222 protein-coding genes, 3 tRNA genes, 2 pseudogenes and 1 riboswitch (2 of these 228 cut by a window edge) are annotated in these 224197 nt (G+C 65.3%); of the genes and pseudogenes, 100 read left to right on the top strand and 127 right to left on the bottom strand.

Annotated elements, in window-relative coordinates; translation table 11 throughout:
* Positions 1-92 carry the end of a DUF1499 domain-containing protein gene (locus OZN62_RS13065; RefSeq protein ID WP_269100311.1) on the top strand. Its footprint begins 679 nt before the window's first position, so 92 of the gene's 771 nt are visible here — the last part of the coding sequence; the start codon falls outside the window, past its left edge; its stop codon occupies positions 90-92.
* On the opposite strand, the gene OZN62_RS13060 is transcribed toward OZN62_RS13065, so the two are convergent.
* The 10 genes from OZN62_RS13060 to coxB all read right to left on the bottom strand — a co-directional run bounded on the left by OZN62_RS13060 (position 89) and on the right by coxB (position 8883).
* Complete coding sequence (locus OZN62_RS13060; RefSeq protein ID WP_269100310.1) at positions 89-979, bottom strand: class I SAM-dependent methyltransferase; 891 nt, start codon at positions 977-979, stop codon at positions 89-91. The genes OZN62_RS13065 and OZN62_RS13060 overlap by 4 nt on opposite strands.
* The gene (thrC, locus tag OZN62_RS13055; RefSeq protein WP_269100309.1) at positions 979-2379 is read right to left on the bottom strand and encodes a threonine synthase; all 1401 of its coding nucleotides are present in this window, start codon (positions 2377-2379) and stop codon (positions 979-981) included. Before thrC ends, OZN62_RS13060 begins: the two co-directional genes overlap by 1 nt.
* Before the next feature lie 65 nt (positions 2380-2444).
* A complete protein-coding gene (locus OZN62_RS13050) occupies positions 2445-3035 on the bottom strand; it encodes an SURF1 family cytochrome oxidase biogenesis protein (protein WP_269100307.1) in 591 nt (196 codons plus the stop codon).
* A complete protein-coding gene (locus tag OZN62_RS13045; RefSeq protein WP_269100306.1) occupies positions 3032-3388 on the bottom strand; it encodes a DUF983 domain-containing protein in 357 nt (118 codons plus the stop codon). Before OZN62_RS13045 ends, OZN62_RS13050 begins: the two co-directional genes overlap by 4 nt.
* A gap of 47 nt (positions 3389-3435) precedes the next feature.
* Positions 3436-4320, bottom strand: coding sequence for a cytochrome c oxidase subunit 3 (locus OZN62_RS13040; protein WP_269100305.1), 885 nt, complete (start codon positions 4318-4320; stop codon positions 3436-3438).
* Positions 4321-4396: 76 nt separating this feature from the next.
* Positions 4397-4993: a cytochrome c oxidase assembly protein gene (locus tag OZN62_RS13035; protein WP_269100304.1), complete on the bottom strand. Its 597-nt coding sequence runs from the start codon at positions 4991-4993 to the stop codon at positions 4397-4399.
* Positions 4993-5118 carry a hypothetical protein gene (locus OZN62_RS13030; protein ID WP_269100303.1) on the bottom strand — a complete coding sequence of 42 codons (126 nt, stop codon included), beginning with the start codon at positions 5116-5118 and terminating at the stop codon, positions 4993-4995. Before OZN62_RS13030 ends, OZN62_RS13035 begins: the two co-directional genes overlap by 1 nt.
* Positions 5115-6026: a heme o synthase gene (locus OZN62_RS13025; RefSeq protein ID WP_269100302.1), complete on the bottom strand. Its 912-nt coding sequence runs from the start codon at positions 6024-6026 to the stop codon at positions 5115-5117. Before OZN62_RS13025 ends, OZN62_RS13030 begins: the two co-directional genes overlap by 4 nt.
* An 85-nt stretch (positions 6027-6111) precedes the next feature.
* Positions 6112-7827, bottom strand: a complete 1716-nt coding sequence (ctaD, locus tag OZN62_RS13020) for a cytochrome c oxidase subunit I (protein ID WP_269100301.1) — start codon at positions 7825-7827, stop codon at positions 6112-6114.
* A 36-nt stretch (positions 7828-7863) separates the two neighbouring features.
* The gene (gene coxB, locus OZN62_RS13015; RefSeq protein WP_269100300.1) at positions 7864-8883 is read right to left on the bottom strand and encodes a cytochrome c oxidase subunit II; all 1020 of its coding nucleotides are present in this window, start codon (positions 8881-8883) and stop codon (positions 7864-7866) included.
* Between the two features lie 192 nt (positions 8884-9075).
* On the opposite strand from coxB, the gene pyrE reads away from it, so the two are divergent.
* Genes pyrE through ruvX form a run of 7 tightly spaced genes read left to right on the top strand, consistent with a single transcriptional unit; the run spans position 9076 to position 14424 of the window.
* Complete coding sequence (gene pyrE / locus OZN62_RS13010; RefSeq protein ID WP_269100299.1) at positions 9076-9654, top strand: orotate phosphoribosyltransferase; 579 nt, start codon at positions 9076-9078, stop codon at positions 9652-9654.
* 4 nt (positions 9655-9658) lie between these two features.
* Positions 9659-10414, top strand: a complete 756-nt coding sequence (locus tag OZN62_RS13005) for a pyridoxine 5'-phosphate synthase (RefSeq protein WP_269100298.1) — start codon at positions 9659-9661, stop codon at positions 10412-10414.
* Positions 10411-10815, top strand: coding sequence for a holo-ACP synthase (gene acpS, locus OZN62_RS13000; RefSeq protein WP_269100297.1), 405 nt, complete (start codon positions 10411-10413; stop codon positions 10813-10815). The genes OZN62_RS13005 and acpS overlap by 4 nt, the downstream gene beginning before the upstream one ends.
* 10 nt (positions 10816-10825) lie before the next feature.
* Positions 10826-11686 (top strand): signal peptidase I, encoded by an 861-nt coding sequence (lepB, locus tag OZN62_RS12995; RefSeq protein ID WP_269100296.1) that lies wholly within the window; start codon positions 10826-10828, stop codon positions 11684-11686.
* On the top strand, positions 11683-12798 hold the full coding sequence (locus tag OZN62_RS12990; protein ID WP_269100295.1) for an AI-2E family transporter: 1116 nt from the start codon (positions 11683-11685) through the stop codon (positions 12796-12798). Before lepB ends, OZN62_RS12990 begins: the two co-directional genes overlap by 4 nt.
* A 19-nt stretch (positions 12799-12817) precedes the next feature.
* Positions 12818-13951 carry a DUF3089 domain-containing protein gene (locus OZN62_RS12985; protein ID WP_269100294.1) on the top strand — a complete coding sequence of 378 codons (1134 nt, stop codon included), beginning with the start codon at positions 12818-12820 and terminating at the stop codon, positions 13949-13951.
* A complete protein-coding gene (gene ruvX, locus OZN62_RS12980) occupies positions 13927-14424 on the top strand; it encodes a Holliday junction resolvase RuvX (RefSeq protein WP_269100293.1) in 498 nt (165 codons plus the stop codon). Before OZN62_RS12985 ends, ruvX begins: the two co-directional genes overlap by 25 nt.
* Before the next feature lie 10 nt (positions 14425-14434).
* Here the strand turns inward: ruvX and OZN62_RS12975 are convergent, their stop codons facing one another.
* The 7 genes from OZN62_RS12975 to argH all read right to left on the bottom strand — a co-directional run bounded on the left by OZN62_RS12975 (position 14435) and on the right by argH (position 20222).
* Positions 14435-15334: a transposase gene (locus OZN62_RS12975; protein WP_269100292.1), complete on the bottom strand. Its 900-nt coding sequence runs from the start codon at positions 15332-15334 to the stop codon at positions 14435-14437.
* A complete protein-coding gene (locus tag OZN62_RS12970) occupies positions 15334-16290 on the bottom strand; it encodes a hypothetical protein (protein ID WP_269100291.1) in 957 nt (318 codons plus the stop codon). The genes OZN62_RS12975 and OZN62_RS12970 overlap by 1 nt, the downstream gene beginning before the upstream one ends.
* Before the next feature lie 15 nt (positions 16291-16305).
* A complete protein-coding gene (locus tag OZN62_RS12965; RefSeq protein WP_269100290.1) occupies positions 16306-16461 on the bottom strand; it encodes a hypothetical protein in 156 nt (51 codons plus the stop codon).
* A gap of 100 nt (positions 16462-16561) precedes the next feature.
* On the bottom strand, positions 16562-17341 hold the full coding sequence (locus OZN62_RS12960) for a precorrin-2 dehydrogenase/sirohydrochlorin ferrochelatase family protein (RefSeq protein WP_269100289.1): 780 nt from the start codon (positions 17339-17341) through the stop codon (positions 16562-16564).
* Positions 17341-18606, bottom strand: a complete 1266-nt coding sequence (gene lysA, locus OZN62_RS12955; RefSeq protein ID WP_269100288.1) for a diaminopimelate decarboxylase — start codon at positions 18604-18606, stop codon at positions 17341-17343. Before lysA ends, OZN62_RS12960 begins: the two co-directional genes overlap by 1 nt.
* Entirely contained in the window at positions 18607-18849 is a 243-nt protein-coding gene (lptM, locus tag OZN62_RS12950; protein WP_269100287.1) for an LPS translocon maturation chaperone LptM, read from the bottom strand.
* Positions 18846-20222: an argininosuccinate lyase gene (gene argH, locus OZN62_RS12945; RefSeq protein WP_269102186.1), complete on the bottom strand. Its 1377-nt coding sequence runs from the start codon at positions 20220-20222 to the stop codon at positions 18846-18848. Before argH ends, lptM begins: the two co-directional genes overlap by 4 nt.
* Positions 20223-20256: 34 nt before the next feature.
* Here argH and OZN62_RS12940 point away from each other — a divergent pair, with 34 nt between their 5' ends.
* The gene (locus tag OZN62_RS12940; RefSeq protein WP_269100286.1) at positions 20257-20844 is read left to right on the top strand and encodes a TlpA family protein disulfide reductase; all 588 of its coding nucleotides are present in this window, start codon (positions 20257-20259) and stop codon (positions 20842-20844) included.
* A 36-nt stretch (positions 20845-20880) separates the two neighbouring features.
* Here the strand turns inward: OZN62_RS12940 and OZN62_RS12935 are convergent.
* Positions 20881-20956 (bottom strand) — tRNA-Val (locus OZN62_RS12935).
* Between the two features lie 99 nt (positions 20957-21055).
* Between OZN62_RS12935 and OZN62_RS12930 the strand changes: the two genes are divergently transcribed.
* Positions 21056-22036 carry an asparaginase gene (locus tag OZN62_RS12930; RefSeq protein WP_269100284.1) on the top strand — a complete coding sequence of 327 codons (981 nt, stop codon included), beginning with the start codon at positions 21056-21058 and terminating at the stop codon, positions 22034-22036.
* Here OZN62_RS12930 and OZN62_RS12925 read toward each other — a convergent pair.
* The 5 genes from OZN62_RS12925 to OZN62_RS12905 all read right to left on the bottom strand — a co-directional run bounded on the left by OZN62_RS12925 (position 22033) and on the right by OZN62_RS12905 (position 28541).
* Positions 22033-23019 carry a winged helix DNA-binding protein gene (locus OZN62_RS12925; protein WP_269100282.1) on the bottom strand — a complete coding sequence of 329 codons (987 nt, stop codon included), beginning with the start codon at positions 23017-23019 and terminating at the stop codon, positions 22033-22035. The two genes, OZN62_RS12930 and OZN62_RS12925, sit on opposite strands and share 4 nt — an antisense overlap.
* 72 nt (positions 23020-23091) lie before the next feature.
* On the bottom strand, positions 23092-24384 hold the full coding sequence (locus OZN62_RS12920; RefSeq protein WP_269100281.1) for an adenylosuccinate synthase: 1293 nt from the start codon (positions 24382-24384) through the stop codon (positions 23092-23094).
* A gap of 155 nt (positions 24385-24539) precedes the next feature.
* Positions 24540-25652: an ATP phosphoribosyltransferase regulatory subunit gene (locus OZN62_RS12915; protein WP_269100280.1), complete on the bottom strand. Its 1113-nt coding sequence runs from the start codon at positions 25650-25652 to the stop codon at positions 24540-24542.
* Between the two features lie 25 nt (positions 25653-25677).
* Positions 25678-27261 carry a phosphoglycerate dehydrogenase gene (gene serA, locus OZN62_RS12910; RefSeq protein ID WP_269100279.1) on the bottom strand — a complete coding sequence of 528 codons (1584 nt, stop codon included), beginning with the start codon at positions 27259-27261 and terminating at the stop codon, positions 25678-25680.
* A gap of 119 nt (positions 27262-27380) precedes the next feature.
* Positions 27381-28541, bottom strand: a complete 1161-nt coding sequence (locus tag OZN62_RS12905; RefSeq protein ID WP_269100278.1) for a phosphoserine transaminase — start codon at positions 28539-28541, stop codon at positions 27381-27383.
* Positions 28542-28767: 226 nt separating this feature from the next.
* Here OZN62_RS12905 and OZN62_RS12900 point away from each other — a divergent pair, with 226 nt between their 5' ends.
* A complete protein-coding gene (locus tag OZN62_RS12900; RefSeq protein ID WP_269100277.1) occupies positions 28768-29469 on the top strand; it encodes an extensin family protein in 702 nt (233 codons plus the stop codon).
* A gap of 69 nt (positions 29470-29538) precedes the next feature.
* On the opposite strand, the gene OZN62_RS12895 is transcribed toward OZN62_RS12900, so the two are convergent.
* From OZN62_RS12895 to OZN62_RS12850, 10 genes are all read right to left on the bottom strand, one after another.
* Positions 29539-30186 carry a response regulator transcription factor gene (locus OZN62_RS12895; protein ID WP_269100276.1) on the bottom strand — a complete coding sequence of 216 codons (648 nt, stop codon included), beginning with the start codon at positions 30184-30186 and terminating at the stop codon, positions 29539-29541.
* A gap of 194 nt (positions 30187-30380) precedes the next feature.
* A complete protein-coding gene (locus tag OZN62_RS12890) occupies positions 30381-31136 on the bottom strand; it encodes a proteasome-type protease (RefSeq protein WP_269100275.1) in 756 nt (251 codons plus the stop codon).
* A complete protein-coding gene (locus OZN62_RS12885; protein ID WP_269100274.1) occupies positions 31133-31957 on the bottom strand; it encodes a transglutaminase family protein in 825 nt (274 codons plus the stop codon). Before OZN62_RS12885 ends, OZN62_RS12890 begins: the two co-directional genes overlap by 4 nt.
* Positions 31958-31976: 19 nt before the next feature.
* On the bottom strand, positions 31977-32921 hold the full coding sequence (locus tag OZN62_RS12880; protein ID WP_269100273.1) for an alpha-E domain-containing protein: 945 nt from the start codon (positions 32919-32921) through the stop codon (positions 31977-31979).
* Positions 32921-34318, bottom strand: coding sequence for a circularly permuted type 2 ATP-grasp protein (locus tag OZN62_RS12875; protein WP_442864402.1), 1398 nt, complete (start codon positions 34316-34318; stop codon positions 32921-32923). Before OZN62_RS12875 ends, OZN62_RS12880 begins: the two co-directional genes overlap by 1 nt.
* 115 nt (positions 34319-34433) lie before the next feature.
* Complete coding sequence (locus tag OZN62_RS12870; RefSeq protein WP_269100271.1) at positions 34434-35225, bottom strand: esterase/lipase family protein; 792 nt, start codon at positions 35223-35225, stop codon at positions 34434-34436.
* Positions 35226-35270: 45 nt separating this feature from the next.
* Complete coding sequence (locus OZN62_RS12865; protein WP_269100270.1) at positions 35271-35834, bottom strand: DUF3617 domain-containing protein; 564 nt, start codon at positions 35832-35834, stop codon at positions 35271-35273.
* An 18-nt stretch (positions 35835-35852) separates the two neighbouring features.
* Entirely contained in the window at positions 35853-36386 is a 534-nt protein-coding gene (locus tag OZN62_RS12860) for a DUF3617 domain-containing protein (RefSeq protein ID WP_269100268.1), read from the bottom strand.
* Between the two features lie 156 nt (positions 36387-36542).
* Positions 36543-37088: a DUF3617 domain-containing protein gene (locus OZN62_RS12855; protein WP_269100267.1), complete on the bottom strand. Its 546-nt coding sequence runs from the start codon at positions 37086-37088 to the stop codon at positions 36543-36545.
* Between the two features lie 116 nt (positions 37089-37204).
* Positions 37205-37705, bottom strand: a complete 501-nt coding sequence (locus OZN62_RS12850; protein WP_269100266.1) for a DUF3617 family protein — start codon at positions 37703-37705, stop codon at positions 37205-37207.
* 101 nt (positions 37706-37806) lie between these two features.
* On the opposite strand from OZN62_RS12850, the gene uvrB reads away from it, so the two are divergent.
* From uvrB to OZN62_RS12835, 3 genes are all read left to right on the top strand, one after another.
* The gene (uvrB, locus tag OZN62_RS12845; protein WP_269100265.1) at positions 37807-39993 is read left to right on the top strand and encodes an excinuclease ABC subunit UvrB; all 2187 of its coding nucleotides are present in this window, start codon (positions 37807-37809) and stop codon (positions 39991-39993) included.
* Positions 39994-40066: 73 nt separating this feature from the next.
* Positions 40067-41578, top strand: a complete 1512-nt coding sequence (locus OZN62_RS12840; protein WP_269100263.1) for a S10 family peptidase — start codon at positions 40067-40069, stop codon at positions 41576-41578.
* Between the two features lie 105 nt (positions 41579-41683).
* Positions 41684-42259, top strand: a complete 576-nt coding sequence (locus tag OZN62_RS12835) for a hypothetical protein (protein WP_269100262.1) — start codon at positions 41684-41686, stop codon at positions 42257-42259.
* Here OZN62_RS12835 and OZN62_RS12830 read toward each other — a convergent pair.
* Positions 42256-44274, bottom strand: a complete 2019-nt coding sequence (locus tag OZN62_RS12830; protein WP_269100261.1) for a protein-disulfide reductase DsbD family protein — start codon at positions 44272-44274, stop codon at positions 42256-42258. The genes OZN62_RS12835 and OZN62_RS12830 overlap by 4 nt on opposite strands.
* Positions 44275-44301: 27 nt before the next feature.
* Between OZN62_RS12830 and OZN62_RS12825 the strand changes: the two genes are divergently transcribed.
* Entirely contained in the window at positions 44302-45516 is a 1215-nt protein-coding gene (locus OZN62_RS12825) for an FAD-dependent monooxygenase (protein ID WP_269100260.1), read from the top strand.
* Positions 45517-45524: 8 nt separating this feature from the next.
* Here OZN62_RS12825 and OZN62_RS12820 read toward each other — a convergent pair whose 3' ends face one another.
* From OZN62_RS12820 to hemC, 3 genes are read right to left on the bottom strand one after another with little or no spacing between them, the layout of a single operon-like run.
* A complete protein-coding gene (locus OZN62_RS12820) occupies positions 45525-46487 on the bottom strand; it encodes a hypothetical protein (protein ID WP_269100259.1) in 963 nt (320 codons plus the stop codon).
* A gap of 60 nt (positions 46488-46547) precedes the next feature.
* Complete coding sequence (locus OZN62_RS12815; protein WP_269100258.1) at positions 46548-47219, bottom strand: uroporphyrinogen-III synthase; 672 nt, start codon at positions 47217-47219, stop codon at positions 46548-46550.
* Positions 47216-48145, bottom strand: a complete 930-nt coding sequence (gene hemC, locus OZN62_RS12810) for a hydroxymethylbilane synthase (protein WP_269100257.1) — start codon at positions 48143-48145, stop codon at positions 47216-47218. Before hemC ends, OZN62_RS12815 begins: the two co-directional genes overlap by 4 nt.
* Positions 48146-48189: 44 nt before the next feature.
* Between hemC and tsaD the strand changes: the two genes are divergently transcribed.
* The 10 genes from tsaD to OZN62_RS12760 all read left to right on the top strand — a co-directional run bounded on the left by tsaD (position 48190) and on the right by OZN62_RS12760 (position 59075).
* Positions 48190-49227, top strand: a complete 1038-nt coding sequence (tsaD, locus tag OZN62_RS12805) for a tRNA (adenosine(37)-N6)-threonylcarbamoyltransferase complex transferase subunit TsaD (RefSeq protein WP_269100256.1) — start codon at positions 48190-48192, stop codon at positions 49225-49227.
* The gene (locus OZN62_RS12800) at positions 49224-50219 is read left to right on the top strand and encodes an NAD(P)H-dependent glycerol-3-phosphate dehydrogenase (protein ID WP_269100255.1); all 996 of its coding nucleotides are present in this window, start codon (positions 49224-49226) and stop codon (positions 50217-50219) included. Before tsaD ends, OZN62_RS12800 begins: the two co-directional genes overlap by 4 nt.
* A gap of 47 nt (positions 50220-50266) precedes the next feature.
* Positions 50267-51736 (top strand): lipopolysaccharide biosynthesis protein, encoded by a 1470-nt coding sequence (locus OZN62_RS12795; protein WP_269102185.1) that lies wholly within the window; start codon positions 50267-50269, stop codon positions 51734-51736.
* A 164-nt stretch (positions 51737-51900) separates the two neighbouring features.
* The gene (locus tag OZN62_RS12790; RefSeq protein ID WP_330848748.1) at positions 51901-53547 is read left to right on the top strand and encodes a vWA domain-containing protein; all 1647 of its coding nucleotides are present in this window, start codon (positions 51901-51903) and stop codon (positions 53545-53547) included.
* Positions 53548-53570: 23 nt separating this feature from the next.
* Positions 53571-54311, top strand: a complete 741-nt coding sequence (locus tag OZN62_RS12785; protein WP_269100254.1) for an OmpA family protein — start codon at positions 53571-53573, stop codon at positions 54309-54311.
* Positions 54312-54469: 158 nt separating this feature from the next.
* On the top strand, positions 54470-55009 hold the full coding sequence (locus OZN62_RS12780) for a helix-hairpin-helix domain-containing protein (RefSeq protein ID WP_269100253.1): 540 nt from the start codon (positions 54470-54472) through the stop codon (positions 55007-55009).
* 95 nt (positions 55010-55104) lie between these two features.
* Entirely contained in the window at positions 55105-55488 is a 384-nt protein-coding gene (locus OZN62_RS12775; RefSeq protein WP_269100252.1) for a response regulator, read from the top strand.
* A gap of 91 nt (positions 55489-55579) precedes the next feature.
* Entirely contained in the window at positions 55580-56764 is a 1185-nt protein-coding gene (locus OZN62_RS12770; RefSeq protein WP_269100251.1) for an acyl-CoA dehydrogenase, read from the top strand.
* A 167-nt stretch (positions 56765-56931) separates the two neighbouring features.
* Positions 56932-58152 carry an OmpA family protein gene (locus OZN62_RS12765; RefSeq protein ID WP_269100250.1) on the top strand — a complete coding sequence of 407 codons (1221 nt, stop codon included), beginning with the start codon at positions 56932-56934 and terminating at the stop codon, positions 58150-58152.
* A gap of 266 nt (positions 58153-58418) precedes the next feature.
* On the top strand, positions 58419-59075 hold the full coding sequence (locus OZN62_RS12760; protein WP_269100249.1) for a hypothetical protein: 657 nt from the start codon (positions 58419-58421) through the stop codon (positions 59073-59075).
* Between the two features lie 9 nt (positions 59076-59084).
* Here the strand turns inward: OZN62_RS12760 and OZN62_RS12755 are convergent, their stop codons facing one another.
* Together OZN62_RS12755 and OZN62_RS12750 are read right to left on the bottom strand one after the other, a co-directional pair.
* Positions 59085-61208, bottom strand: coding sequence for an acetate--CoA ligase family protein (locus tag OZN62_RS12755; protein ID WP_269100248.1), 2124 nt, complete (start codon positions 61206-61208; stop codon positions 59085-59087).
* Between the two features lie 101 nt (positions 61209-61309).
* A complete protein-coding gene (locus OZN62_RS12750) occupies positions 61310-62170 on the bottom strand; it encodes a p-hydroxycinnamoyl CoA hydratase/lyase (protein ID WP_269100247.1) in 861 nt (286 codons plus the stop codon).
* A 91-nt stretch (positions 62171-62261) separates the two neighbouring features.
* On the opposite strand from OZN62_RS12750, the gene OZN62_RS12745 reads away from it, so the two are divergent.
* Genes OZN62_RS12745 through OZN62_RS12720 form a run of 6 tightly spaced genes read left to right on the top strand, consistent with a single transcriptional unit; the run spans position 62262 to position 67255 of the window.
* Positions 62262-62693 (top strand): MarR family winged helix-turn-helix transcriptional regulator, encoded by a 432-nt coding sequence (locus OZN62_RS12745; protein ID WP_269100246.1) that lies wholly within the window; start codon positions 62262-62264, stop codon positions 62691-62693.
* Between the two features lie 34 nt (positions 62694-62727).
* Entirely contained in the window at positions 62728-63747 is a 1020-nt protein-coding gene (locus tag OZN62_RS12740; protein ID WP_269100245.1) for a hypothetical protein, read from the top strand.
* Positions 63737-64630, top strand: a complete 894-nt coding sequence (locus OZN62_RS12735) for a hypothetical protein (protein WP_269100244.1) — start codon at positions 63737-63739, stop codon at positions 64628-64630. Before OZN62_RS12740 ends, OZN62_RS12735 begins: the two co-directional genes overlap by 11 nt.
* Before the next feature lie 3 nt (positions 64631-64633).
* On the top strand, positions 64634-65038 hold the full coding sequence (gene ligA, locus OZN62_RS12730; RefSeq protein ID WP_269100243.1) for a protocatechuate 4,5-dioxygenase subunit alpha: 405 nt from the start codon (positions 64634-64636) through the stop codon (positions 65036-65038).
* On the top strand, positions 65038-65880 hold the full coding sequence (locus OZN62_RS12725) for a class III extradiol dioxygenase subunit beta (protein WP_269100242.1): 843 nt from the start codon (positions 65038-65040) through the stop codon (positions 65878-65880). The genes ligA and OZN62_RS12725 overlap by 1 nt, the downstream gene beginning before the upstream one ends.
* A gap of 25 nt (positions 65881-65905) precedes the next feature.
* Positions 65906-67255 (top strand): aldehyde dehydrogenase family protein, encoded by a 1350-nt coding sequence (locus OZN62_RS12720; RefSeq protein ID WP_269100241.1) that lies wholly within the window; start codon positions 65906-65908, stop codon positions 67253-67255.
* 39 nt (positions 67256-67294) lie between these two features.
* Here the strand turns inward: OZN62_RS12720 and OZN62_RS12715 are convergent, their stop codons facing one another.
* The 5 genes from OZN62_RS12715 to OZN62_RS12695 all read right to left on the bottom strand — a co-directional run bounded on the left by OZN62_RS12715 (position 67295) and on the right by OZN62_RS12695 (position 72194).
* Positions 67295-68059 (bottom strand): helix-turn-helix domain-containing protein, encoded by a 765-nt coding sequence (locus OZN62_RS12715; RefSeq protein ID WP_269102182.1) that lies wholly within the window; start codon positions 68057-68059, stop codon positions 67295-67297.
* Between the two features lie 2 nt (positions 68060-68061).
* Entirely contained in the window at positions 68062-69228 is a 1167-nt protein-coding gene (locus tag OZN62_RS12710; protein ID WP_269100240.1) for an OsmC family protein, read from the bottom strand.
* Positions 69228-70346: a CaiB/BaiF CoA transferase family protein gene (locus OZN62_RS12705; protein ID WP_269100239.1), complete on the bottom strand. Its 1119-nt coding sequence runs from the start codon at positions 70344-70346 to the stop codon at positions 69228-69230. The genes OZN62_RS12710 and OZN62_RS12705 overlap by 1 nt, the downstream gene beginning before the upstream one ends.
* Before the next feature lie 14 nt (positions 70347-70360).
* Positions 70361-71398 (bottom strand): amidohydrolase family protein, encoded by a 1038-nt coding sequence (locus OZN62_RS12700; RefSeq protein WP_269100238.1) that lies wholly within the window; start codon positions 71396-71398, stop codon positions 70361-70363.
* Positions 71399-71465: 67 nt separating this feature from the next.
* Complete coding sequence (locus OZN62_RS12695; protein WP_269100237.1) at positions 71466-72194, bottom strand: hypothetical protein; 729 nt, start codon at positions 72192-72194, stop codon at positions 71466-71468.
* 93 nt (positions 72195-72287) lie between these two features.
* Here OZN62_RS12695 and OZN62_RS12690 point away from each other — a divergent pair, with 93 nt between their 5' ends.
* The 9 genes from OZN62_RS12690 to OZN62_RS12650 all read left to right on the top strand — a co-directional run bounded on the left by OZN62_RS12690 (position 72288) and on the right by OZN62_RS12650 (position 81378).
* On the top strand, positions 72288-73262 hold the full coding sequence (locus OZN62_RS12690; protein WP_269100236.1) for a helix-turn-helix domain-containing protein: 975 nt from the start codon (positions 72288-72290) through the stop codon (positions 73260-73262).
* A gap of 16 nt (positions 73263-73278) precedes the next feature.
* Positions 73279-74148, top strand: coding sequence for an alpha/beta hydrolase (locus OZN62_RS12685; protein WP_269100235.1), 870 nt, complete (start codon positions 73279-73281; stop codon positions 74146-74148).
* 163 nt (positions 74149-74311) lie between these two features.
* Positions 74312-76159 carry a PEP-utilizing enzyme gene (locus tag OZN62_RS12680; RefSeq protein WP_269100234.1) on the top strand — a complete coding sequence of 616 codons (1848 nt, stop codon included), beginning with the start codon at positions 74312-74314 and terminating at the stop codon, positions 76157-76159.
* A 3-nt stretch (positions 76160-76162) separates the two neighbouring features.
* Positions 76163-77209 carry a PEP/pyruvate-binding domain-containing protein gene (locus OZN62_RS12675; protein ID WP_269100233.1) on the top strand — a complete coding sequence of 349 codons (1047 nt, stop codon included), beginning with the start codon at positions 76163-76165 and terminating at the stop codon, positions 77207-77209.
* Positions 77206-77670 (top strand): acetyl-CoA carboxylase biotin carboxyl carrier protein, encoded by a 465-nt coding sequence (locus OZN62_RS12670; protein ID WP_269100232.1) that lies wholly within the window; start codon positions 77206-77208, stop codon positions 77668-77670. The genes OZN62_RS12675 and OZN62_RS12670 overlap by 4 nt, the downstream gene beginning before the upstream one ends.
* Entirely contained in the window at positions 77670-79130 is a 1461-nt protein-coding gene (locus OZN62_RS12665) for a biotin carboxyl carrier protein (RefSeq protein ID WP_269100231.1), read from the top strand. The genes OZN62_RS12670 and OZN62_RS12665 overlap by 1 nt, the downstream gene beginning before the upstream one ends.
* A 153-nt stretch (positions 79131-79283) precedes the next feature.
* On the top strand, positions 79284-80108 hold the full coding sequence (locus tag OZN62_RS12660) for an HAD-IIA family hydrolase (protein ID WP_269100230.1): 825 nt from the start codon (positions 79284-79286) through the stop codon (positions 80106-80108).
* A gap of 23 nt (positions 80109-80131) precedes the next feature.
* Positions 80132-80569, top strand: coding sequence for a methylmalonyl-CoA epimerase (gene mce / locus OZN62_RS12655; RefSeq protein WP_269100229.1), 438 nt, complete (start codon positions 80132-80134; stop codon positions 80567-80569).
* Entirely contained in the window at positions 80566-81378 is an 813-nt protein-coding gene (locus OZN62_RS12650) for a nuclear transport factor 2 family protein (protein WP_269100227.1), read from the top strand. The genes mce and OZN62_RS12650 overlap by 4 nt, the downstream gene beginning before the upstream one ends.
* Here OZN62_RS12650 and OZN62_RS12645 read toward each other — a convergent pair.
* Genes OZN62_RS12645 through OZN62_RS12630 form a run of 4 tightly spaced genes read right to left on the bottom strand, consistent with a single transcriptional unit; the run spans position 81375 to position 84867 of the window.
* On the bottom strand, positions 81375-81965 hold the full coding sequence (locus OZN62_RS12645) for a nucleotidyltransferase family protein (protein WP_269100225.1): 591 nt from the start codon (positions 81963-81965) through the stop codon (positions 81375-81377). The two genes, OZN62_RS12650 and OZN62_RS12645, sit on opposite strands and share 4 nt — an antisense overlap.
* Positions 81949-82806: an XdhC family protein gene (locus tag OZN62_RS12640; RefSeq protein WP_269100224.1), complete on the bottom strand. Its 858-nt coding sequence runs from the start codon at positions 82804-82806 to the stop codon at positions 81949-81951. Before OZN62_RS12640 ends, OZN62_RS12645 begins: the two co-directional genes overlap by 17 nt.
* A gap of 4 nt (positions 82807-82810) precedes the next feature.
* Complete coding sequence (locus OZN62_RS12635) at positions 82811-83767, bottom strand: MBL fold metallo-hydrolase (RefSeq protein WP_269100223.1); 957 nt, start codon at positions 83765-83767, stop codon at positions 82811-82813.
* A gap of 2 nt (positions 83768-83769) precedes the next feature.
* Positions 83770-84867 carry a HupE/UreJ family protein gene (locus OZN62_RS12630; protein WP_269100222.1) on the bottom strand — a complete coding sequence of 366 codons (1098 nt, stop codon included), beginning with the start codon at positions 84865-84867 and terminating at the stop codon, positions 83770-83772.
* Between the two features lie 108 nt (positions 84868-84975).
* Between OZN62_RS12630 and OZN62_RS12625 the strand changes: the two genes are divergently transcribed.
* From OZN62_RS12625 to OZN62_RS12605, 5 genes are read left to right on the top strand one after another with little or no spacing between them, the layout of a single operon-like run.
* Positions 84976-86454, top strand: a complete 1479-nt coding sequence (locus tag OZN62_RS12625; RefSeq protein WP_269100221.1) for an efflux transporter outer membrane subunit — start codon at positions 84976-84978, stop codon at positions 86452-86454.
* A complete protein-coding gene (locus OZN62_RS12620; protein WP_269100219.1) occupies positions 86451-87746 on the top strand; it encodes an efflux RND transporter periplasmic adaptor subunit in 1296 nt (431 codons plus the stop codon). Before OZN62_RS12625 ends, OZN62_RS12620 begins: the two co-directional genes overlap by 4 nt.
* Positions 87743-88465 (top strand): ABC transporter ATP-binding protein, encoded by a 723-nt coding sequence (locus OZN62_RS12615; RefSeq protein WP_269100217.1) that lies wholly within the window; start codon positions 87743-87745, stop codon positions 88463-88465. Before OZN62_RS12620 ends, OZN62_RS12615 begins: the two co-directional genes overlap by 4 nt.
* An 8-nt stretch (positions 88466-88473) precedes the next feature.
* A complete protein-coding gene (locus tag OZN62_RS12610; RefSeq protein WP_269102181.1) occupies positions 88474-89673 on the top strand; it encodes an ABC transporter permease in 1200 nt (399 codons plus the stop codon).
* Positions 89674-89723: 50 nt separating this feature from the next.
* Positions 89724-90437, top strand: a complete 714-nt coding sequence (locus OZN62_RS12605) for a hypothetical protein (protein ID WP_269100216.1) — start codon at positions 89724-89726, stop codon at positions 90435-90437.
* Here the strand turns inward: OZN62_RS12605 and OZN62_RS12600 are convergent.
* The 4 genes from OZN62_RS12600 to hmgA all read right to left on the bottom strand — a co-directional run bounded on the left by OZN62_RS12600 (position 90434) and on the right by hmgA (position 95771).
* Entirely contained in the window at positions 90434-91129 is a 696-nt protein-coding gene (locus tag OZN62_RS12600; RefSeq protein WP_269100214.1) for a pirin family protein, read from the bottom strand. The two genes, OZN62_RS12605 and OZN62_RS12600, sit on opposite strands and share 4 nt — an antisense overlap.
* Positions 91130-91211: 82 nt before the next feature.
* The gene (locus OZN62_RS12595) at positions 91212-93170 is read right to left on the bottom strand and encodes a glycoside hydrolase family 3 protein (RefSeq protein WP_269100213.1); all 1959 of its coding nucleotides are present in this window, start codon (positions 93168-93170) and stop codon (positions 91212-91214) included.
* A gap of 19 nt (positions 93171-93189) precedes the next feature.
* Positions 93190-94488, bottom strand: a complete 1299-nt coding sequence (gene fahA / locus OZN62_RS12590; protein ID WP_269100212.1) for a fumarylacetoacetase — start codon at positions 94486-94488, stop codon at positions 93190-93192.
* Positions 94485-95771: a homogentisate 1,2-dioxygenase gene (gene hmgA / locus OZN62_RS12585; protein WP_442864377.1), complete on the bottom strand. Its 1287-nt coding sequence runs from the start codon at positions 95769-95771 to the stop codon at positions 94485-94487. The genes fahA and hmgA overlap by 4 nt, the downstream gene beginning before the upstream one ends.
* 86 nt (positions 95772-95857) lie before the next feature.
* Between hmgA and maiA the strand changes: the two genes are divergently transcribed.
* Together maiA and acs are read left to right on the top strand one after the other, a co-directional pair.
* Entirely contained in the window at positions 95858-96490 is a 633-nt protein-coding gene (gene maiA, locus OZN62_RS12580; RefSeq protein ID WP_269100210.1) for a maleylacetoacetate isomerase, read from the top strand.
* 58 nt (positions 96491-96548) lie between these two features.
* A complete protein-coding gene (gene acs, locus OZN62_RS12575) occupies positions 96549-98480 on the top strand; it encodes an acetate--CoA ligase (protein WP_269100209.1) in 1932 nt (643 codons plus the stop codon).
* 4 nt (positions 98481-98484) lie between these two features.
* Here acs and OZN62_RS12570 read toward each other — a convergent pair whose 3' ends face one another.
* From OZN62_RS12570 to OZN62_RS12545, 6 genes are read right to left on the bottom strand one after another with little or no spacing between them, the layout of a single operon-like run.
* A complete protein-coding gene (locus OZN62_RS12570; protein WP_269100208.1) occupies positions 98485-100263 on the bottom strand; it encodes a sodium:solute symporter family protein in 1779 nt (592 codons plus the stop codon).
* Positions 100264-100271: 8 nt separating this feature from the next.
* A complete protein-coding gene (locus tag OZN62_RS12565) occupies positions 100272-100553 on the bottom strand; it encodes a DUF4212 domain-containing protein (RefSeq protein ID WP_269100207.1) in 282 nt (93 codons plus the stop codon).
* 32 nt (positions 100554-100585) lie between these two features.
* Positions 100586-101563 (bottom strand): HupE/UreJ family protein, encoded by a 978-nt coding sequence (locus tag OZN62_RS12560; protein ID WP_269102180.1) that lies wholly within the window; start codon positions 101561-101563, stop codon positions 100586-100588.
* Between the two features lie 2 nt (positions 101564-101565).
* Positions 101566-102414 carry a peptidyl-prolyl cis-trans isomerase gene (locus OZN62_RS12555; protein WP_269100206.1) on the bottom strand — a complete coding sequence of 283 codons (849 nt, stop codon included), beginning with the start codon at positions 102412-102414 and terminating at the stop codon, positions 101566-101568.
* Position 102415: 1 nt separating this feature from the next.
* A complete protein-coding gene (gene cdd / locus OZN62_RS12550; protein ID WP_269100205.1) occupies positions 102416-102847 on the bottom strand; it encodes a cytidine deaminase in 432 nt (143 codons plus the stop codon).
* The gene (locus tag OZN62_RS12545) at positions 102844-103515 is read right to left on the bottom strand and encodes a queuosine precursor transporter (protein ID WP_269100204.1); all 672 of its coding nucleotides are present in this window, start codon (positions 103513-103515) and stop codon (positions 102844-102846) included. Before OZN62_RS12545 ends, cdd begins: the two co-directional genes overlap by 4 nt.
* A gap of 111 nt (positions 103516-103626) precedes the next feature.
* Here OZN62_RS12545 and OZN62_RS12540 point away from each other — a divergent pair, with 111 nt between their 5' ends.
* From OZN62_RS12540 to OZN62_RS12525, 4 genes are all read left to right on the top strand, one after another.
* Positions 103627-104946: a NupC/NupG family nucleoside CNT transporter gene (locus tag OZN62_RS12540; protein WP_269100202.1), complete on the top strand. Its 1320-nt coding sequence runs from the start codon at positions 103627-103629 to the stop codon at positions 104944-104946.
* An 11-nt stretch (positions 104947-104957) separates the two neighbouring features.
* A complete protein-coding gene (locus OZN62_RS12535) occupies positions 104958-105881 on the top strand; it encodes an isopenicillin N synthase family dioxygenase (RefSeq protein WP_269100200.1) in 924 nt (307 codons plus the stop codon).
* 242 nt (positions 105882-106123) lie between these two features.
* Positions 106124-109546, top strand: coding sequence for a TonB-dependent receptor (locus OZN62_RS12530; RefSeq protein WP_269100199.1), 3423 nt, complete (start codon positions 106124-106126; stop codon positions 109544-109546).
* 86 nt (positions 109547-109632) lie between these two features.
* Positions 109633-111315 carry a bifunctional metallophosphatase/5'-nucleotidase gene (locus OZN62_RS12525; RefSeq protein WP_269100197.1) on the top strand — a complete coding sequence of 561 codons (1683 nt, stop codon included), beginning with the start codon at positions 109633-109635 and terminating at the stop codon, positions 111313-111315.
* A gap of 3 nt (positions 111316-111318) precedes the next feature.
* Here the strand turns inward: OZN62_RS12525 and OZN62_RS12520 are convergent, their stop codons facing one another.
* Together OZN62_RS12520 and OZN62_RS12515 are read right to left on the bottom strand one after the other, a co-directional pair.
* Entirely contained in the window at positions 111319-112773 is a 1455-nt protein-coding gene (locus OZN62_RS12520; protein ID WP_269100194.1) for an AMP nucleosidase, read from the bottom strand.
* A 109-nt stretch (positions 112774-112882) separates the two neighbouring features.
* Positions 112883-113713, bottom strand: coding sequence for a S1/P1 nuclease (locus tag OZN62_RS12515; protein WP_269100193.1), 831 nt, complete (start codon positions 113711-113713; stop codon positions 112883-112885).
* A gap of 143 nt (positions 113714-113856) precedes the next feature.
* On the opposite strand from OZN62_RS12515, the gene OZN62_RS12510 reads away from it, so the two are divergent.
* Genes OZN62_RS12510 through OZN62_RS12500 form a run of 3 tightly spaced genes read left to right on the top strand, consistent with a single transcriptional unit; the run spans position 113857 to position 118105 of the window.
* Positions 113857-115437 (top strand): carotenoid oxygenase family protein, encoded by a 1581-nt coding sequence (locus tag OZN62_RS12510; protein WP_269100192.1) that lies wholly within the window; start codon positions 113857-113859, stop codon positions 115435-115437.
* Positions 115434-117509, top strand: coding sequence for a PQQ-dependent dehydrogenase, methanol/ethanol family (locus tag OZN62_RS12505; RefSeq protein ID WP_269100190.1), 2076 nt, complete (start codon positions 115434-115436; stop codon positions 117507-117509). The genes OZN62_RS12510 and OZN62_RS12505 overlap by 4 nt, the downstream gene beginning before the upstream one ends.
* Entirely contained in the window at positions 117506-118105 is a 600-nt protein-coding gene (locus OZN62_RS12500) for a nuclear transport factor 2 family protein (RefSeq protein ID WP_269100189.1), read from the top strand. The genes OZN62_RS12505 and OZN62_RS12500 overlap by 4 nt, the downstream gene beginning before the upstream one ends.
* Here the strand turns inward: OZN62_RS12500 and OZN62_RS12495 are convergent, their stop codons facing one another.
* The 10 genes and pseudogenes from OZN62_RS12495 to OZN62_RS12455 form a co-directional block, all read right to left on the bottom strand.
* Entirely contained in the window at positions 118106-119158 is a 1053-nt protein-coding gene (locus tag OZN62_RS12495; RefSeq protein WP_269100188.1) for a formylglycine-generating enzyme family protein, read from the bottom strand.
* Positions 119159-119339: 181 nt separating this feature from the next.
* Positions 119340-122621, bottom strand: a complete 3282-nt coding sequence (locus OZN62_RS12490) for an efflux RND transporter permease subunit (RefSeq protein ID WP_269100185.1) — start codon at positions 122619-122621, stop codon at positions 119340-119342.
* A complete protein-coding gene (locus tag OZN62_RS12485) occupies positions 122618-123916 on the bottom strand; it encodes an efflux RND transporter periplasmic adaptor subunit (protein ID WP_269100183.1) in 1299 nt (432 codons plus the stop codon). Before OZN62_RS12485 ends, OZN62_RS12490 begins: the two co-directional genes overlap by 4 nt.
* Positions 123913-125379 carry an efflux transporter outer membrane subunit gene (locus tag OZN62_RS12480; RefSeq protein WP_269100181.1) on the bottom strand — a complete coding sequence of 489 codons (1467 nt, stop codon included), beginning with the start codon at positions 125377-125379 and terminating at the stop codon, positions 123913-123915. The genes OZN62_RS12485 and OZN62_RS12480 overlap by 4 nt, the downstream gene beginning before the upstream one ends.
* Positions 125376-125990 carry a CerR family C-terminal domain-containing protein gene (locus OZN62_RS12475; RefSeq protein ID WP_269100179.1) on the bottom strand — a complete coding sequence of 205 codons (615 nt, stop codon included), beginning with the start codon at positions 125988-125990 and terminating at the stop codon, positions 125376-125378. The genes OZN62_RS12480 and OZN62_RS12475 overlap by 4 nt, the downstream gene beginning before the upstream one ends.
* Before the next feature lie 129 nt (positions 125991-126119).
* Complete coding sequence (locus OZN62_RS12470; RefSeq protein ID WP_269100176.1) at positions 126120-127268, bottom strand: HlyD family efflux transporter periplasmic adaptor subunit; 1149 nt, start codon at positions 127266-127268, stop codon at positions 126120-126122.
* Positions 127268-127954 (bottom strand): annotated as a pseudogene (locus tag OZN62_RS13985) (ATP-binding cassette domain-containing protein); the annotation flags it as partial. The gene OZN62_RS12470 and the pseudogene OZN62_RS13985, both read right to left, overlap by 1 nt.
* A 237-nt stretch (positions 127955-128191) precedes the next feature.
* Positions 128192-128968, bottom strand: a pseudogene (locus OZN62_RS13980) (ABC transporter transmembrane domain-containing protein); the annotation flags it as partial.
* Positions 128969-129378: 410 nt separating this feature from the next.
* Positions 129379-130683 carry a TolC family protein gene (locus tag OZN62_RS12460; RefSeq protein ID WP_269100173.1) on the bottom strand — a complete coding sequence of 435 codons (1305 nt, stop codon included), beginning with the start codon at positions 130681-130683 and terminating at the stop codon, positions 129379-129381.
* A 307-nt stretch (positions 130684-130990) separates the two neighbouring features.
* On the bottom strand, positions 130991-136573 hold the full coding sequence (locus OZN62_RS12455) for a cadherin-like domain-containing protein (protein ID WP_269100172.1): 5583 nt from the start codon (positions 136571-136573) through the stop codon (positions 130991-130993).
* A gap of 258 nt (positions 136574-136831) precedes the next feature.
* Between OZN62_RS12455 and grrM the strand changes: the two genes are divergently transcribed.
* Complete coding sequence (gene grrM / locus OZN62_RS12450; protein ID WP_269100171.1) at positions 136832-138958, top strand: cyclophane-forming radical SAM/SPASM peptide maturase GrrM/OscB; 2127 nt, start codon at positions 136832-136834, stop codon at positions 138956-138958.
* On the opposite strand, the gene OZN62_RS12445 is transcribed toward grrM, so the two are convergent.
* The 4 genes from OZN62_RS12445 to OZN62_RS12430 form a co-directional block, all read right to left on the bottom strand.
* Positions 138955-140457: a tryptophan halogenase family protein gene (locus OZN62_RS12445; RefSeq protein WP_269100170.1), complete on the bottom strand. Its 1503-nt coding sequence runs from the start codon at positions 140455-140457 to the stop codon at positions 138955-138957. The genes grrM and OZN62_RS12445 overlap by 4 nt on opposite strands.
* Before the next feature lies 1 nt (position 140458).
* Positions 140459-141130: a DUF6445 family protein gene (locus OZN62_RS12440; protein ID WP_330848772.1), complete on the bottom strand. Its 672-nt coding sequence runs from the start codon at positions 141128-141130 to the stop codon at positions 140459-140461.
* 382 nt (positions 141131-141512) lie between these two features.
* Entirely contained in the window at positions 141513-142739 is a 1227-nt protein-coding gene (locus OZN62_RS12435) for a saccharopine dehydrogenase family protein (RefSeq protein ID WP_269100166.1), read from the bottom strand.
* A 97-nt stretch (positions 142740-142836) separates the two neighbouring features.
* Positions 142837-142927 (bottom strand) — tRNA-Ser (locus OZN62_RS12430).
* 83 nt (positions 142928-143010) lie between these two features.
* Here OZN62_RS12430 and OZN62_RS12425 point away from each other — a divergent pair.
* From OZN62_RS12425 to OZN62_RS12415, 3 genes are read left to right on the top strand one after another with little or no spacing between them, the layout of a single operon-like run.
* Positions 143011-143415, top strand: a complete 405-nt coding sequence (locus tag OZN62_RS12425) for a metallopeptidase family protein (RefSeq protein ID WP_269100164.1) — start codon at positions 143011-143013, stop codon at positions 143413-143415.
* 37 nt (positions 143416-143452) lie between these two features.
* On the top strand, positions 143453-144457 hold the full coding sequence (locus tag OZN62_RS12420) for a peptidylprolyl isomerase (RefSeq protein ID WP_269100161.1): 1005 nt from the start codon (positions 143453-143455) through the stop codon (positions 144455-144457).
* A complete protein-coding gene (locus tag OZN62_RS12415; protein ID WP_269100160.1) occupies positions 144454-144777 on the top strand; it encodes a DUF1905 domain-containing protein in 324 nt (107 codons plus the stop codon). Before OZN62_RS12420 ends, OZN62_RS12415 begins: the two co-directional genes overlap by 4 nt.
* On the opposite strand, the gene OZN62_RS12410 is transcribed toward OZN62_RS12415, so the two are convergent.
* Together OZN62_RS12410 and OZN62_RS12405 are read right to left on the bottom strand one after the other, a co-directional pair.
* Positions 144774-146855, bottom strand: coding sequence for a RelA/SpoT family protein (locus OZN62_RS12410; protein ID WP_269100159.1), 2082 nt, complete (start codon positions 146853-146855; stop codon positions 144774-144776). The two genes, OZN62_RS12415 and OZN62_RS12410, sit on opposite strands and share 4 nt — an antisense overlap.
* Before the next feature lie 61 nt (positions 146856-146916).
* Complete coding sequence (locus tag OZN62_RS12405) at positions 146917-148836, bottom strand: M1 family metallopeptidase (protein WP_269100158.1); 1920 nt, start codon at positions 148834-148836, stop codon at positions 146917-146919.
* Between the two features lie 181 nt (positions 148837-149017).
* On the opposite strand from OZN62_RS12405, the gene OZN62_RS12400 reads away from it, so the two are divergent.
* Both OZN62_RS12400 and OZN62_RS12395 read left to right on the top strand, forming a co-directional pair.
* Positions 149018-149929, top strand: coding sequence for a hypothetical protein (locus tag OZN62_RS12400; protein ID WP_269100156.1), 912 nt, complete (start codon positions 149018-149020; stop codon positions 149927-149929).
* Between the two features lie 31 nt (positions 149930-149960).
* Positions 149961-150875, top strand: coding sequence for a glycoside hydrolase family 16 protein (locus tag OZN62_RS12395; RefSeq protein ID WP_269100154.1), 915 nt, complete (start codon positions 149961-149963; stop codon positions 150873-150875).
* On the opposite strand, the gene hemF is transcribed toward OZN62_RS12395, so the two are convergent.
* On the bottom strand, positions 150872-151729 hold the full coding sequence (gene hemF / locus OZN62_RS12390; RefSeq protein WP_442864401.1) for an oxygen-dependent coproporphyrinogen oxidase: 858 nt from the start codon (positions 151727-151729) through the stop codon (positions 150872-150874). The genes OZN62_RS12395 and hemF overlap by 4 nt on opposite strands.
* A gap of 43 nt (positions 151730-151772) precedes the next feature.
* On the opposite strand from hemF, the gene pdeM reads away from it, so the two are divergent.
* Together pdeM and infC are read left to right on the top strand one after the other, a co-directional pair.
* Positions 151773-152495, top strand: coding sequence for a ligase-associated DNA damage response endonuclease PdeM (gene pdeM, locus OZN62_RS12385; RefSeq protein WP_269100150.1), 723 nt, complete (start codon positions 151773-151775; stop codon positions 152493-152495).
* A 91-nt stretch (positions 152496-152586) separates the two neighbouring features.
* Positions 152587-153108: a translation initiation factor IF-3 gene (gene infC / locus OZN62_RS12380; protein WP_269100149.1), complete on the top strand. Its 522-nt coding sequence runs from the start codon at positions 152587-152589 to the stop codon at positions 153106-153108.
* 49 nt (positions 153109-153157) lie between these two features.
* Here infC and OZN62_RS12375 read toward each other — a convergent pair whose 3' ends face one another.
* Together OZN62_RS12375 and OZN62_RS12370 are read right to left on the bottom strand one after the other, a co-directional pair.
* Positions 153158-154450 carry an OmpP1/FadL family transporter gene (locus OZN62_RS12375; RefSeq protein ID WP_269100148.1) on the bottom strand — a complete coding sequence of 431 codons (1293 nt, stop codon included), beginning with the start codon at positions 154448-154450 and terminating at the stop codon, positions 153158-153160.
* 116 nt (positions 154451-154566) lie between these two features.
* Positions 154567-154950, bottom strand: a complete 384-nt coding sequence (locus OZN62_RS12370) for a VOC family protein (RefSeq protein WP_269100146.1) — start codon at positions 154948-154950, stop codon at positions 154567-154569.
* A 75-nt stretch (positions 154951-155025) separates the two neighbouring features.
* Here OZN62_RS12370 and OZN62_RS12365 point away from each other — a divergent pair, with 75 nt between their 5' ends.
* The 5 genes from OZN62_RS12365 to OZN62_RS12345 all read left to right on the top strand — a co-directional run bounded on the left by OZN62_RS12365 (position 155026) and on the right by OZN62_RS12345 (position 161087).
* Positions 155026-156471 (top strand): SLC13 family permease, encoded by a 1446-nt coding sequence (locus OZN62_RS12365; protein ID WP_269100144.1) that lies wholly within the window; start codon positions 155026-155028, stop codon positions 156469-156471.
* A gap of 163 nt (positions 156472-156634) precedes the next feature.
* Positions 156635-157975 carry a cystathionine gamma-synthase family protein gene (locus tag OZN62_RS12360; RefSeq protein WP_269100142.1) on the top strand — a complete coding sequence of 447 codons (1341 nt, stop codon included), beginning with the start codon at positions 156635-156637 and terminating at the stop codon, positions 157973-157975.
* A gap of 62 nt (positions 157976-158037) precedes the next feature.
* Positions 158038-159006, top strand: a complete 969-nt coding sequence (locus OZN62_RS12355; protein WP_269100141.1) for a hypothetical protein — start codon at positions 158038-158040, stop codon at positions 159004-159006.
* Positions 159007-159073: 67 nt separating this feature from the next.
* A complete protein-coding gene (locus tag OZN62_RS12350; protein ID WP_269100140.1) occupies positions 159074-160147 on the top strand; it encodes a hypothetical protein in 1074 nt (357 codons plus the stop codon).
* Position 160148: 1 nt separating this feature from the next.
* Entirely contained in the window at positions 160149-161087 is a 939-nt protein-coding gene (locus OZN62_RS12345; RefSeq protein WP_269100139.1) for a hypothetical protein, read from the top strand.
* Between the two features lie 21 nt (positions 161088-161108).
* Here OZN62_RS12345 and OZN62_RS12340 read toward each other — a convergent pair whose 3' ends face one another.
* Together OZN62_RS12340 and OZN62_RS12335 are read right to left on the bottom strand one after the other, a co-directional pair.
* On the bottom strand, positions 161109-161636 hold the full coding sequence (locus tag OZN62_RS12340) for an NADPH-dependent FMN reductase (protein ID WP_269100137.1): 528 nt from the start codon (positions 161634-161636) through the stop codon (positions 161109-161111).
* A 2-nt stretch (positions 161637-161638) separates the two neighbouring features.
* Positions 161639-162172, bottom strand: a complete 534-nt coding sequence (locus OZN62_RS12335) for a J domain-containing protein (RefSeq protein WP_269100136.1) — start codon at positions 162170-162172, stop codon at positions 161639-161641.
* 191 nt (positions 162173-162363) lie between these two features.
* Here OZN62_RS12335 and OZN62_RS12330 point away from each other — a divergent pair, with 191 nt between their 5' ends.
* A complete protein-coding gene (locus tag OZN62_RS12330) occupies positions 162364-162543 on the top strand; it encodes a hypothetical protein (protein ID WP_269100134.1) in 180 nt (59 codons plus the stop codon).
* A gap of 3 nt (positions 162544-162546) precedes the next feature.
* Here OZN62_RS12330 and pal read toward each other — a convergent pair whose 3' ends face one another.
* The 13 genes from pal to hisB form a co-directional block, all read right to left on the bottom strand.
* Positions 162547-163068 carry a peptidoglycan-associated lipoprotein Pal gene (pal, locus tag OZN62_RS12325; RefSeq protein ID WP_269100132.1) on the bottom strand — a complete coding sequence of 174 codons (522 nt, stop codon included), beginning with the start codon at positions 163066-163068 and terminating at the stop codon, positions 162547-162549.
* A gap of 86 nt (positions 163069-163154) precedes the next feature.
* Positions 163155-164573: a Tol-Pal system beta propeller repeat protein TolB gene (gene tolB / locus OZN62_RS12320; RefSeq protein WP_269100130.1), complete on the bottom strand. Its 1419-nt coding sequence runs from the start codon at positions 164571-164573 to the stop codon at positions 163155-163157.
* On the bottom strand, positions 164570-165379 hold the full coding sequence (locus OZN62_RS12315; protein ID WP_269100128.1) for a TonB C-terminal domain-containing protein: 810 nt from the start codon (positions 165377-165379) through the stop codon (positions 164570-164572). The genes tolB and OZN62_RS12315 overlap by 4 nt, the downstream gene beginning before the upstream one ends.
* A gap of 13 nt (positions 165380-165392) precedes the next feature.
* On the bottom strand, positions 165393-165878 hold the full coding sequence (locus tag OZN62_RS12310) for an ExbD/TolR family protein (RefSeq protein WP_269100127.1): 486 nt from the start codon (positions 165876-165878) through the stop codon (positions 165393-165395).
* Complete coding sequence (gene tolQ, locus OZN62_RS12305; RefSeq protein WP_269100125.1) at positions 165878-166579, bottom strand: protein TolQ; 702 nt, start codon at positions 166577-166579, stop codon at positions 165878-165880. Before tolQ ends, OZN62_RS12310 begins: the two co-directional genes overlap by 1 nt.
* A gap of 2 nt (positions 166580-166581) precedes the next feature.
* Complete coding sequence (locus OZN62_RS12300; RefSeq protein WP_269100122.1) at positions 166582-167046, bottom strand: YbgC/FadM family acyl-CoA thioesterase; 465 nt, start codon at positions 167044-167046, stop codon at positions 166582-166584.
* Positions 167047-167121: 75 nt separating this feature from the next.
* Positions 167122-167499 (bottom strand): histidine triad nucleotide-binding protein, encoded by a 378-nt coding sequence (locus OZN62_RS12295; protein ID WP_269100121.1) that lies wholly within the window; start codon positions 167497-167499, stop codon positions 167122-167124.
* Complete coding sequence (locus OZN62_RS12290; protein ID WP_269100118.1) at positions 167499-167816, bottom strand: phosphoribosyl-ATP diphosphatase; 318 nt, start codon at positions 167814-167816, stop codon at positions 167499-167501. The genes OZN62_RS12295 and OZN62_RS12290 overlap by 1 nt, the downstream gene beginning before the upstream one ends.
* A gap of 48 nt (positions 167817-167864) precedes the next feature.
* Positions 167865-168047 (bottom strand): hypothetical protein, encoded by a 183-nt coding sequence (locus OZN62_RS12285; protein WP_269100116.1) that lies wholly within the window; start codon positions 168045-168047, stop codon positions 167865-167867.
* Between the two features lie 70 nt (positions 168048-168117).
* The gene (gene hisF, locus OZN62_RS12280; protein WP_269100115.1) at positions 168118-168891 is read right to left on the bottom strand and encodes an imidazole glycerol phosphate synthase subunit HisF; all 774 of its coding nucleotides are present in this window, start codon (positions 168889-168891) and stop codon (positions 168118-168120) included.
* A gap of 7 nt (positions 168892-168898) precedes the next feature.
* Positions 168899-169627 (bottom strand): 1-(5-phosphoribosyl)-5-[(5-phosphoribosylamino)methylideneamino]imidazole-4-carboxamide isomerase, encoded by a 729-nt coding sequence (gene hisA / locus OZN62_RS12275; protein ID WP_269100113.1) that lies wholly within the window; start codon positions 169625-169627, stop codon positions 168899-168901.
* Entirely contained in the window at positions 169624-170253 is a 630-nt protein-coding gene (gene hisH / locus OZN62_RS12270; protein ID WP_269100112.1) for an imidazole glycerol phosphate synthase subunit HisH, read from the bottom strand. Before hisH ends, hisA begins: the two co-directional genes overlap by 4 nt.
* Complete coding sequence (hisB, locus tag OZN62_RS12265; protein WP_269100111.1) at positions 170246-170839, bottom strand: imidazoleglycerol-phosphate dehydratase HisB; 594 nt, start codon at positions 170837-170839, stop codon at positions 170246-170248. Before hisB ends, hisH begins: the two co-directional genes overlap by 8 nt.
* 117 nt (positions 170840-170956) lie before the next feature.
* On the opposite strand from hisB, the gene OZN62_RS12260 reads away from it, so the two are divergent.
* The 3 genes from OZN62_RS12260 to gmk are packed head-to-tail and all read left to right on the top strand — an operon-like array spanning position 170957 to position 172590.
* Positions 170957-171469, top strand: coding sequence for an SspB family protein (locus OZN62_RS12260; protein WP_269100108.1), 513 nt, complete (start codon positions 170957-170959; stop codon positions 171467-171469).
* A 28-nt stretch (positions 171470-171497) separates the two neighbouring features.
* Positions 171498-171914, top strand: a complete 417-nt coding sequence (locus OZN62_RS12255) for a hypothetical protein (protein ID WP_269100104.1) — start codon at positions 171498-171500, stop codon at positions 171912-171914.
* Between the two features lie 31 nt (positions 171915-171945).
* Positions 171946-172590, top strand: coding sequence for a guanylate kinase (gmk, locus tag OZN62_RS12250; protein ID WP_269100101.1), 645 nt, complete (start codon positions 171946-171948; stop codon positions 172588-172590).
* Here gmk and OZN62_RS12245 read toward each other — a convergent pair.
* Complete coding sequence (locus OZN62_RS12245) at positions 172587-174761, bottom strand: S8 family peptidase (protein ID WP_269100099.1); 2175 nt, start codon at positions 174759-174761, stop codon at positions 172587-172589. The two genes, gmk and OZN62_RS12245, sit on opposite strands and share 4 nt — an antisense overlap.
* Positions 174762-175128: 367 nt before the next feature.
* Here OZN62_RS12245 and dapD point away from each other — a divergent pair, with 367 nt between their 5' ends.
* From dapD to OZN62_RS12230, 3 genes are all read left to right on the top strand, one after another.
* On the top strand, positions 175129-175968 hold the full coding sequence (dapD, locus tag OZN62_RS12240) for a 2,3,4,5-tetrahydropyridine-2,6-dicarboxylate N-succinyltransferase (RefSeq protein ID WP_269100098.1): 840 nt from the start codon (positions 175129-175131) through the stop codon (positions 175966-175968).
* A gap of 116 nt (positions 175969-176084) precedes the next feature.
* On the top strand, positions 176085-176309 hold the full coding sequence (locus OZN62_RS12235) for a hypothetical protein (RefSeq protein WP_269100096.1): 225 nt from the start codon (positions 176085-176087) through the stop codon (positions 176307-176309).
* 24 nt (positions 176310-176333) lie between these two features.
* Positions 176334-176765, top strand: coding sequence for a DUF1810 domain-containing protein (locus OZN62_RS12230; RefSeq protein ID WP_269100095.1), 432 nt, complete (start codon positions 176334-176336; stop codon positions 176763-176765).
* Here OZN62_RS12230 and OZN62_RS12225 read toward each other — a convergent pair.
* Complete coding sequence (locus OZN62_RS12225; RefSeq protein ID WP_269100094.1) at positions 176762-178015, bottom strand: dipeptidase; 1254 nt, start codon at positions 178013-178015, stop codon at positions 176762-176764. The genes OZN62_RS12230 and OZN62_RS12225 overlap by 4 nt on opposite strands.
* Before the next feature lie 72 nt (positions 178016-178087).
* Between OZN62_RS12225 and OZN62_RS12220 the strand changes: the two genes are divergently transcribed.
* Both OZN62_RS12220 and OZN62_RS12215 read left to right on the top strand, forming a co-directional pair.
* Positions 178088-178525 (top strand): cupin domain-containing protein, encoded by a 438-nt coding sequence (locus OZN62_RS12220; protein ID WP_269102179.1) that lies wholly within the window; start codon positions 178088-178090, stop codon positions 178523-178525.
* Entirely contained in the window at positions 178522-178935 is a 414-nt protein-coding gene (locus OZN62_RS12215; RefSeq protein WP_269100093.1) for a DoxX family protein, read from the top strand. Before OZN62_RS12220 ends, OZN62_RS12215 begins: the two co-directional genes overlap by 4 nt.
* On the opposite strand, the gene OZN62_RS12210 is transcribed toward OZN62_RS12215, so the two are convergent.
* Positions 178923-180368 carry a tetratricopeptide repeat-containing sulfotransferase family protein gene (locus OZN62_RS12210; protein WP_269100092.1) on the bottom strand — a complete coding sequence of 482 codons (1446 nt, stop codon included), beginning with the start codon at positions 180366-180368 and terminating at the stop codon, positions 178923-178925. The genes OZN62_RS12215 and OZN62_RS12210 overlap by 13 nt on opposite strands.
* 276 nt (positions 180369-180644) lie before the next feature.
* Between OZN62_RS12210 and OZN62_RS12205 the strand changes: the two genes are divergently transcribed.
* Positions 180645-180893: a hypothetical protein gene (locus OZN62_RS12205; RefSeq protein ID WP_269100091.1), complete on the top strand. Its 249-nt coding sequence runs from the start codon at positions 180645-180647 to the stop codon at positions 180891-180893.
* Between the two features lie 31 nt (positions 180894-180924).
* On the opposite strand, the gene OZN62_RS12200 is transcribed toward OZN62_RS12205, so the two are convergent.
* The 3 genes from OZN62_RS12200 to OZN62_RS12190 all read right to left on the bottom strand — a co-directional run bounded on the left by OZN62_RS12200 (position 180925) and on the right by OZN62_RS12190 (position 183317).
* Positions 180925-182187 (bottom strand): gallate dioxygenase, encoded by a 1263-nt coding sequence (locus OZN62_RS12200; RefSeq protein ID WP_269100090.1) that lies wholly within the window; start codon positions 182185-182187, stop codon positions 180925-180927.
* A 226-nt stretch (positions 182188-182413) separates the two neighbouring features.
* Positions 182414-182665 carry an SWIB/MDM2 domain-containing protein gene (locus OZN62_RS12195; protein ID WP_269100089.1) on the bottom strand — a complete coding sequence of 84 codons (252 nt, stop codon included), beginning with the start codon at positions 182663-182665 and terminating at the stop codon, positions 182414-182416.
* A 49-nt stretch (positions 182666-182714) separates the two neighbouring features.
* Positions 182715-183317 carry a YbhB/YbcL family Raf kinase inhibitor-like protein gene (locus OZN62_RS12190; RefSeq protein WP_269100088.1) on the bottom strand — a complete coding sequence of 201 codons (603 nt, stop codon included), beginning with the start codon at positions 183315-183317 and terminating at the stop codon, positions 182715-182717.
* 228 nt (positions 183318-183545) lie between these two features.
* Between OZN62_RS12190 and OZN62_RS12185 the strand changes: the two genes are divergently transcribed.
* A complete protein-coding gene (locus tag OZN62_RS12185) occupies positions 183546-184970 on the top strand; it encodes a S41 family peptidase (protein ID WP_269100085.1) in 1425 nt (474 codons plus the stop codon).
* Here OZN62_RS12185 and OZN62_RS12180 read toward each other — a convergent pair.
* On the bottom strand, positions 184964-185371 hold the full coding sequence (locus OZN62_RS12180) for a COG3650 family protein (protein WP_269102178.1): 408 nt from the start codon (positions 185369-185371) through the stop codon (positions 184964-184966). The genes OZN62_RS12185 and OZN62_RS12180 overlap by 7 nt on opposite strands.
* Before the next feature lie 88 nt (positions 185372-185459).
* On the opposite strand from OZN62_RS12180, the gene OZN62_RS12175 reads away from it, so the two are divergent.
* Complete coding sequence (locus OZN62_RS12175) at positions 185460-185924, top strand: BLUF domain-containing protein (RefSeq protein ID WP_269100084.1); 465 nt, start codon at positions 185460-185462, stop codon at positions 185922-185924.
* 16 nt (positions 185925-185940) lie between these two features.
* Here the strand turns inward: OZN62_RS12175 and OZN62_RS12170 are convergent, their stop codons facing one another.
* The 3 genes from OZN62_RS12170 to OZN62_RS12160 form a co-directional block, all read right to left on the bottom strand.
* Entirely contained in the window at positions 185941-186357 is a 417-nt protein-coding gene (locus OZN62_RS12170) for a DUF6491 family protein (protein WP_269100081.1), read from the bottom strand.
* Between the two features lie 80 nt (positions 186358-186437).
* Positions 186438-186896 carry a DUF3429 domain-containing protein gene (locus OZN62_RS12165; RefSeq protein WP_269100080.1) on the bottom strand — a complete coding sequence of 153 codons (459 nt, stop codon included), beginning with the start codon at positions 186894-186896 and terminating at the stop codon, positions 186438-186440.
* 99 nt (positions 186897-186995) lie between these two features.
* Positions 186996-187568 (bottom strand): fasciclin domain-containing protein, encoded by a 573-nt coding sequence (locus OZN62_RS12160; RefSeq protein WP_269100079.1) that lies wholly within the window; start codon positions 187566-187568, stop codon positions 186996-186998.
* Between the two features lie 369 nt (positions 187569-187937).
* Between OZN62_RS12160 and OZN62_RS12155 the strand changes: the two genes are divergently transcribed.
* Positions 187938-188276 carry a DUF962 domain-containing protein gene (locus OZN62_RS12155; RefSeq protein ID WP_269100078.1) on the top strand — a complete coding sequence of 113 codons (339 nt, stop codon included), beginning with the start codon at positions 187938-187940 and terminating at the stop codon, positions 188274-188276.
* Between the two features lie 6 nt (positions 188277-188282).
* On the opposite strand, the gene OZN62_RS12150 is transcribed toward OZN62_RS12155, so the two are convergent.
* Complete coding sequence (locus OZN62_RS12150) at positions 188283-188510, bottom strand: hypothetical protein (protein ID WP_269100077.1); 228 nt, start codon at positions 188508-188510, stop codon at positions 188283-188285.
* 18 nt (positions 188511-188528) lie between these two features.
* Positions 188529-189749, bottom strand: a complete 1221-nt coding sequence (locus tag OZN62_RS12145; RefSeq protein WP_269100075.1) for a S8 family serine peptidase — start codon at positions 189747-189749, stop codon at positions 188529-188531.
* Positions 189750-189975: 226 nt separating this feature from the next.
* Here OZN62_RS12145 and OZN62_RS12140 point away from each other — a divergent pair, with 226 nt between their 5' ends.
* Complete coding sequence (locus tag OZN62_RS12140) at positions 189976-190500, top strand: hypothetical protein (protein WP_269100073.1); 525 nt, start codon at positions 189976-189978, stop codon at positions 190498-190500.
* Here the strand turns inward: OZN62_RS12140 and OZN62_RS12135 are convergent.
* The 8 genes from OZN62_RS12135 to OZN62_RS12100 form a co-directional block, all read right to left on the bottom strand.
* The gene (locus tag OZN62_RS12135) at positions 190497-190895 is read right to left on the bottom strand and encodes a DUF6491 family protein (RefSeq protein ID WP_269100072.1); all 399 of its coding nucleotides are present in this window, start codon (positions 190893-190895) and stop codon (positions 190497-190499) included. The genes OZN62_RS12140 and OZN62_RS12135 overlap by 4 nt on opposite strands.
* Positions 190896-190993: 98 nt before the next feature.
* Entirely contained in the window at positions 190994-191332 is a 339-nt protein-coding gene (locus OZN62_RS12130) for an HPF/RaiA family ribosome-associated protein (RefSeq protein ID WP_269100070.1), read from the bottom strand.
* Between the two features lie 124 nt (positions 191333-191456).
* Complete coding sequence (locus OZN62_RS12125; RefSeq protein ID WP_269100069.1) at positions 191457-191696, bottom strand: hypothetical protein; 240 nt, start codon at positions 191694-191696, stop codon at positions 191457-191459.
* 101 nt (positions 191697-191797) lie between these two features.
* The gene (locus OZN62_RS12120; protein ID WP_269100068.1) at positions 191798-192010 is read right to left on the bottom strand and encodes a cold-shock protein; all 213 of its coding nucleotides are present in this window, start codon (positions 192008-192010) and stop codon (positions 191798-191800) included.
* A gap of 204 nt (positions 192011-192214) precedes the next feature.
* Positions 192215-192406: a hypothetical protein gene (locus OZN62_RS12115; protein WP_269100067.1), complete on the bottom strand. Its 192-nt coding sequence runs from the start codon at positions 192404-192406 to the stop codon at positions 192215-192217.
* Between the two features lie 159 nt (positions 192407-192565).
* Positions 192566-193042, bottom strand: coding sequence for an anthrone oxygenase family protein (locus OZN62_RS12110; RefSeq protein ID WP_269100066.1), 477 nt, complete (start codon positions 193040-193042; stop codon positions 192566-192568).
* Positions 193043-193120: 78 nt separating this feature from the next.
* On the bottom strand, positions 193121-194983 hold the full coding sequence (thiC, locus tag OZN62_RS12105; RefSeq protein ID WP_269100065.1) for a phosphomethylpyrimidine synthase ThiC: 1863 nt from the start codon (positions 194981-194983) through the stop codon (positions 193121-193123).
* Positions 194984-195015: 32 nt separating this feature from the next.
* Positions 195016-195122: riboswitch (TPP riboswitch) on the bottom strand.
* A gap of 38 nt (positions 195123-195160) precedes the next feature.
* A complete protein-coding gene (locus OZN62_RS12100; protein WP_269100064.1) occupies positions 195161-196114 on the bottom strand; it encodes an MBL fold metallo-hydrolase in 954 nt (317 codons plus the stop codon).
* A 112-nt stretch (positions 196115-196226) separates the two neighbouring features.
* On the opposite strand from OZN62_RS12100, the gene OZN62_RS12095 reads away from it, so the two are divergent.
* Both OZN62_RS12095 and OZN62_RS12090 read left to right on the top strand, forming a co-directional pair.
* The gene (locus OZN62_RS12095) at positions 196227-197837 is read left to right on the top strand and encodes an AbgT family transporter (RefSeq protein WP_330848747.1); all 1611 of its coding nucleotides are present in this window, start codon (positions 196227-196229) and stop codon (positions 197835-197837) included.
* 17 nt (positions 197838-197854) lie between these two features.
* Positions 197855-198493 (top strand): SOS response-associated peptidase family protein, encoded by a 639-nt coding sequence (locus OZN62_RS12090; protein WP_269102175.1) that lies wholly within the window; start codon positions 197855-197857, stop codon positions 198491-198493.
* A 37-nt stretch (positions 198494-198530) separates the two neighbouring features.
* Here the strand turns inward: OZN62_RS12090 and OZN62_RS12085 are convergent, their stop codons facing one another.
* Positions 198531-198929 carry a hypothetical protein gene (locus OZN62_RS12085; protein ID WP_269100063.1) on the bottom strand — a complete coding sequence of 133 codons (399 nt, stop codon included), beginning with the start codon at positions 198927-198929 and terminating at the stop codon, positions 198531-198533.
* Between the two features lie 178 nt (positions 198930-199107).
* Here OZN62_RS12085 and OZN62_RS12080 point away from each other — a divergent pair, with 178 nt between their 5' ends.
* On the top strand, positions 199108-201135 hold the full coding sequence (locus OZN62_RS12080; protein WP_269100060.1) for an alpha/beta hydrolase family protein: 2028 nt from the start codon (positions 199108-199110) through the stop codon (positions 201133-201135).
* A gap of 74 nt (positions 201136-201209) precedes the next feature.
* Here the strand turns inward: OZN62_RS12080 and OZN62_RS12075 are convergent, their stop codons facing one another.
* Positions 201210-202076, bottom strand: a complete 867-nt coding sequence (locus tag OZN62_RS12075) for a MipA/OmpV family protein (protein WP_269100058.1) — start codon at positions 202074-202076, stop codon at positions 201210-201212.
* Positions 202077-202213: 137 nt separating this feature from the next.
* On the opposite strand from OZN62_RS12075, the gene crtY reads away from it, so the two are divergent.
* The 6 genes from crtY to OZN62_RS12045 all read left to right on the top strand — a co-directional run bounded on the left by crtY (position 202214) and on the right by OZN62_RS12045 (position 209027).
* On the top strand, positions 202214-203410 hold the full coding sequence (crtY, locus tag OZN62_RS12070; RefSeq protein ID WP_269100057.1) for a lycopene beta-cyclase CrtY: 1197 nt from the start codon (positions 202214-202216) through the stop codon (positions 203408-203410).
* Entirely contained in the window at positions 203407-204903 is a 1497-nt protein-coding gene (locus OZN62_RS12065) for a phytoene desaturase (protein WP_269100056.1), read from the top strand. The genes crtY and OZN62_RS12065 overlap by 4 nt, the downstream gene beginning before the upstream one ends.
* 24 nt (positions 204904-204927) lie before the next feature.
* Positions 204928-205521, top strand: coding sequence for a TIGR00730 family Rossman fold protein (locus OZN62_RS12060; protein WP_269100055.1), 594 nt, complete (start codon positions 204928-204930; stop codon positions 205519-205521).
* A 41-nt stretch (positions 205522-205562) separates the two neighbouring features.
* A complete protein-coding gene (locus OZN62_RS12055) occupies positions 205563-206609 on the top strand; it encodes a phytoene/squalene synthase family protein (RefSeq protein WP_269102174.1) in 1047 nt (348 codons plus the stop codon).
* 67 nt (positions 206610-206676) lie between these two features.
* Positions 206677-207156, top strand: a complete 480-nt coding sequence (locus tag OZN62_RS12050) for a nuclear transport factor 2 family protein (RefSeq protein WP_269100054.1) — start codon at positions 206677-206679, stop codon at positions 207154-207156.
* Positions 207153-209027 carry an acetyl/propionyl/methylcrotonyl-CoA carboxylase subunit alpha gene (locus OZN62_RS12045; protein ID WP_269100051.1) on the top strand — a complete coding sequence of 625 codons (1875 nt, stop codon included), beginning with the start codon at positions 207153-207155 and terminating at the stop codon, positions 209025-209027. The genes OZN62_RS12050 and OZN62_RS12045 overlap by 4 nt, the downstream gene beginning before the upstream one ends.
* Here OZN62_RS12045 and OZN62_RS12040 read toward each other — a convergent pair.
* Both OZN62_RS12040 and OZN62_RS12035 read right to left on the bottom strand, forming a co-directional pair.
* Positions 209024-210496 (bottom strand): glycerol-3-phosphate dehydrogenase, encoded by a 1473-nt coding sequence (locus OZN62_RS12040; RefSeq protein WP_269100050.1) that lies wholly within the window; start codon positions 210494-210496, stop codon positions 209024-209026. The two genes, OZN62_RS12045 and OZN62_RS12040, sit on opposite strands and share 4 nt — an antisense overlap.
* Positions 210493-211749: a multidrug effflux MFS transporter gene (locus tag OZN62_RS12035; protein WP_269100047.1), complete on the bottom strand. Its 1257-nt coding sequence runs from the start codon at positions 211747-211749 to the stop codon at positions 210493-210495. Before OZN62_RS12035 ends, OZN62_RS12040 begins: the two co-directional genes overlap by 4 nt.
* A gap of 76 nt (positions 211750-211825) precedes the next feature.
* Between OZN62_RS12035 and dinB the strand changes: the two genes are divergently transcribed.
* Positions 211826-212956 (top strand): DNA polymerase IV, encoded by a 1131-nt coding sequence (dinB, locus tag OZN62_RS12030; RefSeq protein ID WP_269100045.1) that lies wholly within the window; start codon positions 211826-211828, stop codon positions 212954-212956.
* Here dinB and OZN62_RS12025 read toward each other — a convergent pair.
* The 5 genes from OZN62_RS12025 to OZN62_RS12005 all read right to left on the bottom strand — a co-directional run bounded on the left by OZN62_RS12025 (position 212942) and on the right by OZN62_RS12005 (position 215300).
* On the bottom strand, positions 212942-213406 hold the full coding sequence (locus OZN62_RS12025; protein ID WP_269100043.1) for an NUDIX hydrolase: 465 nt from the start codon (positions 213404-213406) through the stop codon (positions 212942-212944). The genes dinB and OZN62_RS12025 overlap by 15 nt on opposite strands.
* On the bottom strand, positions 213394-214014 hold the full coding sequence (locus tag OZN62_RS12020) for a 6-phosphogluconolactonase (protein ID WP_269100042.1): 621 nt from the start codon (positions 214012-214014) through the stop codon (positions 213394-213396). The genes OZN62_RS12025 and OZN62_RS12020 overlap by 13 nt, the downstream gene beginning before the upstream one ends.
* 72 nt (positions 214015-214086) lie before the next feature.
* Positions 214087-214548, bottom strand: coding sequence for a Dps family protein (locus OZN62_RS12015; protein WP_269100041.1), 462 nt, complete (start codon positions 214546-214548; stop codon positions 214087-214089).
* A 114-nt stretch (positions 214549-214662) separates the two neighbouring features.
* On the bottom strand, positions 214663-215208 hold the full coding sequence (locus OZN62_RS12010) for a hypothetical protein (protein ID WP_269100039.1): 546 nt from the start codon (positions 215206-215208) through the stop codon (positions 214663-214665).
* 18 nt (positions 215209-215226) lie between these two features.
* Positions 215227-215300, bottom strand: a tRNA-Gly gene (locus tag OZN62_RS12005).
* 245 nt (positions 215301-215545) lie between these two features.
* Between OZN62_RS12005 and OZN62_RS12000 the strand changes: the two genes are divergently transcribed.
* The 4 genes from OZN62_RS12000 to dhaK are packed head-to-tail and all read left to right on the top strand — an operon-like array spanning position 215546 to position 218851.
* Entirely contained in the window at positions 215546-216433 is an 888-nt protein-coding gene (locus tag OZN62_RS12000) for a class II fructose-bisphosphate aldolase (RefSeq protein WP_269100036.1), read from the top strand.
* Entirely contained in the window at positions 216433-217149 is a 717-nt protein-coding gene (locus OZN62_RS11995; protein WP_269100035.1) for an HAD-IA family hydrolase, read from the top strand. Before OZN62_RS12000 ends, OZN62_RS11995 begins: the two co-directional genes overlap by 1 nt.
* 23 nt (positions 217150-217172) lie before the next feature.
* On the top strand, positions 217173-217835 hold the full coding sequence (dhaL, locus tag OZN62_RS11990; RefSeq protein ID WP_269100034.1) for a dihydroxyacetone kinase subunit DhaL: 663 nt from the start codon (positions 217173-217175) through the stop codon (positions 217833-217835).
* Positions 217836-217858: 23 nt separating this feature from the next.
* The gene (gene dhaK / locus OZN62_RS11985; RefSeq protein WP_269100033.1) at positions 217859-218851 is read left to right on the top strand and encodes a dihydroxyacetone kinase subunit DhaK; all 993 of its coding nucleotides are present in this window, start codon (positions 217859-217861) and stop codon (positions 218849-218851) included.
* Positions 218852-218938: 87 nt separating this feature from the next.
* Here dhaK and OZN62_RS11980 read toward each other — a convergent pair whose 3' ends face one another.
* From OZN62_RS11980 to OZN62_RS11970, 3 genes are read right to left on the bottom strand one after another with little or no spacing between them, the layout of a single operon-like run.
* Positions 218939-219325, bottom strand: coding sequence for a DUF302 domain-containing protein (locus OZN62_RS11980; protein WP_269100032.1), 387 nt, complete (start codon positions 219323-219325; stop codon positions 218939-218941).
* A 7-nt stretch (positions 219326-219332) separates the two neighbouring features.
* The gene (locus tag OZN62_RS11975) at positions 219333-220292 is read right to left on the bottom strand and encodes a TauD/TfdA dioxygenase family protein (RefSeq protein WP_269100031.1); all 960 of its coding nucleotides are present in this window, start codon (positions 220290-220292) and stop codon (positions 219333-219335) included.
* Positions 220293-220305: 13 nt separating this feature from the next.
* On the bottom strand, positions 220306-220758 hold the full coding sequence (locus tag OZN62_RS11970) for a MaoC family dehydratase (protein WP_269100029.1): 453 nt from the start codon (positions 220756-220758) through the stop codon (positions 220306-220308).
* Between the two features lie 62 nt (positions 220759-220820).
* Here OZN62_RS11970 and OZN62_RS11965 point away from each other — a divergent pair, with 62 nt between their 5' ends.
* From OZN62_RS11965 to OZN62_RS11945, 5 genes are all read left to right on the top strand, one after another.
* Positions 220821-221129 carry an I78 family peptidase inhibitor gene (locus tag OZN62_RS11965; RefSeq protein WP_269100028.1) on the top strand — a complete coding sequence of 103 codons (309 nt, stop codon included), beginning with the start codon at positions 220821-220823 and terminating at the stop codon, positions 221127-221129.
* Positions 221122-221526, top strand: a complete 405-nt coding sequence (locus tag OZN62_RS11960) for a Rid family hydrolase (RefSeq protein WP_269100026.1) — start codon at positions 221122-221124, stop codon at positions 221524-221526. The genes OZN62_RS11965 and OZN62_RS11960 overlap by 8 nt, the downstream gene beginning before the upstream one ends.
* A complete protein-coding gene (locus OZN62_RS11955) occupies positions 221523-221882 on the top strand; it encodes a hypothetical protein (RefSeq protein ID WP_269100024.1) in 360 nt (119 codons plus the stop codon). The genes OZN62_RS11960 and OZN62_RS11955 overlap by 4 nt, the downstream gene beginning before the upstream one ends.
* 85 nt (positions 221883-221967) lie before the next feature.
* The gene (locus OZN62_RS11950; protein WP_269100022.1) at positions 221968-223116 is read left to right on the top strand and encodes an acyl-CoA dehydrogenase family protein; all 1149 of its coding nucleotides are present in this window, start codon (positions 221968-221970) and stop codon (positions 223114-223116) included.
* Between the two features lie 4 nt (positions 223117-223120).
* Positions 223121-224176 (top strand): enoyl-CoA hydratase/isomerase family protein, encoded by a 1056-nt coding sequence (locus tag OZN62_RS11945; protein ID WP_269100019.1) that lies wholly within the window; start codon positions 223121-223123, stop codon positions 224174-224176.
* On the opposite strand, the gene OZN62_RS11940 is transcribed toward OZN62_RS11945, so the two are convergent.
* Positions 224173-224197: the end of a fructosamine kinase family protein gene (locus OZN62_RS11940; RefSeq protein WP_269100017.1), read on the bottom strand. It continues 770 nt past the right edge of the window; 25 of the gene's 795 nt are visible here — the last part of the coding sequence; the start codon falls outside the window, past its right edge; its stop codon occupies positions 224173-224175. The two genes, OZN62_RS11945 and OZN62_RS11940, sit on opposite strands and share 4 nt — an antisense overlap.

The following is a 224197-nucleotide window of genomic DNA, read 5'->3' as shown; positions in this document are numbered from 1 at the left end:
ACATGCGCAGCGTCAGCCGCGTGGGCGTGAGTGACGTGGGTTACAACGCCGCACGCATCCGCGATTTCCTGGCGGACATGCCGCGCGGCTAGGCTGGATTGCTCCACCGCGCGAAGATCGCGGTGGGTAGCAGGCGGCCGTTCTCGCCATCCTCGCGCACGGCCAGGTCGCCGTGCTCGACCTCGCCCGGCAGCCCGTCAAGGGCCTCTGCCAGCAGGCCGCCGATGGCGAGCGAGCTCATCCGCACGGCATAGACCGTCAGGAACAGGAACCGGCTGTCAGCATCGAGCAGCTGGCGGCAATCGGCGATCAGGCCGGGCAGCCCTTCCTCGATGCGCCAGGTCTCATTCTTCGGCCCGCGTCCGAACTTGGGCGGATCGAGGATGATCCCGTCATAGCGCCGCTCGCGCCGCACTTCACGCGCGGTGAACTTGGCGGCATCGTCGACCAGCCAGCGGATCGGGCGATCTTCCATCCCGGAAAGCGCGGCGTTCTCGCGCGCCTGCGCCACCGATTTCTTGCTGGCATCGACATGGGTGACGGGGCCGCACTTGCTCAGCGCCAGCGAACCGACGCCGGTATAGCCGAACAGGTTCAGCGTCTGCGCATCCTCGCGGCCATCAAGCTGACCGCGCATCCAGTGCCAGACGGGTGCCATGTCGGGGAAGAAACCGAGGTGGCGGAAAGGTGTGCATTGGGCGGTAAACTTCACCTCTTCCCAGGCCAGCGGCCAGCCATCGCTCGGCACGTCGCCGGTGAACTGCCAGCGGCCGCCGCCGTCCTCGTCGCTGCCGGGCACGAATTCTCCGTCGGCTTGCCAGTTGGCTTCCCGCGGAGACCACATGGCCTGCGGTTCGGGGCGGATGAAGCGGCGGCTGCCATAGCGTTCCAGCTTGCGGCCATGTCCGCTATCGACCAGGCCGTAGTCGGCCCAGCCCTCGCCGATCATGACTACCGGATCGCGGACCAGCTCTGCCATCAGGCGCTGGGCGTGCCGTGCTGCGAGACGTAGGCCGCCACGGCGTCGTATTCGCCGGGCAGTTCGGCGAAGCTCTCGCTGCGTTCGAACAGGTCGCCGATGCGCGAAGGCAGCGCCGGACGCACGCCGGTGGCGCGCTCCACCGCGTCGCTGAACTTGGCCGGATGAGCGGTAGCCAGCGTCACCACGGGGATGGCCGCATCGACGCCTGCCTCGCGCGCAGCGTGCAAGCCGATGGCGGTGTGCGGGTCGAGCACCTCGCCGCAGTTCTCGTAGGTCCAGCTCATGGCGCGTGCCATGGCCTCGGCATCGACGCGCGCGCTGGAGAACAGCGCTGCCGCGCCTTCGCGCTGGGCATTGGTCAGCTGCATGGCCTTGGTCGCCTCGAAACCGCGCATCTGCTCGGCCATGGCGGCACCGTCGCGGCCGCCAAGGTCGAACAGCAGGCGTTCGAAGTTGGAGGAAACCTGGATATCCATGCTCGGCGCAGCCGTGGGCGTGACCGTGCCCGCCGAATAGTCGCCGGTGGACAGCGCACGGTGGAGGATGTCGTTGACGTTGGTTGCCACGATCAGCCGCTCGACCGGCAGGCCCATCTGCGCCGCGACATAGCCGGCGAAGACATCGCCGAAATTGCCCGTCGGCACGCTGAAGGCGACCTTGCGGTGCGGCGCGCCCAGCTGCAGCGCGCTGGCGAAGTAGTAGACCACCTGCGCCATCAGCCGCGCCCAGTTGATCGAGTTGACTGCGGTGATGCGATACTTGCCCGTCATCGCCTGGTCCACGAACATGCGCTTCACCATGGCCTGCGCGTCGTCGAAGCTGCCTTCGATCGCGAGATTGTGGACGTTGGGCGCACGCACCGTGGTCATCTGGCGACGCTGCACGTCGCTGACCCGGCCCCTGGGGTGCAGCATGAAGATATCGACCCGCTCACGCCCCGCCACGGCATCGATGGCCGCGCTGCCGGTATCGCCGCTGGTTGCGCCGACAATGGTCAGGTGATCGTCGCGCTTCTGCAGGAAGTGTTCGAACAGGCGGCCGAGCAGTTGCAGCGCCACGTCCTTGAAGGCCAGCGTGGGGCCGTGGAACAGCTCGAGCAGCTGGTGCTGCTGGTCCAGCTGCACCAGCGGGGTCACGGCGACGTGGCTGAAACGGCCGTAGGCGCGCGTGCACAGGTCGCGCAGCTCGTCTTCGGTCAGCGACCCAGCGACGAAGGGCGACATCACCCGCACGGCCAGCTCGACATAGGAGAGACCCGCCATGTCGGCGATCTCCGCCTCGGTGAAGCGGGGCCAGCTTTCGGGCACGTAGAGGCCGCCGTCGGACGCGAGGCCGGCCAGAGTAACGCCTTCGAAATCGAGCGCCTGCGCGCTGCCACGGGTGGAAATGTACTTCATGTCGGCGCGCGGCGTAGCGCCAGCATGCGCGGGCCGCAAGAAAGCTGTTGTTTGCGGGAGGCGTTTCAGCCTTCCGCGTCACCATCGCGCCAGCGCCGCCGCAGGGCCAGCCAGTAGATCACCAGCGCGGTCAGCGCGAAGAAGAACCACTGCCCGGCATAGGCGAGGTGATTGTTGGGCAGGTCGCTGGGGTCGGGCCTGGCGAGCGGTTCGAGGCCGGCGACCGGCGGCTCGGCAATGATGCGCGCGCCGGCAGGAGACGGCGCCAGGACGCCTTCAACCACTCCTCCGTCCCAGGAAACCAGGTCCGGTCGGGAGGACCAGCCAAGGGCAACCTCGCCTTCGCCACCGCCGGAAATGGCGCATGTGGCAAGCTGCATCCAGCCTTGCTGGCCTGAAGCGGAACGACCCGCGATGCCATTGATGGCAACGACCCGGTCGCAGCGCAGGTTGCTCCGCTGGAACAGGCGTTCTTCGACCTGGGCCTCGTTCTGCGGCCAGGCGACCGTTTGCGGATCGTTCGCTGCCGCCGCGTAGCGGTCCAGCAGCCCTGCCTTCCAATCCGCCCTGCCCAGCTGCCACACGCCCAGCGCCACCATGGTGGCGGCGGCGGCCATGACGAAGATCGTTGGGATGATCGGAATGCGGCGGGTCATGTCAGGTCGCTCCCTTCATGGCGGTGTTCCTCGGCGCGGCGCTGGTACTCCGCGACGAGCAGCCAAGCCTTGGCGGCCCGCAGTCCGGCAAGCACGCCGACAATGGTCAACGGCACCCACAGGATGACGTGCACCCACCATGCCGGCTCGACCGCCAATTGCAGCCACAGTGCCAGTGCGACGATTATCGTGCCGATGCCCAGCGTCAGGAAGGCAGCCGGGCCGTCGCCAACATTGAACTTGGCGTACTCCAGCCCGCAGGCGCGGCACCTGTCGGCAAAGGCGATCCAGCCGTCGAACAGCGTGCGCGCACCGCAGCGTGGGCAAGAACCGAAAAGGGCGGCCTCGCGCATGGCGGGCCGCCCCTTCGTGGTGTCCGGTAATTCGGTCACGGACTGGCTTAGTGGCCGATTTCGGCGCCCCAGCCGCCCCAGACGTAGACGGTCACGAACAGGAACAGCCAGACGACGTCGACGAAGTGCCAGTACCAGGCAGCGGCCTCGAAGCCGAAGTGCTGCTTGGGCGTAAAGTGGCCGAGGTAGGCGCGACGCAGGCAGACGATCAGGAAGATCGTGCCGACCAGCACGTGGAAGCCGTGGAAGCCGGTCGCCATGTAGAAGGCCGAGGAGTAGTTGTTGCCGCCGAAGCCGAAGCTGGCGTGGCTGTACTCGTAGGCCTGAATGGCGGTGAACAGCACGCCCAGCGCGACGGTGAGCCACAGGCCCTTCTTCAGGCCGTCACGGTCGCCGTTGATCAGGCTGTGGTGCGCCCAGGTCACGGTGGTGCCCGAGCACAGCAGGATCAGGGTGTTGAGCAGCGGCAAGTCGAAAGCGTCGAGCACTCGCACGCCGTCGGGCGGGAAGTTCGCCAGGGCAGCGGCGCCTTCCTGACCGATCAGGTTCTGCCACACGCCGTCGCCCATTGCCTGGATCGGGGCGGGGAACAGCGCGAAATCGAACCAGGACCAGAACCAGCCGACGAAGAACATCACTTCCGAAGCGATGAACAGGATCATGCCGTAACGCATGTGCAGCTGCACGACCGGGGTGTGGTCGCCACTCTGCGCTTCGTTCACGACCTTCGAGAACCAGCCGAAGAAGGTGGCAATCAGGCCGGCGATGCCGAGGCCGAGCACGACGCGCCACAGGCCTTCACCGAAAACGCCTTCGTCCGCGTGCATGAACATCACCATGCCGGTGGTGAAGGTCAGTGCCGAAAAGGCACCCACCAGCGGCCAGATGTCGGGAGCGAGAATGTGAAAATCGTGGTTCTTGGAACCGGCCATGATGATATCCTGATTCTGGGGCCTGATATTCGGGTTCGAAGGGCCTGTAATGCGTGGGCGCGTCCGGGTCCAGAGCCTAGCTGCCGCTTTCCTGCGGCAATTCCGGCTGCTCGGGCGCACGATGGAAGGTATAGGACAGGGTGATCTGCTCGACCCCCTCCATGTTCGGATCGTCCAGCGCCGCCGGGTCGACGAAATAGAGCACCGGCATGCGGATCTCTTCGCCGGGCTGCAGCGTCTGCTCGGTGAAGCAGAAGCACTGGATCTTGTTGAAGTAGCGACCCGCCTGTTCCGGCTCCACGTTGAAGGTGGCCGTGCCGGTTACGGGAATGCTGGAATTGTTGCGCGCGGTGTAGAAGGCCATGTCGCGCTGGCCGATGGCGACCCGGTCGGTCACCTGCACCGGCTTGAACTCCCACGGCATGTCGCGCGAGGTGTTGGCGTCGAAGCGGATCGAATAGGTCACCCCGCCGGCACTCGCCGCCATGCGTTCTGCCAGACTGGCCTCCGCCTCGGTGGCGACCTGGGTGGTGCCGCCGAAGCCGGTGACGCGGCAGAACAGGTCGTAGAGCGGGACGGCCGCATAGCCGAGCCCCAGCATGCCCAGGGCGATGCCGAAAGCGACCAGCATGGTGCGACGGTTGCGGTGTTCGAGAGTTGCTGCGCTTGCCATCAGTCGCCCATCCTCACGATGGTGATGGCATAGAACAGCGCGACGAAGCCGAACAGGATCAGCCCGATCACGACATTGCGCACCTTGCGGCGGCGGATGAACTCTTTCTCTTCTTCAGGCGTCATGACAGCACCATGCGATCTGCGACAAGCGCGGTAAACAGGGCGAACAGGTAGAGCACCGAATAGGCGAACAGGCGCTTCTCCGGCTTCATCGAATCGTCCGCTACCGTGCTGCGCAAGCCTACCGGAACAGACAGCGCCACAAACACGGCAGAAAGGACCAGGGCCGACACGCCGTAGATGGCGCCGGTGCCGCCGATGGCCCAGGGCAGCAGCGCCGTAACCAGCAGTGCGACCGAGTAGTAGAGCACTTGGCGGCGGGTGGACTTCTCGCCCTTCACCACCGGCATCATCGGGATGCCGGCCTCGGCGTAGTCGGTCTTCACGAACAGGGCGAGCGCCCAGAAGTGCGGCGGCGTCCAGATGAAGATGATCGCGAACAGCAGCAACGGCATCGCGGTGATTTCGTTGGTGACCGCGATCCAGCCGATCAGCGGGGGAAAGGCCCCGGCCCCGCCGCCGATGACGATGTTCTGTGGCGTGCGCGGTTTCAGCCACATGGTATAGATCACCGCGTAGTAGGCAATCGACAGCGCCAGCACGAGCGCGGGCAGCCAGTGGATGGCCAGCCCCATGATCATCACCGATGCGCCCGACAGCAGCATGCCGAAGTCGCGCGCATCCTCGCGGCGCATCCGGCCCGCAGGCAGCGGACGCTTGGAGGTGCGCTTCATTTTGGCGTCGATGTCACTTTCCCACCACTGGTTGAGCGCCGCAGCGCCACCGGCGCCCATGGCGATGCACAGGATGGTGGTGAAGCCAAGGACCGGGTGAATCGCACCGGGCGCCGCCAACAGGCCGCAGAGGCCGGTGAAGACCACCAGGCTCATCACCCGCGGCTTGGTCAGCGCGAAGAAATCGCGCCACTCGGCGGGCAATTGGGTTGCAGCAGGGGCGGCGGTTGCGGTCACTTGGTGTCAGTCTCGATATGAGAAGGGGCGCCCCGTCTCCGGCGCGCCCCCTCCCCGTTTTCCGTTTGAGCGAGGGCCCGCGCGGTTACGCGGTAGCGGGCTTCTCGCTGATGTGGTCGTCAGCGCTGTGGTGGTCTTCGATCACCGGCAGCGTTTCGAACTGGTGGAACGGCGGCGGGCTGGACAGGCTCCACTCGAGCGTGGTCGCACCCTCGCCCCAGTAGTTGCCCGCGGCCTTCTTGCCGGCGATGAAGGCGTAGGCGATGTTCACGAAGAAGATCACCATCGAGCCGGCCATGATCATGTAGCCGATCGTCGCGATTTCGTTCCAGTAGGCGTAGGCAGCCGTGAAGTCCGGATAGCGGCGCGGCATGCCCTGCAGGCCAAGGAAGTGCATCGGGAAGAAGATCACGTTCACGCCGACGAAGAACGTCCAGAAGTGCAGGTGGCTCAGGAATTCCGAGTGCCAGCGGCCGGACATCTTCGGGAACCAGTAGTACCAGCCGGCGAACATCGAGAACACCGCACCCATCGACAGCACGTAGTGGAAGTGCGCCACCACGTAGTAGGTGTCGTGCAGGTTGTCGTCGACGCCGCCATTGGCGAGCACGACGCCGGTCACGCCGCCCACGGTGAACAGGAAGATGAAGCCCATGGCCCAGACCATCGGCGACTTGAACTCGATGGAGCCGCCCCACATGGTGGCGATCCAGCTGAAGATCTTGATGCCGGTGGGCACCGCGATGACCATGGTGGCCGCGGTGAAGTACATCTTCGTGTTCACGTCGAGGCCGACGGTATACATGTGGTGCGCCCAAACGATGAAGCCGACGACGCCGATGGCGACCATGGCGTAGGCCATGCCGAGGTAGCCGAACACCGGCTTGCGGCTGAAGGTCGCCACGATCTGCGAGATCATGCCGAAGCCCGGCAGGATCATGATGTATACTTCGGGGTGGCCGAAGAACCAGAACAGGTGCTGGTACAGGACCGGGTCACCGCCACCGGCGGCATCGAAGAAGGTCGTGCCGAAGTTGCGGTCGGTCAGCAGCATGGTGATGGCGGCAGCCAGCACCGGCAGCGCCAGCAGCAGCAGGAAGGCGGTAACCAGCACCGACCACACGAACAGCGGCATCTTGTGCAGGGTCATGCCCGGCGCACGCATGTTGAAGATGGTGGTGATGAAGTTGGTCGCGCCCAGGATCGAGCCGGCACCGGCAAGGTGCAGCGAGAAGATCGCGAAGTCGACGGCCGGGCCGACGGCGCCGCTGGTCGACAGCGGGGCGTAGACGGTCCAGCCGACGCCGGCGCCCAGGCCCGTGCCGCCCGGCACGAACATCGAGAACAGCAGCGACAGGAAGCCGGCAACGGTCAGCCAGAAGCTGATGTTGTTCATGCGCGGGAACGCCATGTCCGGCGCGCCGATCATCAGCGGCACGAACCAGTTGCCGAAGCCGCCGATCATGGCCGGCATGACCATGAAGAACACCATGATCAGGCCGTGCGCCGTGATCAGCACGTTCCACATGTGGCCCTGCTGGTCGAAGCTGGAGCCGTCACCGCCCAGCATGTTCACCAGCTCGCCCATGACCTGCAGGCCGGGCGCGCCCAGCTCTGCGCGCATGAAGCCGGAAATGGCGCCACCGATGATACCCGCGATGATCGCGAAGATCAGGTAGAGCGTGCCGATGTCCTTGTGGTTGGTCGACATGAACCAGCGCGCGAAGAAGCCGGGCTTGTGATCGGCATCGTGGTGCGCGTCTTCGTGGTGGGCGTCGAAACCTTCAGCGGTGGTAGCCATTGTCAGCGAACCTTATCGTCAGTCTAAATCAGGTAATCAGGCGGCGGTGGCGGCAGCTTCGTCGGCTGCTTCTTCCGCTGCTTCGTTAGCTTCGGCCGGAGCCGCGGCAGCAGCTGCCTCGGCCTCGATCTGCGCGCGGGTCATGCCGCCCGGCTGGCTCTGCACCCAGGCGTTGAACTCTTCCAGCGGACGCGCCTCGATGGCGATCGGCATGTAACCGTGGCGGGCACCGCACAGCTCCATGCACTGGCCGTAGTAGATGCCCGGCTCCTCGATGGTCAGCATCTTCTCGTTGATGCGACCCGGGACGGCGTCGAGCTTGAACCACAGCGAGGGGATGCCGAACGAGTGGATCACGTCGGCACCGAAGGTCTGCAGGCGGATCGGCACGCCGACGGGGACGACCATGCGGTTGTCCACGGCCAGCTGGTGCGGCTCACCGGCATCCAGCGCCTCGCTCTCGTCGAGCATGTTCGAGATCACCTCGAAACCGCCGTTGTCGACATATTCGTAGCCCCAGTACCACTGGTAGCCGTTGGCCTTGATGGTGATCGCGTCTTCCGGCGGCGACTGGTACTGGCGCGCCAGCAGCGTGATCGACGGGACGGCGATGACCACCAGGATCAGCACCGGGATCACGGTCCAGATGACCTCGATCAGGGTGTTGTGGCTGGTCTTGGAAGGCACCGTGTTGGCGCGCTTGTTGTAGCGCACGATGACCCACAGCAGCAGTGCCAGCACGAACAGGCTGATCACGGTGATGATCGGCAGCAGGATCGCATCGTGCATCCACAGCGCATATTCACCGTTCTCGGTGAACTGCGGCTGGAAGGTCAGGCCGCGATCAACGGGCTGGCCCTTGATCATGTCCGGACCATAGTGCTCGAAAGCGGGTGCCTCGGCAGCGGCGGCTGCTTCAGCCACGGCTTCCGTCTCGGCAGCTTCCTGCGCCAGCGCGGGCTGAGCAAGCGCCGACAGGCCAAGTGCCAGGCCGGCCATCAGATTGAGTGTCTTGCGGGCAAATACGCCGAAAATCATCGCGTCAATGCTTTCCATTTTCTGTCCCGGGCACGAAGGCCCATTCGGCCACGAGAGGCCGCCTGCGCCGCGCCTATACGCGCGCTTGCCCCATGCCTCAAGCGCAACTAGGGACTTTTTTCCACGCCGCTCAAAAACCATCAATGCGGGCTTTGGTCCAAACCGTGGCCGACCCGCAGCACTTGCCATAGGAAAGGCCCCGACAAAGGCATGACTCAGGACGAGGTCCTCAAGGAATTTCGCGCCAGCGGTGCATTGCTGGAAGGCCACTTCAAGCTGTCGTCGGGCCGACATTCGGGACACTATCTGCAATGCGCGCGGGTGTTGATGAACCCGCATCGCGCCGCGCGACTGGCCGAAGCGCTGGGTCAACTGATTCCCGGCGAGATCCTCGATTCGCTCGATGTCGTGGTGTCGCCTGCCATGGGCGGCATCATTATCGGCCATGAAATGGGCCGCGCGCTGAATCTCGATGCCATGTTCCTCGAACGCCCCGATGGCGAGTTCCACCTGCGACGCGGATTCGCGCTGCAACCGGGCGCAAAGGTGCTGATGGTGGAGGACGTGGTCACCACCGGCCTGTCCAGCCGCGAGGCGATTGCCGCCGTGGCGCGCGAGGGCGGCGAAGTGCTGGCCGAAGTGGCGCTGGTCGACCGCTCCAGCGGTTCTGTCGACCTTGGCGTGCCGTTCTTCCCGCTGATCGATATCGACTTCCCAACCTATGCGGAGGACGAAGTGCCGGCAGAACTGGCCGCGATCCCGATCACCAAGCCCGGCAGCCGGAAGTAGAGCGATGAGCCACAAGCTTCGTCCCAATGGACTCAGGTTGGGCGTGAACATCGATCACGTGGCGACCATCCGCAACGCGCGCGGTGGCGACCATCCCGATCCGGTGCGCGCGGCGGAGATCGTGGCGCGCTGCGGCGGCGACGGCATTACCGCGCACCTGCGTGAAGACCGCCGCCATATCCGCGACGAGGACTTGCGGCGCATCCAGGATGCGACCGACCTGCCGCTGAACCTGGAAATGGCCGCGACCGAGGAGATGCTGGCTATCGCCCTCGCCCACAAGCCGCACGCCGCCTGCATCGTCCCCGAAAAGCGCGAGGAACGCACCACCGAGGGCGGGCTGGATGCCGCCGGGCAGCACAACCACCTCGCCCCCATCGTCGGCCGCCTGCAGGATGCCGGCATCCGCGTCTCGCTGTTCATCGAGGCGAGCGAGCGCCAGCTCGACGCCGCGCTGCGCCTTGGCGCGCCGGTGGTGGAATTCCACACCGGCGAATATGCCCATGCCGGGCTGGACGGCGACAGCGAGCGGGTCGCCAGGGAACTGAAGCGCGTGGCCGACATGGCCGCGCTGGCCGCCAAGAACGGCATCGAGCCGCATGCCGGCCACGGCCTGACCTACGACAACGTCCAGCCGATTGCCGCGATCCCGCAACTGGCGGAACTGAACATCGGCCATTACCTGATCGGCGAGGCCATCTTCTGCGGCCTCGAACCGGCGGTGCTGAAGATGCGCGAACTGATGGACCTGGCGCGATGATCATCGGCCTCGGCTCCGACCTCTGTAACATCGAGCGCATCCAGAACTCGCTCGATCGCTGGGGCGAGCGGTTCATCAACCGCGTCTTCACCGACATCGAGAATGCCAAGGCCGCGCGCCGCCCGCACACGCAGGCGGGCACCTATGCCAAGCGGTTCGCCGCCAAGGAGGCGTTCTCCAAGGCTGTCGGCACCGGGTTCAAGCGCGGCGTATTCATGAAGGACATCGGCGTCATCAACGCCCCCAGCGGCGCCCCCACCCTCGCGCTTACCGGCGGCGCGGCCTTGCGGCTGCAGGAACTGACCCCGCCGGATCACCTTGTCTCCATTCACCTTACCCTCACCGACGATCACCCATGGGCACAGGCCTTCGTGATTATCGAGGCGCATCCGAAAGCCTGACAGCAATTCCATGAGCGACGACAAGTCCAAGGACACCAAGGAACCTATCAACTGGGTCGCGGAAGTGCGCGGGCTGGCGCTGATGCTGCTGGCCGTGCTGGCCTTCCACACCTTCATCGCCAAGCCGTTCTATATTCCCAGTGCCAGCATGGTGCCCAACCTGATGGTGGGAGACCGGCTGGTGGTGAGCAAGTATCCCTATGGCTGGTCCTGGGTCTCGGCCAGCTTCCACCTGCTGCCGCGCGACGACTGGCGCATTGCGCCCTCCACGCCCGAATACGGCGACATCGTGATCGTCGTGCCACCCGACAGGGCGGAGGACTACATCAAGCGCGTCGTCGCCCTGCCGGGCGACACCATCGCGCTGGTCAACGGGCAAATCATCCTCAACGGCGAGCCGGTGCCGCAGGAGGTCGAACCCCCGGTGCGCATTCCCGCCGAGCATGACAACCAGTGCGGCTTCACCAACTGCCTCTATTACTTCGAGGACTACCGCGTCACGTTGGAAGACGGCTCGCAGGTCTACGAGCCGCCCACCTATCGCGAGACCCTTCCCAACGGCGCGAGCTACCTGATCATCGACCACATCGAACAGAGCCTCGACAACATGGCCGAGATTACCGTTCCCGAAGGGCACGTGTTCCTGATGGGCGACAACCGCGACCATTCGGCGGACAGCCGCGCGCCGCTGTTCAGCAGCGGGCTGGACGGGCCGGTGCCGCTGGAAGACGTCGGCGGACGCGCGGAAATGATCACCTTCTCGCTCGACGGTCGGGCAAGCTATAATCCGCTCAGCTGGTTCGAGGCCTTGCGCGGCGAGCGCGCATGGACCAGCCTGCGGCCCGAACTGCGCGGAGCGAGCGAGGAATGAGCGACGACAGCAACGACGACGGCGAAAACATCGGCGCCAGCCCCGCGCGTATCTCCACCCCGGAACTGCGTCTGGAGGCCTGGCGCGCGCTGACCTGGACCGTGGTCGTCGGCCTGGTCGTGCTGTCGGTCTATCTCGCGCAGAGCCTGCTGGTCATATTCGGCGCCCTGGTGTTCGCCTCCATGGTCGACGGCGGTGCGCGCCTGCTGGGCCGGGCACTCAATATCGGGCGCAGCTGGCGCATCGCAATCGTGCTCTTCACCTCCGTCGCTTTTCTCGCCTGGCTCAGTTTCTTTGCCGGCACGCAGATCTCCCGCGAGGCGGCGGAATTCCCGCGCATCGTGCAGGAACAGACCACCGCGTTGTTCGAATGGCTGCGCGCGCAGGGCTTCCAGATCGACGTGCAGAACGTACAGGGCATGGCCAGCCAGGCGATCAGTGGCTTCGGCACCGTTACCCGCGCGCTGGGCGGCATCCTCGGCGGCTTCACCACCCTGCTGCTGATCGTGATCATCGGCATCTACCTGGTGATCGAACCGCGCCTCTACGAGCGCGGTGTCGCTTGGATGCTGCCCAAGCCGCGGCGGCACGAATTCTACGAAACCATCAGCCGCATGGCCTTCACCATGCGTCGCCTGATGTTCGGGCGCCTGGTCGGCATGGTGTTCGAGGGCGTGTTCACCTACGTCATGCTGTTGGGATACGGCATCGTCACCGGTGACCCGATCCCGATGGCGGCGCTGCTCGCTATCCTTACCGGCCTGCTGGCCTTCGTGCCCAATATCGGCGCGGTCGTTTCCGGCGTGCTGATGGTGCTGGTGGGCTTTTCCGGCGGCGCGCAGATGGGCTTCTACACCATCTTCGTCTATTTCGCGGTGCAGAACATCGATGGCTACATCGTCATCCCGATGATCGCCCGCAAGACGGTGGACCTGGCACCGGCGCTGGTGCTGTCGATGCAGCTGATCATGGGCATCCTGTTCGGCATCCTCGGCCTGTTCCTGGCCGACCCGATGCTCGCCATGCTCAAGGTGGCGCTGGAACAGCGCGCCAAGGCCAAGGACGCGGAAGACGCCGCCCAGGCCGAGAACCCGGAGGCCACCCCTGCGTAAATTCCTCTACACCATCGTCGTGCTCATCGTGCTGGTGATTGCCGGGCTGTTCGTGCTGCGCATGTACGCCGAGGAGCTGACCGAATTCGCGATGGTCCCGCGCGTCGAATTCGTCGAACAGGAACCACTGGCGGAGAATGCCTACGAGGATCCCGCCATGTGGTTCAGCCGCCCGGGCATGGGCGCGGTGAACGACCCGGCGCGCTGGCAGCCAGCCTTCAGCGAGGACCGTTCGCTGCTGCCGACACCGACGGAGCCGGCTTCGGCCGCGGACACCCCGGCCTTCGCCGTGTTCTTCGTCCACTCGACCAGCTTCACGGAAAACGATGCGTGGAACGCACCGCTGGACGACGAACCGTCGCAGGAGCGCGCCCGCGCCATGGTGCGCAGCATGGGCAGCGCCTTCAACCAGGCCAGCGAAATCTGGGTGCCCCGCTATCGCCAGGCGACCTACGGTGCCTTGCTTACCGACAGTGCCGACGCCGGCCGTGCGCTGGATGCGGCCTATGCCGACATCGAGGCCGCCTTCGACTTCTTCGTCGATTCGGTGCCGGAAGACGTGCCGATCGTGATCGCCGGGCACAGCCAGGGGGGCTATCACGTCGTCCGCCTGCTGACCGACAAGCTGAAGGGCTCGCCGCTGCTGGAGCGCGTGGCCGTGGCCTACTCCGTGGGCATGCCGATCTCGGTGCAGGCCGACTTGCCCGAACTGGGGCTGCCCGCTTGCGCCACGGCCGAACAGGCCGGCTGCATCGCCAGCTGGGCGAGCTTCGCCGAGCCTGCCGATACCGCACAGTACCTGCGCCTCTACAACGAAGTGCCCGGCATCAACGGGGAGCCGCGTCAGGGGACGCCAATCCTCTGTTTCAACCCGCTGACGGGCAGCCTGAACGATAGCGCCGAAGCGTCGCGCAATCTCGGCACGCTGGTGCCAGAGGACGACCTTGGCAGCGGCGAACTGGTGGCCGGCGCCGTGCCCGCGCGCTGCGACGCCGCATCCGGCGTGCTGCTGATCGGCGACCCGCCCGACCTCGGCCAGTATGTGCTGCCGGGCAACAACTACCATGTCTACGACATCCCGCTGTTCTGGCGGAACCTGCAACAGGACGTGGTCACCCGCGTGAACCGATGGCACCAGCAGCAGCACTCGTAACCGAAGACGCCGGCGTCTTCCGCGATGCCTTGCCCGAGGGTGGCGTGCTGCTGGGACTGGACCTCGGCAGCAAGACCATCGGCACGGCGCTGTGCGATGCCGGATGGAGCTTCGCGACGGCGGGCAAGACCCTGCCCAAGGGCAAGTTCACCCGAGACAAGGATGCGCTGGCGGCAATCTGCAAGGATCGCAGCGCCGTCGGGATCGTGATCGGCCTGCCCTTGAACATGGATGGCAGCGCCGGGCCGCGCGCGCAGGCCAGTCGCGCCTTCGCCCGCAATCTCGCCGCCGCGCAGAACGGCCTCGGACTGCCGGTGCTGCTGTGGGACGAGCGCTGGTCCACCGCTAGCGCCGAGCGGGACATGATCGCGCAGGACATGAGCCGCGGGAAACGCGCCGAGCGGATCGACAGTCATGCGGCTGCGGTCATCCTGCAAGGCGCGATCGACCGGCTTGCGGGCGGCATCCTCTAGGCCAATTCGTCTAAGCGGGCGCCAGTTCGCGCCGCCGCCGCGTGGCCTCCATCTCCACCAGCCTGCTGCCCGATCCTTCCGCCCTGCGCCACAAATCGTCGCGGCCCCCTTCGTCGAGCACACCCGCCTGCGCCTCCAGCGCCACCAGCCGCATCCGGTCGCTGGGATGCGAGGCGGCGAAATTGTGCGCCAGGTCGCGCGCCTCTGCGCCCCCCAGCCCCACGGCTACGCGCAGGAATATCTCGCTCCCTCCCGGGCTGATCACGCCGCTGATCTCGTCCTTGTCGACGTCGAACTTGTACTGGTCGAGCCAGCCCTGCGCCCCGCCTGCATGCATGATGTTGAGCGAGACGGAGAGGCTTTCCGGCGGCAGTTGCGAATGCACGTCGCGGTGAGCGCGGTAATGCATCAACTTGCCGGGATCGAGCGTGCTGCGCTCGATGAACCGCAAGCCCGCCCTCTCGCCGATCCCGCCAGCGACCTTGTCGTAGTCGTACTCATAATAGTCGCTGGCATAGCCGGGGCCGAAATAGCCGACGGTCAGGAAATCGAAGTTGTGATCGTGCGGCAGTTCGTAGCTGAAGGCGGACGATCCGCTGGCCCGGAACATGTGCTCGTCGGCGCTCGGCCAGAAATTGGCGCGTATGAAGTATTCGCGGCCAAGCTCGCACAGCATCACCACCTGCGGGCCATAGCTGCTCGCCTCTTCGGCGGCCTTCACGCCCTGCTTCAGCTCCTCCAGCATGATGTCGCCCAGGAATTGCCGGTTGTTCCCCAGTCGCCGCAACCAGGCGGCCGCGTGCAGCAGGCTTTCTTCCTCGTAGGGTCGGAATCCTTCCGCCTCGAGAGCGGCAAGGCAGTCGCCAAGTTCGCAGGAAGTCTCGTCGCGATGGTCGATGACGCGGGGCATCAGGCAGCCTCCACTTGGGCCAGTTGGGGATAGGTTTCGAGCAGCTGCGCGCGCAGGGCGCCGGCCTGCCCGGCCAGCGGGTCCTCGCTGCGGCGCGCCACCGTATAGAGCGCAGCGAAGCCCGTGGCGGTGTCCAGCGCCAGCGCTTCACGCATGGCTTGCCAGCGCAGCGAGTTGTCGCCGTCGGCCATGGCGACTTGGGCGATGGCCGGCGCGGCATCGTCGCGCCCCATCCGGCCGAGCAAGGCGATGATCGCCTCCTGCCGGCTGGTGGCAATGCAGCCTGCGCTCTGGTGCAGCAGGCACCCCGTCTCGGCGCAATATTCGCGCCCGGGCTGCGGGTCCGCGGCAGTGCGCATCAGCCGCAGGATGACCACGCGGCGGGTGACCCGGTCGATCATCAGGGCTTCAGTAGCAAGGTCGAAGGCGATGCGATGGCCGGGCCGCAGGTGCACGCGCTCTTCGACGAATTCGGCGGCTTGCTCTTGCCGGGAAGCGATCCGCACGATGCGTGCCTCGGCTTCCCCGGCCAGCACGGCATCGAAGCGGGAGGCATCGGAGAAGATGTAACCGGGATTGGCCATCTCTCCCGGCTCGCGCGCCTGCAGCATCAGCTGGGCACGGCCCGCCCGGGCCAGCAGGATGGAGCTGGCCATCCCGTCGAACCCGTTGCGAAACGGCGGGTGGCCGATCGGGTTGGCGGCAATGGCATTGCAGTAATGCTTCGAGAGCAGGCCCATCAGCCGTTCGGCCTCGCCCTGTCCGGTGAACACGGCTTCCAGTGTCGAGCAGGCCTCCAGCGGGGCGCCGGTGCCATAGGCATCCAGCTCCGCCAGCAGTTCGGACGCGCCCTCTTCCGCGGCCCACGCATCGCGCGCGGCAAGGATGGCGGTCTGGGCCTGGCGTTGCGGAGCGCGATCGCTCCGCAACGCCGCGATGTCGGGGTGGACCTGCATCGCGCGCGGCCCCGCTCAGATGAGCCCGCCGCTGGGCGGGTTGCTCTCGTACACGATGGTCGCGATCACGATGATGGTGTCATCATGTCCCGGCGTCCGCATGGAACCGAAGAACCCGGTGAGAGTATCGAGGTCCGGCAGGCTGGCCAGGTCGATTTTGGGCAGTTTCATTGTTTTCTCCCGAAGTGGAGCAACACCGTGTCGCTGCTGTCCGGGAGAGTGCGGCGCGGGAGGCGCGGATTTAAGTTAAATGTCTGTAATGTGACCGTTCTCAGCCGCGTTCGAGCACGACTACGAGCCCTTTCGGCATGTCACCATCGTGCGGCAGGGTGAGCCGCGCGGCATCGGCCCGCGCCCGGTCGAGGATGGTCGCCGGGATCGCAGCGTCGGCAATCACGGCATCGGCGCTGCCCAGCAGGCGCGCCTGCCTGATGGTCAGCTCTTCGGGGTCGTCGCTGGTAATCGTGAAGCGGTGAATGCCGCTGGCCGGCGGGGTATCGGACTCGTCGATCCATGCCTCGACTCGTCCGGCGCTGCCTTCAGCCAGCACGTTGAGCGGCCCGCCCTCGCCCAACGCCTCGTCGAGCGCGCGGCGGCGCTCGGCCATGGCGGGGAAACGCACCTTGATCGCCTCGCGCATGGCGGAAAGCCGCTCCGCCAGCGCGCCAAGGTCTGCCGGCAGCAGCTGCTCCAGCCGCAGGCGCAACTGCTTGGCGAGGCCGGCAGAGGCACCGCTGGTGCCCACGGCGATCAGCACCGGGTCCCGCTCCAGCAGGCTGGGGGTGGTAAAATCGCACAGGTCGGGCCGGTCGACGACATTCACCAGCAGCCCGGCGCAGCGCAGGCGAATCGCATCGCCCTCGCACATCTTGGCATCGTCATGGGCGATGAAGGCCAGCCGCGCGCCCTCGTCGATGCCTTCCTGCATGTCGCTGACCACGCGCCCCCCGGCGCGTTCCACCAGCCGGCGCTTGGGCTCGGCCATGTCGCCCTCGCCCAGCACGATCACCGGCTGTCCGGCAATGCGATGGAAGAGCGGCAGCGAGCGCATCAGTCCTTGAGGAAGTCCGGCACCCGTTCGGCATCGGCGATGTCGCCCGGCGGGATGCGATCTGCCACCACGGCGAAGTCCGATCCGTCGACCATCACTTCGGCCACGAACCCGCGCGAGTTGTAGGAGGAGGCCATGGTCGCGCCATAGGCGCCGGCGGTGCGGAACACGGCAAGGTCGCCGGCAATGAGGGTATCGATCTCGCGGTCCATGGCGAAGGTATCGCCGGTTTCGCAGATCGGGCCGACGATGTTGGCGACCATTTTTTCCCCGCTGGGCTTAACTGCGTCGAAATCGTGCCAGGCACCATACAGCGCAGGCCGGGCCAGGTCGTTCATCGCCGCATCGACGATGACGAAGGGGTGCTTCAGCCCGCGCTTCACGCGGATCACGCGGGTCAGCAACACGCCGGCATTGCCCGCGATGACTCGGCCCGGTTCGAACATCAGTGTGACGTCCCAGCCCTTGGTGGCGCGGGCCACCATGGCGCCATAGTCGGCCGGCGACGGCAGTTGTTCGCCCGCCTTGTAAGGCACGCCCAGGCCGCCCCCGAGGTCCATGTGGGTGATCGTGTGCCCCTCGGCGCGCAGCTGAGTCATCATCGCGCCCAGCTTGGCGAAGGCGGCTTCCAGCGGGGCGAGGTCGGACAGCTGGCTGCCGATATGCACGGCAAGGCCGCGCAGGTTCAGGCCGGGCTTCTGCGACAGCTCCGCGAACAGCGCCGGGGCATGGCCGATGGGCACGCCGAACTTGTTGTCCGCCTTCCCGGTGGAGATCTTGTCATGGGTACCAGCGTCGACATCGGGGTTGACCCGCAGCGCGCACTGGGCAACCTTACCCTTGGCGGCCGCGATCTCAGCCAGCTCGCGGCCTTCCTCGCCCGATTCGATGTTGAACTGGCCGATGCCCGCATCGAGCGCGTCGCCGAGTTCCTTGTGCGTCTTGCCGACGCCCGAGAAGACGATGTCGCTGGCCGGCATGCCTGCAGCCAGTGCCCGCGCCATCTCGCCGCCCGAGACGACGTCGGCCCCCAGCCCTTCGCGGCTGAGCAGGCTCAGCACGGCCAGGTTGGGATTCGCCTTCACGGCAAAGGCGATGTGCGGCGGGCGTTCCAGCCCGCTCAGCGCCTTGCGAAAGACGCGGGCATGGCGCTCGAAGGTCGCGCGCGAATAGACATAGACGGGCGTGCCCACCGCTTCCGCGATGCGCGACAGGGGCACGTCCTCGGCGTGCAATTCACCGTTCCTGAGCTGGAAATGGTCCACTTAATTCTCCGGCGGGAGGTCGAACGGATCGTCCTCGCGCTCTTCGCTTTCCCGGCGCAGCTCCACGCTACGCTCTGGCGCGGCTTGCGGATCGAGTTCGAGCAGTTGTTCGGCGGTGGGCGATTGGCTCTCGCCATAGGCTGGCGGCGGCAATGTTTCGCCCGGTGGCGGCGTCAGCGGCGCGCGCTGGCCGCAGGCGGCAAGCAGCATGGCGGCGACGGCAATGGCGGCGATACGGGTCACTGGTCCATCTCCAGCTGCTCGCGCGCCTCGGCCACGCGTTTGCGCACCTCGTCCGGCGCGGTGCCGCCGTGCGACTTGCGCGCGGCGACCGATGCCTCGACCGATAGCGCGGTATAGACCCGCTCGTCGATGCGCACGTCGATCGCCTGCAATTCGTCCAGCGACAGCGCTTCCAGCGCCACGCCCTTGCCTTCCGCCAGCTTCACCGCGGCGCCGGTGATGTGGTGCGCCTCGCGAAAGGGAATATCCGCCTCGCGCACCAGCCAGTCGGCAAGGTCGGTGGCGGTGGCATAGCCCAGCTCCGCCGCCTCGCGCATGCGCTCGGTACGGAAGGTGGCGCCTTCCACCATGCCGGTCATCGCGGCGATGGAGAGGTTGAGCAGGCCGGCGGCTTCGAACACCGGCGGCTTGTCGTCCTGCATGTCCTTCGAATAGGCGAGCGGCAGGCCCTTCATCGTCACCATCAGGCTGGTGAGGCAGCCGACGATGCGCCCGGCATGGCCGCGTACCAGCTCCGCCGCGTCGGGGTTCTTCTTCTGCGGCATGATCGAACTGCCGGTGCTCAGCGTATCGGGCATGCGCACGAAGCCGAACGGCTGGCTGGCCCAGATCACGAACTCTTCCGCCAGCCGCGACAGGTGCAGGCTGCACTGCGCGGCGGCCTGCAGGTAGTCGAGCGCGAAATCACGGTCGGACACGGCATCGAGGCTGTTGTTCGTCGGCGCGGCAAAGCCCAGCGCCTGCGCGGTCATCTCGCGGTCGATGGGAAAGCCGGTGCCGGCCAGCGCCGCGCTGCCGAGCGGACACTGGTTGAGCCGCTTGCGGGCATCGGCAAAGCGCGAAACATCGCGGGCGGCCATTTCGTAATAGGCCATCAGGTGGTGACCCAGCGTCACCGGCTGGGCGGTCTGCAGGTGGGTGAAGCCGGGCATGATGCTATCGGCATGTTCGCCCGCCCGCGTCACCAGCGCGCGTTGCAGCGCCTCCAGCCCGTCCAGCGCCTGGTCGATGGCGTCGCGCACCCATAGGCGGAAGTCGGTTGCCACCTGGTCGTTGCGGCTGCGCGCCGTGTGCAGGCGACCCGCCGCCGGGCCGACCAGTTCGGCCAGCCGCGCCTCGGTGGTCATGTGAATGTCTTCGAGGTCCCAGTCCTCCGGCACGCCGTCGGCTTCGTATTCGGCGGCGACCTTCTCCAGCCCCTCGATGATGGTCTCAGCATCATCGTCCGAAACGATATCGCAGGCAGCCAGCATTGCGACATGGGCCTTGCTTGCGGCAATATCCTGCCGCCATAGCGCCTTGTCGAACGGGATACTGGCATTGATCTCGCGCATTATGGCAGAGGGGCCCTCGGCAAAGCGCCCGCCCCACATCTTGTTGCCCTGCTGGGCTTTGGAGGAATTGTCCGTGGCCAAAACTCGCCCGATCCTGTCCGTTGCGGCCTGCTGTGCTGCCGGCCTTCTCGCCGCGTGCGATAACGGCGGGGAAGAGGCGGTGCAAGAAAACGCGGCGCTGTCGCCAGAAAGCGCAACTATCGAACTCACCGGCATCCTCGACCGCAGCTTCGTGGGCGAGGAGGTTCCGCAAGTTACCGTGACCGACCCCGCAGGCGCGCAACTGGCGCTGGCCGAGGTGGGCGAGCCGATGCTGCTGAACCTGTGGGCGACCTGGTGCGCGCCCTGCGTGGTGGAAATGCCCCTGCTCGACGAGCTGGCCGTCGACCTGGCGGGCCGCGTGCGCGTGGTAACCGTCAGCGAGGACCTGCGCGGGGCCGAGGTGGTGGAACCCTTCTTCGCCGCGCGCGACCTGCCCAACCTGCCGCGCTGGCTGGACGAACAGAACGACCTCGCCTTCTCCTTCGGCGGCGGCCCGGTGCTGCCGCTGACCGTGCTCTACGATGCCGAGGGCAAGGAGCTGTGGCGCGTCATCGGTGCATACGACTGGGGCAGCGAGGAAGCCCGCGCCGCCATCGAGGAAGCGCTCGCGGAAGGCTAGGCTCCGGCGCCACGACTGGTTTTCACGGGAAAGGGATGGTGGGCGATGACAGGCTCGAACTGCCGACCCTCTCGGTGTAAACGAGATGCTCTACCAACTGAGCTAATCGCCCATCCTTGCGGTCCGCGCGCCCCCTAACCCAAAGCTGCGCGGCGGGAAAGGCCCATTTACGCGGCTGGGCAAGTTCCTTGCTCCGCGCTAGGGCGCTGGCATGCGCGATGCTTCCATCCTTGTGCTGGCGACCGGCGGCACCATTGCCGGACAGGCCGGTTCCGCCACGCGGCGCGACTACCGCCCCGGCCAGATCGACATTGCCGATTTCCTGGCCTCTTTCGCCGAGCTAGGCTTGCCCGCGCGGCTGACCGGGCGGCAGGTAGCGAACATCGATTCGGCCAATATCGGGCCGGAAATCTGGCGCGAACTCCACTCGGGTATCGACGCGGCCATCGCCGATCCGCGGTGCGACGGGATCATCATCACCCACGGCACCGACACGGCGGAGGAAACCGCCTTCCTGCTCGACCTGACGCTGCCGACCGCCAAGCCGGTCGTGCTGGTTGGCGCGATGCGTCCTGCCGATGCGGTAGGCAGCGACGGGCTGCGCAATTTCGCCAATGCCGTGCAGGTGGCAGCCGATCCCGATGCAGGCGGGCGCGGCGTGCTGCTGGTGATGGGGGACCAGGTGCTGGCTGCCCGCGATGCGCGCAAGGCCCGCACCAGCGGCTCCAATGCCTTCGAAGGCTTCCCGCGCGGTGCGGTGGCGCTGGCGACACCGGCGTCGCTCGACTGGCTGCAACCGCCGTGGCGCCTGGGAGAAGCAGCCCGCTACGCCTTCCCGACCGAATTCTCCGAAGTCCCCATCCTGCACGCCTATGCCGGGCAAGGTGCGGACAGCGTTACCCGGCTGGTGGAGGCAGGCGCGAAAGGCATCGTGCTGGCGGGCCTTGGCGAAGGCAATGCGCCCGACGCCGTGCGCGCAGCACTGGCCGATGCGGCAGCGGCCGGGATCGTCGTGGTTCGCGCCACCCGCGTCGACGAGGGGCTGGTCGACCGCGAACCCGCCGACGACAGCAACGGCTTCGTCGCCGCCCGTGCGCTTGGCCCGGCGAAGGCGCGTATCCTGTTGCAGGTCCTGATCGCCAACGGCATCACCGAGCCGCAGCTGGTGCAGCAGGCCTTCAACCGGCGCTAGGCCAGCACGGCCGCGTCCTGTCCCAGTTCGGCGAAGTAGCGCGCCATGGCGTCGGCCGCCTTGTCCGACAGCCGGATGAACGCACGGCGGCGGTCGGTATCATCCTCCACCCGTTCGAACAGGCCGGCATCGGTCATCTGGCCGATCCAGCGCAGCGCAGTGGTGGGCGGCACGCCCGAGGCGATGCACAGCGAGGTGACCGATACCCGCGCGTGCTCGACGCGCGCGGCCGTCAGGTCCAGCAGCATGTCCCATGCGGGATCGGCGAAGAGCTCGGAATCGAGAAACCGCGCGCGCGCCTTGCGGGCGGCAATGATCTTGCGCACCAGCCGCGCGCTGGGCAGCGGCGCCCTGGTCTTGCGCTGCGGCTGGCGTTCCTGCCCCGGCGCGCAATAAGTATCCACCGGCGTCTCGAAGCGGAAGGCGCTGGAGCCGGTGCTCTCCGCCTCCTTGCCCCAGCCGCGCCGGTCGATGGTCTCGAGCCGCTCGGCAATCTTGCTGACCTGCTCGGTGAGCCGCAGCAGCGCCAGCCGGTCCGTCTCCGACAGTTCGCGCAGGCGCAGGTTGGGCACCTCCGCCAGCATCCGGCCGATGGCGATCACCCGGTCCGCGCGGGTCGGGTCGACCAGGATCTGCGCGCGCGATTCGGCGCAGGCGGCGAAAACGTCGTCCAGCCCGTCCACCGAAGTGGAGACGATGATCCGGGCACCCGATTTCGCTGACCGGCTGTCCAGCCGCGAGAGCGCGGCCATGGAAGAGGCATCGGGCATGGGGCAGTCGATCAGCACGAGATCGCCGAGCACCTTGGCGTCGCCAGCCAGCAGCGCGTCGATCGTGCCGCATTCGCGCGTGGTGAAGCCCGCGGCGACAACGTCTTCCTGCAAAATGGCGCGCACGTCCGCATCGTCGGCGAAGATCGACACGCCCAGCGGCAGACCCGCGGCATCGGCCGCCACGTCATAAACAAAGTCGGCTGGCGGCATTTCCCGTTCTCCCCTGATTCGCGTTGGAACAGGAGTAGAACAAAAGCAGATTATGTCAAGAATATCGTTGGCTTACAGTTCCGCGAACGGATTACGCACGAGGATGGTGTCGTCGCGTTCCGGGCTGGTGGAGACGCTGGCCACGGGGCACTCGATCAGTTCTTCGATGCGGCGGATGTACTTGATCGCCTGCGCCGGAAGCTCGGCCCAGCTGCGCGCACCCTCGGTGCTTTCGCTCCAGCCTTCCATTTCCTCGTAGACCGGCTCCAGCCGCGCCTGTTCCACCGCGCTGGAAGGCAGGTAGTCGATTACCTTGCCGTCCAGCTTGTAGCCGGTGCAGATCTTCACCGTATCGAAGCCGTCGAGCACGTCCACCTTGGTCAGCGCGATGCCGGTGACGCCGCTGATCGCGCAGGTCTGGCGCACCAGCACGGCATCGAACCAGCCGCAGCGCCGCTTGCGCGCGGTGACCGTGCCGAACTCGTGACCGCGTTCGCCCAGCCGCTGGCCGACCTCGTCGTCCAGCTCGGTCGGGAACGGGCCTTCGCCCACGCGGGTGGTGTAGGCCTTGACGATGCCGAGCACGAAACCGGCCGCATTGGGACCGACGCCGCTGCCGCTCGCCACCGTGCCGCTGACGGTGTTGGAGCTGGTGACAAAGGGATAGGTGCCGTGGTCAACGTCCAACAGCACGCCCTGCGCGCCTTCGAACAGGATGCGCGCACCATCGGCCCGCACCTCGCGCAGGCGCTTCCACACCGGCTGCGCATATTGCAGCACAAAGGGGGCGATTTCCTGCAGCATGGCGACCAGCGCCTCGCGGTCCACCGGCGGCTTGCCGAAACCGGCCAGCAGCGCATCGTGATGGGCGCAGAGGCGATCGAGCTGGGCGTCCAGCTCGTCGAGGTGTGCCAGGTCGCACACGCGAATGGCGCGGCGGCCCACCTTGTCCTCGTAGGCCGGGCCGATACCGCGCTTGGTGGTGCCGATCTGGCCCTTGCCCGCGGCAGCTTCACGCAGCCCGTCCAGTTCGCCGTGCAGCGGCAGGATCAGCGCGCAATTGTCGGCGATGCCGAAATTCTCCGGCGTGATGGAAACGCCCTGCCCTTCCAGCTTCTCGATTTCGGAACGCAGCGCCCACGGGTCCAGCACCACGCCATTGCCGATCAGGCTGAGCGTGCCGGTGACGATGCCGCTGGGCAGCAGCGAGAGCTTGTAGGTCTTGCCGTCCACCACCAGCGTATGGCCGGCATTGTGACCGCCCTGGAAGCGCACCACCGCATCGGCGCGGGTGGCCAGCCAGTCGACGATCTTGCCTTTGCCTTCATCGCCCCACTGGGCGCCGACTACGGTGACGTTGGGCATGAATTCGATTCCTGCAAAGGGGACAAACGGCGCGGCACTAGGCCGTAGGAGCGTGGACCGCAAGCAGTTGCGGTAATCCATCCGCCGCGTTGGTGCGGGAATGCCGCGACAGGGGCCCCTGCAACTACTGGAAGATCTTCCGCTGGCGCAGCGATTTACAGCGCGCGCGGCGCAGCGCCGTCGAGCACGTGCGAGCAGCCGAGCGTCTTGCCGTCATCGGCATCGGACAGTGCGGCGACCGTGCGCCAGCCTTCGGCACGCAGCTTCGCCGCCGCATTGGCGTCGTGGCCCAGCGGCAGGAACAGCTTGTCGCCGAACTGCTCGTCCGCCTTGACGGCTTCGACCAGGTTTTCGGGATAGAGCGAGAAGCCGGTTGCCGCTTCGTCGCTGCCGCCGATGCAATAGGTGCCGCCCCGGCCAAGCTCGCCGCGCACGCCATCGGCGTAGAGGGTGAAGCCGCACCAGCTCTGGTATTCGAAGCCGTGGCGTTCGCTGGGGTCCAGCGTCAGCCGGGCGCGGTCACCCACGCGTGCGGCGATCTGGCGCAGGCCCTCGATGCGAGTCTCAAGCACACCTGAGGTATCCAGCGCGGACAGTTTTTCGACCGCGCCGGCAAAGTCGCCGGTGGCGTGGATCAGCGGCAGGTAGGCTTCGCCGCCAGCTTCCACCAATCCGCCAGCATCCTTCATGTCGAGCTCGCGCCGCACGCGTTCGCGCTGCGCCTCGTCCAGCGGCATGGGGCCGTCAGCCAGGGTGTCGACCAGGTCCGGCAGGGTGAAGTCGACCGAGATGCCGGTTGCCCCCGCCGCTTCCAGCGCGGTGATGGCAAGTTCGACGATCTCGCTGGCGGCGGCGACGCTGTCGCTACCGATCAGCTCCGCGCCGACCTGCAGGTCCTCGCGCCGGGGTTCCAGCTTGCTGCCCTGGATGCGGGCGACCTGCCCGGCATAGCACAGCCGCAAGGGGCGCGGCGCATTGGCGAGGCCGGTGGCCGCGATGCGCCCAACCTGCACCGTCATGTCGCTGCGCAGGGCGAGCGTGCGCAGCGAGGCAGGGTCGGTGAAGCGGAACATGTGCCGCGTCATCACCCCGTCCATGCGGCGGCTCATCGAGCGTTCGAACTCGACCAGCGGCGGACGCACACGGTCGTAACCATGCGCGCCCATCGCCTCCAGCATCGCACGTTCGATGCGGGTCGCCGCAGCCGCGGATTGCGGCAGGCGGTCTTCCAGCCCTTCGGGCAACAGGTCCTGCGTCGGATCGGTCATGCGCGATGCCCTAGTCGCAAAGGCGTCAGAACGAAAGCGACCTGACCACCTTCACGCCATCCAGCTTGCAGGCCTTGTCGACCACTTCCTGCGGAATGTCCTGATCGACCGACAGCAGCACGATGGCCTCGCCGCCGTTGTCGCGGCGGCCAAGGTGGAAGGTGCCGATGTTGATGTCGTATTCGCCCATCAGCGAGCCGACGCGACCGATGAAGCCCGGCGCGTCCTCGTTGACGATGTAGAGCATCTTGCCCGACAGGTCGGCCTCGATCCCGATGCCGAAGATTTCCACCAGGCGCGGTTCGTTGTTGCCGAACAGCGTGCCGGCGACCGAGCGGTTGCCCTGGCTGGTGGCCACAGTGACGCGGATCAGCGTGTGGAACACGCCTTCCCTGTCGTTGCGGATCTCGCGCACTTCCATGCCGCGTTCCTTCGCCATGAAAGGCGCGTTGACCATGTTCACGCTCTGCGAATAGCGCTTCATCAGGCCCGCCAGCACGGCACCGACGATCGGCTTCTGGTTCAGTTCGGCGGCGTGGCCTTCGGTCTCGATGCTGATCTTGTCGAGATCGCCGTGGGCGAGCTGGCCGATCAGCGAACCGAGGTTTTCGGCGAGCGCCATGTAGGGCTTCAGCTTCGGTGCTTCCTCGGCGCTGAGGCTGGGCATGTTGAGCGCGTTGGTGACGCCGCCGTTGACGAGGTAGTCAGCCATCTGCTCGGCCACCTGCAGTGCCACGTTGACCTGCGCTTCGGTGGTCGAGGCACCGAGGTGCGGGGTGCAGATGAAGTTCGGCGTTCCGAACAGCGGGTTCTCCTTGGCGGGTTCCACCGCGAACACGTCCAGCGCCGCACCGGCGACGTGGCCGCTTTCCAGCATGTCCTTCAGTGCCGCCTCGTCGATCAGGCCGCCGCGCGCGCAGTTGACGATGCGCACGCCGGGCTTGGCCTGCTCCAGCCGCTCGCGGCTGAGGATGTTGCGGGTCTCGTCGGTCAGCGGGGTATGCAGCGTGATGAAGTCGGCACGGGCCAGCAGCTGGCCGAGGTCCACCTTCTCAACGCCCAGTTCGATGGCGCGTTCGGGCGTCAGGAAGGGATCGTAGGCGACCACCTTCATCTTCAGGCCCAGCGCGCGGCTGGCGACGATGGCGCCGATGTTGCCGGCACCGATCAGGCCCAGCGTCTTACCGGTCACCTCGACGCCCATGAAGGCGCTCTTGGGCCATTCGCCGGCCTGCGTGCGGGCATTGGCTTCGGGAATCTGGCGGGCCAGCGCCATCATCATGGCGATGGCGTGTTCGGCCGTGGTGATCGAGTTGCCGAACGGCGTGTTCATCACCACCACGCCCTTGGCGCTGGCGGCGGGGATATCGACGTTGTCGACGCCGATGCCGGCGCGGCCGATAACCTTCAGGTTGGTCGCGGCTTCAAGGATGTCGGCGGTCACCTTGGTCGACGAACGGATGGCAAGGCCTTCGTACTGGCCGATGATTTCCTTCAGCTCTTCAGGCGTCTTGCCGGTGATGACGTCGACGTCGCAGCCGCGCTCCTCGAAAATGCGGGCGGCATTGTCGTCCATCTTGTCGGAAATGAGGACTTTGGGCTTGGTCATGATAAGTCTCTTGTTGTGCCGGTGCGCCAAACGGTTTTCGGGCGCCATCCGGGCATGAATTCGTAAACGGAGGGATGCGCGCCCCGCCGGATCGGCGGGGCTACGCGGTCAGGCTAACCTCAGAGGTTGCCGGCCTTGAGCTCTTCGTAAGCCCATTCGATCCACGGCAGCAGACGCTTGATGTCTTCGGACTCGAGCGAGCCGCCGCACCAGATGCGCAGGCTCGGCGGAGCGTCGCGGTAGCCGTTGAAATCGTAACCGATGTCCATCTCTTCCAGCTTGGAAGCGATTGTCTTCGGCACGGCGGCCGCTTCCTCGGCGGAGAGGCTTTCGATCCACTCGCCCTGGAAGCACATGCACACGCCGGTGTTGGTCTGCTTGGCCGGATCGTCGACCATGTTGCGCAGCCACGGCGTGGCTTCGATCCAGTCCTTGACGATCTTGGCGTTCGCGTCGGCACGGTCGAACATGGCCTGGCGGCCGCCGATCGACTTCACCCACTCCAGCGCGGCGATGTAGTCTTCCGTGGCCAGCATCGAAGGCGTGTTGATCGTGGCCCCCTCGAAGATGCCGCGATTGATCTTGTCGCCCTTCTTCAGGCGGAACAGCTTGGGCAGCGGCCACTCGGGATCGTAGCTCTCGATCCGCTCCACGGCCTTGGGGCTGAGGATCAGCATGCCGTGCTGCGCTTCGCCGCCCAGCACCTTCTGCCACGAGTAGGTGGTGGCATCGAGCTTGGCCCAGTCCATCTCCATGGCGAAGATGGCGCTGGTGGCATCGTTGATGGCCAGGCCTTCACGACCCGGGGCGAGCCAGTCGGTGTTCGGGATCTTCGCGCCGGAGGTGGTGCCGTTCCAGGTGAAGACGACGTCGTTTTCCTGCGGCACCTGGCTGAGATCGGGGATTTCGCCGTAGCCGGCATCGAGGACCTGCAGGTCCTTCAGCTTGAGCTGCTTGACTGCATCCTGGATCCAGACGTTACCGAAGCTTTCCCATGCGGCGACGGTCGCGGGGCGCGCGCCAAGCATGGTCCACATCGCGCATTCCAGCGCGCCGGTGTCGGAACCGGGCATGATGCCGACGAGGTAGTCGTCGGGGATGCCGAGCAGTTCCTTGGTCAGGTCGATGGCGTACTTCAGCCGGCCCTTGGCGTACTTGGAACGGTGCGAGCGGCCCAGCGACTTCAGGTCGAGCTTGTCGATCGACCAGCCGGGAGGCTTGCAGGTGGGTCCGGATGAAAAGAAGGGACGCTCCGGACGGAGCGCAGGTTGTGCAGTCATGTATTCTCTCCTTGCAGAGAGCTCGCGCGGCGTTGGGACCGCGTGGCCCGCAGCGGCCACTAGAGATTGCGCTTGCCGAGTCAAACGAATTTGCGGTTTCGTGTGCAACCATCGCGATGGACGGCGCCTGCGCCGCGCACGGTTGTGTCACGATGCTTCGAGAAAGCGCGATGGAAACCTTCTGTTAACCATGTCTTGGCAGTAAAATGTCATGCGCAATGTAATCATGCTCCCCCTGGCAGCCTTGGGCCTTTCGGCCTGTTCGCTGGTGCCGCAGGTCTCCGGTGGCGGCTACGCCGCAACCGAGACTGCCTCGCATGACCGATCCACCGTTTCCGCCCGCTCGGCGCGAATCTATGCACCGGCGCCGGTGGCGCAGAACAATGCCGACAACCAGTGTCTGGCGCAGCTGGGCGAGGCCGGCGCGCGCTTCGAGCCCTTGCCCGACCGTTACCTGGGACAGGGTTGCAGCAACCTGGGCACGGTGATGATGCATGCCCTGGCGAGCGATACCGGCCAGTTGAATGTCAGCAACCTTGGCCCGGTCACCTGCCCCGTCAGCAGCGCCTTTGCCGCCTGGGCGCGATTCGGCGCCGACCGCGCGGCGCAGCAAATTTTCGGGCAGCGGCTCGCCAGCATCCAGACCATGGGCAGCTATGCCTGCCGCAATGTCGCGGGAACCAGCCGCCGCTCCGCCCACGCCAGTGCCGACGCGATCGACATCGGTGCCTTCATCCTGGCCGACGGCACCCGCATCAGCGTGGCCGAAGGCTGGAACGGCAATGCCAAGGAGCGCGAATTCCTGCGTGTCGTGCAACGCAGCGCCTGTCGCCGCTTCGCCACCGTGCTGGGGCCGGACTACAATGCCGACCACCGCGACCATTTCCACTTCGAAGGCGTGATCGAGGGGAACTCCTACTGCCGCTGACGGCGGTGGGCCACGCCGGCAACGGCAGCAGAAGCGACTGTGGCAGGCTGGGAGACGCCCGCCACCCGATCACCCTCGCATGATCGGTGCCATGGCTTCGCTCGCCTGCGCCTCATCGAAGTCCGCTTCCAGCCGCAAGCGCACGGCCTCGGCGGCATGGTTGGCACCGAGCTTCGCCATCATGTTCGCGCGGTGAATCTCGACCGTTCGCGGACTGATTTCCAGGTTGCGCGCAATGGCCTTGTTCGAGCAGCCTTCCGACAGCCAGTCGAGCACTTCACGCTCGCGCTTCGAGAGCCCCTCTATCCGGCGGCGGGCATCGATGAGCCGGCGCCGCGCCTCGGCATGGCGTCCGGCATCGCTGTGGACATGGCCGACAAGGCGCTGAAGCTCGTCCTCGCACAGCGGCAGCCGCACGAAGTCGAGCGCGCCGGCCTGGATCGCCTCCACGACCTCCTCGACCAGCGGGTCCTCCTTCGCGGCGATCAGCGGCACCCAGATGCCCGCATCGGCTAGTTCTTCGAGCAATTCGGTGATGCCGTTGTCGAGCACGCCATCACTGGCGATGATCACCCCCGAACGCGGTGGACGGTCGATCAGTTCGACCAGGTCCGAATAGACCTCTGCATGGTGGCCCATGGAGAGGATCAGGCGGGACTGTTCGGCCCGCGAGCGGCTGTTGCCGCCGACAATGTGGATTGTGATACGCTGTTCCATGGGAGGAATTTGCGCAGAATGTACGGAAGGAAGCACTCCGTAGTACTTCGGAATTACACCTATAACCCTTTGTTATATAGGAAAAGGTCAGCTTTCCCGCAGGCAGGAATGCCTCCGGTTCGGACCTATTTCCGTAATTTCCCGCATAGGCCGAAGCCCTTGGGGCCGGGCCCTATCCGGATCGGTGGCTTCGACTAGGTGGAATCACTTGGCTGGTAGAAGCTGTAGTCGGGCAGCGAGTGGAAGGCGCTGCGCAGCGCATCGCTCCAGCTGTTGGAGATCGCATCGAAGTACGGATCGTTGTGCTCGACGCGACGCTCGTGCTTGGGGGTGAAATTGTCCCGTTCCATCACCAGCAGGTCGAGTGGCAGACCGACTGAGAGATTGGCCTTCAGCGTCGAGTCGAAGCTGACCATCAGCAGCTTGACCGCGTCCTCGAAGCTCATGTCGCGATCATAGCCGCGGATCAGGATCGGGCGGCCGTACTTGGTCTCGCCAATCTGGAAGAAGGGCGTATCCCAGCTGGCTTCGATGAAGTTGCCTTCCGGGTAGATCATGAACAGGCGCGGCTCCATGCCCTTGATCTGGCCGGCGAGGATGATCGAGGCGGTGAAGCGTCCCTTCCCGCTCTGGCCGTTGTCGTCCTGGGTATCCGTAATGGTCTCGCGCAGCAGTTTGCCGATTTCGCAGGCCACCTGGAACATGGTGGGCAGTTCCATCAGCGAGTTCTGTCGCTCGGAGGGGGCCTTGCTGCGTTCCTCCAGCCGGCTGATCACCGCCTGCGTGGTGGCGAGGTTGCCCGCCGTCATGATCGTGATCAGCCGGTCGCCCGGAATCGACCAGGTGAACATCTTGCGGAATACGGAAATGTTGTCGACGCCCGAATTGGTGCGGGTGTCGCTCATCAGGACCAGGCCCTTGTCGAGCATCAGGCCAACGCAATAGGTCATTGTTGTTGTTGTTCTTCCAATTGTTGCTCCACCGCCAGGTTTACCGACAGGTCTTCCGTCACGGCGCCGAAGCTGATCCCGGTAATCGGCGCGGCATCGCGGTAGTCGCGACCCGTCGCCACGCGCACATAGCGCGGATCGGGGCTGATGCCATTGGATATGTCGAATCCGACCCAGCCCAGCCCCTGCACCCAGGCCTCCGCCCAGGCGTGAGTCGCTTCCTGTTCGACCCGGTCGTTCATCATCAGGTAGCCGCTGACATAGCGCGCCGGGATCTCCAGGCTGCGCGCCGCGGAAATGAAGATGTGCGCATGGTCCTGGCATACGCCCACGCCTTCCGCCGCCGCTTCCTCGCCCGTGGTGGTGACACCGGTGCTGCCGGTGCCGTATTCCACGTTCTCGCGGATGACGGCGGACAGGTTGTGCAGCGTGGCCACCATGCCCTCTTCGCTGCGTTCCACTGCATTGATCAGTTCACGGATCTTCGGTCCCGGCTTGGTCAGCTCGGTCTGGCCGAGGAAGGCCCATAGCGGCAGGTGCCCGGCATGGTGCCCGATCACCCCGGCGCGATCGTGCGTGTCGACCTTCCCGCTGCAGGTGACGACCACTTCCTTCGCGCCCTCCTCTACCGACACCAGGGAGACGTGGTTGAAGTTCTGGTCGTCATAGGAGAACTGCTCGCGCGCGCCTTCCAGCTCCATGTTCCATTCGATGATTTCCTGCCCCTGCGTCTCCTTCGGGGTCAGGCGCAGGCGCTGGATGCCGTGAGCCACCGGCTCGGCAAAGCGATAGTGTGTGGTGTGACGGATCGAGAGGCGCATGGTCTGTCTGTCTCCTCCCTCAGCTCACGAAGCGATAATCTTGCGCGATGGCCCCGGCCAGCGCCTGGTTGCCGGCGATGAATTCCAGCAGGAATTCGTGCAGCCCCTGATCGAAGATGTCTTCCACGCTCTTGCCGGCCAGCCGCAGGTCAGCCTCGCGCATCAGCTCGTGGCTGGTGCCTTCCGCGCCGTGCAGCTGCGCCAGCTCCGCGAGGTTTTCCCGCATGCAACCATAGCAGAACACCAGACTGCGAGGGAAACGCTCGTCAAGGATCAGGAAGTCGGCGATCGAGCGGGCATCCATACGCCCGGCATTGAGCCAGCGGTAGGCGCGCTCTGCCGAAAGCGAACGCAGCACGTTGTCCCACTGCCCGGTATCGAGCGGTGTGCCGACGTAGGATAGCGAGGGCAGCAGCAGGTAATACTTCACGTCGAGGATGCGTGCGGTGTTGTCGGCACGCTCCAGGAAGGTGCCGAGCCGGGCGAAGCTGTAGGTCTCGTTGCGCAGCATGGAACCATGCGTGGCCCCGCGTGCCAGCGTGCTCTCCCGGCGGATCGTCGCCAGCACCGGGTTGAGACTGGATTCGCGCACCGGGCGCGCCAGCATTTCGCGCAGGGTCATCCAGCCTTCGTTGACGGCCTCCCACACTTCCGCCGTGATCGCCGAGCGGCAGGCGCGGGCATTGGTGCGGGCGCGCTCCACCATCGACAGCACGTTTTCCGGATTGTGCTTCGACCGCAGCACGAAGTCGCAGACGTGCGCCCCGGCGTAATCGTCGAAATGCTGTTCGTAGGCGGCGCGCAGGCCCAGCGTGGTAAGGATCGACTTCCACTCGCTGTCGGCCATGTCCTGCCCGCGAGTGAGCGCCATGCGCTGTCCGGCGGCGAGCAGGCGCGCGGTATTCTCCGCCCGTTCCAGATAGCGGTACATCCAGAAGATGCCGTGAGCGACGCGTCCTAACATCAGTCGTCCAGCACCCAGCTATCCTTGGTCCCGCCGCCCTGGCTGGAATTGACCACCAGCGAGCCCTTCTTCAGCGCGACGCGGGTGAGGCCACCCGGCGTGATGTCCACCCCGTCGGGCGAGCACAGCACGAAGGGGCGCAGGTCGACGTGGCGCGGGGCGAGGCCCTTGCGGGTGAAGATCGGACAGGTCGACAGCGACAGCGTGGGCTGGGCGATGTAGTTTTCCGGGTTGGCTTCCAGCTTGGCGCGGAACTTCGCGATCTCTTTCTTGGAGGAGGTCGGGCCGATCAGCATGCCGTAGCCGCCCGAGCCGTGGACTTCCTTCACCACCAGCTCGGCCAGGTTGTCGAGCACGTATTTGAGGCTGTCGGGATCGGCGCAGCGCCAGGTCTCGACATTGGGCAGCAGCGCCTTCTCGCCAGTGTAGAATTCGACGATCTCGGGCATGAAGGAATAGATCGCCTTGTCGTCCGCCACGCCGGTGCCCGGCGCATTGGCGATGGTGATATTGCCCGCGCGGTAGACATCCATGATGCCCGGCACGCCCAGCATCGATGCCGGGTTGAAGGTGAGCGGATCGAGGAAATCGTCGTCGACGCGGCGATAGAGCACGTCCACCGGGCGGAAGCCCACCGTGGTGCGCATCTGCACCTTGCCGTCGACCACGCGCAGGTCGCTGCCCTCGACCAGTTCGGCACCCATCTGGTCGGCCAGGAAGGCGTGTTCGTAATAGGCGGAATTGTAGATGCCCGGCGTCAGCACGGCGATGCTGGGCTTGTCGCCGGCCCCGTGTGGGGCGCAGGCGGCCAAGCTCTTGGCCAGCCGCCGCGGATAGTCGGAGACCGGCTGCACCTTCACCTTGCTGAACAGCTCGGGGAACATGGCCATCATCGTCTCGCGGTTCTCCAGCATGTAGGAGACGCCGCTCGGCGTGCGGGCATTGTCCTCCAGCACCATGAACTCGTCCGGCCCGGTGCGCACCAGGTCGATCCCGACGATGTGGGTGTAGACCCCGCCGGGCGGGGTGAAGCCGACCATCTGCGGCAGCCATGCGGCATTGTCGCGAAACAGCCGTTCGGGAAGGCGACCCGAGCGGATGATCTCCTGCCGGTGGTAGAGATCGTGCATGAAGGCGTTGAGCGCGCGCACCCGCTGTTCGATACCGCGCGACAGGCGGCGCCATTCCGCACCGGTGATGATGCGCGGGACCATGTCGAAGGGGATCAGCCGTTCCTCGGCATCGTCCTCGCCATAGACATTGAAGGTGATGCCGGTCTTGCGGAAGAAGCTCTCGGCCTCGAAGTCCTTGCGCCGCATGGAGCCGGCTTCCTGCTGCTCCAGCCATTCGTTGTAGCCGACATAGGCATCGCGCACCGAGCCATCGGGCGCATGCATCTCATCAAAATTTACCGGCTCGGAAGCGGTCACTCAGGTCCCCCGACTGCATTTGAACCTGCCTTATCTCGCAGGTGCAGCATTTCGTCAAACGTCTCATGCACACAAAGCTTGATCAGCGCTTCAGTTCCTCATCCAGCGCCAGGATCACCTCGGCGGAGTTGCAAAAGCCCATGTGCGTGCAGCGCAAGGCCACCGCCCGATCGCGCTCGCCCGGCAGCCCGCAGGCGGCGCGGCGCGAGATGACGCCGTCGCGCGGGCTCCAGAACGCGACCGTCTCGACCGGCGGCTTCTCGTAGAGCACGCCGTCGATCGGCGGCTCTTCCACCCGATGCCCGGCCGTCACCTGGTAGACCCGCCACATGTTGTTGGAATAGGGCGAGTGGCTGAAGGGCGTGCCCAGCGTGATGACCCGCTCCACGCATTCCGGGTGCAGCTTGGCGACCTCGCGGGCGAAGACCCCGCCCAGGCTCCAGCCGATCAGCACAACGTCTTGTCCATACCGCTCGCGCACCGAGCACAGCCGGTCGCCCAGCTGGCGGAAGTTTTCCGGCGTCGGCCCGAAATTGTAGCCCATGCCCCAGCGCTTCACCTTGTGCCCGGCGCGTTCGAGCTGCTGCGCCATGTAGCGCATGCGCCATGGCCCGGTGGCAAAGCCGGGCAGCAGGATCACCACCTTGGGCGACCCCGCCGGCTCGATCGGCAACTCCGGTTCGAACCTGCGGCGGATCGGGGCGACGAGATAGCCGATTTCGGCAAGGAACCGTCCCTTCGACGGCTTGTGCACGTTCTCGGGTTCCTCGCCGCGCAACAGGTCTATCCGGCGCAGGACCGACTGCCGGAAGTCGCGCAGGTTGTCCGCGATCCGGCGGCGCGCTGGCGGGAATCTCTCTTCGGTCGCGGCCATGGTCCCAGCGGTTTCCCCCATCCGGCTTGTCACTGCAAGAACGGGCTAGTCGGGCAGGGTTTCCGTTTCGCCGTCTTCCGTTGGGGCCGGACAATCGCCAAGACGCCGGGATTCCACCATCAGGACGAACCGCTGCATCCCGCCGGGAATGCCGGGGCCTTGCTGGACCACCCTGCTCTGCAGCCGCGAATCCTGCGCGGAGACTTTGCCGCGCATGACGATTTCGGAAATCGTCCCGTCCGCGATCTCGCAGGTCATTTCCGCGTGGAGCGATGTCTCGCTGGTGTCGAAACGCGTCGAGCTGCAGGACCCTTCCTGCATGGCCTGGACCAGCGACAGGAAACCGTCCTCGCCGGCGGCAAGGCAACCCTCCACCACCTGCGGCTGCAGCCCGCCAAGACGTTGCTGCATGCGCGTCGCCTCCTGCGGACTGGCGCCCGGCAGGGCGAATTCGGTCATGGTGCTGGTGGTGCGATAAAGCCCCGGTTGCGGCGCAATCAGCACCTCGGCGCGAGCCAGGATCTCCTCTTCGGAAACGAAGTCCGGCTCACCCGCGCAAGCGGATAGCGACACGATGCTCAGGATACTGGCCAGGGGTAAAAGTCTCACCCCGGCAGGATAGCGAGCCTAGCTGCAATCGCCAGTGCGTTCCGAAATTACCCGCATCCGGATCGTGGCATCGCCCACGCCGGGGATCGGCTGGTTGAAGGCCATCTCCATGTCGGAGCCGGTTTCGGTGGCCGTGCCGGTCATCAGGATGCGACCTTGCGGACCGTCGGCGGCGTCGCAGGTCATCGCCAGGTTGAAATCGTTGCCATCGGCGGTGAGGCGACTGACCGTGCAGGTATTGTCGGTCATTTCCGAAATCCACGCCTCGCGGGTCATTTCCTCGGTGACGCAATAGCTGGCGTCGCTGGCGGCGCCTTCTGCGAATTCTTCCTGCAACGCGCTCATGTCGATGCTGGTGGCACCGGGCATCTCGAACGAGATCAGCTCCAAGGTGGTGCCGTACTGACCGGGCTGCGGCATCACGCCGTTATCCTCGATCTCGGCCAGCACCTCGTCCATCGACAGGGCCTCTTCCGACGCTTCCTCGGCGGAATTGTCGCAGGCGACCAGGGCAAGGCCGGCAAGCAGCGGCAGGGCGTGAATAAGGCGCATCGGAATTTCCCCGTAAGCAAGCGGCAGGCAATGCCCGCCGGGTTCGCTGTGAAGGAATACCTATGCCACCGCCACCTGCAATTCGCAGAGTGCAAAAAGCCGGGCGCTGTCCCATTTCGGGCCAGCCTAAGTTGTTGATTTGACGCGCGAGCCTACTCAACCAGCGCAGTCGCCGATGCGTTCGGTCTGATTGCGCAGCACCATCCGCATGGAATCGCCTTCTTCGGCATTGGCCATGTCCATCGTCACGGTCATGTCCTGCGAGGTTTCGCTGATGTTGCCGCCGAATTCCATGGTGCCGGTGCTTCCCGCCCCATCGTCGCACTGCATGGTCGCCGCCAGCGTGTTGCCGTTGACACTGAATTCGGAGAACTCGCACTCGTCGGTGCCTTCGGAGAGGTTCTCGAGGAATTCGCGATAGCCTTCGTCGGCTTCTTCCTGCGTCATGCAGAAAGTGCGTTCCTGCGTCGCGGCCATTTCCATGATCCCGCGGATCATCTGGATTTCCTCGTCTGAGGCGCCGGGAACCGCCAACTCCACCAGTTCGCCGGTCATCCGGTATTCGCCCGCCAGCGGCTTGGGCAGGTCGGCCGTCGCCGCGGCAATCTGTTCGGGATCGGACGGATCTTCCACCGCGCCGGAATCGCCGCAGGCGACAAGGGCAAGGCCGGCAACCAGCGGCAAGGTATGGATAAGGCGCATTGGAAATTCCCCCCGAGAACATAAGCGCGGCACAACGCCGCTGGGTTCAAGGGCTTACGATAACGAGCAGCGTGATGCCTGCCAATGCGCTTGCGGCGAAACGCATTGGCATTGCCTCAGCAATCGCCGGTGCGGTTGCCTTCCTGCACGGCGATGATCTTGAGGTAATGGGTGCCCTCGCCGGGGATTTCGGCAGAGCCTTCCATGGACACGACCATGCGGAAATTGTCCTCCCGCTGCACGACCGAGGCGTCGAACCGCGGGTTGAACGTCTCCATCCCGCCGACATTGCGGCACTGGCCGGTGGTGGTCACCCGCGCGCCGTTCACCTCGTAGGTCTCGAATTCGCAAGCCCCGCCCGCGCGCCAGTCGAGCACGTCCTGCTGCCCCTGGCGGTCGCTGAACACCGGTTCTCCGCACCGTGCCTCGCTGGCGTTGAGCCGGGCGATTTCGGGCGGCAGCATTTCCGGCCGCACGATCGTGCCGTCGATCGTCAGGCTGTCGAGCTGCGTGGCCATCTCCCAGTTCCCGCGCAGGGGAATGTTGTCGGGATCGTCCTCGGCACAGGCCGCCAGCATCGGCAGCGCGGCAAGCAGCATTGCAGCAGGGCGAGGCATGGCCTCCTCCTTCGATAGCGAAGCCGCTGAGATATCGGGGAAATGTAAATATCGGGCAAAGCGCGTTGCCAAGGCGTTCCGCCTCTCCCATATCACCCGCCATGGCAGAGCTCGTCATTCGCCGCGGACTGGAAGAGCCGGACACCTCCGGCGAGTTCACCCCGCACAAGCCCGCGCGGCCGGAAAAGGCGAAGGACCAGAAGCCGTTCAAGCTGGTTTCCGATTACGAGCCGAGCGGCGACCAGCCGACTGCCATCGCCGAACTGGTGGAAGGCGCGCAGCAGGGCGAGCAGACGCAGGTGCTGCTGGGCGTGACCGGCAGCGGCAAGACCTTCACCATGGCCAAGGTGGTGGAGCAGTTGCAGCGCCCTGCCCTTGTCCTCGCCCCGAACAAGATCCTGGCAGCCCAGCTGTATGGCGAGTTTAAGAGCTTCTTCCCGGAAAACGCGGTCGAGTACTTCGTTAGCTACTACGACTACTACCAGCCCGAGGCCTATGTGCCCCGGTCCGACACCTACATCGAGAAGGAAAGCTCGGTGAACGAGGCAATCGACCGGATGCGCCACTCGGCCACCCGCGCCCTGCTGGAGCGCGACGACGTGCTGATCGTCGCCTCGGTCTCGTGCCTCTACGGCATCGGCTCGGTCGAGACCTATTCGGCCATGGTCTTCGACATCAAGGCAGGCGACACGGTCGACCAGCGCGAGCTGATCCGCAAGCTCGTCGCCCTGCAATACAAGCGCAACGACACCGCCTTCGCGCGCGGCTGCTTCCGCGTGCGCGGCGACAACCTGGAGCTGTTCCCCAGCCACCTGGAGGACACCGCCTGGCGCATCAGCTTCTTCGGCGACGAGATCGAGGAAATCGCCGAGTTCGACCCGCTGACGGGCAAGAAGGGGCAGAACCTCGACAAGGTGCGCGTCTATGCGAATTCGCACTACGTCACCCCCGGCCCGACGATGAAGCAGGCGACCGAGGCCATCAAGTTCGAGCTGCAGGAACGGCTGAAGGAACTGCACGAGGAAGGCCGCCTGCTGGAAGCCCAGCGGCTGGAGCAGCGCACCAATTTCGACCTCGAGATGATCGCCGCCACCGGCAGCTGCAACGGCATCGAGAACTACAGCCGGTTCCTGACCGGGCGCCTGCCCGGCGAGCCGCCGCCGACGCTGTTCGAATACCTGCCGGAAAACGCGCTGCTGTTCGTCGACGAAAGCCACCAGACAGTGCCGCAGATCGGCGCGATGGCGCGCGGTGACCACCGTCGCAAGCTGACGCTGGCAGAATACGGTTTCCGCCTGCCGTCATGCATCGACAACCGCCCGCTGCGCTTCAACGAGTGGGACGCCATGCGCCCGCAGACCTTCGCCGTGTCCGCCACGCCCGGCCCGTGGGAAATGGAGCAGACCGGCGGCGTGTTCGCCGAGCAGGTGATCCGTCCTACCGGCCTGATCGATCCGCCGGTCGACGTGCGCCCGGTGGAAGACCAGGTGCAGGATTGCATCGCCGAGGCCAAGGCCGTGGCCGCCAAGGGCTATCGCACGCTCGTCACCACCCTCACCAAGCGCATGGCCGAGGACCTGACCGAGTTCATGCACGAGCAGGGCGTGAAGGTGCGCTACATGCACTCCGACGTGGAGACGCTGGAACGTATCGAATTGATCCGCGACCTGCGGCTGGGCGTCTATGACGTGCTGGTGGGCATCAACCTGCTGCGCGAAGGCCTGGACATTCCCGAATGCGGGCTGGTGGCGATCCTCGATGCCGACAAGGAAGGCTTCCTGCGGTCGGAAACCTCGCTGATCCAGACCATCGGCCGCGCCGCGCGCAACGTCGATGGCCGCGTCATCCTCTATGCCGATCGCATCACCGGTTCCATGGAACGCGCCATGGCGGAGACCGAGCGGCGCCGCGAGAAGCAGCGCGCCTACAACGAGGAACACGGCATCACGCCGCAGACGATCAAGCGCGCCATCGCCGATATCGTCGCCCACACCGCCGCGCAGGACGGCGTCACCGTCGACACCGGCGACGACGAGGTGAACAACCTCGTCGGCCACAACCTGCGCTCCTACATCGAGGACCTGGAAAAGCGCATGCGCGCCGCCGCCGCTGACCTGGAGTTCGAGGAAGCCGGGCGCCTGCGCGACGAGATCCGCCGCCTCGAAAACGACGAGCTCGGACTGGGCGATGGCGAGAAGAAGGCCCCTCTCGTCGGCCGCAGCAACGAGGGCAAGCCGGGCACCCGCAAGCTGCGTTACGGCAAGACGCAGCGGAAGATGGGCCGCTAGCACCGCGCCAGCGCTTGACCCTGCCCTTGCGGCACCCTTAGTTGCCCGCGCAACATTCAGGGAAACCCAGTTCATGACCAAGACCCGTCCGCTCGCCCTGCTGGCAGCCACCGCGCTGTGCGCGCTCGCCACCCCCGCGGGGCTGGCCCAGGATCGCACGGCCGACGGCGAGACCCACGAGGTCGCCGCGCCCGAGTTGCAGGTGCGGACGGCGGACATGACGGGCACCTTCGGCGGCCAGCGGATCGACTATCGCGTGACGATGCAGGAGAACCTGCTGTCCGCCGACGATGGCACGCCCGAGGCGGTGGTGGTCACCACTTCCTATGTCCGCACCCCGCGCGACACCTCGCGTCCGGTGTTCTTCCTGTTCAACGGCGGTCCCGGCTCGGGTTCGGTGTGGTTGCAGATGGGGGCTTTCGGCCCGGTGCGGGTCGCCATCCCGTCCGACGCGCAGGACGACGGCGGACCGCCCTACCCGCTGCTGCCCAACCCCGACAGCCTGCTCGATGTCGCCGACCTCGTCTTCATCGACCCGCCGGGCACCGGCTTCAGCTACCTGCTCGAAGACACCGATCCGGCGCGGTATTACGGCCTGACGCAGGATGCCGAGGCGGTGGCGGAAGTTATCCGGCGCTGGATCAACGAAAACGGGCGCTGGAACAGCCCGAAGTTCCTCGGCGGCGAGAGCTACGGCACCACCCGCACCGCGACCGTGGTCAACCAGCTGGAAGGCTCGACCTACAACGACGTCGGGCTCAACGGCCTGATCCTGATTTCGACCATCCTCGACTTCGCCGCGCGCGAGCCGACGTCGGGCAACGAAATGGCCTATGTCGTCACCCTGCCCAACATGGCCACTGCCGCCTGGTACCACGGCCGGGTGCAGGCTCCCTCTGCTGAGGCCATCGCCGAGGAGGCCCGCCAGTTCGCCATCGGCCCCTACATCACCGCCTTGCTGCAAGGCACGGACCTCCCGGCGGAGGAACGCGCCGCCGTCCGTGCCGAGCTTTCGCGGCTGACCGGACTGTCGGAGCGCTACCTCGAACAGGCGGACCTGCGCGTCACGTCCCAGCGCTTCTACAAGGAGCTGCTGCGCGACCAGGGGCTGACCATCGGTCGGCTGGACGCGCGCTATACCGGTACCGACTTCGACGATGCCGGCGAAACACCGGATAACGATCCCAGCTTCTACGGCATCGACGCGGGCTATACCGCCGCGATCAATGCCTGGACGCGCGAGACCCTGGGCTTCGAGACCACCCGTGAATACCAGTCGATCGGCAGTATCGGTGGACTGTGGGACTGGACGCTCAGCGGATTCGGTCGCAACGCCTATCTCAACGTGGCGCCCTACATCGGGCAGGCCATGCGGCAGAACTCTGACCTGCGCACCTTCGTGGCGCAGGGCTACTACGATTTCGCCACGCCGTTCTTCGGAGCCGAATTGTCGCTCAATCGTACCGGCATCCCGCAGGACCGGGTGGAGTTCCACTACTACGATGCGGGCCACATGATGTACGTGCGCGACGAGGACCGACACAAACTGTCAGAGGATATTCGCGCCTTCATCCGGGCACGCTGATCCACCCGGCAGTCCAGCTATCGGGCAGCACCGCAGAGGGTAATTCGGGACAAATCGCCGATACCGCTTGATTTCCGAAGCTCCTCGCGCGCATCGCTGCGGACGATGCGATACCTGCCCGCCATCCTCCTGCTCTCGCTCGCCGCCTGCGACCGCCAACCGGCCGTGCCGCAGGAAGGCGTGCAGCGGGTTGCGCTGGACGAGGCCGCGCGCGAGACCATGGCGGAGCCGTCGCCCGACACCAGCGGCGCGCGCTGGAGCGTGGCCGGGGACGGCCAGGCCATCGCCTTCGGCTATGTCGAGGAAGAGCCCTTCCTCACCCTCGCCTGCGAGGTGGAGGCCGATCCGCCCGAAATGGTGATCATCCGTCATGCCACCGCCCTGCCGGGGCAAGGCGCGCTGTTCCCGGTGCTGGGCAACGGCATGAGCAGCCGTTTCCTCGTCGACGCGACGCTGGGAGAAGGCGGCTGGCACTGGGAAGCGCGGCTGCCCGCCGAAGACCCGCAGCTGGAAGTATTCGAGGGCACGCGCGACCTGATCGCCACCCTGCCGGGACGCGGCACGCTGGAGATCGGCGGCAGCCGGATACCGGGCGAATTCGTCGAATGGTGCCGCGCGGGCGGCATGCCGGAGCCGGTACAGGCACCGACCCCCGAAACCGAAGAAACAACCGAAGACTAGTCCGCGCCGGAGGCCAGTTCGGCCAGCATGTCGGGCGTGAGCACCTGCGGCAGCTGTTCACCCGCTCCGCCAGCCGGATACCAGACATACAGCGGCACGCCCGCGACCTGCCATTCTTCCAGGTAACGCGTGATTTCCGGATCGCGCTGGGTCCAGTCGCCGCGCATGGCCACCACGCCCGCTTCCTCGAAGGCTTCGCGTGTCGCCTCGCGTTCGATGGCGACCTGTTCGTTGACCTTGCAGGTGAGACACCAATCGGCGGTGAACCACAGGAACACCGGCTGCCCCGAAGCGCGCGCCTCGGCCAGAGCGGTCTCCGAATAGGCCACCGGATCGAGCAGGCTTTCCGCGCTGGCGACCTGCTCTTCCACGCGGAACGGCAGGCTGACGGTGAAGTAGAGCGCGGCAAGCGTGGCGATCCCCGTCATCACCAGCCTGCGCTGCCGCCACGAGATCAGCACCACCACGATCAGGACGCCGACCGCTGCCGCGCCGAAGGCGAAGTGCGCGCCACCAAGGCGCCATGCCAGCCAGGCCAGCGCCAGCGCGGTCAGGCCCATGGGCACGGCCAGCACCTTGCGGAAGGTCTCCATCCATGCGCCGGGCTTGGGCAGCATCCGGCGCAAGGCAGGCACGAAGCCCAGCAGCAGGAACGGCAAGGCGAGGCCGAAGCCGAGGGCAGCGAACAGCAGCAGCGCCTGTGCAGCAGGCAGCAGCAGCGCGGCCCCCAGCGCAGCGGCCATGAACGGGCCGGTGCAGGGCGTCGCGACCACGGCGGCGAGCAGGCCGGTGGCAAAGGCTCCGCCCTCTCCGCGGGTGCGGATCGGCAGGCTGGGAATCTCGAACAGGCCGGCAAAGTTGGCGGTGATCAGCAGGGCCAGCACCAGCAATGCAGCAACCACCAGCGGCTCCTGCAGCTGGAAGGCCCAGCCGATCTGCGCGCCGCCCGCGCGCAACACCAGTAGCAAGGCGCCCAGCGCAAGGCAGGCGAGCACGACGCCGGCGGTGTAGGCCACCCCCTCCACCTTCGCCTGCCGCTCCTCGCCGCCCGCACGGGCCAGCGTCAGCGCCTTCAGGCTGAGGATGGGGAAGACGCAGGGCATCAGGTTGAGCAGCAGGCCGCCAAGCAAGGCGCCGCCCAGCAGCAGGTAGAGCGGCGTATCGACCGCGCGCCCGCCAAGGCGTGCGCCCCCTGTCGGCACCTCTCCGGGCGCGGCGGTGAAGCGGATGCCCTCACCCTCGTCGCCGAAAGCCAGAATGCCCGCCAGCATGTCCGGCTCCGCACGCAGGCCACCGCGCGCGATTTCCGCCACCAGCAGGTCGCCATCGCGATAGAAGGCCTGCACCGCACCGTAATCGATCACGTCCTTCTGCTCGATGTAGACATGCGGATCGGGCAAGCCGACAGCAGCGGGCAGCGGCACGGCGAGGCGCAGGTGCTGGTCAGTCACGGCCAGTCGCGCCTGCTGGTCGATCAGCGGCGGAATGGCAGCGCGGTGTGCGTCAAACTGGTTGCGCAGTTCGGCTGTTTCCTGCGGGAAACGCAGCGTCAGCGTCGCGCGTTCTGGAACGCAGAGCCGGTCCGAACAGGCGAGCCACTGCGCCTCGACCGTGATCGGCGCGATGTTCGCCACGGCGGTATCGGCGGGCACCTCCAAGGGCACCAGCACCGCGTAGGGATCCTTGTAGACGTGATTGATCAGGCCGATCAGTTCCAGCCGCTCGGGCACCGGGTATTGCGGCTCTCCGGCCTGCCAGCCTGCGGGCAGGTTCCAGTCGAGCACCATCCCTTCGCCCGCATCGCCGGGATTGGCCCAGTAGCCGTGCCAACCCTCGTCCGGACGGAAACGCAGGGCGACCGTCAGCGTCTCGCCCGGAAGCGGCGCGTGTTCGGCCACCAAGTCCGCCGCGATGCGGTTCGGCTGCTGCGCCGCAACCGGTGCGACCAGAAGGGCACCGAAGAGCGCCAGAAGCGTGGCGACATACCGGAAAAGGGACAGGGTGCTTGCCTGCATATCGCGGGACAACTAGTGACCGATCATATGGCGGACAAGCGCGATCTCCTCATTCTTGGCGGCGGCCTGGTTGGCATGACGCTGGCACTGGCCGCGGCGAAGAAGGGCATTTCCAGCCACGTCGTCGACCGCGCCGATCCGGCGGAGCTGACCGCCGAAGGCTTTGACGGACGTGCCTCGGCCATCTCCACCGCCAGCTGGAACCTGTTCAAGAACATCGGCCTGGCTGACGCGCTAGAGCCGCACGGCTGCCGGATCGAATCCATTGCCGTCACCGACGGGATGAAGCCCGGTCGCATCGATTTCACGCCCGAGCCGCACGAAGGCACGCTGGGGCGCATGTTCCCCAACCGCACGCTGCGCCTCGCGCTGTTCGAAGCCGCGAAGGACGAACCGCTGATAGCCTGGCACGCCAAGGCCAACGTGGTCGAGCGGCAACGCGGCGAACATGGCGTCTCCGCCACGCTGGGCGACGGCACGGTGCTGGAAGCCAGCCTGCTGGTCGGCGCCGAAGGCCGCGGCTCGCCTACGCGCGAGGAAGCCGGTTTCACCATGGCGCACTGGGACTATCGCCACCGCGCCATCATCGTGGGCCTGACGCACGAGAAGCCGCATGACGGCGTCGCCTGGGAAATCTTCTACCCGGATGGCCCCTTCGCCCTGCTGCCCTTGCTCGACGACGAGCAGGGTCGCCACCGTTCCGCCCTGGTGTGGACGGTGGACGAGAAGGATGCCGCGGGCGTGCTGGCACTGAGCGACCGCGCCTTCCAGCGCGAAGTCGAAAAGCGCATGCACGGCATTTTCGGCGCCATCGAAATGCAGGGCGGGCGATCGAGCTACCCGCTGGGTTTCCAGCACACCGCCAAGATCATCGACCACCGCCTGGCGCTGGTCGGGGACGCCGCCCACGGCATGCACCCGATTGCCGGCCAGGGCCTGAACCTTGGCCTGCGCGATGTCGGCGCGCTGGTGGAAGTGCTGGTGGAGGGCATGCGGCTGGGCCTCGAACCCGGCGATGCGCAGATGCTGGCCCGATACGAGAAGTGGCGCGCGCTCGACTCGCTGATGGTAATGGGCGCGACCGATACGCTCACCCGCCTGTTCGGAATTCCCGGCAAGCTGGCCAGCGCGGTGCGCCGGTTCGGCATGGGCGGCGTGCAGCGCATGCCCGCGCTGAAGCGCTTCTTCATGGACGAAGCCCGCGGGATGAGCGGCGAGCTGCCCGAACTGCTGAAGGGCTAGGCTTCCGCCTAGTCGACCGCTTCGCTGTCGCGCACGGCCGGGCTGGCCTGTTGCACCGGCTCTCCCTCCGCATCGCGCAGGCCGCGCGGATCAAGTACGGCGGCCGTTTCCAGCGTTTCCAGCGCCCGCTGCGCGGCGGCGAAACGCTCGGCATCGGCAATCCATTCTTCCGCCTCCGCCGCGTTGGGCAGGTTGCGGATTTCCGACACCGCCGCCTCGATGCGTCCGCTTTCCAGGAACAGGCGCGCCCGCTCCAGCCGCCGTTCGGCGACCGGCGACGGCGTATCCTCGCGCCGGACGATGAAGAGTTCGGACAGTTCGCGACCGATACGCGTGAACACGCCTTCATCGGCGGGCGCATTGTTGAGCATCGGGGCGAGGCCTTCCAGCCGTGCCACCAGCCGGTCCAGCGTGACCGGGTCCTGCGAAGCGTCGATCACGGTCTGCACGGCGTTGGGGCGTGACTCCCCGAAGCGCAGCCGCAACTGGTCCGCCAGGTAGCCGAGCGGCGCGCCGCGTTCGATGGCGCGGCGGGCGGCGAAGGCAATCAGCAGACCCTCTGCCCGCGCGGCATTGCCCGCGGCGGCCTGCGACTGGATGTCGAGCCGGGTCAGGCGCTGTTCCATCGCGGCAACGCGGCTGTCGAGACCGCCGGCTTGGACCACGACCTGCTCGGCGCGCTCCACGACTTCGAGCGCTTCGGACGCGGCGCTTTCCGACGCGCTGGGACTGGGGACTGGCGTGGCGATGCTTTCGGAAGCGAGCGCCGCAGGCTGCTCCGTCGCCTGCTCGGCAGCATCATCGCTGCGCACATTGAACAGGCTGCCAAGTCCCAGATCGCCGCCGCTGGCGAAGTAGTAAGCGGCTGACGCACCCAAGAGGAAGGCAACGCCCGTTGCGATCAGCACAGGGCGCATCGTCGCCTTGGTCTGCGGACTGCCTCCCGGCCGGTAATCGTATCTCTGGTTCATGACTTCCTTTGACGACCCGTCGCGAGACTTCACGCGGTCCCGCGTATCGGATGAGAATTCCTAATGACACATGTCAGCAGCCAAGGCCAACAGCTCCGCGTCGCTGGGTTGTGGAGCGGATTTGACCTCGGCCCACCCCTGTCCAGCCGCCTTTTCCACGCGCGGGCCGATGCAGACGAGCCGCATCTTGCCACGGTCGAGGCCGAGACGGTCGACCTCGGCAGCGAAATGCTGCGCGGCGGCCGCGCTGTGCAGCAGCACCAGCGGATCGCCCGCCCGCAGACCCACCTGCGCGCTGCCGGTAATCGGCAAGGCGCGCACCTCGTAGACCTCGCGGGTGGTGATCGTGCTGCCCTTGGGGGGCGTCAGCGGCACCTTCTCGACTCCGGCAAGACGGAGGAAGCGGGTCGGCTGCTGCACCGTGTCGAGCACCTTTTGCAGCCCACCCTCGCCCGTCTGCGCGACTTGGAAGCCAGCCTCGCGCGCGGCGTCGGCGGTCGCCTCGCCCACGGCGTGGACGGGCAGCGACTGGTACTGCGCCAGCTTGTCGCCGCCATAGCGCAGGGCATTGGCGCTCCCCAGCAGCAGCGCGTCGAACTGCTCCGCATCGGGCGCGTCCCAGTTGCGCGGCATCACCTCGAACAGCGGCAGACCGACCGCCGGAAGGCCCCGTTCGCGGGCCGCCTGCAAGGTGGATTGCAGGCCGGGTTCGGGGCGGATGACGAAGATCATTGCGGACCGTCGAAAACGGCGGCGATCGCTGGCGTGGCGCGGGAGAGCAGGTCTGCCGCCAGCCGGGCCGGCGCCGCCGTATCGGAGACGGCAAAGCTCGCCTCGGCTTCCACCCGGTCCTTGCCATCGGGGCTGAAGATCGCGGTGCGCATGGTGAGGGTCTCGCCCGCATGGTCGCACAGCACCGCCACCGGCGAGTGGCAATTGCCACCCAGCGCCTGCAGCAGGGCGCGCTCGGCCATCACCTCGGCGTGGCTAGGCGCGTGGTTGAGCACGCCCAGCAATTCACGCGCCCGCGCATCGTCGGCGCGGCATTCGATGGCGATGGCGCCCTGCGCGGGTGCGGGCAGCCAGTCGGCAGGATCGAGGGCGACGCCGACATCGTCCTGCCCCAGCCGCGAGAGGCCGGCGGCGGCGAGGAAAGTGACATCCGCCTCGCCCGCGTCGAGCTTGCCGAGCCGCGTCGCGACATTGCCGCGAAAGGTGACGACCTTGCAGTCCGGCCGCTGGTGCAGCGCCTGTGCCGCCCTTCGCGGCGCACTGGTGCCGATCACCGCGCCTTCGGGCAATTCGGCCAGGCTGGCCGCGCCGATCAGCCGGTCGCGCTTGTCGGCACGCGGCAGCACGGCGACGATGTGCAGGCTGTCGGGCCGGATCGTCTCCACGTCCTTCAGCGAATGGACGGCGGCATCGATGCTGCCATCGGCCAGCCACTGGTCCAGTTCCTTGGTCCACAGTGCCTTGCCGCCGATCTCCGCCAGCGGGCGATCCTGCACCTTGTCGCCGCTCGCCACCACGGGCACCAGTTCCACGGCATTGCTGTCCCAGCCATGGGCCGCACACAGCCGCGCGCGGGTCTCTTCAGCCTGCGCCAGCGCCAGCGGCGAACGCCGCGTTCCGAGCTTCAGTAAGGGTTGTTCCGACATGGGTTTGCTTGCCCTAGACATGGGTTCGTCTAATGGGAAGCGCGATGACACTGGTTCTCGGGATCGAAAGCAGCTGCGACGAAACGGCAGCCGCGCTGGTGACAGGTGAGCGCGAAATCCTCGCGCAGGCCATCGCCAGCCAGGAAAAGGAGCACGCGCCCTACGGCGGCGTTGTGCCCGAGATTGCCGCACGCGCCCATGCCGAACGCCTCGCTCCGCTGGTGGAGAAGGTGCTGGCCGAAGGCGGCAAGACGCTGGCCGATTGCGATGCGATTGCCGCCACTGCCGGTCCCGGCCTGATCGGCGGAGTGATGGTCGGCCTCGTCACTGCCAAGGCACTGGCCATGGCCAGCGACACGCCGCTGCTGGCGATCAACCACCTCGAAGGCCATGCGCTCAGCCCGCGACTGGCCGACCCGGACCTCGAATTTCCCTATGCCCTGCTGCTGGTGAGCGGCGGACACTGCCAGATCCTGCGCGTGGATGGCGTGGGCCGGTACCGGCGCCTGGCAACTACCATCGACGATGCGCTGGGCGAAGCGTTCGACAAGACCGCCAAGATCCTCGGCCTCGGCTATCCCGGCGGCCCGGCGGTGGAGCGGCTGGCGAAGGAAGGTGATCCCGCAGTGGTGCCCCTGCCCCGCCCTATGGTCGGCAGCGGGGAGCCGCATTTCAGCTTTGCCGGGTTGAAGAGCGCGGTGCTGCGCGCGCATGACAGCGGCGAATATGCCGACGCCGATATCGCCGCCAGCTTCCAACAGGCCGCGCTCGACTGCATCCTCGACCGGCTGCACATCGCCTTGCGCAGGATGGGCGAGGTCAATGCGCTGGTGGTGGCAGGCGGGGTCGCGGCGAACCAGACCATTCGCGGCGGGCTGGAACACTTGGCGGATGACTTCGGCTTGCGCTTCACCGCCCCGCCCTTGCCGCTGTGCACGGACAATGCGGCGATGATCGCCTGGGCGGGCGTCGAACGGCTGGCGGCAGGATTCCCGGCGGACCCGCTGGACCTGCGGGCGCGGCCGCGCTGGCCGCTCGATCCGGAAGCCGAACCCGCCCGCGGAGCAGGAGTAAAAGCATGAGCCAGTCCTCGATCGGAGTCGTCGGAGCGGGTGCCTGGGGCACGGCCCTGGCGCACATGCTCGCCAGCGACGGGCGCGAGGTGCTGTTGTGGGCGCTGGAGGACGGACTGGCGGAGGCCATCAATTCCACCCACCGAAACGAGCTGTACCTGCCCTCTGCCGAACTGGCGCCGAGCATCCGTGCGACCGGCAACCTGTCTGCCATGCCGGACTGCGACATCCTGCTGCTGGTCACGCCCGCGCAGCACATGGCCAAGGTGATGGAAGCCATGGGCCGTTTCCCGCGCGACCTGGTGCTGTGTTCCAAGGGCATCGAGGCGAGCACCGGCCGGATGATGCACCAGGTGGCGCACGAGGCCGCGCCCGATGCCGATATCGCCGTGCTGTCCGGCCCTACCTTCGCGCATGAAGTCGCCGCCGGGCTCCCGGCTGCCGTCACGCTCGCCTGCGGTGGCGGGAACGAGCAGTGGCGCCGCCTTGCCCCGGCTATCGCGCGGGCGAACTTCCGCCCCTATTACTCCGACGACGTCACCGGCGCGGAGATCGGCGGGGCGGTGAAGAACGTGCTGGCGATAGCCTGCGGCGTAGTCGAGGGCCTGCATCTGGGCCTGAACGCACGGATGGCGCTGATCACCCGCGGGTTTGCCGAAATGCTGCGTTTCGGCATGGCGCTGGGCGGCAAGCCGGAAACGCTGAACGGGCTGTGCGGTCTGGGTGACCTGGTGCTCACCTGTTCGTCGGAAAACAGCCGCAACTTCTCGCTCGGCAAGGCGCTGGGCGAAGGCATGAGTGCGGAGGATGCCCTTTCCGACAAGCGCACCGTCGCCGAAGGCGCGCATACGGCACCGGTGCTGCAACGGCTGGCGGAAGAGCACGGCGTCTCCATGCCCATTACCGAGGCGGTGAACGACCTGCTGGGCGGCAAGCCCGCCAATGACGTGGTGCAGGGCCTGCTGGCCCGCCCGCTGAAGGCCGAGGGGCACCGGGCTTGAGCGAGCAGGCGAAGCCGGCATCCACCGCTGCGGACGGCACGGATGACATGACCACGCTCGTCAAGGGCGGGCGCACCAACACGCTGGGCTTCGTCATCCGCCTGATCGGCGGCATCCCGTTCCTGTTCCTCGGCTATCGCCTCTACGGCGTGGAAGAAATGGGCCGCTTCGCCTCCGCCGTGGTGGTGGTGGAACTGTTCGCGCTGATCTGCGCGCTGGGCGAGAAGCGCGGGCTGGCCCAGCGACTGACACAAGGCGCGGGCGAGGACGACAAGTCGAAGACCAACCTCGTGTTCGACGGCATGCTGGCATCGCTGCTGTTGTCCGCCCTGATGGTCGGACTGCTGGCAGTGTTTCCCTACCTGATCTTCCCCAACGGCATGAGCGGGCGCTGGGACATCCTGATTATCGGTGCCATCCCGGCCTTCGCGCTGACCGAGATCCTGCTGGCAGCGCAAGCCTATCGCTTCGATATCGCCACCACCGTGCGGGCGCGCGCCGTGGTGGAGCCGTGGACGCGGTCCATCGCCGTGGTCGCCTTCTTCTTCATCCCGGCCATGCGCGACGGCGGGGTGGCACTGGCCTATCTCGCCTCGATCTATGCTGCCATGCTGACCGCCGCCTGGTCGTTCCTGCGCACTTACGGGCGGCCACGTGGATGGCGTCCATCGCCGGGCGGCCTGCTGCAACTGATCAGCAAGGCGTTGCCGCTGGCCGGGGCCGACGTGATCGAGCGCGGCACGCGCCTGATCGACGTCTTCCTGCTTGGCCTGTTCACCTCCTCCACGGCGGTGGGCATCTACTACTTCGGCAAGGAAGTGGCGAGCCTGCCGCAGAAGCTGAAGACCAGCTTCGAGCCGATCCTGTCGCCGGTGATCACCAAGAACCTGAAGACCGGCAACATGAAGGCCATCGCCTCGCAGGTGCAGCAGGTGGGCTTCTGGATCATCGCGCTGCAGCTGGGCATCGCCCTGGCGCTGGCAATCCCTGGACAGGCAGTGATGGGCCTGGGCGGGTCGGACATCGTCGGCGGTACCGGCGCCCTCGCCCTGCTGCTGATCGCCGAGGCGGTCGCTTCCATGGCGGTCGTGTCCGAAGGCGTGCTTGTCTACATCGCCAAGAAGCGCAACCTGGCGATCTCGGTCGGGGTCATCGCGCTGCAGGCGGTGATGACCATCGGCATCATCCTGCTGGCGCAGCGCCTGGGCCTCGACGAAGGCTACATGGCGGCCGGCGCGGCCATGGCCCTGCTGCTGGCGCTGGGTACCTCCAGCGTGATTAAGGCGCTGCTGCTGAAATCGCTGCTGAAGGCGCCGGTCGGCAACCTGCGCATCGCGCTGGTCTGGGCCACGGGCGCTGCCGTGCTGGTGGGACAGGTGGCGATCCTGCTGCCCGAATGGCTGGAACTGGTCATCGGCATCCCGGCGATCCTCGTCGCCTACGGCTGGGTCATCTGGACCAAGGGCTTCGGCCCCGAAGACCGCGTGCTGTTCCAGAAGAGCAAGAAGTCCGCCTGACGGCGCGACACGCTACCCCCGCGTAAAACGAACCGAATTTGACGAATGGGACCAATTGGGGCAGAGCTTGCCTTAATTTCGCCATAATTCATCTATGTTTCATGTTATATCATCTCTTTTCGGAGAGTCGGACCGACTCGTCCGACACCAAGGGGAGAGATGACATGACCAATCGCAACAGGTTTGCCGGGTTCGCCGGCGCAATCACTGCCTCCGCCATCACGCTGGCCCTCGTCGCCTGCGCGCAGGACAAGCCAGGCTCCGAGCCGGTCGTCGAGCGGGTTACCACCGTGGATGCTTATGCCCCGCCCGCCCCGGTGATGGCCGAGCGAGAAGCCGCCGACATGTCCTACGCTGTCGCCCCGCCCCCGCCGCCGGTGATGATGCCGCAGTACCAGGACCGCGAGCGCTACGATGGCGAGGAAGTCTCCGCCATCCGCATGGTCGCCACCCACCCGGTGTCCACCTTCTCGGTCGACGTCGACACGGGCGCCTACGCCAATGTCCGCCGCTTCCTGTCCGACGGCCAAATGCCGCCGCAGGCCGCCGTGCGGACCGAAGAGCTGATCAACTACTTCCGCTACGACTACCCGGCCCCGGCCGACCGCTCGCAGCCCTTTTCCGTCACCACCGACATGGCGATCACCCCGTGGAACCCGGATACCCGCCTGCTGCGCGTGGGCCTGCGCGGCTACGACCTGCCACGGGCCGAGCGGCCGCCCGCCAACCTCGTCTTCCTGCTCGATGTCTCGGGCAGCATGAACGCGCCTGACAAACTGCCGCTGGTGAAGACGGCGATGAACCAGCTGGCCGGCGAACTGGGCGAGCAGGACCGCGTTTCCATCGTCGTCTACGCCGGGGCCACAGGTGTGGTGCTGGAGCCGACCAACGATACCCGCGCCATCCGCCGGGCGCTGAACCAGCTTTCCGCAGGCGGTTCCACCGCCGGCGCCGCCGGCCTGCGGCTGGCCTATGACAGGGCGCGCGAGGGCTTCATCGAAGGCGGGGTGAACCGCGTGATCCTGGCCACCGACGGCGATTTCAACGTCGGCATCTCGGATCGCGACGCGCTGGTCGACATGATCGAACGCCAGCGCGATTCCGGCATCACGCTCACCACGCTGGGCTTCGGCACCGGCAACTACAACGAAGCGATGATGGAGCAGATCGCCGACCACGGGAACGGCAACTATGCCTACATCGACAGCGCGATGGAGGCCCGCAAGGTGCTCTCCGAAGAGATGCAGTCGACGCTGTTCACCATCGCCCACGACGTGAAGATCCAGGTCGAATTCAATCCGCAGCACGTCTCGCAATATCGCCTGATCGGCTACGAGAACCGCGCGCTGCGCGAGGAGGATTTCGACAACGACACGGTCGATGCCGGCGACATCGGTGCCGGGCACCAGGTCACCGCGCTGTATGAGATCGTGCCTGCCGGAGAGGACGGCTGGGTGCGCCCGCGCCGCTACGACGGCAATAACGGTGAGGAACGCTCGGTGGTGCGCACGCGCGGTCAGGCCGACGAAATCGCCTTCGTGCAGCTGCGCTACAAGCTGCCGGGGCAGGATCGCTCGCGGCTGATCCAGCGGCCCGTCTCCACCCGCGTGCTGGCCGATGCGCGCGCGGCCCGGGGCGACATGGCCTTCGTCGCGGCGGTCGCCGCCTATGGCCAGCGGCTGCGCGGTGACACCCTGCTGCGCGGCTTCGACTATGACGATGCCGCCACGCTGGCCGGTCGCCAGCGCGGCTACTGGCGCGAGGAATTCCTGCAACTCGTCGGGCTTGCGGAAACACTCGACGCGTCCTGATTCATCGCGCTAAGGCGCTGGCCATGAAGTTCCTGCGCAAACCACAAGTGGCGATCGTGGGCGGCATGCTGGCCTGTGTCGCCCTCGCCTACACCGTGGCCGGGGCCAATGCGCCCGCCCTGGCAGACCGTCTCGCCGCCGCTGCCCCCGCCGCGATCGAAGCGGCAGGCGGCGCCGGCCAGGTGGAGGCCCATTTCCGCTCTCCCAATGGCTGGCCCAGCCGCCACCCGGTCCTGACCGGCGGGGAACCGCTGGGCGAAAACACCCGCGCCGCCATCGCCCGCGCCGTGGCCGACATTCCCGGCGTCGGCGGCATCCGCTGGTCCGATGGCGACATGATGGTGGAGGACTATTTCAGCCCGCTGCATTGCCAGGAGGACGTGCAGGCCCTGCTGCGCGCCCGCACCATCCGCTTCGAGGAAGGTTCCGCCCGGATCGAGGCGGCCAGCCAGTCGCTGGTGGACGAAGTGGCGCGCGCGCTCAGCCCCTGCCTTGGTGCGGTGATCGAAGTGACCGGCCACACCGACGATTCCGGCGCCGAGGAGCGCAACCTGCAATTGTCGCGCGAGCGTGCCGAAGCCGTGCGCGCGGCGCTGGTCGGCCGCGGCATCCCGGAAGAGGCGTTGTCAGCCAAGGGTGAGGGTTCCGCGCGCCCGGTCGACGGTCTCGAACCGGGCGACCCGGCCAATCGCCGGATCGAGTTCAGGGTGATCTCCACCCAGCCGCTGATCCCCACGCCGGTCGACACGCCCGCGCCCCGCTAACCCCACGATTTGCCCGAATCGGGCGAGTATTCCAAAGGAGCCGACATGCCGATCTGGATGGAAGTGCTGGTGCTGATGCTGCTCGCCTACGCGGTGGGGCTTGGCCTCGGCTGGCTCATCTGGGGTCGCGCCAACTGAACTGACGCAAGAGGAAGCACATGGTTGAATTGCTGGAGGCCAACTGGCTGCTCGTGGTCGCTGCGCTGGTGATCGGGCTGCTTGTCGCCTGGTGGATTTTCGTCGTCTCGCGCCGCACCACGGTGGAGCGCGAGGAGCAGGTCGAGGATGCCCCCGCGAAGCGTAACCAGGCGCTGATCGACGCCCCGCCGGTGGCCGCGAAGAGCCCGGCCAATGCCGATGAGGTCGCCACCGCTCCGCTGGGTACCGACGCCGAAGCCGGCAGCGGCACTCCGATGCGCGAAGCGTTGGACAAGGTCCCGGCAGCCGCTCCGGCTGGTGGCGACGACCTGACGCGCATCAAGGGCGTCGGCCCCAAGCTCGTCACCCTGCTGCACGAGAACGGCGTCACCAGCTTTGCCCAGATCGCCGCCTGGGACGATGCCGAAATCGATCGCATCGATGCCAAGCTCGGGCGTTTTCAGGGGCGCATCCGCCGCGACAACTGGATGGAACAGGCCAAGCTGCTGAGCGGTGGCGATATTTCGGCCTACGAGGCGAAATTCGGCCGCACCTCCTGACCGCTTGCCTCCCGGCTTCGGGAACCGGCCCGCTGCTATCGCGTAGATTAGGACGCAGCAGGCAGGAATTCCTCGAAACAGGGTGAGGGTAAGCAATGGCCAGCCAGGCAGATACAAACCAGCCGACGGTGCTCGTCGTCGAGGACGAGTTCATCATCGCGCTCGACCTTAGTGAAACCGTGCGCGACATGGGTTTCCGCGTCGAAGGCCCCTATGCCAACAAGGACCATGCCTTCATCGCGATCGACCAGGAAATGCCCGATTTCGCCATTCTCGACGTGATGACCGCCGATGGCGAGGTATTCCCGCTGGCCGATGCCCTGACCGACGCCGGCGTGCCGATCATCTTCCATTCGGGCCATGCGACGCCAAGGGAACTGCAAGAACGCTATCCCGATGCCTTAGCCTGTTCCAAGCCTTGCCCGCCCAGCAAGCTGATGGAGATGATTTCCAGGGCCAAGGAACGCGCGGTCCACTAGGGCGAGCGTCCGGGCGCGGATTTCCCGCCTTCCCTCCCTTGCTGTCTCCGTCCGGACTGCCTAGTGGCGGTTTCAAAGGAGACTATCTGCAATGGCCGACATGGTGCCCTTCGACTGGGCTGATCCGTTCAACCTCGATGCCCAGCTGACCGAAGACGAGCGCATGATCCGCGATGCCGCGCACGCGTTTGCCCAGGGCACGCTGCAGCCGCGCGTGATCGACGACTTCGAGGCGGAAAACGACGCCAGCGAGCTGTTCCCGCTGATGGGCCAGGCCGGCATGCTGGGCGTCACCATCCCGGAAGAATTCGGCGGTTCGGGCGCAAGCTATGTCGCCTATGGCCTGGTCGCCCGCGAGATCGAGCGCGTCGACAGCGGCTACCGCTCGATGGCCAGCGTGCAGTCCTCGCTGGTGATGTACCCGATCCATGCCTACGGCTCCGACGAGCAGCGCGCCAAGTACCTGCCCGGCCTCGCCTCGGGCGAGCTGATCGGCTGCTTCGGCCTGACCGAACCCGATGCCGGTTCCGATCCCGCCGGCATGCGCACTGTCGCGAAGAAGGACGGCGACGGCTATTCGCTCTCCGGCGCGAAGACGTGGATTTCCAACTCGCCCTTCGCCGATGTCTTCGTGGTCTGGGCCAAGTCCGAAGCCCATGGCGGCAAGGTGCGCGGCTTCGTGCTCGAAAAGGGCATGAAGGGGCTGGAAGCACCCAAGATCCGCGGCAAGCTGTCGCTGCGCGCCAGCACCACCGGCATGATCCAGATGGACGAGGTGAAGCTGCCCGCCGACGCGCTGCTGCCGGGTGTCGAGGGCATGAAGGGTCCGTTCGGCTGCCTCAACCGCGCGCGTTACGGCATTTCCTGGGGCAGCATGGGCGCGGCAGAGTTCTGCTACCAGGCGGCGCGCCAGTACGGCCTCGACCGGCACCAGTTCGGCGTGCCGCTCGCCTCCAAGCAGCTCTACCAGCTCAAGCTGGCGGACATGGCGAGCGAGATCGCGCTGGGCCTGCAGGGCTCGCTGCGGGTGGGCCGCCTGCTCGACGAGGGCGCCTTCGCGCCGGAAATGATTTCCGTGGTCAAGCGCAACAATGTCGGCAAGGCTCTGGGGATTGCCCGGGCCGCGCGCGACATGCACGGCGGCAACGGCATTTCCGGTGAATACCAGGTGATGCGACACATGGTGAATCTCGAAACCGTAAATACTTACGAGGGTACGCATGACGTGCACGCGCTGATCCTGGGGCGTGCGATCACCGGAATTTCAGCCTTTTAAAACAACTCAACGATTCCAGTGCACTGCACATCGGCCAGCTTGTTGTGTTTGCGCAACAGTTGCCGCCGGAATGCGCGAATTGTTTCCCAAGCTGGAACGATAGTGTAATTGTTCTATTTGTGTGAGGGACGCGGGAGTTCCTTCCGCAAGTCGTAATGAGGACTAACATGAAAAAGCTTCTTCTTGGTGCCTCGCTGGTCGCACTTGCCATTCCGGCAACGGCGAACGCGCAGGCATACATCGGCTTCAGCGGTGGCCTCGTCACCAATGAAGACGCCGAAAACGAGGGTGAGTTCACCACCACGCTTCCGGCTATCGGTTCGATCCCGGCCATCCCGGCTGGCACGGATTACGAGTTCGAAACCAACGTTGATGTGGGTTGGACTGCCGGCGCGCAGCTTGGCTACGCCTTCGACAACGGATTCCGCCTCGAACTGGACGGCAACTACCAGTCGATGGACATCGAGTATCACCGTGGCCTGTTCATCGGTGGCACGGCGCAGGACGGCAACGACCTCGGTCGCAACCTGCTGCGCAGCGATCCCACCGGCACCGACATCGGCAGCTTCCTGGCCGCCGCCACCGGTGACGTGGAAACCTACGGCGTCTTCCTGAACGCGCTGTACGACATCGACCTCGGCGCGGTGAAGCCGTACCTGGGCGCCGGTGCCGGCCTCCACGTGATCGACCTCGATTACGCTCCGAGCGGCGTGACGCTGGTCGACGATGCCGACACCACCTTCGGCTGGCAGGGCATCCTCGGTGTCTCGGGCGAGCTGGGCGACAATGTCGAGCTGTTCGCCGAGTACAAGTATCGCGGCATGTTCGAGGAACCCGACTTCAACGTGTCGAGCGTTCTGCCGATCACCATGACGTCGGAATTCGCGCAGCACAGCGGCACGCTGGGCCTGCGCTTCTTCCTGGGTGGCGAAGAGCCGGCCCCGCCGCCGCCTCCCCCGCCGCCGCCTCCGCCGCCGCCGCCGCCTCCGCCTCCGCCGCCTCCCCCGCCGCCGCCGCCGCCTCCGCCGGCTCCGGTCTGCGAGCAGGGCCCCTACATCGTCTTCTTCGATTGGGATAAGTCGGACATCACGCCGGAAGCGGCCACCGTGCTCAACAGCGCCATCACGGCCTATGGTGACTGCGGTACCGCCGCCATCATGCTCGCCGGTCACGCTGACCGCTCGGGTTCCGCCACCTACAACGTCGGCCTGTCCGAACGTCGTAACGCTTCGGTCCAGGAATACCTGACCGCACGTGGCATCCCGGCCGCCCGCATCTCCAGCGAGGCATTCGGCGAAACCATGCCGCGTGTCCCGACCGCCGACGGCGTGCGCGAACTGCAGAACCGTCGCGTGGAAATCACCTACGGGCCGGGCTCGGGCAACTAAGCCCTACCCAACCAGACAAATGGGGCCGGGAGAGCACTCTCCCGGCCCCTTTTCTTTGCGTCGCGGCCAGATGAGGTTCATCGACGCCGCGATAGCGCGCCGGTCTCGCCGTCAGGGAAGCGAAAGCCATCCAATCACTCGACCAAGTCCAGGCAGATCTGCCGTGGTGGCGGAAGCTGGCTCCCGGCCTTTCCGAGGAAGCCGCGCGTCGCGGTGCCGGCTTCACCCTCGCGCTGGCAATCGAGGCGGCGATCATCCTGCTGCTGTTGTCGCTCGGCATGGGGCGGAGCGATCCCGAACCCGATACGGTGGCCATCAGCAGCTTCGACGTCAGCGAACCGCCTGCTCCCGCGCAGGAAGAGGAAGCACAGCCGGACCCGCCGGGCGCCAGCGCGCCTGCCGAAGCCGAACCGCAGCCGGAGCAGCCTGACACGCCGCTCCCGGCCTTGCTGCCCTTGCCGTCCGCCCTGCCGGTACCGACGCTCCGGCCAGCGCCGCCCGTTCCCGTGCCCACGCCCAGCCCGTCACCCAGCTCGCGCATCGGTGCGGTGGTACGGTCCGACAGGAGTTACGGCCCGGCAGATACCGGCTCACGAAATGGGGAGGACAGTCCGGTGGTCGGCACCGCGCCCGACGGCTCTCCGCTCTATGCCGCGCGCTGGTATCGCGAGCCCTCGCACAGCGAGCTGGCGGGCTATCTCTCCACCGCCAACAGCGCTGGCTGGGGCCTGATCGCCTGCAAGACCGCGCCGAACTGGCGGGTGATCGATTGCCAGGTAATCGACGAATACCCGCAAGGCTCCGGCATAGCGCGGGCCACCCAGGCCGCCGCGTGGCAGTTCCGGGTCCGGCCGCCGCGCCTGCGCGGGGAATACCAGGTCGGGACCTGGGTGCGGATCAGGATCGACTACACCCGGTCCTGACCGCCTGCATCAGTCGACCAGCATCAGCGCGTCGAGCGCGATCACGCCCTGTCCCTGCGGGTAGACGATCACCGGGTTGAGGTCGATTTCGCGGATCGCGGGATTGCCGGTCATCACCCGGCCCATCTGCACGATCAGCTCTGCCAGCGCATCGACGTCGAGCGCCGGGCTGCCGCGCCAGCCGGTCAGCAGCGGGGCCTGTTGCAGCGACAGCAGGCCTTCCTTGACCTGCTCCGCGCCAAGGTCCGGCGTGAACAGCTTCACGTCCTTGAGGATTTCCGCGGTCACGCCGCCAAAGCCGGCCAGCACCACCGGACCCCATTCGGGATCGTGCTTGGCGCCGACGATCATCTCGGTGCCCATGGTGCCCATCTTCTCCACCAGCACGCCGTCGAGCGTGATCGAGGCATCGTAGGAAGCGACGTTGTCGAACATGCGGGTGAAGGCTTCGCGCACTTCGTCGGCGGACTTGAGGTTCAGGATCACGCCACCGGCATCGCTCTTGTGGCCCAGCGCAGCGGCCTGGGCCTTCATCACCACCGGATAGCCCAGCGTATCGGCCGCGGCAGCGGCATCGTCGGCGCTGGCCGCGAAGGTGCTGTCGGGGAACGGGATGCCCAGCGGACGCAGCAGGTCCTTGGCACGATATTCGGGAATGACGCCGTGCTCGTCGGCAATGCCGGCAATCGGCAGCGGCTCGCCCGAACGGTCGGTCAGGTCGCGCTTGGCGAGGTCGGCCAGGCGGGCAATGGCGCGATAGGCACGCTCGGTGCTGGCGAACCAGGGAATGCCCACGGCGCGCAGGCCATCGATATATTCCTGCGGCACGTTGGCGCCTTCGTCGACCCCGGCAAAGACCAGCGGCTTGTCGAAGGTATGGCCGTCCAGCACCTTCTGAATGGCGGGAAACTTGATCTTCGAGGTGATCGGGTCCGACTGGATAATCGAGGCGACCACGCTGCCGACCCGGTCATCCTCCAGCAGCGCGGTGAGCAGCTTGGTGTAGATCTCCGGCTCGGACAGGCCGATCGCGGTAATGTCCGTGGGGTTCGACACCGGCACGAAATCGGGCAGCACCTCGCGCAGTTTCGGCGAGTTGTCGTCGTCGAGGTGCAGCAGGTCGAGGCCAATGTCCTCGGCAATGTCGAAGGCGAGGCCGCGCAGCGCGCCGCTTTCGCCCAGCACCACCATGTTGGCGCCCGGCAGGCTGGGACAGGTCAGCGCAATGGTGGTGATGTCGGCCAGCTCTTCCAGCGTCTCGGCGAAGATCACGCCTTCGCGCGCCAGCTTGGTCTTCATCAGCTTGAAGTCGCCTGCCATCGCCCCGGTGTGGGTGGCGGCGCTTTCCTGCGCCTTGTCGCTCTTGCCCGGATGCAGCAGCACGATGGGCTTCCCCGCAGCGCGCGCCCGGCGGGCAGCGGCGATGAAGGCGGCGGGACGACGGAAGTTTTCGACATACATGGCGATGACGTGGGTGTTCTCGTCATCCACCAGCCATTCGACATAGTCCTCCACGCCCGAGGCGGCCTCGTTGCCGGTGGAGACCGAGGTGCTGACATAGCATTCGCGCGGGTGCAGCGTGGTGGCGAGCACCGCGGCCAGCGCGCCCGACTGGCTGGCGACGCCCACGGCGCGCACGCCCTTGGGCGGCGATTTCATGTTGGTTTCGACGAAGGTCAGCGGCACGCGCTCGACATAGTTGGTGCAGCCGAGGCAGTTCGGGCCTTCGATGATCATGCCGTACTGTTCGGCGATGCGCGCCAGTTCGGCCTGGTCCTTCGCGCCTTCCTCACCCGCTTCGGAGAAGCCGGCCGAATAGATCACCACCGCGCCGCAGCCGCGTTCGCCCAGCACGCGGACGGTATCGACCACGAAGGGACGCGGGATCGCCAGCACGGCACAGTCGATCCCCTCGGGCAGTTCCTCGGCCGACTTGTAGACCTTCAGCCCCTGCAGCTCGTCCCGCTTGGGGTTCACCGGGTAGATGTCGCCGTCGAATTCGTACTGCACGAGGTTGTTGAGCAGCGTCGCGCCCAGCGCGCCGTGGCGGTCGGAGGCGCCGATGACGGCCACGCTCTTGGGGCGCAGCAGCCGGTCGATCTGGGCGTTGGTGAAACGGCGGGTGTCGGTCATGTCCATCTCCAATCGTCATCCCCACGCCGGCTGCGCCCGCTGCCGGGCCGCCGTCGCGGGGAATTTCCATCCCGCCTGCGCGGGATCGACGAAGTTTGCAATCAGTCCTTTTGGACCTTGGTCTTGTCGAAAGCGCCGAGGCCGGGCTTGAAGGTCTTCTCGTCAAGGAACTGCTTGGTGGCTTCCTTGCGGGTTTCCCAGCCGCCGAAATCGTTGAGCGCTTCCTGCGCGCGGATCAGGTAATCCTCGGCATTATCGTAGGTCATCTCGCGCACGCGGCGCACGGCCCACTTGGTGGCGCGAAGGGCGTGGGTGTCCTTCTTCTTCAGGTTGTCGGCCACTTCCTGCACGCGCGCCTTCAGCTTGTCGGCGGGCAGCGATTCATTGACCATGCCCTTGGCCGCGGCTTCGGGACCGGTCAGGTTCTCGCCCATCATCGCGTGGTACATGGCGTCACGGAAGTTCAGCAGCTCTGCCGCCACCTTGGAGGCGCCGCCGCCGGGCAGGATGGCCCAGTTGATTTCCGACAGGCCGAACTGTGCATCGTCGGAGCAGAAGGCCAGGTCGCAAGCGAACAGCGGGCCATAGGCACCGCCGAAGCACCAGCCGTTGATCATGCCGATGGTCGGCTTCTCGTACCAGCGCAGGCGTTCCCACCAGCTGTAGGCTTCGCGCTGGTGCTGGCGGGTCTTGTGGATGCCCTGCAGCTCAGCCTCGCGGAAGTATTCGAGCAGGTCCATGCCAGCCGACCACGAGCTGCCTTCGCCCGTCAGGACGAGCACCTGCACGTCGTCGCGGAATTCCAGTTCCTCCAGCACGATCAACATCTGCCGGTTGAGCTTGGGGCTCATGCAGTTCCGCTTGTCCGGACGGTTGAAATAGACCCAGGCGACGCCGTCGACGATCTCGTACTTGACGGTTTCTTCCTGCGGACGGGGATCGGGTTGGGACGGCATGGCCATGATTTCATCTCCTCTGTCCCGCGACTCGCGGGTTGTGTCACAATTGTTATTGCTCATAACATAAATTTTGCTATGAACAATAGCAATCGCGATGAAGGACCCGCTCTCCCACTACCCGGGCTATGCCCTGCGCCGCGCCGCCTTCGCGACGGGGGCGGAGCTGTCCGCGCGGCTTGAACCGCTGGAACTGCGGCAGAGCGATGTCTCGCTGCTGATGCTGATCCAGGCGAACCCCGGCGCCACCGCCAGCGCGCTGGGTCGCAAGCTGGATATCCAGCGCGCCAACATGGTGCCGATCCTGAAGCGGCTGGAAGATGCCGGGCTGGTCGCACGCGAGGCGATCGACGGGAAGTCGGTCGGCCTTGAACTGACCGGCGATGGCCAGACCAAGCTGGCCGAGGCACGCCGTATCATCGAGAGCTTCGAGGCCGAATTGCTCGAACGCGTACCTGCCGCGCACCGCCAACACCTGCTCCCCGCACTCAATGCCCTGTGGAATGCTGGTGCGGAGCCGACAAATTGATTATGTCCGCTGAAAGCCAAGGGGAGGGTTTTTCATGAAGCATCTGATTGCAGCCGTTGCAGGCACGGGCCTGCTGGCACTGGCGACACCGGTCGCCGCGCAAGTCGCGGGCGTTCCGCAGGAACAGTTCGCATGCCAGCGCGAGTGCCTGGAGGACTACGTCGAGCGTTACCTGCAGGCGATGAGCGACGGCGACGTGTCGGACGACCTGTTCGCCCGCGACGTCCGCTTCACCGAGAACGGGGTGGAAATGCCTCTGGGCAACGAGGGGCTGTGGGCCACCACCGTCTCGCCGGAAGGCTATCGCCTGATCGTGCCCGACGTGGAGACGCAACAGGTCGGCGCGCTGGTGACGGTGCAGGAATCGGCCACTTCGTCCGCCGCCGGTGCGCAGCTGGACCCCGAAGCTGTCGGTGTGAGCCTGCGCCTGCGCATCGATGCCGATGGCAAGATCAGCGAAGTCGAACAGATTGCCGCGCGCCCCGACCGTCCGCTCGGTGGCGGCGAGTCCAATCCCGGCATCTTCGGTAACACCGGCGACATGGTGGAAGCCATGGGCCAGCCGTGGGAAGGCTACTCCACCGCCATCCCGGAAGACGAACGCGCCAGCCGCGCCGAACTGGTCGCCGTCGCCAATGCCTATTTCGAAGCCATCCAGCGCAACGACGGGAACGGCTACTACCCCTTCACCGACGATTGCCTGCGCTACGAGAACGGCATCATCGCCGCCGCGCCCGAAGGTGCTCCGGTCGGTTCGCTCGGCCCGCGCCTGGGCTGCCGCGAGCAGCTGGAAACCTCGCTGTTCGACGTGGTGACCTCCATCCGCGACCGCCGTTTCGTGGCGGTTGATCGGGAACGCGGCGTGGTCTTCTCCTTCGCCTTCTTCGATCACCGCTCGATCAACTGGACCTGGCAGCTGGGCGAGCTGTTCAAGATCGAGAACGACCAGATCAGCCGGATCGAGGCGATTTTCATTCGCGGTCCCTACGGCATGTGTTCGGGCTGGAGCACCTATGCCCAGTGCCGCAGCGAGGAGATCCAGGATGTCCGCTAAGACCCTCATCCTCGCCCTCGCCGCGACGCTGGTCGCAACCCCTGCCATGGCGCAGGACGGCCCGCCGGAGCCCGAATTCGCCCCGCGCGTGGACCGGCCAACCTGTACCCGCGCCGAACTGCAGGAGCTGACCGCCGCCTATGTCGCGGCGCAGGAGGCAGGCGACCTGTCCGGCCTGCCGCTGCTCGACAACGCGCACTTCCTCGAGAATTTCGAGACGGTGGAGCGCGATGCCGGACTGTGGAACACCGCCTTGCCGGTCGCCCATTCGCTGAGCTTCCACGACGACACCCGGTGCAAGACCTTCACCGAGATGGTCGTCACCGAGAACGAGACGCCCTATGTCATCGGCACCCGGCTGTTCGTGCACGAGGGGCAGATCCTGCGGGTGGATTCGATCGTCACCCAGCCCGGCAACTGGCTGTTCAACGCCAATTCCTACTTGCACTATTCCAGCACCGAGGACTGGAGCGAGCTGCATCCTTACCAGCGCACCGACCCTGCCGAGATGATCCGCGGGGCCAATGCCTACCTTGATGCCTTCGCCGACAAGTTCACCGACATTCCCTGGGGAGTGCCCTGCGCACGGCTGGAAGGCGGCGCCTATACCAACCGCGACGGTCGCCCCGACGCCAGCTGCGAAGTCGGCATCCCGCCGGGCGTGCTCTACATCGTCGAGCGCGATTACCTGATCGACGAGGAGATGGGCGTGATCAACGTGTTCTGCCGCTTCGGCAGCAGCGAGGGCGCGCCGGATTCGCACACCTTCCGCTACATCGACGGCAAGTTCCGGCTGATCCACACGCTCAACCCGATCCCCGGCCCGCAAGCTGCTGACGATGGCAGTGTACCGGGCTTCAACCCCAATGCTGAAGAGAGTTAGCTTTTGCCCAGAACCCGCCTCTACTCGCTCGATGAGCTATACGACATCCCCGGCACCAAGGTGTTCCGCGCCCGTGAAAGCCGGCAGGCCTATCACCTGCACAAGTTCTGCATGAGCCTGATGAAGGCGGAGAACCGCGAGGAGTTCAAGGCGGACGAGCGCGCCTATCTCGACAAGTTCAAGATGAGCGAGGAGCAGAAGCAGGCCGTGCTCGACCGCAACCTGTCGAAGCTGATCGAGCTGGGCGGGAACATGTATTTCCTCGTCAAGATTGCCAGCACCGACGGCTGGAGCGCGCAAAAGGCCGTGTCATCCATGTCGGGCATGAGCGCCGACGAGTATGCGCAGATGATGCTGGAAGGCGGCCGGTCGCCCGAAGGCCTGCGTTCGATCAGGGAGAAGCGCTGATGGCCCGTATCACTGCCGGCATCGCCACCAGCCACGTGCCCGCCATCGGCGCGGCGATTGACCTCGGGAAGACCGAGGAGCCGTACTGGAAGCCCGTTTTCGAAGGCTACGAATTCGTCAAGGAGTGGGCCAAGGAGCACACGCCCGACGTGGTGATCCTGATCTACAACGATCATGCATCCGCGCTGATGCTGGATATCGTGCCTACCTTCGCCATGGGCTTTGCCGAGGAATTCGAAAGCGCCGACGAAGGCTGGGGCCGCCGCCCGGTGCCGGTCGTGAAGAACCACCTCGACCTGGCCGCCCATATCGCCGAGCAGCTGGTGATCGACGAGTTCGACCTGACTCTGATCAACGAAATGGACGTCGACCACGGCCTGACCGTGCCGCTGTCGCTGGTGTTCGGGCAGGTCGACGAATGGCCGTGCAAGGTCATCCCCATCGCGGTCAACGTCACGCAGTTCCCCACCCCGTCGGGCGAACGCTGCTGGAAGCTGGGCGAGGCGATCCGCAATGCGGTGAAGACCTTCCCGGAGGACCTCGACGTGCAGGTCTGGGGAACCGGCGGCATGAGCCACCAGTTACAGGGCACGCGCGCGGGCCTCATCAACGAGGAGTTCGACCGCCGCTTCCTGGAACTGCTGGCGCACGAGCCGGAGGAGCTGAAATACATCACCCGCCTCGAATACCTGCGCGAAGCCGGCACCGAGGGGATCGAGCTGATCATGTGGCTGATCATGCGTGCCGCCCTCGGCTACGGCGTGGAGGAAAAGCACCGCTTCTACCGCGTGCCCGCGAGCAATACTGCCGTGGGGCACGTCGTTTACGAAACCAAGAGCTGAAACAGAGACTTATCAGGACCGATTGATGACTGACCAACCTACCGCCGCCGACCTTTCCGACGACATTCGCCGCGTCTTCGAGGCGCAGCAGGCCAACCAGTGGAACGTGAAGGCCAGCGACGCCGCCACGCGCCGCGCCAAGCTGGAGAAGCTGAAGGCCGCCGTCGAGAAGCATGCCGACGACATCGTCACCGCCGTGCTGAAGGACACGCGCAAGCCCGAGGGCGAAATCCGCGTGACCGAGGTGATGAACATCGTCGGCAATATCCAGCTCAACATCGACGAGCTGGAAGAATGGATGAAGCCGACGCCGGTGACCCCGTCCAAGTCGGAAACCGACAAGGCGATGATCATTCCGGAAGCGCGCGGCGTGTGCCTGATCCTGGGCCCGTGGAACTTCCCGCTCGGCCTCACGCTCGGCCCGGTGGCCGCAGCCGTGGCAGCGGGCAACTGCTGCATGGTCAAGCTGACCGACCTGTGCCCGAACGTGGCGAAGGTGGCCAAGGTCATCATCGAGGAATGCTTCGACGAGAACGAAGTCGCCGTGTTCGAAGGTGACGTTTCGGTTGCCGAGGCGCTGCTGGAACTGCCCTTCAACCACATCTTCTTCACTGGCAGCACCCGTGTCGGCAAGATCGTGATGGCGGCAGCTGCCAAGCATCTTTCCACCGTCACGCTGGAACTGGGCGGCAAGAGCCCCGTCATCATCGACGAGGGCGCGGACGTGGCCCCCATCGCCGCTGCGCTGGCGGGCGCCAAGCAGTTTAATGGTGGGCAGGCCTGCATCTGCCCCGACTATGTCTTCGTGCCCGAGGACAAGCAGGGCGAACTGGTGGAGGGCTTCCGCACCAATGTGCAGAACAACCTCTACAAGGACGGCGAGATCGACAAGAGCGCCATCGCGCAGATCGTCAACAAGGCGAACTTCGACCGCGTGAAGGGCATGGTGGACGACGCCGTGGCCAAGGGCGCGACCGTGGCCGTGGGCGGGCAGATGGACGAGGAAGACCTCACCATCCACCCCACCATGCTGACCAACGTCACCCCGCAGATGAAGATCATGCAGGACGAGATCTTCGCCCCCGTGCTGCCGGTGATGACCTATGACAACCTCGACCAGGTGGTCGATTACATCGAGGCGCGCGACAAGCCGCTGGCGCTGTACATGTTCAGCCCCAGCGAGGAGAACATGGACAAGGTGCTGAAGCGTACCAGCTCGGGCGGCACCACGCTGAACGGCGTGTTCTCGCACTACCTCGAAAACCGCCTGCCCTTCGGCGGCGTCAACGGTAGCGGCATGGGCAGCTATCACGGCTATTTCGGCTTCAAGGAATTCAGCCACCACCGCGCCGTGTACCAGCACATGGCGGCCTAAAGGGGACGGCGGGGCGCAAGGCGCGCCCCGCCCCTCCCGTCAGCGGATGAAGTATCCGACGACTTTCAGGCCGGATTCTTCCTCGGCCATGATCACCGTCTCGGTCGCGCTCGGCGCGTTTTCGAAGGCGGTGGAGAACTGCACCACTTCGTAGTCACCGGCCGGCGCGCCCGGTAGGTTGTCCATGCGCTGGATGGTGGCGACTTCGCGCGAGGTCACCGCGCCCAGCGGATCGCGGACAGAGGTCGCAGCTTCCGCCCATTGCGCGGCAGTCACCTCGCCTCGGAACATGGTTCCTGCGGCTTCCCAGCTTGCTTCCCATTCGCCCGCATCGGCCATTGCCAGCCAGGCCAGCGCGGCCTGCTCGCTGCGGCTGTCGGCGGAAGCGATTTCGGCAGCGACCTCCTGCGAGGGCTCCTCGCTGGCGGGGGTGAAAACCATCATGGTGGCGGCGGTAATCAAGGCAATCACGGCAATTCCTCCTGCTAGCCAGCCAATCCGGCGAAGGATTGCCCGGCGCTGTTTCGACTGCCCCGATAGTTGCTCATCAGTCCCGCCAGCGCCCATCCCCAACTGTTTGGGTGCATGAATTTGGGGTGTGCTGCCCTCGGCATCACCCAAGATTCTTGCGGCCTCGCGGCTGCTGCCGACCCCCAGTTTCCTGCGGGCGGAGCGCAGCCGATCGTTGATCGTATGCACCGACAGGCCGAGTTCGGCGGCGGAGGACTTGGCATCGTGCCCGCCCAGCAGCAGGCGCAGGGCCTCCTTTTCCTTGTCGGTCAGCTCGGCCAGGCCCTGCTGCATGGTCAACCCTTCACCACCTTCACCCGCGCCTTCAGGTCGGTGCGGCAGAAAGCGTGGAGGAAGCAGGTCTGCTCGCCCATATCCAGCGCGGCGCGCGCGAATTCCGCGTTCTCGTCGCTGTGCAGGTAGACGTGGGTTTCCACGGGGTCGGCCTTGCCCGCCTCCCCGGTCCCGCCACTCGCCCCGCCGGGCGAGAAGTGGATGTCCTGCACGATGTTGTAGGCATCGAGGTGCTTCTTCGCGATCTTCGCATAGCGGCCCAGCTGGGTCATGAAGCAGAAGCCGATGCCTGCCGCCATGTAGCTGATCGCATCGGGCGCGCGGCCTTCCTCGTCGCAGAGGAAATGGAAGATCGAGCCGTGCGGATTGAACAATTGCTGTTCGACCTGCTTCACCCCGTCTTCGCGCAGAGTGCAGATGCCGCGAATGTGCAGCACGCGATCCTGCTCCTCCGCCAGCGACGAGCCTTGTGACGACGTCGCCTCGTCGGTCAGCGGGCTCATCCCCGCGCGGCGCGGCATCTCTTCGGCGGAGAGCGGGTGGACGCCCTCGATTAGGTCCGCCGGATCGGGCGGCACGTCGCGCTGCACGGGCTTGGCCTTGTCGGGGATCACCTGCCGACCCTTGTGGGTCAGCGTGAACAGCGAGTCCTTCTCCCCGCGCATCAGCCCGTTGAGCGGCGAAGCTGCGACCGCATCGTAGACCAGCGCCCGCAGCGTGTCGGCATCGGCATCGCTGTCGATCCGCGCTTCCAGCTCGATGTCCTTGGCGCCGCCGGTCATCGTGCCTTTCAGCGCGCTGCCCTTCATCGTGTAGTAGTTGTCCTGCACCAGTTCGACGCGGCGCAGGGTGATGCCGCGCTGCTGCGCCAGGGCCAGCAGTTCGGTCATGTAGCTGGAGACCATGCCGACGGTGAGGAAGCTGAGGGGGCACGGCGCCTCGTTGAAGCCGTCGAGATAGGCGCCCTCGTCAGAGACCAGCCGCCACACCTGCCCGCTGGCGGAGGAGGCGACCAGCCCCTCCTTCTGCATGACCGACAGCGAACGCGCGGCAAAGCGGACGGCCTGGCCCAGCCGGTCAGGCGGCGGGGCGAGCAGGTCGGAGCCATGCTCCACCGGGAAAAACGACGGGCGCGGATCGGCGCCAAGGATGTTCTCGTGCCCGGCCACTATTCGTCCCGCTCCGGCAGCATGGGCGAAGGCTTGCCCAGCACCAGTTCAGCGTCGGAAAACTTGATCGGCGTGCGCAGGCCTTTCAGCCCCTCTTCCTCGAGGTCGATCACCATGCCGCGGGCAACGATCTGCGGGTCGTTCAGCGCCTGCTTCACCGTGTTGATCGGCCCCGCGGGAATGCCGCGGTTCTCCATCTTCAGCAGCACGTCGTCGCGCTTCATCGCGCCGATGCGCTTGGCGATGGAGGCGGAAAGCGATTCCCGGTGCGTCACGCGACGGGCATTGGTCGTCCATTCCTCGCGCAGGGGCAGGTCGATGGCCTCGGCGAAGCGGGCGAACTGGCGATCGTTGCCGACCGCCACGATCAGCCAGCCGTCCTTCGCCTCGAACGCCTCGTAGGGAACGATATTGGGGTGCGAATTGCCCATGCGCTTCGGACTGCGGCCGCTGGCGAGGTAGTTCATCGCCTGGTTGGCCAGCGTGCCCACCATCACGTCGAACAGGGCCATGTCGACCAGCTGACCCTTCCCGGTCCGCTCACGCTGGTGCAGCGCCGCCTGGATGCCGATCACGCCGTAGAGACCGGTCATGATGTCGGCATAGGCCATGCCGATCTTGGTCGGCGGGCCGTCGGGGAAACCGGTCAGGTCCATGATCCCGCTCATGCCCTGCACGATGAAGTCGTACCCGGCGCGCGCGGCGTAGGGCCCGTCGTGACCGAACCCGGTAATGGAACAATAGACGAGGCGCGGGTTGATCTTCTTCAGGCTCTCGTAGTCGAGGCCGAACTTGTCGAGCGAGCCGGTCTTGAAGTTCTCGATCAGCACGTCGGCATCGCGGATCAGCTCCAGCACCTTCGCCTTGTCGTCGGCGCGGTTGAAGTCGGCAATGATCGTGTCCTTGCCGCGGTTGGCGGCGTGGAAATAGGCCGCGTCCTTCGATCCGTCGGCGCGGTCGAGGAAGGGCGGCCCCCACTTGCGGGTGTCGTCGCCCTCCGGGCTTTCGACCTTGTGCACTTCGGCGCCCAGATCGGCCAGCACTTGCCCGGCAAACGGCCCGGCAAGGATGCGCGCCAGTTCGACGACCTTGATTCCCTTGAGTGGTGCTTCGCTCATGCGAAGCTTCCTACCTACTCCGGCGCGATATGGAACACCCGTTCGGCATTGCCGTGGCAAAGCGCGTGGCGTTCCGCGTCGGTGCACTCGAAGGTTTCGATGAACTTCACCGCCGGTTCCATCGGCTGGTACGGGTAGTCGATCGCCCAGATGACGTTGTCGATGCCCATGCGATCGATGGCGTAGCGCAGCGCGAGGTGGTCCTCCACGCCCGAGGTCGTGAAGACGAAGTTGTCGCGGAAGTATTCTTCCATGCTGCGTTCGGTCTTGGGCGCGCGCCCCACCTTCTGGGCGCGGCTGTTCATGAAATTGATGCGCCAGATGAAGAAAGGCACCATTTCGCCCATGTGGCCGACGCAGATCTTCAGGTTGGGGAAGCGATCGAACACGCCGCCCGCCATCATCCGCAGCATGTTGGTGCCCACTTCCACGCCGTAAGCCCACATGGCGCTATCCATGGCATAGTCCATCAGCGGGCCCTTGAGCGTGTCCGACGGGCCGCGCGGGTGGATGTAGATGGTGGCGTTGTGCGCCTCCGCCGCCTCCAGGATCGGCCAGAAGCGGTAATCGTCGAAATAGTCGCCGTTGGTGTGCGAATTGACCACCAGGCCGTTCAGCTTGAGCTCGGTCATCGCCCGTTCGACTTCCTTGGCGGCGCGCTTGGGCGAATGCGGGGCGAAGCTGGCCAGGCCGGCAAACCGCTTGGGCCACTTGGCGCAGATTTCGGCCATGCGGTCATTGCTCAGCGCGGCGAGATCGGTGGCGGTATCGGCATCGAACATCTGCACGCCCGGCGCCGTCAGCGTCAGCAGGTGCATGTCGACGCCGTACTGGTCCATCTGCGGCAGGCGCTGTTCCTCGATGTCCTTCAGGCCGTGGAGGAAGTTCATCTTGCCGTAGCCGGTGGTGTCATGGTCGGCATCGTAGATGCCGCCGACCAGCAGCTTGTCCGAGCTTTGCGTCGGGCTGCGAGCGATCTTGCGCAGTTCCTCGGCAACCTCCGGGATCGACCAGGCTTCCTCACAGGCGATCAGGCGACACTTGCTTCCCACTTCGTACTCCTCCCCAAAATCCTCTCGCCCGCACAATGCGGTAACCCATGGACCGGTGCAACGCCGATCAGGCGTACCAGGCGAAACTTCCCAGCCAGAAAACGAAATCGCGCCAGGCCTGCGTGCTCGAAACCGGCAGGTTGAGGAACTGCGGCACGACGACGATGGCGCTGGCAATCCAGGTCGGGCGGCTGATCGCGCCGAGCACGCGGCGTTCCTGCCACAGCACGGCGGCCAGCAGCACGTCCATGGTCAGGTAGGTCTCGATCACCGGCACCCGGTCGATGCCGAGACCGAGCATGTAGACGCGGTTGATGCCCGGCATGAGGATGGCGATGGTGGCGATCAGGATCAGGTCGCGATGCACCTGCACCTTGCGTACCGCCCGGATCGCCATGGCGAAGATCACGGCAAAGCTGGGCGGCGCGACGACCGACAGGAAGAATACCGCCGGACCACTGCCGGACAGGTCCGTGATGGAAGCACCGGCGATGGTGATGAAGGCGCCCATCATCACCACCAGCGTGCCGACGGCAATGCCGAACGTGCCCAGCGAGCGGTGCAGCTTCACGTTCTTCACGTTCACCAGCAGCGATTGCACCAGCAGCAGCAGCATCCAGCTGAAGAAGACCACGCCGTGTAGGTGGACGATGGGTGCATCGCCCGTGCGCGTGCCCGCAGCGACCGGCCACAGGTAACTCATCCCGAAGCCGGTGAAGACGAAGGCGCACATCGCCAGCACCATCCACAGGTGGAAGCTCGGCCGGAAGCCACCTTCCTTCGACACGCTCGCCATATTTCCTCTCCCGGCACGCATCCTATCGCACATCGGGCCGGCGGCAACTGCGAAACTTGTCGCACGGCAGCGGCAGGCGTAGCTTGGCAGGCCATGACGCGTGCAACCGCCACCGACGACCAGAGCTGGACCAGCCAGGGCCTCGCCCGGCCGGAAGCGCTGCGCGAATGGCGCGACTGGGCGGCCTCCACCATCGCCCCGATCGAGGTGGAGGTGTTCGATGCCGACGCCTTCGCCGCGCAATGGGTGAGTCACGGCATCGGCCAGCTGCGGCTGCTGCACCTGCACGCCCCGGCGCAGCGGGTGACACACACGGGGGCGGACCAGGCGGCCATGCGTGCCGCGCCATCGATCCAGCTGGTCTATGCCCGCGAAGGGGCGCTCCACACCAAGATGGGCGGCCGCGAATTCGTGGTGGAGCCGGGACAGTTCGTGCTGCTCGACAACACCCGTTTCTACCAGATGGAGATGACCACCCCGCACGAGTGCATCGACCTGATGATGCCGCAATCATGGCTGGAGCGGCACCTGCCCGACCCCGGCGCGCTGCTGGCGCGCCCGTTCGATGCCCATAAAGGCTGGGGCGCACCGCTGGGCGCACTGCTGGAAACGATCCTGAGCGACGGGCTCGACAATGCCTCGCTGCCACGGCCGATGATTGCCGAACAGCTGGGCACCTTGCTGGCCATGGCCACGGGGTTCGAGGATCGCGGCGGCTCCTCACGCCATCGCGGGCAGCTGGCGCGGCGCATCCTGCGACGGATAGAGCGCGGCTATGCCGACCCGGACCTGTCGCCGCAGGGCGTGGCCACCGAGGTAGGCATTTCGACGCGCTACCTGCAATCGCTGCTGGCGGCGGCGGGCACCAGCTTCGTGCAGGAACTCAACGCCACGCGGCTGGAGCGGGCGAGCGACCTGCTGGGCGACCCGCGGTTCCGGAACCTGCCGGTGTCCGAGGTTGCCTATCGCACGGGTTTCCTCGATCCGGGCTACTTCACCCGCCTGTTCCGCAAGCGGTTCGGCATCACCCCGCGCGAATGGCGCGCGGGCCACGCGCCGCAGCCCTGACGACAAGGACAGCTGAATGAAATTCGCCCTCGGCCTGCTGGTCCTGCTGATAGCCGCGCTGTTCATCTCCTACTGGCTCTCGCCACTGCACACGTTCAACACGCTGGTGCCCAAGGATGGCGGTGCGCGAAAGGTGGCTGCGAGCGTGGCCTTCGGCGACGATGCGCGACAGGCGCTGGATATTTATGCTCCTGCCAATGCCGAGGGCGGCGCCCTGCCGGTGATCGTGTTCTTCTACGGCGGCAGTTGGGACAGCGGCACGCGCCACGGGTACGACTTCGCGGGGCGCGCGCTGGCCGCGCAAGGTTTCGTGGTGGTCATTCCCGATTACCGGCTGGTGCCCAACGTCCACTATCCCGCCTTCGTCGAGGATGGCGCGAGCGCGGTGCGCTGGGTGCAGGCCAATATCGCCGACTATGGCGGCGATGCGAGCCGCCTCGTGCTTTCCGGCCATTCGGCGGGCGCCTATATCGGGGCCATGCTGGCTTACGACGACCGCTGGCTGGGGGACGCGCGCTCCGCCGTGCGCGGCTTTGCCGGGCTGGCCGGGCCGTACGATTTCCTCCCACTCGACACCGCTGCCAGCCGCGCGGCCTTCGGCGAATGGCCAAGGCTGGAGGAAACGCAGCCGATCAGCTGGGTCGAAGCAGGTGCACCACCCGCGCTGATCCTGACCGGAGCCGACGATACCACGGTGAAGGCGCACAATGGTCGTTCGCTGGCGGAAAGGCTGACGGACCGCGACGTGGTGGCGCAAGAGGTGGAGTATGCCGGCGTCGATCACATCGACATCCTGATCGCCATGGCGCGCCCGCTGCGGGGCCGCGCGCCCGTGTTGCACGACGTCGCGCAATTCGCCCGCAATGTCGCGGGTTCGTCCGACTAGAACCGCACACCAAGACAAAACGCTTGCGCTTTTGTCCTATTTGCCATGCGCGAGAATCCTTCGCGCCTACGCCGCATGCGCGTTAGCCTCCGGGCATAAATCCGTCACGAGACGCGAAAAGCGCACGGGCGGGAAAAGACGCATTCACGGAGAGGATGCCACCATGTCCAGCGAAGCCAAGAGCTTTCCGATGCCCAGCAGCCTGGAGGTTACTCCGGGCACGGAAGAGGCGCAGGCCGCCTATCCCTACTACTGCCAGTTCCAGCCGGAAGACGACGAGCGGTTCTGGTTCTACAACTCGATGCACTTCCCCGAGCCGATGCATCATTTCGACATGATCACGGCGGAAGCGGCCTATTGCGCGCTGGGGGCCTTCAACACCCGCGTCCACGTGCTGCCCACCACCAAGGGGATCGACCACCGCATCATCAACGGCCGCGTCTACATCGGCGGCGTGCCCGTCACCGATCCGGCCGAGATCGAGGCGCGCGCGGCGGAATTCCAGCAGCGCGGCTTCTACTACTACGAGCACTGGGAGAAGCTGTACGACCAGTGGAAAGAGAAGATGAAGGCGCTGATAAAGGAAGCGCAGGAGCTGCCCAAGCCCACGCTGCCTGACCTGGAGCCGATCGAGACCACCCATTCGGGCAAGGGAATCGCCGCCAACCACGCGCTGATCGAGACCTATCGCAAGCAGCTCAATGGCTACTACCAGATGTGGCACCACCACTTCGAGTTCCTGCTGCTGGGCTATGGCGCCTACCTGACCTTCTTCGATTTCTGCAAGAAGGCCTTCCCGGAGATTTCCGACCAGGCAATCAGCCGCATGGTCGCCGGCATGGAAGCCGAGATCTTCCGCCCCGACGAAGAGGTGAAGCGCCTCGCCCGCCGCGCCGTGGAACTGGGCGTGGACCAGCACTTCACGCCGGACATGGATATCGACGCCGTGCTCGCCGATCTCGACAAGGTCGGCAATGCCGGCAAGGAATGGCTGGGCGAGCTGGAGACGAGCCGCAACCCGTGGTTCAACGTCAATGTCGGCGACGGTTTCTACCACTATCACCGCAGCTGGAACGACGACCTGTCGATGCCCTTCGCGGCGCTTCCCGGCTATATCGAGAAGATCAAGGCGGGCGAGAATATCGAGCGGCCGATGGACCAGCTGGTGGAGGAGCGTAACCAGCTCGTCGCCGACTACCGCGAACTGCTCGACACCGAAGAGGACAAGGCAACCTACGACCAGCTGATCGAGCTGGCGCACCGCGTGTTCCCCTATGTCGAGGGGCACAAGTTCTATTGCGAACACTGGTACACGAACCTGTTCTTCAACAAGATCCGCGAATTCGGCGCGCTGCTGGCGGAGCACGGTTACTGGGAGAAGGAGGAAGATGTCTTCCACCTTACCCATTACGAGCTCGAAAGCGCGATCGTCGACCTGATGTTGAGTTGGTCCTCCGGGTCGTCCCCGATTGGGCCGTCTCGCTGGCCCGCTATCGTAAAACAACGGCAACAAGCCATCGATAGCTGGGCCGGCGAGACAATGCCTCCCGCGCTGGGCCACGTGCCCGACGTGATCGACGATCCCGCGATCGTCATGCTGTGGGGCATCACGCGCGAGAACCTCGACCAGTGGCTGGGCGAAGGCGAGTCCGACCCCAACGAACTGCGCGGTTTCGCCGCCTGTTCGGGCGTGGTCGAAGGCACGGCGCGGGTGGTGAAATCCGTCAAGGAAATCGACCGCATCCAGCAGGGCGACATCCTCGTCTGCCAGGTCACGAACCCGACGTGGTCGCCGCTGTTCCAGAAGATCGGCGCGGCGGTGTCCGACATCGGCGGTTCGATGTCGCACATGGCCATCGTGGCGCGCGAATACGGGCTGCCCGCCGTGGTTGGCACCGGTTCCGCCACCACCAAGATCAAGGACGGCGCGCGCATTCGCGTGGACGGCGGCAAGGGCACGGTCACCATCCTGGAGCAACCCGCAGCAGAGCGGGTGCTGGAGGACGCCTGAGCCATGGAAGCCGTAGCCTGGTTCGCAGATGTAGGCATTACCGACCGCCCCACCGTGGGCGGCAAGGGCGGCTCGCTGGGCGAACTGACCCAGGCGGGCATCGACGTGCCGCCCGGCTTCGTCGTCACCACCGCCGCCTTCGAGCAGTTCCTCGCCAAGCTGGAGGCGAGCGAGCCGATCCGCCCGCAGGTGGAAGCGCTCGATCCCAATGACCTTGGCGCCGCCACGAAACTGTCCGAACAATTGCGCGCGCGGGTAATGGAAGAACCCATGCCTGCCGCGGTGGAAGAGGCGCTCAAGACCGCCCATGCGGAGCTGTGCGCCGACGGCCAGCCGGTGGCCGTGCGTTCGTCCGCCACCACGGAAGATGCCGAGGACGCCAGCTTCGCCGGCCTGCAGGACACCTTCCTCTGGGTGCTCGATGCCGAGAACATGATCGAACGCGTGCGCGAATGCTGGGCCTCGCTCTATTCGGTCGAGTCCATGACCTACCGCCGCAAGCAGGACTTCCCCGAGGAAGGGGTGGCCATGGCCGTGGTGGTGCAGCGCATGGTCGACGCCAAGTGCGCCGGCGTGATGTTCACCCGCAGCCCGACCAGCGGCGACAAGTCGGTGATCACCATCGAAGGCGCATGGGGTCTGGGCAGCGCGGTCGTCTCTGGCGAGGTGACACCCGACAAATGGGTGCTGGGCAAGATCACCGGCGAGATTTCCAGCCGCGAGATTTCCGACAAGCACGCGCGGCAGGTGCCCGCCGAGGGTGGCGGCATCGTCGAGGTGGAGAACGAGGACGACGTGCGTTCCGCACCCTGCCTCACCGATGACGAGCTGATGGCCCTGCGCGAGGTCGGCCGCCGGATCGAACGGCATTACGGCAAGCCGCAGGACATCGAATGGGCGCTGGACCAGGACGGCAAGGTGCTGCTGCTGCAATCGCGCCCCGAAACCGTCTGGGCGATGAAGGATGCCGAGGCGAAGCCGGTGAAGCAGGTGGAAGGCAAGGCCTACAACCACGTGATGACCATCTTTGGCGGGGGCAATCGCAAGTGAGCCTGACCGGCAAGGACGTCGCCGAGATTTCCCGGCTGCTGGGTGAATCCCAGTTCAACTCGCTCGACCTGAAGATGGGCGATTTCCGCCTGCGCATCCGCCGTGATGGCGGCGGCGGTGGCCGCTGGGTCGCTGACGAGGACGAAGTGGCCGAGGCCGCCCCCGTGCCGACCCCGGCACCTGCCAGCGCGCCGACACCCGTTGCAGCTGCGGCCAGCGGCGAGGTCGACGTGCCCGCCCCGCTGCTCGGCAACTTCTATGCCGCCCCGCGGCCGGGCGAGGATCCCTTCGTGGCCGTGGGCGACAAGGTGGAACCGGATACCGTCGTCGGCATCATCGAGGTGATGAAGCTGATGAACTCGGTGCGCGCAGGCGTGTCGGGCACGGTCGTCGCGGTACTGGCGGAGAACGGCAGCGCCATCGAGAAGGGCCAGCCGATCATCCGGGTGAAGACCGACTGATGGCCGATATCCAGATCGTCGAAACGAGCCTGCGCGATGGCAACCAGTGCCTGTGGGGCGCGACCGGCATCGATACCGCCAAGACGCTGACCATCGCCCCGGCGATGGAGCGCGCCGGCTATCGCGCCATCGACTTCACCACCTCCACCCACATGGGCGTGGCCGTGCGCTACAAGCAGGAAGACCCGTGGGAACGCATTCGCGCCATGGCGGACATCTGCCGCACCACGCCGTTGCAGTTCCTTTCCACCGGTTTCCGCTTCATCGCCTGGGAAACCGCGACGCCCGAATTCATGGAGCTGGCCTTCCGCACGCTGGCCACCAACGGCATCCGCCGCTTCGCGCTGGCGGACCCGATGAACGATGCCTCAAGCAATGTTGAGGTTGCCAAGATGGTCAAGCGCGCGGGCGGCGACCAGGTGGTCGGCGCCCTCGTCTATTCGATCAGCCCGATCCACGATGATGCCCACTATGCCGAGGCCGCGCGCACCATGGCTGCCAGCCCGGATATCGACGGGCTCTACATCAAGGACCCCGGCGGACTGCTGAGCCCCAAGCGCGCGCAGACGCTGATCCCCGCCATCCTGGCCGAGATTGGCGACAAGCCGCTGGAATTGCACAACCACTGCACCATCGGCCTGGCCGAACCCGCCTGCCTCGAAGCCGCGGAGCTGGGCGCCGCCGCCGTGCAATGCGCCAGCGGCGGCGCGGCGGACGGCACCAGCAACCCGCCGATCAGCCGCATGATCGCCAACCTGCGCGCGCAGGGTCACACCGTCGATGTCGACGACGAGGCGGTGGCCGAAGTGGCCGACTATTTCACCGCGCTGGCCGAGGCGGAAGACCTGCCAACGGGCCGCCCGATGCCCTTCGACGCCGCCTACTACCAGCACAACCTGCCCGGCGGCATGGTCGGCACCATGCGCCGCCACCTGGCCGACCAGGGCGTGCCCGAGCTGGAAGGCGCGGTGATCGAGGAAATGGGCCGCGTGCGGCAGGAGCTGGGCTGGCCCATCGTGATGACGCCGTTCGCGCAGATGCTGCAGACGCAGGCGGTGATGAACGTGACGGGAGAGGAACGCTGGGCCGTCATCCCGGACGAGATCATCCGCTTTGCGATCGGCAAGTTCGGCCGGCCCAACGTGCCGGTCGATCAGGACGTGATGGATCGCATCATGTCCAACCCGCGGACCAAGGAGCTGGAAGCCGAGACCGGCATGGCCGACGTCAAGACGCTGCGGAAGAAGCTGGGCGAGAACCTGTCGGACGAGGAATTCCTGCTGCGCGCCACCATGCCGCAGAACCTTGTCGACGCAATGCAGGCCGCCGGCCCGGCAGAGCGCCAGTACGATCCGAAGAAGGTGCCGCTGATGAACCTGCTGCGCGAAGTTCTCGCGCGCACCGATATCGACCACCTCAGCATCGAGAAGGACGGCTTCTCGCTGGAAGTCGAAGCGTGACGATGGCGCGCTTTCCTACCGTCGTCGCGCGCGCCAGTATCCACCCATGATTTTCACTCAAGTTACTGGAATACATCGGCTTTCATCCACATCGGGGAATAGCAGGATTCCTTCCCCTGAACCGTGTTCCAAGTGTTCCACATTAGGCAGGCGATGATGCGTACACCCAAGGGTTTCATGTTCGATCTGGACGGGACGCTGATCCTCTCCAACCGCAAGCTGGGCAGCTATGACGCCATTCCCGGTGCGGCGGAGGCCCTGCAGGAGCTGGACCGGCTGGGCGTGCCGTGGATCGCACTGACGAACGGCAGCGCCTATGCCAGCCGCGTGCAGGCACCGCGCCTGCGCAAGGTCGGCCTGCCGGTGCCCGACGAGCGGTTGTTCACGCCCAACTCGGTGGCCGCGAAGGTCATCGCCGATGGCGGCTACCAGCGCGTCATGGTGCTGGGCAATGCGGGGGTGTCCGAGGCGCTGGAGGAACTGGGCGTCAACTGCGTTTCACCCGATGCCGAGGACCAGGCTGGTTGCGACGCGGTCTACATCGCCTGGCATCCCGATTGCTCGATGCCGCACATCCACGCCGCCTGCGAGGCCGTGCTCGATGGCGCGGCCTTCCTCACCGCTTCGGACGTGCCCTTCTTCGCCACCAAGGAAGGCCGCAGCTTCGGCTATTCCTGTGCCATCAACGGTGCCGTCTCGCGGGTGACGGGCGTGGAGCCGCAACCGACCGGCAAGCCGAGCGCCCATGCGCTGGACTTCATCGCCGCCGAACTCGGCATCGCGAAAGAGGACGTCGGCGTGGTGGGTGACGACGCCAAGGCGGAAATGCAGATGGCCCGCGAAGGCGGCGCGATCGGCATTGCCGTCACCAGCGGCGCGACCAGCGCAGAGCAATGGGCGGACCAGCCGCCCGAACGCACGCCGCACCTGGTGGTGGAGAACATCGGGGCATTGGTGGAGACGCTCGGCTTGCGCTAAGGCCCTTTTCGAAAGGAGCCACCATGCAGCTTGGCCGAATGAACCACGTGGGCGTCGCCGTCCCCGATCTCGATGCCGCCATCGCCTTCTACCGCGAAGTGATGGGCGCGAGCGACATCACCGAGCCCTTCGACCTGCCCGAACAGGGCGTGCGCGTCTGCTTCGTGAACACCCCGGACATTGCCGATGGCCCCGGCACACAGGTGGAACTGCTGGCCCCGCTCAGCGAGGCATCGCCGGTAACCAACTTCCTCGCCAAGAACCCGGCAGGCGGGCAGCACCACATCTGTTTCGAAGTGCCCGATATCGAAGCGGCGCGCGCCGAGTTCGAGGCAATGGGCAAGCGCATCCTCGGCCCCACGCGCATCGGGGCGCACGGCACGCCGATCTTCTTCGTCCATCCCAAGGACATGCTCGGCCAGCTGACCGAGATCATGGAAACGCCCAAGGAAGCGCATTGAGCTTCGACTACGAAGCCTACCTCGCCTGCTTCCTGACGGGCGACGACGACAGCCTCGTCGAGCGCTTCTTTGCCGAGGACTGTGAAATGCGCTCTGCAAGCGGTGTCCGGCGAGGGCATCAGGGGATGCGCGAATTCCTGCACTGGGCGCATGACGGCGTGCGCGAGTGCCCGCGCGTGCAGCATTACCTGCAGGACGAGCGGACCGTCTTCGCCGACATCGACATGGACTTCCACGCGACCTCGCACCGCCCGGATTTCCCCTTCGGCGAACTGCATCCGGGCGACAGCCTGACGGTGAAGTTCCTCGCCCGCTACGACCTCGACGAAGACCAGAAGGTGAGGGTGCTGACCACCGCCGCCTGGCCGCCGGGCGTGGGCGTCACTACCCTGCCCCCGCTGGGCGGGCATCCCAGCCAGCTGGCTGCCTACCACGCCTATGCCGCCGCCTTCTCCAACGGCGATCCGCAGCGCTACACGCGCTTCTATACCGACGACGTGGTGCTCGAACTCGGTTCGGTGCCCAGGATCGAGGGCGCGCAGGGCATCGCGGACTTCTACACCGCCATGTTCAGGACGGTGCGGGAGACGCTGACGATCCACGACCTCGACGCCAGCGACGAGCGGATCGTGGTCGACTGCACCAGCCGCTTTACCGCCATCGCCGACGCGCCGGACTTCGTGGTGGCGCCACTGGCGAAGGACGACTTTGCCGAGGTCGGGGTGAAGGTGACCTACACCCTGCGCGACGGGCGGATCTGCCACATCGGCGTCCAGCGCACGCGCGATCCGGTGGTGACCCGCGCCTAGCGCGCGGCGAGGATGGCGCTGATCCGTTCGAGGTCTTCGGGTGTATCGACGTCGAGCAGGGTGCCAGGATCGGGTTCGACAACCTCCAGCGATGCAAGACCTGCCAGCATCGGGCCCGCCCCACTATCGCCATCGAGACGCGCGGCCTTGCCTACATCCTGCGCAGCGATGCAGGCAGGCACGCCTGTTCGCCCGTCGGGATAGCTCGACGCAGCGCTTGTCCCGCATTGGGTGAGGCGGCGCAGGTGTTCGGGAGCAACCAGCGGCATGTCTGCCAGCACGACCAGCAGCGCACGCGATTGGCGTTCCGCCTCGCGCGCGGCGATGGCGACGGAGCCACCAAGGCCATCTTGGGGCGCTGGATTGGTCAGCAGGCGCCAGCCAGCCGCTTCACGCGCAAATTGCGGAGCCTCCGGCCCGACCACGATTAAGGACGGCTCCAACCCTGCCGCCACGACTGCATCGAGCACCCATTGCCCCACCGGCTTGTCCGCACAGTCTTCGTCCAGTTTGCCGCCACCGAAGCGGCTCGCGCGTCCGGCGGCGAGCACGGCCACTAGTGGCTGGCTGTCAGCGGGCGTCGACACGGTGGTGCGGGTGGCGCAGTTCGTATTCGCCGGAGATGCCTGCCAGCGTCGAAAGCGCCAGCGCCAACGGCTCGCGGCTGTGCATCACCGTGCCGATCGGACTGGCGATGCGGGCCACCTGCTCCGGAGCGAAACCTGCGCCGACAAGGTCCGCCTCGCGTTGGGCACGGGCGGGCGCCCCGCCCTGCGCGCCGATAAAGAAGGCGGGCGTGGTGAGCGCCCATTCGAGGATCGCGCGTTCCCACTCATGGTCGTGGAACAGCAGCACGATGGCGGTCCAGCGATCAGCCGCGATCCCTTCGGGCAACTGGCCAAGCGACAATCCGCCGTCGTCGCGCCCGTGCGCCTCCACCGCCATGCCCGACGCCTCCGCGACATGGGCCATGGCGGCCAGTTCCGGCCCCTCACCGAACAGCACCAGCCGCAGCTGGGGCACGTAGCGGCGCACCGCCAGCGGGCTTGGCTCCGGCAGAGCCAGTCGCGCCTCTGCGCGCTGCTTGAGCTGTTCGACCGCAGCCGCACAGGCCGCGGTATCGGGCACCGGGTCGATCAGGATGTCCAGTCCGCCACCACAGGGCAGGCGGAAGTCGATCTTGGGAGAGCCCGCGCCATAGCGGATCACCCGCCGCTCCCCGCCACTCACCACTTCGCGCGCCAGTTCCTGTTCGAGGCAACCGTCGGCGAGGCTGCCGACCACGCTGCCATCGGGCAGCACGGCCAGCTGCGCGCCAAGGCGGCGGGAGAAGCTGCCCTCGATATTGGCGATGGTGCACAGGCCCACGCCCGGCACGCAGGCCGCGCGCAGGGCAGCGTGATCGTCGGCAAATGCGGTGGCGGTCATGCCATCACTGTCGGGGAGGAATCTCCGACGGGTCAATCCCCATGCGCAGCTGGGCTTCCTCGCCGCGCAGTTCTTCGAAGGCGACCATCAGGTTGATGTAGGCACGCCCGCGCGGGGTACCACCATACTCGAGGCCGGGCAGCGGCTCGTCACCCATGAAGATGGCGAAGCTGGGAACGCCCTCGAGGCGAGCCAGCGCGTCTTCCGGGGTCCCGCCCATCTGCGCGGTCTGCTCCGCCACCTGCACCAGGCCACGGTTGAAGGTGATCCAGCTGAGGAACTCCTCGCGCGTGTGCGCGCTGCCATGGCCGGCAAGGACAGTCTCGGCATCGGGCACGTTGTAATAGGCGGCGGTGACCGTGGTCGGCAGCGCCAGCATGGACCCGCCCGAAGCCGGATCGATCAGCGGGCTCATGTGCCAGGCGTAGATGTCGCCCGCCATCATCACCTTGTCTTCGGGGAAGAAGATGAAGGCGTCGCCATCGGTGTGACCTGCGCCGAAGTAATGCACTTCCACCTTGTCGGCCCCTTCGCCGATGGCGCGGTAGTTGGTGAATTCCATGTCCACGCGGTTGGGCGGGAACGGACCGCCGCCTTCGCGCATGCGCGCCGCGGTGTTGGCCTGGGCCACCACCTGCACGCCGTCGTTCTCGGCGAAGAAGGCGTTGGAGCCGACGTGGTCAGGATGCGAGTGGGTGTTGATGACGTAGGTCACCGGCTTGTCGGTGATCTTGCGGATCTCGGCGAGGATGCTTTCGCCCGAATTGGGCAGCTTGGTATCCACCAACACCACGTCCTCCGACCGGACAAAGACAACGCTGTTGCCGCCCGCGCCGGGAATGCGCCACACGTTTTCGGAAACCTGTTCGGCCTCCTCGATGCCCGGCAGCCCCTGTGCCATGACGCCGGTAACGGCCATGCCGCCCAGAACGATTGCCGAAAGTACTACCGCGCGTTGCATTGTCATCCGCTCCCCAAACTCAGGACTCTGTCAACGAACCAATAGGCACCTGCGAGGATGACCGCAAGCGAACCGATGGTGACGATACGTTTTGTTACGAGTGGGTATCGCGGCCGCAGCCAGGCCAGCACCAGCGCAGCGGGGATGACAATCGCCAGCTGACCGATTTCGACGCCGATGTTGAAGGCCAGCAGCGACCAGGCCAGGCTATCCTGCGGCAGGCCGAATTCGCGCAGCACGAAGGCGAAGCCGAATCCGTGCACCAGGCCGAACAGCAGCGCGAACCAGTGGCGCAGGTCGCGCTGCCCTTCCTTGCGCAGCAGGTTGTCTACCCCCACCACCACGATGCTGAGCGCGATCAGCGGCTCCACCAGCCAGGCCGGCGGCGCGAAGGTGCCCGTGGCCGCCAGCGCCAGCGTGACCGAATGGCCCACGGTGAAGGCGGTGACGATGATCGCCAACCGGCGCAGCGATCCGCCCAGCAGGATCAGCCCGATGATGAAGAGGACATGGTCCGGCCCGATCACCACGTGGTGCGCGCCGGAGGGCACGAAGGTGCCGAACACTGCCGCCACGCCCGCCGCGGTGCCGGCGTAGTGAGCCTGCGGCGCAGTGTCCGCATCGAACAGGAATTGCTGCCGCAGTTCCCCGTCCTCGTAGAGATTGACGAAGGTCTGGTGCGCCGGATCGTAGGGAAACAGGTTGGTGTCGATGCGCAGTTCCGGAGGCTGGACCACGTCGGCCCGGAAGGTCAGCTGCAGAGCATCTTCCTCCGGCGCAGGGACAATTTCGTTGAATTCCAATGCGATTCGCGCACCATCGCCGTCCGACATCACGATTCGCTGTTGCAGCAGCGACTTGATATTACTGTATTGAGACGCTAATACACGTTCGTCGAGCAGGGTCGACGGTTCCTCGATACCGAGTTCGTGTGCAACGTCGATCGTGTGAACAGTCAAACTGCCTTCGATGCCCTGCTCCTCGAGCTGGACGTCGAGATAGCTGAAGGGGGCAGGATGCGCGGCAGCCGGACGAGCGAGCAACGCGAAAGCCACCAGCAAGCTGACGAGAAGAATTTTAAAGCTGCGCACGGGTTTCACTTTGTTGCGTGGATAACACGGTAATGCGGCCTGTTACGCATTGTGACAAGCAACTGGTTGGAACAGATACTATCCAGCGATAAGCATTTGACGGGGACGGACAAGTAAATGGGTGGGAATATCCGCATGGGCAGTTTCATGACAGCGCGACGCTGTATGCTGGCGGCCACGGCACCGCTGGCACTGGCAGCCTGTGCAACGCCCACTGTCGATATCGCGCAGCCCGAAGTGGCCGTGCCTGCCGACTGGCAGGTGTCCGACCCGGCTCCGGTCTCCACCGACCTTACCGAATACTGGACGATGCTGGACGATCCGCTGCTCACCGGCTTTGTCGAGCAGGCGATCCTCGAGAACCGCGATCTTGCGCAGAGCGCTGCCCGGCTGGACCAGGCGCGCGCTTCGCTGGTGCAGGCCCGCGCGGGCTACCTGCCGTCGCTTTCCGCCAGCGGCGGGGCCAATCGCGACATCGGCGACTTCGCGCGCGACGGGGTACAGTTCAACCTGGGCGCCGATGCGTCGTGGGAGATGGACCTGTTCGGGCAGATCTCCGGCAATGTCGCTGCCGCCGAGGGAGACCTTGCCGCACAGGGCTATTCGCTGGCCGACCTGCAGCGCCTGATCGTCGGGCAGGTGGCCGTGGCCACCATCAATGCCCGCGCCACGGCAGAGCAGCTGGCCATCGCCCGCTCCACCCTCGCCTACCAGGACGATAACCTGCAGATCGCCCGCTGGCGCAACCAGGCCGGGCTGGTCTCCAGCCTCGACGTGGAACAGGCGCGCACCCAGCGCGCTCAGACCGCCGCCACCATCCCGCTGCTGGAAAGCAGTCTGACGGCCACGGCCAACTCGATTTCCACGCTGATCGGCGAACCGCCGGGACGCGTGCTCGAAGCCTTCCTGGCGGAACAGTCCGCCTCGGTTCCCACGCCGCCCATGCTGGCCGGGTTCGAAGCCCCGGCCGAAGTGCTGCGCCGCCGTCCCGACGTGCGCGCAGCCGAAGCCAGCCTGGTCGCCAGCACCGCCCGCATCGGCGTGGCACGTGCGCAATTGCTGCCGCTGGTCCGCCTGTCCGGCTCGATTGGAACGGGTCCGGTGAATGCCGGCAGCTTGTTCGACATCGTCACCGGCGGCATTTTCGCCGGTGTCAGCCAGCTGCTGTTCGACGGCGGGCGTACTGCCGCACAGGTCGACAGCGCCGAGGCCGGCGCACGCGCCTCGCTGGCTGCATGGGAGCAGACCATCCTCGGCGCGCTGGAAGACGTGGAAAGCTCTGCCGTCGACCAGCGCACCGCCGACCAGCGCGTCGGCATCAACGAGGAAGCGGTGGACGCCGCCAACAACGCCGCCTTGCTGGCTCGCAGCCAGTACGAGGCGGGACTGGTCGATTTCCGCACCCTGCTGACGGCCGAGAACCAGTTGCTCTCGGCACGCAACCAGCTGGTCGGTGCAGAGGCCGACCGCGCCACCGCCTTTGTCCGCCTGACCCAGGCGCTGGGCGGCGGCTGGACCCTTTCCGATGACGACATTCCGCCTGTCGTCGAAGCCCGCTTCGAACAGACCGGCAATAGCGACAGGACCGCACAATGAGCGATACCGACATGACCAACGCACAGGATATCGGCGACTACCTCGAAGCCGCCAAGGAACGGCCCTGGTACAAGCGCCGCATCGTCTGGATCATCGCCGCCGTGCTGGTGCTGCTGATTGCGCTGTCGACGGTGTTTTCGGGCGGCGATGACGGCCCCGATTACATCACCGCCGAAGTGGAAGAGCGTTCGCTCGACCTTACCGTGGTGGCGACCGGCAACCTGCGGCCCACCAACCAGGTCGAGGTCGGCTCCGAAGTCTCCGGCCGGATCGACGACGTGCTGGTCGACGTGAACGACCAGGTGACCCGTGGCCAGGTGCTGGCCCGCATCAATACCGACGTGATCGAGGACCAGATCACCCAGGGCCGCGCCAACCTCAACGCAGCGCGTGCTTCGGTGGCGCAGGCGCAGGCTACGCTGGAGGCCGATGCCGCCCAGCTTTCGCGCCTGCAGGAAGTCCAGCGCCTGTCCGGCGGCCGGGTGCCCAGCCAGGCCGAGATGGAGCAGGCCGAGGCCGCCGTGCGCCGCGGCGAGGCAGCTGTCGCTTCGGCGCGCGCCAATGTCTCCAGCGCCCAGGCCCAGCTTTCCAGCGCGCAGACCAATCGCGATCGCGCGGTGATCCGCTCGCCCGTCTCCGGCGTGGTGCTCGCGCGCCAGGTGGAACCGGGCCAGACCGTGGCTGCCAGCTTCAACACGCCGACGCTGTTCGTGCTGGCAGAGGACCTCGGCACCATGCAGCTGCGCGTCTCCATCGACGAGGCCGATGTCGGCCAGGTGCAGCCCGGCCAGGAGGCCGCCTTCACCGTCGACGCCTATCCCGGCCGGCGTTTCCCCGCGACGGTGGAACGGGTGGACCTCGCCTCCAACAACATTGCCCTGTCCGACCAGCAGCAACAGCAGTCGCAGCAGGTGGTCAGCTATGAGGCGCGGCTGATCGTGGTCAACGACGAGGGCCTGCTGCGCCCCGGCATGACCGCCACCGCCACCATCGCCACCCAGAGCACCGGCGTCGCCATGCTCGTGCCCAATGGCGCGCTGCGCTTCGACCCGGACGAGGAAGAGGAAAGCACCGGCATCTTCGGCAACCAGCAGTTCGGCCTCGACGACGAACAGGGCGCCAGCATCGGCGTCGGCAGCCGCCAGCGGGTACACGTGGTGGACGAGGACGGCAGCCTGCGCGCCATCGAAGTCGTCACCGGCCAGAGCGACGGTCGCCAGACGGTGGTGACGTCCGACGAGCTGGAAGTGGGCATGGAAGTCGTCACCGGCGTCAGGGCGGGCGGCGAGTGAGCGACGCACACCTCATAGAACTGGAAGGCATCACCAAGACCTTTGGCGAGGGCGCGGCCGCGTTCCAGGCGCTGAAGGGAGTGGACATGACCATCGATCGCGGCGATTTCGTCGCGGTGATGGGGCCATCGGGCTCGGGCAAGTCGACGACGATGAACATCCTCGGCTGCCTCGACGTGCCGACCAGCGGCGTGTTCCGCTTCCGCGGCGTGGAAGTGCAGGCACTCAGCCGCGACCAGCGTTCGCTGCTGCGCCGCCGCTACCTCGGCTTCGTTTTCCAGGGCTTCAACCTGCTGGCGCGCACCACCGCGCTGGAGAACGTCGAACTGCCGCTGCTCTATCGCGGCGAGAAGAAGGCCGTGCGGCAGGAAGCTGCCGAACGCGCGCTCGACCAGGTCGGGCTGCTGCCATGGGCGCACCATACCCCTGCCGAGCTTTCCGGCGGTCAGCAGCAGCGCGTGGCCATCGCCCGCGCCCTGGTGACCAATCCCGACGTGCTGCTGGCGGACGAGCCGACCGGCAACCTCGACACCGAACGGTCGATCGAGATCATGGAACTGCTGTCCGAACTCAATCGCAACGGGATCACCGTGCTGATGGTGACGCACGAGGAAGAAATGGCGCAATTCGCCAAGACGATCGTGCACTTCCGCGATGGCTTGGTGGAGCGGGTTGACCGCGGCAAGCGCGCCGCAGCGCTTAGCGGGGAGCCTGCCTGATGCTGGGAATGATCGGTGCCACCATGCTGCTCGCCCTGCGCGAGATCAGGCGACACCTGTTGCGCAGCTTCCTGACGACGCTGGGCATCATCATCGGTGTGGCCTCGGTCATCACCATGGTTTCGCTGGGTGCGGGCCTGCGGGCAGACGCACAGGAGACGATCTCGGGCCTGGGTTCCGATGCCTTCATCATCTTCCCCACCCGCGTCGATCCCAACATCCCCGCCCCGCCCTTCGACGGCGAGGACGTGCGCGCGGTCGAATTGCAGATTCCGGGCGTGGAACACGCCGCTGGATCGGTACAGAGCAATACCACCGCCTTCCACAACGGGCAGGACTGGGGCACCACCGTGCAGGGCGCGGACACCCGTTTCTTCGGCGCCCAGGGCATCGAGATCGTGCAAGGCCGCGGCTTTTCCGAACGCGAGGAATCTCGCGGCGAAGCAGTCTGCATCGTCGGCCCGAAGGTAGTGGAGGAGATCTTCCTGCCCGACCAGATCATCGGCGAGCAGATGCGCGTGGGCAATGTCGCCTGCCAGGTGATCGGCGTGATCGACGAACGCGCTAATGCCGTGGGCGGCGGCAACGATGCCGACGATATCGTGTTCATGCCGCTCAAGACGGTGCAGCGCCGTTTCACCGGCAGCCAGGACGTGCAGTTCTTCGTGGTGAAGTATGACCCGGTCTACGATTCCGGCGCCATCCAGGACCAGCTGATCAGCCTGCTGCGCGAACGCCGGGTGATTCAGGAAGGCGAAGAGAACAACTTCAACATCGTCGACACGGCGGAGATCAACGACACGGTAAACCAGATCACCGGTGTCATGACCCTGGTGATTACCGCCATCGCCGCGATCAGCCTGCTGGTGGGCGGCATCGGGATCATGAATATCATGCTGGTCTCGGTAACCGAGCGGACCCGCGAAATCGGCATCCGCCTGGCCATCGGCGCACTGGCGCGCGAGGTGCGGCTGCAATTCCTGACCGAAGCCGTCGTGCTGTGCTGCTTCGGCGGACTGATCGGCATCCTGCTGTCGCTGGGCTTCTCGGTGATGCTGACCGGCGCCTTCGACATTCCCTTCATCTTCAACCCGACCGTGGTGATCGTCAGCTTCGTGTTCTCGGCGGTGATGGGTATCATCTTCGGCTATTACCCGGCTCACCGCGCCAGCAAACTCGACCCGATCGACGCGCTGCGGCACGAATAGGGCCAGGCCCTCGCCTTTGCACGAGACCCCACGGCAGCTATGCTCCGCCGATGACCGGTCTCGCTCGCCTGGCCGTGGGGTTAGCCTTGCTTGCAGGCAGCTTGCTGCCGGCCAGCGCGCTCGCGGGCATCATTGTGAAGTCGACCGGGCCTTCCGCCAGCGAATTTCCTGTCGGACGTGAAATTCCTGACGGCCTCCCGATCGACTTGCTGGATGGCGACAAGATTACCGTGCTGGAAGATGGTCGCACCCGCATCATTGTAGGGCCCGGTACGTTCGTGCTTGGCGAAGGCGAACTGGTGGCGAGGCAGTCTTCGATTCTGGAGCGCACGCTGGTGCCCGTTAGGGTCGATTCCCGCGATTCACTGGGCGCGACCCGCGTTTCATCGCCGGAGGATGATCAGCCACCTCGCACCGTCTTCGATCCCGATGTCGGCTACTCGCAAGTCGTCTGCGTGCCTGCTCATGTCGAATGGCGGCTCTGGCGCGCCGACACATCGCGGTGGGAAACCTATCGGGTAATCGATGACGGGGGCGAGATTGTCGGCGCAGCAAGGTTCCGCGGAGAGCACCATTTCGCTGACCTGTCTCTCGAGCCGCTGGACAGCGACCAGCCGGTGATGCTGACTTTCGAAAACGTCGATAGCGGCAGCATCACCAAGCTGACCTTTAGACTAGTCGATACTGGCGGCGAGGATGTACCGGACCTGCCGCAGTTCCTCGAGGAGAACGGCTGCGAGGACCAGTACACCCTGCTCGACTAGGCGGTATCCACTAGCACCACTTCACTGTCCTCCAGCGCTTTCACGCGCAGGGTATCGAGGTCGGCAATGGCCACGCCGTCGCGTGCTTCGGCCACCTCGCCCTCGATCTCCAGCTTGCCGGTAGCGGGGACAAGGTAGCCCTTGCGGCCGCCAAGGTCGTATTCGACCGTTTCGCCTGCCGCGATGGTCGCACCAAGCACCCGCGCATCGCTGTTGATGCGCAGCGCCTCGTCGTCGCCATCGCGTCCGCTGGCGAGCACGTCGAACCGGCCCGAACGCGCGTCCTTCGGGAAACGCTTGGTCCCCCAGCTGGGCGGATGGCCCTGCCGGTCGGGCAGGATCCACAGCTGGAAGGAGTGGGTCTCCTCGTCATCCAGGTTGTACTCGGCGTGGGTGATGCCGGTGCCGGCAGTCATCACCTGCACGTCGCCCGCTTCGGTGCGGCCTTCGTTGCCAAGGCTGTCCTTGTGAGTGATCGCGCCTTTGCGGACGTAGGTGATGATTTCCATGTTGTCGTGCGGGTGCGGCGGGAAGCCGCTGCGCGGCGCGATGATGTCGTCGTTCCACACGCGCAGTTTGCCCCAGTGCATCCGGCGCTGGTCGAAATACTGCGCGAAAGAGAAGTGGAAATTGGCATCCAGCCAACCGTGGTTGGCCTTGCCGAGCGTGTCGAACTTTCTCACTTCGATCATGGCTATTCTCCTTTGCCAAGGAGATGGGTTCTGTCTCCTGCCCCGCAATATGGGCGCTTCTTGAGGCGCCCCAAGGCAGGCTTTAGTCCGCCTCCAGCCGGTATCCGAGCGGGAACAGCGGGTCGGCACTGTCCGCCGCTGCGCCCGGACGCTGCGCTTCGACCGCTGCCATGCTGCGCGGCAATTCGTAAGGCAGCCGACCGCGCGGAGGGGCCTTGCCGGTCAACACGTCCAGCAGGGCCGCGTCGCTGGCACCGAAGCTGGCCAGCAGGATCGCCGCATCGTCGAACGGCGTCAGGATGGCGGGGCGATCCAGCTGCACATCCGCCACCAGCGGCAGGTCTGCCGGGAGCGATGCCATGAATTGCAGCGCCTCGTGATCGTCCGGAAAGGCCAGGCTGCCTTCCTGGTGCATCGAGCCGAATATGTACTGCGGGTGCAGCAATTCCGACGGCGAGCGCGTGCGCAGCACGGCGAGATCCGCCTCGGCAGGATCCGAGACCGGCTCCAGCCCGGCGGCGCGGGCAAGGTCGGCATTGAGACCGAAGAGGATGACCTTCGTGCCCTCCGGCAGCGGCGTGGCTTCATCCCGGCGCAGCAGCACCATGGACTCCGCCATGGCCTGCCGGCCCATGGCCAGCTCCTCCTCCGTGCCGATCCCGGCTTCGGCGGCGACAGGGTCGACGAACGGGTCTTCGAACAGGCCAAGCTCCAACGCCTGCACCAGGATGCGCGTTACCGCGGCATCGACCAGCGCCTCGTCCACCAGCCCGCTTTCGACGGCCTCGATCAGCGGCGACGGATCATCGACTCCGCCGAAGATATCCAACCCGGCCTGCAGGCCCTTGGCGAAGCGTTCCGCCTCGGACAGGTCTTCGACACCCCAGGCGGTGGAGACGGTGGCGAAACTTGGCGGCTCGCCTTCCGGATGGCCTTCCACGCACTCGACGCTGCAGTCCTTGGTGATCGCCCAGTCGGACAGGATCACCCCGTCGAAACCAAGCTGCCCCCGCAGCACGTCGGTGAGCAGGTAGCGGTTGTAGCCAACGCCCACCTGCTCGACCAATTCGCCGTCCAGTTCCAGCTCCTGCAGGATCGAATAGGCGGGCATCACCCCGGCGGGACTGGCCTGCAAGGCGCCTGCGAACGGGCGGATATGCTGCTGCCATTCGGCCGCGTTCAGCAGCGAGTGGCGGCCATAGTAATTGTGCGCGTCGAACCCGGTGCGCGAGGCGGAATAGCCGGCGAAGTGCTTGATAACCGCGGCAACGCTGGTTCGGGTCAGCCCCTCGTCGCCACCCTGCAGGCCGCGCACGAAGGCCGCTGCGGTGCGCGCCGATACGGCAGCATCCTCGCCATAGGTATCGAAGTTGCGCGGCCAGCGCGGTTCGGTCGCCAGGTCGATCTGCGGGCCGAGCAGCATGGTGAACCCGGTCGCGCGCAAGTCCTCGCGCACCAGTACGGCATAGGCCTCAGCGAATTCGGGATCGTCGAGCGCGGCGATGCCCACGCCGTTGGGGAACTGCGCGAACTGCCCGCCCTCGACACTGGCGCCCGCCAGTTCGGTATAGCCGTGGCGGGGGTCCGTCATCACGACGGCGGGGATGCCCAGCCGCCCGTTCTCTGCCGCCTGCTGCACGGCGTTGTTGGCCTCGGCCAGCGCGGCATTGGTGGTGGCGAGGCGCGAGATCAGGTGGGTGATGCCGCGATCGACCACCGTCGCCCGGACGGCTTCAAGGTCATAACCGGTCGCCGGCTGGCCCATCGGGGCATTGCCTGCCAGCGAACCGACCACCATCTGCCCGGCCTTCTCTGCCAGCGTCATGCGCGGCACGAGATCGGCGGCACGTTCTGCGGGCGACAGGCGCCAGTCCTCGTAAGGCGTCAGCGCGCCATTGCGGTCGAGATCGCGGAACTGCAGGCCGTCCACTTCCAGCAGCGGCGCGTCGCGCGTCTCGATGCCCGGTTGCGCGGCCTCAGGTCCGGCACAGGCGGCAAGCGCCAGCGCGGCGGCCCCGGCGATGTTCCAACGATGCAGCATGGTCCTCCCTCTCAGGAGGTCAGCCTATAATCGTCGCCCGACATTCGCCAAGGCCGATCCGCGCGAAACCGTCCTTTTCCGCGAAAGCGACCATGATCACCTCGTCACCATCCTCCAGGAAGGTGCGGGTTTCGCCGTTGGGCAGGCTGATCGGCTTCTTGCCGCCCTCGGTCAGCTCGATCAGGCTGCCTTCGCCGCCATCTTCGCCGCTGGTCAGCGTGCCGGTGCCGAGCAGATCGCCCGGCTGCATGTTGCACCCGCCGACCGCGTGGTGGGTGACCAGCTGCGCCGCCGTCCAGTACATGGCCGTCATCGGGCCGGAGCTGAGCTTGTGCGGTGCCTCGCCATCTTCGCGCATCTTGGCGGTCGAGAGATAGACCTCCATCGTCACGCCGAAGGCGCCGTGCGCCTGGTCTTCCGCATCGGAAAGGTAGTCCAGCGGTGCCGGATCGCCTGCGGGACGCGCAGGCTGCGCCTCACGGAAGGGTGCGAGCGCGTCGAGCGTCACGATCCACGGGCTGATGGTGGAGTGGAAGTTCTTGGCGAGGAACGGGCCGAGCGGCTGATATTCCCACGCCTGGATGTCGCGCGCCGACCAGTCGTTTAGGATGGAGATACCGGCGATATGGCTTTCCGCCTCGCCGATCGGGATCGGCTCGCCCAGCGCATTGCCCTCACCCACCCAGATGGCCATCTCCAGCTCGTAGTCGAGCCGCTTCGACGGACCGAAGCTGGGCTTGTCGGCATCGGGCGCCTTGGTCTGGCCGCTGGGGCGCTTCACGTTCACGCCCGACAGACGCACCGAGGAGGTGCGGCCATGGTAGCCGATGGGCACGTACTTGTAGTTCGGCAGCAGCGGATTGTCCGGACGGAACAGGCTGCCGATGTTGGTGGCATGGTGGATGCCGGTGTAGAAATCGGTGTAGTCGCCGATATGCACGGGCAGGTGCAGGGTACAGTCCTCGGCCTTGTACAGCGCTTCGCTGACGGCCTTCTTCTTGCCGTCGTCGGTCAGCAGGGTGAAGACGGCCTGGCGCAGCTTGCGCGTGGCCCCCTGCCCCTTGGCCAGCAGGTCGTTCAGCGTCGCATTGCCGGCCAGCCGCGCGGCATTGGCGGCATCGCCTTCCAGCATGTCGGCCACGGCGGCGACGTCCAGGATCATGTCGCCAATCGCCATGCCGCCACGCGGTTTGCCTTCGCCCGACGGGGAGAAGACACCCAGTGGCAGGTTCTGCACCGGGAAGTGCGGATGGCCGTTGGCGCTTTCCACCCAGCTGGTAGCGCTGGCGTCATGCGTGAAGTCGATCGTGTCGGTCATTCGGGGAGTTTCGCTTTCTCGAAGCCTGTCCAGCAGGCATCGTAATCGTCTTGCAGGTGGCCGCCGGTCATGGCGAACTGAGTCGTCTGGATGATGGCGCGGCTTTCGAACATGAAGGCCAGCGTGTCGTCGATTTTCACGGGCTTCAGGTCCGCTTCCATCGCCTTCTGCGTGCTTTCAGCGTCCGGTCCGTGCCCGTTGAACTGATTGTGTAGCGATGCGCCGCCGGGGACGAACCCGCCGCCTTCCTTGGCGTCGTAAACGCCCTTCACCAGTCCCATGAACTCGCTCATGTGGTTGCGGTGGAACCACGGCGGACGGAAGGTGTCCTCGCCCACCATCCAGCGTGGCGGGAAGATCACGAAGTCGCAATTGGCTGTGCCCGGCGTGTCGCTGGGGCTGGTCAGCACGGTGAAGATCGAGGGATCCGGATGGTCGAAGCTGACCGTGCCGATGGTGTTGAACCGCGCTAGGTCATAGCGGCAGGGCGCGGAATTGCCGTGCCAGGCGACCACGTCGAAGGGCGAGTGGTCGATGGTGGTGGTCCACAGCTTGCCGTTGAATTTCTGGACGATCTCGAATTGCTCGTCGCGGTCCTCGAACCAGGCGACGGGCGTTTCGAAATCGCGCGGGTTGGCAAGGCCGTTGGCGCCGATGGGGCCGAGGTCGGGCAGGCGGAAGGGCGCGCCGAAGTTCTCGCAAACATAGCCGCGCGCGGGGCCGCCGGTCAGTTCCACCCGAAAGCGCATGCCGCGCGGGACCAGCGCGATGAAGCCCGGTTCCACGTCCATGACGCCGAGCTCGGTCACCACCCGCAGGCCGCCCTGCTGCGGCACGAGCAGCATCTCGCCATCGCTGTTCTGGAAGGCACGCGTGTCCATGCTGGCCGTGGCGGCGTAGAGATGTATGCCGATGCCGCCCTCGGAGGGCGAACCGTTGCCGGCATAGGTCACCATGCCGTCGACGAAATCGACGCTGGTTTCCGGCATGGCCAGCGGGTCCCAGCGCAGCCGGTTCGGCGTCGTGCGGCTGCCGTCGGGCGCGGCGAACAGTCTGGCCCCGGCGTAGGGCTGAAACGCCCCGTGCGCCGTGGTCGGCCGCATCCGGTAGAGCCAGCTGCGCCGGTTCTCTGCCCGCGGCGCGGTGAAGGCGGTGGTGCTGAACTGTTCGGCGTAGAGGCCGAAAGCAGGGCGTTGCGGCGAGTTGCGTCCCTCGGGAAGCGCGCCCGCGACTGCCTCTGTGGCGAAGTGGTTGAGAAAACCCGTCTGGTAGCTCATGGCCATTTAGTATCACGTGAAACTTTATTGCACAATGCCCCGCGCATCGGCATGGTGTAGTGCACCAATGAACGAACGCGCCGGAGGTTGCGATGAAGCTGTACGGATATTGGCGAAGCTCGACCAGCTACCGCTTGCGCTGCGCGCTGGAACTGAAGGGCCTGCCCTACGAGCAGGAGCCGGTGAACCTGCTCGAAAGCGCCCAGCGCAGCCAGGCCTTCACCGCGCGCAATCCCTTTGCCGGGGTGCCGATGCTGGAAGCTGACGGCCGCGACCGGGCACAAAGCATGGCGATCATCGAGTGGCTGGAGGAGCGCTACCCGGAACAGCCTCTGCTCCCTGCGGATATCGAGCAGCGCTATACCGCGCGCGAGCTGGCCTATGCCATCGCCACCGAACTGCACGCGCCGCTCAACCTGCCGGTGCTCAAGTATCTCAAGAACGAGCTGGGACAGGAGCAGGAGGCCATCGACACCTGGTATCGCCACTGGCTCGCCAAGACCCTGCGCCCGCTGGAAAGACGGCTGGAGCAACTGGATACCGGCGATTTCCTGTTCGACGCGCCCGGCCTGTTCGAGGCGGTGCTGATCCCACAACTCTACAACGCGCGCCGCTTCGATTACGACCTGTCGGACAGCCCCCGCACCTTGCGGATCGAGCAGGCCTGTCTCGTCCTTCCCGCTTTCGAACGCGCGCATCCGGCAAACCAGCCCGACGCTGCCTAGTCGCCCTTGTCCCAAGCCTCTCGCCCGCTAGATAGGCAGGCAAAGGAGAGGCCCGACCATGAGCGATTTCGTCCGCAAGCCCGCCAGTTCCACCGGCACGCATTGCACCCCGGAGGAATACGACGCCCTCTATGCCCGCTCGGTGCAGGATCCGGACGGTTTCTGGCTGGAGCAGGCGGAACGGCTCGACTGGTATGCCAAGCCCGGCAAGGCCGGCGAATGGTCCTACGATCCGGTCGACATCAAGTGGTATGCCGACGGTTCGCTCAACCTCTGCCACAATTGCGTCGACCGGCACCTGCCCGAACATGCCGACCGAACCGCGCTGATCTTCGAGCCGGACGATCCCAATTCGCCCACCCGCAGCCTCACCTATGGCGAACTGCACGGCGAAGTCGTCCGCATGGCCAATGCGCTGAAGAAACTGGGCGTCACCAAGGGTGACCGCGTCACGCTCTACATGCCGATGGTGATCGAGGGGCTGCTGGCCATGCTTGCCTGCGCCCGCCTTGGTGCAATCCACTCGGTGGTGTTCGGCGGCTTCTCTCCGGAAGCCCTCGCCGGGCGGATCGAGGCCTGCAACAGCCGTTTCGTCATCACCGCCGACGAAGGCCTGCGCGGCACCAAGACCATACCGCTGAAGGCCAATGTCGACGCCGCGCTGGAAGAGCCGGACCACGATCTCGACGTCGCGGGCGTACTGGTGGTGCGCCACACCGGCGGCGATATCGCCATGACCGCGGGGCGCGACCACTGGTACCACGACCTTGCCAGCGACGAGGACTGCCCCTGCGAGGAGATGAACGCGGAGGACCCGCTGTTCATCCTCTACACCAGCGGATCCACCGGCAAGCCCAAGGGCGTGCTGCACACTACCGGCGGCTATGCCGTCTGGGCGGCCACCACCTTCCACTACACTTTCGATTACCAGCCGGGCGAGGTGTTCTGGTGCAGTGCCGATATCGGCTGGGTCACCGGACACACCTATGTCACCTACGGCCCGTTGCTGAACGCTGGCACCAGCGTGGTGTTCGAGGGCGTGCCCAACTATCCGGACCACGGCCGCTTCTGGGAGGTGATCGCCAGGCACAAGGTCAATATCTTCTACACTGCGCCCACGGCCATCCGTGCGCTGATGCGCGAGGGGGACGACTGGGTGACCCGGCACGACCGTTCCAGCCTGCGCCTGCTGGGCACGGTGGGCGAGCCGATCAATCCCGAGGCCTGGCGCTGGTATCACGAGGTGGTGGGCGAAGGCCGCTGCCCGATCGTCGACACCTGGTGGCAGACCGAGACGGGCGGCCACATGATCACCACCCTGCCCCATGCGCACGACATGAAGCCGGGCAGCGCGGGCAAGCCGTTCTTCGGCGTGCAGCCGCAGCTGGTCGACAACGAAGGCAAGGTGCTGGAAGGCGCGACATCGGGCAATCTGTGCATCACGCACAGCTGGCCGGGCCAGGCACGCACCGTATACGGCGACCACGACCGCTTCATCGAGGCCTATTTCAGCACCTTCAAGGGCAAGTACTTCACCGGCGACGGCTGCCGGCTGGACGAGGACGGCTACTACTGGATCACCGGCCGCGTGGACGACGTGATCAACGTTTCCGGCCACCGCATGGGCACCGCCGAGGTGGAGAGCGCGCTGGTGCTGCACCCCAAGGTCGCCGAGGCTGCCGTGGTCGGATACCCGCACGACGTGAAAGGCCAGGGCATCTATTGCTACGTCACCCTGATGGAAGGCGTGGAGGCTTCCGACGAGCTTTATGCCGAACTGAAGCAGCAGGTGCGCAAGGAAATCGGCCCCGTGGCCACGCCCGATCACCTGCATTTCACCGACGGCCTGCCGAAGACCCGTTCGGGCAAGATCATGCGCCGCATCCTGCGCAAGATCGCCGAGAACGACTACGGCTCGCTGGGCGACACCTCGACGCTGGCCGACCCCTCGCTGGTCGACCGCCTGATCGAAGGGCGGCAGAACCGCTAGGTGATCAGTGCATGTGCGGGGTTTCGGCCCCGCGCGGCACACGGATGTTGTCGACCAGCTTGCGCACCTCCAGCGGCGGCCCCTTGGTCATGCTGGAGACGGCAATCGCCACGGCGAAGTTGATCAGCATGCCGATCACCCCGATGCCCTCCGGCGAGATGCCGAGCAGCCAGTTGGCCTCCACGTTGGCGGCAGGTTCTCCCCACAACTTGAAATAGGCGATGTAGAGGAAGGTGAAGGCAAGGCCCGTCACCATGCCGGCAATCGCCCCCTCGCGGTTCATGCGCTTGGAGAAGATACCCATGACGATGGCAGGGAACAGGCTCGCCGCCGCAAGGCCGAAGGCGAAGGCCACCACCTGCGCCACCCAGCCGGGCGGGTTCACACCCAGATAGCCTGCGACCAGGATCGCCGCCGTCGCCGCCAGCCTTGCCGCCAGCAGCTCGCCCTTCTCCGTGACGTTGGGCCGGAAGGTCTGTTTCAGCAGGTCGTGGCTGACCGAGCTGGATATGACCAGCAGCAAACCTGCCGCCGTCGATAGCGCCGCCGCCAGGCCGCCCGCCGCCACCAGCGCGATCACCCAGCCGGGCAGGCTGGCGATTTCCGGGTTGGCGAGCACCATGATGTCGCGGTCGACATAGACCTCGTTGTCGTTGTTGACGGTGGCGTTCTCCACCAGCCGCTCGCCGGATAGGCCGGTCTCACCCTCGATGAAGGTAGGCGCGCCTTCGAACGGATCGCCGGGGCGATATTGCATGCGGCCGTCGAAGTTCTTGTCGCGCCAGGCGATCAGGTCGTTCGCCTCCCAGTTGGTGAACCACTCGGGGGCCTGCGAATACTCCTGCTCGTTCACCGTATCGATGAAGTTGAGCCGGGCGAAGGCGCCCACGGGGCCCGCCGTGGTGTAGAGCAGCGCGATGAAGACCAGCGCCCAGAAGGCGGACTTGCGCGCGTCGCTGGCCTTGGGAACGGTGAAGAAGCGCACGATCACGTGCGGCAGGCCCGCCGTGCCAACCATCAACGCCATGGTGATGCAGAACACGTCGAGCGTGGACTTGCTGCCATCGGTGTAGGCGCCAAAGCCGAGGTCGGTCAGCACCATGTCGAGCTTCTGCAGGACGTACATGTTGGACCCGTCCTCTACCGTCGCCCCCAGTCCCAGTTGCGGCAAGACATTGCCAGTCACCAGGAAGCTGATGAAGAAGGCGGGCACCATGTAGGCAAAGATCAGCACGCAATATTGCGCCACCTGGGTGTAGGTGATGCCCTTCATCCCGCCGAGCACGGCGTAGATGAAGACGATGCCCATGCCGATCACCACGCCCCAGAAGATCGGCACGTCGAGGAAGCGGCTGAAGACGATGCCAACGCCGCGCATCTGCCCGGCGATATAGGTGAAGCTGATGAAGATCAGGCAGACCACCGCCACCACGCGCGCCGCCTTGGAATAGTACCGCGTGCCGATGAAGTCGGGCACGGTGAACTCGCCGAACTTGCGCAGGTAGGGCGCCAGCAGCAGGGCCAGCAGCACGTATCCGCCGGTCCAGCCCATCAGGTAGACGCTGCCATCGTAGCCGGAGAAGGCGATGATCCCGGCCATGGAGATGAAGCTGGCCGCACTCATCCAGTCGGCAGCGGTGGCCATGCCGTTGACCACCGGGTTCACCCCGCCGCCCGCGACATAGAATTCCGCCGTCGATCCGGCGCGGCTCCAGATGGCAATGCCGATGTAGAGCGCGAAGCTCAGCCCGACGAAGATGTAGATCAGGGTCTGCGTTTCCATCGGCGCGCTCAGTCGTCGAGGTCGAACTTGCGCTCGATGCGGCGCATGGCGACCACGTAGATCGCAATCAGGACCAGGAAGACGTAGATCGCGCCCTGCTGGGCGAACCAGAAGCCGAGCGGATAACCGCCGATGCTGAACTGGTCGAGCCATTCGCGAAACAGGATGCCCGCGCCGAAGGACGCGGCGAACCAGATGCTCAGCAAGATGGCCAGCAGGCGGATATTGGCGCGCCAGTAGGCGGCCTGCCGCTGCTCATCGCTGCCCTCGGTATTTTCGCCCTCATCCATCGCCGTCTCCCCTCACGCGTGGCCTATCGCAATTACAGCGCCCCTGCCAACCGCTCTATCATCCAGTAAGTGGCCAAAATCCCCACCCCGTAGCCGGCGAAGCGCGGGACATTGGTCGCCGACGCCTTGGGCCCGAACCGCTCCAGCAAGGCGATGACGCCCAGCACCAGCGCCGCGAAGATGACCTGTCCGATCTCGATGCCGACGTTGAAAGCCAGCAGCGCGGCTGCGAAGCCCTCGTCCGGCAGGCCGATCTCGCGCAGCACGGCGGCAAAGCCGAAACCGTGCAGCAGGCCGAATGCCGCTGCGACCACCACCGGCCGCCGCCATGTCAGCGTGTCGCGCCGCCCTTTGACGATCTCCACCGCGAGGAACACGATGCTGAGTGCGATCACCGCCTCGATCGCCGCAATCGGCAGCCGCACGATATCGAGCGCGGATAGCGCGAGCGTGACCGAGTGTGCCAGCGTGAAGCCGGTGATCGTCACCAGCACGCGCCGCCAGGTGCCGGCGATGAAGATCAGCCCGGCGACGAACAGCAGGTGATCGAACCCGATCAGGATGTGCTCGACGCCAAGGCCGAGGAAGCCCGGCCAGCCGGTGGCACCGGCCTGCTCTTCCGACAGCGCGATCTGCCCCTGCTCGGCAGGCGCGACGATCGTCGTGGTGGAGCCGCCAGCTTCCGGCGTGAAACGCACGATGGTGGCCAGCGCCGGGTTGGCGAAGGGATAGTCGACCGTCAGTGCGCCGGGCACCGCGTCGCAGCGCCAGTCTTCCTCCCGCCAGTGGCCCAGGGCATCGGACCAGTTGCGGCTCGCCCCCTCTGCCGCGCAACCTGCGGCGGAAAGCTGCGGCACATGGCGCGCGGCGACATTGGCAGGCACCTTCCAGCGCGCGGTGAATCTGCCTTCTCCCGCAGCTTCCAGCTGGACGCTGAGCGGGCGATTGTCATCGGCACGTGCCGGCATCGCCCAGGCGAGCGCGACGAGGATGGCGACCAGCCACCGCATGGTCACCGAAGCTCGTCCGCGACGGTGATCTCGTACTGGCCAAGGAATTCTTCCAGCGCCGCGTTGGCCAGCGCCTGGCGCTTGGCGGCCAGCGCGTCCTCGCGCACCCTCGCCTCGACTTGCTCGAATGCCACGTCCTCGCCGGAGGAGACCTCGCTTGGCAGGACAAGGTGCCAGCCGTGCTGCGATTGCAGCGGTTGCGACCACTCGCCTTCGGGCAGGGTCAGCACCGCCTCGGCAAAGGTCGCGCCGAACTGGCTGGCGAGCAGTTCGCCGTCGGCATCGACATAGGCGCGCTGGTAGGGGAAGCGGTCGCCCACGGGCACCTGGCTGCCCGCCAGCATCTGCCCGCGCATGGCAATGGCCCGGCGCTGGGCCCCGTTCCCGCGCAGGAAGACATGGGTGAAGCTCACCGTCGGCGGCAAGGCATAGAGAGCGCGGTTGTCCTCGAAATGCGCCGCAACCTCTTCGTCGGTGACGGAAATGTCGGCAGCGGCCTCCTCGATCACCAGCATGCGCATCTGCTGCACCACGCGCTGGCGGATCAGTGGATCGGCGGCGGCTATGTCGAGCGCCAGCCCCTCGCGATAGAGCGCCTCCTGCAAGGCGGCATCGCGCACCAGCTGCTCGCGCTCGACAGCGGGCATGGCCTCCAGCATGGCGGCAAAGGTGCCCTCCTCGTAGACCTGCGCGCGGCCCTGCATGAAGACGAGCAGGTCGTCGCGGTCCACGGTGATCTGCCGCCCGGAGGTATCCTCAGGTTGCAAAGCAGCGACGACGGCAAATATGGCGGCCCCGGCCAACAGGAAATGCAGCAACGGCTCGCGCAGGATCGAGCGACCTCCTGCCACGTCAGGCGTCCGGCGTGTCGAGGGTGAAGGAAGCAGGAAGCAGTTCCGAGATGGTCATGCTGACGGCATTCTGCCCCTCGCTGTCGCAGCAGATGACCTCGATATCCGTCCCGCTCACGCTACCCGCTTCGGCAATCGCCTGGCGGCAACCGCCGCAGGGCATGACGGCGCCGACATCCTTGCCTTCACGTGGTCCGCCGACAATCGCGATGCGGCGAATTCGCCCGAGACCGTAAGCGACCTGCGCCGCCGACAGCGCCGACTGCTCGGCGCAGACGCCAAGGCGGTAGCAGGCATTCTCGACATTGCCGCCCACGGCAATCTGACCGTCCATGCTTTCGACCGCGCAGCCGACAAGGAAGTTCGAATAGGGCGCATAGGCGCGGGTGCGCGCCACCAGCGCCGCCGCGATCAGGGCGTCCTTGCCGCTCACGCGGCACTCGCCCTGGCCGTTTCCCCGTCGAGCCGCTTCGCCAGCGCCACCGCGCCGACGATCAGGAATGGCACCAGCACGAAGCTGAGCACGATCTTGGCAATGGCCTGGCCGACCAGCAGGTTGCCGATGGGAAACTCGCCATAGAAAGCCAGCGTGATGAAGATCAGCGTGTCGATGGCCTGGCTGATCGCCGAGGCAATCGCCCCGCGCGCCATCAGCCAGGCACTGCCGCCCTGCCCCTTGCCGCGCAGCCGGTCGAACAGCCAGACGTTGAGCAGCAGCGACACGCCGTAGGCGACCGGCCCGGCAGCCATGATCCGCGGCGTCTGCGCATGGACGGTGTTGAAGGCGGCGAGGTTTTCCGCCGGCATGTCGGGCGATGGCGGCAAGGCCAGCACCAGCCCGATCAGGGCGATGGAAAAAGCCAATGGCAGGAAACCCCACAGCACCAGCCTGTCCGCCATGGCCTTGCCGTGCAACTGCGAGACGGCGCTGGAAATGACCACCAGCAGCAGGAAGGCAAGGATGCCGCTCTCCACCACCAGCGGGCCGATCGCGAACTGCTTGAACGCCAGCACGCCGGCAACCACCGTCATCCCGCCATACAGCAGGCTATAGACGAACAGCGAACGCGGCAGCGGGTTATTGTCGAATGTCTGGTCCATCCGTGACGGCTATTCAACGTGGGCGCGAAATGGAAGGGGTGTGGAGAAAATCCGTTTGAATGCAGCAGGCGTTCGGGCAAAAGGGCGCATCCCGCAAATACAGGAGCCCGCGTGCCTCCACAGTTGATTTCCCTTGCCGGTATTGCCGCCATCCTTGCGCTGGCATTCCTCCTTTCCAACGCAAAACGACAGATCAACCTGCGCGTCGTGGGCGCCGCCTTCGCGCTGCAGGCCGGTATCGCCGCCCTCGTCCTGCGCACCGATGGCGGGGCCGCTGTCATCCGCACCATGGCCGATGGCGTCGCCGCGCTGCTGTCCTATGCCGATGCCGGCACGCAGTTCCTGTTCGGCAGCAACGACGCCAATCCGCTGTCGGATACCTTTGCGCTGGGCGCGCTGCCGGTCATCGTGTTCTTCGCCTCGCTGGTGTCGATCCTCTACCACCTCGGCATCATGCAGCGCATCGTGCGCTGGCTGGGCGGCGCAATCGGCTGGATCACCGGCATCTCCAAGGTCGAATCGCTTGGCGCGGCAGCCAACATCTTCGTCGGCCAGTCGGAAAGCCCGCTGGTCGTGCGTCCCTACCTGGAAGCGCTGGCCCCATCGCGCCTGTTCACCCTGATGACGGTGGGAATGGCCGGCGTCGCCGGCACCATCCTGGCGGCCTATGCCGGCCTGCTCGGCTCCAGCTACCTGCCGATCCTGCTGGCTGCAGCCTTCATGTCGGCACCCGGCGGCATCCTGATGGCGAAGATCATCATGCCCGACACTGACGAAGCCGCGCCGGAAGCCGAGGGCGAGATCGCCCTGCCCAAAAAGCGCATCAGTTCCGAAGGCCCCGCCGCCCTGACCGAGGGCGAGGTTCCGCACGAGGTCGAGGCAGCCGCCCATTTCGACGAGAACGGCCGCGCCGCGAACATCATCGAGGCGGCAGCACAGGGCGCGCAGACGGGTCTGAAGCTGGCCGTGGCCGTTGGCGCCATGGTGCTGACCTTCGTCGCCCTGATCGCGCTGGCCAACGGCATCCTCGGCGGTGTCGGTGGCTGGTTCGGCATGCCGGACCTGTCGTTCCAGCAGATCCTCGGCTGGGTGTTCGCCCCGATCATGTACCTGCTCGGCATTCCCTGGACCGAGGCGCAGGTCGCGGGCGGCCTTTTCGGCACCAAGATCGTGCTCAACGAATTCGTCGCCTTCATCGACCTTGGCGCGCTGGCTGACGGCACGCTGAGCACCCGCGCGCAGGCGATTGTAACATTTGCATTGTGCGGCTTTGCGAATTTTAGCTCGATTGCCATCCAGATGGCGGTTACAGGCGGGCTCGCCCCCAACCAGCGTCCGGTCATCGCCAAGCTTGGCCTCAAGGCGCTGGCAGCCGGATCTCTCGCCAACCTCATGAGCGCGGCCCTCGCCGGCCTGCTGCTGCCCCTGTAGGACACCTCGTAATGGACACCCTGGCCACCGTTTCCCTCGCCCGTCCGCTGTCGGAAATCGCCGACGACCTGGGCCGCAGCTTCGCCGAATACGGCTTTGCCGTGGTCTGCGATCACTCGATCCCGCAGGACCTGATCGACCGCGCAGAGGAACTGGCGAAGGAATTCTTCGCACTGCCGGAAGAGACCAAGCGGTCCTATCACCTGCCCGGCGGCGGCGGGGCGCGCGGCTACACCCCGTTCGGCACGGAGATCGCCAAGGACGCCGAGGTCCACGACCTGAAGGAATTCTGGCACATCGGCCGCACCCTGCCGGAAGGCCACAAGCTGGCCAGCTACATGGCCCCCAACATCTGGCCGACCGAGATCGAAGGCTTCCGCGAAACGTTCGAGACGCTGTTCGCCGAATTCGACAAGGCCGGCGACACCGTGCTGCGCGCCATCGCTATCCACCTCGGCCTGCAGGAAGACTATTTCGAGGACACGGTGGCCGACGGCAATTCGGTGATGCGCCTGCTGCACTACCCGCCGCTCGGCGATGACGTGCCCGAAGGCGCGATCCGCGCCGCCGCGCATGGTGACATCAACTGCATCACCCTGCTGCTGGGCGCCGAAGAGGCCGGCCTCGAACTGCTCAACAAGCAGGGCGAGTGGATCCCCGTGTCGCCTCCTGCCGGTGCGCTGGCGGTGAACGTCGGCGACATGCTGGAACGCCTCACCAACAACAAGCTGCGCTCAACCACCCACCGCGTGGTCAATCCGGGCGGCGAGGCAGCCAAGCGCTCGCGTTATTCGATGCCCTTCTTCCTGCACTTCCGGCCGGATTTCATGATCGCCCCGCTGGAGGAATGCATCGAACCGGGTGACGAGGTACTGGAGCCGATTCTGTCGCACGATTTCCTCGCCCAGCGCCTGCGCGAGATCGGACTCGCCTGATTCGTCAGGACAATCCTGCGGCATAATCGTCGCATTCAACAAAGTTTCGCATGAAATTGTGTTGCGCTGCAGCAACGCATCGCAACGGAATTACACGGATACGCCAAAGCTGTGTCCGAATCGCGTCCGATGCGCGACAGGCTGTCACCCATCTGCAAAGAAACTGTTGGCTTAGTGCAGTAGCTGGCCGGTCGCCAAAACGAACGGCCTATCACCATATCCAGACTAGGGATCTTCCGGACATGAAACTCAGGTATCTCCTCGCTGCCAGCGTTGCGAGTGTCGCCACTGCCGTGGCTGCACCGCAGGCTGCCTATGCACAGCAAATCACCTCGGGCGTGCAGGGCACCGTCACCGACGTGGATGGCAACGCCCTCCCCGGCGCGACGGTTACCGTCACCGACACCCGTACCAACACCGTGCGTACCCAGACGACCGACAACAGCGGCGCTTTCCGCTTCGGTTCGCTGAACTCGGGCGGTCCCTACACCGTCACCGTCACGGCCTCCGGCTTCGAAGGCCAGTCGGTCGAAGACCAGTACATCAACATCTCCGGTAACACCGCCTACACGTTCGAGCTGACCGCCGACGCGGGCGCCGCTGCCGACAACTTCATCATCGTGACCGCCGCGCGCGCCAACGTGCAGCAGCTGGCCGTCGGCCCGGGCATCGCCCTTGGCCAGGACACGCTGGAAGGCTTCCCCTCCATCACCCGCGACGTTCGCGACATCATCCGTATCGACCCGCGCGTCAGCCTCGACCGCGCCAACGAAGTCGATCGCATCTCGTGCCTCGGCGGCAACGACCGTTCGAACACCTTCACCGTCGACGGCATCGTGCAGGCCGACGTGTTCGGCCTGAACGGCACCCCGTTCGCCGCTCGTAACTCGCTGCCGATCCCGTTCGACGCCATCGGCGAGACCTCGGTCGAGTTCGCTCCGTTCGACGTCGAGTATTCGGAATTCACCGGCTGTCTGGTGAACGTCGTCACCAAGTCGGGCCAGAACGAGTTCCACGGCAGCGCGTTCTACGCTTTCCGTAACGCCGACCTGCGCGGCGACTCGATCGACGGCACCCCGAACATCGTCGACGACTTCAAGGAAAAGCGCTGGGGCGCGACCCTGTCGGGTCCGATCATCCCCGATCGCCTGTTCTTCTCGGCTGCCTACGAAGAAACCGACCTCGGTTCCGCCAACGACTTCGGTCCGGCCGGTTCGGGCTTCGCCAACGAAGCCAACTTCGTCACCCAGCAGCAGTTCGACCGCTTCGCGCAGATCGCCCAGAGCGTCTACGGTCAGGACATCGGCGGTTACCCGACCACCCTGCCGGAAAGCTCGGTGCGCTACTTCGGCCGTCTCGACGCCGTGGTTGCCGACGGTCACCGCATCGAAGCCACCTACCAGCGCCTGGAAGAAACCAATGTCGAAAGCGACACCGGTTCGCAGGAACTGACCGGCTTCAACAGCTTCGAGGACGAAGGCACGGTTTCGGACTACTACTCGCTGCGCATGTTCAACGAGTGGAGCGACAGCGTCTCCACCGAACTGCGCCTGAGCCGTGCCGACGTTGCCGACGTGCAGGGTCCGGTGGGCTTCGGTGAAGCGCAGTCGGATGCCCCGACCGTGCGCCTGGCAGTTGGCGTCGTGGGCCCGACCCAGAACGGCATCCTCGCCACCGGCCCGGGCATCTTCCGCTCGGCCAACGCGCTCAACTCGCAGATCGACCAGGCGAAGTTCCAGGTGAACATTTCGCAGGAAAATCACGACATCAAGCTGGGCATGGAGCTGAACGACCTGGAGGTCTACAACCTGTTCGCCATCAACGCGACGGGCACGATCTTCTTCCGCAACCTCGACGATTTCGAGAACGGCGTGGTCGCCAGCGGCGGCTTCTCCAGCGTCTTCGGCTCGGCCGACGACCTGGCCAGCGGCGCCCTTGGTGGTGCCACCATCGCCCAGACCCCGTCGGGCGACATCAACGAGACCGCGGCAACCTTCAACCGTCGCATCTTCTCGCTCTATGCGCAGGACACCTGGCAGGCCAACGACAACCTGTCGCTGACCGGTGGCCTTCGCGTGCAGTGGTACAGCGGCGACGCCCCGCGTGAGAACCCGAACTTCGCGAACCGCTATGGCTTCAGCAACGCTGTCGCCTTCAGCGATCTCGAACCGCTGGTCCTCCCGCGCTTCGCCTTCGACTACGAATTCGACAACGACGGCTTCTTCTACGACACCCGCTTCACCGGCGGTGTCGGCCGCTTCTCCGGCGGTGACCCGGTCGTCTACTTCTCGAACGCGTTCTCGAACAACGGCTTCAGCTACGCCAACGGCGACACGTTCTCGAGCGAGTGTGCCGGCCTGCTGGACTCCAACGGCAACTTCAACGTGCTGTCGGGCGGTACCTTCACCGGCATCCCGCAGTGTGCGCTGGACGATGCCCGGGCAACTGCGGCTGCCGGCCTCGCCGACACGCAGTCGACCGATCCGAACTTCACGCTTCCGAGCGTGTGGCGCGGTAACCTGGGCCTGGCCTCGCGCTTCGGCACGCAGGGTGGCTTCTTCAGCGACTGGTATGTCCAGCTGGACTACATCTACAGCCGCTTCGTCGACACTCTGAACTTCGTCGACCTGTCGCAGACGCCTGACCTGTCGGAAGGCATCGGTGGCTACACCGTCGACGGTCGCCCGATCTACGCGGCGATTGATCCGTCCAACGCAGGTTGCGGCGCCATTCTGCAGGGTACCGGCGGCACGCCGCCCGTGTACACCAATGTCAGCGCAGCTTGCTTCAACACCCGTCGCGACGACGAAATCCAGCTGACCAACGGTCCGAACTACGACAGCCACGTCATTTCGCTGCTGCTCAACAAGCAGTTCGAAGGCGGCCTGTTCACCTCGACCGGCAGCGTGAATGTCAACATGGGCTACGCCTGGACCGAATCGAACAACAACCGCAACAATGGCAGCTCGACGGCAACGTCCAGCTACGACGTTACGGCTGCCTTCGACCGCCAGGACCCGGCGATCTCGACCTCGAACTATGAAACCCGCCACAACTTCACCCTCGCGGTGAACCTGCGTGAACAGTTCATCCAGGACTACGACACGCAGCTGGGCTTCATCTTCGTGGCGCGCTCGGGCCGTCCGTACTCGCTGACCTTCGATGGCGGCGGTGTGTTCAACGACAGCTCGTCCGGCTCGGACAACGCTCTGCTGTACATCCCGACCGGTCCGAACGATCCGAACCTGTCGCCGCTGTCGGACATGGATGACGTCAACGACCTGTTGAACTACCTCAACACCAGCGAAGTCGGCGGCCAGTGCGATTTCGAAACCGGTGCCTCGATTGCGCGCAACACCTGCCGCAACGACTGGTTCTTCGACCTCGACCTGCGCTTCAGCCAGGAAATTCCGGGCCCGGCACACTTCGCCGGCGTCGCGGACGACCGCCTGGAACTGTTCGTCGACTTCGACAACTTCCTCAACTTCTTCGACGACAGCTGGAACGTGTTCCGTGCACGTGGCGACTTCGTCGACCTGGTTGACGGTGGTGTCGACTCCGAGGGCCGTTACATCATCAGCGGCTTCCGTCCGGACGACCAGAACTTCGTCGGCACGACCTCGTCGATCTGGCGCATCCAGATCGGTGCTCGCTACGAGTTCTAAGGTACCGACCTAAGCAACAAGAAGGCGGCGGCGTTCGTAAGAGCGCCGCCGCTTTTTTTGTGCCTGTAATCGGCTATGGGATTGCCATGCATACGAAGCTCGCCGCCACCCTGCTTGCCACGTCGCTGCTGACCGCCTGCGCGACAGTTCCGGACAGCCCCACGCCCGCGCCCGTCGCGGTGCAGATCCTCGCGCTCAACGACTTTCACGGCAACCTAGAGCCGCACTCCAGCGAGACGACCTACTCCGACGGCCCGGAAACCCGGCAAGCCCGCCTGGGCGGCGCGGCCCGGCTTGGGGCGACCTTGCGGGAACTGCGCGGCAACGCCTCTATCACCGTTGCCGCGGGTGACCTGATCGGCGCCAGCCCGCTCATCTCCTCGCTCTTCCTCGACGAGCCGAGCATCCGCGCCCTTTCCGTCATCGGGCTGGAGCTGGCTTCCGTCGGCAATCACGAATTCGACCGCGGCGTGGCCGAACTGCGGCGCATGCAGCAGGGTGGCTGCGAACAGCACACGCTGCGCGAACCCTGCGCCGTCGAGCCCTTCGTCGGCGCGGACTTCACCTATCTCGCGGGCAACGTCGTCGATGACGCAGGCGCCAGCGTGTTCCCCGGAACCGCCCTTCGCGAAATCGGCGGGGCCTCCATCGGCTTCATCGGCATGACGCTGGAAGGCACGCCCAACCTCGTTTCCGCCGAAGCCACGGCCGGCTACAGCTTCCTCGACGAAGCCGAGACCGCCAACCGTCTCGCCGCCGAACTGATGACACAGGGCGCGGACGCCGTGGTGGTGCTGCTGCACCAGGGCGGCGACGTCACGCCGCGCTTCAATACCTCCGGCTGCCCCTCGCTGACCGGGCCGATCGTGGAGATCGTCGAACAGCTCGACCCCTCGATCGCGCTGGTCGTATCGGGCCACACGCACCAGGCCTACGTGTGCGAGGCAGAACGCTCCGACGGCGAGACCATCCTGCTGACCTCGGCCGGGCGCTACGGAGGCTTCGTCACCGATATCGAACTGGTCGTGGACCCGGTTGAAGGCCGCGTGATCTCGCGCACCGCCACCAACGTCGCCGTGGTGGAGCGAGCGGGCAGCCACCGCGCCGCTGCCGAGATCGTCGCGCGTTATGCCGAGGCCGTCGCGCCGATGGCGAACCGTCCGGTCGGTCCCATCGCCGACAGTGGCGAACTGGGCGAGGACTGCGGCGATCGGCCGGCGCAGGACTTCGTCGCCGATGCCTATGTCCACGCCGCCAATGCCGCACTGGGCGAGCCGGTGCATGTCGGCTTCGCCAATTCAGGCGGCGTGCGCTCCGACCTGTCGGGGGCCGAGGACGGCCTGCTGAATTATGGGGAACTGGCGGCCATGGCCCCGTTCGGCAACAGCATGATCGTGCTGGAGATGACCGGCGCGCAGATCAAGACGCTGCTGGAACAGCAGTTCTGCGACGAGAACCCGGCGCGCATCTGCGATAGTGTATTGGTGCCTTCTGCCGGATCGTCCTTCTCTGCCGATCCCACGCGCCCGGCGGGGCAGCGCGTGTCCGAGGTGGTGATCGCCGGGGCACCGCTCGACCTCGCCCGCACCTATCGCGTGGTGACCAACAGCTTCCTGGCCGATGGCGGCGACGGCTTCGCCCAGTTCGCCGAACTGCCGCATGCGGCAAACGTCGGCTTCGATATCGATGCACTGGAGGCCTATGTCGCCACCGGCACCGTCAGCGTGCCCGTCTGCGGGCGCGTGCGCGGCATCCCGCCAGCAGACTGAGGATCAACGCAGCGGCGGTTCGTCGAAGCTGCGCAGCTTGCGGCTGTGCAGGCTGTCGCCTTCCTCGCGCAGCAGGCCGATGGTCTCGATACCGATGCGCAGGTGCTGGCTGATCGAGCGTTCGTAGAAAGCGTTGGCCTGTCCAGGCAGCTTGATTTCGCCGTGCAGCGGCTTGTCGGAGACGCACAGCAGCGTTCCGTAGGGTACACGGAAGCGATAGCCCTGCGCGGCCACCGTCGCCGATTCCATGTCGATGCCCACCGCGCGGCTCTGGTTGAAGCGCAGCGCGGAGCGCGTGTAGTGCAGTTCCCAGTTCCGGTCATCGGTGGTGACGATGGTGCCGGTACGCAGGCGGCTCTTCAGCGTCTCGTCGGCATCGCCCGTCACGCTGCGCGCGGCGTTGAACATGGCGGTCTGCACCTCGGCAATCGGCGGGATCGGGATTTCCGGCGGCAGCGCGCTGTCGAGCACGTTGTCGTCGCGCAGGTAGGCATGGGCGAGCACGTAGTCGCCGATCTTCTGGCTGGGGCGCAGGCCGCCGCAGTGGCCGATCATCAGCCAGACTTCGGGGCGCAGCACGGCGATGTGATCGCAGATGGTCTTGGCGTTGGACGGGCCGACGCCGATGTTCACCAGCGTGATGCCGCAATTGTCCTTCCCGCGCAGGTGGTAGGCCGGCATCTGGTGCTTGCGCCAGGTGCCGGCAACGATCCGCGCCCGCGCATCCTCGAGGTCGCCGCGCTCGATCAGCGCACCGGGGGCGGAGAAGCTGTCGTAGCCGCTATCGGGATCGGCGAGCGCCTCCAGCGCGAAGTCGATGAACTCCTCGACGTAGCGGATATAGTTGGTGAACAGCACGTAGCGCTGGCAGTGCTCCGCCGGGGTGCCGGTGTAGTGGCGCAGGCGGGCAAGGCTGAAATCGGTGCGCTGGGCATCGAACAGCGCCAGCGGGCGACTGTCGTCCCCGCTGCTGGCCCAGGTGCCGTCCGCCACCTCGTCGCCGATGTTGACGAGGTCGGTGGAGGGGAAATGCCGCACCAGCTCCGCGCTGGAGAGGCCGCGGATTTCCTCCTGCGCGCTGTCGAGCACATACTGGTAGGGGATTTCGTCGGCGGAACGCGCGGCTTCCAACTCGATCGAATAGTCGCGCACCAGGTGCGTCAGCTGCTCTTTCAGGTAGGGCCGGAACAGTGCCGGATCGGCAATCGAGCTGCGATAGGTGCCCGCCTGGTTGAGCCGAGCATAGGCGCGCGCGGGATAGTTCTGCACCTCGTCGCTGGCATAGCGCAGGATCAGTTCGGGATAGGCGAAGGCGCCCGCCGCCCGGTCCGCCTTGCCCGGCGCGGTGCGATCCGTGGCGAAATGTCCAAGAGCTTCGACGAGGTTGTTGCGCGAGGCATCGTAGATGCTCTCCAGCCGGTCCAGGATATCGTCAATCTGTTCAACCGTCGTCGTCACGTAATCTTTGCTCCGGTAATTTCATATGCCTGTGCCCTACCCCAGACCGAACGCGGTGTGGAGTGCGCAAGATCCTTCCGATGAAGGATAATCCTCTGTCGTCAGCCGACTATTCGGCGGCTTCGGGCGCGAATACCCAGTCGAGATAGGCCGCCAGCCGGACGCCCGCCTGCGCCAACCGGTGCTCCACCGTATCGACCCAGTCCCAGTGATAGCGATAGCGCAGCACGGCCGGCGATTCCGCCGTGCCCATGCCCCACTCCTCACTGGTGCCGGGATAGATGCGGTCGCGCAGTTCGGCGCTTTCGCCAATCCAGGTCTCGGGATCGGCGTCCCACCAGGCTACCGTCTCTTCCGACGAAATGCGCGGCTCGATGCGAGCGGCATATTCGGAATAGGACAGCTGCTGGCGTAGGATCATCCCCTCGTCCCACACCCAGTGCAGATTGGTCTGCGTGTCGAACCAGTCGACGATGAAATCGTTGCCGCCCCGGTCCGTGCCGTTCCCGGCGTGCAGCGGCTGGTGCAGATCGCCCACGAGGTGGACGATGAAGCGAAGCGCCAGCGCCTTGTCTTCCTGCGAGGCATCGGGGTTGCGCAGGGTGGCAGTGAATTGCTCCAGCGCGGTCGCCGCGTCGCCTTCGGGCGGGTGTTCCAGCATGTCTGCGGTCCGGCCTTCGGGCAGTGTCACATAGTGGAATGGCGAGGCGGTTTCCTGCCAGAACGGGGCCGGGTTGGACCGTTCCTCGTCCGGCCAGGTACTGGCTTCCGGCAGGCCTTCGTGGCCGAGGATCTTCTCGATCTCCGCCCGCGTCCTGCCACTGACATTCTGCTCGGCGATCTCGGCGCTGATGCGGTGTCCGATGGGGCCCCAGGCAAGGGCCGGGGTGGCGGTGGAAAGCATTGCGATGGCAAGGCTTGCGACAATGGTCTTTTTCATACCGCCTTCTTGGACGAGCATGATGGCAATTCCAAGAAACAGACGGCGCTTTTGCGACAAAAAGCAGCCGATGCCCCGCCTTGCCAAACAGTTGATTGACAATGTCCGCCCGAAGTTGCTCAATGGCCTGCGGGAGGATTCCAATGGGACAGGACAGCAAATCCGGCGGCATGGGCCGCAGGGCATTTCTCGGCGCGAGCGCAGCGGGCACCGGTGCCATGCTGACGGGCTTCGTCGCACCGCAGGCGGCGCATGCGCAAGGCACGCATCACGCTCCGCAGGTGGACTTTCCGGAAGACCCGCGCGCCTTCGGCGGTGGCGGTGCTGCGGCGGGCGCGGTCAACCGCACCGAGATGGACCTGATCGATTGCGAGGTCGAGGGGGATTGGCCGACCGATCTCGACGGCGCCTTCTACCGCGTAGGGCCTGACCCGCAGTATCCCAAGGCACCCGAATGGGTCGGCGACATTCCCTTCGACGGTGAAGGTCATGTCTCCATGTTCCGCATCAAGGACGGTCACGTCGACTATCGCACGCGCTATGCCAAGAACCAGCGCTGGAAGGCCCAGCGCGAGGCACGCCGATCGCTGTTCGGCATGTATCGCAACCCGCCGACCGACGATCCTTCGGTCGCGGGTCTGAGCCGCGGCACCGCCAACACCCAGCTGTTCGTCCACCACGGCAAGCTGCTGGTGTTCAAGGAGGACAGTCCGCCGGTCTACATGGACCCGCTGACGCTGGAGACGGTGGACGACTACTACACCTTCGGCGGCGCGCTGCAGAGCCTGACCCACACGGCGCACCCGAAGATCGACCCGCTGACCGGCGAATACATCGGCTTCGGCTACGAGGCTTCCGGCTTCCTGTCGAAGGAAGTGAACGTCTTCTCGGCCGACCGCGACGGGCGCAGCACCTGGAGCGTGACGGTGGAAGCGCCTTACGCCGGCATGATGCACGATTTCTGCGTCACGCAGGATTATGTCGTGCTCTACCTCACCAACATGGTCGCCGATCCGGACATCATCGCTGCCGGCGGGCCGCACTTCGCCTATGATGCGACGGTGCCCTGCTACCTCGGCGTCATGCGGCGCGGCGGGGACGGCAGCGACCTGCGCTGGCTGACCGGGCCGAACCTGTTCTGCACCCACGTGATGGGTGGCTGGAACGATGGCACGCGCATCACCGTCGACATGGACGGCGGCGAAGGCAACCAGTTCCCCTTCTTCCCCAGCAAGCAAGGCGGCTTCGACCCGCAGGCCTCCATTGGCCGCATCCGGCGCTTCACCGTCGACATGGCGGCGGGCGGCGACAGCTACGAGGCGGAGACGATCTTCCCCGAAATCACTGGCGTGCTCTCGCGGCAGGACGACCGCTATCACACCCTGCCCTATCGCTACGGCTTCCTGCTGGCGACCGGACCCAATGGCGGCTGGGCGATCATCGATCACCAGACCGGAACCAGCCGCGTCTTGTCGGTGCCGGGCTACAGTCTCTCCGAGATGTGCTTCGTCCCGCGTGCGCCCGATGCACCCGAAGGCGACGGCTATCTCATCGGCATCGGCTCCAGCATGGAAGAGTCCGGTCGTTCGGACCTGATCCTGTTCGACCTGCAGAGCGGATCCGATGAACCCCGCGCGCGGGTGCGCATGCCATTCAAGTGCGTCGGCCAGGTGCATGGCTTCTGGGCCGATGCCAGCGCCATTCCGGGGGCGACCGAGGGATGATGATGCTGCTGCGTCCTGCCCTTGCGGCGGGGCTGATGCTGGCGGGCCTCTCCGGGGCCAGCGGCCAGACGGACAATAGCCAAGCGCCGGGCCAGTCGGTGGACTGGCAGAACACCGGGCGCACCTACGATGAGCAGCGTTTCAGCCCGCTGAGCCAGATCCATGCCGGCAATGTCGGCCAGCTTGGCCTCGCCTGGTATGCCGACCTCACCACCGACCGCGGGCAGGAGGCGACGCCCGTGGTCGCCGATGGCGTGCTCTACAATGTCGAGCCGTGGAACATCGTCACCGCATACGACGCGGCGACCGGGCGACAGTTGTGGCGGTTCGATCCGCAGGTTCCGTTGCGCTTCGGCCGGCTGGCGTGCTGCGACATCGTCAGCCGCGGTCTCGCCTATTCCGATGGCAAGGTCTTCGTCGGCACGCTGGACGGGCGGCTGATCGCTTTGGACGGTGCCAGCGGCGAACCCGTCTGGTCCATCCTGACCGTCGACAATTCCGAAGGCTACACCATCACCGGGGCGCCGCGCGTCTATGGCGACAAAGTGCTGATCGGCAACGGCGGCGCGGAGATCGGCGTGCGCGGATACGTCTCAGCCTATGATGCCGCGACGGGCGAGATGCTGTGGCGCTGGCATACCGTGCCCGGCGATCCCGCGCTCGGTTTCGAGAACGACGCCATGGCCATCGCCGCCGTCACCTGGACCGGCGAGTGGTGGCACCGTGGCGGTGGTGGCACGGTGTGGGATTCAATCAGCTACGATGAAGACCTGGGCCTAGTCTACATCGGCACCGGCAACGGCTCACCCTGGGTGCAGCACTGGCGCAGCCCCGGCGGCGGCGACAACCTCTACCTCGCCTCCATCGTCGCACTCGACGTGGAGACCGGCGAATACCGCTGGCACTACCAGACCGTGCCTGGCGAGCAGTGGGACTACACCGCCACGCAGAACATGATCCTGGCCGACCTGATGATCGACGGGCGCTTGCGGCAGGTGCTGATGCAGGCGCCCAAGAACGGCTTCTTCTACGTGCTCGACCGCGCAACCGGAGAGCTGATCAGCGCCGAGACCATCGCGCCGATCAACTGGGCGACCGGTATCGACATGGCGACGGGCCGCCCGATCGAGAACCCCGAAGCACGCTACGGCACTATCCCGGTCATGGTCAGTCCCGGCGCGGGCGGCGCGCACAACTGGAACCCGATGGCCTTCTCGCCGCAGACCGGCCTCGCCTACATCCCCGTCACCGAGACCTACATGGCCTATGCAGCTGCCGAGGAATACGATCCCGAGGTCGGCACGCTCGGCACCGCATGGAGCGGGCATGACGACATCCGCCGGGAAATCGCCACTTATGCGGACGAGCATTCGAAGGGCTGGCTTTCCGCCTGGGACCCGGTGACGCAGACCGAACGCTGGCGCGTGCCTTATGCCCAGAAGGGCAGCGGCGGCGTGCTGGTGACGGCGGGGAACCTCGTCTTCCAGGGCACCATCGGCACCACCTTTGCCGCCTATCGCGCCGATACCGGCGAGAAGGTGTGGGAGATGCCGGTGCAGAACGTGCCGATTGCCGCGCCCATCACCTACATGGTGGACGGCGTGCAATATGTCGCCGTCAACGCCGGTTGGGGCGGCGGCCTCGCCCATGTGGAGCGAAACGCCTATTCCGACCTGCTCCTCGGCCCGCCACGCCTGCTGGTGTTCCGCCTCGGCGGGGAGGCGCAGTTACCGCCGATGCCAGCCGAGAGCTTCGTGGTGCCAGAACTCAACCCGCCGCCGCCGGCGACGGCAGATGCCGAAACGGTGGCGCTGGGTGAACAGCTCTACGGCCAGAACTGCGCGCTGTGCCACGGCACGGCCGCGCGCGGCGGGGTGAAGGACCTGCGCCACATGTCGCCCGAGACGCACGAGGCTTTTGCCGACATCGTGCTGGGCGGCAGCTTGCAGGCCAATGGGATGGCCAGCTTCGCCGATACGCTGTCAGCCAGCCAGGCTGCTGCCGTGCATGCATACCTGATTTTCCGGGCGAACGAGGACTGGAACGCCGACACAGGGAGGGAAGCCCAATGAACCTGATCCGCAAATGTATGACGCTGCTTGCAGCCATTGGCGTCGCCATGGCCACGCCGGCGCTGGCGCAGGACTACGATTACCCCGACAACTACGCCGCCGACCGGGCCGAGATCGAAGACCTGATGGCGCGCTACCTGTTCGCCATGGATTATGGCGATCTCGACGCCTACGTCGCCACTTTCACCCCGGATGGCTCCATCGAGTTCGCCAGCGGCACATTCACGGGGCACGCCGAAATTCGCGAAGCGGTGGGCCGCTTCAAGGACGCCATCGGGCAGTTCTACACCACCGAGGATGGCTCGCCCGCCGCGCTGCGCCACGTGCTGCTGCAATCGGTCGTCCGCGTCGAAGGCGACCGCGCCTGGTCCACCTCGCTGTGGATGGAGATGGCCAACGACGGCCCCGGCGACAGCTTCAAGATGGGCACCTTCGGCATCTACGAGGACGAACTGGTCCGCGTCGACGGGCGCTGGCTGTTCAGCCGCCGCGTGGTGCTGAACGAGTTCCTCGAAGGCCGCGAATCCGGGCCGGACAACCCGGTGCGCGACATCGATGCCGCCGCCCAGGCTTACCGCGAAGCCACGGCCGAGTAGCTAGCTCTCCGGCGCCGCGTCATAGGCCAGCCGGAAGCCGACATTGCTGGCGCCCAGACCCGGATCGCGGCCCTGCCGCGCCGCCGGGCGATAGCGCTGGCAATAGTTCGGCGCGCAGAGGTAGGACCCGCCCTTCATCACCCGGCTGGGCTGCACCGGGTTCAGCGGATCGTAGGCGGCATTTTCACCGGGGCCGCGTGGATTGACCGTGTCGGCGGGCTCATGCCCCGGCGCGTAGTAGTCGGCGGTCACTTCCCAGACATTGCCGATCATGTCGTAGAGCCCGTTGGCGTTCGCCGCGAAGCACCCCACCGGGGCGATACCTGAAAAGCCGTCCTCGGCAAGGTTCACTGCCGGGAATGCGCCCTGCCAGCTGTTGGCGCTCTGGCCATCGGGCTGCTGCGTGACGGGCGGCTGGCCTGCCGACGCCGCGAATTCCCACTCCGCCTCGCTCGGCAAGCGCCCGCCCGCCCACTCGGCGAAGGCCAGCATGTCCTCGAAGGCGAGGTGCACCACGGGCTGGTCGGGCTGCGCCTCCGGGCCATCGGGGCCGTAAGGCTTTCGCCAGTTCGCCCCCGGCACATAGGTCCACCAGTCGGCGTAGCGCATCGACGGCCGCTCGGGCGGCGTGAAGACCGCCGACCCCGGCAACAGCAGTTCGGGCGGAATCTGCTCGGCAGGCACGCCGTAGAGTTCCGGCGGCACGGGCTTTTCCGCCAGCGTCACATATTGCGTGTCGGCGACGAAGGCGGCGAAGCGGCGGTTGGTGACCTCGTGGCTGTCGATCCAGAAACCGTCGACCTGCGTCTGCCGCACCGGGCCTTCCTCGGCATAGATGCCCTCCTGCCCCATGGCGAAGGTGCCGCCGTCGATCCGCACCACGCGTTCCGTGGTCGGCTGACAGGATGCCTCGGTAGCGAAATCGGCAGCTTGGCGTGGCTCTTCCGCCGCCGGTTCGGGGGGCGTCTCGCCGCAGGCGGCGATCAGCAGGCTCAATGGCAGCGTGGCGAGAGCAGTGGATGGAGGAATTCCGCGCATTTTCGGCAGCATCATTCCACGGGACCGCAGACCGGGCAACCGCCAGCGGCACCGCAGGCTCCGGAATTCAGCGGCTTGGACGCGCTCGGCGCGGTTACGCAAATCCCTCTTCCAGAGGCATGTAGGCGAAGTTGGTGCCAGTCTCGGTGAGCGGACCGAGGTCGGAGGTGGCGGGGGGCGATCCCGAGCGGGTTCACTAGCTCGCCGGGAGTGCTTCGACTTCGCTCTGTCCTTCGTTCCGCGCGAACCAGCCCTTGATCCGGTCGACCGCGCGCATCTGCAGGATGGCCAGCGCGGGCACCAGCAGCTGCTGCATCACCGTGCCGAACAGGATGCCGAAGCCGAGGCTGGCCGACATGGGAATGAGGAACTGCGCCTGCAGGTCGGTCTCGAAGGTGATCGGGGCGACACCCAGGAAAGTGGTGATCGCGGTCAGGATGATCGGGCGGAAGCGCGACTTGGCGGCATCGATAATGGCCTCCTTGCGCGGCATCCCAGCCTCGAGATTCTCGTTCATAAAGTCGATCATCACCAACCCGCCGTTGATCACCACGCCTGACAGCGCGATCACGCCGAACATCGAGACGATGCCCAGCGAGATGCCCAACAGTAGGTGACCGATCAGCGCGCCGATCATGCCGAAGGGGATCGCCGCCATGATGATGAAGGGCTGCACGTAGGAGCGGAACGGGATCGCCAGCAGCGCATAGATGCCCGCCAGCGCCAGCAGGAAGGCCCCGCCGATATCGCCGAAGCTCTCCTGCTGCTGTTCCTGCTCCCCGCCGAATTCGAATTGCAAGCCGGGATAGTCCGCCGCGATGGTGGGCAGTACCTCGTTCGACAGCAGCGTCGCCACTTCCTGGCTCGTCACCACGTCGGTGTCGAGATCGGCTGTCACGGTGTGGATGCGGAAACCGTCCTCGCGCTGGATCGAAGTCGGCGCATTGCTGATCGAGATGTCGGCCAGGCTGGATAGCGGCACCTGCCCGCCCGGCACGCGCACGCGGTAATTGCCGATGTCGGGCACGGAATTGCGCTGCTCTTCGGGCAGGCGAACATAGACGCGCACGTCCTCGCGCCCGCGCTGAACGCGCACTGCTTCCGCCCCGAAGAAGGCCGCGCGCACCTGTCCGGCGAGGTCCTGCAGGGTGATCCCGAGCGTCCGGGCCGAAGGCTTCAGCGTCAGGTCAACCTGCCGCACGCCATCGTCCTGATCGCTCTCGATGTCGAACACGCCGGCCACGCGGCCAAGCTCCCCCATCAGGCGCGTTGTGGCTTCTTCCAGCACCTCGCGGTCCGGGTGCGACACGCGCACGTTGACCGGCGCGCCAGCCGAAATCAGGCTGGAACTGATGGAGATCGAGCGCGCCTCGGTCACCTGCCCCATTTCCTCGCGCCAGGCCTGCTCGAACTCCATGGCGGTAAATGTGCGCTCGGCTGCGGGGATCAGGGCAATCTGCACGTTGGCGACGTTGGGCTGCAGCGTCTGGAAGCTGTTGATCGGGTTCGCGCCCGAGGAGATCAGGCCGATGGTGGTGTAGGACGCTTCGAAGATGTCGGCATAGCCCTCCTCCTCTTCGGAGAAGCGTTCGAGCGCGCGTTCGCCTGCCGCTTCTATCCGCGCGGTCACGGCAGCCGTGCGTTCCACCGAGGTGCCGGCGGGCATTTCGATGGAAGCGGAGACGACATCGGCCTCGATTTCCGGGAAGAACTGTACCTTGATGATGCCGCCGGGGACCAGCGCGCCAACCACGATCAGCAGCGATACCGCTCCCGCCAGCACGAGATAGGGCATGTCGACCGCGAACTTCAGGCCACGATCCAGCGGACCGTCGATGAAATCCTGCAAGCGGCGGTCGAAGCCCTTCTGCACGGTCTCGAAGCGGGCGAGGAAGCGGTTCTTCGTCTCCGTTCCGGCGGCGGGCAGGTGGCTGAGATGGTACGGCAGGATCAGCAGGGCCTCGATCAGCGAGAGGCTGAGCACGGCGATCACCACCAGCGGGATATCTGCCAGCACCTTGCCGATCGTACCACCCACCGCCAGCAGCGGCGAAAAGGCGACGATGGTGGTGGCCACGGCGAAGATCACCGGCACCTTCACCCGCTGCGCCCCGGCAATCGCGGCACCGATACCGGACCTCCCGCGCTCGCGTTCGGAATAGATGTTCTCCCCCACGACCACGGCATCGTCGACCACCAGGCCGAGCGCGATGATGAAGCCGAACAGCGAGAACATGTTGATGCTCGTGCCCATCAGTTCGATCACGTACATCGCGCCGACGAAGGTCGCGCCGATGCCCAGAGCCGTCCACGAAGCCAGCCGCACGTCGAGGAACAGGGTCAGGGCCGCCAGCACCAGCACCAGGCCGATGGCGGCGTTCTTCAGCAGCATCGACAGGCGATCGTCGAACAGTTCGGAGCTGTCGTCCCAGATCGCGTAGCTCACACCCGGGGGCAGCACGCGCGCGGAATCCTCTTCGAGATAGGCGATGGCCGCATCGGCCACGTCGAGGACACGCTCATCCGAAGTACGGTAGACGTCGACGAAAGCGACCGGCTGACCGTTGAACTCGGTGATTAGGTCGGCATCCTCGAACCCGTCGGTAACGGTGGCGACATCGCCCAGCCGCAGGATGGTGCCATCGGGCCGCGTGCGCAGGATGATGTTCTCGAAATCCTGCTGGTCGTAGTTCTGGCCCACGGTGCGCACGCGGACCTGTTCCTCGGAGGTTTCCACCGAGCCGGCCGGGCTATCGAGACTGCTCTGGGCGACGATGCGGGAAATGTCGGTAAGCGAGAGGCCGAGAGCCTGCAGGCGTTCCTGCGGCACGTCGATGAAGACCTGGTACTGGCGCACCGCGCTGGTCTCGACGTAGCTGATCTCCGGCAGGGCAGCGAGCGCGTCTTCGAGCTGGTAGGCGGACTCCTTGAGCGTGCGCTCGGGCACATCGCCATAGAGTGCGATCCGCATCACGCTCTGGCGCGTGGTGTTCTCGCGAATGTCAGGTTCTTCCGCGTCCAGCGGGAAGGTCTGAATCTGGTCAACCTCGCTCTTCACGTCGTCCAGCGCGCGGTCGACATCGGCCCCGGTTTCCAGCTCGACCCGCACCGTGCCGACGCCTTCGGAGGCGGTCCCCACCACCTTCTTCACGTCGTCGATGGCCTGGACCGCCTCTTCCACCTTCTGGACGATCGATTCCTCGACCTCTTCCGGCGTGGCCCCCGGATAGGAGACAGTGATGGTGATGGCGTCCTGGCTGATCTCGGGAAACACCTCCTGCGCCACGCGGGTGTAGGCGGCATAACCGGCCACCAGCATGAAGATCATCAGCAGGTTCGCGGCGACGCCGTTGCGCGCCATGAAAGCAATGATGCCCTTGCGGTCGCGCGCCCGGTCGGTCGCGGGGTTGCCGAAGCGGTCTAGCGGCGCGTCGCCGCCGTTCCCGTCTGCGGGAGGCAGGTCGACCGTGTCGCTCACTGCTCGCCAGCCTCGCCTTCGGCGCGCAGTTCCATGCCATTGACCGGGGTGCGCAGCGGGCTGGTGATGACATGGCCACCCTCGCCCAGGCCGGCCCCGGTGACATAGGCGAAGGTGTCAGTGCGCTGGAGCACCTCGACCGGCACGATCTCCAGCTTGCCGCCACGCAGCACCCAGACCTGGTTGTCGGGCCGCAAGGCATTGAGCGGAATGCGCGCGAAGGCCTGTTCGCTACCGCCGGTGATGGTGGCGCTGACGAAGCTGCCCAGCAGCAAGGGCGGCGCAGCAGTCGCCGTGCCCTCTTCCTCGGCATTTACCGGGACGCCGCCGCGCGTCGGATCGGGCACGCGCAGGAATACGTCGATGGTGCGCGTTTCGGGATCGAGGATCGGGTCGACCCGGTCGACATAGGCGCTCCAGCGATAGGTCGTATCGCCGTAGTCCAGCATCACCTGTGCGGGCACGCGCGTACGACTTGCCTCGAACAGCGCCGGGACCAGCGCGGCCTCGGCCTCGGTGAGCGAGACCCGCACCTCATAGGTCGAACTGGCAACCAGCGTGCCGAGCGACTGACCCGGTTGCACCAGCGTGCCCACGGCGGCGTTCTCGCTGCGCACAATGCCGGAGAAGGGCGCACGGACCGTCGTGCGGGACAGCGCCAGCTGAGCATCGGCAAGCTGAGCCTCGGCCCGCTCGCGCGCGGCCTGGGCAGAGCGCAATTGCGGCTCGCGCGTGGCGAGGATGTTGGGGCTATCCTGGCTGGTAACGGGCTGCGGCGCAGATGCAGGTTGCAACCCTTCCGGGGGCCGGATCCGCGCCGCGTAGTCGTTCTCGTCGATCGAGCGGCTAAGTTCGGCACGCGAGGATTCGCGCGAGGCGAAACGGTCCAGCTCGGCAGCCGCAATCGCCATCTCTTCCTGCGCCTGCAGCACGGCGACATCCTGCGCGGCGATATCGGCCTGCGCACTGCGGACGCGGTTGGCGTAGTCGGCTGCGTCGATGCGGAACAGCACCGCACCGGCAGGGACGCGATTGCCTTCCTGGAACGCCGGATTGACGTAGACGAGTCGCCCGGCGACCTCGGCGCCCAGCGTCACCTCCTCCCGCGGCTGCACGGAGCCGGAGCCGTGGATCTCGATGGCCCCGGTGGAGACCTCGTAGGGCACCGTCTGCACCAGTGGCACGCCAGCGACTTCCTCGCGCTCCTCCGGCTCGGGCCGCAAGACGACCATCAGGGCCGCGATGGCAAAAGCACCGACCAACAGCAGAAGCGACCATCTTGCCTGCTTGCTCATTCCGCCATGTCCTTTTCGTCTTGCGATTGTCCGCCCTCGTCCGTTGCGGAGAACCAGTCGCCGCCCAGCGCCCGGTGCACGCCCAGCCTGGCCAGCGCGACATCCCGTCCGGCGGCGGAAAGGCTGCCTTCGACCTGGTGGTAGCTGCGCAGGGCATCGAGATAGCCGACATAGTCGCCCACCCCCGCCTCGTAGCGACGCGCCTGCAGGTCCAGCGTGGCGCGCGCCTCTGCCGCCTGCGCGGTGATCAGGCGATAGCGCTGGCGCTGCTCTTCATAGGTGTCGATGGCCGTCGTGGCCTCGCGATAGGCATTGAGGACCGCGTTGCCGTATGCCGCGGCCGCCTCGTCATAAGTGGCTCGCGCGGCGGCGATATTGGCGGAGATGCGTCCGCCATCGAAGATCGGCGCGACTAGGTTGGAGCCGAGCGACACCAGCCAGTTCTGCCCCACATCGAACACGTTTTCGGGCGAAGCTGCCTGCGTGCCGGTACTGGCGGACAGGCGCAGTGCCGGGAAGCGTTCCGCCCGGCGCGCACCGATGCGTTGGCGCGCTGCCTCCAGCCGTTGCCAACTCGCGGCGACGTCTGGGCGCTGCGCCAGCAGGTCCGCCGGCAGACCGGCAGGCACGGGATCGAATGCCAGTTGCGGCAACAGGGGTTGGTCCAGCGTCGTCGCCAGGGTTTCGGGATAGTCGGCCAGCAGGACCGCCAGCCGTCCTTCGGCATTAGTCAGCGCAATCTCGCGCGCAGGCAGGCTCGCCTCGGCGCTGCGGAGCTGTTCGCGCACCTGATAGAGCTCGAAGCTCTGCGTAAGGCCGCGCAAGTACCGCTCCTCGGTGCGCTCGGTGCGTTCGGAAAGCACGTCGATGGTGTGCAAGGCGGTTTCGATCTGGAAGCGCGCATCGACGATGTCGAAATAGGCCGAGATGACTTCCGCCGCCGTCGCCAGCCGGACGGCGCGCAGGTCGTATTCGGCGGCAACCGCATCGGAACGGGCCGCGCCAAGATCATTGCGAACCCTGCCGAACAGGTCGAGCTCGTATGCCGCGGCAAGGCCGAGCGAATAGGTTTCGTTGGTGATCCGCGAGGGCGCGCCGGGGAAATTGGCAAAGGCCCCGCCCGCCACCGGCGTGTCCGAATAGCTGGAGCCGGCGCTCGCCTCCAGCGAGGGTAACAGCCCGGCGCGGGCGACACGGGCCTGGGCGGCGGCGCGTTCGGCTCGTGCAGCCGCCTGGGCGATTTCAAGATTGTCGTACAGCGCCCGGTCGACGAGCCCGTTGAGCACCGGATCCTCGAACCCGTGCCACCAGGCCGCCGGACGGTATTCGCCTGCATCAGCGCCCTGCGGGAAGGCTTCAGGCATTTCGGTGACGGCCGTGACCACTTCCGGCTCGGGCGCCAACGACACGCAGCCACCCAATGCCAGCATCACGCCGTAGACAGGCATGTAGAGCCGCCTCATCCGCGCTCTCCGGCAAGGATCGCGCGCGCCGACTGGTCCAGTTGTTCAAGCAGCATCGTCTTGGTTGGAGCGTCGAGAGTTTGGGCATCCATCAGCAGGCTCAGCGAAGCGCGCGAGTGGCGCAGGGTGATGGCCATGCCGAACAGGAAGACGGTGACCGCCTTGGCCTCTGCCTCGTCCAGTTCGGGCCGCAATATGGCCACCTGCCGCGCCAGCGCCTCGATCATCGGCATGATCTTCGCCTGCATCAGCTTGCGTACTTCCGGTGAGGGATCCTGCTGCTCGCGACCGATGAACAACGCGAAAGCGGCACTCTTCTCGCTCAACATGAATTGGCCGGCCGAGCGGATCATGGCGCAGATCGCATCGGTGCGTTCTTGCGGCAAAGCATCTTCGCCAGGCAGTTCGAAGCGTTCGGCACCCAGCAGGTCCCGCAGGTGGTCGAAGATATGCTCTGCCGCGGCATGGTAGAGCCCTTCCTTGCCGCCGAAATGATAGGTGATCGACGACATGGGCGTGTCCACCGCAGCCGCGATTTCGCGCGTGCCGACGCCGTCGAAGCCCCGCTTCCCGAATCGCTCGATCGCTGCATTGATGAGCTTTTCCCGCATGATAGAATCGTTATTCGTTCGATCGAACAAAAACAACCCCGCCTTTGGGGAAAGCCCTTCTGCCATGGCCAGCGGCTGGCTGTGGCGTTCTGTTCTCGTCTTGACTGCGACCGGGACGCGGCCCCCGGTCTAACGCTCCTGCAAGGATTGGCGGGTCGTCTTCAGCAGGGGCTTGGTGATGTATTCCCACACTGTCTGCGATCCCGTCAGGATCTCCGCCGATGCGGTCATGCCTGGCTGCAGGTCGATGATCATGTCGTTGCGCGGCGTCATCGTATCGGTGTCGACTTCGAGATTGACCCGGTAATAGGTCGTCACCGTCCCGTCTTCGCCTTCCTCCGACAGGGTATCGGGACTGATATAGACGACTTCGCCTTCGCCCGTGCCGTAGACCGCACTGTCATAGGCATCGAAGTTTACGCGGGCGCGCTGGCCATTCTGCACGAAGGCAATGTCTCGCGGGGAAACCTTGGCTTCCACGATCAGTTGTTCCCCGGTCGGCACGATCTGCAGCACTTCGTCGCCCGGACGCAGCACGCCGCCAACGGTCGTGATGCGGACGTTCTTCACGATCCCGTCTGTCGGGGCGACCAGTGACGCGGCCCGCATCGAATCCTCTCGCTGGGTGAGAACCTGTTCCGCAGCGACGAGCCGCTCCTCGGTCTCGGCAAATTCGGTCTGCAGGTCGCGGACATATTGCGCGCGCAGGTTGGAAATACGGCCCTGGGTTTCGACGATGGCGCGCTGCATCCGGATGATTTCCGACTGCGCCACGTCCCCAGTTTCGACCAGCGGCTCGTTCAGGGCGAGTTCCTGCTCCTGCAGGTTGGCCATGGCCTGCAGGCTATCCAGTTCCGCAGCCAGCGCGGCCTGACGCCGCAGGAAGAGCTGGCGCTGGTTCGAGGTGAAATCGGGGAATTCCGCCAGTTCGGCCGGAAAGCGCAGCGGCTTGTTGAACAACTCGGCATCGATGCGAGCCATGCGGCTGCGCAAGGCGGCAACCTCGGCCCTTGCCTCGGCCACGGCAGCCGTCAGCTGGACGGTGTCGAGTTCGACGAGCAACTGCCCCTGTCGCACCATGTCGCCTTCGCGCACGTGGATCTGGCTGATTGCGCCGCCCTCTTCGCTCTGCACGATCTGGACGCGGGCGAACGGCACCACGCGACCAGGGGCACGCGTGACCTGGTCGAGTTCGGCCCAGTTAGCCCAGCCGACAAAGGCGAGGAGCGTGGCCGCGATGGTGATGATGATCCAGTGTGCGGGGCGGAGCGCGCGCATTACGAGGCCTTCTTCTTGATGGTGGTCGTCACGGTGCCGGACTTGCCTCCCTTGGAGTCCAGCTTGCGCGGCAGCAGGTCACGCAAGACCTGCTGCGCGTCGCCGTCGCGCAGGACCTTGCCGCCCGACATGGCGATGATGCGTGTGAAGCGCGTCAGCAATTGCGGCTTGTGAGTCACCATCACCAGGATGGCATCGTCGTCGAGCCTGCTTTCGATCGCCTCGAGCGCGGCACCTTCGGTGGTCTGGTCGAGCGACGCCGTTGGTTCGTCAAGCAGCCATACCTTCGGTTCGGACAGCAACAACCGGTTGATCCCGACCAGGCTGCGCTGGCCGCCGGAAAGGCCACGCCCGCCTTCCTGGATCTGGGCCGCGAGGCCGTCCGGCTGACCGGCAATCATGGTGTCGAGACGCGTCTTGCGCGCCATTTCCATGATTTCCTCGTCGGTGACGTCGCCAAGCCCCATCGCAAGGTTATCTCGCAGAGTGCCGTTCACGAGCCGGGCATCCTGCGAGACGTAGCCGACATGGCGCCGCGCAATGTCCTCCGCCACCTGTCCCAGGTCGAGTCCACCCAGCAGCACGCTTCCTTCCTGCGGCGAATACATGCCCGACAGGAGCTTGAGCAGCGTCGACTTGCCTGAGCCGATCCCGCCGATGACAGCGACACGCTCGCCCGGCTTGATCTCGAGGTTTTCGATCTGCACCGCCGGCCGTTGCGAACCGGGATAGACAAACGTCGCATCCTTCACGAGGTAGCTCCCGGAGAGCTTCTCGGGACGCAAGGCGCCTGCACCGCTGGCTGGATCGAGCGGTAGCGCCATAATCGCATCCAGCGCCTTGAGCGAGCTGCGGGCATAGCCCCACTGCACGATCAGGTTGGGCAATTGTGCCACGAGGGGGCCGTTGATGCGTCCGGCGATGATCGAACATGCCAGCAAGGCGCCGGTGGTGATCTCTCCATTCGCCGCGAGATAGGCGCCCCAGCCCATGATCCCGACGTAGGCAGCCTGCTGCAACGAAGAGAACAGCGAGCCCGCCACGGCAGAAGCTTTCTTGACCGGCATCTCGTAGTGGTGAATCTCGCGCACCACCCGGTTCCAGCGCCCCATCATGAACCAGCCGCCACGATTGGCCTTCACCGTCTCAGTGGCATCCAGCGATTCCACCAGCATGCCGTTCTTGCGGTTCCCGCTGACCTGCGCCCGGTCGGCACCGCTGCGGATGATGCGGGACAGGACCAAGGCGAGGATGATCGCAACCGGCAGGCTGACCGCTGGTACCAGCGCCAGCTTGCCACCGATCATGGCGATAACCGCAATGAAGAACAGCGCGAAGGGCAAGTCTGCAATGAGAAACAGCGAGCTTGACGACAACACCTGCCGCACCTGCTCCTGACCACGCAATTGCGCTGCCATGGTGCCGATGCCCGGCGGTCGAGCATCCAGCCGGATGGCTTGCGCGCGCGCGAAGAAGAATTCGCTAACTTCTGCATCCACGTCCTGCGCTTCGCGTTCGATCAGCAGAGCCCGCAAGCTGCGCAGGACAAGGTCAAGCGTCAGCGCGAACAGCACACCGGCGGTCAGGACGAACAGCGTCTCGAAGCTCGCCAACGGTATCACCCGATCGTACAACTGCATCGAGTAGAGCGCCGTTGCCAAGGTCAGCATATTAGCGAAGATTGTGGCCAGTCCGGCCATGATCAGAGGCTGCTTGCGGCGCTTGATGGCACGCCAGAACACCGAAATGGCCCGGTCGCCATCGCCAGACAGCGGATCGGGCAGTGGCATGGCATAGAATGACTGCGCCTCGTCGTAAGGCAGGCTCGCACGTTCGCCCACAAGGGCCATGGTGTCGCTGCCATCCCACTGCTGGACAACCGCCCAGCCGAAGTGGGGATCGTGTACGATCAGCGGGAATTGATCGGGGCGCGGCCTGCCCTTAATCTGCCGCGCGGGCTCCCAACCGAGCACGTCGAGCAATGCGGCGAGGGCACCTTCTCCTTCGGGCAGGTAGACATACTGCAGCTCGAGGTTCCAATGCGGGGAAATCGACTTCCCAGTAGCACGGGCGTAGTTCTTGACTGCCTCTTCTACTGTGTTTGTGTCCATCACTGAGTCCTTTCGGCAGGAGTGATATTGCCTTCAGGGTCCCAGCGGCAGGTCAAACTCAGGATTCGTGCCGCGCCGGCCACGGCGTTGACCCTTGCCTCGCTTTCGGAAAGCCTGGCGTTGGTGGCCTCCCGCGTCGCATTCATCACGTCCAGCCAGCTGCGCCGACCAGCAATGAACTGACGTCGATAGCTGGCAATGATCTCAGCCGCTGCGTCAGCTGCGAAAACGGCAGATTCGATCCTGGCCCTGGCGGCACGCACCAGCACGTAATCGCGCCGCAACTGTTCTCGCAGCATTCGCTCCTCGTTCCCGAATTCCGCGAAGGCACGCTGTATCCGTGCATCGGCACTGTCTATGGCGGCCAGCTGCGACAAGCCATTGCCGAACTGCGACCGCAACACGATTGCCGCTCGCGCCCCGGTTATCTCGTTCTGCGACAATTGCAGCAGCACCTGCGGCCACAGCTGGGCCTCGGCGATATCGCGATCGGCCTCGGCAACGGCAACCAGTTGCGACAATGCCGCCAGGCTTGGGCTGCAACCTAACGCCTCGGCCAGGGCAAGATTCTCCGGCGGAAGGATGTCTACCGTGCTCACCGGCGGCATGACCGGCTCGACCTCGAGGCCGCCGGTCAATTCGGACAAGCGGACCAGCGCGGAATCGCGCGCCTCGCCAGCCAGTGCGAGATCGAGCTCCACTTGCGCGGTCCGGGATTGGCCCAGCGTGAGGTCCGCTCGCGGCGAGACTTCTTGGGCGACGCGGCGACCGATTGCATCAAGCAACTCTCGGTGCTCGGCCAAGCTTGCTTCGAGCACCGACTGTCGCTGGTCGGCCAGTACGAAGTCATAGTATGCCTGCACCACCTGCAGCACGATATCGGTCTGTGCCTCGCCGACTCTCTGCTGCCCGGCGCGCAGCGAGGCCCGGGCCCGATCCACCTGGCCGTCGATCCGGCCGCCGCTCCATAAGGGCTGCTCGATTGCGGCATTGAGCGTCAGACCGTCCTGGTCGGCGAAGGATGAGCCTCTAGTAGCGGCAAGCGCTTCAACCGACAGACTGGGATAATAGAGCCAACGCGCACCCCGCAGGTCTGAACCCAGTGCGGTAGCCTCGGCTTCAGCCACATCAACGAATGGATGTGTGGCAACGGCGCTGTTGGCCGCGAGGTTCAACGGCTGAGGGATGGCCAGAGGCGCGGGCTCGACAGTTGCGACTTCGACCGCCGGCGGTCCGTATGAATCCACCTCGGCGTCCTGACCCTCATTAGCGTAGGAACTGCCGGCGGCTGCCAGCGTCCCCACGAAGCAAGCGACCCTGGTGAAAAAGCCAAGTGGCCTTCGATGTGTCGGTAGAGATGCCGGAAACTCCCGCGCTTGGAGATGTCCGGCGTGCTCCATGTACATTCCCTGTCCCCGTGTCTTTAGGCCAAGCCGTGTTTCGACATTCTTGGCGGCAACATGTGCGACTTTTCGGCCCACAACAAGGCCGCAAATGAACCGCCCGGAGTTGCTCTTGAGGGTAGGAATGTTGCCCTCGAGAAAATCAACGTGAGCAGGAAAGAACGGGCGGCACTCGCCCTGAGCGCCGCCTGTCTCTTCCAGTCTTCGGCTAACCGAAGGACAAGTCCTGAAGGGCGATGTTGTTCTCGAGATCCACGGTTACTGACAAAGCCGCACCTTGGTCCGGCAAGATTGCCGAAGACGGGTTCATATCGTCACCGATGACCTCCGTCGCATTGTCGATTTCGACCAGTGGCTCGGAGACGCCTAGCAGGACGACCCCATGGCCATCCCCCAGTTTGATGATCAGATCGTCTACTCCGTCACCATCGAAGTCCCGGACCCTTTGGCCCACGATGCTCACATCGTCGAGGAAGACGATAACATCCCCCTCCCCGAAATCGGTGATGATATCCCTGCCATTAGCCGGGCCGAAGGCGAAGACGTCATTGCCTGCTCCACCGGTCAGGATATCGTTGCCAGCGCCACCTTCGAGATAGTCGTTGCCATCGCCTCCATCGAGGACATCGGAGCCCTCGCCGCCGAACAGCTCATCTCGGCCCGCGCCGCCAAACAGACTGTCATCACCAATCTCACCGAACAGGTCATCGGCACCTTCGTGTCCGAATATCTGATCGGGTCCAGTGCCACCAAAGATGGTATCCTCGGACCCTGTCAGGTCTTGGTCGCCATTGAGGTCTTCAATCGCCTTGGTGTTAGTATCGACGATTGTGCGTTCATCGTCCGCAAGGACAACGTCGACAGTCAGTGTCCGGGTATCGGTCCCGCCTTCACCATCGCTGATAGTGAAGTCGAACTCGTCGGTCAGGCCCGTGACTCCGCTCAGTTCGTCCAGTGCATCGGCATCGGCCGAATAGGTGTAACTACCATCCGCCTGGACGACCAGCGTGCCCCATTGCCCCTGAATTGCCGTGCCTGCCGCGACACTGGCGGCCCCGGCAGCGATTGTCGTTACCGTCAGCTCATCGCTACTGTCAGGATCGCTCGCTCCGTCGAGCAGGTTGCCCGATGTACTGAGATCCTCGACAGCGGTGTCGCTCTGATCGACAGCGGTTGGCGCATCGTTGCGGCCTTCCACCACGAAGCTCGCACTGGTCGGGGTCACCCCGCCGTTGCCGTCCACCACGTTGTAGCTGACCGTCACCGTCTCGCTCTCGCCGACCGCCAGGTCGTTGAACTGCGACGGGTCGAGGCTGAACGCCCCGGTCTCGGCATCGTGCGTGAACACCACCGTCCGGCCCGCGTTCGACGAGCTGGCAGTGACGCTCGCCACGTCCAGGTCATCCGAGGTATCGGCATCGCTGGCATTGGCCAGCAGGTCGAGACTGTAGGTCCCCGCGTCCTCGTTGGTGGTCGCACCGGAGATCGCCGCGCTCACCGCAGGCGCATCGTTGCGGCCTTCCACCACGAAGCTCGCACTGGTCGGGGTCACCCCGCCGTTGCCGTCCACCACGTTGTAGCTGACCGTCACCGTCTCGCTCTCGCCGACCGCCAGGTCGTTGAACTGCGACGGATCGAGGCTGAACGACCCGGTCTCGGCATCGTGCGTGAACACCACCGTCCGGCCCGCGTTCGACGAGCTGGCAGTGACGCTCGCCACGTCCAGGTCATCCGAGGTATCGGCATCGCTGGCATTGGCCAGCAGGTCGAGGCTGTAGGTCCCCGCGTCCTCGTTGGTGGTCGCACCGGAGATCGCCGCGCTCACCGCAGGCGCATCGTTGCGGCCTTCCACCACGAAGCTCGCACTGGTCGGGGTCACCCCGCCGTTGCCGTCCACCACGTTGTAGCTGACCGTCACCGTCTCGCTCTCGCCGACCGCCAGGTCGTTGAACTGCGACGGGTCGAGGCTGAACGACCCGGTCTCGGCATCGTGCGTGAACACCACCGTCCGGCCCGCGTTCGACGAGCTGGCAGTGACGCTCGCCACGTCCAGGTCATCCGAGGTATCGGCATCGCTGGCATTGGCCAGCAGGTCGAGGCTGTAGGTCCCCGCGTCCTCGTTGGTGGTCGCACCGGAGATCGCCGCGCTCACCGCAGGCGCATCGTTGCGGCCTTCCACCACGAAGCTCGCACTGGTCGGGGTCACCCCGCCGTTGCCGTCCACCACGTTGTAGCTGACCGTCACCGTCTCGCTCTCGCCGACCGCCAGGTCGTTGAACTGCGACGGATCGAGGCTGAACGACCCGGTCTCGGCATCGTGCGTGAACACCACCGTCCGGCCCGCGTTCGACGAGCTGGCAGTGACGCTCGCCACGTCCAGGTCATCCGAGGTATCGGCATCGCTGGCATTGGCCAGCAGGTCGAGGCTGTAGGTCCCCGCGTCCTCGTTGGTGGTCGCACCGGAGATCGCCGCGCTCACCGCAGGCGCATCGTTGCGGCCTTCCACCACGAAGCTCGCACTGGTCGGGGTCACCCCGCCGTTGCCGTCCACCACGTTGTAGCTGACCGTCACCGTCTCGCTCTCGCCGACCGCCAGGTCGTTGAACTGCGACGGGTCGAGGCTGAACGACCCGGTCTCGGCATCGTGCGTGAACACCACCGTCCGGCCCGCGTTCGACGAGCTGGCAGTGACGCTCGCCACGTCCAGGTCATCCGAGGTATCGGCATCGCTGGCATTGGCCAGCAGGTCGAGACTGTAGGTCCCCGCGTCCTCGTTGGTGGTCGCACCGGAGATCGCCGCGCTCACCGCAGGCGCATCGTTGCGGCCTTCCACCACGAAGCTCGCACTGGTCGGGGTCACCCCGCCGTTGCCGTCCACCACGTTGTAGCTGACCGTCACCGTCTCGCTCTCGCCGACCGCCAGGTCGTTGAACTGCGACGGATCGAGGCTGAACGACCCGGTCTCGGCGTCGTGCGTGAACACCACCGTCCGGCCCGCGTTCGACGAACTGGCAGTGACGCTCGCCACGTCCAGGTCATCCGAGGTATCGGCATCGCTGGCATTGGCCAGCAGGTCGAGACTGTAGGTCCCCGCGTCCTCGTTGGTGGTCGCACCGGAGATCGCCGCGCTCACCGCAGGCGCATCGTTGCGGCCTTCCACCACGAAGCTCGCACTGGTCGGGGTCACCCCGCCGTTGCCGTCCACCACGTTGTAGCTGACCGTCACCGTCTCGCTCTCGCCGACCGCCAGGTCGTTGAACTGCGACGGATCGAGGCTGAACGCCCCGGTCTCGGCGTCGTGCGTGAACACCACCGTCCGGCCCGCGTTCGACGAGCTGGCAGTGACACTCGCCACGTCCAGGTCATCGCCCTCGACGTCGCTGGCATTGGCCAGCAGGTCGAGACTGTAGGTCCCCGCATCCTCGTTGGTGGTCGCGCCGGAGATCGCCGCGCTCACAGCGGGCGCGTCGTTCACCGGATCGATTGTCAGGGTGAATGTGTCGCTGACATCGAATTGACCATCGCTGGCAGTCACTTCGATATCGATGCTGCCATTGAAATCCTGGGGCGGCGTACCGGAGAACGTCGTCCCGTCAAAGCTCAGCCAGGCCGGAAGCGGATCGCCGTTTGCCAGCGTTGCAGTCAGCGTCAACGGATCGCTGTCCGGGTCGCTGAACGTATCGGCCGGAACCGTGAAGCTCCATGCATTGTCTTCATCGACGTTCTGATCGAGGATCAGGTTGTCGAGTTCCGGCGCAAAGTTGGGCGGCGCGTTGATCGTGAACGCGTAGGTGATCGCATCCGAGGATTGATCGTCGTTCACGCTTTCGGTGGCCGTCGCCGTCGATGTGAGATCGAAAGTGCCGAAGTAGCCGTCGGCGACCGTCATCACGAGGCCATCAAGGTCAGATGGATCCGTAATGTCGATAACCCAGGTATCGTTCGGACCAGCTGCCCCGAGGTTGAAGGTGGTGCCTGCCGGGAAACCCGACAAGACAACCTGCACCGTCTCCGATCCGTCGAGGTCTTCCCAGTGGAGATCCAGCACCACGGGCACCGGATCACCATAGTCGGCGGTCAAGCCCGAAAGCTGAGTGAAGTCGAATACCCCGGTTTCGTGCAGACCGCTGGCCTGGTTGAAGAAGACAATCCCTACCGAACCGTCAGCAAGGCTCGTCGCTGCAACATTGAGATCGATGACGTAAGCATCATCCTTAACCAGGAAATCGCTACCAATGGCAGTACCGTCGGCCTCGAAAAGCCGCCCACGAATACTGTTCGTACCATCAGAAATGTCGTATTCTCGATAGATTACCGTGAAGGTCCCGTCCGGGTTGGCAACCACAGTCGAGAAATATTCCTCGTTGGCAGTCGCCGCTACGACCAATTCGTCGCTAACAGGCGTTCCATCAGGTGCGAAGACGCGGGCCGTAATGTCATTAAGAGTGACCCCGCCATTGCCGTAATCATTCCACGAGATGACAAAATTGCCATTCTCGAGCACCGTGATCGAAGGATGGATCTGGTTGTTCGCCGTCGTCTGGTTGACGAGGAATTCATCCCCTGCCGGCGCTCCATCAGCGTCATAGATCCTGGCCACGACACCGTAGTTGCTGGGATCGTTGGCACCAGAAACATCACCCCAGGTAACGACAAAGCCTCCACCCTCCAGGGCGGCGACCTTCGGGAAATACTGCGTGCTGGCGGTGGCCTGGTTTATCTGGAACTCGCCACCGTCCGTGGTGCCATCGGCATTGAAGCGCTGGCCATAGACACCCCAACCGGATCCGTCCTGTCCATTCGACATCCAGACCACCAGGACATCGCCACCCTCCAGCTCAACGACCTGTGGATACATTTGGTCAGCGCTCTCGTAGGTGTTGGCCTGCACCACCCCACCCACAGAATTGCCATCCGCATCGAAGCGCTGCACTTCGATTGAATAACCTGAAGTATCGCCGCCAAATTCCGTCCATGCGACGACGTAACCGCCATCACTGGTGGCCGTGATTGAAGACCAATGGCTATTGCTCCCGCCGGATGGCGAAACCATGACCGACGAACCAACAGGTTGACCGTCCGCATCGAAGCGGTCGACGAATATTTCCCAGACGCCTGTGGCGGGGTCTGGGGCCGAGCGGGCAACGAGGTAACCACCATCAGCCAGCGCCGTAATATGCGGCTTGTTATGGACCTGACCCAGCGCCGCACCCGAATCCGGGTCCTGCTCCACCAGCACTTCTTCGAAGAAGATTTCCGATGCGCTGGCTTCGCTCACGAAAGTGTGAGTGTAGGTACGGACCTGCCCATCGTCGTCGGTTAACTGATACCGCAAGACCTTGGTCGAAGGCCCGGACAGATCCTCGTTCTGGTATCGCACCGAATCGACGAGATCCGCCAGCTGCTGGAAATAGCTCTGCTGAGCAGAACCGGTAATCAGAGGCGTGATCACCAGCGGCGCGCCATCGGCACCGCCGCTCACGGTCGCAATCGCCGTGGTGCCGCTGTAGATAGTGTTACCGGAAATGGTCAGCGAGGTATCACTGAGGTCGAGAAACAGCTCGTCGGTTGCAGTCGCGGAATCGATCGAGAAACGCAGCTCGGTGAAGTGATCGACATCAAAACCTTGCTGGAAATAATAGGAACCAGCGTCTGACGTGGGATCGTAGACTTCCCCGTCATCGTTGTACCGAGTGGGCTCGAAGACGGGGTTGATGTAAGCATTTGTAAAATTGTACCAATTATTCCAATTGTAGAAATTGGACCAATTGTCGAAACCCCAATGCGACATTGCTTACCTCGCCAAGTCAAAACAACCCTAGGAAGCCAGAACTAGGTGGCCTCAAGAGCTCCAAGTTGTTCGCGATTCCCCGCTGCATGAGAGGTTGAATCCCCTCTGTTGTTATGTCTATGCATACCCGCAGAAGTAAACGTGTCAACGTGAGCAACTATCTTATTGGGAACGTTCAACATGGGTGTGTCAAATGGGGACTTGGCCCAGTGGTATCGCGGTCAGCTTCCCCCGGGAGCACGCACGCCGCTGCAACTTTTGATCATCCAGAGCACGACGTTCTGCAACCTTGATTGCAGTTATTGTTATCTGCCGCTGCGCGACAAGAAGAACCGCTTCGACCTCGACCTAATTCCCGTCACCGTCGACAAGCTCGTGGCGGCGGGTCTCATCGATCAGGAACTAACCGTCGCCTGGCATGCCGGTGAGCCGCTGGTCATGCCGGTAGATTACTATCGCGAGGCCGTTCGCCGCTTCGCAGAGAGCGTGCCCGATCATGTGACCGTCACCCATAATTTCCAGACTAATGGGATGCTCATCTCCGAAGAGTATGTTGAGTTCTTCAAGGAAATAGAAGCGCGAATTGGCGTCAGTATCGATGGGCCGAAGGATATCCACGATGCGCGGCGGACCACTCGCGATGGTCGCGGGACCTACGATCGCGTCATGGCTGGGTTCGAGAAACTGCGCGCGGGTGGACTTCAGCCTGCGACGATCGCCGTCCTGACCGAACACTCACTAGGACAGGCCGAGCGGATCTACGATTTCTTCAAGCAGCTTGGCGTCGCTGAAGCCGGGTTCAACATCGAGGAAATCGAAGGGGAGAACGAGAGCTCTTCGCTTGCTGGACCCGAGATGGAAAAAAAGGTTCGCGAATTCTATCGCACCATGCACCGATTGGTCATGGCCGATCCAGAACCGCTACGGGTGCGTGAGATTGTCCACGGCAGAGGAGTAGCCCTCGCCAGCCTCACGGATGGGAAAAGCGGCAACAGCGAAACCAATCCCTTGTCGATCATCTCCATCGGACACGATGGCCGCGTATCGACATTTTCGCCCGAGCTACTGCAGGTCCCCGGCGACAGCGATGCCTATACCTATGGCGACATCAGGACGATCGATTTTACCCAGCTCTGGCGCAACAACCGCTTCATCGATGTATATTCGCAGATCGAGGCTGGCATCGCGAAATGCGCCAAGGAATGTCGGTATTTCAATTCTTGCGGGGGCGGAGTTCCAGCAAACAAGCTGGCCGAGAACGGGTCATTCAATTCCGGCGAAACGATGCACTGCAGGCTAACCAGGCAAGCGCTGGTCGATACCATGGAAGATGACCTGATCGACCGGCTCCTGGCCCGCAAGGCAGAACGACTGGCACCGCCCTCAACCGGCGATGAGAGTGCTCAGCCGGCACAAAGGCCGCCGCGCGTCATCCAGGGCAAGAAACAAGACGAATCCGGCCATACCAAGAGCAACGGCAGCAGGAAGAAGCTCTCGCAGTTGATTGGCATTGGCTCTGCCAAGGCACGCCCCCAACAAGGCAGGCTCCAGAATGCAAGGCAAGAGATTTTCCCGCATCTGGGCGCAATCAACCTTTTTGCGCCTACAGACCGCATCACCCTCAGCCCGGGAACGCAGGCCGTCCTTGGAGATAGCGAGTATACCGATGGGGCGAGAATCCCCATCCAGGAGTGGCGTAGCCTCTCGGATGTTGAATATGCTGCACTGTCTTCAGGTTCGCGATCGCCAGCGCCTTTGAACTTTGTCGCCCTCGTTCAACTGCCGGAGGAGCTGCAGCAACAATTTGCGCTCCTAAACAGAGATCATTCCAATTCGTCGTCGGGAGACGCCGAGGACAAGGTAAAGCTCGATCAATTCGCCAAAGATCTGATCAAAGCCTTTGGGGGCGGCGATACCGACAAATCCAGAGTGCTTGGTATTGTCGCTCAACCTGGTCAAAAGATGACGTCGACGATCGAGCGCGAGAGCGGCAAGCTCTTGGGGCTGCATGTCGATAGCTGGGTCAGCGATAATGTTTCGGGTCGCTCACGTTCGCAAAACCGAATTGCCGTCAACCTGGGCGAGAAGCCTCGCCATCTCTTGATGCTGGATCTCGGAGTCGAGCAACTCGTGTCGTTGATGAAAGAGCACGAAAATGACGAGATCGAGCTGGAAAACCCCACAACCATCGCTCGCAGGTTCATGGAGCGGCACCCTTCATATCCCGTTCTTCGTCTCGAGATCAGACCTGGCGAAGCCTATATCGCTGCGACCGAGAACATCGTCCACGACGCAGCATCGATGGAAACCGACTTTGACGCAGCACTCCATATTCTTGGAGAATTCCCACGATCCAAGGCGTTGAAACAGGTCCTTTCCAATTAGCGGAACTTGGCGAGATACTCTTCGTGCATGGGCAGGGTCGCGAGAAGATTCAGCCTCTTGCTATCAAGTAGATGCTCTCGCCCCGACCGGCTGAGGGAACCATCAAGGCTCCGGATGTTCTTGGGTAGGCATTCCATTCCGTACAGCACATAGGCATAATTCAATGCTGAGAAGACATGATCCGTAGGAAGATCCTCGGTGATAGGGACCGCTGTTTGCCAGATTTCGAGGAGTTCCTGCAGCCGCTCTGGAATGTGCTTATCCTTGGTCACAGCACGCCAAAACTCTGAATCTGTCCTTGTGCTCAGGCAATAGTGCAAGACGATGAAGTCGCGGATCTCGTCAAACTGTTCAGCCATGTAGCGGTTGAACTGTCGCCGCGCGGCTTCATTGTCTCCTCTTGGATCGAAGACCCTGCAAAACATGCGGGCCGCATCTTCGATCAAGAAGATGCCCGTCGATTCAAGGGGTTCGACAAAACCCGCGGACAGCCCAATCGCCAGACAATTCTTTTCCCAGCAACGCGCCACGCGACCGGTGCGGAACGACAAGTGACGCGCCTCGGCATCCTCTGGGATACTGGCATGTTCGCGCAAACGGTGCTCAGCTTCGTGAGGATTCAATGTCTGCGAACAGTAGACATAACCCTGACCGACCCTTTGCTGCAGGCCGATCTGCCATGACCATCCATGCTCCAGAGCATGACTGGTGGTGTACGGGAGGATCGCCTCCCCCTCCCGATATGGACGCCGAAACGCAACTGCCCTGTCACAGAGCAGATGCTCCCCGTAGCTAACATACTCACCGCCACCAATTTGATTGTGCAGTACCGAAGCAAAGCCCGTACAATCGAAAAAGAAGTCGCCGGCTATCCGGGAACCATCTGTCAGCTCGACGCCGGAAAGATGCCCGTTGGTTCCTTCCAATAGCAGTCGGGAGACATCTCCGTGGATATGTTCAACGCCCCGATTTTCGGCTGTCCGCTGAAGCAGATCGGCCAACTTATCGGCGTCAACATGATAGGCGTAATTTAGCTCGCCCTGATAGTCTGGACACACCAGTGTTTTCGGCGATCGTTGAACTTCAGCCAGCAACGATTGAACACCGACCTCGTATGCAAATGGCCGCGCCTCACCAATCCTGTTTCGCGCCAACCATCGAGAGCTAGCTTCCGGGCCGTCTTCGCCGCGCAATGCCTCGAATGGATGAAAATAGTAGTGTCCCTTGCGGAGCCAATCATTGAACCGGATGGCATGTTTGAATGTGGCGCCGGTTTCGCGAAGGAATGTCTGCTCTTCGATCCCGATCGTCTCAAGCGTGCGTTTGAGTGTAGGAATCGTCGCTTCACCGACCCCGATCCGAGACTGACGCGAAGACTCGATCAATATGATTTCGACTTCATCTCCAGCCTGCGAGAATTCCCTCTCGACCAAGCAGGCCGTAATCCATCCTGCGCTGCCACCGCCGACAATGACAAAGCGATAGGGTTTGTCCGTCATGTCAGGCTTGTCGCATGAAGCAGTTGAGGGTCAATCGGCCTCGGCCAGGTTGACTTGGGAGGCCAGCGTCAGCGTTCACCATACCCGAGTGGAGCAATTGCCCCCGGTAGATCATGAGCCGATTGAACTTCGCGCGCACTTTTCCGATCTGACGAAAATTCTCGTTTGAGGAGACAAAATATCCGCCCCCGACAGCCTCCTCTCGGCCATCCCCAGGAAGGCAATTCTTGTAATCGTCGACATTGCCGGAATCGATCACTTCAATTCCAGTTGGGACCTGACGATAGAATGCGGTTCCTCCATAATCTTCTTCGAACAGGTAGTGCACGGCAGCAAGGGCATTGCTCCCAACGCCATCATAATGCGGCACGCGCTGCATGACTGTGAGTTCGTTTGGATCAGTCGTGGTCACAGAGAACATCGTCTGGCTCTCGATGCTTCGTTCGATCCTAAAATCGAATGTATCTGCAATCGCTAGACCAAGAACATTCGTGAGCTGCTCAAGATATACATCTGGCGCCAGTGCCCTGACACCCGGATAATGCGCAAGCAGTTCCGGATCGCTCGAAAATTCAATTTGCTCTTCTGCGTAGCGCACCCATTCCTTTGGATTTGCGAGCAAGCCATCGACAATCATGACTGGAGATTTGCTCCGGCCAACATTGCGAACCACGATTTCGGGTTCAGCGCTGAATGACAAATCATAACCAGCTGCTGTTGCCGTTGCCGATCTCGGTAATGACCGTGGCTCCCGCTGCTTGGCTCGAAGATTTGGCTGTCGCTTGGGCTTGGAGAAGGAAAGTCTCACGGATATCTCTGTTGCTGAGTGACATTACCATATCGGCTGCTGACGCGAGTGCAATCGCGACCGCATGGAACATCGGGGCAGGAGGTCAGGTTTATCGGCAAGAGCCAGGGCGGGGTAGGTCACCAGCTGACAACTCATTTGCGTATTCTGCTATGCACACAACTGGCAGCGCAACGCAGTTCGCAGCCTTCAACTCATGAAGTAGCGTTCGAAGCAGCAAAGGGTGTGCCGCAAGTACGTGCGCCAACTACAGTGCTTCGAAAGTCAGGCCGGCATTCGCCTCAAGCCGCTCAATCAAGGCGTCGCCCATGAGCGCAGCCGGGGTCCAGAAGCCGCCGGAATTCTGGCCCGTTTCAGCTGTTTCGAGGATGCACAGCGCCGCTTCGGAAAGCATCTTCGCGGTGGAGCCGTAGCCAGGATCACGATCACCGGTGACACGCACGCTCACGACATCGCGGCTCGCCGTGGTGCCAGCCAGCTTGATCTTGAAGAAGCCGGCCTCCCGAGCCTCCTTCGAAGGTCCTTCTCCCGGCTTGGGCAGAAACTTCTCGGCCAGCCAACGTGTCGGCGACAGCGCCAGCACGCCCATGAAACCGCCCATCCCCAGGGTCATGGCAATCGACCTGAGCCTGCCGCGAGGGCCGTCGCCGGTCATGGTGTATTCAGAGTAGCGGAAGTTCTCGCCGTAGCGGTTGTTCTGCAGCGCGTTGCTGCGTTGGACGACCCGGGTGTTGATCCCGGCCATCACGAAGGGAGCGCACCACGATCGGAGCGCATCGCTGTAATAGCGCGCCTCCGTGCGCTGCCTCGCCGTGTTCGGGTAATCGTCAGGGCAGAGCAGGTAGGGATCGGCGAGCTTCTTGCGCAAGGCTGGATCCGCTCCCGCTTCCTTCAGCACATTGATGAGGCTCGCGACTGTGCCGCCGCTGAACCCGCCCTTGGCTGCCTGCACACCGAGTTCGACCGTCTCGCACGTGCTTCCGGCAGTCTCGAGCGCATGCTTTTGCAGGAAATATGTACCGAGATCGCTCGGAATGGAGTCGAAGCCGCAGCAATTGACGATCAGCGCCCCGCTTTCGCGCGCGGCGGCTTCGTATTTCTCGATCATCGCGGCAATCCACTGAACCTCGCCCGTGAGGTCGCAATAGTGGGTGCGACTGCTCGCGCATGTCTTGACCAGCTTCTCGCCGTAAAGCGCATATGGCCCGACGGTCGAGATGACGAGGCGCGTCTGGGCGCACATGGCGGCAAGCGATGCCTCATCGTCCGAATTGGCAATGATCGTGGGAAGATCAGCCGCAGCTTCTCCCAACCGCTCCTTCAGGGCAGCGAGTTTGGCTGGCGAGCGGGCGGCGATGGCCCACCGCACGTCTCGACCGACGCCGTATCTCGCCAGAATATTCTCGGCCGTGATCGCGCCCACGAAACTGGTGGCACCGTAAATGACGAGGTCGAACTGCGCAGCTTCGGTCATGCTGCTTGTTGTAGCGCCTCAAGTCTTCAAATCGACCATTATCGCTCGACAAGATGCGAAATTGCGGGGGAGCGCCTTGGCAGGGTCGCAGAATGGGTGGCGGAGCGGGAGGGATTCGAACCCTCGATACGGGGTTGCCGTATACACACTTTCCAGGCGTGCGCCTTCGACCACTCGGCCACCGCTCCGCATGCCTGACTTGGCAGAGGCGCGCACCTAGCGAAGCTGTGTGCCCATGACAAGCGACACTCGCATGCCTATTTCACCCGGCATGAACCGCACAATCGGAAACGCGCCCTCCATTGAACAGCTGGAAGCCCTGGCGCAGGCCACCTTCGACCGCATCCCCGAAGCCTTCGCCGCGCACCTGGGCGACGTGGTGATCCAGGTGCAGGACTTCGCCGAGGACGAGTTGCTGGCGGAAATGGGCATCGAAAGTCCCTTCGAACTGACCGGCGTCTACGAGGGCTTGCCGATGACCGAGCGCAGCATCGAGCATTCGGGCACCATGCCCGATCGCATTCGCCTGTTCCGCCTGCCGATCCTGCTGGAATGGTGCGAGCGCGGGGACGAGACGCTCGAACACCTCGTCGGCCACGTCCTGGTGCACGAGATCGGCCACCACTTCGGCCTTTCGGATGACGACATGCACGCGCTGGAAGACCAGGTGCTCTAGCCCTTGCCAATTGGCCGCGCGGTGGCAGGGTGTGGTCATGCACAAGTTCACCCTCGCCAGCTTCGCGCTTGCCCTCGCCCTTCCCGCAGCCGCGCAGGAGGAGGAACCCGTCACGCCCGGCTCCGTCGTCGCTTCCGCCAGTGCGGAGGAATGGGTGGAGATCGCAGCGGACGACCTGCTGGTGATGGAGCTTGCCCCGGCTGCGGACGGCTCGGAGCGCCGTGTGGTGATCCAGCTGATGCCGCCGCCCTTCAGCCAGCCTTGGGTCGAGAATATCCGCACCCTGGCGCAGGCGCACTGGTGGGACGGCACGAGTGTCTACCGGGTGCAGGACAATTACGTCACCCAATGGGGCGATGCGACCGAGGAGAAGGTGTTGCCGGAAGGCGTCCGGTCTCCTTTGGCAGGCTACGAAAGCACAAATGGCGCGGCGACCGAGGTGCAAATGGAAGCCATGAATCCAATCGAGCTTGGTCACTTGCTCGAGCAAGGCACCGAAAACCCCGAGTATCGACGGAACCGAGCGATCCAGGAGCACCTCAGAGCGGATCCCTATGCAGAACAAACCGCTTTCTTCATGGGGTGGCCAATTGCCCAAGGCGGCAGCATCTACGAGTCACCTATCTGGCCCATCCACTGCTACGGATACATCGGTGTCGCGCGGGACTATGCGCCTGACACGGGCACGGGCGCGGAACTCTACACCATCATCGGGCAGCCGCAGCGGCACATGGATCGCAACCTGGCCGTTGTGGGCCGGGTGATCGAGGGGATGGAACACCTCTCCAGCCTGCCACGCGGGCACGGCGAACTGGGCTTCTATGCCGAGGACGAGGAGCACCTGCGCACGCCGATTGTCTCCGTCCGGATGGCAAGCGAATTGGAAAACGCACCGCGCTTCGAATACCTCGACACCGCCAGCGAGAGCTTCGCCAGCTACGTCGCCGTGCGCGCCAATCGCGATGACCCGTTCTACACCGTCCCTGCCGGCGGCGTGGACGTTTGCAGCGTGCAGGTGCCGGTAAGGCCCGTTGCGGAATGAGCACGGGCGACACCCTCACCTTCTCGGCCACGCTGCTGGGCTGGACCAATGAGAGCGACATGCTGGCGACCTATGTCGAACTGCCCGCGGATACCGCGAAAGCCGTCGCCACGCATGAGCTGCACCAGCGTATCCTGACCGGCAAGCGGCGCGGCTTTGGCTCAGTGAAGGTCAATGTCACCATTGGCGCCAGCGAGTGGTCGACCAGCCTCTTTCCGCAGAAGGACGGCACCTGGTTCCTGCCGGTGAAAGCGGACGTCCGCCGCGGCGAGAAGCTGGCCGAGGGCGACGAGGTCACCGCGACGCTGGAACTGCTCTAGATACGATCGGCCTGGGCCACGGCATCGGTCGCCCGCAGGGCGCTGAGGATGCGGGTAAGGTGCGCCAGGTCCTGCACTTCCAGGTCCACGTCATAGGTGTGGAACGGGTCGTCGCGCTGAGTCAGCACCAGGTTCATCACGTTGGCATTGTTGCGCGCGAAGACGCCTGCCATTTCCGCCAGCGTACCGGGGCGGTTGTAGAGCACCACGTTCAGGCGACCGACCGCACCGTGCGAGCGTTCGCCCCATGACAGGTCGATCCAGTCGGTATCGACGCCGTTGGCCAATTCCAGGCAGTCGATGGCGTGGACTTCCACCGTTTCGTGCGGACGGCGCAGGCCGACGATGCGATCGCCCGGCACCGGGTGGCAACATTCTGCTAGGTCGAAACCGACACCGGGGGTGAGGCCCTTGATGGAGATGGCACGTTCCTGCTCCGGCTCTGCCGGAAGGTCAGCCGTGCAGCCCGGCACCAGCGCTTCCATCACCTCGCGGTCACGCAGCTTGCCCGCGCCGATGGCGTACATCAGATCCTCGGCGTCCTCCAATTGCAGCCGCTCGGCCGCCTGCTTGATGGCCTTCTTGCCCACCTTGGCGGGCAGGCGCTCGGCAATCTCGTCGAACAACTTGCGGCCGATCTCGGCAACCTCGGCGCGTTCCTTCAGGCGCACGGCACGGCGAATGGCGGCGCGCGCCTTGCCGGTGACGACGAAGCCCAGCCACGACAGCTGTGGCTCGGCATTCTTGCCTTTGATGATTTCCACCACGTCGCCGTTCCCCAGCGGGGTGCGTAGAGGCATGTGTCGCCCGTTGATCTTCGCGCCCACGGTCTGCGCGCCAAGGTCCGTATGCACGGCGAAGGCGAAGTCGACCGCGGTGGCGCCCTTGGGCAGCTGGAACAGCGCCCCCTTGGGGGTGAAGGCGAAGATGCGATCCTGGTAGATCGCCAGCTTGGTATGCTCGAGCAGTTCCTCGGCATCGTGGCTGGCATCGACGATCTCGATCAGGTCGCGCAGCCAGGCCACCTGCCCGTCATGCTTACCGCCCTGCTTGTAGGCCCAGTGCGCCGCCAGGCCGAAGCCGTTGGTGCGGTGCATCTCGCGGGTGCGAATTTGCACCTCCACGCGCATGGACTTGTCGTAAAACAGCGTGGTGTGCAGGCTCTTGTACCCGTTGTTCTTGGGGGTGGAGATGTAATCCTTGAACCGCCCCGGCACGAACTGGAAGGTGGTGTGCAGCACGCCCAGCGCGGCGTAGCAGTCCTCCACGTTGTCGGTCAGCACGCGGAAAGCCATGATGTCGGTTACCTGTTCGAACGGCAGGTGGCGCTCGGCCATTTTCCGCCAGATCGAATAGGGATGCTTCTCGCGGCCCCAGACCTCCACTTCCAGTCCCGCCTGGCTGAGCGCCTGCTTGATGTCGAGCGCGATGCGATCGACCTGTCCGGCGTCGGACTGGCGCAGCTGGTCCAGCCGCTTGGTGATGGTGGTATAGGCTTCCGGCTCCAGCTGTTCGAAGGCGAGCAGCTGCATCTCGCGCATGTATTCGTACATGCCCACCCGCTCCGCCAACGGGGCGTAGATATCCATTGTCTCGCGGGCGATGCGGCGGCGCTTTTCCGGGTTCTTGATATGGTGCAGCGTGCGCATGTTGTGCAGGCGGTCCGCCAGCTTCACCAGCAGCACGCGCAGGTCTTCGCTCATGGCGAGCAGGAACTTGCGCAGGTTCTCCGCCGCGCGCTCGTTCTCCGCCATCTGCTCGATCTTGGAGAGCTTGGTCACCCCATCGACCAGCCGGGCCACCTCGTCGCCGAAATTCTCGCGCACGTCGTCGATGGTGGCGAGCGTATCCTCCACCGTATCGTGCAGCAGCGCGGTGACGATGGTTTCCTGGTCCAGCTTCAGGTCGGTCATCAGGCCGGCGACTTCGACCGGGTGGCTGAAATAGGGGTCGCCCGAGGCGCGCTTCTGCGTGCCGTGCTTCTGCACGGTGTAGACATAGGCACGATTCAGCAGCGCCTCGTCGGCGTCGGGGTCGTACTCCTTAACCCGTTCAACTAGTTCGTACTGGCGCAGCATGATTACCCCCTAAATGGGGGTGAATCGTGTCGATTTGCAACGGGAAAGCGCTCTTGCAGCGTCAGCTGCCGCTTGCGCCCTCGTAACCGACGATCTCGTCCACTCGGCTGCGGGTGTAGCTGTGATAGCCGCCGCGCGTGTCCGCATAGATGCGCGTGGCGATCGGGCGACCCCAGCGGCCGGTATCCCACAGCGCGCGGAACAGCGGCGAGACGAACTTGTTGCGGCCCACCTCGGCAAGGAATTGCTCGGCCTGCGGTACAGCGGGATCGTATTCGTTGCGCAGCGCCGCCTCCAGCCACAGGAACAGCACTTCGTTGTTGCCGTTTCCGGCAAGGCCGAGGCTGCCGTTGAGCGATGCCAGCTGATCGGCTGACAGGTCTTCCGGCAGTTCCTGCAGGAAGCGCTGCTGTTCGGCACCGGTCCAGTTGGTCCAGGTCGCGACCAGCGGCAGCGTGCCGTCCGCGGCATAGGCGGCGGCAGCCTCGTCGACTTCGGCGAAGGCATCGGCCTTCGGAGCCACGGCATTTTCCGGAAGTCCGGTGCCGTAGATCCACTCGTCCAGCATCAGCGCGTCTTCCAGTTCTTCGTCCCCGGCAACCAGTTCCTCGCGCAGTTCGGCAAGGAACATTTCTGAGGTCGCTGGCTGGAAGGCGTGGCGATCGAACCAGCCGCGCATGAAGGCATCGAATTCCTCGCGCCCGACGATGGTTTCCACCGTGCGCAGGAACACCGTGCCCTTGTCGTAGATCGCCTCGCCCACGGTATCGAAGGGGCTGATGCCTTCGGGCGTGCGCATGGCGGTGTTGGGATTGTCCGCGCCGTTTTCCTCGATGGCTTCGACCAGCGATGCGTAGCTGAGCGCATATTCCTGCTCAGCGCGCTTCTCACCGAAGACGGATTCGGAAATGCGGCTCTCGAAATAGGAGGTCACGCCCTCGTTCAGCCAGCCGTCGCGCCAGCTAGAATAGGTGACGAGGTTGCCCGACCAGCTGTGCGCGAGCTCATGCGCGACGAGGCCGGTGTTGGAGCGGTCGCCCGCGATGAAGGTCGGCGTGAGGAAGGTCATCACCGGGTTTTCCATGCCGCCGTAGGGGAAGGCAGGCGGCAGCACGATCATGTCGTAGCGGCCCCAGCGATAGTCGCCGTAGATCTCTTCCGCGGCGTCGATCATGGCTTCGGTATCGACCAGTTCGGCGGCGGCCTCTTCCAGCACTTCAGGTTCCGCCCAGACGCCCGAGCGCGGGCCGAGTTCGGCGAACGCGATGTTCCCGGCGGCAATCGCGATCAGGTACGGCGGGACGGAATTGTCCATGGCGAATTCGAAAGCGTGGCGGTTCTCGTCCACCTCCTCCGGCTCGCCGCGCGAAATGCCGCTCATCACCACGTTCAGTTCCTTCGGCGCGGTAATGCGCGCTTCCCAGGTCTGGCGAATGCCGGGGCTGTCCTGCGTCGGGATCCAGCTGCGGTTGAGGATCGCCTGGCCCTGGCTGAACACGAAGGGATGCTCACCGCCGGCGGTCTGCTCCGGATCGAGCCATTGCAGTGCCTCGGCCTCCGGCGCGCTGGTGTAGTCGATGACGACCTGCTGCAAGGCGGAACCATCGATCTCGCCCAGCTTCACCGTGATCGGTTCGCCCTTGTCGGGATCGTTTTCGCCCACGGTGAACTCCAGCGCATTGCCTGCGCCGTCCATCACACCGCCGATCACCAGCCCGTTGGAATCGAGGACGATCTCGTCCACGCCTTCGGCGGCCTGCACGTCCAGCGTGGCCGTGCCTTCCACCCGGCGCGCCTCGAAATCGAGAGCGAGATCGAGCGCCACGTGGGTCACCCGCGCTTCGGTGGGGCGGGCATAGGTGAATTCGTCGAAGGCCTGCTCGCTGGTCAGGATCGGCGCGACGGTACGTTCTTCCGGGGCCGTTTCGGTGGTGCAGGCGGCAACCAGCAGTGCCGGCAGCGCAAAGAGTGCAATTCGCATGGAGTCTCCGCTTTTATGCGACCTTGTTTGGGCGGCTGCATAGCAAATCGTCGAGCCAAGTCACCGCTTCATGGGTTTTCGCTAGGCAACTGCCGTGTTTTCAGCGAGTTCACAGGCATCGCATTTGCCGCGCCGTCGATTTTGCGACGCGATTCAAGCGGGACATGCTATGGAGAATCTCGTGATGAAGCCCCCCCGACTGTCCTCCTTGCTGGCCTGTTCCGCTGCTTTTGCGGTGATCGCCTTGTCCGCTGCGCCGCTGGCTGCGCAGGATGCCATTACCGAGGTCGAACAAGCGCTCGATCCCGAGGTCGAGGGCGGACAGGACATCGTCGTTACCGGCGAGCTGGGCGAAATGCACTCGCAGGCGCGAGAGCAGGCGCGGGACATAACGCCGCGCGGTGGTTCCGTGGCAGCGCCGCTGGCGCGCATGCAGCGTCCCGTGTGCCCCGGCGTCTTCGGCGCCGAAACGCGCACCGCCTACGAAATCATCGGCCGCATCCGTTCCAATGCGGAGCGCATCGGGCACGAGGTTATCCGCGGCGAACCCTGCACGGCCAATGTCATCGTCGCCTTCGTGGACGATCCGCATGACGAGTTCGAACAGTTGCGCGATGCCGATCACTACCTCGCCGACGGGCTCAGCTTCTGGGATGCCAAGCGCGTGCGCGAGACCGAAAGTCCGGTGCTGGCATGGAACGTCACCACCATGCGCAACCGTGACGGCATCGCCTCCAACGGCAATCCGCCCACCTTCGCCAGCACGGCGATCAGCCGCACCGAGCTGGGCGTGCGCGAGGATATCGATGTCTCGGTGGTGATGATCCGCCGCGATGCGATCGAGGGGCTCGATACGATTGCCATCGCCGATTACGTCACCATGCGCGCACTGGCGCAGACGCTGACGCCCGAAGGCGCGACCGAGCTCGGCACGATCCTCGAACTGTTCAACGAGGATGTCGAAGCCCCGCCGTTCCGGCTGACCGCTTTCGACGAAGCCTATCTCACCAGCCTCTATCGCGAACAGGCCAATGCCCCCAGCCGCGTGGCACTGCGTGATGTCGGTCGGTTGATGGAGCGCGGCAGCGAGTGACAGCCCCTGGCATGGCCGCTAGGCTGCGACCATGCAAACACTCCTGACCAAGACCGCCCTCGCCCTTCCCGTTCTCGCGCTGGCAGCCTGCCAGCCCGCCGCTGACACAAGTGCCCCGCCTACCGAGGCGGAAGTCGATGCGGCGCAGGCGCAGAACGGGCGCGAACTGCTCTTCTCCGACGAGTTTTCCGCCGAGCAACTGGACCGCACCAAGTGGAACGTGGTCGGCATGGATTTCTGGGTGAACGAGGAGGAGCAGGCCTATGTCGACTCCCCCGAAACCATCCAGTTCGCGCAGGGCGTGGAAGGTGCCGACGGCGGTGTGCTGGTGCTGCGCCCGATCTATCGCCCCGGTGAGGACACCAACGAGGAGCGCAACGCCGACTTCCTTTCGGGCCGCATCAACACCCGCGGCATTTTCGAATTCACGCACGGCCGCGCCGAAGCCCGCATCCGCATGCCTGACGCTGTCGGCGTGTGGCCCGCCTTCTGGCTGCTGGCCGACGCGCCCTGGCCCAGCGAGGGCGAGATCGACATCATGGAATATGTCGGCCAGGCAGACTGGACCGGCGTGGCGGTGCATGGTCCCGGCTATTCGGGCGACATGGGCATCGCCGACAGGCAGTACTTCACCGATGGGTCGGACGTTACCGACTGGCACGTCTACGCCGCCGAATGGACGCCAGAGGGCGTGGAATTCTTCGTTGACGACGTGCTGACCTTTCGCGTGCCCAAGACCAATGTCGAATTCTTCGGCGACTGGGTGTTCGACAACCCGCAATTCGTGGTGCTGAATTTCGCCGTGGGCGGTATCTACCCCTACAAGATCAACGGCATTGACGAGCCCTACAAGGGCATGCCGCAGTCAACCGCAGACCGCATCGCCGCCGGCGAAATCGCGATGGAGGTGGACTGGGTGCGGGTTTACGGGCCGGAAACCGATTAGCTCCAGGTCACCTCGGGCGGCAGGCTCATCAGGATGGCATCGATATTGCCGCCGGTCTTGAGACCGAACAGCGTGCCGCGGTCATAGACCAGGTTGAACTCGACATAGCGGCCGCGCCATTCACGCTGGGCGGCTTTCTCTTCCTCGGTCCATTCCTGGCCCATGCGTTTGCGCACGATGGCGGGGAAGGCGTCGAGGAAGGCCTCGCCCACGTCCCGGGTGAAGGCGAAGTGACGGTCGAAGGTAGCCGTGTCCTCGCATTCGAGGTGATCGTAGAAGATGCCGCCCACGCCGCGCGCCACGTTGCGGTGGGGGATGAAGAAGTAGTCGTCCGCCCACTTCTTGAACTTCTCGTAGTAGGTCGGGTTATGGGCACTGCATGCCGCGCGCAGGCGGGCGTGGAAGGCCTCGGTATCCTCCGCATATTCGATCGGCGGGTTGAGGTCCGCGCCGCCGCCGAACCATGCGGCCTGCGTGGTCAGGAAACGGGTGTTCATGTGCACGGCTGGCACGTGCGGGTTGGCCATGTGGGCGACCAGCGAAATGCCGGTGGCGGTGAACTCGGGGTTCTCCACGCTGGCGCCGTTCACCTGCCCGGCGAACTGGGGACTGAACGCGCCAGAGACGGTACTGACGTTGACGCCGACCTTCTCGAACACCTTGCCCTTCATCACCCCGCGCACGCCGCCGCCGCCGTCGGAATCGTCGTCGGTCTCGCGGTCCCAGGAAATGTATTCGAAGCTCGCGTCCGAACCGGCCTCGCGCTCGATGGCTTCGAATTCGGCGCAGATGCGGTCACGCAGGCTTTCGAACCAGGTACGGGCCTGTTCGGTCTGTTTTCTCCAATCCATGATTCGGCCTCTTGCCAAAGCCGGTGGCAGGCGGCAAGTGAGCCGCATGGTTCCCGTTTCGTTCGCCTTTCCCTTTTGCGGGGACGAGTTCGTGCTGACGCAGTCGCGCGCGCTCTACTGGCCGCGCGAGCAGGCGTTGCTGGTGGCGGACCTGCACTTGGAGAAAGCGAGCTTCTTTGCCCGGCACGGACAAATGCTGCCGCCTTACGACAGCCGCGAGACGCTGGAACGGCTGGCCGAGGCGATCCGCGAGACGGGCGCGAGGCGCGTTTTCACGCTGGGTGACAACTTCCACGATTCGGAAGGCTCGCAGCGGCTGGAACCGCACGCGGAAGGCATGCTGGCCGCCCTCACCCGCGCCACCGACTGGGTGTGGATCACCGGCAACCACGACCCCGCCCTGAAAAGCACGATGGGGGAAGCCAAGAGCGGCGGCACGATCGCCGAGGAGCTGGAGGTCGCCGGTATGGTGCTGCGGCACATGGCCAAGAAGGGCGAGACGCGGCCCGAGCTTTCCGGCCATTTCCACCCGCGCGTGCAGCTGAAGGTGCACCATCGCCATATCCGTCGCCCCTGCGCGGTCGTCAGCCAGAATGGCGATGGCGGCTGCGGGCGGATGATCCTGCCGGCCTTCGGTGCGCTGACCGGCGGCATGGATGCAGCCGACCCCGCAATCCTGCAGGCGCTGCAACCGGCAAGCGCCGTCGATGCGCTGGTGCCGACGGCCAGGAAGCTGGCCCGATTCCCGCTGTGGCGCGAGGCTGCTTGAACCTCTGGCCTTTGCCCGCGTTACTCCCTACATAGGCCGCAGAAACACCAGTCGAAACAGGAGCGATTCCATACCTCGTCCACCCCGCCGCATGATGGCACCGCCGGTCAAATCCGGCCCGAAATACGACCAATACATCCAGGCCGAAAAGGTTCGCGTCATTGACGAGAATGGCGAAAACCTCGGCGTGATGTACACCGACGAAGCGATCGAGCAGGCAGCCGATGCCGGCCTGAACCTCGTCGAGGTTTCGCCCAACGCGAACCCGCCGGTGTGCAAGTTCCTCGATGTCGGCAAGTACCGCTACGAAGCCCAGAAAAAGGCCAACGCGGCGCGCAAGACGCAGAAGACGCAGGACATCAAGGAAGTGAAGATGCGTCCGAACATCGACACGCACGACTACGACGTGAAGATGCGCAACGTGAACAAGTTCATCGAGAACGGCGACAAGGTGAAGGTCACCCTGCGCTTCCGTGGCCGTGAAATGGCCCACCAGCACCTGGGCATGGACCTGCTCAAGCGCGTGCAGGACGACGTGGCGGAAATCGCCAAGGTCGAAGCCTTCCCGCGCCTCGAAGGCCGCCAGATGCTGATGGTGCTGGCGCCGAAGTAAGCGCCGGCAGGCCGGGCGGAGGCATTGGCCTCCGCCGCCTACCTATTCCTTACAGCTCCAGACCGAATTCCAGGCCGAACGCGGTTTCCGCGAGGTAGATGTTCGCCTCGCCGCCGCCGTAGTTCATCGGGATAGAATTCAGGCCCAGCACCTCGTTGCGCGGGGCGCGCATGGCATAGGCGGTCAGTTCGAAGCCGCTTTCGCTGCGCCAGGTGGCACCGACGGTGAAGTGGTCCTGCACCACGCCGGGGGCGAGGATGTTGAGGAAGGTCTCCGAACGCGGCACCGGGTTGTCCGAACGGCCATAGCCGGTGCGCAGCGTCAGGCTTTCGCTGACATCGTAACTGGCGCCGAGCTTGAACACCGTCACGTCTTCCCAGCCGAAACCGGGGCCGTCATCCGCACCGAAGGGGACGCCGGTGAACAGCACGCCCAGCGGATTGCCGACCGAATTGACGCCCGAGTATTCGATTCGCTTCACGTCGGCGGCGAAAGTCAGGCCTTCGACCGGCGTGACGGCGATGCCCGCGCCATATGCGGTGGGCACGTCGAACCCACCCTGGTCAGCGAACAGCCCGGCATACTTGTCGAACTCGGTCGCCCAGATGGTCGACTGGTAGAAGGCGCCGATGGCAAAGTTCTCGCTCAGCTCGCCGTAGTAGCCGATGCGAAGGCCCGCGCCGAACGACCAGTCGGTGTCGCGATTGGTGAAGTTGGCCGGGTCGGCGGAGGCAGCGGCAAACGGCTGGATCCCGCTGGCGCGAAAGCCCTGCACCAGGCCGATGGCGGATACGCCGACGCTGTGCCCCTCGGTGAATTCGTAGGCCAGCGTCGGAGTGATGAAGACCTGCTTCAGGTCCACCCCGGCATCACCGGTCGCGCCGAAGGCAGCGAAGGGGTTTGCGCGCTCGTAATCGGTGTTCATCCCGCCGTTGCCGTTGATCGACAGGCCGAAGGTCAGGTTCTCTCCGATCGGGCGGACATAGCCGAATTCCGGCAGGACGAAGGGATTGGAGCCGTTGCCGTCATAGCTGCCGTCGAGGCCGGCACCGTTGCCGGTGATCTCCGCCCCGCGGTCGGGAATGAAGATCTCGACCCCGAAATCGACACGCCCCTCGATGCCGCTGATGCTGGCCGGGTTGTTGATGTTGGCCATCGCGTCCTGCGGGAAGGCGATGGCCGCACCGCCCATGCCCTTCGCTTTCGCACCGTGGCCGTTGAGGAAGTAGCCGTCGGTCGCCTGCGCCGCGCTGCTGGCCATGGCCAGGATACCGGCGCCGGTGAAGGCGGCGATGCGCAAGCTGCGGATGAGCGACCGCGTGGTCGGGTTGGTGGTTGCCATGGGGGACCCCTGTGCTGCTGTTTTCTCTTGGCCATGTCGGCCTTTTCGGGGGTGCAGTTGGCGTTTCCGTCGGGCAATGAAAACGCACGGATTCTTAGCCCGTGGCAATCTCAGCTTTAGCTGGCGGCTGCTTCCCACAACTCGACGGGATTGCCGTCGCAATCGGCGATGCGGGCAAAACTGCCGACGCCTTCCATGGCTTCGCGGTGGGTCGCCTCGATCCCGGCCGCCTCAAGGCGCGCCAGCAAGGCGTCCAACCCCTCGACCCGCAGGTTGAGCATCACCTGCCGCTCGGCCTGCCAGTAATCGCTGTCTGCCTTGAAGCCGGCGAAGACCGTTGGCCCCGCCTCCTGCACCCACACCCACTCGCCGTCAGGCGTCGGCTGGCCGCTTTCCGTGGCCGCAATGCCGAGGTGGTCGCGATACCATGCGGCCAGTGCCGCCGGATCGGCTGAACGGATGAACAGCCCGCCAATCCCCAGAACCTTGCCCTCTGCCATGCTCCCCTCCTTGCCCCGGCGCGGCGAATCCCGCAGGGTTGCCAACTATACGGGCCGGGAGGGTAATCGCCTAATATGACCGCACAGCGCATCGGCTTCTGGCTGGGACCGGCGCTGTTCGCGCTGACCCTGCTGCTGCCTGCGCCGGAAGGGATGTCCGCCGCGGGCTGGAACGTGGCCGGGCTGGTCGGGTGGATGGCGACATGGTGGATGACACAGGCCGTGCCGCTCAGCGCCACGGCGCTGCTGCCATTCATCGTCCTGCCCTTTGCCGGAGGCGGCACCGCTGGCGAGGTCGCGAGCGACTACTACTCGCCGATCATCTTCCTGCTGCTGGGCGGGGCCTTCCTCGCCCTCGCCATCGAGCGGACCGGGCTGCACAAGCGGCTCGCCTGCTTCATCCTCGACCGGATCGGCGGGCGAGGCGGGGAGTTCGGCCTGCTGCTGGGCTTCATGATGGCCGCCGCCATCCTGTCCAACATCATCTCCAACACCTCCACCACGCTGATCATGATGCCGATGGCCCTGGCCGTGCTGGCTGGCGGCGTGGTGCTGAACGATCGCGGATCGGCCTCGAGCAGCGAAGCGATCGGCCAACAAGAGGGCCTGTTCGGGGCGCTGCCCATGGGCCTCGCCTTTGCCGCCAGCATCGGCGGTCTCGGCACGATCATCGGTTCTCCCACCAATGCCATCGGCGTGGCGCTGCTGCGCGATATTTCCGGAATCGAGATCACCTTCGCCATGTGGGCCATGTTCGGCGTGCCGGTGGTGCTGGTGGGCATTCCATTAGCGGCATGGATCATCGCCCGCGTGCAGAAGATTGCCGAGCACCCCTTCGACATCAAGGCAGCCCGCGAATCCATCGATCCGCACGGTCCGTGGACCGGGGCCGAGCGGCGGCTGGTACCGGTCATCGCGTTCACCTTCGTCGCCTGGATGCTGCGCGGCTGGGTCGCGCCCTATTTCCCCGAAGGCTCGCTCACCGACGGCACGATCGCCATTGCCGCCAGCCTGGCGCTGTTCGTGCTGCCCGACGGCACCGGCAGGCGGCTGCTGTCGTGGGAAGAGGCCAATCGCGCGCCATGGGGCGTGCTGCTGATGTTCGGCGGCGGGCTGGCGCTGGCGGGCGGAATGATGCGCACCGGGCTGGCAGACTGGCTGGGGCAGGCGCTGCTGCCGCTTTCCGCCGTGCCGATGATCGTCGTCGCGCTGGCGCTGGTGGCCATGGTGGTGCTGATCACCGAGTTCGCCAGCAATGTCGCCACCGCCAGCGGCATCATGCCGGTGGTGGCGAGCCTTGCGGTGGCGCTGGGCGGCGATCCGCTGCTGCTCGCCCTGCCTGTGGCGCTGGCGGCAAGCTGGGGCTTCGTGCTGCCCGCCGGGACCGGCCCCAACGCGATTGCCTGGGCGACCGGGCGCATCGCCCTGCCTCGCCTCGTCAAAGCTGGACTGGCGCTGGACGTGGCAGGCGTATTCCTGATCGTCGGCGTCGTCTTCGCCCTTGCCCCGCTCGTCGGCTGAGGCTTGCGCGCGCCGCCCCTGCCAGATAATTACAGCTGAAACCGGATTCACCGTCCGAGTTCCCGGCAGATGCGTTCCTGCGGAGGTTAGGAGCGGGTGGCCCGGAACTCCTTATCGGCCCCTGCCTTCCTAGGGGTAAGAGCGCGCAAGGAAGGAGCCAGCCATGGCCAACGAAACTCCCGATCCCAAGGACCCGCTGGGTGCCATCGACACTCCCACCCCGCGGCGCAAGCCCAAGCCCGAAGTCACCACCATCGGCGGGCGGGAGCTGAAGCCTTCCACCCTGATGATGGGCCACGGCTACGACGCCGCGCTGTCCGAAGGCTCGCTCAAGCCGCCGATCTTCCTCACCAGCACTTTCGCCTTCGAGAACGCAGCCGCTGGCAAGCGCCATTTCGAAGGCATCACCGGCAAGCGGCCCGGAGGTGCGGAAGGCCTCGTCTATTCGCGCTTCAACGGCCCGAACCAGGAAATCCTCGAGGATCGCCTCGCCATCTGGGACGGGGCGGAGGATGCGCTGTGCTTCTCCAGCGGCATGACCGCGATTGCCATCCTGATCCTCGCCGCCTGCAATACGGGCGACGTGATCGTGCATTCCGGCCCGCTCTATGCCGCCTCCGAAGGCTTCGTTGCCAAGGTGATGGCCAAGTACGGCGTGCGCTATGTCGACTTCCCGGCCGGCGCCAGCCCGGAAAAGCTGGACGAGGTGATGGCCAAGGCCAAGGCCATGGCCGAGGAAACCGGCGGCACGGTTCCGCTGATCTACCTCGAAAGCCCCGGCAACCCGACCAATGCGCTGGTCGACATCGAGGCGGTGCGCGATGCCCGTGACAAGCATTTCAGCGCCGACACCACGCCGATCGCCATCGACAACACTTTCCTCGGCCCGCTGTGGCAGCGCCCGCTGGATCACGGCGCGGATCTGGTGGTCTATTCGCTCACCAAATACGTCGGCGGCCACTCGGACCTGGTCGCGGGCAGCGTTTCCGGCGGGAAGAAGTGGATCGATGCCATCCGTGCACTGCGCAACACCATGGGCGGCATTGCCGATCCCAACACCGCGTGGATGCTGCTGCGCTCGCTGGAAACGGTCGAATTGCGCATGCAGCGCGCGGGGGAGAACGCCGCGAAGGTCTGCGCCTTCCTGAAGGCCCATCCCAAGGTGGAGGGTCTCGGCTACCTCGGCATGATCGAAGACGCCCGCCAGCAGGACATCTACGACCGTCACTGCCTTGGAGCCGGTTCCACGTTCTCGCTGTTCATCAAGGGCGGCGAGGCGGAATGCTTCCGTTTCCTCGATGCGCTGAAGGTGGCGAAGCTGGCCGTCAGCCTTGGCGGTACGGAGACCCTGGCCAGCCATCCGGCCAGCATGACGCACCTTTCCGTGCCCGAAGGTCGCCGAGCCGAACTGGGCATTGCCGACAACCTGGTGCGCATTTCCATCGGCATCGAGGACCCCGACGATCTCATTGCCGACTTCGAACAGGCACTTGAAGCCGTGTAACCGCGCAAATGGCGGGTTGCCCCGCTTGGCCATGGACAGCTAAGGGAAAGGTCAAGCCGCCTATGGCGGGACGAATCTTCGTAACGGACGGGAACAACGTGCTTCGCAAATATGCCCTTTTTGTCGGCGTCGCCGCCCTTGGCGCCCTGGTAACTTCCTGCGGTGGAGACGATACCGGCACCCCCACGCCAACCCCGACCTCCACGGAAACGCCCACTCCGACGCCAAGCCCGGCAATCGACTTCGACCTGATGGACGATTTCGAAACCCAGGCCGTCAATGCGAACTACGCTTTCGCCTATTTCACGCCTGATGCTGGCGGGGACGAGACCTTCAACGGCGCATCGCGCCTTAATGGCACCTCGACGATCTCGCTCGGTTTCTCGCCCGAAAGCGTCACCTTCACCTTCCCGGACCTCAACGATCCGGTGACGTTCGATGACGGTGACTTCGTCTCCGGTACGGCCACCCGCCGCGAATATGCGCGCGGCGACGAAGGGCTGGTGCTGGAACTGCCGTTCGCCCACATCCTGCGCGTGACCTACGAATTCGCGGAGGCATTCACCCGCGACACGACCGATGGCACCCTGCGCGGCAACAAGGTGACGATCTTCTTCAACCAGGTGACCACCGAGGACGACCTGACCGTCGACATCAATTACACCGGCAATGTGCAGGTGGCTGGCGGCGATCCGGCCAACACCTTGTCCGACGTGATATCCTCGCCGCAGGTCACCTTCACCGTCGATGCCAGCGAAGGCACGGTGAACGGCACGATCGAAATCTACGAAGATATCGCCGGCGTGCCGACGCTCGTGGGCACGCTGGTGTTCGACGGCGCGCTGAATGCCAATGGCACCTTCCAGGGCACGCTCGAGGATACCGCGAACGACCTGGTCGGCGCCTTTGCCGGCGCGATCTCCGGCCCGAACCGCGAGGAACTGTTCATCCTCTTCTCCGCTTCGGGCGACACCGATGTCGATGCCGACGACGATCGTCGCTACGTCGGCAGCTTCATCGGCGCCGACTAAGAGAGACGCTTGCCCTGATCGGCTTGCCGGCGCTAACCTTCCGCCCGAAATCGGAAGGGGAGCCGGTATGATTGCACGCATTTCCGCAAGTCTTGTCGCCGTGGCGCTGGCCGCGACGCCTACCCTCGCGCAGGAGGCCGACCTGACGCTGTCGCCGCGCGAGCTGGCCGTGCTGGCCGGTGCGGAAGTGGCTGACGAAGGCTGGGAAGTGCCCCGCACCCCCTGGGGCGATCCGGACATGAGCGGCATCTGGCCGCTGGACGTGGTCGGCCGCACCAGCACCGAACGCGCGCCGGAATTCGGCACCCGCGCCTATTACACCGAGGAAGAATATGCCGCCGCGCTGGCCACGTCGGAGGAAATCGCCGCCGGCTACGAACAGGAAGACGCCAACGACGAGATCGGCAGCGGCCACTGGTTCGAATGGGGCACGCCGCTGAAGCAGATTTCGCTGATCATGGCCCCGGCCAACGGCCGCCTGCCGCCGCTGACCGATGAGGGCGAGCGGATGAGCAGCGAGATGCGCTCCAGCTGGAACATGACGCAGTTCGATACGCTGGCCGACTTCAACTCGCTGGACCGCTGCCTGTCGCGCGGCCTGCCCAGTTCGATGACGCCTTTCCCCTACAACAACGGCGTGCGCGTCTTCCAGTCGCCCGGCTATGTCGTGCTGCAGCTGGAGCTGATCCACGAAACGCGCATCATCCCGATCGACAGCGAGCCGCTGCCCGGCAACATGCGCCAGTGGCTGGGCAGTTCGGTGGGGCACTGGGAGGGCGATACGCTGGTTATCGAGACCACCAACCTCACCGGGCTGACACCGATGAACATCGTCGGACCCGGCAACAAGCCGATCCCCACCAGCGACCAGCAGACGCTGACCGAGCGGCTGACCATGGTGGGGCCGGACACAATTTTTTACGAGGCCGAAATCCGCGATCCCGTGGTGCTGACTGCGCCTTACACGCTCGCCTTCCCGTGGAGCCGCGACGACAGCTACGAGATGTTCGAATACGGCTGCCACGAGGGCAACACGACCATCCGCGGCTACATCACCACCACCTCGCCCCGGTTCGTGGGCGAGGATGCCGGGCCGGTTGACGATCCTGCGGAGTGGGTGGCGGATACGGTGGTGCGGTAGGATGAAGGGCACTCTCGCATCGGCAGTCGCCGCAGCCACGCTGGCCACGCCGGCACTTGCGCAAGAGGCACCGCTGGTCATGACGCCCAGCAGCAACTGGACCGCCGACTTTGGTGAACATAGCTGCGCCCTGCGACGCGAATTTGCCGCCGACGGCAAGACGATGTTTCTGGAATTGGCGCGTTATGCGCCGACGGTCACGATGGAAGTTACTTTGGCGAGTGACACCCTCGCTGTCAGCGAAGATGAACCGCGCATCGGCTTCACCCCGGTGGAGGAGCCGCAGGCACCGGACTTCTTCGAGCGGGTCAGTACGACCGCCGGTTACGCCGGTGTCATTGTCACCCGTTCACTGGCGCCCGACGAGGACGTACCGCTACCCGAACAACGCGCAGCCGCGCTGCGCAATACACAGGCGACAAGCGGCCTGAGGGTAGAAGACGCCTTCGCGCAGGATGTCCTGCTCGAAACCGGCCCGCTGACCGACGTCATGGCGGTCATGGACGCCTGCACCACCGATCTTGCGACCTATTGGGGTGTGGATGCGGAGGCGCAGAACACCATGAGCCAGGCAGCGCAATGGGATTGGGACGATCGCTGGCTCGATCGCTATTTCGAACAGGCCCGCGCGCTGGAGGATGCCCATAATCTGTCGGTGCTGCGGAGCCAGCTGCTGGTCGATGCCAACGGCCGCGTCAGCCGCTGCGTGGCCTACCAGCTTCCGGCGAACATCAGCGCCGACAATCCCGTTTGTGCACTGCTGATGGACGAAGCACGGTTCGAGGCCGCGCGCGATGCGGAAGGCAACGCGATCGCCAGCCTGCTGCATTTCGATGTCGTCCGGATTGACCAATTCTTCATGAACGAGCGGCTGCGCGAACCAGGTGGCAGAGACAGCGTGCGCTATCCGCCCCGCGACATCAGCGATGCGATCCAGTAGGACCCCTGCGCAAGCAGCCGCTCAAAGCTTTGCCAGCACTTTCCGCAGTTGGTCGACCTGCACGTCATCGCGCAGGCGGCCTGCCTCGGCATCGAAAGCATGGTAGAAGCCGGGCACGGAAAGGGTGCCCTTCACCTCGCCCGCGAAATGCGGCGCGGCAGTCTCCGCCAGCGCGAGCACGCGGGCGGCCCCGCCCGGACCTGGCGACGCTGCCAGCAGCACCATCGGCTTTCCCGCCCAGACGTCGCGCCCCACCCGGCTGGCCCAGTCGAACAGGTTCTTGAACGCGGCGCAGTAAAGGCCGTTGTGCTCCGCGAAGGAGACCAGCAGCGCGTCGGCGGCGGCAATCTTCGCGCGGAAGTCGTGCGCCAGCTGCGGGATGCCCTCGGCCTCCTCGCGGTCATGGCGATAGATCGGCATTTCGTAATCGTGGATGTCGAGGAATTCGACCTCGGCATCTTCCAGATGCGAGGCGGCGTATTCCACCAGCTGGCGATTGATCGAGACGGAAGAATTGCTGGCGGCGAATGCCAGGACCTTGCGGGGCATGCTTACCCTTTCCACTCGCGGCGTTCCTCCGCCGCTTTCAAGACTTCATAGGCGAGTTGCAGCTTCTGGAACTCCTCGGCGGCTTCCTTGTCACCGGGCTTCACATCCGGGTGGACCTTCTTCGCCCGTGCCCGCCATTCGCGTTTGATCGTGGCGAAGTCGACGTCGGCTTCCAGCTCCAGCACTTCCAGCGCGCGCATCTCGTCGGCGCTGCGGGAGCCATCGCCGCTCCCGCTCCAGCCGTAGTGCTGCGCCTCGGCATAGCCGGCGCTCTCCGCTTGTTCCGCCTTGGCGCGGGCCTGTGCCTCTTCCTTGTCGAGACCTTCGAAATAGTCCCAGCCCTTGTTGTATTCCGCCGCGTGCTTTTCGCAGAAGTACCAGCGGTCCTTGCTGTTGGGGCTCTTGGGCGCGGGGCAGTTACCCGGTTCGTTGCAACCATGGCGGTCGCAGATGCGCACTTCCACCGCCTCGCGGCCGTCGTCATAGCCACGCCAGCGGGGGAAGCCCCAGTCGTTGGATCGGCCGGAGCGGGCCATCAGTCAGTGATCCTGCGGAAATGCATCAGCAGCCATATAGGGAGGTAATCGGCGAAGGTGAACCTGCCTGTTGGTCTTGCCGCGCTGCTACATGTCGCACGCAATTGATACAATTACGTGCAAAATGCTGCATTGCAATATGGCCGGGAACGGCTATCTCCCAATCGGACAAAGTCAAATTAAAGGTTCTCATGAGCAAGCAGCTCGCCATCTCCGCCGCATTTTCCGTCTTCGCGATGGCGGCCTTCGTGCTGTTTGCCACGCCTGACGCGAGCCAGGGCCTGGCCGTAACGCATACGGGCGCGACAGCCCATGCTGCCGCGCCCGCTCTCGACCGGCTTGCGCCGGCTGTTGCCGGACTGATCGGCTAGGTCTTAGCGTTCAATCATCACCGTGACGGCGCGACGGTTGCGCGCCCAGGCCTGCTCGGTCGAACCGAGGGCAACAGGACGTTCCTCACCATAGCTCACCGTGCGCAGGCGGCTTTCCGGCACGCCCAGGCTGACCAGGTAGTTCTTCGCCGCATTGGCGCGACGCTCGCCCAGGGCGAGGTTGTAGTCACGCGTGCCGCGCTCGTCGGCATGGCCTTCCACCGTGGCGGTCGCCGAGCTGTACTGCAGCAGGTATTCGGCCTGGCGACGCAGCGCGGCCATGTCTTCGGTATCGATGTTGTAGCGATCGGTATCGAAGTAGATCGTATCCGCACCGGCCATGGCCGAAGCGAAGTGGGACTGCGAGCCCGGCTGCGGGCCCTGCGGCACGGGTGGCGGGGTCGGAGTCGGCGTCGGGGCCACCACGTCCTGCGGCGGTTCCGGCGTCATGACCGGCGGTTCTTTCTTACAGGCGCCGAGTGCGAGTGCGCTCGACAGGGTTACAGCGATAATCAGGCGATTCATGTTGGCTCTCCTTGAACCATGGATACCGGCCCCCCTGACCGGATTTCGTTGAACTGTTTTCTGCCCACCTTGGGGAACTAACGCATTTACGGCAAAACCGGTCCCCAGGCCGGGTCTGACGCTCCTACCGGTGTGCGCAGGCGACGTTCGTTCTCTCCGGTGAGATCCACCTGGTAGATTGCCGTTTCGCCCGAACCGCGCTCGGTCCGGAAGAACTGGATAATGCGGCCATTGGGCGCCCAGGTCGGGGCCTCGTCATGCCACGCATTGGTCAGGGTGCGCATGTTGCGTCCCTGCGGGTTCATCACCGCGATGCGGAAATCGCCGGCGATGTAGGTGAATGCGATCTGGTCGCCGCGCGGACTCCATTCCGGCGTGGCGCAACGCCCGCCAAAGAAGCTGATCCGCCGCTGGTTCGAACCGTCGGCATTCATCACGTAACACTGCTGCGAGCCGGACTGGTCGCTCTCGAACACGATCTGCGACCCGTCGGGCGAGTAGGACCCGCCCACCTCGATCGCCGGGCTGAAGGTCAGCCGTTCCGGCTGGCCACCGGTGGCGGGCACGCGGTAGATGTCGGTATTGCCGGCCACGGCCATCGAATAGAGGATGTAGCGGCCATCCGGGCTCCAGCGCGGGGCAAAGGTCGGGTTGCTGCTCTGCGTCACCAGCGTCTGCCGCCCGGTGCCGATGTCGTAGACATAGATGCGCGGATTACCGTCGACATAGGACAGGTAGGCGATCTTCGAATAGTCGGGCGAATAGCGCGGCGTCAGCGCGGTCGACTGGCCATTGGTGATGAAGCGGTGGTTGGCGCCGTCGCTGTCCATGATGGCCAGCCGCTTGATGCGGTTATCCTTGGGGCCGGTCTCGGCGATATAGGCGATGCGGCTGTCGAAAAACGGGCTTTCCCCCGACAGGCGCGAATAGACGAGGTCCGAGCACTTGTGCGCCGCGCGGCGCCATTCCGATGGGTTCACCACCCAGCCCTCGCGCACCAGCTCGCTTTGCAGCGCGACGTCGTAGAGGTAGCAGCCGACCGTCAGGCGACCGTCGTCATTGGCACGGACATAGCCGTGCACCAGCATCTCTGCCGAACGTCCACGCCAGGTACCCCAGGCGGGATCGGTGATTTCGCCGTAGGTCGGGCGCGGCAGGCTGTCCGGGCCGACCGGACGAAACAGTCCGTTGAAGCGCAGGTCCGAGTAGACCACGCGGGCCAGTTCCAGCCCCAACGCCTGCGTCCCGCTAGCATTGGCGGGCGTCGGCTGGTCGCGGTTGGTGGCGAAAGCCGCAATGGCGATGCCGAGATCCTGCCAGCTATCAGCCGTTACGGTTACCGAAATGCCTTCGCCCTCTTCGCCCATGTCGGCCTGATCGACGGGATCCACCCCGATGTCGGCCGGGTCGAGATCGGTCAGCAGGTCGCTCTGCGCGGAGGCAGGCGAAGCCGACAAGGCCAGAGCGATGACGGCGAAGGGTGCGAGGGCTTTGCTGAAAGTCATTGGGCCAACCTGTTGTCGAAGTTCGACGTGACGACACGCCATCCGGAATAGAATTGTTCGGGCAAATTGAATGGCGCTGCAAGCCGCACGGCACGCACCGCCTGTTCCTGGTGGCGGCGCACCTGCGCGCGATTGGCATCGTTCTGCCCGGTCGTGCGCAGCACTTCGGGCGCGGCCGCCAGCGACCCATCGCGGTTGAGGCGGAAGCGCACCACCGTCACCAACTGGTCCACGTCGATGCCCGAGGGCGGCTGCCAGTGCGGGCGCAGCTGGCGGATAATCGCCTGGCCGATGGCAGCCTGTTCCGCCGGACCAACGGTCTCCGCCGGCGAGCCGCGATCACCGCTGGCATCGCTGGCACCTTCCAGGAAGTTCTCGTCCAGCCTGCCGCCCCGAGGTTCCTGCCGGACCGCAGCCGTTTGAGTCGGCGTGGGCGTGGGCGTCGGCCGCGCGCTTTGCGTGGGCGTCGGCGCAGGCGTGCTGCGTTCGCTGGTGCGACGCGGCGGGGCCGCCACCGGGCGCTCGACCGGCTGTTCGGCCGGGGCTTCCACCATCTCCTGCGGCGCTTCCGGCACTTCGGCCAGCTCGGGCGCCGTGGAGGCCGCCGGTTCGGCACTGGGATCGGGCGCAGTGGATTCGAGGCTGACTTCGCTCGCCAGGCTCACGTCCATGCGTTCGGGCGGCGCCAGCGCGGGCGGCTCCCGCGTCGCCTGCCACGCCAAGGCACCCGCCAGCGCAACATGCGCGACGATGGCGGCACCGACGCCGATGCGTTCTTCGCGAGTGAGGTTGGCGAAGTATGCCATGCAGCCCTCGACGCTATTCCTCGCCGTCTGAACTGTCGGTGACCGGCTCAACAGCGGGAGCGGGCGCGGCGGCGGTGGTCACCAGCGAGATGCTGGTGAACCCGGCCCGGTTGAGCTCACCCATCACCGCCATCACCCGACCATAGTCGAGGCTGGTATCGGCGCGCAGGTTGATCAGCGGCTTTGACAGGCCTTCGGGTCCGGCCATGTTGTCCAGCACCTGCGGCAGCACGTCCTGCTCCACCAGCTGGTCGTCGATGTAGATGTAGCCCGCTTCGTCGATCGCGATGGTGACCTGGTCGGGTTCCTGGTCCAGCGGGTTGGCATTGCTTTCGGGCAGGTCGATCGGCACCCCACTGGCCAGCAACGGCGCGGTGACCATGAAGATGATCAGCAGCACCAGCATCACGTCCACGAAGGGCGTGACGTTGATTTCCGCCATCGGCGCGCGACGCGAAGAGCGTCCGCGGCGGGCCGAGGACATGACCCCCATGGCCATCAGGCTGCTTCCATTTCGCGGCTGATCTGCGCGTGCACACGGTCAGCAAAGCGCTGCAACCGCGCCTCGAAACCGTTCACGCGGTTCGACAGCCGGTTGTAGGCGATCACCGCCGGAATGGCGGCGAACAGGCCGATCGCGGTGGCGAACAGCGCCTCGGCAATGCCCGGCGCCACCACGGCAAGCGAGCTGTTCTGCTGCAGGCCGATCTGGAAGAAGCTGTTCATGATGCCCCAGACGGTGCCGAACAGGCCGACGAAGGGCGCAACCGAGCCGGTGGTGGCAAGGAAGTTGAGGCGGTTGGCCATGGTGTCCGCCTCGAACGCCACCTGGCCTTCCAGCGCCTGGGCCACGCGGGCGCGCGCGGCGGCGGTATCCTTCAACCCGGCCCGGTGGCTCCGGCGGAACTCGGCGATGCCGGCAGCGGCAACGCGGGCAGAGGGATTATCCTTGCGGCGCTTCAGGTCGAGCACGCTGTCGACATCTTCGTGCGTCCAGAATTCTTCCTCGAACTCGTCCGCGCGCTTGCGCGAACCGGCGATGCGCAGCGAGAAGCCGATGATGATGGCCCACACCCAGACGGAGGCCAGCACCAGGCCGAGGATGACCAGCTGCACGACGATATCGGCTTCGAGAAACAGCGCGATCGGGTCGAGCCGGGTCGGGGCGGCAGCAACAGCAAGGGTATCGAGGACAGTCATTCTCACTCTTTCACGGGATCACTGGGTACTGCGAATTCGGCGAACGCCTGGCGCCAGGCATCGGGCTGGCGCTTCGGGCGGCCATCGGGAGCGACGAACGCGGCAACGATGTCGACGGTTGCGAGCAATTCCTCTCCCCTGAAGACCTTCTGCTCCATACGCGCACTGGCGGCTCGCAGTTCCGTAGCACGGGTTTCGACCAGCAGCACATCGTCCAGCCGTGCCGGGCGACGCCACTTTATCTGCGCCTCGGACACGGCATAGAACCCCTCGCCCGCCTCGTTGGCGGCGCGCTGGTCGATACCAAGCAGTCGCAATATGTCGGAACGGGCACGCTCACACCATTTCAGGTAGTTCGCGTGGTAGGCGATGCCGGACAGGTCTGTATCCTCAAAGAAGACGCGCACCGGGTAGAAGTGTCGCGACCCTTCGATTCTTCCGGAGGGCGGTTGCATTTGGTCTTTCATCGATGAACGGCGGCTTACAGGCGACTAGCCGCCAAAAAAAGACCGTTTAGCGGTGAAGCGAGTCAGTAACGCGGCCTAACGAGCGAGCATCGGTCCCAGCGGCCCGCCACCGAACAGGTGGACATGCAGGTGCGGCACTTCCTGCCCGCCATTGCGACCGACATTGCCGAGCAGGCGATAACCGCGCACCACCAACCCCTTGTCCCGCGCGACATGGCCCACGGCGCGCACGAAACCGGCGATTTCCGCGTCCGATGCCTTGGCCGAGAAATCGTCCCAGCTGACATATTCGCCCTTGGGGATCACCAGGATGTGGACGTCCGCCTGCGGATTGATGTCGTGGAAGGCCAGCGACCACTCGTCTTCATAGACCTTGTTGCACGGGATCTCGCCGCGCAGGATCTTGGCAAAGATGTTTTCTGAATCGTAGGGCTGGGTCGGGTCAACGGCCATCAGTCGTCCTTCCTCGATGCTTTCTCCACCAGGCCGGAAATCCCTTCGCGCCGGTCGAGCTCGGCCAGCACGTCAGCCAGCCTTATGTCCTTTGCGCCAAGCAGTACCAGCAGGTGGAACAGCAGGTCGGCAGCCTCGCCGGTCAGCTCTTCGCTGTCGCCGGAGAGCGCCGCAATCACGGCCTCGGTGGCCTCTTCGCCCACCTTCTGCGCGATCTTGGGCAGGCCCTTGGCGTTCAGCCGCGCGACATAGCTGCTTTCGGGCGAGGCAGAGCGGCGCTCTGCAATGATCTTTTCGAGGCGTTCGAGTGTATCCATCGCTGCCGCAGATGGGCGATATGGCAGCCCGAGGTCAAGCGGAAGCGGTCAGTCCTGCCCGCCATCCTTGTCCGCACCGCGCATCGACAGGCGGCGGCCGATGATCACGCCCAGTGCGCCAAGCGCGAAGAGGGTCAACTGCGATCCTTCGGGTATTTGCGTCGCGCCTGCCGCTGCTGCGGGCGCAGCTTGCCACAAGAAAACGGCAGCCAGGGTCAGTCGCGAGAACATGGCCCTGCCATGCGCCCCTACCCTCCTGAAATGCAATGCGACGTTCGCCAGGTGTCCCGCAACAGGACTGTCAGCTGCGCGCCGGAAGCCCCGCCGCGCGCAAGGCCGCGTGGGCATCTGCAATGGTGTAGGTGCCGAAATGGAAGATGCTGGCAGCCAGCACCGCGCTGGCGTGTCCCTTGGTCACGCCTTCGACGAGGTGCTGGAGCGTTCCCACCCCGCCACTCGCCACCACCGGCACGCTGACGGCATCGGCGATGGTACGGGTCAGTTCGAGGTCGTACCCTTGCTGCGTGCCGTCGCCATCCATTGAGGTGACGAGCAGTTCGCCCGCGCCAAGTTCGGCCAGCTTCACCGCGTGTTCGAGCGCGTCAATGCCCGTCTCGCGCCTGCCGCCATGGGTGAAGATTTCCCAGCGGCCCGGTTCGCCCGGCTGGGAAACGCGGCGCGCATCAACGCTGGCGACCGCGCACTGGCTGCCCATGCGCTCGGCAATGTCGGCCATGATTTCCGGGCGGCGCACGGCAGCGGAGTTCACCGCCACCTTGTCGGCGCCCGCCAGCAATAGCGCGCGCGCATCCTCCACGCTGGAAACGCCGCCACCCACGGTCAGCGGCATGAAGCAGACCTCGGCCGTGCGCCGCACGATATCGAGCAGCGTGCCGCGACCTTCGTGGCTGGCGGAAATATCCAGGAAGCAGAGTTCGTCCGCCCCGGCGGCATCATAGGCCTGCGCCTGCTCGACCGGATCTCCAGCATCCTTGAGGTCGACGAAATTGACGCCCTTCACCACGCGGCCATCGGCCACGTCGAGACAGGGGATGACGCGGATACGGACGGTCATCGGCCAATCAACCCCGGTTCGCCATCGCAATCGCCGTCGCGAGATCGAGCTTGCCCTCGTACAGAGCACGGCCGGTAATCACGCCTTCGATCCCCTCGTCCGCGTGCAGCGAGAGGATGTGGATGTCGTCCAGTCCCTTTACCCCGCCGCTGGCGATCACGGGAATGTCGACGCTCCGCGCCAGTTCGACCGTCGCATCGACGTTGCAGCCCTTCAGCAGGCCGTCGCGGCCGATATCGGTGAACAGCAGGCTGGCAACGCCCGCGTCCTCGAACCGGCGAGCCATGTCGACCACGGGCACGTCTGACACTTCCGCCCAGCCCTCGGTGGCGACCATGCCATCGCGCGCATCGACGGCGACGACGATGCCGCCTTCCCATTCGCGCGCCATTTCCTTCACGAATTCCGGGTTCTTGAGCGCGGCGGAGCCCATCACGATGCGCGCCACGCCCAGGTTGAACCAGCCTTCCACGCCAACCGCATCACGGATGCCGCCGCCAAGCTGCACATAGCCGGGAAACACCTCGATGATGGCTTCCACCGCCTCGCGGTTCTCGGTGCGGCCGGCAAAGCTGCCGTCGAGGTCGACCACGTGCAGGTGCTCGGCGCCAGCCTCGGCGAAGATCATCGCCTGCGCGGCCGGGTTGTCGCCGTAGACGGTGGCGCGGTCCATATCGCCCTCGGCAAGGCGCACCACTTCGCCGCCCTTCAGGTCGATTGCGGGGAAGACGATCATGGTTTCCACTCCAGGAAGCGACGCAGCAGGGCAAGGCCATAGGCCTGGCTCTTTTCCGGGTGGAACTGCACGCCAACGATATTGTCTCGCGCCACGGCTGCCACCAGACCGCCGCCGTGGTCGGTCATCGCGGCAATGTCGCGGCCATCTTCGGGCACGAAGTGATAGGAGTGGAGGAAATAGGCCTCGCCCTCCTCGATCAGCCCGTGGTCGCCATGATGTGGGGTCAGCGCCACGTCGTTCCAACCCATGTGCGGCACGCGGATTTCCGGATCGGTGCGCTCGATCAGCTGCACCTCCCCGGCGATCCAGTCGAGGCCGGGGCATTCGCCATGCTCCAGCCCGCGGGTCGCCAGCAGCTGCATGCCGACACAGATGCCGAGGAAGGGCACGCCCTTGTCCAGCACCCGTTCTTCCAGCGCTTCGACCATGCCGGGGATGCCGGTCAGCCCCTCGTAGCAGGCGCGAAAACTGCCGACGCCGGGCAGCACGATCCGCTTGGCACCGCGCACCAGTTCGGGATCGGCGGTGACGGCAACATGCTCCGCCCCGGCCGCCTTCAGCGCGTTGTAGACCGAATGCAGGTTACCGGCGCCGTAGTCGATCAGCGCGATGGCTTCAGCCACCAAGCTGCCCCTTCGTGCTCGGCACGGCCCCGCCCTTGCGCGGGTCCAGTTCCACCGCCTGCCGCATGGCGCGGGCAAAGCCCTTGTATAGCGCCTCGCAGATGTGGTGGTTGTTCTGGCCGTAGAGCACCTGGCAATGCAGCGTCAGGCCAGCGGCCTGCGCCACGGAGTGGAACCAGTGCTCGATCAGTTCGGTATCCCACTCGCCCAGCTTTTCCTGCGTGAAACGGGCTTTCCAGACGAGATAAGGCCGCCCGGAGATATCCAGCACCACGCGCGCCAGCGTCTCGTCCATCGGCGAATGGGCTTCGCCGTAACGCCCGATCCCGGCCTTGTCGCCCAGCGCATCGGCCAGCGCCTGGCCCAGCGCGATGGCGCTGTCCTCGGTGGTGTGGTGCTGGTCGACATGCAGGTCGCCATCCACCTTCAACGTCACGTCGATCAGCGAATGGCGGCTGAATTGCTCCACCATGTGGTCAAGGAAGCCGATTCCGGTGGAAATGTCATATTTCCCCGACCCGTCGAGGTTCACCTCGACGAGGATGTCGGTTTCGGCCGTTTTTCGCTCTGTTCGCCCTGTGCGCATGGGCAGATGCCTATAAGCGCCCTTCGCGTGCGCGCAAGGCGGGAAGCGGGGGAAATCGCCTAATTCACGGCTCATTCCGGCTTGATTTTGCCATGCTGCACCGCCACCTAGCGCAATATGAGTGACGATACACCCGACAGCCTGATCCCGTACGACGAGATCGTGCAGGAGGCGCTTCGCGCCGTTGTCGGGCGCGTGCTGGGCACCGTGGAACGCGACGGCGGCACGCTGCCGGGCAACCACCACTTCTACATCACTTTCAAGACCGGCGCGCCGGGCGTGGACATTCCCGCCAGCCTGCGCGAACGGTTCCCGGACGAGATGACCATCGTCCTGCAGAACAAGTTCTGGGACCTCAACGTTACCGAAACGGGCTTTTCGGTTGGGCTGAGCTTCAACCAGATCCCGTCGAAGCTGCAGATTCCCTTCGCCGCGATCACGGCCTTCGTCGATCCGGCAGTGGATTTCGGGTTGCAGTTCCAGGCCGCGGTCGACGATGTCGAACCGACCGAGCACGAAGACGCCGAAAACGACGCACCCGGCAGCGAGGAACGTCGTTCGCCGAGCGACGTTGCGACAACCGAGGACGGCTCGAATGTCGTGACGGTCGATTTCGGCCGCAAGAAGTAGCAGGGCCTGACCCTGCCAAGGGGGCGCGATGAGCGAAAAGCTGAGCCGCGAGGAAATCCATCGCCGCGTTCGCGAGCGCGCCGGCAAGGCACCCGTGCCCGGCCCCAGCGAAAACCCCGCCACCAACCTGCTGCTGGCGGACGTGGTGATGAGGATGGGTTCCTACATGCTGCGCAGCGGCGTGGAAAAAGCCTTCCTGAAAGGCCGCTACGGCAAGGAGACGGCCAGCGAAATCGTCGACAACCGGTCGCTGAAATGGACGCTGGGTTCCGTCGTGCTGGCGAAGTTCGCCACCCGGTCGATTCCGGGCATGGCGCTGGTCAGCACCGGCATCCTCGGCAAGCTGCTGTACGACCACAGCAAGACCCGCCGGGCGAACCGCGCCAAGGGCGACGCCCAGCTGCTGGGACAGGCAGGTGAGGAACCGCCGGTCTCCGACACTTGATAACCGTGCCGTGCACGCGCCATAGCGGGGCATGACCGAATCCACTTCTTCCCAGCCGCTCGCCCGTCGCGGGCTCATGTTCATCCTTTCCTCGCCATCGGGCGCAGGGAAGACCACCATCGCGCGCAAGCTGCTGGCGGACGTGGACGGGATCGGCATGTCGGTATCGGTCACCACCCGGCCCAGGCGTCCGGGCGAGGTCGAAGGAAAGGACTACCATTTCGTCGATCAGTCGACCTTCGACCGGATGGTGGAGGATGGCGATTTCCTCGAATGGGCGAAGGTTTTCGGCAATTGCTACGGAACCCCCAAGGCGCAGATCAAGGCGGGGCTGAAGGCCGGCCAGGATTTCCTGTTCGACATCGACTGGCAGGGTACGCAGCAGCTCTACCAGCGCATGGAAGTCGACGTGGTCCGCGTCTTCCTGCTGCCGCCAAGCATCGCCGAGCTTGAGCACCGCCTGCGTTCGCGCGGGACCGACAGCGAGCAGGTAATCCAGGACCGCATGGACCGCGCCCGGTTCGAAATCAGCCACTGGGACGGTTACGACTACGTGGTCATCAACGACGACATCGAACGGTGCTACGAGAAGGTGCTGACCATCCTCGAGGCCGAGCGAATGAAGCGCGCGCGGCAGACCGGCCTGGTCGATTTCACCCGCTGGCTGATGAGCTAGAAGCGGCGGCTCCAGCGGAAGGCTGCGCCCAGGTCATCGGGCGCGTTCTCATAGTGACCCGGCTCCCGGCGGATGAAGACACTCGCCGCCGCCTCGCCGCCCAATAGTTCCCCCCGCCAGGTGAGTTCTCCTGCCAGTTCGCGTCCTTCCGGAGCGAGATTCAGGCGCTGCACGGAATATCCGGGCTGCAGGGTCTCGTAGCTGAAGCTGCTCGGCAGGCTAAGGTTCAGACCGCCCGTGGACACCCGCAGGGGCTGCGACACGCGCAAGGCCAGCCGGTCGAAGTCCGCGAAGACGCCGGTGCGCTGGAGGTCGAGCGACCAGGCGCTGCTGGTGAGGTCGGAGCCGTCCGCCAGCAGGGCCGCGCGGCGCAGTCGGGTGAACCCCTGCCGCCATCCCGCGCCCAGGCGCCAGTGTTCGGCCAGAGCCAAGCCCATGTCGGCATCGAGGAACAGCGTATCGCTGCCCGCAAGGCCGAAGCCCTCGTGGAAGCGCGCACCCAGCACGGTGCGATCCTCGCCCGTCCAGGTCAGTCCCAATGCCGCGTCGAGCGAGCCGAAGCGCCGGTCCAGCGCCACGCCGAAGCTGGCAAGGTCCTCTTCCGCGCGCCGCCCGCGCAGTTCGGCGGCGCGGCGCTGGTTGGCCGCGGTGATGGTGGAGCCGGTCTCGGCGCTCACCGTCAGACCCCAGGCGCCCAACTGGCGACGCAGCGCAATGGCGGTGTCGGTCTGCGCGATGATGCCGGTCTGGCCCGCCGCGCCGGTGGCGATCATGAAGGCAGGGCGCTCGCGCCCCTGCAAACCTGCCACAAGCCCCTCTGCTCCCTGGCGATAGCCGAAGCCAAGCTGCATCTCCGGATCGAGCTGCAAGGCCACTCTTGCCGCCAGTACCCGCGCCTGTTCAGCATCCTCGCTACGCAGGTGCAGTGCCTCGGCCCGCGGCGGCTGCCGCCCGGTCGCGTCGATGGAGAAGGCCACGCTCGCCCGCGTGGAAGCGGCGGACAGGTGACGCATGGACCGACCGATGGCTCCGTGCAGCCGCTCCGGCACCTCGGCGCCGCGCAGCGTTCCGGCAAGGTCGGTCTGGAAAGCGCGCTGGTAGCGGTCGGTAATCAGCGTGGGAATGGAAGCGGTGGTGAAGGCATCACCCATGGCCGGGGAACCGGTCGCAGTGCTGTCGCCCAGCGCCAGCGCCGTGCTCTCCCCTGCCAGTTGCGTCGTGCCGATGGGCTGGAAGGCCGCAGCGATGTTCAGGATGCCCTGCCCGTAAATCCCGTCATCGCCCATGACGCCGGCATCGAAGGCGCTCTCGAACAGGATTTCGGCAATCTCGGTGCCCGTCAGGTGCGGAAAGGCCTGCGCCAGCAGCGCGGCCGCCCCGGCGATCTGCGGCGCGGCGAAGCTGGTGCCGGAAAACAGGAAGGCGAAGCCCTCGTCATCGACGAAGATCTCGCCGTTCTCGTAAACGCAGCAGATCGCCTCGCCCCGCGCCGCGAGGAAGAAGGCCGGATTGGCCCCGGGGCGGTTGGAGAAATCGGAGATCACGTACTGCTCGTCGACCGATCCGGCGACGATGACGCCGCCATTGCCGGCATTGGCGAACTGGCGCGCGAAGTCGGTCAGCTCGCCCTGGCCGTCGTTGCCCGCGGCCACCACCACCAGTGCACCTGCCGTCACCGCATCGCGGATGGCATTTTCCAGCTCCACCGTGATGCCGCCCGGACCGCCGAGCGAGATATTGATGACCCGCGCATCGTTGGCGACGGCATAGGCGATCGACTGCGCAATGGCGGTGTCGGTGAAGCCGCAATCCGAATTGGGGTTCTGCAAATTGTCACCCGCGCAAGAGCCGGGCTCGTCGGCGCGGATCGCCAGCACCGTGGAATTCCACGCCATGCCGAGGATGCCGGTATCGTCGCGGCCCGCCGCCGCCACCAGCGAGACAAGGTTCCCGTGATCGTCCGGCCCCTCCAGCCCGCGCGTGCCGAAAATGTCGGTCGAGGCGGCGGACAGGCGACCAGCAAATTCGGGGTTGTCCGGATCGATACCGGTATCGATCACCGCGATGGTGACGCCGGCGCCGGTAAAACCGTCGAGCCAGGCGCTGGCCGCATTGTGCTGGCCGGGGCCATCCGACAGGCGGAATTCGCTGGTGTCGAACTGGGCGGGCACCGAAGCGACCGGGAAGGCCGGACTGCTCGGGGTCGGGGTGGGAGTTGGTATGGGGCTTGGCGTGGGTGTTGGTGTGGGCGCCGGGGCGGGCGTCAGCACCGGACCACCACCACCGCCCCCACAGGCAGACAGCAGCGCCACCGCTGCCACCAGCGATGCGTGATACCGGTGTTTCCGCCGAAGTGCCTGTGTCTGCGGTTCCAAAGTCAGCCCTTGCGCAAGCCGTATACCTGCCCGTTTACAGCGTAACCGGGGCTGAATGGCCAGCCGAAAGGCGCGCCCGGGTGGCTTGCCACCTTGTATGCCGGCGCGCGACGGGCTAGCCGCGCTGGCAAAGCACATTCGACTTACAGGGAGCCAGCCGCATATGTCCGCCGAACTCGAAGCCTTGATCGAAGAGGCCTGGGAAAACCGCGCCGAGGTAACCCCCGCCAGCGCCGAGGTCCGCGCCCCTGTGAAGGAAGCGCTGATCATGCTCGACAAGGGTGAGGCCCGCGTGGCGGAACCGGACGGCAATGGCGGCTGGAAGGTCAACCAGTGGCTGAAGAAGGCAGTCCTGCTGTCCTTCCGCCTCAACGAGAACCGCGTGACGGAGAACGGCTCTGCCGGCACGCCTGCTTACGACAAGGTGCCCAGCAAGTTCGCCGGGTGGGGCGCGGCGCGCTTCGCCGAAGCCGGTTTCCGCGTGGTTCCGGGTGCCATCGTCCGGCGCGGCAGCTTTATCGGCAAGAACACTGTGCTGATGCCCAGCTTCGTCAACATCGGCGCCTATGTCGACGAGGGCACGATGGTGGATACCTGGGCGACGGTCGGCTCCTGCGCGCAGATCGGCAAGAACGTGCATATCTCGGGCGGCGCCGGCATCGGCGGCGTGCTCGAACCGCTGCAGGCAGGCCCGGTGATCATCGGCGACGGCGCCTTCATCGGCGCCCGCGCAGAAGTGGCAGAAGGCGTCCGCGTGGGCGAAGGCGCGGTACTGTCGATGGGCGTCTACATCGGCGCCTCGACCAAGATCGTCGATCGCGAGACCGGCGAAGTGCATCGTGGCGAAGTTCCGCCCTATGCCGTGGTCGTGCCCGGCACCCTGCCCGGCAAGCCGCTGCCCGACGGGTCGCCCGGTCCCAACCTGTACTGCGCCGTCATCGTGAAGACGGTCGATGCGCAGACCCGCTCCAAGACCGGTATCAACGACCTTCTGCGCGACTGAATCCGCCCTTACCGGCGACACCTGCTTTGGTCTGTAAACCGCAGTTCTGCGGAACTTCCGTCCTGCGTGGCCGTAATTTTACCAAAGGGTCCGACTTTGGACGAAAGGTAAAAGCCATGAGCGAAGAGATTAACGGCGAAGTCCATATCGACGAACAGGATGCCGCTGCCGGCTCCAAGGAAGGCGTAGTGCGCCGGGTGCTGCTGATCAGTCTGCTGGCCGCCATCCTGATCCTGTCGGCCATCTGGATTACTGGCGCGCTGACGCAGGACGAGGGCGAAAGCTCCGCCACCGCGACTGACTATTCCGCGGATACGCCGGAGAACCCGGCTGGTGAATAGCCGCAGTTCCGCCCGTCATCGGGGATGACGCAAGGCTCCGGCCTGGAGCGCTTCGTGCGCGCGCAGGCGGGCATCTATCCCAGTGCTTTGGCCGAGCTTCAGGCAGGCCGGAAGCAGACGCACTGGATGTGGTTCGTCTTTCCGCAAATCGCGGGGTTGGGGCTGAGCCAGACCTCCCGCCTTTATGCGATTGACGGCAGGGACGAGGCCCAAGCCTATCTCGACCACGACTTGCTGGGGCCGCGCTTGCGTGAATGCACCCGGGCCATGCTCGCGCACGCCGGGAAACGGACACCGCTGCAAGTCCTCGGCCCCATCGACGCGCTGAAATTCAGGAGCTCGATGACCCTGTTCGAGGTCGCCGACGGGGAAGGCTCGGTGTTTTCCGAAGCACTGGACGAACTGTGCGGCGGTGAGCGCGACGCAGCGACGCTGGGCCTGCTGGACGCGCCCTAGTCTGCCGGGCTTTCCAGCGGCTCCATGTCCGCCAGCGCGGCGGCGCGATCTTCCGCCGCACGCATCACCCGCAGCATGTTGCGATAGGCGATCGCCTCCAGGTCAGCCTGCGAATAGCCGCGCCGGGCCAGTTCGGTGAACAGCGCAGGGTAGCCGGTCACGTCCTCCATGCCGACCGGGCCGCTGGCCATGCCGTCATAGTCGCCGCCGATGCCGATATACTCGATCCCGGCGATCTCGCGCACGTGGTCGACATGGTCGGCCATGTCGGAAATCGTCGCCGGGGGCGTGGGATTGGCTTCGTCCCACTCGGCCATGCCGGCTTCCACCAGGTCGGGGCGGCCCTGCCACCAGGCCTGCAACCGCGCCTGCTCCGCCTGCCGCGCCGCATACCAGATGCGCTGCGCCTCGCTGAGGTAGCCGGGCAGACCCACCACCATCACGATGCCGCCGTTCTCCGGCAGGCGGGCGAGCACGTCGTCCGGCACGTTGCGAGCATGGCCATTCACCGCCTTCGCGCCGGAGTGGCTGAAGATGACCGGCGCCTCGATGGCATCCAGAGTGTCATGCATGGTCTCGGGCGAGACGTGGCTCAAGTCCACCAGCATGCCCAGCCGTTCCATCTCGCGCACCACCAGCACGCCGAACTCGGTCAGGCCGCCATGCGCGGGCGCATCGGTGGCGCTGTCGGCCCAGGGCGTGTTGCGGCTGTGGGTCAGCGTCATGTAGCGCGCGCCCAGTTCGTACATCTGCCGCAGCACGCCGAGGCTGGACCCGATCGAGTGACCGCCCTCCATCCCGAGCAAGGACGCGATGCGTCCCTCCGCGACCGCCGCTTCCACGTCGTCTGCCGTCAGCGCCAGCGCCAGTTCGTCGGGATAGGCATCAATCAGGCGCCGGGTGACGTCGATCTGCTCCATGGTGTTGACCACCGCCTGCGGTTCTTCCAGCGCGGCGGGGACGTAGACTGACCAGAACTGCGCCCCGACCTTGCCTTGGCGCAGGCGCGGCAGGTCCGTGTGCATCTCGCCGGGCGTCCAGGCATCGCCTTCCAGCGTGTCGTTGAAGTCGAAATCGGCCAGCACATTGCCATGGCGGCCGCGCAGCCGGCCGGGCACGTCATTGTGGCCATCCCAGACGGGCGCCGCTTCCAGCGCGGCGCGAGCGACATCTTCGGGCGCTTCCTGCGCAGCGGCGGGCGCGGCGAGCAAGGCGGCGGCAATGGCGGCGAGACAGGTCTGGCGGATCATGCGAACTCCTGTAGGGATCGGAATGTTGCCCGCGACTATGCCGCCGTGGGCCAAGTGCGCAAGGGAGGGATGATGACCAGCGCCCAGGAGCTGATCGCCAGGCTTGGACTGGAGCAACACCCGGAAGGGGGCTGGTTTCGCGAAACCTGGCGTGCGGAAGCTGCCGCAGGCGAACGCGCCAGCGGGACGCTGATCTACTTCCTGCTGGAAGCGGGCCAGAAATCGCACTGGCACACGGTCGATGCCGCCGAGATCTGGCTGTGGCACGGTGGCAATCCGCTGCAGCTTTCGATCAGCGATCCGGCCAATCCCGCTGTCGAACACCACCGCCTCGGCCCCGACGTGGCCGGCGGCGATCTGCCGCACTACGTCATCCGGCCGGGTGACTGGCAGGCAGCCGAGCCTTTGCCGGGAGAGCATGACTATACGCTAGTCTCCTGCGTGGTTTCGCCCGGCTTCGACTTCGCCGGATTCACCCTCGCCCCGCCCGGATGGCATCCGGAAGCATGATCCGCGTCGCGCTGCGATACCTGCTGGCGCTGTTCTACGCCTACGCCGGGTACCGTCACCTCGTCGGGCCCGAACCGTTTCTGACAATCACGCCCGGCTGGGTGCCCTTCCCCGAAGCCGTGGTGTTCTGGACCGGCATTGCCGAAATCGCCGGAGCCATCACCCTGGCACAGCCGCTTTCACGCCGCCTGTTGCAGGCTGGCGCGATCGGGCTGGCGCTCTACGCGCTGTGCGTCTGGCCGGCGAACGTGAACCACATGCTGATGGACATGGCGCGCGAGGACGGGGGATGGGGCATGGCCTACCACGTGCCGCGCATGATCGCGCAGCCGCTGATCATCTGGCTGGCGCTGTGGACTGGGCTGGTGATCGACTGGCCCTTCGGCAAGCGAGGCGCTCAGCCGAAATAGGCCTCCATGAAGGGCTGCATCTGCGCGCGGTAGCGGTCGGCTGACCCCACCCTGGCGCGGCTGACCGGTTGCCGGACCTGCGCCGTACTGGCGGTGCTGACCGCGCGCCGGGTTTCATGCGGAACGAAAACCTCCTGCTCCTGCGGCAGCCCGCAATGGGCAAGGATGCGGCGCGTCCAGACAGCTGGCTGTTCGGCCAGTTCTTCCAGCGGGACCACCAGCAGCTTGTCGCCCAGCACTTCCTGCCAGTGCGTGCGCAGGCGGTCCTCGATACGGAACTGCCAGGCAATGTCTTCGAGGTCGCAGGACCAGCCGAAGGCGGCGGGAAAGTAGGTGCGGAAGCAGGAAAAGGCGCAATCGATCCGGTCGCGTGTGAGCCAGACCAGCGGAGCGTCAGGCAAGGTCGCTGCGGCGAGGCCGATGAAATGCGAGGTGTCGAGCGACTTGTCGACCACCCTTCCCGCTGCCGGGAAGCGTTCCGCCAGCAGGTGGCTCCAGAGCCGGGCAGCGCGTGCCGCCTCGTGCCTGGCAAGGTAAGCCTCGATCGCTGGCATCGTGTTGCTGCGCACATCGCTCGCCAGCATGCGCAGGCGGCTGATCTCGGCACCGTCCGCCACCTTTGAGTGACTGGCGAGGATCTGCTCGACCAGCGTCGTGCCCGAGCGCGGCAGGCCGGTCACGAAGATCGCGCGGTCGGTCGGCTCCGACTGCTGCTGCGCAATCGCCTCGATGGCTTCCGCCGTGAACCCTTCCAGCGAGGCTTCCGCCCGCTTGTTGGCGCTCTCCCGGTCGTAGGGTTGGAGAGCGCGAGCCATGGCGGCACCGCGCGCGAAGGCGGCGAAAGCGGCATCGTGATCGCCCTGCGCGGCAAGCGCGTTGCCCAAGGCGTGACAATAGGGGGCGGCTTGCTGGGGCGGCGCCCCTGCCATCCGATCATGTGCAGCCACGATCGCATTGGCGAGGTCGGTGTCCTCGGCAAGGTCGATCGAAGCCGAAAGCGACAGCCAGGCCGCTCCGTGGCGCGGGTCCAGCCGGACCGCCCGCTCCAGTTGCGCCCGCGCCTGCTCCATGTCGCCGAGGTAGAGCGCCACCGTGCCCAGGCTGTAGGCGTTCGAGGCTGGGTCCGGCACATTTTCCGGCAAGCTGCGCATGATCTCGCGCGCCTCGGCCAGGGCGCCGGCCTGCTCCAGCAAGGCGACCTTCAGGTAGATCGCCGCCGGCGCATGGCCGCGTGCTTCGACGAACAGGTCTATCGCCTGCCGCGCCAGGGTAACTTCGCCATGGCCCAGCGCCAGGTCTGCCAGCGACCGCCACTGTTCCCCCATCGGCGCGCGCAGCGAGACCAGTTTGCCGATCGCCCAGACCAGCCGCTCCCGGTCGCGCAGCTGCATGGCGGACTGCAAGTCCTGCACATGCCGCGCAGCAGCCGCCATTTCGCGGGTATTCGATGGGTGTATGCCGGAAGGCGGATACAAGCGGCTGACCTTGGTCTGGCGATCGGGGGGTGTGCGCCCTAGTTCCAGCTTATCAGCGACTTAGCCGCAAGGAGAGAAGTGTCGCAGTTTGTAACCCGGCGCGCAGCGTGCCCAAACCGGCCCTGCAACAAGCCATTTGCGATGCGCGGTGAACAGGCGCATAGATTGCATCGGGGGCGGATAACGGCTCGACACAGAGCGAGCTGCAACAGTCTGCCTTGTGGGAGGGACTGTATGAAGGGCAATGCCGGTAGGGGACGACGGACTCCTATCCAGCTTCGCGCCGAGCTACTGCAATTCATCGAGCCCGAGGACAACGGCCGCGCGCGGCCGCGCGGGCCGTACCGGCGTCAATGGAGCGAGCGCGACCTGCGCCGGGCAATCGCGATCGCCAAGCGCGCCGGGCTGTGCCGGTTCCGGGTCGAGATAACGCCCGAAGGCACGATCTCGCTGGTTGTCGGGGCCAGGCCCGGCAGGCGCTGAGCGGCAGAGACCAGCCCAGCGCCGCTGGCGATCAGTCTTCCTTGCCGGCCACGCCGTAGTTGATGCTGGCGTTGCGGGTCTTCTGGAATTCCGGAACGCTCATGCCCTTCATCGCGGCATAGATGTCGATGTTGCCGATACCGGTCACCGCGCCGAGCTTTTCCAGCATGAAGAAGATTACGCCGTAATGGATCATGCCGATCCAGTCGCGGCGGCGGACCAGGTCCTTCTCTTCCTCGGTAAGGCCACCCTTCTCGTAGGCAGCTTCCTCGTCCTCGCGGAACAGCTTGCGCATTCCTGGCTCGGTCAGCGAGTGCAGGAAGTGGTTCAGACGGAAGCCCTTCACGCTGCGTTCGATGGTGAAGGGATAGGTGCCTTCCATGTCGGCGGCGCCCTTCCAGTCCCACTCGATACGGTCGCGCAGCGCTTCGTCGGATTCGGGCGGCGGGGCGACGTCGCCCTTGTCGTCCATCACCATCGTGGCAATCGCGCACATGGAGGGGAGGAAGTAGCTCTTGTGCTTGAGCTCGACCTCTTCCGACAGGGCGCCGCGCATCATCAGCCACATGACGACTTCCGCGCCTTCCCAGCCGCCCAGCTTGGCCAGCTCGGCGATCGGGTAGTCGAGCAGGCTCTCGGGGTTCTTCTCGAGCTTCTCCATGAACTCATGGTCCCACTCGGGGTTGTTGAAGCCGCAGCCTTCGCCATGGACCTGGTGCGACAGGCCGCCGGTGCCGGCAATCGCCACCTTGATGTCCTTGGGATAGGACTGGATCGCGCGGCGCAGGCTCTTGCCGAACTTGTAGAAGCGGCGCGCACTGGGCAGCGGCACGGTCAGCACGCCGCACACCACCGGCAGCAGCTTCACAGCCCAGCCGTCGTCGTCGTAGTCGACCATCACCGACAGCGGCGAGAATGCGCCGTGGTCGAGGTTCTTGCCCTGGAAGTAGGACAGGTCGAATTCGTCGGCGACCATCACCTTGGCCACGTGCTGGGCGAATTCGGGATCGCCGTCGATACCGGGAATGTCACGCGGGCCACCGCCCTCGTCAGCCGCTTCGAAACGGGCACCGACACCCAGCGCGAAGTGGCTGTAGTGGTCGAAGAACGAGGTCATGTGATCGTTGTAGATGTAGATCAGCACATCGGGCTTCTTCTCGCGAAACCACTCCTGCACCGGCTCGTAACTTTCAAAGATCGGTTTCCAGACAGGGTCGTCCTGCTTGCCGCCGTCCTTGGCGAAAGCGATGGTGGGAGTATGCGATGTGGCGACGCCGCCGACGATCTGGGCCATTTCGAATGCCTTTCCTCTGTGCAGCCGCTCTTCCGGCCTGCCTTATGTCTTGTTGCCACATTGCCATGTGGGCCCGCATTGCGGCAAGTCAAAACCTACAGAAATGCGAATTCTTCGGATATGTGAACCGCATTTATCTCGCGCAGACGAAAGCGGGCGAGCAGCTTGCGCCACTCGCCCGCCAGTGCAGGTCGCCTTGCGGCGCCCTGCTAAGCCATAGGCTCGATCAGCTCATGTGCTTGGAGACGGCACCCGTCATCTTGAACATGGAAATCTGATCGTTGCCGATCACCGCGCCGAGCTTGGCGTCGGGGTTGATCATCCGCTTGTCCTTGGAATCCTGCAGGCCGTTGGCCTTGATGTGATCCCACACCTTGCTGGTAACCTGCGCACGGGTCATCGGACCCTTGCCGACCACGGCTTCCAGCTGCGGCGTCAGGTTCACCGGCTTGTTGAGCGCGTTGTTCTTGGCAGCCATTTCCTTGGTATCCTTTCAGTCAAATAGCCGGACAGGGTCTTAACACCCTTCAATCGTCCGCGTCTTCATCATCCCAGTCGTAATCCCCGCCTTCTTCACGGGCGTATTTACCCGTCAAAAGGGCCAATCCCACGACGTGGCCTTTCATTTCCGCTTCCAGCTCCTCGCGACTTGCGCCGGGCATCAGCACCAGCGGCAGGTCCAGCGCGAACAGCTGGAAGACGTAGTCATGCGGATCGACACCCGTCGGCGGGTCAGGCAGCAGCCATTCGGAATTGCCGAAGCTGTTCTTGCCCACACGCTGCGGCGTCTCGCCTTCGAGGATCTGCCCCTTCTGGCCGGGCATGCCCCAGACCAGCCAGTGACAGAAAGGCTTTTCTCCCGGCGAATCAGCATCTTCTACCACCAGCACCAGTTCCTGGGTACCCGGTGGCGGCGCTGTCCATTCAAGAGGTGGTGCGACCGCATCTTCCTCGTCCGCCGTGAAGGAGGGATCCAGCTCGCCGCCATTGGCGAAGGCCGCGGACGAAAGCGTGAAGCCGGACTTGCCGACCAGCCCATCCGCCCCAAGGCGCGCAGCGACCAGCCGGCCATGCCCCTCGCGCACCGTTCCAAGTGCTGCCGAAAGCCAACCGGGAATCGTGTCTGCCATGGTGAATCTCTACTCCTGCAAGTTCGGAAGATGCCTCGCTGTGCCGCTTGCGCCCAGTCATTTCAAGGCTTGCCGCCGTTCATCCTGTCGAAGGATTAGTTCTGGCAGCACCTTCCCACAGGTAAACCCGGTGGTTGGGGTGCAGCGCTTGCCTAGCCCCTATCGTCGGGTTACCCCTGCAACAAAGCGGACGGCCATCGCAAAGGCCTCAAAAGTCGGGACATTTTCATGCGCACTTCGAAGCTTGCACTTTCCATTGCTTGCGCCGCCATGGTGGCAGCCTGCGGGGGCGGGGGCTCTCCCACGCCCACGGCAACCGCCGGCCCGACGCCGACCCCGACACCCGCTCCGACGACTTCGGCCTGTTCGCTGGCCTCTCGCCAGGATGTCACGCGGGACGTGATCGACGAGTGGTACCTGTTCCCCGACCTGGTCGACACGACGGTCATTCCCGGCAATTTCAATGACCTGCAATCGTACATCGATGCGCTGGTCGCCCCGGCCAGGGCGGAGAACAAGGACCGCTTCTTCAGCTATGTCACCTCGATCGAGGAAGAGAACGCCTTCTTCAACGGCGGGGCCAGCGCCGGCTTCGGCTTCCGGCTGATCTACGATACGACCAACCGCCGCGTGTTCATCGCCGAAACCTTCGACAGCACCCCCGCCCTTGGCGCCAATATCGAGCGCGGGACGGAACTGATCTCGGTCGGCACCAGTTCCAGCAACCTGGTGACGATCAACAGCCTGATGGCCACCGGCGGCCCGCAAGCGGTGATCGACGCGCTCGGCCCCTCCGATCCGGGCATCACCCGCGTGTTCCGCATCATCGATGCCAGCGGCGTCGATCGCGAAGTGAGCATCACTAAGGCGGAATATTCGCTCGACCCCGTACCGCGCTACGGCGCACAGATCATCAACGATGGCGGCAAGCAGGTGGGCTACATCCGCCTGACCAACTTCATCAACGATGCGATCGACGAACTGCGCGATGCCTTCGCCGATTTCCGTGCTGCAGGCGTCACCGAGCTCGTGATCGACCTGCGCTACAACGGCGGCGGCGGAATCAACGTCAACGAATTCTTCGGCGACATGCTGGCGCGCGACCTGAACGGACAGGTGTTCGAGACCATCGCCTTCCGCGACAGCAAGGCCGCCAACAACGAGACATACCGCTTCCAAGCGCGGCCGGAATCAGTGGCCCCGACGCGAATTGCCTTCATCACCACCAGCGGTTCGGCCTCGGCCAGCGAAGCGCTGATCAACGGGATGCAGCCCTATCTCGGCAACAACCTCGCGATCGTCGGCCAGAACACCTTCGGCAAGCCGGTGGGCCAGTCCGCCTTCGACATCGCCGCTTGCGACGACCGCTTGCGCATCGTCACCATCAAGCTGGAAAACGCCGACGGCCTGGGCGAATACTTCAACGGCCTCGCCGCGACGGTGCCCAACAGCTGCCGCGCTACCGACGACATCTCCCGCAACTTCGGCGATCCGCAGGAAGACATGCTGGCAACCGCGCTGGACTTCCTCGCCGGTCGCTCATGCACGCCGATTGCCGGTGGCCCGGCCACGACGCAGTCGATCGGTCGCCAGCTGCTGCAGCCCGAACGGCCCAGCACCGTGGCGCATCACGAGACGCCCGGCGTCTACTGACCGGCGGTAGCGCAGCCTTCGCGGTGCTCGCTGCCGATCTGCAAGGTCGCCACGAAGGGGTAGATCCGGTCGCTCATGCCATCCGAGCACTCGGCGGGCGTGATGGCGAGATCGAATGCCTGCCCGTCCAGTGCACCGCTGAACGACAGGCCGCCGCGCCCGGCAAAACGGGTGACGGGGATCGTGGTACCGTCGATATTGTCAGGGGTGGAATAGGTCAGCCGGTCCCCGATCACCGATCCGCCCCAGAAAGGTTCCGTGCCAGTAAAGCGGATGAGTTCGTCCTCGGCGATTTCAGCATAGGCGGCGGTGTCGGAGGCGTCGCCGGGCACTGTGCTGTCGCTGCCCTGCTGGCAGGCCGCCAAGGTGAGAATGGCGGTGACGGCCAGGGTGGTTTTCATCACGCGTGAATGCTCCATTGCAAATGTGATTTGGCATTTGGGTTCGCTTGGGGCCATATAGCGCCCGCGTACCATGCCGGGAGGGGACATGCTGTCGCTGATTTATGTGAGTGTCGCAAGCGCGGGGCTGACTGCCGCCGACGTGACAACGTTGGCGGAACGCGCCGCCGCCAACAACGCAAAGCATGACGTCACCGGCATGCTTGCCTATAATTCGCAAAGCTTCATGCAGCTGCTCGAAGGGGACGGGGCACACGTCCTTTCGATCATGCGCAGGATCGAGCAAGACGACCGGCACGGCTCCATCACCTACATCCGTCAGCATGATCGCGAGCATCGCGAATGCCCCGATTGGTCGATGCGGTCGCTGGTTACCCCGATGACCGGCATCGGCAGCGCCAATGTCTTCACCAAGTCACTGCCCGAAGCGATGGATCTCGACACGAAGATCCTGTTCACCAGCTTCGCCTCGACGCTGACGGAAGAACAGGCGGCGCAATATGCCGAGCGCGAACAATCGACGATGTGGGACCTGAAGGCCGACAACGACTAGCGCCCGCGGCGATCCCCTAGTCCCTCGTCCTGCCAAGCACACGCACCGGACAGCGATCGAAATCGCCGCGCATCACGTTGGGCACCAGCAGCATTTCCAGCTGGCCGGTGCAGACACTGCCCGATCCGCGAACGTCGAGCGCGATCTGCTGGCTGAAGTCCAGTTCGGGACAGGTTCCCCGTGTTTCCAGCAACCAGCGTTCGGATACACCGGTCGACACCCAGATGCGATCATCGCCACCAGGGCTGGACGGAGCGTGCGAGAAACCGTTGACCTCGCGGGCGAAGAAACAGGCGCGCTCGGTATCGAGTTCGGCGAGCGTTGCATCGTATTCGTCGCTGGCGGGCTCCTCCATCGGTGCGCAGGCGGCCAGGCCGACGGCGCCGCAGACAGACAGGATGCAAGCTGCAACGGGGTGGGTGTAACGGGGCATTCTTCCTTCTCCTCAAAGGCCCACTTCATACGCCGGCGGAATGCTCTGCACACTGCTGAAACGTGCAGGCCAAGCTTTCGCTACAGCGCTAGCGCTGCCACGCCGAGCGCAATCGTCAGCCCGCCGAGGCTCAGCGACAGCGGGATACGCAGGCGCATCCACCACACGGGGCGGATCGTGACCAGCCGCGCGTCGACCAGCGGCGTGACCAGCAGGGCCGCGCCCAGTGCGAGCAGCGACGGACCGGGCCAGCTTGCCCCGAACACCCACGGCAGGAAGGTCGCCAGGGCGAACAGGCTGGGCGTGACAGCCGCTACCCACAGCCAGCCGGGGGCGTTACGCCCCTCGTCCGGGGCGGCGGCGGCCAGCCCCCACCACAGCCCGCCGAGGAAGCCGAAGATCAGCGCCGCATAGGCCCAGCCGATCGCCAGTGCGCTCCATTGCCATTCGGGCGGACCGAACCAGGCAGCCAGCACACAGGCAAGCTGCGGCAGGATACCGGCATAGCCGAAACGGCGGGGCATGGGCGGCACGATCATGCGTCGAGGGTCCTTAAGTCTGCTTTTCCTGGCGCAGACATAAAGGGGCGGCGGCCCGCTGGCCACCGCCCCCGTTGCCGTTCTCGAAGGGGAGTGAGCTTACGGCATCAAAACGGTGTCGATCACGTGGATCACGCCGTTGGAGGCGTCCACGTCGGTCGCGGTGACATTGGCAGTGTTGCCCTGCGCATCAGTCAGCACCACGCCGCCATCGACCACGCTGGCGACCAGCGTGCCGCCGTTGACGGTCTCGACGCTGTAACCGGCCTCGCCCGCGCCTTCGATCGCAGCGAGCAGGTCTGCGGCCATCACTTCACCGGCCACGACGTGATAGGTGAGAATGGCGCCGAGCTGTTCGGTCTCAGTCGTGGTCAGCGTCTCGACGGTGCCTTCGGGCAGGGCATCAAACGCAGCGTTGGTCGGCGCAAACACCGTGAACGGGCCTTCGCCGGCCAGCGTGTCGCCAAGGCCGGCAGCGGTGACCGCGGCAACCAGCGTGCCGAAATCTTCGTTGCCCGAAGCCACATCGACGATGGTGCCCGGAGTGGCAGTCTCGTTGGCCATTTCATCGGCCATGGCATCGTCGGTGGTCGCTTCATCGGCGGCGCCGCCGCAAGCAGCAAGCGCGAGGGCGGAGCCCAGCATCAGCGGAGTAAGAAACTTCTTGGTCATGTCGGTCCTCTCTGGATCGGTTGCTCTTGACGCGAGGAACCTAGGGATCGACCGGCGGCGGTGTAGATGGACGAAAGCGGGATGGACGAAAGTGGGTAGGAACCTTTCGCCCGTCAGCGCTTTGCCGCTCTTCCCGCCGCATTGCCCGCACGCTCCGTACCAGGCGGTTTGGATCGACTCGGCAAGAGGGTGTACAAGCACACTCATGCAATGGACCGGCGACGCAGCGCAGCGCCCGGTCCTCGAGCCCGCCGGACAGCGGGTAACGCCAGGCATGGCGGTAGATCGCACCGACGCCTTAGCGGAGCCGGTGCGATCCTCGTTAAGGCACCTTGCGCCCGTTTCCCGATTGGCGCAGCATGGCTCCCTATGAGCGAGCGTTATTCCACTTTCGCCGAGTTCTGGCCCTTCTACCTGCGCGAGCACGCGCTGCCCAAGACGCGGGCGTTGCACTATGTCGGCACGGCGCTGGTCTTTGCAGTGGCGATCTTTGCCCTGGTGACGGGGCGCTGGTGGTTCCTGCTGGCAATGCCGTTGGCGGGGTACTTCTTCGCCTGGCTGGCGCATTTCACCGTCGAGAAGAACCGTCCGGCAACCTTCACCTATCCGGCGTGGAGCCTGGCTGCGGATTTCCGCATGTTCTTCCTCTGGCTGACCGGCCGGCTTGGGCCGGAGCTGGAAAAGGCGGGCGTCAGGGCACCGCGCTAGTCGGGCTTACTGCAGGGGCGAATCCGGCGGGGCGATCTGCACCGGCGTATCGACATCGACGCTGAGGAATTGCGGCATGCTGCGCAGCTTCTCCAGGTCACAGTCCTCCGCCTCGCCCAGGATCATGCCCAGCTCTTCCAGCAGCTGCTTCACGTCGACCCGGTTCTCGCTCAGCACCTTGCGCACTTCGGTCAGCGAAGCGTCTGGCGCGAGGATGAAAATCAGGTCGACCATGGTGCAAATATGGGGCCGTCAGGGTGCCTGCACAAGGCCGGCGCCCACGTCCGTGGCCGGGTGCGGCAGCGACCGGGCGAGCGCCTGCAACCTGTCCGCCAGGGCCTGTCCGCGCAGCGTCGGGTCCGACTGTGCCAGCAGTGCGGCAACGCCCGCCACATGCGGCGTCGCCATGCTGGTACCCGACCAGCTGGCATGGAGCCGCGGGCGCGGCAGGCTGGAGAATACGCCGACGCCCGGCGCGGCGATCTCGATCTTCCCGCCATTGGAGAAGCTGGCGACGTCCAGCCGGTTGTCGAGCGCGGCCACTGCCACCGCTCCCGGCGAGTTTGCCGGCGCGCCGGTGGGCACAATCTGGCCGGGCCGCCTGCTGTCGTTTCCCGAAGCCGCGATCACCAGGCTGCCCGCCGCGAGGGCGCGCTGCATGGCAGCGGTATAATACCCCTGCACCGGAATGGCCGCGCCCAGCGACATGGAGATCACCTCGCAATTATTGGCGATCGCCCAGTTGATCCCCGCGAGGATGCCCCCTGCCGAGCCGGAGCCGCTGTTGGACAGCACCTTGCCGGCGAAGATCTCCGCCTCGTGCGCAATGCTGTAGCGCGGCACGCCGCCGTCGGGAGCGTAGGGCCCGCAGGCCGTGCCGATGCAATGCGTGCCGTGGCCGTGGCCATCCTGCACGGACTGACCGGGAATGAAGGAGGCCGAGGTCATCGGTCGCCCAGCGAAATCCGGGTGCCCCAGGTCCATCCCGGTATCGAGCACGGCGACCTTGATCCCCGCGCCCGTCCAATTGGATCCCAGCACGCGCGTCGCCTGCAGGCCCCAGGTGGCATCGGCATTGTCTTCGATCGCGTTGATGGCGAAGGCGAAGGTCTCGGGCTCGATCATGAACTCACCCTGCGGCCCTTCGCGCCTTTCCATCCCGCCTACGGCTGCGGCGCCGAAGTCTTCCACGGCCGACGGCACGAGGATGGCGAGGTGCAGCTGCTCCAGCACCAGGCTGGCGGCATCGCCCATCTTCTCGCGCGTGGGCATCTCGTCGCCGAAGTCGCTGGCAACGGCCGCCGGGCCGAAGCTCGCCAGCTGGGCGGTCATGCCCTGCACGTCCAGTTCCTCGTCGAAGGTGACGATCTGGCGACCGGTGAACGGCGCCTGCCCGCTCGCCAGCGCTTCTTCCAGCAGCTGGTCGGGCGAGGCGTTGAGATCGAATGCGGCAGCGTCGTTGGTATCGGGCATGGTTTCCCTCCTGTGTTTGACAGGAGAGGGCTAGGCCCCCGCCAAGGGATTGCGCGTGACGCCTGTCACGCCAGACGCGATTTCGCGGCGAGGGATGCGGCAGGGTGACGCGCCGCCTCAGTTACCTGACAGGCACCTGTGAACCCCGTTCGGGGCGCGTTCACACTGCCCCTGACAGCTTGCGAGGCAGTTCGATGCGATGGACCTTGCAGGGGAGGACCAGCACATGAAGCGTACAACACGAACCACTCGTCGTTCATTTCTCGCGCGCGTCGCGGGCGCTGCCGCGGTCGGCACCGGCCTTTCCGGCTGCACGACGCTGGGGGCCGGCACGGATGCCGATGCCGGGCCATATGCCGACCCGGTCGGCTACGGGCGGGGCTACAATGGCTACAACGCCTACAACTCCGGGATCACCGACGCCGACAGCGGTGCCTATGCCGATCCGGCAGGCAACGGACAGGGCGGCTATTACAACTCCGGCATTACCGACAGCGATAGCGGCAGTTACGCCGATCCCGCCGGCAACGGACGCGGACGCGGCTACAACACCGGCGTGACGGACAGCGACAGCGGCAGCTATGCCGACCCTGCCGGACAAGGTCGCGGGCGCGGCGGCTATGGCTCCGGAGTCACCGACAGCGATTCCGGCCGCCATGCCGACCCGGCGGGCCAGGGACGCGGACGCGGGATCACCGACAGCGACTCCGGTCGCCATGCCGATCCGGCCGGGCGCGGCCGAGGGCGTTAGCCCTCGTCTTCCTCGATCATCTTGCCAAGCACGCGGGCGGAGCAGCGATCGGGCCGTCCACCGGCAGTACGGGGGATGACCAGGTCGACCACGTCGCCGGTGCAGACCGCGGACTGATGATTGGGATCGATCCCGATCTGCCATGACCAGTCTAGGTCCGGGCAGGTGCCCAGCGTTTCCAGCAGGAAGCGGTCACGCACCCCGGTCCTGACGTAGAGCCGGTCGCCGCGCGGGCCGTCGGGCGCCTCGTTGTAGCCGTTGACCTGGCTGACGAAGAAGCACTCGCGCTCGGTCGACAGGTTGGCAATGGGCTCGGGTTCCTCCTGCCCGTCATAGACGCAGGCAGCAGTGGCCAGCACGGCCAGGGGGGCAAGCAACAGGGTCAGTTTGTGCATCGCATTTCTCCGGTGGTAACAGCGTATTACTGCACCCCCGGACAGCAGAAGACATTGACGCGTCTCAAAGTCTCACGGACACCGCCGACTCTTCGGAACTAGTCCTCGCTTGGCGGAACCTTGGTGTGGCGATCGGCCTTGCCGAAGTGGTGGTCGAGCCGGCTGGCCAGCTTGTCCGCTGCCAGCCGCGCCGCCGTGTCGACATCGCCAGCATGGGCCGTTACGCCGATCGGACCGCCCGAACGCGGCCGCGCCTCGATGGTGCAGGACTTGTCGTCTCCGCCACCCTTGCGCGCATTCTCGTCGCGCACGTGGACTTCCAGTCGGGTAAGCCGCTCTGCATGCCGCTTTAACTTGTCGCGCACCACGCCCTCGATCCGCTCCGCGACATTGTCGGTCCCCATGACCGAGGAATCGGAATTGAACTGGACCTGCATGGCGGTAACTCCTTCTGCCTAATTCTCATTTGGGTAACAGAGATGGAGAGCCAGTCCAGAAAATGCCAGTGCCCTGGTCGCTGGTCCGCCTGCATAAAGCGGGATTTGGCGCGCAAGCGAAGTGTTACTCGTCGGGATTTCCCTCGGACAAGCGGGCTTCAAGCATCTCGGCCTCTATGCGCAGCCGACGTTCTTCCTTCGCCTTCACGCGATCTTCCTCAACCTTGCGTGACTGTTCCGCCAGACCCCGCCAGGTTTCCTCGGCGCGCAAGTGGCGGTCTCGGACGTTTTCCAGCGTGGCATCTTTCGCGTCCGTCGCAGCCTTCTCGGCCTGTTCCATGTAGAACTGGTAACCCTGAGACATGGCAATCCTTCCTCGTGCGGGCTTCCTGAAAGACGGGAGCGACCCTTGAGCCGCCCCCGCCCTCGAATCCACCCTCCCCCCAAGGGCGGGAAGATCAGGGATTAGTCGGCGGCAGAAAGGTTGATTGCGCTTTCCTTGCCATTGCGCCCCATCTCGACCTCGTAATTGAGGCGCTGCTCCTTATCGAGCGTCTGCATGCCGGCAGCCTGAACTGCGCTGATGTGAACGAAGCTGTCGCTCGAACCATCATCGGGCTGGATAAATCCATAACCCTTGTCGGTGTTGAAGAATTTCACTGTGCCAATCTTGGCCATTTGTTGTTCCTTTCGAGAACGTAAGTGTTGCCACGCCGCGACGTGCAGCATGGTCGTGCGTCAAATCGTCATCGAAAAGGAAGTCGTCGTCTGGTTTGCGCCGGGGCCGAAAATGGGCAAGCGGCGGTCGGCAAATCTCGAAGTCCGTCGCAAATATCGACGTTCAGCACGCCGTGCATAGCGACTGCGGCCTTGCATGGCCAATCATTCTTTCGGCGGCCGGGGTTCGTCAGTCCAGTGATACCGCGGCAGACCGGCCGAAATCCGGAGTTTCCGGATACGTTCGGCGTAATATCCCACCAGATCGAAATAGGTTTCGCGATCCCGCATCGTGCGCGCACTTCGCTGGTTGAACAGCGCGCGCTGGTGGTTGGCGAGCAATTCGTTGAGGTCCATCGCTTAATCCTTTGGCGACCGCGCGCTCGGTCCGTTCATGGACGTCGTCACGCGGGCTAAAAGGCGAAAAGGATGGAGAGTGGCGCTTCGTGCAAACAGCCCAGGCCGTCAATCGCGTCTCATAGCTGAAGGCTGTATAGCATAGAGTTGCCTTGGCAGCTAATTCATACTCCAAACCAACATCACCATTGCCACACAGCACGCCACTGTCCGAACGTGGTTCAGCCGCGTCCAGCGGACAAGGTAGTCCCGCCACACTGCGCGTCCTTGCTCGGTCACGGGGTCGGCGGCGTCGAGCTGATTGTTGAGCGGGACATTGCCCGCGGCGGTCACCGCGAACATGCCCAGCACGTAGGTCGCGGCTCCGGCCACCATGGCCCAGGGATCGTCTCTCGCGAGGCCCAGCAGTCCCAGCACCACCAGCGCCGCGCAGGCGAGCGTGGAGAGGAAGAACAGTGGCAGGAAGGGGCTGCGCAGGATCACGCGGTTTATCGACTGCATCGCCCGCATCCCCGCCTCGTCCCCCAGCTCCGCGAAGGATCGCATCGCGAAGGTGGTGAAGGTAAAATAGACGCCTGCCATGATCCCTGTGCTCAGCACCGAGAACCACAGCAGGCCGTCAACGATCAGTTCCATGCAATTTCCCCCCCCCTCACGAAAGAAGGGAGGAGACTGCGATAAACCCGCAGGGCTTACAAGCGGCGAGGCCGCAGCCTAGTCGTGTTCGCGATCACCCTGCCCCATGTAGAGCTCGCGGCCGGTCTCATCGTAAACCTTGCTCATCTCTTCCATGCCCTTTTCTGCCTCTTCGGCGGCGACGAACTCGTCCGAGGACTGGTTTTGCAGCTTGGCAAACTCGCGCACTTCCTGGCTGATCTTCATCGAGCAGAACTTCGGGCCGCACATGGAGCAGAAGTGCGCCGTCTTGGCGCCTTCGGCGGGCAGGGTCTGGTCGTGGTACTGCTCGGCCGTGTCGGGATCGAGCGACAGGTTGAACTGGTCGCGCCAGCGGAATTCGAAGCGCGCCTTTGACAGCGCGTCGTCGCGCACCTTGGCGGCGGGGTGGCCTTTTGCCAGGTCCGCCGCGTGGGCGGCCAGCTTGTAGGTGACAACGCCAACCTTCACGTCGTCGCGGTCGGGCAGGCCGAGGTGTTCCTTGGGCGTGACGTAGCAAAGCATCGCCGTGCCGTACCAGCCAATCTGTGCCGCACCGATGCCGCTGGTGATGTGGTCGTAACCCGGTGCAATGTCGGTGACGAGCGGGCCAAGCGTGTAGAAGGGGGCTTCGCCGCAGGCTTCCAACTGCTTGTCCATGTTCTCCTTGATCTTGTGCATGGGCACGTGGCCCGGGCCTTCGATCATCACCTGCACGTCCTGCTCCCAGGCGCGCTTGGTGAGTTCACCCAGGGTGTAGAGCTCGGCGAACTGCGCCTCGTCATTGGCGTCGGCGATGGAGCCGGGACGCAGGCCGTCGCCCAGCGAATAGGCGATGTCATAGGCCTTCATGATCTCGGTGATCTCGTCGAAGTGCTCGTAGAGGAAGGACTCCTTGTGGTGCGCGAGGCACCATTTCGCCATGATCGAGCCGCCGCGCGACACGATGCCGGTAACGCGCTTGGCCGCCAGCGGCACGTAGGGCAGGCGCACGCCGGCGTGGATGGTGAAATAGTCGACGCCCTGCTCGGCCTGTTCGATCAGCGTGTCGCGGAAGATCTCCCAGCTCAGGTCCTCGGCAATGCCGCCAACCTTTTCCAGCGCCTGGTAGATCGGCACCGTGCCGATGGGCACGGGGCTGTTGCGGATGATCCATTCGCGGGTGTCGTGGATGTTGCGGCCGGTGGAAAGGTCCATGACGGTGTCCGCACCCCAGCGGATCGACCAGACCATCTTGTCCACTTCGCTCGCCACGTCCGATGCCACGGCGGAGTTGCCGATGTTGGCGTTGATCTTCACCAGGAAATTGCGACCGATGGCCATCGGCTCGGCTTCCGGGTGGTTGACGTTGGAGGGAATGATCGCCCGCCCGCGCGCCACTTCGTCGCGCACGAATTCGGGCGTCACGTAATCGGGGATTTCCGCGCCCCACGAATTGCCGCCGTCGCGGTCGTATTCGCGCAGGCGTTCACGGCCAAGGTTCTCGCGCTCGGCGACATATTCCATCTCCGGCGTGATGATGCCCTGCCGGGCGTAGTGCATCTGGCTGAGGTTCTTGCCCGGCTTCGCGCGCAGCACCTTCTTGGCGACATTGGGGAAGGCGGGGACGCCGCCGGAGCGGTCCGGCCCCAGCTGGCCGTTGTCCTCAGGCTTCACCTCGCGCGCGTCGTATTCCTCCACGTCGCCGCGATCGAGCTGCCACTGGCGGCGCAGCAGCGGCAAGCCGGTGGAGATGTCGATCTTGGCATCGGGGTCGGTGTAGGGGCCGGAGGTGTCGTAGACGCGGACCGGCGGCTCGCCCGAAGACGGCTCCAGGTCGATCTCGCGCATGGCCACGTTGAGCTTGCCAACATGGATCTTGCGGCTGCCGCGGATGGGGCCGGTGGTAACGCCGATTTCGAACTGCGAATTGATGTCGGCCATGGGTTTCCTCTCTGTCGGCAGAGGGGTTTCCGGGCGCGTGCAACAGCCCTTCCCTCCGCCCGTGCTAACGGGTTCAGGTTCAACGGGTCGCAGGATGCTAGCCCTGCCTCTCAGCCAAGCGGCTCCCCGGGGATGGCAGGGGTTTAGGCGCGTGCGGGCAGCGAGTCTAGGCAGCCTTTAGAGACAGTACCGGTCGCCGCGCCGCGCGACATGGAAACCGCGTGCCTCCACCTCCGCGCTTTCGGGTGAGGCGGGATCGCGGATCGGGTTGGTGTGGTTGTAGTGGATGAAATGGACCTTGCCGCGTTCCTCCGGCGGCAGGTCGTCCAGCAGGTCCATCGTGTCGCTCACGCGCGGATGCGGAATTTCCGACATGTCGCGCCCCGGCAGCTCGTTGTCGTCCCAGAAGGTCGCGTCGATGAACATCCGGTCGACCTGCGGCAGGATCGATCGCAGGAAATTCTCGCCGAACCGTTCGGGCCAGTAATCGATGTCGGGCAGATAGAGCGCGCTGCCGATGTCCGGGTGGGTGATCACGAAGCCGACGGTTTCGGAGTATTCGTCGCGATGCGGAACCTGCACCGGCGTCACCGCCAGGCCACCCTCCAGCATGTGCGCGCGCTGGTGCGCCATCGGCCGGAGGCGAATATTGCCCAGTTCCACCAGCTGGCTCCACGGGCCGTTGTCGCGCAGGAAACGCGCCATGCGCGGCATGGCCATGACCGGGATGCGACTGGCCCCTGCCGCTTCCCGTCCGAAATAGGCAAGGCCGAGATAGTGCCCGATATGGGCATGGGTAAGGAAAACGCCGTCCACACCGAGCCCCTCACCCGCAGGCGAGACTGCGTCGAGAACGGCCAGCTGTTCGGTTATCGCCGGGCTGGCATCGAACAGGTAGCGCTTGCCTTCGGTCCGGTCGATCAGCGCCAGCGAACTCGGCAGCAGCCGGGGACCGTGGTCGTCGGCATTGCCGATTTGCGGTGCGCCTGCGTCCTGCCCCGCCCCCAGCACGACGATTTCGTAGGCGCATGTATCCTGCGCATAGGCAGGTTCAGGCGCGGTCAGGCTGGCCGTCGCCAGGACGGCCAGCCACGTGCCCTTGCCCCAATTCGCTGCCAGCGTCCCCGTCATTTGGTCCCCATTGTCTGCCCCGGTCAGTGTGCAGCAATGTGCAGTTCTTGAGAATGATGACAATGCCGTTAGGCATTCGGACAAGACGAATTCGCAAGCAACGGGACATGTGATGACAGAATTTCCCAAGCCGGCTGGCAATGCCGCACCAGCAGCCGACATGCCGAAGCGCAATGCCTTCACCCGCTTCCTCGACGGCGTGGAGTGGCTCGGCAACCTGCTGCCGCACCCGGTGACGCTGTTCGCCTTGCTGGCCATCGGCATCGTGTTCGTGTCCGGCCTGTTCGGCTGGATGGGCGTGGCCGTCACCGATCCGCGCCCCGCTGGCGCTCCCGGTGTGGCAGAGGACGGCATGATCCGCGCGGTCAGCCTGATGGACGGCGACGGACTGCGCCGCATCTTCACCGGGCTGGTGGACAATTTCACCGGCTTCGCACCGCTGGGCGTGGTGCTGGTGGCCATGCTGGGCGTAGGCGTTGCGGAGAAGTCCGGCCTGCTCTCCGCTGCCGTGCGCTCGCTGGTACTGGGCGCCCCGCCCAAGCTGGTGACGGTGGCCATCGTGTTTGCCGGTATCATCTCCAACACCGCGAGCGAGGTGGGCTACGTGGTGCTGATCCCGCTGGGCGGCGCGATCTACTATGCGCTGGGGCGCCACCCGCTGGCGGGCATGGCCGCCGCCTTTGCCGGCGTTTCGGGCGGCTACAGCGCCAACCTGCTGATCGGCACGATCGACCCGCTGCTGGCGGGCATCACGCAGGAAGCCGCGCAGTTGATCGACCCGGACTATACCGTGCTGGCGACGGCCAACTGGTACTTCATGTTCGTCTCCACCTTCCTCATCGCGGCGATCGGTTCGCTGGTGTCGATCTACATCGTGGAACCCAAGCTTGGGCCCTACGATGCCAGCAAGGCCGACCCGACCATCCTCGACGACGGGATGATGCAGCCGCTGACAGACAAGGAACGCAAGGGGCTGCGCTGGGCCGGCGTGACCCTGCTGGCCGTGCTGGGGCTGATGGCCCTGACGCTGGTTCCCGACTGGGGCGTGCTGCGCAACGCGGAGACGGGCGACCGCATGGACTCCCCCTTCTTCGATGGTTTCGTGGTGTGGATCTTCATCTTCTTCGTCGCCATCGGTTACGCCTATGGCCGCGCCACTGGCACCATGAAGACCGATCGTGACGTGATCGACGCCATGGCCGCCGCACTATCGGCGCTGGGCCTCTACATCGTGCTGGTGTTCTTCGCGGCGCAGTTCGTGGCCTTCTTCGGCTGGACCAACCTTGGCGCCATCACCGCGGTGACTGGGGCCAATTTCCTCGTCGAAAGCGGGCTGACCGGACCGGCGGTATTCTTCGCCTTCATCCTGATCTGCGCGGTGATCAACCTCTCGCTCGGCTCGGCCAGCGCGCAATGGGCAGTAACCGCGCCCATCTTCGTGCCGATGCTGATGCTGATCGGCTATGCGCCCGAAGCGATCCAGGCGGCCTACCGCATCGGCGATTCCACCACCAACATCATCACCCCGATGATGAGCTACTTCGGCCTGATCCTGGCCTGGGCCACGCGCTACCAGAAGGACCTGGGCGTGGGCACGCTGATCGCGATGATGCTGCCCTACACCATCTTCTTCATCACGGCCTGGTCGGTGTTCTTCTATCTCTGGACCTTCGTTGCAGGGCTGCCGGTGGGTCCGGGATCGCCCACCTATTACACGCCCTGACGGTGTAGCCGGTGACCATGCTCTACCGCCTCGATGCCGATGCCGGGGCCATTGGCGACACATTCGGGGCGCGAGTCGGTGACGATCCCTGGACCGGTGGCCATGTCGCGCCAGGCAGCTTTGCTCCGGTCATTACCATTGGCCGGGAATTCATTGCCGGGCCGATGGCCGCAGGCCAGCCGAAACGGATGTTGCCGCGCCTGTGGGGCGTGCCCCCGCCGCCCTCCGCCCCCGATGCGGCGCGCCCGGTGCTGAGCGTGCGCAATCCAGACAGCCCGTTCTGGGTCGGCAATCTCCGCAATCCGGAATTCCGCTGCCTCGTGCCGGCTACGGCCTTCATGGAATGGGGCAGCGGGACCGATCGCGAGGGCAAGCGCATCCAGCACTGGTTCGCCTGCACGGACCAGCCGCTGTTCGCTTTCGCCGGCGTGTGGAAGGACAGCGAAGTGCCCGGCTTTGCCTTGCTGACCTGCGAGGCTAATGCCGAATTGAAGCGTGTGGGTCGCGACACCATGCCGGTGATCTTGCCGCCGCATTCGGGCGCGCATGAACTATGGCTACGCGCAAGTTGGGACCGGGCGAACGAGCTGCTCCAACCCTATTCATCGTCCCTGATGCGTGAACTGGCTACCAGCGCCGCGACGGCCGTCCGCTGAAACCGTCCGCCGGTGCGGTCGGGGAGGCGGCGATTACCTAGAAGCGGAGCATCGCCACGCAGATCAGCACGATGCCCATGCCAGCCGACAGCAGCGCCCAGACGCGGTTGATGGTGCCAAACATGCCCGAGGCATAGTGCAGGAAGGCGCGCCCGAAGGCGAAGATCACCAGCCCTTCGAGCACCATCCCCGCACCCATCACGGTGACCAGGATCGAGAGCCAGTCGCCCGGGTTGTAGGGATTGACGAGGTAGATCGTCGCGCCCAGCGACAGCACCACCAGCCCGGCAAGGAAACGCAGTCCCTCGCGCTGTTCGAACTCTTCCAGCATCGCCGCCCAGCTGCCCGGCGAACGCAATTCGCCCAGCGCGGCGCCAAGCGCATAAAGCCCCATGAACAGGGCAATCCAGGCGGGAATGTCTGCAGTCTCGGCCATTGCGTGCCTTCTCCTCCACAAGCTCAGCCACAAGGGTTAGCAGATTCGCCGGGGCTGCACAGGCAGGCATGATGGATATTCCCGGCCGGCCTGCCCTCAAGCCGGCATTTGCCTGTCGCACGCCAGCCGCTATGACCGGTTGCAGCTGAAACAGACCAGTAATGGGGACCCCCTGACGATGAAGCTTTTGCGTACTGCCCTGCTTACCACGGCATTGACCCTCCCGCTGACGCCGGCGCTGGCCCGCGAGATGACGCCCGAGGACGTCGCCCGCATCGAATATACCGGCACCGTCGCCGTCTCGCAGGATGGCAATCATGTTGCCTACACCCGCGTCCACTATCCTGACGTGACGCGCGGCGAGGACAATGGCTCGGCGCGCCAGCAGTTGTTCCTGGCCGATGGCGCGATGGACGTGCGCGCCTACCTGCCCGAAAACATGAGCGTTTCTTCCATCGGCTTCACCCCCGATGGCTCCATGCTCACCTTCCTGTGGACCGACGAAGGCGACGACCGCGCGCTCTGGGGCATCCCGGTGGACGGTGGTTCGCATCGCAAGCTGGCCGGCGTGGAAGATGCCGCCGTACGATCCTACGCCTTCTCGCCCGACGGCAGCGAAGTCTACCTGCGCGTTGCCGCGGCGCCGGACGAGGCGCGCGAGGATGAGGCGGACGCCGGTTTCAACTCGGTGGTCTACGAGGAAGAATTCCAGTTCAACCGGATCGTCGTCGCCAGTGTCGAAGGCACGACTGTCGATGCCGATCCGCGCGAGATCGAGGTGCCTGGTTACGTCACCTCGTTCCAGGTGGCGCCGAGTGGCGAATTCGCCGTCTTCACCAGCGCGCCCTCGCCGCTGATCGACGACGAATACACCTCGCTTCGCGCCCACATCCTCAACTTCGCCACCGGCGAGACGATCGAGGTGGAAACGCCCGGCAAGCTGGGCGACATCGAGATCTCGCCCGACGGCATGCACCTGTCGATGATCGCCGGCGTGGACGAGCACGACCCGGCTGACACCACCCTGCACCTCGTCGACACCTCGACGGGCGAATACTACGCGCTCAACGCCGGTGCTCCCGAAGCTGCCGTCGATGCCGAATGGATGGCCGATGGTCGCCTCGCGGTCGTCGTCCACGTCGGCGTGCAGAGCGTGCTGCGCTTCTACGACGACAACGGCGAGATGCTGCGCGAATATGACCCCGACGGGCTGATCCTCACCAGCATCGAGCAGGGCGGCAACCGCCTGGTGGTGGAGGCGAACGCGCCGACGCACCCGAACGAGCTGTTCTCCTTCAACGGCGGCAATTTCACCCGCTGGACCGACCACAACCCGTGGCTGGCCGAGATCGACTTCGGCGAGCAGCGTCCGTTCCGCTTCGAGGCGACCGACGGCACCGAAGTCGAAGGCGTGCTGATTCTGCCCGTCGGCGGCGTGCCCGGCGGCGGCGCCCCGACCATCTTCGACGTGCACGGTGGCCCCGAAGCACATGAAAGCAACGGCTGGGTCACCGGCTATTCCAACCCCGGCCAGGTCGCTGCGGGCCAGGGCTATGCCGTGTTCCTGCCCAACTATCGCGGCTCCACCGCCTACGGTACCGACTTCTCCAAGGCGCACTCGGGCAACTACACCGATCCCGAATTCCGCGACCTGGTGGACGCCAAGCACTGGCTGGTGGAAATGGGCATCGCCGATCCCGATCGCGTGGGCATCACCGGCGGGTCCTACGGCGGTTATGCCACGGCCTGGTCCTCCACCTACAATTCGGAGCACTTCGCCGCGGGCGTGATGTTCGTCGGCATTTCCAACCAGATCAGCAAGACCGGCACCGGCGACATCCCCATGGAGATGTTCCTGGTTCATGCGCGGCAATGGCCGTGGGACGATTGGCAGCACTTCCTCGAAGTCAGCCCGATCTACTACGCCGACCGCGCCGATACCCCGCTGCTGATCATGCACGGCGATGCCGACACGCGCGTCAGCCCGACGCAGAGCGTGGAAATGTACCGCAACATCCGTATCCGTCGCCCGGACACGCCGCTGCGACTGGTGATGTTCCCGGGCGAAGGCCACGGCAACTCCCGCGCCGCATCGCGTTACGAATACAACGTGCGGATGATGGAGTGGTTCGACACCTACCTGATGACTGGCGACCGCGACGCTCCGCTGCCGCCGGCGCGTCCGGAACTGAACATCGAGGACTGATCCCTCGCTTCAGGCAAACGAAAAGGGGAGCGGCCTTGCGGTCGCTCCCCTTTTTCATTGGCGTCAGGGCCGGGTCAGAAAGTGTAACCGACGCCTACGGCGCCGAGGAACTGGTTCCTCGTGCCCCGCACCGCCGTGAAGGGCGTGTCCGCCGCATCGCCCAGGACGCGCGAATAGCCGCCGATCACCACCAGGCCCAGGCCGCCATTGGTGACGTCACCATCGAGGTCGATGCCCATCAGCAGGTTCACGCCTGCGCTCGTAAATCCGCCGCCATCCGGATCATATACAGCCAGCGGCGATGCGCCCGGCCCGGTGTAGGCGAGCGGGTCGACGCGGTAGTAATAGTCCTGGAAATCCTCGTCCGCCCATTCGGTGGAGAAGGTCAGGCTGGCCACCACCGACTGGCTGAGCGGGGTGAAATAGGTGACCGACGGATTGACCACCATGCCCTCGTGCGCGCCGTTGATGTCCCACATCACGTCGGCGCCGATGGTCAGGCTGTCGAACGGGTTGAGCACCTGCGGAACCCTCACCCCGACATGCGGGCCGACCTCGATGGCACGATCCAGCTCGCCATAGAGCTCGACCACCTCGTCCTCGATCTGGGTCGCCCGGTTGGCGCGCAGGCGCCCGGAAATGCCCAGGTCCAGGCCCACGCCTTCATCCGGGTCCTGCACGAAATCGAGGGTGATCCCGGCGGCGCGTGGCGAAATCTCCACGCCCAGCAGCGAACCCTGCACGATCGGCAGGACGTTGAAGACGTAGTCGTCCGACCCGGTATAGGACGGGTTGATGGCTACACCCACGCCGATGGAGAGGTAATCTCCCGCGAACACGGTATCGCCCATGTCGACGGGCGGACCTTCTGCCTCCTGCGCCATGGCGGGCGCAGCGGTTGCCAGCGCGAGGCCAGCCGCGGAGAGGGAAAAACGGCGCATGTGCATGCTGAATATTCCTGTTGCCTTTGCCATTCAACGGGTCTCGTGAAGGGCGGTTCCACCACTTCGTTGCAAAATGATACCGGACCAAGGGCGGTGATTGCGCGCAGGTGCCAATGCGCTAAGGCCGCTGGGCGATGAGCGGACGGACCACGGATATTGCCATTGTCGGCGGCGGCCTTTCGGGCGGCCTGATCGCGCTGGCGCTGGCCATGTACCGTCCGGAGGTATCGGTCAGGCTGATCGAGGCCGGCGCACGGCTGGGCGGCAACCACCGCTGGAGCTGGTTCGCCAGCGACCTTTCCCCGGCTGGCGAAGAGCTGCTGTCCGGCTTCCGCAAGGCCGAGTGGGACGATGGCTACATCGTCCGGTTTCCCACCTACAAGCGCCGCTTGAAGGCTGCCTACCGGTCGCTGCAAAGCGCGGACTTCGCTGCACGGCTGGAGCGCGAACTGCCCGAGGACACGATCATGACCGGGCGCGAAGTCGCCGCGCTCGACGCAGAGGGCGTGGACCTGCGCGACGGCACCCGCATTACCGCGCGCAGCGTGATCGATTGCCGGGGCTTTGCGCCCACCCCGCACCTCACCGGCGGCTGGCAGGTATTCATGGGCCGCCACCTGCGCACGCCCGAGCCGCACGGGCTGGCCCATCCCATCATCATGGACGCCCATGTCGAGCAGCTGGGCGGCTATCGCTTCGTCTACACCTTGCCGGTTGGATCGCACGACCTGTTCATCGAGGACACCTATTACCAGGACACGCCCGATCTCGACCGTTCGGCCCTGTCCGCCCGGCTCGACCAGTACCAGGCCCGCATGGGCTGGAGCGGAGAGCCCGTCGCCTTCGAGACCGGCGTGCTGCCGGTCGTCACCGGCGGCAATTTCCGGGCCTTCCAGCAGGACCAGCAGATCAACGGCGTGACCGTGGCCGGCGCGCGTGGCGGCTTCGTCCACCCCCTGACCAGCTATACGCTGCCCGTCGCGGTCGAGGTGGCGCTGGCGATTGCCGAGGATGCGGACCTGCCCGGCGACCAGCTCTCCGCCAAGCTGGCATCCAGCGCGCGGCGGCACTGGTCGAACATGTCGTTCTATCGCCTGCTGGGCACCATGCTGTTCGGCGCGGCGCAGCCGGAACAGCGCTACAAGGTGTTCGAACGCTTCTATCGCCTGCGCGAACCGTTGATCGAGCGGTTCTATGCCGGGCGTTCGCGACTAGCGGACAAGGTGCGGGTGCTGGCGGGCAAACCGCCGGTGCCCGTCGTTCGCGCCATCGGAGCCATCGCCGGCTCATCCCCTCCCCTGCTCGATCCGACAAGGAATTCCCCCCGATGACTACTCCCGAAGGCAGGACAGCCTGTGTGATCGGCTCCGGCTTCGGCGGCATGGCACTGGCCATCCGCCTGCAGAGCGCCGGCATTGCCACCACCGTGGTCGAAGCGCGCGACAAGCCGGGCGGCCGCGCCTATTTCTGGCAGAAGGACGGCTTCACCTTCGATGCCGGCCCGACCGTCGTCACCGATCCCGATTGCCTGCGTGAGCTGTGGGCGATCAGCGGGCACGACATGGACGAGGACCTGGAGCTGATGAAGGTCATGCCCTTCTACCGGCTCAACTGGCCCGACGGCACCAACTTCGACTATTCCAACGACGAAGCCGACCTGCGCAACGAGATCATGAAGCTGGAGCCCGCCGATGTGGACGGGTACGATCGCTTCCTCGATTACTCGGCGGGAGTCTACGAGGAAGGCTACGTCAAGCTGGGCACCGTGCCGTTCCTGGACTTCAAGTCGATGATCAAGGCCGCCCCGGCGCTGGCCAAGAAGCAGGCCTGGCGCAGCGTCTATTCGATGGTGTCGAAGTACATCAAGAACGAGAAGCTGCGCGAGGCCCTGTCGTTCCACACCCTGCTGGTGGGCGGCAACCCGATGAAAACCAGCTCCATCTACGCCTTGATCCACAAGCTGGAGAAGGATGGCGGCGTGTGGTGGACGCGCGGCGGCACCAACCGCCTGATCGCCGGCATGGTGCGCCATTTCGAGCGGCTGGGCGGCACCATGCGCGTCGGCGACGCGGTGGTGAAGGTGGAAACCGAGGGCAAGCGCGCCAAGGCCGTGCACACGGCCAGTGGCTGGACACAGAAGTTCGATGCCGTCGCCAGCAATGCCGACATCGTGCATTCCTACAAGCAGCTGCTGGGCGACAGCCATCGCGGCAAGACCTATGGCAAGGCGCTGACGCGGAAGAGCTTTTCGCCTTCGCTGTTCGTCGTGCATTTCGGCATCGAGGGCACCTGGCCCGGCATCCCGCACCACATGATCCTGTTCGGCCCGCGCTACAAAGGGCTGCTGGAGGACATCTACGACCGCGGCATCCTGCCCGCCGATTTCTCCATCTACCTGCACCACCCGACCGTGACCGATCCCAGCATGGCGCCGGAGGGGATGAGCACCTTTTACGCGCTGGTGCCGGTCGCCCACCTGGGCAAGATGCCGGTCAACTGGGACGAGGTGGGCAAGGAACTGGAGAAGCGCGTGCTCGACGAAGTCGGGCGGCGGCTGATCCCCGACATCCACGATCGCATCGTCACCAAGTTCCACTACACCCCGAAGGATTTCGGCCACGATCTCAACGCCCACCTCGGCAGCGCCTTCAGCCTGGAGCCGGTGCTGACGCAAAGCGCCTGGTTCCGCGGCCACAACCGCGACTACGTGATCGAGAACTTCTACCTCGTCGGCGCGGGCACCCATCCGGGCGCTGGCATTCCCGGCGTGGTCGGCAGCGCCAAGGCGACGGCCGGGCTGATGATCGAGGACTTGTCTTCCTGACGCTTGCGGTTACGGCATTTTCCCATGTCGAACAGCTTTAACCGTCTCGCCGTCTATTGCGGCTCCGCTACCCCTGCGGATCCGCGCTACATGCAGCTTGCCCGCGATGTCGGGCAGACGCTGGCCAAGCGCGGGATCGGCGTCGTCTATGGCGGTGGCAAGGCCGGGCTGATGGGCGCGGTCGCATCCGGCGCGCTGGATGCCGGCGGCGAGGTCATCGGGGTGATCCCGCAGGCGCTGAAGGACATGGAAGTCGCCAACCTCGACTGCACCGAGCTGTACGTCGTCGCCAACATGCACGAGCGCAAGCAGATGTTCACCGACATGTCGGACGGCTTCGTCACCCTGCCTGGCGGCGTGGGCACGATGGACGAATTGTGGGAAGCAGTCAGCTGGGCGCAGCTCGGCTACCACCAGAGCCCGGTCGGCCTGCTCAATTCCTTCGGATACTATGACGGCCTGCTGGCGTTTAACCGGGAAATGGCCGAAACCGGCTTTATCAGGGAAATGCACCGCGACATATTGATCGTGGGCGACACGCTTGAAGGACTGCTCGAGAAGATGGCCGAATACCAGCCGATCCAGACCATCGTGCAGATGCGCGCCGAGGACCTGTGAACCTGAAGCGGGTCAAACCCAGGCCACTGGTCGCCAGCCAGCTGCTCAAGGCGACGCCCAGGCAGGTCGGTGGCGGCAGGCCGCGCGCATCACTGGTCAGGCGCGCCCGCGAGAGCATCGCGGAGGGCTCCAAGAGCTTCACCGTCGCCTCCCTGCTGTTCGACAAGGACACGCGCGAGCGGGCGCACCTGCTCTATGCCTGGTGCCGCCGCTGCGACGACATTGCCGATGGGCAGGACCATGGCGGCACGCTGGACCTGAGCAAGGCCGGAGATAAGGACCGGGTGGAGGCCATCCGCGTGCTCACTCACCGGGCGCTGGAAGGCCAGCCGACGGCCGATATCGCCTTCGACGCGCTGGGACAGGTCGCCGCCGAAGTCGGCATCACGCGCGAGATGTGCGACGATGTGATCGACGGTTTTGCGCTGGATGCCGAAGGCTGGATGCCGCGTACCGAGGGCGACCTGATGCGTTACTGCTATCATGTCGCGGGCGCTGTCGGGGTGATGATGGCGCGGGTGATGGGCGTGCCCAAGGATGCCGAGGATACGCTCGATCGCGCCTGTGACCTTGGCCTGGCCTTCCAGCTCAACAATATCGCGCGCGACATCTGGGAAGATGACGCCGCCGGGCGCTGCTACCTGCCGCTGGAATGGCTCGCCGAATTCGACATTCCGCCGGGGCAGCACATGAAGCCGCAACACCGCAAGGCGCTGGTGAAGATGGCCCGGCGGCTGGTGAAGATGGCCGAGGTGCACGATGCCTCCGCCCGTATCGGCGCGGGTCGGCTGCGCTTCCGCCAGCGCTGGGCGATCCTGTCCGCCGCCAACATCTACGGCGCCATCGGGCAGGAAGTGGTGCAACAGGCCGAACTGGCGTGGGACCACCGCGCCCACACCACGCTGGGACAGAAGCTGCTGCACGTCGCCGCCGCGCTGATGGAAACCGTGGCCGGATCGTGGGAGCCGCAGGAAAAGCCCAAATGGACGCGCGGCCAGCTGATGGTGATGGCGCGCATGGCGCAGCCCATCGCCGACGTACCGCGCACCCCGCTGCGCGACGAAGGCGTGCGCCGCAAGGACGACTGACCGCCTCCGGCGAAGGTTGCATTTGCAACCACATGCAGGCATCCGGCGGAACGAGAGGATTGGTCCGATGACACACCGCATATCCACCCTGTTCGCCCTGCTTTGCCTTGCCCTCGCACCGTTTCCGGCATCTGCGGGCGAGAATGCCGAGAGGGAGCGTGTGCTCGAGACGGTCGAGGCCTTCATGGCGGCGTTCGATGCCAAGGACCCGGAAACGATGGCCACCATGCTGACCGAGGATGCCGTTGCCACCTGGGTGCACGCGGAACAGCCTGACGTACCAGCGCAATCCACGCGGGCTCAGGAGCTGGTCGCGTTTGTCGCCAGCGTTCCCGGCGAAATCGCCGAGCCGATCGAGGTTATCGAGGTGCTGGTAGACGGACCGGTAGCCATGGTCTGGGCAGATTTCGGCTTTTACCTGGATGGCGAGCGAAGCCATTGCGGGGTCGATATCTTCACGCTCGTTCGCGAAGGCGATGAATGGAAGATCGCCACCATCACCTACAGCCACGTCACTCAGGCCTGCGAGGACGCGCCGACCCCATGATTGCCAAGCTGCTCATTGCCAATCGCGGCGAGATTGCCTGCCGCATCATCCGCACCGCGCGCGCAATGGGGATCGCCACCGTGGCGGTATATTCCGATGCCGATGCCAAGGCGCTGCATGTCCGCCAGGCGGACGAGGCCGTGCACATCGGCCCCTCGCCCGCTGCCGAAAGCTATCTCGTTGGCGAGAAGATCATCGCCGCGGCGAAGGAAACCGGCGCACAGGCGATTCACCCCGGCTACGGCTTCCTGTCGGAAAACGCCGCCTTTGCGCAGGCGGTGATCGATGCCGGGCTGATCTGGGTCGGCCCCAAGCCGAGCAGCATCGAGGCCATGGGCCTGAAGGATGCCGCCAAGAAGCTGATGCGCGCGGCGGGCGTGCCCGTCACCCCCGGTTACGAGGGTGAGGACCAGTCAGTCGAACGGCTCAAGTCCGAAGCCGACGCCATCGGCTATCCGGTGCTGATCAAGGCTGTCGCGGGCGGCGGTGGCAAGGGCATGCGCAAGGTCGATGCCGCTGGGGACTTCGAAGCCGCGCTGGAAAGCTGCCGGCGCGAGGCCAAGGCCAGCTTCGGCAACGACGAAGTGCTGCTGGAAAAGTGGATCACCTCACCTCGCCATATCGAGGTGCAGGTGTTCGGCGACAGCCACGGCAACGTCGTCCACCTGTTCGAACGCGACTGCTCGCTGCAGCGGCGCCACCAGAAGGTGATCGAGGAAGCCCCCGCCCCCGGCATGGACGAGGCCACGCGCGAGGAAATCTGTGCCGCCGCCGTGCGCGCTGCCAAGGCTGTGGACTACGAAGGCGCGGGCACGATCGAATTCATCGCCGACGCCAGCGAAGGCCTGCGCGCCGACCGCATCTTCTTCATGGAGATGAATACCCGCCTGCAGGTGGAACACCCGGTGACCGAGGAGATCACCGGCGTCGACCTGGTCGAATGGCAGCTGCGCGTCGCCAGCGGCGAGCCGATCCCGTTGCAGCAGGACGAGCTGAGCATCAACGGCTGGGCGATCGAGGCGCGGCTCTATGCTGAGGACGCGGCGAAGGGGTTCCTGCCCTCTACGGGGCCGCTCACCCATCTCGATCTTGTCGGTGACCGGGTGGAAACGGGTGTCGAGGAAGGCGGTGAGGTGTCACCCTTCTACGACCCGATGATCGCCAAGCTGATCGTCCATCGCGAAGATCGCGAAGCCGCCATCCAGTCGCTTGCGCTGGATTGCTCGGAAGTGATTTGCTGGCCGGTTCGCACCAATGCCGAGTTCCTCTGGCGCGCGCTCGAACACGAGATATTCCGCTCTGGCGAAATGACGACGGGCTTCCTCGAAGCCGAAAGCGATGCGCTCTTGCCCACCGGGGAGCCGTCGGCCGCAGCCCTTCAGGCGCTGACCGATCATTTCCTCGCCGCTGCGGATGAAACCTCGCCGCCGGAACTCGTTGGCCTGCGCCTCAACGCGCCCAAAGCGGAGCCACTGATGAAGTTCAGCATCGGCAGCGCGACCTTCGACCACCGTCACCAGTGGCATTCGCCGCATGCCGGACGACACGTGGAAGAAGTCGAAGAGGGCGTGCTGGTCAACGATCTCGGCACCACTTTTGTCGCTACAATCGCGCGCAACGAGACCGCCGGTGTCCACGCCCACGACGGCGACATCCTCGCTCCCATGCCGGGCAAGGTTATCGCTGTCCATGTGGCCGAAGGTGATCCCGTCACGGCGGGCCAGCGGCTGCTGGTGCTGGAAGCAATGAAGATGGAACACGCCCTCACCGCACCGTTCGATGGTTTGGTGGCAGAACTTTCCGCCAGCGAGGGCGCGCAGGTCCAGGTCGAGGCGCTGCTGGCGCGGGTTGAGGCACCAGCGGAAGACTAGCTGCCGAGGTATTCCGCCAGCGCGGCCTGTTCGGCCTCGCTCATGTGCATGCCCTGCTTGGTGCGGCGCCAGAGAATGTCCTCCGCCGTCACGGCCCATTCCTTCTCGCGCAGATAAGTGACTTCGGCTTCGGAAAGCCCCGCACCGAAATTGCGACCAAGGTCGTCCCAGCTCTTCGCCTCGCCCAGCCAGTCGACCGCACGGGTGCCGTAGGCACGGCCGATGCGCAGCACGTCGCGCTCGGAAAGGAAGGGATATTCCTCCGCCAGCACGTCGATCAGGTGGTGCTGGGCTTCCTTGTCGAAATCGCCGCCGGGCAGCGGCGTCTTGCCGGTCCAGTGCTCGCCCTGCAGCACCTTCAGGCGCTTCGCCAGCTTGTCCACCGCCTCTTCCGCCACGTGGCGATAGGAGGTGATCTTGCCGCCGTAGATGCCCAGCAGCGGCGCCCCCTCGTCCTCGTCGCTCAGCGCCAGCCGATAGCCGCGCGTCGCCGCTTCGGGGCGGCCTTCGCCAAGGTCCACCAGCGCGCGCACGCCGGCATAGGTGTGCACCACGTCGGCCTGGGTCACGTCATGCTCGAAATAGCGGTTCACCGCGTCGAGCAGGTAGCGCACCTCCTCGTCGCTGGCTTCGACCTCGTCGAGCGAGCCCTTGTGGTCGGCATCGGTCGTGCCCACCAGCGTGAAGTCGCCCTCCCACGGGATGGCGAAGCAGATGCGCGTGTCGGGCTGCTGCAGGATGTAGGCGCAGTCGTGGTCGAACAGCTTGGGCACCACGATGTGCGATCCACGCACGCGGCGAATGCCATAGGCGGGCTTCTCGCCAGCGACCTTGGCAATGTCGTCCGCCGCGGGGCCGGCCGCGTTGACCAGCGCGCGCGCCTTGAAGGTGCCGGCCGACGTTTCCACCACCCACAGGTCGCTTTCGCGTCGCGCTGAGGTGACCTCGGTGCGCGGACGGATGTCGGCGCCCATCTCGGCGGCGTCCATGGCGTTCAGCACCACCAGCCGTGCATCGTCCACCCAGCCGTCCGAATACTCGAAGGCGTGCTTGTAGCGCCGCTCCAGCGCAACGCCCGCGCGGTGCTTCTTCAGGCTGATCGAGCGGGTCTTCTTGAGGCCGCCATGCCCGCCGATGTGGTCGTAGAGGAACAGGCCCGCACGCAGCATCCACTTGGATCGCATCTCGGCGGTTACGGGCAGCACGAAGCGCATCGGGTGCACGATGTGCGGGGCGATGGACCACAGCACGTCACGCTCGCCCAGTGCTTCGCGCACCAGGGCGAATTCGTAGTACTCGAGGTAGCGCAGCCCGCCGTGGACCAGCTTGGTCGACTTCGACGAGGTACCGCTGGCCAGGTCGCCCTTCTCCAGCAGCAGCACCTTGGCGCCGCGCCCTGCGGCATCGCGCGCCACGCCCGCGCCGTTCACCCCGCCGCCGATCACGATCAGGTCGTAGATGTCACTCATGGCACCACCCGCTCCTTCGGCGGCATGACATTCAGGCGCCGGAACAGCCTGCCGCGTTCGCTGAACAGCACCAGCATCAGCGCGGTGGATGAGCAGATCAGCAGCGCCCAGGCGAAGGGAATGGCGGTGCCGTCGTAGGACTGGCCGATTATCATCCCCACCATGGCCGCGCCGAACATGCGGAAGAAGGTCTGCACGCTGCTGGCCGATCCGGCGATATGCGCGAAGGGCTGCATGGCGATGGAGCCGAAGTTCGCACCAAGGAAACCCAGCAGCGCGAGATTGATGCTCATCAGCGGCAGGAACCAGGAGATGTTGCCGGGGTGGACGTAGGAGGACCACACCTGCACCGCGCTGACGGTGATGAACATGATCACCCCGAAATGCGACACGCGCCGCGCGCCGAAACGCATGACGATGCGCGAGTTGATGAGGTTGGTGAAGCTCATCATCGCGGCGGTCGCGCCGAACAACACGGGGAAGGCCGCATCGCTGACGCCGAAGGCATCCTGGTAAAGCTGCTGGCCGGAATTCACGTAGCCGAACACCCCGCCCATCACCAGCATGGAGCCGAGGACATAGCCGATCGACTGGCGGTTCATCAGCGAGACGCCCATGTTGCGGGCGATCACGGGCAGGTTGATTTCCTGCCGGTTCGCCGGCGCGAGCGTTTCCGGCAGGCGGAAATAGACCCAGGCAGCCGTCGCCACGCCCACCAGCGAGAGGGCGACGAAGATCAGCCGCCAGCTGCCCACCAGCAGGATGGCCTGCCCCAGGCTGGGCGCGAAGACGGGGACGGAGATGAACACAGCGGCGATGGTCGACATCAGCCGGGCCATGTGGTCGCCTTCGTAAAGGTCACGCACGATGGCCATGGGCACCACCATTAGGCCCGCCCCCAGCAGGCCGGTAACGCCGCGGATCACGATCATGCTTTCGAAATCGGTCAGCATCGCCGTCACCAGCGACAGCACCGAAAAGGCGATCAGCGCGAGGAAGATGATCGGGCGCCGGCCATAGCGGTCGGCATAGCTGCCCGGAACCAGGCAGCCGACGCCCATCATGATGGTGTAGACCGCGATCACCAGCTGGCGATCGTTGCCGTCGGCCACGCCAAGGTCGGCCGCCATCTCGTCCAGCGCGGGCAGCATCGCATCGATGCCGAGCGCATTGAGGCTCATCAGCAGCGCCAGCAGCACGATCAGTTCGCGCCGTCCCAGCGGCAAAGAGTCGAGTGGGCTGCCCTTGGTCATTCACCAACTGCCCTAGACCGGGCACCTTGGCGAGAAAAGGATTAAGTCAACGAAGCGCACGCGGTAGAAGGGCGGCATGGCGGAATCACCGGGATTTGACGGCCCCGACGGCGAGGAGGACGAAGCGCAAGGCCTGCGCAAGATCATCCACGTCGACATGGATGCCTTCTTCGCCAGCGTGGAGCAGCGCGACAATCCGGAACTGCGCGGCAAGCCCGTGGCCGTCGGCGGCTCTTCCGGACGCGGCGTGGTGGCCGCGGCCAGCTACGAGGCGCGCAAGTTCGGGGTGCGCAGCGCCATGCCCTCGGTCACCGCCCGGCGGAAATGCCCGGACCTGATCTTCTGCAAGAGCCGCTTCGACGTCTATCGTGAGGTGTCGGAGCAAATCCGCGCGATCTTCCGCCACTACACCCCGCACGTGGAGCCGCTCAGCCTCGACGAAGCCTATCTCGACGTGACCGAGGACCGGCACGGTATCGGCAGCGCCACCGCCATCGCGCAGGCGATCCGCAAGCGCATCCGCGAGGAGACCCAGCTGACGGCGAGTGCGGGCGTGTCCTACAACAAGTTCCTGGCCAAGCTCGCCAGCGACCAGAACAAGCCCGACGGCATCTGCGTGATCCGCCCCGGCGAAGGCGCAGCCTTCGTACAGTCGCTGCCGATCCGCCGCTTCCACGGGGTCGGCCCCAAGGGGGCGGAGAAGATGGCGCGGCTCGGCATCGAGACCGGCGCGGACCTGGCGGAGAAGGACCGCGACTGGCTGAACCGGCATTTCGGCAGCTTCGGCGACTACCTCTTCCGCGCCGCGCGCGGCATTGACCTGCGCCCCGTGCGCGCCAACCGCATTCGCAAGTCCATCGGCGGCGAACGCACCTTCAGCGAGGACATTTCCGCCGAGGACGAGCTGCGCGACACGCTGGAGCGGATCATCGACATCGTGTGGGACAGGATCGCCGAGAAACAGGCCAAGGGCCGCACGGTGACGCTGAAGCTGAAATACAACGATTTCCAGATCGCCACCCGCGCGAAATCGCTGCCGCAGCCGGTCGCCGACAAGCGCGAATTCGCCGAGGTGGCACGCTCCATCCTGGACAACGAACTGCCGCTGCCCATGCCGATCCGGCTGATGGGGCTGACGCTCAGCAATCTCGAAGGCGTGGAGCGCGAAGAGCCGCGCCGCGACGACGCCCAGCTATCGCTGCTGTAGCAGCGGCAGCCTGCGCATGGCCTGACCGGTCAGCTGCGATGGCAAGCGGTCGAGCGAGAACCATTCGACCGCGATCACCTCGCGATTGTCGGGGCGCGGTTCGCTGAGGGCGCGGGCGGCGAAGATGGAAACCAGTTGCGGCGCGCCGTACAGGCGTTCCTCGCACTGGTGCAGCATTTCCAGCGAGTGCAACTCGCAGCCCAGTTCCTCGTAGACCTCGCGGCGAATGGCGACCTCCGGGTCCTCGTCGCGCCTGGCGCCACCGGCGGGGATGGTCCAGGCTCTCGAGCCGTAAGACTGGCGCAGGAACAGCACTCGGCCGGCGTCGTCCTCGATGAACACGCAGACCCCGGCTATGCGCGGGCGGAATAGGCTCAGGTAGCTCTTGCGCAGCACATGGCCGAAAGGAAGCGCGGCCCGGTGCGCCCAGGCGGGCATCAGGTGAAGCATGTCACCTGCTGCATTGCCGCGCCCAGCAGGCGGGCGACCGGCAAGTCGTGCTCGCCCGCCACCGCCGCATCGAATACCGCGCGCTTGTCGTCGCCGCGGATGACGAACATCAGCGCATCGGAATTGAGCAGCGCGGGGATCGTCAGGGTCACCCGGTCGAACGGCGCTTCGGGCGGCAGCGGGTCGGGCGTGAGCCGGCGCACCATTTGCGGATCGTCGAACTGCGGATCGGTGTTGGGGAACAGCGAGGCGATATGGCCGTCCGCCCCCATCCCCAGCCAGACCAGCGCGAAATGCGGCACCTGCTCCATCTCGTTGAGCGTCGCGACCGTGGCACCGACCGGCTCGAACAGCTGGCGGATCTTGCCGGTGTTGCTGGCCGGATGGTCTTCCGGAACGACGCGGTCGTCTCCCGGCCAAACGGCCACCCGCGACCAGTCCAGATCGGCACGCACCAGCTTCTCCATGATCGGGAAGGGGGTGGACCCACCCGGCACGCTGATGGCGACCGTTTCCGCGTGCTCGGTCAGGTTGCTGCGCAGCACCGCCTCGATGAAGGTGGCGATATAGTCGTCGGAGGAATCTTCGATGATGTCGATGTCGGCCATGTTTCCCGACTATACGCAAAACCGCCGCGAGGCGAGAGGCCGCGCGGCGGTTCCGGAGGGGTCGGGGGAAACTTACTTCAGCGTGGATTCGAGGAACCAGACGCGTTCCTCGGCCATGTCGGTCCAGTCGTCGATCAGGCCGTCGGTGGCGTTGTCGCCGGCCTTCTCGGCATGTTCCTTGAGGGCCTTGAGACGCTCGACCAGCCTGGCGTTGTCGTCGCGCAGCTCGCGCAGCATGTCCTCGGCCGACAGCTCGGCATCGTCCTGGTCGGCGATCGCGGTGTGCTTCGCCACGGACCCGATCGAGGTCAGCGTCTTTGCGCCGTTCTTGCGCACGCGCTCACCGATGATGTCGATCTGGTCGCGGATTTCCACCGCGTGTTCGTCGAACAGCAGGTGCAGGTCGCGAAAGCGCGGCCCGGTCACGTGCCAGTGGAAGTTCTTGGTCTTGAAGAACAGCGCCAAGTGATCTGCGAGCAGGCCGTTGAGCCCGTCGATCAGCGCGGTTTTCGAATTGTCGCCAGAAGTGGCCATGATTTTCCGTCCTTTCAAATCGTCTTCTTACCCGACCAACGGACGGAACAGGTGGTTGGTTTCATGCGATTAGTGCGTCAGTATAATCGCCTAAGTCGATTGTATCTGGATTCTTTAAGCGAGAAAGACGATTGCCAGCGCCGCGAGCAGCAGGCCCGCCGCAACCACGTACCGCAACAGCCGCTGCGGCAGCGCCTGCCAGTCCTCTGCCGCAAGGATTGCCGCGCCCAGCACCACCAGCGCCCCCGTCGCCCCGCCGGCCGCGGCATAGAGCGCCTCGCCGGTGACGATGGCCATCGACAGGATGATGAACCCGCTGGCATCGGTGACCATGCCCAGCAGCAGCACCAGGGTAATCGCACCCATCGAGCGGGTCGGTTCCTTCGGCGCCGGCGAAGGACGGCGCAACAGCACCTCCAGCCCGGCCAGGCCCAGCGCGATGGCCACGACCAGCGGCTTGTACTGCGGCGGGATGACCGGTCCCAGGCTTTGCGCGATCCATGCCGCCAGCGCCGCGCCGGCCAGCGCCGAGGCCAGCACCGTCACCGCTAGCGGCCCACCCCACCCCAGCGCCAACCGCAGCCGCGCCACGCGCACCGCGTCCTTGCCCGCCAGCATGGCGGCGGCAACTGCGATGAAAGTGAGGAAGAAGGCCGGCATGACGGCCTGCCTATATCATGGAGCGGGTGAAGGGAATCGAACCCTCGTCTTAAGCTTGGGAAGCTCCTGCTCTACCATTGAGCTACACCCGCATACCGACCGGACAATCCGTCCGGGGTCGCGCCATTAGCGCCGCGGCGGCCCCAGCGTCAATCGCCATCGACGGGCGGTTTCGCCGGTAGCCGTCGCAATTCCGGACATTTTCAATCTCAGGGGTATCAAAAGGCCGCAAAGACGGGTGGCTGACCGCGTATACTATCGCTATGGAACCGATTCGAACGTTCCGGACCAAATCACCGGAACAAGCGAAAACACCGGCTATCGTAGGGAGCACGAAATGCCACTGGTACACATGAAGCCGCTGCTGCGGCACGCGATGGACAACGGTTATGCCGTCGCGGCGTTCAACCTTGTCGACTACAACACCACCAAGGCGATGGTGAAAGCGGCAGAGGAACTGAACGCCCCCGTCATCTGCCAGACCAGCAGCAAGACCATCGACTATTACAGCCACGAGGAAATCGTCAGCTGGGTGCGCACCTGCGCCGAGAACTCGCCGGTGCCGGTGGTGCTGCACCTCGACCACTGCAAGAACCTCGAGATGATCGAGAAGTGCGCGCAGACCGGCTGGACCTCGATCATGATCGACGCGTCGGAATTCCCGTTCGAGGAAAACCTCGAGATGTCGAAGCGCGTGCGCGAGATCGCCGAGAAGTACAATGTCGGCATGGAAGCCGAGCTGGGCCAGATCATGGGCGTGGAAGACGATATGGTCGTGGCCGAGGAAGACTCCGTCCTCACCGATCCCGCAGACGCCAAGGTCTTCTGCGACGCGCTGGACCTGTCGGCCTTCGCCTGCGCCGTCGGCACCGCGCACGGCTTCTACAAGGGTGAGCCCAAGGTCGACTTCGACCGTATCGAGGCGATCAACAAGGCCACCAATACGCCGATGGCGCTGCACGGCGGCACCGGCCTGTCGGACGAGACCTTCGCCAAGGCCATCGCCCGTGGTTCGGCCAAGGTGAACATCTCCACCAACCTGAAGCACGTCTTCGTCGAGAGCTTCGAAGCCTATCGCAAGGCCAATCCCGACGACTACGAGCCGCTGCGCGTTATCGACGCTCAGTACCAGGCCTGCAAGCAGCTGTTCTCCGGCTTCATCGAGAAGTTCGGCGGCAAGGACCAGGCCCAGCCGTTCCTCGCCACGCTGAAAGAGAACGCCTGATGGTGAAGGCAATCATTTTCGATTGCGACGGCGTGCTGGTGGATACCGAGCGCGATGCGCACCGGGTCGGCTTCAACATGGCCTTTGCCGAATTCGGGATCGACGCCGAATGGTCTGTCGACTTCTATGCCAAGATGCTGCTCGTCGCTGGCGGCAAGGAACGCATGACAGCCTATTTCGAGGAATATGGCTGGCCGGAAGACAAGGTTGCCGAACATGGCGGCAAGGCGGAACTGATTGCCGCCCTGCACAAGTACAAGACCGCGCAGGTCTCCGAAATCGTCAAGGACCTGCCCGTGCGCCCCGGCGTGCTGCGGATCGTGGACGAGGCCATGGCCAACGGCGTGCGGCTGGGCGTGTGCACCACGTCCAACCCCAAGTTCATCGATGCCGTGCTCGACCTGTTCGGGGCCGAGCGCAAGGCTGCCTTCGAATTCGTCCATGCCGGCGACGTCGTCAGCAAGAAGAAGCCCGATCCGGAAATCTACGAACTGGCGACCAAGTCGCTGGGGCTGGACCCGAAGCACTGCGTGGTGGTTGAAGACAGCCGCAACGGCCTGCTCGCCTCCACCGGCGCGGGCTACCCGACGCTGATCACCACCAGCACCTATACGGTGGACGAGGATTTCACCGAGGCCGCGCGCGTCGTGCCCGAGCTGGGCGATGCGCCCAACCCCGAAGTTACACTTGCAGACCTGTCCGCGCTGACCGCATAGCTTGGCGCCAGAGGGAGAGAAGAATGTCGACTATTACGCTTGCCCAGATCGAGAAGGCGATCGATCACACCTGCGACACCGTAATCGCCAACGAAAAGTACTTTTCCGACCTCGACGGCCTCGCCGGCGACGGTGACTTCGGCACCTCGCTCGCCACCGGTTTCAAGGTCATCAAGAAGGAACTGCCCGAAATCGACAAGAGCGCCATCGGCGCCATGTTGCTGAAGATCTCGATGATCTGCTCGAAGCATGTCGGCGGTTCGTCGGGCCCGATCTGGGGCACCGGCTTCATGCGCGCCGGCATGGTGAGCAAGGGGCTGGAAGAAGTGACCTACGACCAGCTGACCGAGATGCTCGGCAGCGCCATCGAAGGCATCGTCGCCCGCGGCGGCGCCAAGCGCGGCGACAAGACGCTGCTCGACGCGCTGTGGCCGATCCATGACAAGATGCAGGAAATGGACGGGTCGGACCTCGGCGCCGTGCTGGCCGCCATCACCGCGGAAGCGGACAAGGCCATCGACGAGACCCGCACGCTGGTGGCCCATCGCGGCCGCGCCAGCCAGGTGGGCGAACGCAGCGCCAACACGCCCGATCCGGGCATCGTCGGCGTGGCCACAATCCTTTACGACTGGTGCAAGGCTTACGGCGTGGATTACACCCCGAACGCACCGGAACTGAATCGCTAAGACTACCCAAGGGAGAGAGACGCATGAAGAAATTCGTCAACAATCCGGAGAACTTCGTACCGGAATTCATGGCCGGTGTGATCGCCGCCAACCCCGACCTGCTGGAAGCCATGCCGGAACACCAGCTGATCAAGCGCAAGAATGTCGACGCCTCCAAGGTCGCCATCGTGCAGGGTTCGGGTTCGGGCCACGAGCCTGCCCACGTCATGGCCGTCGGCCCCGGCATGCTGACCGCCGCCTGCCAGGGCCCGGTCTTCGCCGCCCCGCCGGTCGACGCCTGCTACGAAACCATCAAGTCGGTGGCCACCGATGCCGGTGTGCTGGTGCTGGTGAACAACTACCAGGGTGACCGCATGGCCTGGGACATGGCCTGCGAAATGGCCGAAGCCGAAGGCATCAAGCTGAAGCAGTTCATCATCAACGATGACGTCGCCGTGCAGGACAGCCTCTACACCGTGGGCCGTCGCGGCGTGGCCGGCAACTTCTTCGTCATGAAGGCTTGCGGCGCGCTGGCCGAAACCGGCGCCGATCTCGACGCGGTTTATGCCGTGGCCGAGAAGGTCAACAACAACGTCCGCACCATGGGCCTCGCGCTCACCAGCTGCATCCCGCCGGCCAAGGGTGACCCGATCTTCGAAATCGGCGACGACGAGATGGAAGTCGGCGTGGGTATCCACGGCGAACCGGGTCGCGAGCGCACCAAGATCAAGCCGGCTGACGAGATCACCGAGCTGCTGTTCGAAGCCGTCGCCAACGACCTGCCCTACAACTCGGGCGACCGCGTGGCGCTGATGATCAACGGCCTCGGCGGCACCCCGCCGGCAGAGCTCTACGTGCTCTACAACAAGGCCGCCCAGCTGTGCGCCGATCGCGGCCTGACGATCGCCCGCAACTATGTCGGCGAATATTGCACCGCCATCGAAATGGCCGGCTGCTCGCTGACCCTGCTGAAGCTGGACGACGAACTGGAGAAGCTGCTGGCTGCTCCGGCCGAGACGGCCTGCCGCATCTTCTGATCCATCAGGTCAGACCAAACGCGAAACGCCCGGTCCTCTCGCGAGGGCCGGGCGTTTTCGTTTGCCTGAAGCCGTTGGAAGGCGGGCCTAGCCCAGCCGTGCGATAGCCGCAGCCAGCATGGCGCGGACCTGCTCCGCAGCTTCGTGCAGTTGCGGATTGTCGATTGCCTGCATCGAGGCGACCGGATCGATTGCCGCCACTTCGATACCGCCATCCACCTGCTGCACGATGACGTTGCAGGGCAGCATCAGGCCGACCTTGTCCTCCAGCTGCAGCGCCTTGTGCGCCATGCCCGGATTGCAGGCGCCGAGGATGACGTAGGGACGGAAGTCGGCGTCGATCTTCTTCTTCAGCGTATCGGCGATGTCGATCCGCGTGAGCACGCCGAAACCCTCGGCCTTCAGCGCCTCTTCGGTACGGGCGATGGCATCTTCCATAGCACCGTCGACGCGGGTGGAGATGTAGTAGGCCATCCCCGCCTTACCGGCCCGCGTCGCGCGCGGAGTTGATGTCGACCGACTTCGGGCTCTTGGCGAAGAGCGCAGTGTAGGGATCATCACCGGTGTCCATGGTGTGCGGCTCCGTACCCTCGCGCACCGTGGTGCGGCGCATGTCGCGCTTGTAGGCGGTGTAATCGTAATCGCCGCCGCGGTGCATGGTGCACAGGTTGTCCCAGATCACCATATCGCCCGGCTGCCACGACCACTTGAAGGTGTACTTCGGCTGCGTGGTGTGAGCGATCAGGTCCTCGATCAGCTGGCGGCCCTCGGCCTTGTCCATGCCTTCGATATCCATCGTGTGCGCGGCGATGAACAGACTCTTGCGGCCCGAACCGCGATGGGTGTGGACGATCTTGTGCTTCGCCATCGGGCGTTCGTAGATCTCGTCCTCGCTGACTTCGGCACCGGCCTTCTTGCGGCTCCACCACAGCGAGTTCACGCCGACCTTGTCCTCGATCAGGTCCTTGGTTTCCTGCGGCAGGTCGTCATAGGCGGTGCGCGCATCGGCGAACCAGGTCTCGCCGCCCGCCTCGGCAGGCGGAGTGACGTGGGCGAGCAGGATCGAATAGCTGGTGCGCTTCTCCAGGAAGGCGCTGTCGGTGTGCCAGAGCCGGTCGCCCTTGCGATATTCCACCGCCGCCGGATCGGTGGTGATCTCGCCCTCGAGGTTCAGGTTCGAGGCATCGAACAGCTCGCGATAGGGCAGGCGCATCTTCTGGCCCTCGGCGCGCTTGGGCACGCGTTCGAGGTAACCGAAGTTGCGGCTGAACTCGACATGCTGCTCGTCGGTCAGGCCGGTGTTGCGCCAGACGGTGACGCCATACTTGTCCATCGCATCGGTAATCTGTTTGACTTCGTCTGCCGAGAGCGGCTGCGTCAGGTCGATTCCCGAACACACCGCGCCGAAGTTCGGCAGGATCGGTTCGACTTTCAGGCCCATGATTTCACTCCGTTTATTCCGGTCTTTTGCGTTGCAGGCTGGTGCGCTTGCAGCTGGCTACCAGCACGTCGTCCTGATTATAGGCACGATGAATGAAATTGACTATGCCCTGATTTGGACGCGACTTGCTTTGACGTTTGTCAATCACCTCGGTCTCGATCCGCAGGGTATCGCCGATGAACACCGGCGCGGGGAAACGCACCTCGTCCCAGCCGAGGTTCGCGACTGCCGTGCCCTGCGTGGTGTCGTTGACGCTGATCCCCACCATCAGCCCCAGCGTGAAGCAGGAATTGACCAGGATGCGGCCATATTCGCTGTCCTTCATGAACTCGGCATCGAGATGCAGCGGTGCGGGATTGTGCGTCAGCGCGCTCATCATCAGGTTGTCGGTCTCGGTCACCGTGCGGCGCAACGGGTGATCGAACACCTGCCCCACCTCGAATTCTTCGAACCACAATCCGGGCATGCCATTTCTCCTCTTGCGACAGGCTCCTAGCGCCTGTGTGGGCGAGGCGCTAGGATGATGCCATGAGAAAGGCCCTCATCCCCTTCGCGCCCCTGGCCATCGCCGCCTGCGCCGCGACTGCCCCGCCGCTGGATGAAGACGGCAATCCGCCGGTGCGCGAACCGGCCGGTGAATGCGATGCGGAGGCTGCGCAGCACCTGGTCGGCGCAACCGCCAGTCCGGACCTGGGGGCCGAACTGCTGGAGCTCACCGGCGCGCGCACGCTGCGCTGGGTGCCGCCGCGTACCGCCGTGACGATGGATTTCCGGCCCGACCGGCTGACCGTTTCCTATGACGACGACATGACAATCGAAAGGATCACTTGTGGCTGAACCCAACGACGGACGGCAACGCATCCCGCCGCTCGGCCCCTTCGAGGAAGCGGCCGGTTTCACCCGCGCCATCCGCGTGGGCGACCGGATCATCGTATCGGGCAATGTCGGCGTGGAGGAGGACGGCACAGTCAGCCCCGACGCCGGACGGCAGGCGGATCGCTGCTTCGAACAGATTCTCGATTACATCTCGCAACTTGGCGGTCATTCGGGCGATGTCGTGCGCGTAAGGATGTTTGTAACCGATATCGCCTATGCCGATGCGGTGACTGCTGCCTTCACCCGGGCGGTGGGCCATGCCCGCCCGACCGGTACGCTGGTGGCAATCTCGGCGCTCTATAGTCCGGAGTGGAAATGCGAGATCGAAGCCGAAGCCGTGATTGGAAGCCTGCAATGATGGCTCGCGTCGCCGTGCTGGCAGGGGCGGCCGCGCTGCTGTCTGCCTGCGGTGACGATTTGGAGAGCCGCAACGCTGCCGTGCAGACCGAACGTCCGCAGGAAGGCATGCGCGTGGTGCAGTCCAACACCAAGTCGCGCAGCACTGCCCAGTCCAGCGCGCCCGCTGCACCGGCAAGCTTCGCCGATGCGGAAGCAGACGACGGTGAAGAAGTCCTGGAAGTCGAGGCCGGGCCGGAGTCCTTCATCGACGACGCACAAGGTTTTTCGACCGATCCGATCGACAATACCGCCGGGTTCGATCCCACCCCTGCCGATCCGCAGGGTTTCGCCGCGGAACCCGGCTTCGACGACTGAGCGCACCCCCGATCAGGGTGGTTGCACAAGAAACCGGTTGCCCCGATGCGCCCCTTTTGACAGGAGGTGCGCGCAGGAGACACGCATGACCGGACAGTTCCAGCTTACCGAAGACCAGCTCGCCATCCAGGAGATGGCGCAGCGCTTCACCGCCGACAACATCACCCCCCACGCCGCCAAGTGGGACGAGGAGCACATCTTTCCGAAAGAGGTGATCCAGCAGACCGGCGAACTGGGCTTCGGCGCGATCTACGTCTCCGAGGAAAGCGGCGGCATCGCGCTCGGGCGCCTCGAAGCCGCGCTGATCATGGAAGCCATGGCCTATGGTTGCCCCGCCACCAGCGCCTTCATCTCGATCCACAACATGGCTGCCTGGATGATCGACACCTTCGGCGGGCAGGAGCTGAAGGATCGCTTCCTGCCCGACCTCATCACCATGGAAAAGCTCGCCAGCTATGCCCTGACCGAACCGGCCAGCGGGTCCGACGCGGCGGGCCTGAAGACCACCGCGCGCCTCGACGGCGACCATTACGTGCTCAACGGCACCAAGCAGTTCATCTCGGGCAGCGGCGTGAACGACGTCTACGTGGTGATGGTGCGCACGGGCGAGCACAAGACCAAGGGCATTTCCTGCGTCGTGGTGGAGAAGGACACGCCCGGCGTCAGCTTCGGCGCGCCGGAGAAGAAGCTGGGCTGGAACGCCAGCCCCACGGCGCAGTTGATCTTCGAGGATGCCCGCGTGCCGGTTGCCAACCGTGTCGGCGCAGAGGGCGAAGGTTTCCGCTTCGCCATGGCCGGCCTCGACGGCGGCCGCATCAACATCGGCGCCTGCTCGCTGGGCGGGGCGCAGCGCTGCCTCGACGAAGCTGTCGCCTACACCAAGGATCGCCAGCAGTTCGGCACGCCCATCGCCGATTTCCAGAACACCCAGTTCATGCTGGCCGACATGGCGACCGAACTGGAAGCGGCGCGCGCGCTGCTTTACCTCGCCGCCGCCAAGGTAACCGACAACGCGCCCGACAAGACGCGCTTCTCCGCCATGGCCAAGCGATTGGCGACCGACAGCGGCTCCAACGTCGTCAACAACGCGCTGCAGCTGTTCGGCGGCTACGGTTACCTGAAGGACTATCCCATCGAACGCTTCTGGCGCGACCTGCGCGTGCATTCGATTCTGGAAGGCACCAACCAGGTGATGCGCATGATCGTGGGCCGCGACATGCTGCGGCAGGGCTGACGAGATGAGCGAGAACGTAAGCTGCACGATCGACGGCCGCATCGGCCGCATCACCCTCACCCGGCCCAAGGCGCTGCATGCGCTGACGCTGGACATGTGCGAGGCCATGTCGGAGGCGCTGCTGGCATGGCGGGACGACGAGGCGGTCTCTGCCGTGATGATCGAGCACCAGCCGGACACGCGCGGGTTCTGCGCCGGCGGCGACGTGGCGCTGCTGCGCAATTCGGCGATCGAGGATGGCGGCCAGCGCGGGCGCGAGTTCTTCCACGCGGAATATCGCCTCAACCACCTGCTGTTCACTTACCCCAAGCCCAATGTCGCCTTCATGGATGGTGTGACGATGGGTGGCGGCGTCGGCATCTCGCAGCCCTGCAAGTTTCGCGTGGCGACCGAGAACACCAAGTTCGCCATGCCCGAAGGTGCAATCGGCCTGTTCCCGGACGTGGGCGCAGGCTGGTACCTGCCGCGCCTGCCGGGGCAGATCGGCAAGTTCCTCGCGCTGACAGGAGCGCGGCTGGACGGGGCGGAATGCCTGTGGGCGGGCCTCGCCACCCATTTGCTGTCAGCAGAAGCCGTGGCCGATGCCAAGGCCCGTCTGGTTGACGGAGAATCCATCTTCACGGTGCTCGACAAGCATGCCGGTCATGCACCCGAAGCACGCATCGCCGGCAATGCCGAGAAAATCGACCGGCTGTTCGCCCCCGATACGCTGGAAGGCATTATCGCCGCGCTCGAGGGCGACGACAGCGAATGGGCGGCGAAGGAGCTGAAGGCCGTCACCACCAAGTGCCCCGCCACGGCCAAGGTCGCGCTACGACAGTTTGCCGAGAACGCCAGGTGCGAGACCTTCGCCGACAACATGGCCATGGAATACCGGATCGCCGCCCGCATGATCATGCGCCCCGACTTTGCCGAGGGCGTGCGCGCGGTGCTGGTGGACAAGGACAATGCGCCCAACTGGAATCCGGCAACGCCCGAAGGGGTGACCGAAGACATGGTCGATGCCGTGTTCGCGCCCATGCCCGCAGGCGAGGAATGGACGCCCTTCCCGGCGGCCTAGAATCCCAGCTTCCCCAGCTCC

It is taken from the genome of Aurantiacibacter sp. MUD11 (assembly GCF_026967575.1).
Classification (GTDB): domain Bacteria; phylum Pseudomonadota; class Alphaproteobacteria; order Sphingomonadales; family Sphingomonadaceae; genus Alteraurantiacibacter.
Note: the sequence above shows the minus strand (reverse complement) of the source record. Positions and strands in the feature narration are given on the sequence as shown.

Bases quoted from the DNA above. Each gene is read 5' to 3' on its own strand.
- OZN62_RS12515 (WP_269100193.1), bottom strand. From the start codon at position 113,713: ATGAAAAAGACCATTGTCGCAAGCCTTGCCATCGCAATGCTTTCCACC.
- OZN62_RS12855 (WP_269100267.1), bottom strand. From the start codon at position 37,088: ATGCGCCTTATCCATACCTTGCCGCTGGTTGCCGGCCTTGCCCTTGTC.
- tolQ (WP_269100125.1), bottom strand. From the start codon at position 166,579: ATGACTGTCCTCGATACCCTTGCTGTTGCTGCCGCCCCGACCCGGCTC.
- OZN62_RS12755 (WP_269100248.1), bottom strand. From the start codon at position 61,208: ATGACCGACACCCGCCGTTTCACCAACGCCCAGATCGACCGGCTGCTG.
- OZN62_RS12500 (WP_269100189.1), top strand. From the start codon at position 117,506: ATGAACCTGATCCGCAAATGTATGACGCTGCTTGCAGCCATTGGCGTC.
- acs (WP_269100209.1), top strand. From the start codon at position 96,549: ATGAGCGATTTCGTCCGCAAGCCCGCCAGTTCCACCGGCACGCATTGC.
- OZN62_RS12355 (WP_269100141.1), top strand. From the start codon at position 158,038: ATGGCGGGACGAATCTTCGTAACGGACGGGAACAACGTGCTTCGCAAA.
- OZN62_RS12095 (WP_330848747.1), top strand. From the start codon at position 196,227: ATGACAGAATTTCCCAAGCCGGCTGGCAATGCCGCACCAGCAGCCGAC.
- OZN62_RS12750 (WP_269100247.1), bottom strand. From the start codon at position 62,170: ATGGCCATGCCGTCCCAACCCGATCCCCGTCCGCAGGAAGAAACCGTC.
- OZN62_RS12375 (WP_269100148.1), bottom strand. From the start codon at position 154,450: ATGGCAACCACCAACCCGACCACGCGGTCGCTCATCCGCAGCTTGCGC.
- OZN62_RS12870 (WP_269100271.1), bottom strand. From the start codon at position 35,225: ATGGCCGCGACCGAAGAGAGATTCCCGCCAGCGCGCCGCCGGATCGCG.
- OZN62_RS12620 (WP_269100219.1), top strand. From the start codon at position 86,451: ATGAGCGATACCGACATGACCAACGCACAGGATATCGGCGACTACCTC.
- OZN62_RS12830 (WP_269100261.1), bottom strand. From the start codon at position 44,274: ATGCAGGCAAGCACCCTGTCCCTTTTCCGGTATGTCGCCACGCTTCTG.
- fahA (WP_269100212.1), bottom strand. From the start codon at position 94,488: ATGACCGACACGATCGACTTCACGCATGACGCCAGCGCTACCAGCTGG.
- OZN62_RS12110 (WP_269100066.1), bottom strand. From the start codon at position 193,042: ATGGAACTGATCGTTGACGGCCTGCTGTGGTTCTCGGTGCTGAGCACA.
- OZN62_RS12115 (WP_269100067.1), bottom strand. From the start codon at position 192,406: ATGGACCTCAACGAATTGCTCGCCAACCACCAGCGCGCGCTGTTCAAC.
- OZN62_RS12505 (WP_269100190.1), top strand. From the start codon at position 115,434: ATGATGATGCTGCTGCGTCCTGCCCTTGCGGCGGGGCTGATGCTGGCG.
- OZN62_RS12260 (WP_269100108.1), top strand. From the start codon at position 170,957: ATGAGTGACGATACACCCGACAGCCTGATCCCGTACGACGAGATCGTG.
- dapD (WP_269100098.1), top strand. From the start codon at position 175,129: ATGTCCGCCGAACTCGAAGCCTTGATCGAAGAGGCCTGGGAAAACCGC.
- OZN62_RS12000 (WP_269100036.1), top strand. From the start codon at position 215,546: ATGCCACTGGTACACATGAAGCCGCTGCTGCGGCACGCGATGGACAAC.
- OZN62_RS12135 (WP_269100072.1), bottom strand. From the start codon at position 190,895: ATGCACAAACTGACCCTGTTGCTTGCCCCCCTGGCCGTGCTGGCCACT.
- OZN62_RS12835 (WP_269100262.1), top strand. From the start codon at position 41,684: ATGCGATACCTGCCCGCCATCCTCCTGCTCTCGCTCGCCGCCTGCGAC.
- OZN62_RS12920 (WP_269100281.1), bottom strand. From the start codon at position 24,384: ATGCCCAACGTCACCGTAGTCGGCGCCCAGTGGGGCGATGAAGGCAAA.
- OZN62_RS12350 (WP_269100140.1), top strand. From the start codon at position 159,074: ATGATTGCACGCATTTCCGCAAGTCTTGTCGCCGTGGCGCTGGCCGCG.
- OZN62_RS12780 (WP_269100253.1), top strand. From the start codon at position 54,470: ATGGTTGAATTGCTGGAGGCCAACTGGCTGCTCGTGGTCGCTGCGCTG.
- OZN62_RS12685 (WP_269100235.1), top strand. From the start codon at position 73,279: ATGAAATTCGCCCTCGGCCTGCTGGTCCTGCTGATAGCCGCGCTGTTC.
- OZN62_RS12595 (WP_269100213.1), bottom strand. From the start codon at position 93,170: ATGCTGCATCGTTGGAACATCGCCGGGGCCGCCGCGCTGGCGCTTGCC.
- OZN62_RS12510 (WP_269100192.1), top strand. From the start codon at position 113,857: ATGGGACAGGACAGCAAATCCGGCGGCATGGGCCGCAGGGCATTTCTC.
- OZN62_RS12405 (WP_269100158.1), bottom strand. From the start codon at position 148,836: ATGCGAATTGCACTCTTTGCGCTGCCGGCACTGCTGGTTGCCGCCTGC.
- OZN62_RS11970 (WP_269100029.1), bottom strand. From the start codon at position 220,758: ATGCCCGGATTGTGGTTCGAAGAATTCGAGGTGGGGCAGGTGTTCGAT.
- OZN62_RS12495 (WP_269100188.1), bottom strand. From the start codon at position 119,158: ATGATGCTGCCGAAAATGCGCGGAATTCCTCCATCCACTGCTCTCGCC.
- OZN62_RS12125 (WP_269100069.1), bottom strand. From the start codon at position 191,696: ATGTCTCAGGGTTACCAGTTCTACATGGAACAGGCCGAGAAGGCTGCG.
- pyrE (WP_269100299.1), top strand. From the start codon at position 9,076: ATGACTCAGGACGAGGTCCTCAAGGAATTTCGCGCCAGCGGTGCATTG.
- OZN62_RS12480 (WP_269100181.1), bottom strand. From the start codon at position 125,379: ATGAGGCGGCTCTACATGCCTGTCTACGGCGTGATGCTGGCATTGGGT.
- OZN62_RS12880 (WP_269100273.1), bottom strand. From the start codon at position 32,921: ATGTTAGGACGCGTCGCTCACGGCATCTTCTGGATGTACCGCTATCTG.
- OZN62_RS12010 (WP_269100039.1), bottom strand. From the start codon at position 215,208: ATGCCGGCCTTCTTCCTCACTTTCATCGCAGTTGCCGCCGCCATGCTG.
- OZN62_RS12060 (WP_269100055.1), top strand. From the start codon at position 204,928: ATGTCGAACAGCTTTAACCGTCTCGCCGTCTATTGCGGCTCCGCTACC.
- OZN62_RS13005 (WP_269100298.1), top strand. From the start codon at position 9,659: ATGAGCCACAAGCTTCGTCCCAATGGACTCAGGTTGGGCGTGAACATC.
- OZN62_RS13045 (WP_269100306.1), bottom strand. From the start codon at position 3,388: ATGCGCGAGGCCGCCCTTTTCGGTTCTTGCCCACGCTGCGGTGCGCGC.
- OZN62_RS12045 (WP_269100051.1), top strand. From the start codon at position 207,153: ATGATTGCCAAGCTGCTCATTGCCAATCGCGGCGAGATTGCCTGCCGC.
- OZN62_RS12890 (WP_269100275.1), bottom strand. From the start codon at position 31,136: ATGACCTATTGCGTTGGCCTGATGCTCGACAAGGGCCTGGTCCTGATG.
- OZN62_RS12895 (WP_269100276.1), bottom strand. From the start codon at position 30,186: ATGGAACAGCGTATCACAATCCACATTGTCGGCGGCAACAGCCGCTCG.
- OZN62_RS12725 (WP_269100242.1), top strand. From the start codon at position 65,038: ATGGCCCGTATCACTGCCGGCATCGCCACCAGCCACGTGCCCGCCATC.
- OZN62_RS12360 (WP_269100142.1), top strand. From the start codon at position 156,635: ATGGCCAACGAAACTCCCGATCCCAAGGACCCGCTGGGTGCCATCGAC.
- OZN62_RS13050 (WP_269100307.1), bottom strand. From the start codon at position 3,035: ATGACCCGCCGCATTCCGATCATCCCAACGATCTTCGTCATGGCCGCC.
- OZN62_RS12365 (WP_269100144.1), top strand. From the start codon at position 155,026: ATGACCGCACAGCGCATCGGCTTCTGGCTGGGACCGGCGCTGTTCGCG.
- OZN62_RS12790 (WP_330848748.1), top strand. From the start codon at position 51,901: ATGACCAATCGCAACAGGTTTGCCGGGTTCGCCGGCGCAATCACTGCC.
- OZN62_RS12145 (WP_269100075.1), bottom strand. From the start codon at position 189,749: ATGCCCGATACCAACGACGCTGCCGCATTCGATCTCAACGCCTCGCCC.
- OZN62_RS12415 (WP_269100160.1), top strand. From the start codon at position 144,454: ATGAGCACGGGCGACACCCTCACCTTCTCGGCCACGCTGCTGGGCTGG.
- OZN62_RS12525 (WP_269100197.1), top strand. From the start codon at position 109,633: ATGCATACGAAGCTCGCCGCCACCCTGCTTGCCACGTCGCTGCTGACC.
- OZN62_RS12140 (WP_269100073.1), top strand. From the start codon at position 189,976: ATGAAGCGTACAACACGAACCACTCGTCGTTCATTTCTCGCGCGCGTC.
- OZN62_RS12990 (WP_269100295.1), top strand. From the start codon at position 11,683: ATGAGCGACGACAGCAACGACGACGGCGAAAACATCGGCGCCAGCCCC.
- OZN62_RS12435 (WP_269100166.1), bottom strand. From the start codon at position 142,739: ATGACCGAAGCTGCGCAGTTCGACCTCGTCATTTACGGTGCCACCAGT.
- tolB (WP_269100130.1), bottom strand. From the start codon at position 164,573: ATGACTTTCAGCAAAGCCCTCGCACCCTTCGCCGTCATCGCTCTGGCC.
- OZN62_RS12235 (WP_269100096.1), top strand. From the start codon at position 176,085: ATGAGCGAAGAGATTAACGGCGAAGTCCATATCGACGAACAGGATGCC.
- OZN62_RS12205 (WP_269100091.1), top strand. From the start codon at position 180,645: ATGAAGGGCAATGCCGGTAGGGGACGACGGACTCCTATCCAGCTTCGC.
- OZN62_RS11995 (WP_269100035.1), top strand. From the start codon at position 216,433: ATGGTGAAGGCAATCATTTTCGATTGCGACGGCGTGCTGGTGGATACC.
- OZN62_RS12975 (WP_269100292.1), bottom strand. From the start codon at position 15,334: ATGCCCCGCGTCATCGACCATCGCGACGAGACTTCCTGCGAACTTGGC.
- OZN62_RS12300 (WP_269100122.1), bottom strand. From the start codon at position 167,046: ATGAAAGACCAAATGCAACCGCCCTCCGGAAGAATCGAAGGGTCGCGA.
- OZN62_RS12020 (WP_269100042.1), bottom strand. From the start codon at position 214,014: ATGGCCGACATCGACATCATCGAAGATTCCTCCGACGACTATATCGCC.
- OZN62_RS12735 (WP_269100244.1), top strand. From the start codon at position 63,737: ATGTCCGCTAAGACCCTCATCCTCGCCCTCGCCGCGACGCTGGTCGCA.
- OZN62_RS12025 (WP_269100043.1), bottom strand. From the start codon at position 213,406: ATGCTTCACCTGATGCCCGCCTGGGCGCACCGGGCCGCGCTTCCTTTC.
- hisF (WP_269100115.1), bottom strand. From the start codon at position 168,891: ATGACCGTCCGTATCCGCGTCATCCCCTGTCTCGACGTGGCCGATGGC.
- OZN62_RS12600 (WP_269100214.1), bottom strand. From the start codon at position 91,129: ATGATCGAAGTGAGAAAGTTCGACACGCTCGGCAAGGCCAACCACGGT.
- dinB (WP_269100045.1), top strand. From the start codon at position 211,826: ATGGCGGAATCACCGGGATTTGACGGCCCCGACGGCGAGGAGGACGAA.
- OZN62_RS12075 (WP_269100058.1), bottom strand. From the start codon at position 202,076: ATGCGCCGTTTTTCCCTCTCCGCGGCTGGCCTCGCGCTGGCAACCGCT.
- OZN62_RS12695 (WP_269100237.1), bottom strand. From the start codon at position 72,194: ATGGCGAGCGTGTCGAAGGAAGGTGGCTTCCGGCCGAGCTTCCACCTG.
- OZN62_RS12065 (WP_269100056.1), top strand. From the start codon at position 203,407: ATGACTACTCCCGAAGGCAGGACAGCCTGTGTGATCGGCTCCGGCTTC.
- OZN62_RS12915 (WP_269100280.1), bottom strand. From the start codon at position 25,652: ATGACCGATCCGACGCAGGACCTGTTGCCCGAAGGGCTGGAAGACCGC.
- OZN62_RS12230 (WP_269100095.1), top strand. From the start codon at position 176,334: ATGACGCAAGGCTCCGGCCTGGAGCGCTTCGTGCGCGCGCAGGCGGGC.
- OZN62_RS12345 (WP_269100139.1), top strand. From the start codon at position 160,149: ATGAAGGGCACTCTCGCATCGGCAGTCGCCGCAGCCACGCTGGCCACG.
- tsaD (WP_269100256.1), top strand. From the start codon at position 48,190: ATGACACTGGTTCTCGGGATCGAAAGCAGCTGCGACGAAACGGCAGCC.
- OZN62_RS12960 (WP_269100289.1), bottom strand. From the start codon at position 17,341: ATGCGCTCGCTGCCGCTCTTCCATCGCATTGCCGGACAGCCGGTGATC.
- hmgA (WP_442864377.1), bottom strand. From the start codon at position 95,771: ATGGCCATGAGCTACCAGACGGGTTTTCTCAACCACTTCGCCACAGAG.
- OZN62_RS12660 (WP_269100230.1), top strand. From the start codon at position 79,284: ATGATGCGTACACCCAAGGGTTTCATGTTCGATCTGGACGGGACGCTG.
- OZN62_RS12860 (WP_269100268.1), bottom strand. From the start codon at position 36,386: ATGCGCCTTATTCACGCCCTGCCGCTGCTTGCCGGCCTTGCCCTGGTC.
- OZN62_RS12820 (WP_269100259.1), bottom strand. From the start codon at position 46,487: ATGAACCAGAGATACGATTACCGGCCGGGAGGCAGTCCGCAGACCAAG.
- OZN62_RS12905 (WP_269100278.1), bottom strand. From the start codon at position 28,541: ATGACTGCACAACCTGCGCTCCGTCCGGAGCGTCCCTTCTTTTCATCC.
- OZN62_RS12825 (WP_269100260.1), top strand. From the start codon at position 44,302: ATGGCGGACAAGCGCGATCTCCTCATTCTTGGCGGCGGCCTGGTTGGC.
- argH (WP_269102186.1), bottom strand. From the start codon at position 20,222: ATGTGGGGCGGGCGCTTTGCCGAGGGCCCCTCTGCCATAATGCGCGAG.
- OZN62_RS12610 (WP_269102181.1), top strand. From the start codon at position 88,474: ATGATCGGTGCCACCATGCTGCTCGCCCTGCGCGAGATCAGGCGACAC.
- OZN62_RS12035 (WP_269100047.1), bottom strand. From the start codon at position 211,749: ATGACCAAGGGCAGCCCACTCGACTCTTTGCCGCTGGGACGGCGCGAA.
- OZN62_RS12745 (WP_269100246.1), top strand. From the start codon at position 62,262: ATGAAGGACCCGCTCTCCCACTACCCGGGCTATGCCCTGCGCCGCGCC.
- OZN62_RS12040 (WP_269100050.1), bottom strand. From the start codon at position 210,496: ATGAGTGACATCTACGACCTGATCGTGATCGGCGGCGGGGTGAACGGC.
- OZN62_RS12090 (WP_269102175.1), top strand. From the start codon at position 197,855: ATGCTCTACCGCCTCGATGCCGATGCCGGGGCCATTGGCGACACATTC.
- OZN62_RS13060 (WP_269100310.1), bottom strand. From the start codon at position 979: ATGGCAGAGCTGGTCCGCGATCCGGTAGTCATGATCGGCGAGGGCTGG.
- hisB (WP_269100111.1), bottom strand. From the start codon at position 170,839: ATGCGCACAGGGCGAACAGAGCGAAAAACGGCCGAAACCGACATCCTC.
- thiC (WP_269100065.1), bottom strand. From the start codon at position 194,983: ATGGCCGACATCAATTCGCAGTTCGAAATCGGCGTTACCACCGGCCCC.
- OZN62_RS12215 (WP_269100093.1), top strand. From the start codon at position 178,522: ATGATCCGCGTCGCGCTGCGATACCTGCTGGCGCTGTTCTACGCCTAC.
- OZN62_RS12715 (WP_269102182.1), bottom strand. From the start codon at position 68,059: ATGCAGCAGGGCCTGGCCGAGCTGACCGACAAGGAAAAGGAGGCCCTG.
- OZN62_RS12220 (WP_269102179.1), top strand. From the start codon at position 178,088: ATGACCAGCGCCCAGGAGCTGATCGCCAGGCTTGGACTGGAGCAACAC.
- OZN62_RS12195 (WP_269100089.1), bottom strand. From the start codon at position 182,665: ATGGCTGCCAAGAACAACGCGCTCAACAAGCCGGTGAACCTGACGCCG.
- OZN62_RS12560 (WP_269102180.1), bottom strand. From the start codon at position 101,563: ATGCGGTGGCTGGTCGCCATCCTCGTCGCGCTCGCCTGGGCGATGCCG.
- hemC (WP_269100257.1), bottom strand. From the start codon at position 48,145: ATGTCGGAACAACCCTTACTGAAGCTCGGAACGCGGCGTTCGCCGCTG.
- hisA (WP_269100113.1), bottom strand. From the start codon at position 169,627: ATGATCGTCTTCCCCGCAATCGACCTGAAGGGCGGCGAAGTGGTGCGC.
- uvrB (WP_269100265.1), top strand. From the start codon at position 37,807: ATGGCAGAGCTCGTCATTCGCCGCGGACTGGAAGAGCCGGACACCTCC.
- OZN62_RS12765 (WP_269100250.1), top strand. From the start codon at position 56,932: ATGAAAAAGCTTCTTCTTGGTGCCTCGCTGGTCGCACTTGCCATTCCG.
- OZN62_RS12850 (WP_269100266.1), bottom strand. From the start codon at position 37,705: ATGCCTCGCCCTGCTGCAATGCTGCTTGCCGCGCTGCCGATGCTGGCG.
- OZN62_RS12210 (WP_269100092.1), bottom strand. From the start codon at position 180,368: ATGGCGGCTGCTGCGCGGCATGTGCAGGACTTGCAGTCCGCCATGCAG.
- OZN62_RS12680 (WP_269100234.1), top strand. From the start codon at position 74,312: ATGTCCAGCGAAGCCAAGAGCTTTCCGATGCCCAGCAGCCTGGAGGTT.
- OZN62_RS12565 (WP_269100207.1), bottom strand. From the start codon at position 100,553: ATGGATGAGGGCGAAAATACCGAGGGCAGCGATGAGCAGCGGCAGGCC.
- OZN62_RS12570 (WP_269100208.1), bottom strand. From the start codon at position 100,263: ATGGAAACGCAGACCCTGATCTACATCTTCGTCGGGCTGAGCTTCGCG.
- OZN62_RS12175 (WP_269100084.1), top strand. From the start codon at position 185,460: ATGCTGTCGCTGATTTATGTGAGTGTCGCAAGCGCGGGGCTGACTGCC.
- OZN62_RS12155 (WP_269100078.1), top strand. From the start codon at position 187,938: ATGAGCGAGCGTTATTCCACTTTCGCCGAGTTCTGGCCCTTCTACCTG.
- OZN62_RS12190 (WP_269100088.1), bottom strand. From the start codon at position 183,317: ATGGCAGACACGATTCCCGGTTGGCTTTCGGCAGCACTTGGAACGGTG.
- OZN62_RS11980 (WP_269100032.1), bottom strand. From the start codon at position 219,325: ATGGCCTACTACATCTCCACCCGCGTCGACGGTGCTATGGAAGATGCC.
- OZN62_RS12370 (WP_269100146.1), bottom strand. From the start codon at position 154,950: ATGGCAGAGGGCAAGGTTCTGGGGATTGGCGGGCTGTTCATCCGTTCA.
- OZN62_RS12085 (WP_269100063.1), bottom strand. From the start codon at position 198,929: ATGGCCGAGACTGCAGACATTCCCGCCTGGATTGCCCTGTTCATGGGG.
- OZN62_RS12530 (WP_269100199.1), top strand. From the start codon at position 106,124: ATGAAACTCAGGTATCTCCTCGCTGCCAGCGTTGCGAGTGTCGCCACT.
- OZN62_RS12295 (WP_269100121.1), bottom strand. From the start codon at position 167,499: ATGGCCGTTGACCCGACCCAGCCCTACGATTCAGAAAACATCTTTGCC.
- OZN62_RS12335 (WP_269100136.1), bottom strand. From the start codon at position 162,172: ATGGCCCGCTCCGGCCGATCCAACGACTGGGGCTTCCCCCGCTGGCGT.
- OZN62_RS12200 (WP_269100090.1), bottom strand. From the start codon at position 182,187: ATGGCCCAGATCGTCGGCGGCGTCGCCACATCGCATACTCCCACCATC.
- pdeM (WP_269100150.1), top strand. From the start codon at position 151,773: ATGGTTCCCGTTTCGTTCGCCTTTCCCTTTTGCGGGGACGAGTTCGTG.
- OZN62_RS12925 (WP_269100282.1), bottom strand. From the start codon at position 23,019: ATGCCGCCAGCCGACTTTGTTTATGACGTGGCGGCCGATGCCGCGGGT.
- pal (WP_269100132.1), bottom strand. From the start codon at position 163,068: ATGAATCGCCTGATTATCGCTGTAACCCTGTCGAGCGCACTCGCACTC.
- OZN62_RS12285 (WP_269100116.1), bottom strand. From the start codon at position 168,047: ATGTTCTCGCGACTGACCCTGGCTGCCGTTTTCTTGTGGCAAGCTGCG.
- OZN62_RS11975 (WP_269100031.1), bottom strand. From the start codon at position 220,292: ATGGGCCTGAAAGTCGAACCGATCCTGCCGAACTTCGGCGCGGTGTGT.
- OZN62_RS12150 (WP_269100077.1), bottom strand. From the start codon at position 188,510: ATGGTCGACCTGATTTTCATCCTCGCGCCAGACGCTTCGCTGACCGAA.
- OZN62_RS12130 (WP_269100070.1), bottom strand. From the start codon at position 191,332: ATGCAGGTCCAGTTCAATTCCGATTCCTCGGTCATGGGGACCGACAAT.
- OZN62_RS12795 (WP_269102185.1), top strand. From the start codon at position 50,267: ATGACCACGCTCGTCAAGGGCGGGCGCACCAACACGCTGGGCTTCGTC.
- OZN62_RS11950 (WP_269100022.1), top strand. From the start codon at position 221,968: ATGACCGGACAGTTCCAGCTTACCGAAGACCAGCTCGCCATCCAGGAG.
- OZN62_RS12340 (WP_269100137.1), bottom strand. From the start codon at position 161,636: ATGCCCCGCAAGGTCCTGGCATTCGCCGCCAGCAATTCTTCCGTCTCG.
- OZN62_RS12225 (WP_269100094.1), bottom strand. From the start codon at position 178,015: ATGATCCGCCAGACCTGTCTCGCCGCCATTGCCGCCGCCTTGCTCGCC.
- OZN62_RS12420 (WP_269100161.1), top strand. From the start codon at position 143,453: ATGCACAAGTTCACCCTCGCCAGCTTCGCGCTTGCCCTCGCCCTTCCC.
- OZN62_RS12640 (WP_269100224.1), bottom strand. From the start codon at position 82,806: ATGACCGCCACCGCATTTGCCGACGATCACGCTGCCCTGCGCGCGGCC.
- OZN62_RS12775 (WP_269100252.1), top strand. From the start codon at position 55,105: ATGGCCAGCCAGGCAGATACAAACCAGCCGACGGTGCTCGTCGTCGAG.
- OZN62_RS11955 (WP_269100024.1), top strand. From the start codon at position 221,523: ATGATGGCTCGCGTCGCCGTGCTGGCAGGGGCGGCCGCGCTGCTGTCT.
- ruvX (WP_269100293.1), top strand. From the start codon at position 13,927: ATGGCACCAGCAGCAGCACTCGTAACCGAAGACGCCGGCGTCTTCCGC.
- OZN62_RS12690 (WP_269100236.1), top strand. From the start codon at position 72,288: ATGACGCGTGCAACCGCCACCGACGACCAGAGCTGGACCAGCCAGGGC.
- ctaD (WP_269100301.1), bottom strand. From the start codon at position 7,827: ATGGCTACCACCGCTGAAGGTTTCGACGCCCACCACGAAGACGCGCAC.
- dhaL (WP_269100034.1), top strand. From the start codon at position 217,173: ATGTCGACTATTACGCTTGCCCAGATCGAGAAGGCGATCGATCACACC.
- OZN62_RS12315 (WP_269100128.1), bottom strand. From the start codon at position 165,379: ATGGCATACTTCGCCAACCTCACTCGCGAAGAACGCATCGGCGTCGGT.
- thrC (WP_269100309.1), bottom strand. From the start codon at position 2,379: ATGAAGTACATTTCCACCCGTGGCAGCGCGCAGGCGCTCGATTTCGAA.
- OZN62_RS11945 (WP_269100019.1), top strand. From the start codon at position 223,121: ATGAGCGAGAACGTAAGCTGCACGATCGACGGCCGCATCGGCCGCATC.
- OZN62_RS12885 (WP_269100274.1), bottom strand. From the start codon at position 31,957: ATGCGCCTCTCGATCCGTCACACCACACACTATCGCTTTGCCGAGCCG.
- OZN62_RS12900 (WP_269100277.1), top strand. From the start codon at position 28,768: ATGCTCCCCCTGGCAGCCTTGGGCCTTTCGGCCTGTTCGCTGGTGCCG.
- OZN62_RS12080 (WP_269100060.1), top strand. From the start codon at position 199,108: ATGAAGCTTTTGCGTACTGCCCTGCTTACCACGGCATTGACCCTCCCG.
- OZN62_RS12740 (WP_269100245.1), top strand. From the start codon at position 62,728: ATGAAGCATCTGATTGCAGCCGTTGCAGGCACGGGCCTGCTGGCACTG.
- OZN62_RS12170 (WP_269100081.1), bottom strand. From the start codon at position 186,357: ATGCCCCGTTACACCCACCCCGTTGCAGCTTGCATCCTGTCTGTCTGC.
- dhaK (WP_269100033.1), top strand. From the start codon at position 217,859: ATGAAGAAATTCGTCAACAATCCGGAGAACTTCGTACCGGAATTCATG.
- OZN62_RS12015 (WP_269100041.1), bottom strand. From the start codon at position 214,548: ATGGCCACTTCTGGCGACAATTCGAAAACCGCGCTGATCGACGGGCTC.
- OZN62_RS12545 (WP_269100204.1), bottom strand. From the start codon at position 103,515: ATGGACCAGACATTCGACAATAACCCGCTGCCGCGTTCGCTGTTCGTC.
- OZN62_RS12255 (WP_269100104.1), top strand. From the start codon at position 171,498: ATGAGCGAAAAGCTGAGCCGCGAGGAAATCCATCGCCGCGTTCGCGAG.
- OZN62_RS11965 (WP_269100028.1), top strand. From the start codon at position 220,821: ATGAGAAAGGCCCTCATCCCCTTCGCGCCCCTGGCCATCGCCGCCTGC.
- OZN62_RS12165 (WP_269100080.1), bottom strand. From the start codon at position 186,896: ATGATCGTGCCGCCCATGCCCCGCCGTTTCGGCTATGCCGGTATCCTG.
- OZN62_RS12290 (WP_269100118.1), bottom strand. From the start codon at position 167,816: ATGGATACACTCGAACGCCTCGAAAAGATCATTGCAGAGCGCCGCTCT.
- OZN62_RS12675 (WP_269100233.1), top strand. From the start codon at position 76,163: ATGGAAGCCGTAGCCTGGTTCGCAGATGTAGGCATTACCGACCGCCCC.
- OZN62_RS12120 (WP_269100068.1), bottom strand. From the start codon at position 192,010: ATGGCCAAGATTGGCACAGTGAAATTCTTCAACACCGACAAGGGTTAT.
- OZN62_RS12410 (WP_269100159.1), bottom strand. From the start codon at position 146,855: ATGCTGCGCCAGTACGAACTAGTTGAACGGGTTAAGGAGTACGACCCC.
- OZN62_RS12785 (WP_269100254.1), top strand. From the start codon at position 53,571: ATGAAGTTCCTGCGCAAACCACAAGTGGCGATCGTGGGCGGCATGCTG.
- infC (WP_269100149.1), top strand. From the start codon at position 152,587: ATGATGGCACCGCCGGTCAAATCCGGCCCGAAATACGACCAATACATC.
- OZN62_RS12930 (WP_269100284.1), top strand. From the start codon at position 21,056: ATGCGCGATGCTTCCATCCTTGTGCTGGCGACCGGCGGCACCATTGCC.
- crtY (WP_269100057.1), top strand. From the start codon at position 202,214: ATGAGCGGACGGACCACGGATATTGCCATTGTCGGCGGCGGCCTTTCG.
- OZN62_RS12720 (WP_269100241.1), top strand. From the start codon at position 65,906: ATGACTGACCAACCTACCGCCGCCGACCTTTCCGACGACATTCGCCGC.
- OZN62_RS13040 (WP_269100305.1), bottom strand. From the start codon at position 4,320: ATGGCCGGTTCCAAGAACCACGATTTTCACATTCTCGCTCCCGACATC.
- OZN62_RS12840 (WP_269100263.1), top strand. From the start codon at position 40,067: ATGACCAAGACCCGTCCGCTCGCCCTGCTGGCAGCCACCGCGCTGTGC.
- serA (WP_269100279.1), bottom strand. From the start codon at position 27,261: ATGACCAAGCCCAAAGTCCTCATTTCCGACAAGATGGACGACAATGCC.
- OZN62_RS12970 (WP_269100291.1), bottom strand. From the start codon at position 16,290: ATGCAGGTCCACCCCGACATCGCGGCGTTGCGGAGCGATCGCGCTCCG.
- OZN62_RS12185 (WP_269100085.1), top strand. From the start codon at position 183,546: ATGCGCACTTCGAAGCTTGCACTTTCCATTGCTTGCGCCGCCATGGTG.
- OZN62_RS12445 (WP_269100170.1), bottom strand. From the start codon at position 140,457: ATGACGGACAAACCCTATCGCTTTGTCATTGTCGGCGGTGGCAGCGCA.
- OZN62_RS12485 (WP_269100183.1), bottom strand. From the start codon at position 123,916: ATGAGCAAGCAGGCAAGATGGTCGCTTCTGCTGTTGGTCGGTGCTTTT.
- OZN62_RS12875 (WP_442864402.1), bottom strand. From the start codon at position 34,318: ATGCATGCGCCCGATGGCTCGGTGCGCGATGCCTATGTCGGCTACAAC.
- OZN62_RS12395 (WP_269100154.1), top strand. From the start codon at position 149,961: ATGCAAACACTCCTGACCAAGACCGCCCTCGCCCTTCCCGTTCTCGCG.
- OZN62_RS12330 (WP_269100134.1), top strand. From the start codon at position 162,364: ATGAGCAAGCAGCTCGCCATCTCCGCCGCATTTTCCGTCTTCGCGATG.
- mce (WP_269100229.1), top strand. From the start codon at position 80,132: ATGCAGCTTGGCCGAATGAACCACGTGGGCGTCGCCGTCCCCGATCTC.
- OZN62_RS12470 (WP_269100176.1), bottom strand. From the start codon at position 127,268: ATGCGCGCGCTCCGCCCCGCACACTGGATCATCATCACCATCGCGGCC.
- OZN62_RS13030 (WP_269100303.1), bottom strand. From the start codon at position 5,118: ATGACGCCTGAAGAAGAGAAAGAGTTCATCCGCCGCCGCAAGGTGCGC.
- coxB (WP_269100300.1), bottom strand. From the start codon at position 8,883: ATGGAAAGCATTGACGCGATGATTTTCGGCGTATTTGCCCGCAAGACA.
- OZN62_RS12425 (WP_269100164.1), top strand. From the start codon at position 143,011: ATGAACCGCACAATCGGAAACGCGCCCTCCATTGAACAGCTGGAAGCC.
- OZN62_RS12770 (WP_269100251.1), top strand. From the start codon at position 55,580: ATGGCCGACATGGTGCCCTTCGACTGGGCTGATCCGTTCAACCTCGAT.
- OZN62_RS13035 (WP_269100304.1), bottom strand. From the start codon at position 4,993: ATGGCAAGCGCAGCAACTCTCGAACACCGCAACCGTCGCACCATGCTG.
- gmk (WP_269100101.1), top strand. From the start codon at position 171,946: ATGACCGAATCCACTTCTTCCCAGCCGCTCGCCCGTCGCGGGCTCATG.
- OZN62_RS12665 (WP_269100231.1), top strand. From the start codon at position 77,670: ATGGCCGATATCCAGATCGTCGAAACGAGCCTGCGCGATGGCAACCAG.
- OZN62_RS12705 (WP_269100239.1), bottom strand. From the start codon at position 70,346: ATGAGCGAAGCACCACTCAAGGGAATCAAGGTCGTCGAACTGGCGCGC.
- acpS (WP_269100297.1), top strand. From the start codon at position 10,411: ATGATCATCGGCCTCGGCTCCGACCTCTGTAACATCGAGCGCATCCAG.
- OZN62_RS12160 (WP_269100079.1), bottom strand. From the start codon at position 187,568: ATGACCAAGAAGTTTCTTACTCCGCTGATGCTGGGCTCCGCCCTCGCG.
- OZN62_RS12625 (WP_269100221.1), top strand. From the start codon at position 84,976: ATGGGTGGGAATATCCGCATGGGCAGTTTCATGACAGCGCGACGCTGT.
- OZN62_RS12635 (WP_269100223.1), bottom strand. From the start codon at position 83,767: ATGCAACGCGCGGTAGTACTTTCGGCAATCGTTCTGGGCGGCATGGCC.
- OZN62_RS12605 (WP_269100216.1), top strand. From the start codon at position 89,724: ATGACCGGTCTCGCTCGCCTGGCCGTGGGGTTAGCCTTGCTTGCAGGC.
- OZN62_RS12815 (WP_269100258.1), bottom strand. From the start codon at position 47,219: ATGATCTTCGTCATCCGCCCCGAACCCGGCCTGCAATCCACCTTGCAG.
- lepB (WP_269100296.1), top strand. From the start codon at position 10,826: ATGAGCGACGACAAGTCCAAGGACACCAAGGAACCTATCAACTGGGTC.
- OZN62_RS12455 (WP_269100172.1), bottom strand. From the start codon at position 136,573: ATGTCGCATTGGGGTTTCGACAATTGGTCCAATTTCTACAATTGGAAT.
- OZN62_RS12050 (WP_269100054.1), top strand. From the start codon at position 206,677: ATGACACACCGCATATCCACCCTGTTCGCCCTGCTTTGCCTTGCCCTC.
- OZN62_RS12535 (WP_269100200.1), top strand. From the start codon at position 104,958: ATGGACACCCTGGCCACCGTTTCCCTCGCCCGTCCGCTGTCGGAAATC.
- OZN62_RS12100 (WP_269100064.1), bottom strand. From the start codon at position 196,114: ATGACGGGGACGCTGGCAGCGAATTGGGGCAAGGGCACGTGGCTGGCC.
- maiA (WP_269100210.1), top strand. From the start codon at position 95,858: ATGAAGCTGTACGGATATTGGCGAAGCTCGACCAGCTACCGCTTGCGC.
- OZN62_RS12475 (WP_269100179.1), bottom strand. From the start codon at position 125,990: ATGCGGGAAAAGCTCATCAATGCAGCGATCGAGCGATTCGGGAAGCGG.
- OZN62_RS12800 (WP_269100255.1), top strand. From the start codon at position 49,224: ATGAGCCAGTCCTCGATCGGAGTCGTCGGAGCGGGTGCCTGGGGCACG.
- OZN62_RS12965 (WP_269100290.1), bottom strand. From the start codon at position 16,461: ATGAAACTGCCCAAAATCGACCTGGCCAGCCTGCCGGACCTCGATACT.
- OZN62_RS12180 (WP_269102178.1), bottom strand. From the start codon at position 185,371: ATGAAAACCACCCTGGCCGTCACCGCCATTCTCACCTTGGCGGCCTGC.
- OZN62_RS12310 (WP_269100127.1), bottom strand. From the start codon at position 165,878: ATGGCCATGGGGGTCATGTCCTCGGCCCGCCGCGGACGCTCTTCGCGT.